The following is a 226,183-nucleotide window of genomic DNA, read 5'->3' on the forward strand; positions in this document are numbered from 1 at the left end:
GCGGGCAACCCCGTATCGAGGGAGCCGAGTTGAGCAAGGACCGTACGTACGACTACGTCATCGTCGGGGCCGGTTCGGCCGGGTGTGTGCTCGCGGGGCGGCTCAGCGAGGACCCCTCCGTCCGGGTCGCCCTCGTCGAATCGGGGCCCCGCGACCGCAAGACGGAGATCCGGATACCGGCCGCGTTCCCGAAGCTGTTCAAGACGCCGTACGACTGGGACTTCGCCACCACCAAGCAGGCCGCCCTGGACGACCGCGAGCTGTACTGGCCGCGCGGCCACACCCTCGGAGGCTCCTCCTCCATCAACGGGATGATGTGGGTGCGCGGCCACCGCGCCGACTACGACGCGTGGGGCGAGGCGGCGGGGGAGGAGTGGGCGTACGACGCCTTCGAGCCGTACTTCCGGCGCGCCGAACGCTGGGGCGGGGAGCGCCCCGCGCGGTCCGTGTACGGCACCGAGGGCCCGCTGCACATCTCGCCGCAGCGCTCCCCGAACCCCACCACGGCCGCGTTCCTGGCCGCCTGCCGCGCCCAAGGGCTGCGCGAACTGGGGGAGTTGAACGAGCCGGACCACGCGGGCTTCGGCATGACCCCGGTCAACCAGTACCGCGGCCGCCGCTGGAGCGCCGCCGACGGCTACCTCAAGCCCGCAGCCCGCCGCCCCAACCTCGACATCTACACCGGCGCCCGCGTCACCCGGCTCGACTTCGACGGCACCCGCGCCGCCGGGGTCGTCGCGGAGGGCGTCTCCGCGGGCACCCTGCGCGCCACCCGCGAGGTCATCCTCAGCGCCGGCGCCATCGGCTCACCGCACCTGCTCCAGCAGGCCGGGATCGGCGACCCCGAGACGCTGGCCGCGGCGGGCATCGACACCTTCGTCGCCGCACCCGGCGTCGGCCGCCACCTCCAGGACCACCTCGCCTACGCGGTCACCGTCCGCTGCCCGCGCCCGGTCTCGCTCACCGGTGCCGACACCCCGGCCAACCTCGCACGCTTCCTGCTCGGCGGCCGCGGCCCGCTCACCTCGAACGTCGGCGAGGCCATCGCCTTCGTCCCGTCCCGGCCCGAACTGGCCGCACCCGACGTCGAGTTGCTGTTCGCCCCGGTGCCCTTCGTGAACCACGGACTCACCCCGCCCACCGAACACGGCCTCACCATCGGCGTGATCCTGCTCCAGCCGCAGAGCCAGGGCCGGATCACCCCGACCGGCGTGGGCCGCGGGCCCGCCATCGACCCGGGCTACCTCGCCGCCGACGAGGACCTGCGGGCCCTGGTCGCGGGCGTACGCCGCGCCGAGGAACTGCTCGCCGACCCCGCGCTGAGCCCGCTGCACACCTCGGCCCTGGGCGGCTACCCCGGCGTCGTCGACGACGAGGCCCTCGCCCGGGCGGTCCGGGCCGGTGCCGAGACCCTGTACCACCCGGTCGGCACCTGTCGCATGGGCACGGACGAGGGCGCGGTCACCGACCCCCGGCTGCGGGTGCGCGGCACCGAGGCGCTGCGCGTCGTCGATGCCTCCGTCATGCCGCACATCACCCGCGGCCACACGCACGCACCCACGGTCGCCCTCGCGGAGAAGGCGGTGGAGCTGATCCGCGAGGACGCCCGCACCTGAGGCGGTCTACGAGCCGACGCTCACCGTGAACCGGCGCGGATTGCCGTCGTTCGCCGCGCCCGACACATCAGGCTCGCCGTCAGGTCGCACGTCGTCGTACGGGAACGCGTAGCCGATCGGCGAGTTTGCGTGCACGATCCGCGACCAGTGGTTCGTCGTCGCGTCCTGGTAGTAGTCCGACGACCCCGCGCCGTTCGGCTGCGTGGGGTGCGTGAGCATGATGCTGCGGTTGAATCCGGCGGCGAGCCGGGCCAGCAGGCCCTTCTTGTCGTCGGAGTCGCCGGGGTTGTTGGCGAACGGACCGTAGTTGCAGGTGAAGATGTCCTTCGCGGACGGCTTGGAGAAGGTGTGCCCGCCGTTGAAGGTGAGCGTGTCGCCGCTGACCCGGCCGGTGAACACACCGCGCCCGCCCTGCAGATCGATGCTCAGGTCGGTGGCGGCGTACTTGGCCCACACCTGGTCGGCGTAGGCGTCGAAGTAGTCGCGGAACGGCATCTGGTCGGGCTGCCCGAAGAACGGCGCCATCAGGTTCTGCGGGGAGATCGCGCGCAGCACCTTCCCGTCGCCGCCCTTGATGATCAGCTTGTCCCAGGGCTGCCCGTCCTTCGCGGCCTGCGCCGCGAGATCCGCGGCGATCTTGTCGACGGCGCCGTCCGGCAGCGGGGCCACGGTGTGGGTGGCGTCGCCCTCCAGCGTCAGCCCGATGGGCAGCGCGGTGACCAGGTCGACGTAGCTGATGTTCGCGTACAACTGGTCCGAGTTGAAGGTGAATTCGCAGAACGACCAGGTCTTGTCGTAGTTCGGGTCGGCCTCGGTGGCGAAGGCCGGCTCGACCAGCGACGGCCCCGGGTTGAGGAAGAAGTCGAGCGTGTCGTCCCGGACGAAGTAGACGCGGGCGCCGTACATCTGAGGCAGCGTCACCACCTTCGGCGCGGAACCCGCCGCGCCCAGCGGGATGGCGCAGTCGACGGGCAGCGGGGTCTGCGGGGCGCTCGGTGACGCGGGGTGATAGACGCTGCCGTCGGCCTTGAGCAGCACCCAGTTGCCCGTCGACTGCTCGTGCCCGGTGACATAGGCGTTGACGGTACCGCTCAACGACTTGTTCTCCAGGGCCAGTTCACAGGTCGCGGGGGCGGCGCCCGCGGTCCAGGCCGGCACGGTCAGTGATGCGGCCGCCGTTCCGACGGTCGCTGCGGCGCCGGCGAGGAACAGTCTGCGCGATATCACGATCGGTACTCCCGACATGTGGGGGGTGTGGGGGAGCCCCACTGTGGCGAGAGCGATCAGACGCGTCAAGACTTATGGCAGGGAGCGCTCCCAGTAAATGATCTCGTTCATTTATTGAAGGTGGACGGTATACAAACGATTGGTCCGTACCTTGCCTGGTCAGGCCCGGTGGGACGGCGATTGTCAGTGGGCGGTGGAAGACTCGGCAGTCCGGAGCAGAAAACGGAAAATCCCTCGACGAGGAGGGCACGACCATGATCACTACAAACTTCGTGGACGGCGGTCCGGTCTGGCTGGATCTCGGCACCCCGGACCTGGACGGAGCGGTGTCGTTCTACGGCGGACTCTTCGGCTGGCAGTTCGCGTCGGCGGGCCCCGAGTACGGCGGGTACGGCACCTTCCGGCTCGGCGACAAGGCGGTGGCGGGCGGGATGACCGTCACCCCCGAGCAGGGTGGCCCGGCCTGGAGCGTCTATTTCCGGACCGGTGACGCCGACGCCACGGTCAAGGCGGCCGAGCAGGCCGGCGGCACCGTCCTCTTCCAGCCGATGGACGTCGGCGATCTGGGCCGCATGGCGATGCTCGCCGACCCCGGCGGCGCGGCCTTCGGCATCTGGCAGCCCGGCGTCCACAAGGGCCTGGAGCACGTGACGGAGGACGGCGGGCTGAACTGGGTGGAGCTGTACGTCCCCGACCCGGCCGCCGCCAAGGCGTTCTACGGCACGGTCTTCGGCTGGGGCACGTTCGACGTGGAGTTCCCGGGCGGCTCGTACACGACGGTCAACCCGGCGGGTACGGACGAGAACGCCATGTTCGGCGGTATCGTCCCGCTGGACTCCGACCCCGCGGAGGCCGGGGCCGGCGGGCACTGGACGCCGTACATCCACGTCCCGGACGTGGACGCGACGGCCGCCACCACGCAGCGGCTGGGCGGCACCGTCCGCTCCGCTCCGGTCGACGTGCCCGGGGTGGGCCGGATCGCCAAGCTGGCCGATCCGTACGGCGCCGGATTCGCCGTGCTGAGGGGTGACCCGAATCAGACATGAGGGCGGGCGGGCCGCCCGGCGTTGATCGCGCGTTGATCGAACGTTTTTCGCCGGGCGGCAGGCTCTCCCCATGCACGCGACCACGACCCTCCAGCCTGCCGATCCCACCTGGCAGGACCAGGCCCTGTGCGCCCAGACCGGTGGCGACTTCTTCTTCCCCGAGCCGGGCAGCTCCGTCAGAGAGGCCAAGCAGATCTGCAGACTCTGCGAGATCCGCCCGGCCTGTCTGGAGTACGCGCTGGCCAACGACGAGCGCTTCGGCGTCTGGGGCGGCCTCTCCGAGAAGGAGCGGCACCAGCTCCGGCGCGGCTGACGCACGGGCCTGCACCGGTACGGATTACGGACCGGTGCGGCCGGATTCGTTCGGTCACCCGCCGCGCACCGGCGTCACGGGTGAGCCGGGCCGGCTTGCCTAGCTCTCCGGTGCGGCCCGGATCGCCGAGATGTCGAACTGCAGCCGGACCTTCTCGCTGACCATCGTGCCGCCCGCCTCCAGCCGCTTGTTGTAGACCAGGCCCCACTCCGTGCGGTCGATGGTCGTGGTGCCGTCGAAGCCGGAGCGCTCGAAGCCGAACGGGTCCAGCACCGATCCCAGATAGTCGAGTTGCAGGTCCACGGGGCGGGTCACACCGCGGATCGTCAGATCCCCGGTCATGCGGAACGTCTCACCGCCCTCGTGGACCGTGGACGTGCTGCGGAACACCATCTCCGGGTGGCGCGCCGCGTCGAAGAAGTCCCGCCCCACGATGTGCGCGTCGCGCTGTTCCACACCGGTGTCGACACTGCCGACCCTGATCACCAGCTCGGCACGCGACCGGGACGGCGCCGCCCCGTCGAAGTACAGCCTGGAGTCGTAGTCGGCGAAGGCGCCCCGCACGGTGGTGACCATCGCGTGCCGCACGGAGAAGCCGATCCTGCTGTGCGGGCGGTCGATGGTCCACTGCCCGGACAGTGCCCGGAGCGCCGGATCGAGCGCGACATCGCCGGCGTTCTCGCCCGGGAGCGGCGTACGAGGGCTGACGACGGCCGGGGCCGTGTCGACGGTCGCGCCCTGGTGGCGACGGTTGAAGATACCCATGCGGGCGAAGCCTCCTTCGATGTGATCACTCCGTGTTATCACGCCATCGGCCGCGCGTGGACGGCGAGTTGGGCGGTCTCGTCCGAGTTCTACGTGGTCGGGCCGTTATAGCTGCACAGGATCGCCATCAATGTGAACGCACGGCCGGATATGCCGATGTCACTCATCGTGATCCTCTTCGGTGTCGCGCCGGGCCCGTGCCCGAGGCGGGGGAGGGCCGGAACGGGCACGCGCAGCGCTGCGGCCGTTCGCCCGCGAACTGGCCCGCATCCTGGCCGGCGACGACTACGGACGGATGACGATGGTGCTCAGAGTTCCGTTGCCCCACACCGTGGTCTGCAGCATCATCCGGCCGTCCAGGGAGGCCATCATGAACTCCGGGACGAAACGATCGGTGAAGAACGTCGCGAAGCCGCTCCGCAGCAGGTCCACCTCACTTCCCACCAGATCCCACTCATCGAGCAGTCGGACCCGGAACCACACCTGGCAGGGCTCGACGTCCGGATCTTCCCCGAGGTGCTCACGGCCCAGTGCCAGGAGAAACTCGCTCCTGTCGTCGAGGAGCCCGTACTCCTCGGCCATGCGGTGCCAGCCGCCATTGGCCTTGTCCGCGAAGTCCGGAGCATCCAGGTCGGCGACCTCGTCCGAGCGGGAGTCGAAGCGCCCGTGCTCGGGCCGGGCGCTCGCGGGCGACACCTGCTTCGGCAGCGAAGGCAGCCGAACGGCCCGCTGGACCCGTTCGACGAGTCGAAGTCCGGCAGGCGCGAGCAGCGAACCGATTTCCGGGTCGGTCAACATCACGACAGCACCATATCCACGGGCCAGCTCTCCTACGTGCCGACAGGATTCTGACCGCCTCTCCCGTGCCGAACCAAGGCTCTGGGCGGCCGTCAAAGCAGCAGCAACCGCCGGGATGTCACAAGCCGAGAGGCTGTCTCGTCTCGGTACGCGAGCTCGTGACAACGGAGTGGGTGGGCCCCGCAGGCGGTCCACCTCTCCCTCTACAGACAGGTCAGTGGCATGGAGATCCTCAGATACATATTTCTCGTCTTCCACCTGTTCGGCTTCGCGGCACTCCTGGGCGGGATCTTCTACCAACTGCGCGGCAAGGACACCGTGACCGGCAGCTACATGGTCACCAGCGCGGTCGTCCAGTTGGTCACCGGCATCGGACTCGTCTGGACCCGTACGTCCCTGGATCTGCCGGTGCCCGAGGCGAAGATGGGGGTGAAGCTGGCCCTGGACGTTCTGGTGGCGGTCGTCGCCCTGGTGGGCATGCGGAACAAGAAGTCGTGGGCGTTCTTCGCCGTGGCGACGTTCACCGCTGCCGCGGCGGTCGTGGCCGTCGTGTGGAAGTAGGCCTCAGCGGTCGGGCACCGTCCAGGTCTCCAGCAGATAGCTCTCCACGACAGGGGCTTCGGGGGCGCGGCTGTCCAGGCGACGCCCCAGGGCCCGCCCCTGGGCACGCACACGCAGACGGTAGCGGCCGGGGCCGGCGGCGGCGAGGTTGGGCAGCTCGTCGATGGAGCCGTCCTCCCAGGAATGCACGTTCAGCCGGCCCGTGGTGGAGAGGAAGCCGGCCTCCGCGCACGCCTCGGTGCCCGCAGGCGCGGGGGCGACGGTGTGCGGGCGGACGGTGACGTGGACGTAGCCGGTGTGCAGCCCGGTGAGGACGCAGCCACCGTCCGTGCCCAGGGCGAGAATCCCGTCGGAGGCGCTGTCGGGGCCGGGCAGACGGTCGGTGCCCAGGTCGGGGTCGGCGAGGTAGAAATGCGCGCAGTGGACCCAGACCGGGACCGGTCGGCCGTCGGCGGCGTCATGGTTCATGTGTGCTTCAACGCCTTGGGGCGCGCCCGGATGCGATGTTCGTCGCGGCTGAGCGCGCCCACGCGGCGGAGCGGCAGGCCGACACAGCCTCGCGTCCCGACCGGCCTGCCGGTTGGACTAGCGCGTGGCAGCCCTCGCCGCCATGCGGGCCTTGCGGGCCGCCAGCTTCTCGTCGAACTTGGAGGCCTCGGTGTCGAGGCCGTTCATGAACAGGCCGAGCTCCTCCTGCGCCTTGAGGCCCTCGGGGCCCAGGCCGCCGATCTCCATGACCTTCAGGAAGCGCAGCACGGGCTGGATCACGTCGTCGTGGTGGATCCGCAGGTTGTAGACCTCGCCGATCGCCATCTGCGCTGCGGCCCGCTCGAAGCCGGGGATGCCGTGGCCGGGCATCCGGAAGTCGACGACCACGTCGCGCACGGCCTGCATCGTCAGGTCGGGTGCCAGCTCGAACGCCGACTTGAGGAGGTTTCGGTAGAACACCATGTGCAGGTTCTCGTCGGTCGCGATGCGCGCCAGCATGCGGTCGCAGACCGGGTCGCCGGACTGGTGGCCGGTGTTGCGGTGCGAGATGCGGGTCGCCAGCTCCTGGAACGCGACGTACGCGATCGAGTGCAGCATCGAGTGGTTGTTGTCCGACTCGTAGCCCTCGCTCATGTGCGACATGCGGAAGGCTTCCAGCTGGTCCGGGTCGACGGCGCGCGACGCGAGCAGGTAGTCGCGCATCACGATGCCGTGCCGGCCCTCCTCGGCGGTCCAGCGGTGCACCCAGGTGCCCCACGCGCCGTTGCGCCCGAAGAGGGTCGCGATCTCGTGGTGGTAGCTGGGGAGGTTGTCCTCGGTCAGCAGATTGACGATCAGCGCCGTGCGGCCGACCTCGGTGACCTTCGACTGGCTCTTCTCCCAGGCCTCGCCGTCCTCGAAGAGGCCGGGGAAGTTGCGGGCGTCGGACCAGGGCACGTACTCGTGCGGCATCCAGTCCTTGGCGACCTTCAGGTGGCGGTTCAGCTCCTTCTCGACCACTTCCTCCAGCGCGTACAGAAGGCGGGCGTCGGTCCATGTGGTCGACGACCCGAGGCGGGGAGAGATGACGGTCACGGGGGCTCCTGGGGGACGGAGGTACAGCGAGCGGTTCTACCTACGGTGTCGTAGGTTACGTTGCCGTAGGTTAAGCGCTCCATAAGGAGCTGTGGTTACGCGTAGAGGCCCCGAAGCCGCACTGAGAGGCACGTCACACAGCCTTCGAGTTTCTCGAACTCCGAAATGTCCACCAGTACGGGCTCATGCCCGAGGTCCGCGAACAGCTCCGCCGACTTGGGCGCGCTCGCCGCCATGAGCAGGCGGTTTCCGCCCAGCAGGACGACATGGGAGCCCGCCTCCTCGGGCACCGGGAGGAAGCGCGGGAAGAGCGAGGCGTGGTCGACCAGCGGCTCGTGACCGATCACCGTGCCGTCGGGCAGCGCCGTGACCGCCGACTTCAGATGCAGCACTGTGCTGACGGGGACCGCCACCACGCGGGCCCCGAGCGGCTCGAAGACCTCCCGCAACTGCTGCACCCCGGCCGCGTTCGTCCGGCCGCCGCGCCCCACGTAGAGGGTGTCGCCCACCTTCAGTACATCGCCGCCGTCGAGCGTGCCGGGTTCCCACACCCAGTTGACGGAGCAGCCGAGACGCGCCACGGTCTGCTCGACCCCCGACGTCTCCGCGCGCCGCGATCCGGCGCCGGATCGCGCGATCAGCGCGACGTTGCGGAAGACGACGACGGTGTCCTCCACGAACACCGCGTCCGGGCAGTCGTCGGCCGGTTCGACCAGCACCGTCTCCCAGCCGTGCGCCTCCAGCGCCGAGACGTACTCCTGCCACTGCTCACGGGCCCTCCCCGGGTCGACGGGGGTGCGCGCGACGTGGGTGACGAGCCCCTCCGCCAGCCGCGGGCCTGGCCGGCGGACGAGGGCCTTCTTGCTGGGCACGGGTGTTCTCCACGGGTCACGGCGGATGTGATGCCGCGGCTGAGGGTGACGGCGGCGGGCACATCATGCACAGCCGGGCAGGCGCGGCGGAATCCCCCGTTACGCGGCTGTCACCTCCTTCTCACTCCTTCCGACCCGGTTCCGCCTCCGCTCCCAGCTCCAGCCACCGGGTCACCCCGATCGACTCCAGGAACGGCAGGTCGTGGCTCGCCACGATCAGCGCCCCCTCGTACGACTCCAGGGCCGACGTCAGCTGCCGCACGCTCGCCATGTCGAGATTGTTCGTCGGCTCGTCGAGCATCAGCAGCTGCGGCGCGGGCTCCGCGAGCATCAGCGCGGCCAGGGTCGCGCGGAAGCGTTCGCCGCCCGACAGCGTCGCCACCGGCTGGTCCGCCCTGGCCCCCTTGAACAGGAAGCGCGCCAGCCGGGCCCGGACCCGGTTGACCGTGGCCTCCGGCGCGAACCGGGCCACGTTCTCGGCGACGGTCGACCCCTCGTCCAGCACGTCGAGCCGCTGCGGCAGGAACCGCAGGGGTACGTGCGTGATCACCTCGCCCGCGACCGGCGCCAGCTCACCGGCGATCGTCCGCAGCAGCGTCGTCTTGCCCGCCCCATTACGGCCGACCAACGCCACCCGCTCCGGACCGCGCAGCTCGAACTCGCCCCGCACCCCTGCCCCGTAGGGCAGCGCGAGAGAGCGCAGCGTGAGCACGCAGCGCCCCGGCGGCACCGCCGTGAACGGCAGATCGATCCTGATCTCGTCGTCGTCGCGCACCGCCTCCACGGCCTCGTCGAGCCGCTCCTTGGCCTCGGCGAGCTTCTCCTCGTGCATGATGCGGTGCTTGCCGGCGGAGACCTGCGCCGACCGGCTGCGCAGCTTCATCACCGCCCGCGGCTCCCGCTTGGTGTCGTACATCTTCTGGGCGTAGCGCCTGCGCCGCGCCAACTTCACGTGGGCATCGGTCAGTTCGCGCCTCTGCCTCTTCAGATCGGACTCGGCGACCCGGACCATCCGCTCCGCCGCCTCCTGCTCCACGGCGAGGGCCTCCTCGTACGCGGAGAAGTTGCCGCCGTACCGGGTGACCTCCCCGCCGCGCAGATCGGCGATCTGGTCGACCAGATCGAGGAGTTCCCGGTCGTGGCTGACCACGATCAGCACACCCGGCCAGCTCTCCACGGCCGCGTGGAGGCGCCGGCGCGCGTACCGGTCCAGGTTGTTGGTCGGCTCGTCGAGCAGCAGCACGTCGGGGCGGCGCAGCAGCAGGGCCGCGAGGCGCAGCAGCACCGACTCGCCGCCCGACAGCTCACCCGCCGTACGGTCCAGACCGATGTGGTCCAGGCCCAGTTGGGCGAGTGTGGCGACGGTCCGTTCCTCGACGTCCCAGTCGTCGCCGACCGCGGTGAAGTGCTCCTCGGCGACGTCGCCCGCCTCGATGGCGTGCAGGGCGGCCCGGGCGGCCGCGACGCCGAGGACCTCGTCGACGCGCAGCGCCGTGTCGAGCGTGACGTTCTGCGGCAGATGGCCGACCTCGCCGGCCACCCGCACGGTGCCGTCGGCGGGGCGCAGCTCACCGGCGATCAGCTTCAACAGAGTTGATTTCCCTGACCCGTTGGAGCCGATCAGACCGGTGCGGCCTGGCCCGAAAGCGACCTGGAGGCCGTCGAAGACGGCGGTGCCGTCCGGCCAGGCGTAGTCGAGTCCGGTGACGGCGACGGACGTCGTGGGGGAGCCCGGGTGGCTCTGGGGATGTGACATGGAGGCCTCGCGGTTGCTCGGTGCGAACGGTGACGGGACACGACACGTTCGAGACACCGCGGAACACAGGCAACGAAAAAGGGCCTGTGCCGAGGGGAGGACGGCTCATACGCCGAGGTCTCACACAACGCCGTACACGCAGCGCACCAAGGGCTGCTGCGGAACACGCGCGGTGTCTCACGACCTCAGAAGAGCAACGTCCTTCTCCGTTTCGACGGCAACAGAACCGACACCCAACGTAAGGAGCTGTCGGAGGGCTGTCAAAGAATTATCGTGGGGAGGTGCCCCAAGGCTCTCCCGCACTGCCCGCCCGCCTGCTCCTCCTGGCGTACGACACCGGCAAGGACCGGGTGTCCGGCGCCCCCGACCTGGCCCTCGCCGTCCGCGCCGGAGCCCTCGCCGAACTCGCCGCGCGCGGCCTCGTCCACGAGAGCGACGGCGTCGTCGTCCCGGTGCCCGACGCCCGCACCGACGACCCCGTCCTCGACCAACTCCTCGAACTGATCGAGGAGTCGAGGCCACGCTCCTGGCGCCGCACGATCACCCACCGTGCGCGCGTCACCCGCGACGCGGTGCGCCGCCAACTCGTGGCGGACGGATACCTGGCGGCCGAGCGGCGCCGCGTGCTCGGCCTGTTCCCCGGGACCCGGTACACACTGCGGCGCGCCGGATACGTGGAGGTGCTGCGCATGGAGGCCAGGACCGCCCTGACCGGCCCCACCGCGCCCGACGCCGTCCACCCCGAGCAGGCGGCCCTGCTGGTGCTCGCCGCCGCGGGCCATTTCCGGGGGCTGCTCTCCGCCCGCGAACGCCGTCGCTACGCCGACCGGCTCACCGCCCTCGCCGCACACGCGGGCCCCGCCGTACCGGAGATCCGCCGGGCCCTGGAAGCGGCGGTGAAGTCCGCCGAGGCGGCGAGAGCCGCCGACGGAGGCGGCGGCTGAGGCGCGGCCGGAACGTCAGGCAGCACGCACCCGCCCTCTGACCAGCAGCGCGACCCCCGTCCCGCCCGCCGCGAGCACCAGCGCCGCCAGCGGGCGTCCCGCCCCGGACTCCGGCACCTCCACCGCCGCCGCGCCGATCACGGCCGCCGACGCCGCGCAGGCCGCCAGGGCCTCGCCCCAGGTGCGCCGCGCGGGCCGGGTGGCGGTGAGCCCGGTCGACCAGGCGTCGCTCGCCGCGAGATAGCCGACCAGGAGCACCGCCGTACAGCACGCCTGCCACGGCGGCGGGTCGCCGAACGCGGCGATCAGCACGGCCGAGCACGCGAGCGCGGTCGTCCGGTGCCGCGCGAGCCGGTACCACCAGCGGAACGAGTGCAGCGTCGGCCGCAGATCGAGCCCCGGCGCCGCCCACAGACCGAGGACCAGCGCGCCGCAGAACAGGAACAGGCCGATGCCGTCGCGCCCGGCCGCCCACGGCCGGTACGCGGCCACGAGCAGCGCCGCGCCGAGTATCCGCACCGGCAGCGTACGGAGGGCACGTGCGGCGTACGCCCCCCAGGGCACCCTCGTCCCGGAAGCCTCCCCGGGCACGCCGGCCGCGGATGCCCCTCGTGGCACGCTCACCGCGGCCGCCCTCCCACCCGGCCCGACAGCAGCGGCGCGAGCGCCAGGTCCAGCAGCTCGCCCGCCGTGTGCCGCAGCACCGGCACCCCGCTGTCGCGCAGCGCGAACCGCGTCGCGGCCCGGTCCGCGCGCCACAGCCGCAGCCCCAACTCGCCCGCCACATCGCCCGGTTCGATCACGGGGTCGCCGCTCGGGATCTCCACGACGACCGGCCGCCGGGCCCGCGCCCGCAGATCGCGCAGCACCTTGAGCACCCGGGCGTCGTTCAGCGGCGTGAAGACGTACACGAGCGCCCCTTCGGGCAGCGCGGGCGGCGGCACCTCGTGCAGCCCGGGGGAGTCGTAGGCGCTGTCCTTGCGGACGTCGAGGACGCTCTCGACGATGCGGTAGAACGCGGCGTCGCCCTGGTTCCCGGACCGTGGCTCAAGCCAGCGCGTCGCACCGCCGACGGAGACCACCCCGACCCGGTCGTGCGTCCGCAGATACGCGCGGGCGAGCCCGGCGGCGGCGCGGACCGTCTCGTCCAGGGAGGACAGCCCGGTCACCGGGTCCACCAGGTCGCCGAACGCGTCGATCAGCATCACCGTGTCCGCGGCCCGCTCGGCGGCGAACCGGTACAGCTGCACCGTGTCGCGCCGTGACGTCGACGGCCAGTGGATGCGCCGCTGCCGCTCGCCCGGCTCCCACTGCCGTACGCCGATCAGCTCGACGCCCTCGCCGTACTGCGCGGCCGTGTGCTCGCCGAGCCGCTGCGGCAGCCGCACCGGGACCGGCGTGAACCGCGACCGCCCCGCGTACGGGAACACCGCCACCTCGGCCGCCGCCACCCGCACGCCGCGGCGGGCGGTGCCCCCGGCGTCGTACACGTCGAGATCGACCGGGCCGAGCGACCAGCGGCCCCATTCCAGCGCGGTGAACCGCAGCGTGAGCGAGGACCGGCCCACCGTCACCTCGTCGAGCCGGACGCCGGGACCGAGCGTGACGCCCGGGTCGAGCCGCACCTCGCCCCCGTCATGGGCGACGTCGATGCGCAGGGTGACCGTGTCGCCCTCGAAACAGCGCCGGGGCGTGACGTCCACCGAGGTCTCGACGCGTCGCGGGTACGTGCGCGGCAGCGACAGGGCCAGGAGCACCAGCGGGCCCGCGGCGAGCGCGAGGAGCCACGCCCGGCCGGTCAGCAGCGCCGCGGCTAGCGCCACCACGGCCACCGTCAGCAGCCGCAGCGTCCGCTCGCCGGGGCGCGGCCCCTCGGGCGGTGGCGGCGGCGCCTGCGCCGGTCCGGTCCGGCCCTCCAGGGCACGCAGCACCGCCGCGCTCGGGGGAGCGCTCATGAGCGCACCGGCTCCGTGCGGCGCGTCGCCGGGGTCGGCACCGTACCGGCGATCTCGCGCACGACCGTGTCGGTGGACACCTCGCGCACCCACAACTCCGGCCGCAGCGAGACCCGGTGGGCGAGCGCGGGCACCGCCAGGAGCTTCAGGTCCTCCGGGATCACGAAGTCGCGCTGTTCGAGAACCGCGCGGGCGCGGGCCAGCTGGACCAGGGCCAGCCCGCCGCGCGGGGACGCGCCGATGCTGATCTGGGGGTGGTCGCGGGTGGCGTTCACCAGCGCGACCGCGTAACCGAGCAGGTCGTCGTCGATCTCGACCCGCTCCACGGCGTCCCGCCAGGCCACCACCTCCGCGGGGCTCGCGAGGGTGTCGAGCACCGTCTCGGGCGTGGCCCGCTGCACCCGGGCGCGCAGCATCGCCAGCTCCTCCGATGAACTCAAGTAGCCCATGCGGACACGGAGTTGGAAACGGTCCAGCTGTGCCTCCGGAAGGGAGTACGTGCCCTCGTACTCCACCGGGTTGGCGGTCGCGATCACCAGGAACGGATCGGGCAGCGGACGCGTCGCCCCGTCCACCGTCACCTGCGACTCGGCCATCGCCTCAAGCAGCGCCGCCTGCGTCTTGGGCGGCGTCCGGTTGATCTCGTCGGCGAGCAGCAGATGCGCGAAGACGGGCCCCGGGTGGAAGACCATCCCGCCGTCGCGCCGGTCGTACAGGGACGCGCCCGTCACGTCGGACGGCAGCAGGTCGGGTGTGAACTGGATGCGGCGGAACTCCAGGCCGAGCGCCGTCGCGAACGACCGCGCGAGGAGGGTCTTGCCGAGTCCCGGCAGATCCTCGATCAGGACGTGGCCGCGGGCCAGGACACCGAGCATGACCAGTTCGAGGGCGTCGGACTTGCCCACGACGGCACGTCCGACCTCGCGCAGCACGGCACCGGCCCGCTCGCCGGCCTCCCGCGGGGTCATGGGCGCGAGCGGCGCGGGCACGGCCGGCGGCTCGGAGGGGCTTCTCACGGTGCTTCTTCCTTCGGGAGGTGCGGACGGGGACGGGTGCGCGCGGTGCCGAGCAGTTCGAGGCGGTCGACGAGCCGGCCCAGCACCTCGGCCGGGATCGCGCCGTCGGGCCCCGTCGCGGGCGGCTCGGGGCCCAGCCAGCGCCACAGCTCGGGGCCGATCAACTCGGCCGCCCGCGCGGGCTGTCGGTCGAGCGAGACGTGATGGTGCTCGGCGAGCGCGGCGGCGAACAGCCGGCGCAGCTCGGGCCGCAGGACGGCCCGGTAGCACAGGGCGCCGTCGGGCCCCAGGGAGATCCGCACATTGCGGTGCCACTCGCCCATGCCGGGGGCCCGCGTCCGCAGCAGCCGCACCTCGCCCCGCCGCCCGGAGTCCTGCGCGTCGGCGCCCGCGACGTACCGCGCGCAGAGCAGCGCTCCCGCGCCGAGCACGACGGCCGCGGCCCCGGCGGCGACCCAGCCGTCGACGAGCAGGATCAGCAGGACCGCGGACGCCGCGAGCACGGCCGACAGGAGCAGCAGACGCGGAACGGTCAGCGGCGGGCGGCCGCGCCGTATCCCCGCGGGCTCGGACGCCGTCATCGGGAATCCCCCTGCGCGCTCCGCTCCCGCAGCAGCGCGGCGATCTCCTCCAGGGCCTCGGCGGCGGCCACCCGCCGGGAGTCGTCCATGGGGTGCGAGGAGTAGCGGGCCTCCCGGAACAGCGCGGTCAGCCGGGGCGCGGCCGGACCCGCCGCCAGGCCCGCGCGGGCGGCACGGGTGAGCAGATCGGCCGGGCTGTCGGCGACGTGCCGGGGCACGCCCGACGCGGCGAGGGCGTCCTCCATCGCGGCGTAGCAGGCGATCACGGCGGCCCGCGCGTCGGTGCCGTCGGCCAGCGCGCGACGGCCCTCGCCGACCACGGACAGCAGCAACTCCCGCTCGGTGTCGGCCTCGGCGACGGGCCGCGCGGGCGGCCCGGGCAGCGACAGACCGTACCGGCGCAGCCGGATCGCCAGCAGGACGACGACGAGTACGAGGAGCGTCACGGCGAGCCCCGCCGCCACGACGGACAGCGGCACGCCCGATCCGTCGTCCGAGCCCTCCGCGGACGGTGTCGGTGTGGGGAAGGACGGGACCGGAAGCCCGGTCGGCCCGGTGGCCGGGGCGTGCTTCGTGCCCGCCGGGAACCGGTGCAGCACCAGGGCGAGCACCGCGAGCGCGACCGGACCCACGAGCAGCAGCGGCACGGCGATCTGGCGCAGCCGGTCCTCGCGCGGCGACAGCGTGCCGCGATCACCCCGGATCCGGGGCCGCAGCCGCCTGACCACGACCAGCCAGCCCGCCGCCCAGGCCAGCGCCAGGACGACCACGAGGAAGGAGGAGCCGCCGAGCGGGCCCGCGCCCTTGCTCAGCAACGGCGCGGCGGGACGCAGCAGCAGGGCCGCGGCCGTCAGTGCGAGGACTCCTGCGGCGCCCACGGCGACCGCCGGGCCGGTACCCGCCCGGTGAACGTCTCGGCGTACGCGCACCGCGCCTCCCCCCGCATGCCGGTCCAGGCATCCTCACACGCGGCGACACCGATGTCAGCCGTCTCCCCGACCGCGTGGGGATTTCATCTCCGGGCCACCTCCGGCCCCGAAGAAGGTCAGTACGCGTCCCGCAACAGCTCCGCGAGATACCCGTCCACGTCGACGTGCCGGGCCTCGTCACCGGTCGGCACCAGGCGCGTCGTACCCGTCAGGAACTGCCGCACGTCGTCCGAGCGGACATGCACGACCGCGGTGCCCTCCACGGCGTGGAACTCCAGGACCGTACGGTCGTAGCCGTACGGCCGCACCCGCACGTCCCCGGCGCCGACGGACTCGGTCAGGCCACCGGTCAGCAGCTCGCGGGCGAACGTCCAGCACACCTCGACGCCCTCCAGGGTCGCGGCGGCGGGGAACGACATACGGACGGCGAACGGGTCGTGCGTGTCGTACCGAAGGGTCGCGGGGATGCTCGCCATACGCGGCGCGGCAGCGACGAGACGGGCCTCTACGGCTTGCTCGATGACGGTGGACAACGCCTGCTCCCTTGCGACGACTGGACGGAGAACGACGGACGCTCTGAGGGCCTCTCTTGAATAGACGGCGGAACGAGCGAATCCGTGCATCTGATGTCGGACGAAAAACAAGTGACCTCTGTCACCGGTTTCAATCGGGGTGCTCTGGACGCGGGAGTGACGGGGGACCAGCTTCGCGCGCGATGGGGAGAGCGCGACCATCGAGGCGCCAAAGGAATCCGAGAACCCTGAGCACCGTGGGACTGGCGGTGACGACGCAGCTGGCCGCCCTCGCCCGGGGCACAGGTCCGGCGGGCGCGGATGCTTCCGAGACCGCCGGGCAGCCCGGCTGGAAGCTGAACGAGACGGGCCGGACAGACGTACGGTTCCGTGGTCCGGCCACGCAGCCCGGCGAGGCGGGCTTCGATGCGTCCGGGCAGTGCGTTGTGGCGTCGGGCCCGAAGGACGTCCGGCCGGCGACCGGCGGCGGCGCGAGCACCCGCGTGCTGCACTCCCGCGGCCGTGGCCTGAACCGGACAGCCACCGGCACCCCGGTCCCCGCGGGCGACCCGGCGCGAGGCGTCTTCGGTCTCGCCCTTCCGTGACCGCGCGCACGGCACCGCCGTCGGCGGCGACCAGCCCTCGCCCGCGCCGCCGCGGTGACCGGCGACGGGCGGCGCACCCGGTGCTCCTGTCGGTGATCCCGGTCTACGTGGCCCAGTGCCTGTCCTCCGACACGACCACCGGCAGCCGTCTCTAGGTCGCCTCGTCCGTATCGGTGTCCAGGCTGACCGCCGGGACGCCCAGCATCCGTGTCAGCACCCGTCGTTGACGGTCCGTCAGCGGCCACAGGAACACCGCCGCCTCCGCGCGGGTACGGGCGCACAGGGCGGCGGTCTCGTGGACCTTGCCGTAGCTGAGAAGTGTGCGCGAGGAGTACGGCAGGGACATCTGCGCGGCCCCGCCGGCCGAGACGCCGCGCCGCTGCACGACCCGGCCGACGACCCGCGCGCCACGCCTCGACAGCTCGTCGGCCGCCGCGTCCATCACCGAGGCGACGTCCTTCTGCCTGCCGGAGAAGAACCCGACGAGCACGACATCGGCGCCCTCAAGAGCCGGAGCCGCGGGGGACGGCTCGCGGTCCGGCCCCGCGCGGCGCACCGGCCGCCTGTCACGTCGTCGATTCTGCTGCACGACGCCAAAGGCTAGACGCTGCATGTCACTTGAGCTTCTCCGCGAGCAGCGGCACCACGTGCTTCAGCGCGTAGCGGGTCGACAGGACCGAGTCGGTGGCGAAGGCGCTGGAGATGTTCTTGTCGTCGAAGACCAGCGAGTGGCCCTTCTTCACCCCCGGGATCGCCCGGTACAGCGGGTCCGAGCTGATCTTCTTCGCGGTGGTGCCGATCGGCGCCATCACCAGCAGGTCGGCGTCGAGCATCTGGAGGTTCTCCTCCGACACGGGCACCGAGAACGCGCTGCCGGCCTTCTTCTCCACCGCCGGGTTGTTGGTGAACCCGAGCCGCTCGACGAAGTCCACCCGGCCGGTGCCGCGCACGTACGCGCCCCAGGTCGTCGCGGTGCGCGAGCCGACCGTGATCGTCCGGTCCTTGAACTCGGGGTGCGCCTTCGCCGCGGCGGCGAACTCCTTCTTCGTGCCGTCGATCAGCTTCTCGCCCCGGTCGGCGAGGCCGAGCGCCTGGGAGACCATTGTGGTCTGCTTCTCCCAGGAGATCTTGTACTGGTCGCCGCCCTCGGGCACCCCGATGGTCGGCGCGATCTTGCTGAGCGTGTCGTAACGGGTCTGGTCGCCGCTCGACTTGGTGTCCAGGATCAGATCCGGCTTGAGCGCGGCGATCTTCTCGTACTCCGGCTCCAGGGTGCCGATCTTCTGCGGCGACTTGTCGTACTTCCCCTTGGCCCACGGGCCGACACCGTCGCCGCCGAACGCCAGCCAGTCGCTCTGCCCGACCGGCTGCACCCCGAGCGCGAGCGCCGTCTCGGCGTCGCCCCAGCCGAGCGCGACCACCCGCTTGGGCCGCTCCTTGACGGTGACCGTCCCGAACTTCGTGGACACCTTCGCGGGGAAGGCACCGGCGGACGCGGAGCCGGCGGCGGCCGACGAGCCGTCCGTGTCCGAGCCGCAGGCGGCGAGCGTGCCGGTGAGGGTCAGGGCGAGGGCGCCGACGAGCAGGGAGCGGCGACGGGGAGTGGCGAGGGCCATGGAACCTGTTCTCTTCTGTGAGCGGGGGGAGGAGGTGTGCGAGTCGCGGTTACGGGGTGACCGAGCCGGAGTGGTGCCGGCCCATGGGGACGATCAGGGGCGTGCCCGACACCGGGTCGGGCACGACGGTGCTGCGCAGCCCGAACACCTCGTCGACCAGCGACTCGGTGACGATCGCGGAGGGCGCGCCCTCCGCGACGACCCGGCCGTCCTTCATCGCGATGAGGTGATCGGCGTAGCGGCAGGCCAGATTGAGGTCGTGCAGGACGACGACGAGGGTGACCCCGCGCTCCCGGTTGAGGTCGGTGAGGAGGTCGAGGACGTCGAGCTGATGGCTGATGTCCAGGTACGTCGTCGGCTCGTCGAGGAGCAGCACGTCGGTCTCCTGGGCCAGCGCCATCGCGATCCACACGCGCTGCCGCTGACCGCCGGAGAGTTCGTCGATGGGCCGGTCGGCGAGGTCGAGGACGTCGGTGGCGTGCAGGGCGGTGGCGACCGCCGCGTCGTCGGCGGCGGTCCAGCGGCGGAACCAGCCCTGGTGCGGGTAGCGGCCCCGGCCCACCAGATCGGCGACCGTGATGGACTCGGGCGCCACCGGCGTCTGCGGCAGCACACCGAGCACGGCGGCGACGTCCTTCGTGGCCATCTTGTGGACCTCGCGGCCGTCGAGCAGCACCGCGCCGTCGGCCGGCGTGAGCAGCCGGGCCATCGAGCGCAGCAGGGTCGACTTGCCGCAGGCGTTCGGACCGACGACGACGGTGATCGCGCCCGGCGGCACGTCGACGTCGAGGCCGGAGACGATCCGGCGCTCGCCGTAGCCGAGTTCGAGGCCACGGGCCTGGAGGGTGTGCGGGGATGCCACGGGCGTCTCCTCGGTGGGCCGCGGGGTGTACGGGGAGGGGTTCATCGGTCAGCCGCCCTGTCCGACGCGGTTGGCGCGGGCCAGCAGCCACAGCAGGTACGGGGCGCCGATCACGCTGGTGACGATGCCGACCGGCAACTGCGTGCCGTCCAGGACGTGCTGGCCGGCGAAGTCGGCGACGCTCACCAGGAGCGCGCCCACGGCGGCGGACGGCAGCAGCGCCGCGCCCTGCCCCGGCACCAGCCGCCGGGCGATCGGCGGCGCGAGGAACGCGACGAAGCCGACCGGACCCGCCGCGGCCGTCGCGATCCCGGCCAGCCCCATGGCGCAGGCGAGCAGCGCGCGCCGGTCCCGCTCGACCCGGGCGCCGAGGCCGCCCGCGGTGTCGTCGCCGAGTTGCAGGGCGGGCAGGGCGCGGGCGGCGAGCGCGGTGAGCGGCACGAGAACCGCCGCACCGACGAGCAGCGGCCACACCTGCGGCCAGGACCGGCCGTTGAGACTCCCCGACAGCCACAGGAACGCGTTCTGCGCCTCGGTGACCTCCGCGCGCGTCATCTGGTACGAGATCAGGCTCGACAGACCCATGCCGATGCCGAGCCCGACGAGGACGAGCCGGTAGCCGGTGACGCCGCCGCGCCAGGCCAGCAGATAGATCGCCGTGCCCGTGACCAGCGAACCGGCCAGCGCGACGAACGACAACGGCGTCCCGCTCAGCCCGGCGAGCCCGCCGGCGAGCACGACCGCCGCGCCCGCGCCCGAGCTGACCCCGATCACATCGGGGCTCGCCAGCGGATTGCGCAGCAGCGTCTGGAAGATCGTGCCGGACAGACCGAAGCAGCAGCCCACCAGGAGGGCCAGCAGGGCGCGCGGCAGCCGCAGTTCGACGATGACGAACCGGCTGCCCGGGTCACCGCCCCCGAACAGCGTGCGCACCACGTCGGGCAGCGGCACGGTGTAGTCGCCGTAGCCGAGCGCGAGGCAGAAGGCGGCGGCGGTCGCGGCGAGCAGCACCGCGCTCACCCCGACGAGCCGGGCGCGGCCCCGGCGGCGTACCGCCGCGACCCGGGCGGCGGCCGCCCGCAGGTCCAGGTCGGGAGAGGCGAGGGGAGCCTTACCGTCTGGGGCCAGGGAAGTGCCGGTCACAGTTCCACCGACTTCCGGCGCCGGACGAGAAGGATGAACGGGACCGTGCCGAGCGCCGTGGTCATCACGCCGACCTGCACCTCGCCGGGGCGCGCGATCAGTCGCCCGGCCACATCCGCGAGCAGCAGCAGGGCCGGTGCGAGCAGCGCGCTGTACGGCAGGATCCAGCGATGGTCGGGGCCGGTCAGCAGGCGTGCGGCGTGCGGCACGGCCAGGCCTACGAAGATCAGCGGCCCGGCGACGACGGTCGCCGCTCCGCACAGCAGCACCACGCACGCCGCGGCGCCGAGCCGGGCGAGCGCGATCCGCTGACCGAGCCCGCGGGCCGTGTCCTCGCCCAGGGCGAGGGTGTTCAACTGCGGGCCGAGCGCGAGGGCGAGCACACCGCCGACCACGATGAACGGCAGCGCCTGCCACAGCACTTCCGGCTCCCGGCCACTGAGCGAGCCCACCTGCCAGAACCGGAACTGGTCGAAGGTCCCGCGGTCGGTGAGCAGCATGGCGCTGGTCAGCGAGGAGAGCGCGGCGGCCACGGCGGCGCCCGCCAGGGCCAGTTTGACGGGGGTCGCGCCCTCCCGGCCGAGGCTGCCGACCCCGTACACGAGGACGGCGGCGAGGCACGCGCCGAGGAAGCCGAACCAGATGTACTGCTCGGGCTCGCCGAGCGAGAGCACGCCGATGGCGAAGACCACCGAGACCGAGGCGCCCGCGTTCACGCCCAACAGGCCCGGATCGGCGAGGGGGTTGCGGGCCACGCCCTGCATCACGGTGCCCGCGAGACCGAGCGCGACACCGGCCAGGACACCGGCCGCGGTGCGCGGGATGCGTACTTCCCGCACGATCAGCTGGGCGCGTTCGGACCGGTCGGGGTGGAACACTCCGGCCACGACATCGGCCCACGCCACCTGACCGGAACCCACCGCGAGGCTGAGCGCGATCGCGGCGACGAGCAGCAGGACGAGCCCGGCGAGTCCGAGCGGCAGACGCCCTGTACGTTGACGGGGCGCCGTCGAAGGGCGGGGCGGAGCGGTGGCCCGCGCGGTGAGTTGCACTGATCTGTCCTGTTCAGGGGCGCGGACGAAGCCCGACGACAATCCGGAGCGACAACCTCCGGAAGGTAAGGTCAGGCTAACCTAACACCCGAAAGGGTGGACGCAGCACCCACCCGGGCACCGCCCGCACGACTTCAGGAGACGGCTTGCCGTACCCCACCGAAACCCGCGAACCGGCCACCGGTCAGGTGGAACTGCGTGACCCGGCCCGACTGTGCGAGATCCTCGGCGAGCCGCACCCCGTCGTGATCGACAAGGTCCACGACCGGCTCGACGAGCGGGACCGGGGTCTGATCGCCCGCTCTCCGTTCTGCCTGGTCGCGACCTCGGACGCGCGGGGCGGCTGCGACGTCTCACCGCGCGGCGACGGCCCCGGCTTCGCGCACATCGTCGACGACCGCACCCTCGCCCTGCCCGACCGCCCCGGCAACCGCCGGGCGGACAGCTTCCACAACATCCTGGCGAACCCGCACGCGGGCCTGCTCTTCCTCATACCCGGCGCCCGGGACGTCCTGCGGGTCAACGGCCGCGCCCGGATCCTCACCGACGCGCCCTTCTTCGACCTCATGGAGGTCAAGGGCCAACGCCCGCAGCTCGCCCTGCTCCTGGACATCGACGAGATCTATCTGCACTGCCCGCAGTCGCTGCGCCGCTCGGGCATCTGGGAGCCGGAGACCTGGAGTTAGGGCATCACCCTGGACATGCCCACCGACCCGTACGAGGACGTCTCCACGAAGCCGAACTTCCCGTAGAGGAACTTCGCGGGCCCGTCCGCGATGAGCGATACGTACGCGGACGAGGGCGCCCGGCGCTCCAGCTCCTCGGTGAGCGCTTCCATGATCCGCCGACCCAGACCCCGGCCCTGGTGGCCGGGGTGGACGCAGATGTCGACGATCTGGAACGCCGTGCCGCCGTCCCCGATGATCCGGCCCATCCCGATCGGCTCGACGCGGTGCCGCAGCAGGACGCCGAACCAGGTGTTCGGCAGCGCGACCGCGGCGGCCTCCGGGCTCCGGTCGGAGAGGCCCGCGTCCGTGCGCAGCCGCCGGAACACCTCGACCGAGGGAGGGGATGCCCGGCTCGACGATGTAAGGGTCAGGGATGTCATTCATGCCTTACAGGCTACAGGGCTGCGCGTGGCCGGCATCTAGGGTTGCGGCATGGTGACGATCACAGCGATCCCGGCGGGCTGGCCGACCGACGAGGCGGCGGCGCGGGCGGTCCAGGACGCGCTGCGCGGCCGCGTGATCCTCGACGAGAACGGCCCGCCGCCCGGCGCGGGCCCGGTCACCGGGATCGACGTCGCCTACGACGACGCACGCGATGTCGTCGCCGCGGCCGCGGTCGTCCTGGACCCGGTCACGCTCGACGTGATCGAGGAGGCGACGGCCGTCGGACACATCGCCTTCCCTTACGTCCCGGGCCTGTTGGCGTTCCGCGAGATCCCCGCGGTCCTCGACGCCCTGGAGGCGCTGCGCACCGACCCCGGCCTGGTGATCTGCGACGGCTACGGCATCGCGCACCCGCGCCGCTTCGGTCTCGCCAGCCATCTCGGGGTGCTCACCGGACTGCCCACGATGGGGGTCGCCAAGAACCCGTTCGTGTTCGCCGAGGGCGAGTTGGGGCCGGAGCGGGGGAGCGCGGCACCGCTCCTCGACGGCACCGAGGAGGTCGGCCGTGCCCTGCGCACCCGCGCGGGCGTCAAGCCGGTGTACGTCTCGGTGGGCCACCGGGTGTCACTCGACAACGCGTGCGCGCACGTGCTGTCCCTCACTCCGACGTACCGTCAGCCGGAGACGACAAGGCGAGCGGACCGCCTCTGCAGGGACGCCCTGGCGTCCCTGCAAGGGGCGCGGGGAACTGCGCGACCGGCCACGACGTAGCCGCAGACGCACGACGACCCGCGCCACGGTTGCTCAGCGCTCGGCCGCCACCCGGAACGTGATCCCGGCCTTCTGCAACCGCCCGGTCAACGCGTCGCCCATCGCCACCGCCGTGGTGACCTGCCCGGCGCTCTCCGGCAGGTCGTCAAGGGCGAGCGACAGCGCCGACTCGGCCAGCATCTTCGCGGTCTCCCCGTAGCCGGGGTCGCCGCCGGACACCTCCGTGAACACCCGGCGCCCGCCGCCCTCGCCCACGAACCGCACCGAGAACCAGCTCTTGGCCCGGCGCTCCGCGTCGGGTCCGTCGCCGGGCAGCAGCCGCCCGCCCAACCAGCGCCGGACGGGCCCGACCTGGGCCGCCGTGAAGAGCGCGCCCGCGGCGGCGACGCCGCCGACCGCGACCGGCAGCGACTTCACGGCCGCGTAGTGCCGGTAACGGAAGTCGGGGCCGTAGCGCTCAAGCGCCCGTGCGGAGCGCTGCACCACCTGCGGGTCGATCGTCGGCAGCGGCAGCGCCCACGCCCCGACCTCCTTGGCGTACCGCGGCGCGGACGTCGGCGCGTACGCGGTCCTGCCCACCAGGCGCGGCTGGTGCCGACGCCGGTCGCGCTGCGCGGCGACCATCTGCCGGCCCCGCGCGAACTGGTTCAGCGCGGACGCGAACGTACCGCCCGAGAACCGGGCGTTGGTCCGCACGAACCCGTCGACCCGCAGCGGCACACCCTCCGGCAACTGCCGCACCGTGAAGTAGGCGCCCAGGTCGTGCGGCACCGAGTCGAAACCGCAGGCGTGCACCAGACGGGCGCCCGTCTCGCGCGCGTGGGCGTCGTGCCGGACGTACATGAGGTCCACGAACTCCGGCTCGCCGGTCAGGTCCACGTAGTCGGTGCCCGCGTCCGCGCACGCGGCGACGATCCCTTCCCCGTACTCCAGGTACGGGCCGACCGTGGAGATCACCACGCGCGCGCGAGCCGCCAGTTCGCGCAGGCTCGCCCGGTCGGCGACGTCCGCGCGCAGCAGCGGCAGCACCGCGCACTCCGGGTCGATCCCGGTGAGCCGTTCGCGCAGCCGCTCCAGCTTCGCGGTGTCCCGGCCCGCGATCGCCCAGCGCAGTCCGTCGGGCGCGTGGGCCGCGAGGTACTCGGCCGTGAGCACCCCCACGAATCCCGTCGCCCCGAAGAGCACCACGTCGTACGCCCTGTCCGTCCCGCCGGGCTTCCCACGCTCGTTCATGACACCCCTCATCGTGCGTGCCGCGCCGTTGCCGGTGGCCGAGGCTAGCGTGACGACTCGGAAATTGGCTAAGCGCTTGCTCGTCAAGGTCTTGTGCTGACCCGGCCGCATTCATAGCATCGTTGGTGTTACATCAGTTGTGTCACAGACGATCTGGGGGCGTGGCCGAATGACAGAGGCAGGCGCGGAGAGCCGCGACGAGCACGGCGGACCCCTCGCCGGGGTGCGCGTGGTCGAGCTCGCCGGGATCGGCCCGGGGCCGTTCGCCGCGATGCTCCTCGCCGACCTCGGCGCCGACGTCGTACGGGTCGACCGGCCGGGCGGCGGCGGACTCGCGATCAATCCCGCGTACGACATCACCAACCGCAACAAGCGATCGGTGGTCGTCGACCTGAAGGCCGAGGACGGGGCCGAGCGCGTGCTCGGGCTCGTCGAGCGTGCCGACGTACTGATCGAGGGCTACCGGCCGGGCGTCGCCGAGCGGCTCGGCGTCGGCCCCGCAGCCTGCCACGGGCGGAACGCGCGGCTGGTCTACGGCCGGATGACCGGCTGGGGCCAGGAGGGCCCCCTCGCACAGCGCGCCGGGCACGACATCGCCTACATCGCGCCGACCGGCACCCTCGGCATGATCGGCAACCCCGACGAGCCGCCCGCCGTCCCCGCCAACCTGGTGGGGGACTTCGCGGGCGGCTCCCTCTACCTCGTCGTCGGCATCCTCGCGGCCCTGCACCACGCCCGCGCCACCGGCGAGGGCCAGGTCGTCGACGCCGCCATCGTCGACGGCACCGCGCACCTCACCTCGATGATCCACGGCATGCTCGCGGCGGGCAGCTGGCAGGACCGGCGCGGTGCCAACCTGCTGGACGGCGGCTGCCCGTTCTACGGCTCGTACGAGACGGCCGACGGCCAGTACATGGCGGTCGGCGCCCTGGAGCAGCAGTTCTACGCCGAGTTCATGGAGCTGCTCGGCCTCGCGGACACCGCCTCCGCACGAGGGGACCTGTCCCGCTGGGGCGAGCTGCGCGACGCCGTCACCGCACGCTTCAAGGAGCGTACGAGGGAGGAGTGGACGGCCGTCTTCGAGGACTCGGACGCCTGTGTCGCCCCCGTGCTGTCGCTGCGCGAGGCGCCCCGGCATCCGCATCTCGCCGCCCGCGGCACCTTCGTCGACCACGGCGGCATCACCCAGCCCGCCCCCGCCCCCCGCTTCACGCGCACCCCCACCACCGTCCGCTCGGGGCCGGCGCAGCCCGGCGCCGACACCGCGGTCGTGGCGCGCGACTGGGACGTACCGGCCCTGACCGGCGAACCCACCGCCCCCGAGAAGAAAGGCAGTTGATCGCGAGCATGGAACGACGCCTGTTCAGCGCCGAGCACGAGGCGTTCCGCGAGACCGTGCGCACCTTCCTCGCCAAGGAGGTGACCCCGCACTACGAGCAGTGGGAGAAGGACGGCATCGTCGCGCGGGAGGCCTGGCTCGCCGCCGGCCGCCAGGGACTCCTGGGACTCGCCGTGCCCGAGGAGTACGGGGGCGGCGGCAACGCCGACTTCCGCTACAGCGCCGTCCTCGCCGAGGAGTTCACCCGGGCCGGCGCGGCCGGGCTCGCGGTCGGCCTGCACAACGACATCATCGGCCCGTACCTGACCTCGCTCGGCACGGACGAGCAGAAGCGGCGCTGGCTGCCCGGCTTCTGCGACGGCTCGCTGATCACCGCGATCGCCATGACCGAACCCGGCGCCGGATCCGACCTCCAGGGCATCCGCACCAGCGCCGAGGACAAGGGCGACCACTGGCTGCTCAACGGCTCGAAGACCTTCATCTCCAACGGCATCCTGGCCGACCTCGTCATCGTCGTCGCCAAGACCACGCAGGAGGGCGGCGCGCACGGCCTGTCCCTGCTCGTCGTCGAGCGCGGTACGGAGGGCTTCGAGCGCGGCCGCAACCTCGACAAGATCGGCCAGAAGGCGCAGGACACGGCCGAGCTGTTCTTCAACGACGTACGGGTTCCCAAGGAGAATCTGCTCGGTGAGCTGAACGGCGCGTTCATCCACCTGATGACGAACCTCGCGCAGGAGCGCATGGGCATCGCCGTCGCCGCCATCGCCGCCGCCGAGCACCTGCTGGAGATCACCACGACGTACGTCAAGGAGCGCGAGGCCTTCGGGCGCAAGCTCGCCAAGCTGCAGCACATCCGGTTCGAGATCGCCGAGATGGCCACCGAGTGCGCCGTCACCCGGACCTTCCTCGACCGCTGCATCGAGGACCACTCCGCGGGCACCCTCGACGCCGTGCACGCCTCCATGGCCAAGTGGTGGGCCACCGAACTCCAGAAGCGCGTCGCCGACCGCTGCCTCCAGCTCCACGGCGGCTACGGCTACATGACCGAGTACCGCGTCGCGAAGGCCTTCACCGACGGACGCATCCAGACCATCTACGGCGGGACGACCGAGATCATGAAGGAGATCATCGGCCGTTCGCTGCTGTCCTGAACACACCCCTGTTGAAAGGCACTTCCGTGACCACAGACGCGTACGTCTACGACGCGATCCGCACCCCTCGTGGCCGGGGCAAGGCCAGTGGCTCCCTGCACGGCACCAAGCCGATCGACCTGGTGGTCGGCCTGATCCACGAGATCCAGGCCCGCTTCCCCGGCCTCGACCCCGCCGCCATCGACGACATCGTCCTCGGCGTCGTCGGCCCGGTCGGCGACCAGGGCTCCGACATTGCCCGCGTCGCCGCCATCGCGGCCGGACTGCCGGACACGGTCGCGGGCGTACAGGAGAACCGCTTCTGCGCGTCGGGCCTCGAAGCCGTCAACCTCGCCGCGATGAAGGTCCGCTCCGGCTGGGAGGACCTGGTCCTCGCCGGCGGTGTCGAGTCGATGTCGCGGGTGCCGATGGCCTCCGACGGCGGTGCCTGGTTCGCCGACCCGATGACCAACTTCGAGACCGGCTTCGTGCCGCAGGGCATCGGCGCCGACCTCATCGCCACCATCGAGGGCTTCTCCCGGCGCGACGTCGACGAGTACGCGGCGCTCTCCCAGGAGCGGGCCGCCGCCGCGGTGAAGGACGGCCGCTTCGAGCGCTCGGTGGTCCCCGTCAAGGACCGCAGCGGTCTGACCGTCCTGGACCACGACGAGTTCCTGCGGCCCGGCACGACCGCCGACTCGCTGGCCAAGCTCAAGCCGTCCTTCAAGGACATCGGCGACCTCGGCGGCTTCGACGCCGTCGCGCTCCAGAAGTACCACTGGGTCGAGAAGATCGACCACGTGCACCACGCGGGCAACTCCTCCGGCATCGTCGACGGCGCGTCGCTGGTCGCCATCGGCTCGCGCGAGGTGGGGGAGCGGTACGGCCTCACGCCCCGCGCCCGCGTCGTCTCCGTGGCCGTCTCCGGCTCCGAGCCGACCATCATGCTCACCGGCCCGGCGCCCGCCACCCGCAAGGCGCTCGCCAAGGCCGGTCTGACCATCGACGACATCGACCTCGTCGAGATCAACGAGGCCTTCGCCGCGGTGGTGCTCCGCTTCGTCAAGGACATGGGCCTGTCGCTGGACAAGGTGAACGTCAACGGCGGCGCGATCGCGCTCGGTCACCCGCTCGGGGCGACCGGCGCCATGATCCTGGGCACGCTCGTCGATGAACTCGAGCGTCAGGACAAGCGGTACGGCCTGGCCACGCTGTGCGTCGGCGGGGGCATGGGCATCGCCACCATCGTGGAGCGGGTGTAGCGCCGTAGGGCCACCGTTTCGTCGCCGACCGCGGGTGATCCGTGGCTGGCCGCGCAGTTCCCCGCGCCCCTGGGCGAGCGGAGCTCGCTTCAGGGGCGCGGGGAACTGCGCGAGAAGCCCCACCGGCCCGCGGTCGGCGACGAAGGCCCACCCCCGAACCCGCCCTCAACTCCCCGCACCTGACTTCACGGAGACACACCATGACCGCCAGCACAACCATCCGCTGGGAACAGGACGACACCGGCATCGTCACCCTCGTCCTCGACGACCCCAACCAGTCCGCGAACACCATGAACCAGGCGTTCAAGGACTCCATCGCGGCGATCGCCGACCGCGCCGAGGCCGAGCGCGACTCCATCCGCGGCATCATCTACACCTCCGCCAAGAAGACCTTCTTCGCGGGCGGCGACCTCAAGGACATGATGAAGGCCGGCCCCGAGGACGCCCAGGCCGTCTTCGAGACCGGCATCGGCATCAAGAACTCCCTGCGCCGCATCGAGACCCTCGGCAAGCCGGTCGTCGCGGCGATCAACGGCGCGGCGCTCGGCGGCGGCTACGAGATCGCCCTCGCCAGCCACCACCGCGTCGCCCTCGACGCCCCCGGCTCGAAGATCGGCCTCCCCGAGGTCACCCTCGGCCTGCTCCCCGCCGGCGGCGGCGTCACCCGCACCGTCCGCCTCATGGGCATCGCCGACGCCCTCCTGAAGGTGCTGCTCCAGGGCACCCAGTACGCCCCGAAGCGCGCCCTGGACAACGGCCTCGTCCACGAAGTGGCCGCCACGCGCGAGGAGATGCTGGAGAAGGCCCGCGCCTTCATCGACGCCAACCCCGAGTCGCAGCAGCCCTGGGACAAGCCCGGCTACCGCATCCCCGGCGGCACCCCGGCCAACCCCAAGTTCGCCGCGAACCTCCCGGCCTTCCCCGCCAACCTCAAGAAGCAGCTCAACGGCGCCCCCTACCCGGCGCCGCGCAACATCCTCGCGGCCGCCGTCGAGGGCTCCCAGGTCGACTTCGAGACCGCCCTGACCATCGAGGCCCGCTACTTCACCGAGCTGGTCACCGGCCAGACCGCGAAGAACATGATCCAGGCGTTCTTCTTCGACCTCCAGGCGGTCAACTCCGGCGCCAACCGCCCCCAGGGCATCGAGCCCCGCAAGGTGCGCAAGGTCGCCGTCCTCGGCGCCGGCATGATGGGCGCGGGCATCGCCTACTCGTGCGCCCGCGCGGGCATCGACGTCGTCCTGAAGGACGTGTCCGCCGAATCCGCCGCCAAGGGCAAGGCGTACTCCGAGAAGCTGTGCGCGAAGGCCGTCTCCCGCGGCCGCACCACCCAGGAGAAGGCGGACGCGCTGCTCGCCCGCATCACGCCCACCGCCGACCCGCAGGCCGTGGCCGGCTGCGACGCCGTCATCGAGGCCGTCTTCGAGGACCCCTCGCTCAAGCACAAGGTGTTCCAGGAGATCCAGGACATCGTCGAGCCCGACGCGCTGCTGTGCTCCAACACCTCGACGCTGCCCATCACCGTCCTCGCCGAGGGCGTCCAGCGGCAGGCCGACTTCATCGGTCTGCACTTCTTCTCGCCGGTCGACAAGATGCCGCTCGTGGAGATCATCAAGGGCGAGCGCACCGGTGACGAGGCGCTGGCCCGCGCCTTCGACCTCGTACGGCAGATCAACAAGACGCCGATCGTCGTGAACGACTCGCGCGGATTCTTCACCTCGCGCGTCATCGGCCACTTCATGAACGAGGGCATCGCCATGGTCGGCGAGGGCGTCGAGCCCGCGTCGGTCGAGCAGGCGGCGGGCCAGGCAGGCTACCCGGCCAAGGTGCTCTCCCTCATGGACGAGCTGACCCTCACCCTGCCCCGCAAGATCCGCAAGGAGACGCGGGCGGCGATCGAGGAGGCGGGCGGCACCTGGGACGAGCACCCAGCGGAGGCCGTCATCGACCGCATGGTCGACGAGTTCGGGCGCACCGGCCGCAGCGGTGGCGCGGGCTTCTACGAGTACGGCGAGGACGGCAAGCGCGGCGCCCTGTGGCCGGGCCTGCGCGAGCACTTCACCAAGCCGGGCACCGAGATCCCGTTCGAGGACATGCAGGAGCGCATGCTCTTCTCCGAGGCGCTGGACACCGTCCGGCTGATCGAGGAGGGCGTCCTGACGTCCGTCGCCGACGCCAACATCGGCTCCATCTTCGGGATCGGCTTCCCCGGCTGGACCGGCGGTGTCCTGCAGTACATCAACGGTTACGAGGGCGGGCTCACCGGATTCGTCGCCCGCTCGCGCGAGCTGGCCGAGCGCTACGGCGATCGGTTCCTGCCGCCCGCGCTGCTCGTGACGAAGGCGGAGAAGGGCGAGACGTTCAGCGACAGCTGAGCCGTCCGCCGGCGGTCTGTGGTGGTGCGCCCCGCGACACGGGGCGCACCACCACGGCCGTTCACCCGGCGCTTCTGAACGCGGCCCGCAGCTCCTCCCGCAGCGACCGCTGGAAGGCGGTCACCAGCGCCTGCACCACCAGCGGCTGCATGTGGGCCGACAGCGACCGCATCGCCGACACGTGCCCCGGGTCCCCGGGAGCCGCCTCGCGCTCCCGGTACGGAGCCCACACCTCGTCCTGGAAGAGCCGGGACAGATCGTGCGCCGCCCGCCGGGTGTGCTCCAGCAGGAGCGTGCGCGCGGCGAGCAGCGTCTCGTGCGCGATCGGCACGTCGAGGAGCTGCACCCCCAGACGCAACTGCCCCACGTCCACCCGGAACGCGTCCGCGTCCTCCAGGTACGTGAGGACGCCCATGGCCGACAACCGGTCCAGGTCAGCGCCGGACAGCGCCCGCCCGCACCGCCGCTCCAGCTCCGCCCTGGCCAGGTCCTCCGACGTGTCCGGCGCCCAGCTCGCCACCACCGCGCGGTGCATGGCGAGATCGTCGGCGCTCAGATCCGCCGGCAGCTGCTCCAGATAGCGCTCGATCGCCGACAGGGTCATGCCCTGGTGCTGCAACTCCTCGATGAGGCCGAGCCGCGACAGGTGCTCCTGCCCGTAATGACCGACCCGGCGCGGACCGATCACCGGCGGCGGCAGCAGGCCGCGCGTGCTGTAGAAGCGGATCGTGCGGACCGTGACGGCCGCCCGTGCCGCCAGTTCGTCGACGGTCAGCGTGGGCTCGGGACCGGCCGGCCCGGACCCGCTGTTCTCGATGTCGGTCGCCATGTCCGCCTCGCGCCTAGCTCTCGGTACCGATCGGGTTCAACAGTATTGCTGAGACACCGAAGTTGTGAAACCCGTCTATGCGCTGGGCCGGGCAAGCGCACAAGAGACCTTCTCGGCATGTGAGAAGGACCGCTATGTGATCTCCGCCACCGCATTTCCGGTGATCTTTGGGGGAAGGTGCACCGTCGGTCCGCACACTCCCAGGGGTGTCGCGGGCCGCAAGCACTTCCGGACCCAGGGGACCCCACGTCCCCGCGCACCACAGAGCGGACACCCCCACGTGAGCAAGGACGCCGTGAACACGGCCGTGGACGCATCCCCCACGGATGCGCCCCAAGCGCCCGCCGACGCGGGCGACGCCGGTTACAGCAAGGCCCTCAAGAGCCGCCACGTCAACATGATCGCGATCGGTGGCGCGATCGGCACCGGACTCTTCCTCGGTGCCGGCGGCCGCCTGCACGACGCGGGCCCCGCGCTCGTCTTCGCCTACCTGGTCTGCGGAATCTTCGCGTACCTGGTCGTGCGCGCCCTCGGTGAGATGGTCGTCTACCGGCCCTCCTCGGGGTCCTTCGTGTCGTACGCGCGCGAGTTCCTCGGCGAGAAGGGCGCCTACGTCGCCGGCTGGATGTACTTCCTCAACTGGTCGATGACGGGTATCGCGGACATCACCGCGATCGCGCTCTACACCCAGTACTGGAGCGCGTTCACCTCCGTTCCGCAGTGGGTGCTCGCACTGATCGCCCTCGCGGTCGTGCTCTCCGTCAACCTCGTCTCGGTGAAGTACTTCGGCGAGATGGAGTTCTGGTTCTCGATCATCAAGGTGGCGACGCTCGTCGCCTTCCTGTTCGTGGGCATCTTCCTGATCGCCACCCAGCACCCCGTCGACGGCCAGACACCCGGGCTGCACATGATCACCGACCACGGCGGCTGGATGCCCAGCGGCACCATGTCCGTGATCCTCGTGATGCAGGGCGTCGTCTTCGCCTACGCGGCCCTGGAACTGGTCGGCGTCGCGGCGGGCGAGACCGCCGAGCCGCAGAAGGTCGTCCCGCGCGCGGTGAACTCGATCATGTGGCGCGTCGGCCTGTTCTACTGCGGCTCGGTGCTGCTGCTGGCCCTGCTGCTGCCGTCGTCGACGTACAAGTCGGGCGAGAGCCCGTTCGTCACCCTCTTCTCCAAGCTGGGCGTCGGCGGCATCGGCGACATCGTCAACCTCGTCGTGCTGACCGCCGCCATGTCCTCGCTCAACTCGGGCCTCTACTCGACCGGCCGCATCCTGCGCTCCATGGCGATGTCGGGCTCCGCCCCGCAGTTCACCGCCCGGATGAACCGCAGCCAGGTGCCCTACGGCGGCATTCTGCTGACGGCGGGCGTCGGTGTCCTCGGCGTCGGCCTGAACTACCTGCTGCCGGCCGACGCCTTCGAGATCGTCATCGAGATCTCGTCCATCGGCATCATCGGCACCTGGGTCATGATCATGGTCGCGCACCTGGCGTTCGTCCGTAAGGCCAAGCAGGGCCTGGTCGAGCGTCCGACGTTCCGGCTGCCCGGCTCACCGGTGACCGAGATCGTCACGATCGTCTTCCTGCTGCTCGTCCTCGGCCTCATGTGGAACGACGCCGAGACCGGCCGCAAGACCCTCAGCCTGATCCCGGTCGTCGCCCTGCTCCTCGTCATCGGCTGGTGCCGAGCCCGCCGCAACATCGCCCGCAAGGCAGCCACCGAGCCGCTGACCGGCGCGACGAAGGACGAGTAGCCCCCGGCCCGAGCCCGAAGCAGGCGTACCGCCGCCGGCACCGCGAGCGTGCGAGGAACGACTTCGGGCTCGGCGCCGCCCAGCTCGTCCGGGTCGACCCGCACACCTGGGTGGCGAACGTCGTGGGCCAGCGCGGCATCCGCACCGGCAGTAACGGCGTCCCGGTCCGCTACGACGCCCTCGCGCACGGCCTGGCGGCGGTGGCCGAACACGCCGCCGAACTGGGCGCCTCCGTCCACATGCCGCGCATCGGCTGCGGCCTCGCCGGCGGCACCTGGTCGCGGGTGGAGCCGCTGATAGCCGAGCAGCTCGTGGCCCGGGGGATACCGGTGACGGTGTACGACCACGCGGGCTGACCCGGTGTGAACCGGACCGTGGGCCGGTCGAGTTGGCCACCGGTGCCGATCGGGTAAGTCACAGGCATGGCCCTGATTCCGTGGGACGTTCACCTGAAGACCGGGCACCTGGCCTCCTTCGCGGCCCTGCTGACGACCGCCCTCGTCGGCTCGGCCCGGCTGCGGTCCCGGCGCCCTCTGTCCGTCCGGACCGTCGCGCCGCCACCGCCCCCTGCGCCGTGCCTGCGGGCCCAGGTCGTGCCGACCCACTCCACCCCGGCCGACCCCGCGCACACCGCGGCCGTCACGGACCTGTGCACCCGGGTCTCCGAGCTCGCCTCGGACCTGGCCAAGCGGTACGGGAACGAGGAGTAGCCGGCCGGAGCGCGGGGGTGGACGCCGGGCGGCCGGGCATCTCCACCCGTCGTTCCACCCATGGGTCCAGGTGTCGAAAGCCCCGCGCCAGCAGTCTTGAGGGCATGACAACCACCGACTGGATCCTCGACATCGCCCTCGTCCTCGTCGTCTTCCGGCAACTGCGGGAAGGCCGCCTCGACCTCAAGACCTTCCTGATCCCGCTGGGGATCGTGGCCTTCGTGGCCCACAGCTACCTGCACAGCGTGCCCACCGCGGGCAACGACCTGGTGCTGATCGGCACGCTGACGGCCATCGGCGCCGCGCTCGGCATCGCGGGCGGCGTCTACACCCGGATCCGCACCTCCGGCGGCCACCTGCTGATCAAGGCCGGCGCCGTCTCCGCGGTCCTGTGGGTGCTCGGCATGGGCGCCCGGATGGGCTTCCAGCTGTGGGTCCAGCACGGCGGCGCCGACGACGTGGCCCGGTTCAGCCTCACCCACCAGATCACCAGCGACCAGGCCTGGGTCGCGGCCTTCGTCCTGATGGCGCTCACCGAGGTCGTCACGCGCCTGGCCACGATCTTCGTCCGGAGCCGTCTGGTGCCCGGCGACCCGCGGCAGGAGACGGCCGCGGAGACCGCACCGGCTCTCGACCGTGCGGCCTGACCGTGGGTTATGGTCACGCCGTGCCCGAAGCACCGAGCGCCTCGAAGACCCCGAACGCCCCCGGGCCGGCTCCGCACCAGGAGCCCGGCCCGCGGGTCGTGCCCACGCAGGACACACGACTGCACTGGCTCCTGACCCTGGCCGTCATCGTCTCGGGTGTCTGGACGATCCGGCCGCTGGGCCTCAGCGGCCGGGGCCTCGCCGTCGCCGCCCTCCTCCTGGTCAACTGCGTCGTCCTCGCGGCCCGCCACCTGCCCGAGGCCAAGGTCCCGCCACGCGTCGCGCTGATCTGGCTGACCTGCGGCGTCGTCGCCGCGGCCGCGCTGATCGGCGTCAGCAGCTCCGGCTCCAGCTATCTCTTCGCGTACTTCCTCGTCGGCCACATCGGCCATCGCCTGGAGACCCGCAAGGCCCTCACCCTCGCCGCCCTGTGCAGCCTGCTGTGCGGCGGCGTCCTCTACTTCCGTCTCGGACCCGGCCACACCTTCCTGCCCTGGACGCTCGGCCTCAGCACCGGCGCCCCGGTCCTGGTGGGCATCCTCAACCGCAGCCGTCAGCGCGCCGTCCAGGCCGTGGTCGAGGCCGCCGAGTCCGCGGAGCGCGCCGCGCGGGCCGAGGCCCAGGCCGCCGTCCTCACCGAGCGCGGCCGCATCGCCCGCGACGTGCACGACGTGCTGGCCCACTCCCTCGCGGGCATCAACATGCAGCTCGAACTGGCCGACGCCCTCATCGACACCGGCGACCTGGAGCGCGTACGCGAGGCGAACCAGAAGGCGCACAGCATGGTGAAGGAGAGCCTGAAGCAGGCCCAGTGGACCGTGCACGCGCTCCGCGAGGACTCCCTGCCGCTCCTGGAGAGCCTGACGGCGATGATCGAGTCGTCCGGCCACCACGACGCGCTCACCGTCACCGGCACCGTCCGCGAGGTGCCGGCCCGGCTCACCCAGAACCTGCTCCGCATCGCCCAGGAGGCGCTGACCAACGCCACCCGGCACGCGCCCGGCGCCGCCGTCCGCGTGGAGCTCGCCTTCGCCGGGGCGTCGACGACCCTGACGATCCGCAACGGCCCGGCGACCCGCCCGGTCAGCGCGGGCGGCGGCAGCGGAATGGGACTGATCGGCATGCGGGAACGGGTCGCGCTGCTCCGTGGGACGATCACCGCGGGCCCGGTCACCGAAGGACCGGACCAGGGCGGCTGGCAGGTGGAGGCAGTGATCCCCGATGAGTGAAGCGACGCAGCAGGACCACACCAAGAGGCCGCTGAGAGTCGTCGTCGCTGACGACCAGGCCGCCGTCCGCGAGCCGCTGGCCGCGGTCCTCGGCCTCGCCGACGACATCGACGTCGTCGCGGCCGCGGCCGACGGCAGCGAGGTGCTCACCGCGGCCGCCGCCGGACCCGTCGACGTGGTTCTGATGGACCTGCGGATGCCCGTCATGGACGGCATCGAGGCGACCCGCCGCCTGGCCGAGGAACATCCCGAGGTGGCCGTCGTCGTGCTGACCACCTTCGCCGACGACGACTCGATCCTGGCCGCCCTGAGCGCCGGGGCCCGCGGCTACCTCACCAAGAACGCCGGGCGCCAGGACATCACCCGCGCCATCCGCGCCGCCGCCGCGGGGCAGTCCGTCCTCGACCGCGAGGTCCAGGACCGGCTCCTCGCCACGGTCCGCACCAAGGCCTCGGCGCCCGGGCAGCAGCTGCCCGACGACGTCACGCCCCGCGAGCGCGAGGTGCTCACCCTGATCGGCCAGGGCCTGCCGAACCGGGCGATCGCCGAGAAGCTCTTCATCAGCGAGGCCACGGTGAAGACCCACATCAACAACCTGTTCGCCAAGGCGGCCATCCGGGACCGCGCCGACGCCGTGCGCCGCGCCATCGCCGCCGGTCTCGCCTGACCCACGCGTCGCATACTGGATCACAAGGCACAGCGCTCCGTACGACGTCCAGGAAGCGGCATGAAACAGCACGACCCCGATCCGCCGCCGCCCCCGCCCGGCGGGGTCCTCTGGGACACCGCGGGTGACATCCGCTCCCTGCTCGCGCTGCCCGCCGCGTTCGTCCTCCAGGTCGCGCACCCCGCCGTCGGCGCCGGTGTCGACGACCACTCGGTGTTCCGCACCGACCCGTGGGGACGCGGCACCCGCTCCCTGACCTCGGTCCTGCTCTGGGTGTACGGGGGTGAGACCGCCGCCGAGGAAGGGCGCCGCCTGCGCCGCGTCCACCGGGACATCAGCGGCACCGATCCGCGCGGGCGCCGCTACCACGCGCTCACCCCGGCCCACTACGCCTGGGTGCACGCCACCGGCTATCCGGTCTCCCGGCGGGCCCGGCGCTACTTCGCCCGGCCGTTCACGCCCGAGGAGGACGAGCGGTTCTACGCGGAGTGGCTGATGGTCGGCCGGATCCTCGGCATCCATGACCGGGACATGCCGCAGACGGTCGGGGAGTTCTGGCCGTACTACGAGCGGATGCTGGCCCGCGAGATCGGGTCCAACGTGGTCGTCGCCGAGCTGACCGACGCCCACCGCGCCATTCCGGCGCCGCCGGGGCCCTGGGTGCTCCGTCTCCTCTGGCCCCTTCTCCGCCCCGTGCTCGCCCGGACGCTCCGGTTCCTGTCGATCGGCCTGCTCCCGCCCGAGGCCCGCGCGGCGATCGGCCTGCCGTGGTCCCCCCGCCAGGAACGCCGCCTGCGCCGCTGGTCCGCCCTGGTCCGCTTGACCGTCCCCCACCTCCCGGAACGCCTCCGCTATCTGCCCATGGCCCGCCGAGCAAGAGCGGCCACGCGTCTGCCGTGACCGGTCGCGTCGCCGAGTGCCCGTAGCGTCGTGGCTGGTCGCGCAGTTCCCCGCGCCCCTGAGATGCGCACTTCGTGCGGCATCTCATCAGAGAGGCGCGCGAAGCGCAGCCTCAGGGGCGCGGGGAACTGCGCGAGAAGCGGCCACCGGCCCGCAGCCGACCGGCAACCCCCAAAGCGCGGGTCAGCGCACGGAGTGCACCCCATTCGTGGCCGCGATCGACTTCCACGACCGCGGCCGCTCAGGCCCCCCGCCCGCCCGCAGCGCAGAAGACACCGAAGACACAGCAGGCCGCGTCGGCTGGAACAGCCACGTGTCGAACAACGACGCCAACGGCTTGCCGGAGACCCGCTCCGCGTAGGACACGAAGTCGGAGACGGTGGCGTTGCCGTAGGCGTGCGCCTGCGGCCAGCCCTTGAGGATCTTGAAGAACTTCTTGTCACCGACCGCGTCGCGCAGCGCCTGGATGGCCATGGCCCCCCGGTCGTAGACGGCGGCGTCGAACTGGTTCTCGGCGCCGGGATCCCCGGGCTTCACGGTCCAGAACGCGTCGTCCGCCGGATGCTGCGCGTACGCGTAGTCGGAGAGTTCCTTCGCCGTGCCCTCGCCCTCCTTCTCGGACCAGAGCCACTGGCTGTACCGGGCGAAGCCCTCGTTGATCCAGATGTCCTTCCAGCCGCGTACGGAGACGCTGTCCCCGTACCACTGGTGCGCCAGCTCGTGCACGACGACGGAGACGTTGGAGCCGTTCGCGAACTGCTTGGGGGAGTAGAACGGCCGCGTCTGCGTCTCCAGGGCGAACGACGACGGGACGTTCGGGACGTAGCCGCCCAGCGCCTCGAAGGGGTACTTCCCGTAGACGGACTCCAGCCACTCGGCGACCTCGGCGGTGCGCTCCACGCTGGCCTTCGCGGCGCCCTCGTTGGCGCCGAGATCCTTGCTGTAGGCGTTGACGACGGGCAGCCCGTCGGAGGTCGTGTCGGTGGTGATGTCGAACTTGCCGACCGCGAGCGTCGCCAGGTAGGTGGCCTGCGGGTGGCTGGAGCGCCAGTTGAAGCGGGTCCAGCCCAGCTTCGAACTCTGCGACTGCAGCGTGCCGTTGGAGATCGCCTGGGTGCCGTCGGGAACGGCCACCGAGATGTCGTACGTGGCCTTGTCGAGCGGGTGGTCGTTCGACGGGAACCACCAGGCCGCCGACTCCGGCTCGTTGGCGAAGACGGCGCCGTCCGGAGTGCGCTGCGGGGACGTGAAGCCCCACAGTTTCACGTCGGACGGCTTGCCCGCGTACTTCACCACGACCGTGAAGGGGGTGCCCTTCGGGAGCCCGGTCGCGGGCGTCACCTCCAGTTCCTGCTCGCCCGACCTGGCGAACGCCGCCTTCTTCCCGTTCACCCGGACCTCGCTCGCGGTGAGCCCGAGGTCGAGGTCGAAGCGCGACAGGTCCTGGGTGGCGGAGGCGAGGATCGTCGCCGTGCCCTCCAACAGGTCCGTCTTCGGCTGGTACTTCAGACGCAGGTCGTAGTGGGAGACGTCGTAGCCGCCGTTCCCGTACGTCGGGTAGTAGGGATCGCCGATGCCCGAGGCCCCGGGAGCGAAGTCGGCCGCCGATGCCGGGATCGCCAGCAGCAGGGCGGCCGTGAGCGCGCCGGGAGCGATGAGTCTGCGGTACACGGAAAACTCCAAGTCGTAGGAACAGACCGGGGACCGACCGCGCGCGACCGGAGGGAACCGGCCCCGTGTGATCGTGTTCGCGACCCTATTCAGCACCCGGCACGCCGGTCATGTCCATGGCCCCTGCTGTCACACGATCGCCATTCGGCCGACATGTGTCTTTACGCCCCACGCGCCTGACGGGTCGCGCTGATGCCCTCTGTCGCACGGGAGTTGACCCGTGTACCTTCCGGCCATGCCGATACCTGCCGGACGCATCCGCCGCCTCTGGACCCTCCTCGTGGGCGCGGCCGCCGCGGCCCTGCTCGCCGTGCTCGTCGCCCCGGCCGGGGCCGTGGCCCGTGCGGCCGCGCCGACCGAGTCGCAGCCCGTCTACTCCTACGAGAACGCCGTCCGCGAGTCCGTCTGGGTCGACACCCGGCTCGACGGCGACGGCGACGGCAGGACCGACCGCGTCGCCGTCGACATCGTCCGCCCCCGGGAAGCGGCCGCGCAGGGCCGCAAAGTGCCCGTGATCATGGACGCGAGCCCGTACTACTCCTGCTGCGGGCGCGGCAACGAGAGCCAGCTGAAGACGTACGACGCGAACGGCGACATCGTGCAGATGCCGCTCTACTACGACAACTACTTCGTCCCGCGCGGCTACGCCTTCGTCGGCGTCGACCTCGCCGGCACCAACCGCTCCGACGGCTGCGTCGACGTCGGCGGCCGCTCCGACGTCCAGTCCGCCAAGGCCGTCGTCGACTGGCTCAACGGCCGCGCCAAGGGCTACACCACGCGGTCCGGCACCGAACGCGCGAAGGCCACCTGGACCAACGGCCGTACCGGCATGATCGGCAAGAGCTACGACGCCACCGTCGCCAACGGCGTCGCCGCGACCGGCGTCGAGGGCCTGGAGACCATCGTCCCCATCGGCGGCATCTCCTCCTGGTACGACTACTACTTCCAGCAGGGCGCCCCGCTCTACGACTCCGGCCCCGACTGGCTGTCCGACTACGTGGAGAGCCCGGACGCCCGCGCCCGCTGCGCCGCCGTCCAGCAGCGGCTGGTCGACGAAGCACCGCGCAGCGGCGACTGGTCCTCGCTGTGGCAGGAGCGCGACTACGTCAAGGACGCCGCCGAGGTGAAGGCCAGCGTCTTCGTCGTGCACGGCATGCAGGACCTCAACGTCCGCGCCAAGCACTTCGGCCAGTGGTGGGACGCGCTCGCGAAGCACGGCGTCGAGCGGAAGATCTGGCTGTCGCAGACCGGGCACGTCGACCCGTTCGACTTCCGCCGCGCCGACTGGGTCGACACCCTGCACCGCTGGTTCGACCACGAACTCCTCGGCCTGCGCAACGGCATCGACCGCGCACCGATGGCCGACATCGAGCGCACCCCCGACCACTGGACCACCGACACGGTGTGGCCGCCGCGCACGACACGGACCACCGCCCTGCGGCCCGCCCGGGGTGCTACGCCCGGCGTCGGCACCCTGAGCCTGAAGCCGGGGACCGGCACCGAGCGGTTCACCGACGACCCGTCCCTCGATGAGTCCGACTGGGCCGAGCGGATCGACACCTCGACCCCGGGCAAGGCCGGCTTCATCAGCCGCCCGCTCGGCAAGGACCTGCGGCTCTCCGGCTCCTCGACGGTGACGGTCACCGCGACGCCGACCACGGCCACCGCCCATCTGTCCGCCGTCCTGGTCGACCTCGGCCCGGCCACCGTCCGCGACTACGGCGCGGCCGGCGAAGGCATCAGGACACTCACCGACCGCAGCTGCTGGGGGCCGAGCACGACCGGCGACAGTTCCTGCTTCAAGAACACCGAGGCCGTCACCGCCGACGTGGGCTCGACCGTGTTCAGCCGGGGCTGGGCCGACCTCGGCACCTCCGCCGACCCCGGCCGGGGCCGCCCGCTCACCCCGGGCAAGGCCTACCCCCTCACGATCTCCCTGGCCGCCAGTGACCACGTCGTGCCCGCCGGGCACCGGCTCGCCCTGATCGTCGCGGGCACCGACAAGGACCTCATCGACCCTGCGTCCACCCGGCCGACCCTCACCCTCGACCTGTCCCGCACCGTGGCCCGCGTCCCCGTCGTCGGCGGCGCCGGCGCCTTCGCGGCCGCCACGGCCGAGGCGGCCACGCCTCGCCCGTCCGCCGCCGACGGCGTGCGCCCGGCGAGCCCGCACCGCCCCGTCCCGGCAGGCGAGTGACCGATGAAGGCCCACCGCCGCGGACTCACCGTCGCCCTCGCCACCGCGGCCCTCGCCGCACCCCTGGTGACGGTGGTCCCGGCGCGCGCCACCGCCCCGTTCCCCCGCACCGGCTTCGAGCGGACGCACGGCGCCCACTGGACCGGCCAGTCCGAGGAACAGAAGCTGCTCGCCGCCGTGGACCGGGCGTCCGACCGCGTCACCGTCACCCGCATCGGCACCACCGCACAGGGCCGCCCGCTCCAGCTGGTCCGCGTCGGCGCCCGGCGTACCGCCACCACCACCGTGCTGCTCGTCTGCGGCCAGCACGGCGACGAACCCGCCGGGCGCGAGGCGTGCCTCACCACCGTGCGCGACCTCGCCCGGGCCACGGACCGGGCGACGACACGCCTCCTGTCCCGCACCACCCTGCTCGTCGTGCCCACCGCCAACCCCGACGGGCGCGCCGCCGACACCCGCGGCAACTCCGACGGCGTGGACGTCAACCGCGACCACCTCGCCCTGAGGACGGCCGAGGCCCGCGCCATGGCGGCGGTCATCCGCGACCGGCGGCCCGACGTCATCTACGACCTGCACGAGTACCGCGCCACCCCGGAGTACTACGACAAGGACCTCTTCGACCTCTGGCCCCGCAACCTCAATACCGCGCCCGCCGTGCACGACGCGGCCGTAACTCTGTCCGAGCGTCACGTCCGCCCGGCCGCCGACGACGCCGGGTACTCCACGGGCACGTACGGCATCCGGACCGACCCCGTCACCGGCGACCCGGTCAAGCAGACCGCGGGCGACGGCCAGGAACGCATCCTGCGCAACCTGTCCGGCGTCAAACACGCCCTCGGCCTGCTCGTCGAGAGCCGCGTCGACCCCGGCAGCCCGGCGGAGTCGGCCGACGAGGCGCTGAACAACCGGCGCCGCCGCGACTCCCAACTCGCCGCGCTGAGGGGACTCTTCGGCTTCACCGCACGGCACGCCGACACGATCCGCGCCGTGACGACGGCCGCGCGCGCCGCGGGCCCGAGCGATACCGGACCCGTCTACGTCGGCGGCGCCGACAACGCCCCGCCACAGCCCGCCGAGACCATCCAGGACCTGCCCTGCGGCTACCGCCTCAACCCCGCGCAATACGCCGAGTACAAGGACGAGTTGGCGCTGCACGGGATCCGCGTACGGGCGTCGGGGGACGGGGACGGGGTCTACGTGCCGCTGCGGCAGTCCGAGCGGGCGCTCGTGGTGCTCCTCCTCGACGCCCGCGCGCGGTACCACCTGACGGAAGGAGAGCCCGACACCAGCTGCTGAACGGGCCATAGGGGGTGGTCGGTGTGGTAGGCCCTGAAGGGTGACAAACCCTCAGCAACCGCCCACCGGCGCATCCGGCCCCGACGAGGATCCGTCGGGCGGCCGGAGCCCCGCCACCGACCGGATCGTGTTCGGCGTGACGGCCGGGCTGACCCTGGCCTTCGTGGTCTGGGGCTCGGTCGCCACCGACAACCTCGAAAGCGTCTCCACGCACGCCCTGAACGGCTTGATCCACAACGGCGGTTGGGCGTTCATGCTCGCCGCCTCCGCCTTCGTGGTCTTCGCGCTCTGGCTCGCGATCAGCCGCTACGGGAAGATCACCCTCGGCAAGGAGGGCGAGGAGCCCGAGTTCCGCACGGTCTCCTGGGTGGCCATGATGTTCAGCGCGGGCATGGGCATCGGCCTCATGTTCTACGGGGTGAGCGAGCCGCTCGCGCACTTCACGACGCCGCCCCCGGGCACCGACCCGGCGGACGCCGCCGAGGCCATGGAGACCGCCATGGCGACCACCCTCTTCCACTGGACGCTGCACCCCTGGGCGATCTACGCGGTGGTCGGCCTCGCCATCGCCTACTCCACCTTCCGCAGGCGCCGCCGCCAGACCATCTCCTCCGTCTTCGTGCCGCTCATCGGCGAGGAGCGGGCCCACGGCGCCTGGGGCCGGGTCATCGACATCATCGCGATCTTCGCGACGCTGTTCGGCTCGGCGGCCTCCCTCGGGCTCGGAGCGCTCCAGATCGGCTCCGGCTTCGAGGTGCTGAACTGGATGGACAAGACGAGCACGACCCTCCTCGTGGTGATCATCGCGGTCCTGACGGTCGCCTTCGTCGCGTCCGCCGTCTCGGGTGTCGAGAAGGGCATCCAGTGGCTGTCGAACACCAACATGGTGCTCGCGCTGATCCTCGCGGTCTTCGTCTTCGTCGCGGGCCCCACCATCATCGTCCTGGACCTGCTCCCCACCTCGCTCGGCGCCTACTTCGGCGAACTGCCCCAGCTCGTCGGCCGCACCGAGGCGTCCAGCGGCAAGGGCGTCGCCGACTGGCTCGGCAGCTGGACGGTCTTCTACTGGGCGTGGTGGATCTCCTGGACGCCCTTCGTCGGCATGTTCATCGCGCGCATCAGCCGCGGCCGCACCATCCGCCAGTTCGTCGGCGGCGTGATCCTGGTCCCGTCGACGGTCAGCCTGATCTGGTTCGCGATCTTCGGCGGTACGGCGATGAAGATGAAGGAGCACGGTCAGCTGGGCGGCGCCGACACCCCGGAGGCCCAGCTCTTCGGGGTCCTGCACGAGTTCCCGATCGCCACGGCGTCCAGCATCCTCGTGATGATCCTGGTGGGCATCTTCTTCGTGTCCGGCGCGGACGCCGCCTCGATCGTCATGGGCACGCTGTCCCAGAAGGGCGCCCTCGAACCCGGCCGGTTCGTCGTCATCTTCTGGGGCGTGGTGACCGGCGCGGTGGCGGCGGTGATGCTGCTCATCGGCGGCGGCTCCGACAACGCGCTCACCGGGCTCCAGAACCTCACGATCCTCGTCGCGGCCCCCTTCACCCTGGTCATGATCGGCATGTGCGTCGCCCTGATGCGCGACCTGCGCCAGGACCCGCTCATCGTGCGCGGTGACATGGGCATCGAGGTCGTCGAGGCGGCGGTCGTCGCCGGACACGAGAAGTACGGCGGCGAGTTCGAGATCCGGATCGGCCCCGGCGACGGCCTGGAGACCTCGGGCGACCCCATCGGCGACCACGGGAACGAGTAGGCCTCCGGGCGGGGCGCGGCCGTGGTCCACTCCGCGTCATGCCCCTGCTGCTTCTGGACCTCGACAACACGCTGATCGACCGGGACGCCGCCTTCCGCTCCGCGATGGCGGCGTTCCTGGCCGAACACGGCCTGCCCGCCGGGGACCTGGCGTGGATCATGGCGGTCGACGACGACGGCTACGCGGCGCGCCCGGCCGTCGCGTCGGCCCTGACCCGCCGCTACCGGGACCAGGTGTCACCCGCCGCTGTCCAGGACGTGCTCGACCGAGGTGCGGCGGACCGCGTCACCCTCGCCGACCCGGTCCGCGCCGCGCTCGTCGCGACGACCCGGGCCGGCTGGACCCCGGTCGTCGTCACCAACGGCCGCACCGCCCAGCAGACCCGGAAGATCCGCCGCACCGGCCTCGACACCCTGGTCGACGGCTGGACCATCTCCGAGGCCGTGGGCCACAAGAAACCGGACCCCGAGATCTTCCACGCGGCGGCCGCGGGCCGCTCCCTGCGATCGGCCTGGATGGTGGGCGACGCGGCCCACGCCGACATCGCGGGCGGCCACGCGCTCGGGCTGCGCACGGCATGGCTGGCGCGCGGCCGCGCCTGGCGGGAGCGGGAGTACGCGCCCACGCACGTCGCGGAGGGCGTCGTGGCGGCACTGGAGCACGTGGTGGGGGAGGGGCACTGAGGCGCGTCCTCCTCGGTCAGCCCGCCCCGACCAGCCCCGCCGCCTCCTCCGCGCACCCCCACGCGACGGTCACCCCGGCTCCGCCGTGCCCGTAGTTGTGCACCAACACCCGCCCCGCACCGTCGACTTCACGCTCGATGCGCACCGCCGGGCGCGCCGGACGCAGGCCCACCCGGTGCTCGACCACCCGGGCCCCCGTGATCTCCGGACGCACCGCCGCGCACCGCCGCACGATCCCCTCCGCGACCGCGGGATCCGGGGCCAGGGACCAGTCGTCCTCCTGCGCCGTGCCGCCGAGCAGCAGCCGCCCGCCCGGCTGCGGGAAGAAGTACGTCGTGGCGTCCGACGCCTCGTCGGCCGAGGTGAACCACGTGTGCACGCCCGGGTTCTCCACGACCACCAGCTGCCCGCGCACCGGCCGCAGCGACGCGTCCGGCACCAGCTCCCGCGCCCCGAGCCCCGTGCAGTTCACGACCGCGCCGGCCGCCGCCACGGCCTCGTCGAGGGAGCGCACCTCGCGCCGCTCCACCTCCACCCCTGCCTTCGCCAACTCACCCCGCAGCCAGGCCAGATGGACCGGCATGTCGATCAGTGGAAGCCGCGCCGCAAGTCCCTCGGGGGTCTCCCGCAGCTCCGCCACCTCACCGGCCCACGCCCCCAGACCGGCAAGCCGGACACCCTGGTGTACGCCCTCGACCATCCGTACGCCGGTCTCGTCCGGGCGGCCCGCCCAGTCCACGTAGCGCCGCAGCGACCGCAGCGACCACGGGCCGACCCGCTCCACCGGGTCGATCCGGTACGGCCACCACAGGGCGCCCGCAACGGCCGAGGTGGTGCGCTCGGCGAGGTCCCGCGACCACACCCGCACCCGCCGCCCGGCCCGCGCGAGCACCAGCGCGGTGGACATCCCTATGACCCCGCCGCCCACCACGATCACGTCACCGTTCACATCACTGTTCACGCCGGGACGGTAGCGGAATGGCCCATGCCGCGCTCAACACCGCTGCCGGGTGGGGATACTCACAGCATGTCTGCCGAGTACGCGACCTTCGGCCTCGCCCCGGCGATGCGCGCCGGGGGAGTCCTGGCCAACGGTGACTACCAGGTCCACCGGGACTTCCTGGATTTCATCGTGGACGGCCGCCCGCTGCTGTTCCAGCTCTCCGACCTCGACGCGGTCTCTCCGCTGGCCGCCGACATCCCGCCCGCCATCTTCACCGACCACGTCAGAAGCCTCCTCCTGGAGGCCGGCGCACCGCTGGCCGAAGGGCGGTACATCATCTACGGCTGCCCCGAGTGCGAGGGCCTGGAGTGCGGAGCCGTCACCGCCGTCATCGAGCGGGCCCCCGACGATCAGGACGACTATGTGTGGCGCGATTTCGCCTGGCAGACCGACGAGCGGGTCGACCTGGAGCTCAACGGCTACCACGGGATAGGCCCGTTCCGCTTCCGGGGCGACGAGTACCGCACCGCGCTCGGCGCCCTGCTCGACGGCGCCGCGGGCACCCGCCGCCGGGTCCTGCTCATCGGCGCCCGCGTCGCCGTCCTCGCCAGACTGGCCGCCGCCCTGCGCACCATCGGCATCGGCGCGGACATCACCCAGGACGCGACCGGGGTCCCCCCGGAGGAACTGCGCGGCTACGGAGCGGTCGCCTTCGGCCGCGCCGTCGGCGAGGCCCAACGGGACGCCGTCCGCGCCGAGTTCGACCGCGCCGGGGCCGACATCGCCTACGTCGACGGGCTCGCCCCGATCGTCCCGCTCCTCGTCGCGCAGATAGAGAGCGCCCTCGACCGCAGCCCCGCGGACCGGCGCCGCCTCGCCCGGCTCGTCGCCGCCGACGGCGAAGCCGGCCTCGACGTCACCTCCACCTGCCGCGTCCAGCTCACCGCCTACCGCCTCGACCGCCTGTACCGCACCCACGCCCACGACGTCTTCGACGCGGTCCTCGACCCCGGCCGCCACCGCATCTCCCTCGACCGGAAGGCCACCAAGGGGGAGTCCTTCCTCGTGGCCCGCACCACCGGCAGCGTGCTGGTGGCGCCGATGGCGCACTGACCGGCCCCGTCGAGCCACCGATCCCCGTACGACATCGCACCGGACCGGGCCCATTAGGATCAACGCCCTGATGACTGCCACCCTCGTAGCCAAGAACCTCGCCGCGGGCCACGGCGACCGCTCCCTGTTCGCCGGACTCGACCTCGTCGTCGCGCCCGGCGACGTGATCGGCCTCGTCGGCGCCAACGGAGCGGGGAAGTCCACCCTGCTCCGCCTGCTCGCCGGGCTCGACACCCCGGAGGAGGGCGAGCTGCTGCTCTCCCCGCCCACGGCGACGGTCGGCCACCTGCCGCAGGAGCCGGAGCGCCGCCCCGGTGAGACGATCCGCCAGTTCCTCGCCCGCCGCACCGGCGTCGCCGAGGCCCAGCGCGTCATGGACGACGCCACCCAGGGCCTGGTCGACGGGGCCCCCGGCGCCGACGACGCCTACGCGGTGAGCCTGGAGCGCTGGCTCGGCCTGGGCGGCGCCGACCTCGACGAGCGCGCCGAGGAGGTCGCGGGCCAGCTCGGCCTGCGCGTCGGCCTCGACCAGACGATGACCTCGCTCTCCGGCGGCCAGGCCGCCCGGGCGGGCCTCGCCTCGCTCCTGCTGTCCCGCTACGACGTCTTCCTCCTGGACGAGCCCACCAACGACCTCGACCTGGACGGCCTGGAGCGCCTGGAAGGGTTCGTCCGGGGACTGCGCGCCGGCACCGTCGTCGTCAGCCACGACCGCGAGTTCCTCACCCGCACGGTCACCAAGGTCCTGGAGCTCGACCTCGCCCAGCAGCAGATCAACCTCTACGGCGGCGGCTACGACGCCTACCTGGAGGAGCGCGACGTCGCCCGCCGGCACGCACGCGAGGAGTACGACGAGTACGCCGACAAGAAGGCGGCGCTCGAAGGCCGCGCCCAGATGCAGCGCTCCTGGATGGACAAGGGCGTCAAGAACGCCCGGCGCAAGGCGACCGACAACGACAAGATCGGCCGCAAGTTCCGCAGCGAGTCGAGCGAGAAGCAGGCCGCCAAGGCGCGCCAGACCCAGCGCATGATCGAGCGCCTCGACGTCGTCGACGAGCCCCGCAAGGAGTGGGAGCTGCGCATGGAGATCGCGGCCGCGCCGCGCTCCGGCGCGGTGGTCGCCTCCCTCCGCGACGCCGAACTGCGGCGTGGCGACTTCGAGTTCGGGCCGGTCACGCTCCAGATCGACTGGGCGGACCGCGTCGCGATCACCGGCGCCAACGGCTCCGGCAAGTCCACGCTGCTCGCCGCCCTCCTCGGCCGGATCCCGCTCGACGCGGGCCATGCGACGCTCGGCCAGGGCGTCGTGGTCGGCGAGGTCGACCAGGCCCGCGCGCTGTTCCACGGCCCGGAGACCCTGCTCGACGCGTTCGGCGCGGCCGTCCCCGACACCGAACCGGCCGACGTGCGCACCCTGCTCGCCAAGTTCGGCCTCAAGGCGGACCATGTGCTGCGCCCCGCGGCCACGCTCTCACCGGGCGAACGCACCCGGGCGGCGCTCGCCCTGCTCCAGGGCAGGGGCGTCAACCTCCTGGTCCTGGACGAGCCGACGAACCACCTCGACCTCCCGGCGATCGAGCAGCTCGAATCGGCCCTGGAGTCCTACCAGGGCACGCTGCTCCTGGTCACCCACGACAGGCGGATGCTCAACGCCATCACCACGACGAGGCGGCTCGAAATGGATGCGGGGAGGCTGAGCGCCCCGTAAGGGGCGCGGGGAACTGCGCGGCCAGCCGCAAACCGACCCGCAGTTCCCCACCCACCTGACGGGCGCTACGCCAGTCCGGCCTTCTTCAAGGCGTCGGCCATGGCGGAATTGGCGGGCGCGGCAGCGGGCCGCCCCTTGCCGCCGCCACCGGAACCACCCCGCCCACCCTGACCGCCTTGACGGGACTTCTGCTGCGGCGGCTTCCGGTCCCCGCCACGCCCCCCGCCGCGCCCTCCGCGCTCCGGGCCGGCAGGCTTCTCGTCGTCCAGGCGCAGCGTCAGCGAGATCCGCTTGCGCGGCACATCGACGTCCTGGACCTTCACCTTCACGATGTCACCGGGCTTCACGACATCGCGCGGGTCCTTCACGAACGTCCGCGACAGCGCGGACACGTGCGCGAGCCCGTCCTGGTGCACGCCGATGTCGATGAACGCCCCGAACGCGGCGACGTTCGTGACGACGCCCTCCAGGATCATCCCCGGCTCCAGGTCGGAGATCTTCTCCACGCCCTCCTTGAAGGTGGCCGTCTTGAAGGCGGGCCGCGGGTCGCGCCCGGGCTTCTCCAGCTCCTTCAGGATGTCCGTCACGGTCGGCAGTCCGAACGTGTCGTCCACGTAGTCGGCCGGCCTGAGCGAGCGCAGCGTCCCGCTGTCACCGATCAGCGATCCGACCTCGCCGCCCGTCGACTTCGCCATCCGCCGCACGACGGGGTACGCCTCCGGGTGCACGGACGACGCGTCCAGCGGGTCGTCGCCACCGCGGATGCGCAGGAAGCCCGCGCACTGCTCGTACGCCTTCGGGCCGAGCCGGGCCACGTCCTTGAGGCCCTTGCGGTTGCCGAACGGGCCGTTGGCATCGCGGTGCGCCACGATGTTCTCGGCCAGACCGGCGCCGATGCCGGACACGCGCGCGAGGAGCGGCGCGGACGCGGTGTTCACGTCCACCCCCACCCCGTTCACACAGTCCTCGACCACCGCGTCCAGCGAGCGCGACAGCTTCACCTCGCTCAGGTCGTGCTGGTACTGGCCGACGCCGATCGACTTCGGGTCGATCTTCACCAGTTCGGCCAGCGGGTCCTGGAGGCGGCGGGCGATCGACACGGCGCCGCGCAGCGACACGTCCATGTCCGGCAGTTCCTGGGAGGCGAACGCGGACGCCGAGTACACCGAGGCGCCCGCCTCACTCACCATCACCTTGGTGAGCTTCAGCTCCGGGTGCCTGGTGATGAGCTCACCGGCGAGCTTGTCCGTCTCGCGCGACGCCGTGCCGTTGCCGATCGCGATCAGGTCGACCGCGTGCTCCTCGGACAGCTTCGCCAGCTTGGCGATCGCCTCGTCCCAGCGGTTCGCCGGGACGTGCGGGTGGATGACGTCGGTCGCCACGACCTTGCCCGTCGCGTCGACGACGGCGACCTTCACGCCCGTACGGAAACCGGGGTCGAGCCCCAGCGTCGCGCGCGTGCCCGCGGGGGCGGCGAGCAGCAGGTCCCGCAGGTTCGCCGCGAACACCTTCACCGCCTCGTCCTCGGCGGCCGTGCGCAGCCGCATCCGCAGGTCGATGCCGAGATGCACGAGGATGCGGGTGCGCCAGGCCCAACGGACCGTGTCCTGAAGCCACTTGTCGGCCGGACGCCCCTGGTTCCTGATCCCGAACCGGTCGGCGACGATCGGCTCGTACGAGCTCGGGCCACTGTCCTCGGCCGGCTCCTCGGGCTCCAGGACGAGCTCCAGCACGTCCTCCTTCTCACCGCGCAGCATCGCCAGGACGCGGTGCGAGGGCAGCTCCTTGAAGGGCTCCGCGAAGTCGAAGTAGTCGGCGAACTTGGCGCCCGCCTCCTCCTTGCCGGACTTCACCTTCGCCGCGAGCCGGCCGCGCCCCCACATGCGCTCGCGCAGCTCACCGATCAGGTCGGCGTCCTCCGAGAAGCGCTCCGCGAGGATCGCGCGGGCGCCGTCCAGCGCGGCCTGCGGGTCGGCGACGCCCTTGCCGGCGTCCACGAACGCGGCCGCGGCGGCCGCCGGATCCACCGACGGGTCGCCGAGCAGGCCGTCCGCCAGCGGCTCCAGGCCCGCCTCGCGCGCGATCTGCGCCTTCGTGCGCCGCTTCGGCTTGAAAGGCAGATAGATGTCCTCCAGGCGCGCCTTGGTGTCGGCGGCGCGGATCTGCGCCTCCAGCTCACCGGTCAGCTTGCCCTGCTCGCGCACCGAGTCGAGGACGGCGGTGCGCCGCTCCTCCAGCTCGCGCAGATACCGCAGCCGCTCCTCCAGGGTGCGCAGCTGGGCATCGTCCAGCGACTCCGTCGCCTCCTTGCGGTATCGCGCGATGAAGGGCACCGTCGAGCCGCCGTCGAGCAGCTCGACGGCGGCCTTCACCTGCCGCTCCCGTACGCCGATTTCCTCGGCAATCCTGCCTTCGATGGACCCAAGAGTGGGTGTCGCCACGATCCCGTACCGCCTAAGTCGAATGAGGTTGCGCGGCAATTGTGGCAGGTGACACCGACAACGGGGGATCAGGGCGCCGACCGGGCCGGACTCAGGCGGCCCTGCCGATGAGGTCCGGCGGGAAGGCGCCGTTGCCGAGCGCGGTGCCGATGAAGCCGGTCGCCAGCTCGGTCAGGCGGGCCACCCCGGCGTCGCCGAGGTGCTCGTAGGGCGCCCGGTCCAGCTCGTCGGTGAGCGCCTCCAGCCCGGAGCGCAGTTGTACGCCCTCCTCCGTGAGCGTCAGCTCCTCGTCCCCGGTGAGCAGCCCCCGCGCCCGCAGCCGCTCGGCCGCCGCGTCGTACTCCTCGGGGCTCCAGCCGCGCGTGGCGAGCAGGAACTTGGGGGACATGCCCTTGCCGGTGGCGACATGGCTGACGAGCGCCTCCACCGGGTCGAGACCGGCGCCGAGCAGGGCGGCGAGATGGCCGTCGCCGCGGTGCTCGCGCAGCAGCGAGGCCGCGTGCCAGTACGCCATGTGCGGCTGCTCGGGGACCGGGAGGTCGGCGTGCGCGGCGTAGAGCGGCCGGGCGTGGCGCGTGCAGGCCTCGGTCGCGCGCAGGGCGAGTTCGGCGGCCTCGGCCATCTCCTTCGAGGCGAGCGCCTCCTCACCGATCAGGCGGCGCAGCGTCGCGTCGACGGCACGTGCGCGTGCCGCGAGCACGTCCGCGGGTGACGCGGCCTGCCACACCGCGGGCACGTGCCGCGCGACCAGGTCGTGCTTGAAGTTGTAGAAGGCGGCCGTCACGGCACCGGCGCCGACGGCTCCCATGGGCGCCGAACGCGCCGCGAAGTAGGCGGCGTTGCGGTCGGCGATACCGATGGCGGCCATTTCGCGGCCCAGATCGGGCGAGAAGTAGTGCGTGGAGTGGAACGGATTGAGCACGTTGTGGCAGCGGCGGGCTGCGCGCAGGCGCGGGTCAGGAGTCATGCCCGCACGTTACCGACCGGTTGGTACGGGTGCCGATGCGGGGGAGCGGACCATGGCAGGAAAGGAGGGGGATTCGTCATTGCGGCTACCTGGGCGGAGCTCGAAGAATGGGACGCATGCCGCCACGTACCGTCCTGGTCCCGCTCTTCGACAAGGTCCAGAGCCTCGACGTCACGGGCCCCGTCGAGGTCTTCGCGGGGGCCGCGCTCGCCGTCGGGTCCACCGCCTCGGGGTACCGGGTGCGGACGGCGTCACTCGACGGCGCGCCCGTGCGGACGTCCAGCGGTCTGACGCTGGTGCCCGACGGCGCCCTCGCGGACGCCCCGGCCGCGCACACCCTGCTCGTCCCCGGCGGCCAGGGCACCCGCAGCCCCGATCCGCGGCTCGTCGACTGGCTGCGCCAGCACGCCCCGCGCGCCGAGCGGATCGTCTCCGTCTGCACGGGCGCCATCCTGCTCGCCCGCGCGGGCCTGCTCGACGGCCGCCGGGCCACCACGCACTGGGCGTACTGCGACCGCCTCGCCCGTGACCACCCGGCGATCGAGGTCGACCCCGACCCGATCTTCGTACGCGACGGGAACGTGGCCACGTCCGCCGGTGTCACGGCCGGGATCGACCTGGCGCTCGCCCTGGTCGAGGAGGACCACGGCAGACAGGCGGCGCTGACCGTCGCCCGCCACCTCGTCGTCTTCCTGCGGCGCCCGGGCAACCAGGCCCAGTTCAGTGCCCAGCTCGCCGCCCAGACCGCCCGCCGCGAGCCGCTGCGCGAGGTCCAGCAATGGATCACCGAGCACCCCGACGACGATCTGTCCGTGGAGTCGCTCGCGGCCCGCGCCCGGCTCTCGCCGCGTCACTTCGCCCGCGCCTTCCGCACGGAGACCGGCCTGACGCCCGGCACCTACGTGGAGCGCGTCCGCGTCGAGCACGCCCGGCGCCTCCTGGAGGACACGGCGGACGGCGTGGAGGAGATCTCCCGCGCGAGCGGCTACGGCACCTCGGAGGCGATGCGCCGCGCCTTCCTCAAGACCCTCGGCACCCCACCGGCGGAGTACCGCCGCCGCTTCCACGCCGTGCCGGGCGCGTGACACCCGGCGCATCCGGCACCCGCCACGACAGATCCGGCACCCACTACGACAGGAAGGCCGTCCATGCAGATCGCCGTCGTCCTCTTCGACCGCTTCACCGCCCTCGACGCCGTGGGCCCCTACGAGACCCTCGGCCGGCTCCCCGACGCCGATCTCGTCTTCGTCGCCGAGGAGCGGGGCCCGGTGCGCAGCGACACCGGCAGGCTCGCGCTCGTCGCCGACAAGACCCTCGCCGAGGTCCCGCACCCGGACATCGTGATCGTCCCCGGCGGCCCCGGGCAGGGCCCGCAGATGGCGAACGGGACCCTGCTGGACTGGCTGCGCGCGGCCGACGCGACGAGCACCTGGACGACCTCCGTGTGCACCGGCTCCCTGCTCCTGGCCGCGGCGGGCCTGCTGACGGGCCGGCGCGCCACCTCGCACTGGCTGGCGCTCGACGTCCTGCGAGAGTTCGGCGCGGAGCCGACCGGCGAGCGTGTCGTGATCGAGGGCAAGTACGTCACCGCGGCCGGGGTCTCCGCGGGCATCGACATGGGTCTGACCCTGCTCGGCAGGATCGCGGGCGACGAACACGCCCAGGCCGTGCAGCTGCTCACCGAGTACGACCCGCAGCCGCCCTACGACGCGGGTTCGCCGCGGAAGGCGCCCGCGCATCTCGTCGAGGAGTTCCGCGGCAGGAGCCGCTTCGTCCTCACGTAGTCGGCACGTTCCAGGTGAAGCGCGGCGCCCTGCGCTCCAGGAACGCGGCGACGCCCTCCGCGGTGTCGCCGCTGCCGCGTGCCTGCTCCGCCCAGTGGGCGTCCCGGTCGGTGCGGCCCGCCGCGAACTCCTTGGCGGCCGCCTGCGTCAGCTGCGAGCGGCCCACGAGGACGCGCGTGAACTCGGCCACCCGCTTGTCGAGTTCGGACTCGGGCAGCACCTCGTCGACCAGGCCGGTGCGCAGCGCCCGCCCGGTGCCGATCAACTCGCCCGAGAACAGGAGGTACTTGGCGGCCGCCGGGCCCACCAGCGATGTGAGCCGCCGGGTGGAGGACGCCGGATAGACGATCCCGAGCTTCGCCGGGGTCACCCCGAACAGCGCGCTCTCGGTGGAGAACCGCAGATCGCAGGCGGCCGCGAGCTGGCAGCCGCCGCCCACGCAGTACCCGCGGACCGCCGCCAGTGTGGGCTTCGGGAAGGCGGCCAGGGCCTCCTCGGCGGCGACGGCCAGCTCCTGCGCGGCGCCCGCGTCCCCGCCGAGGGTGGAGATGTCGGCCCCGGCGCAGAAGGTGTCCCCGGCGCCGGTCAGGACGAGGACCCGGACCGCCGGATCCGCGGCCAGGGTGTCGAGCAGCGGCGGCAGGGCGGCCCACATGGTGTCGGTCATGGCGTTGCGCCGGGCCGGGTGGTCGATGACGACGGTGGCGACCGCGTCGGTCACCGTGTGCGTGAGGGTCGGTGCAGGGGACATGCGGCGGATGCTATCCAGCCCGCCCGAAGGGTTCCCCGGGAGCCCCGGGCAACCGGCACCTCTCGTACTTCAAACTGAAGAGCACCCGAAAGAGGAACAATCGGGACAGGATCGGTCGCACCCGCGCCGCTGCCGCGCGGCAATGATCAAATTCCGCCGATAGTCGCTGACTTCTGGTCAGTCCGGCGGTCCGGACCAGCGGATTCTCAACACTCAAAGCGTGGTGACAATCGAGCGCAAGGGCGGGGACCGGACGATGAACGACCACGGGAGCGCGCCCCCCGAGCATGAGGCGGGCGGGCCGCTGCCGTACGAGGGGGTGTGGCGGTTCACGGCGCAGGCGGTCGACGCGTCGGTGCCGCAGGCCCGGCGGGCGGTGCGCGAACTGCTCGCCCGGCAGGGCGTACCCGCGCCGGACGACCTGGTGCACGGACTGCTCGTGATCGTCTCCGAGCTGGTGACCAACGCGGTCAAGCACGCCGCCCTGCTCTCCCCGATGCTGGCCGTCGAGGTCGCCGTCGGCGCGGAGTGGGTGCGGGTGTCCGTAGAGGACGACCACCCCTACCGCCCCACGGCCCTGGAGGCCACCAGTGGTCAGACGGGTGGCCGCGGACTGCTCCTCGTACGGGAGATCACCGCCGAGGCGGGCGGCGTCTGCGACGTGGAGCACACCGCGAGCGGGGGCAAGGTGATCTGGGCCGCCCTGCCCCTCAAGCCCGCGGCCTGAGCGTCACCAGCCCGCGGAGGGGCCCGTCAGTTCCCGGACCGCCGGGCGTGCCGCGTCGAGCACCGTCATGAACCACGATGAGAACGGGTCCTCGGCGTGCCGCTCGGCCAGCTCCCCGGCGGTCACGAACGCGGTCTGCCCGACCTCCTCCGGATCCGGGTCCAGCGGGGCCTGCACCATTCCCACGAAAAGGTGGTTGAACTCCTGCTCCACCAGCCCCGAATCGGGGTCCGGGTGGTTGTAGCGCACGGTGCCGGCCTCGGCCATCAGCGACGGCGAGACCCCCAGCTCCTCGAAGGTGCGCCGGGCGGCCGCCGCGAACGGGGCCTCGCCCGGGTACGGGTGACCGCAGCAGGTGTTCGACCACACGCCGGGGGAGTGGTACTTGCCGAGCGCCCGCTGCTGGAGCAGCAACCGCCCCTGCTCGTCGAAGAGGAAGACCGAGAAAGCTCTGTGCAGCTGCCCCGGCGCCTGGTGCGCGGCGAGCTTCTCCGCGGTGCCGATCGTCCTGCCGTCCTCGTCGACGAGTTCCAGCAAGATCGCTTCTCCGGTGCCGTTCGACGCATTGTTCGCCGCGGTGGCAGGTGTGGTCGGCATACCCATCCTTCGCTTCGGTCCTCTGGCCCCAAGTCTGCCGTACGGGACAGACCGTCACGCTCCGCGCCGCGTCCCGCATGTCTCGCACATCAGACGCCCGTATCGCCCGGCGTGATCAATGACACAGCTTCGCCTCGTGCCGCGCGTGACCGCCGGGCTCCAGCTGGAACGTGCAGTGCTCGACGTCGAAATGGTCGCCCAGGCAGTCCTGGAGGGCGTGCAGCATCTTCTCGTTCCCGAGCGTGCCGAGCGCCTCCGAGGAGACGACCACGTGCGCGGAGACCACCGGCATACCCGAAGTGATGGTCCAGGCGTGCAGATCGTGGACGTCCTCCACCCCGGGCAGATCCAGGATGTGCTCCCTGACCCGGGCCATGTCGACGCCCTCCGGCGCGGACTCGAGCAGGACGTCCAGGGTCTCCCGCAGCAGCTTCACCGTACGCGGGACGATCATGAGGCCGATGACCAGCGACGCGATCGGGTCCGCGGCCTGCCACCCCGTGGTCAGGATGACCGTCGCGGAGACGAGCACCGCGACGGAACCGAGGGCGTCCGCGGCGACCTCCAGGAAGGCGCCCCGCACGTTCAGGCTCTCCTGCTGCCCCTTCACCAGCAGGGAGAGCGAGATCATGTTCGCGACCAGGCCGATCAGGGCGTAGACGATCGTCGTACCGCCCGCGGTCTCGGCCGGCTCCATGAAGCGCTGGACGGCCTCGTACAGGACGTAGCCGCCCACCCCCAGAAGCAGCAGACAGTTGGCGAGCGCGGCCAGGATCTCGGCCCGCGCGTACCCGAAGGTGCGCTGCTCGCCGGCCGGGCGGTTCGCGAAATGGATCGCCAGCAGGGCCATCGCGAGCCCCAGTGCGTCCGTCGCCATGTGGGCCGCGTCCGCGATCAGGGCGAGCGAGTCGGCCACGAGACCACCGACGATCTCCACCACCATCACGGTCACCGTGATGGCGAGCGCGACGCGCAGCCGCCCCCGATGAGCGGCGGCCGCCGTCCCGTGCCCGTGATCGTGTCCGGCACCCATGGATCCGCACCGCCCTCCGCATCGGCCCACCGAGCCGCCCCGCACCGGGGCGGCGATCACAGTGAACTACGGGTGGGGGGTATCCGCAAACACTGCCATGAAGACCGTTGTCATCTGCTGTGACCTGCGCGGATACGGTTCTCGGGGCGCCCCGGGACAGGGCGGGTGCCCTCAGTCGGTACGGGCCTCGGGGTGCCGCAGACACCAGCCGGCCCAGGCCGACTCGACCATCTCGCGCACGCTGTGCGACGCGGTCCAGCCCAGTTCCTTCTCGGCCAGCGCCGACGACCCCACCGCACGCGGCGCGTCACCGGGCCGGCGCGGCTCGACGAGCGCGGGCCGCGGGTCACCCGTCACCTCGGCGATCACGTCGACCAGTTCGCGTACGGAAACACCCTGGCCGGTGCCGATGTTCAGGGTCAGATCACCGCTCGCGTCCGCCCTGGAGAGCCGCCGCACCGCCGACAGATGCGCCTCGGCGAGGTCCGCGACATGAATGTAGTCACGGACGCAGGTGCCGTCCTGCGTCGGGTAGTCGTCGCCGAAGATCCGCGGGGCCTCGCCCCGGGTGAGCCGGTCGAAGACCATCGGGATCACGTTGTACACACCGGTGTCGGCGAGCGCGGGCTCGGCGGCGCCCGCCACGTTGAAGTAGCGCAGACAGGTCGTCGCCATCCCGTGGGCGTGCCCGGCCGCCCGCACCAGCCACTCGCCCGCGAGCTTGGTCTCCCCGTACGGATTCACCGGCGCGCACGGCGTCGACTCGGTGATCAGGTCGGAGACGGGGATGTCCGGGTTGCCGTAGACGGCGGCCGACGAGGAGAACACGAACCGGCGCACGTCCGCCGCGGCGACCGCCTCCAGAAGGGTGGCGAGCCCGCCGACGTTCTCCCGGTAGTACAGCTCGGGCCGCTCGACCGACTCGCCGACCTGCTTGTGCGCGGCCAGGTGGACGACACCGGCCACCTCGTGCTCGGCGCACACCCGGGCCACGAGCTCCGCGTCCGTCGCCGAGCCGCGCACCAGCGGGATTTCCGGCGGCAACCGGTCGGGCACCCCGGACGTGACGTTGTCGAGCACGACGACCCGCTCACCCGCCCCGGCCATCGCCCGCGCCACGTGTGCCCCGATGTATCCGGCTCCGCCGGTGATCAGCCATGTCATGACGCACCACCCTAAGCCGGTCAGTCCTCCGCCCTGAGCCGGTCACACCCCGGCCCGGGTTTGTGGCCCGGGCCCTTGATCGACAATGATGACCGGGCGGTCCCGGCACCACGGACCGCGTGGGACAGCGGCTGATCGGGCCGTAAACAGGCGGTGAACGTCTGCTTCAGATCATCCGATAGCCTCTGCCGACATGCCGCCCGGCCCAGCCCTGTCGAACAAGGGTGCAAGGGTGCGGGGCGCCCCCTTCGTGCATGAGCCCGGCGCGCTCGCGTCGGCACCCAAGGAGTGAGTTCGTCTGTCGACCGCCATCGTCACCGGTCAGCCGGTTCCCGGGTCGTCCCTGGAGGGCGAGCTGCGGGAACTCGGCTTCGACGTGCGGCTCGCCCCGGACGCCGCGGACGCCCGGGCGGCGCTCGCGGCCGTCCCCGGCGACCAGCGGGTCGCGGTCGTCGACGCGGGGTTCGTGGGCCATGTCCACGCCCTGCGTCTCGGCCTCACCGACCCCCGCTTCGCCGCCTCGGCCGTCCCCGGCGCCGTCACCGCGCAGCCCGCGGCCCGGCAGGCGCTGAACCGGGCCGTCACGGAGAACGGCATCGCCCCCGACGCCGTCGCCAAGAGCCTGGAGGCGGCCGGCACCGCGGTGCACCGCCCCGTCCTCGGCGAACTCGTCGCCGCCGTGCCGCACGACCCGCAGGCCCGCAACGAGGCCCGCCAGCGCGTCGCCGCCGTCGACGACGAGGCGATCCGGCTGCGCACCGCCGTCAAGGCGCGGGACGGCTTCTTCACCACGCACTGCGTCAGCCCGTACTCCCGCTACATCGCACGCTGGTGCGCCCGCCGCGGCCTGACCCCGAACCAGGTCACCACCGCGTCGCTGCTCACCGCGCTGATCGCGGCCGGCTGCGCCGCCACCGGCACCCGCCCCGGCTTCGTCGCCGCGGGCCTGCTGCTGCTCTTCTCCTTCGTCCTGGACTGCACCGACGGGCAGCTCGCCCGCTACTCCTTGCAGTACTCGACCCTCGGCGCCTGGCTGGACGCGACCTTCGACCGCGCCAAGGAGTACGCCTACTACGCGGGCCTCGCGCTCGGCGCGGCGAACTCCGGCGGCGGGGACGACGTGTGGGCCCTGGCGCTCGGCGCGATGGTCCTGCAGACCTGCCGCCACGTCGTCGACTTCTCCTTCAACGAGGCGAACCACGACGCGGACGCGCTGGGCGAACTGGCCGGGGCCAGCCCCACCGCCGCCCTCTCCGACAAGCTCGACAGCGTCGGCTGGACGGTCTGGGTCCGCCGGATGATAGTGCTGCCGATCGGCGAGCGCTGGGCGCTCATCGCGATCTTCACCGCGCTCACCACCCCGCGCATCACCTTCTACGTGCTGCTCGTGGGCTGCGCCCTCGCCGCCTGCTACACCACCGCCGGCCGCGTCCTGCGCTCGCTGACCCGCAAGGCCCGCCGCACCGACCGCGCCGCCGCGGCCCTGGCCGAGCTGGCCGACTCCGGCCCGCTCGCGCAGGCGATCGCCCGGGCCGGCAGGAGCGCCGCCGCCCCCGTCGTCGCCGCGCTCGGCGGCGTGGCCGTCGTCACGACGAGCGCCTTCACCGGCTTCGGCAGCGGCTGGCCCGTGCTGGCCGCGGCCGTGTACTGCGTCACGTCCGGACTCGCCGTCGCCCGCCCGCTCAAGGGCGCCCTCGACTGGCTCGTTCCCCCCATTTTCCGGGCCTCCGAGTACCTGACGATCCTGGTCCTCGCGGCCCGCGCGGACGTGAACGGAGCATTGCCCGCGGCTTTCGGACTGGTGGCGGCGGTCGCCTACCATCACTACGACACGGTGTACCGCATCCGTGGCGACGCCGGAGCACCCCCGCGCTGGCTCGTGCGGGCGATCGGCGGGCACGAGGGCCGCACGCTGGTGGTCACAGCGGTGGCCGCGCTGCTCACGCCCACAGATTTCACCGTCGCGCTCACGGCCCTCGCCGTGCTCGTGGCACTCGTGGTGCTCGCCGAGAGCATCCGCTTCTGGGTCTCTGCTGGAGCACCCGCCGTACACGATGAAGGAGAACCCGCATGATCGGCCTCGTCCTGGCCGCCGGCGCAGGCAGCCGGCTCCGCCCCTACACCGAGACGCTTCCCAAGGCGCTCGTGCCCGTCGTGGGCGAGGGAACCGAGAACGAGCTCTCCGTCCTCGACCTCACCCTGAAGAACTTCGCGGAGATCGGCCTCACCGAGGTCGGCATCATCGTCGGCTACCGCAAGGAGGTCGTCTACGAGCGCAAGGCGGCGCTCGAGGCGAAGTACGGCCTGAAGCTGACGCTGATCGAGAACGACGTGGCCGAGAAGTGGAACAACGCCTACTCCCTGTGGTGCGGCCGTGACGCCATCAAGCACACCGTGATCCTCGCCAACGGCGACACCGTGCACCCGGTCTCCGTCGAGAAGACGCTGCTCGCCGCCCGCGGCGACGGCAAGAAGATCATCCTCGCCCTGGACACCGTGAAGATCCTCGGCGACGAGGAGATGAAGGTCGTCGCCGACCCCGAGGCGGGCGTCCAGAAGATCACGAAGCTGATGGAGCCCTCCGAGGCCACCGGCGAGTACATCGGCGTCACCCTCATCGAGGGCGAGGCCGCCGACGAGCTGGCCGACGCCCTGAAGGCCACGTACGAGCGCGACCCGCAGCTGTACTACGAGGACGGCTACCAGGAGCTCGTCAACCGCGGCTTCAAGGTCGACGTCGCGCCCATCGGCGACGTCAGCTGGGTCGAGATCGACAACCACGACGACCTCGCCAAGGCACGGGAGATCGCGTGCCAGTACTGACGAGGCTGATTCCCTCGCCGGTCGTCGTCGACATCCGGCCGGGGGCGCTCAACGACCTGGCCACGGTGCTGGCCGACCAGAGGATCTCGTCGTCGCAGGGGTGCCTGGCCATCGCGATCAGCGGTGGCTCGGGCGCCGTGCTGCGGGCCCGTCTCGAGCCCTCGCTGCCCACGGCGGAGTGGTTCGAGGTCGGCGGCGGCACGCTCGACGACGCCGTCAAGCTCGCCGACGACATCAAGAAGGCGGGGCGTTTCGACGCCATCGTCGGTCTCGGTGGCGGCAAGATCATCGACTGCGGCAAGTTCGCCGCGGCCCGGGTCGGTCTGCCGCTGGTCGCCGTCGCGACGAACCTGTCGCACGACGGGCTGTGCTCGCCGGTCGCCACCCTGGACAACGACGCGGGCCGCGGCAGCTACGGCGTGCCGAACCCGATCGCCGTCGTCATCGACCTCGACATCATCCGCGAGGCCCCGGTCCGCTTCGTGCGCTCCGGCATCGGCGACGCCGTCTCCAACATCTCCGCGATCGCGGACTGGGAGCTGGCCGCCCGCGAGCGCGGCGAGGACATCGACGGACTCGCGGCCGCCATGGCCCGCCAGGCCGGCGAGGCCGTCCTGCGCCACCCCGGCGGCGTCGGCGACGACGACTTCCTCCAGGTGCTCGCCGAGGGTCTGGTCCTCACCGGTATCGCCATGTCGGTCTCCGGCGACTCGCGGCCCGCCTCCGGCGCCTGCCACGAGATCAACCACGCCTTTGACCTCCTCTACCCCAAGCGCGCCGCCAGCCACGGCGAGCAGTGCGGTCTGGGCGCGGCCTTCGCGATGCACCTGCGCGGTGCCCGCGAGCAGTCCGTCTACATGACCGAGGTGCTGCGCCGCCACGGCCTGCCCGTGCTGCCCGAGGAGATCGGCTTCACCGTGGACGAGTTCGTGAAGGTCGTGGAGTTCGCTCCGCAGACCCGTCCGGGCCGCTACACGATCCTCGAACACCTCGACCTGTCCACCGACCAGATCAGGGACGCCTACGCCGACTATGCAAAAGCCATCGGTAGCTGAGCTCCGCCCGGTCGTCCACCCCGCCGGGGTGAAGGACCGCCGGAGCGGTGAGCACTGGATGGGCCGGCTCTACATGCGCGAGGTCTCGCTGCGTGTCGACCGCCACCTGGTGAACACCAAGGTCACGCCCAACCAGCTGACCTACCTGATGACCGTCTGCGGTGTGCTGGCCGCCCCCGCGCTGCTCGTCCCGGGCATCTGGGGCGCGGTCCTCGGCGTGATCGCGGTCCAGCTGTACCTGCTGCTCGACTGCGTCGACGGCGAGATCGCCCGCTGGCGCAAGCAGTACTCGCTGACCGGTGTCTGGATGGACCGCGTCGGCGCGTACCTCACCGACGCCGCCGTCCTCGTCGGCTTCGGCCTGCGCGCCGCGGACCTGTGGGGCACCGGCCGGATCGACTGGCTGTGGGCCTTCCTCGGCACCCTCGCCGCGCTCGGCGCCATCCTGATCAAGGCCGAGACGGACCTCGTGGGCCTCGCCCGCGCGGCCGGCGGCAAGGAGCAGGTCAAGGAGTCCGCGTCCGAGATGCGCTCCTCCGGCATGGCGCTGGCCCGCAGGGCCGCCGCCGCGTTCAAGTTCCACCGGCTCATCCTCGGCATCGAGGCGACGCTGCTCATCCTGGTCCTCGCGATCGTCGACCAGATCCGCGGCGACCTGTTCTTCACGCGCCTGGGTGTGGCCGTCCTGGCGGGCATCGCGCTCCTCCAGACCCTGCTGCACCTCGTGTCGATCCTCGCTTCGAGCAGGCTGAAGTGAGCCCGGCGGCGCACCCGCCGAAGGTCGGCGCGGTGATCATCACCATGGGCAACCGCCCGGCCGAGCTGCGCGCGCTCCTCGACTCGGTCGCCAAGCAGGACGGCGACCCGGTCGAGGTGGTCGTGGTCGGCAACGGCTCGCCGGTCCCGGAGGTCCCCGAGGGCGTACGGACCGTGGAGCTGCCCGAGAACCTGGGCATCCCCGGCGGCCGGAACGTCGGCATCGAGGCGTTCGGCCCGTCCGGCGGCGACGTCGACATCCTGATGTTCCTGGACGACGACGGCCTGCTGCCGCTCACCGACACCGCGCAGAAGTGCCGCGAGGCGTTCGCCGCCGATCCCCAGCTCGGCATCGTCAGCTTCCGGATCGCCGACCCGGACACCGGGGAGACCCAGCGCCGCCACGTCCCGCGGCTGCGCGCGGCCGACCCGATGCGCTCCTCGCGCGTGACGACCTTCCTGGGCGGCGCCAACGCCTGCCGCACCCAGGTCATCGCCGAGGTCGGCGGGCTCCCCGGCGAGTTCTTCTACGCCCATGAGGAGACCGACCTCGCCTGGCGGGCCCTCGACGCCGGCTGGCTGATCGACTACCGCGCCGACATGGTGCTGCACCACCCGACGACGGCCCCGTCCCGGCACGCGGTCTACCACCGCATGGTGGCCCGCAACCGGGTCTGGCTCGCCCGCCGGAATCTGCCCGCGCCCCTGATCCCGGTCTACCTGGGCGTCTGGCTGCTCCTCACCCTGGCCCGCCGTCCCTCGGGCCCCGCCCTCAAGGCCTGGTTCGGCGGGTTCAAGGAGGGCTGGTCCAGCCCCTGCGGCCCCCGGCGCCCCATGAAGTGGCGCACGGTGTGGCGGCTGACCCGACTGGGCCGACCTCCCGTGATCTGACAAGCTCTGTTCTGAGAGCATGCGGGGCGAAACCTGTCCTCTGCTTGTGCCGATGCCCGACCAGGCTGCGCTTTTGTAGACGAAAGTTCCCTTCTGTGAGTGAGACAACGCATGACGGCGGAGTCGCGGTGAGCGCGTCCCCGTCACCCGACGACGGGCTCTCCCCTGCCGAGCTCGCCGCCAAGTACGGCTTGTCCGTCAGCGGTGCCCGCCCCGGTCTGAGCGAGTACGTACGCCAGCTGTGGGGCCGACGGCACTTCATCATCGCCTTCTCCCAGGCGAAGCTGACCGCCCAGTACAGCCAGGCCAAGCTCGGCCAGGTCTGGCAGGTGGCGACCCCGCTGCTGAACGCGGCGGTCTACTTCTTCATCTTCGGCCTGCTGCTGGGCGGCAGGAAGGGCATCCCGCACGACATCTACGTGCCCTTCCTGGTGACGGGTGTCTTCGTCTTCACGTTCACGCAGAGTTCGGTCATGGCGGGCGTCCGGGCCATCTCCGGCAACCTGGGTCTCGTCAGGGCGCTGCACTTCCCGCGGGCCTCGCTGCCGATCTCGTTCGCGCTCCAGCAGCTCCAGCAGCTGCTGTTCTCGATGGTCGTGCTGATCGTCGTCACGCTCGGCTTCGGCGTCATGCCGGCGCTCTCCTGGCTCCTGGTGATCCCCGCCCTGGTCCTCCAGTTCGGCTTCAACATGGGCCTCGCGCTGATCTTCGCCAGAGCGGGCAGCAAGACGCCCGACCTGGCGCAGCTCATGCCCTTCGTGATGCGTACCTGGATGTACGCCTCGGGCGTCATGTTCAGCATCCCCGCGATGCTCGAGGACAAGAACGCGCCGAGCTGGCTCGCCGACGTCCTCCAGTGGAACCCGGCCTCCATCTACATGGACCTGATCCGTTACGCGTTCCTGCGCAGCGACGGATACGGCTCCGCGTACCTGCCGCCCCACGTGTGGGCCTTCGCCGCGGGCTGGGCCGTCCTCTTCGCGGGCGTGGGCTTCATCTACTTCTGGAAGGCAGAGGAGCGGTACGGCCGTGGCTGATCTCGACAAGACGTCCGATGCCCGGATCCCCACGGTCATCGCCGACGAACTGCACATCGTCTACCGCGTCAACGGCGCGAAGACGGGCAAGGGCAGCGCCACCTCCGCGCTGAGCCGGATACTCAAGCGCGGCGAGGAGCGCGGAGTGCGCAAGGTGCACGCGGTGCGCGGCGTCTCCTTCACCTCCTACCGCGGCGAGGCGATCGGCCTCATCGGATCGAACGGCTCGGGCAAGTCGACGCTGCTGCGCGCCATCGCGGGCCTGCTCCCCGCCGAGAAGGGCAAGGTCTACACCGACGGCCAGCCCTCGCTGCTCGGTGTGAACGCTGCCCTGATGAACGACCTGACGGGCGAGCGCAACGTCATCCTGGGCGGCCTCGCGATGGGCATGTCGCGCGAGGAGATCAAGTCGCGCTACCAGGAGATCGTCGACTTCTCCGGCATCAATGAGAAGGGCGACTTCATCACCCTGCCGATGCGGACGTACTCGTCCGGCATGGCGGCGCGGCTGCGCTTCTCCATCGCGGCGGCCAAGGACCACGACGTCCTCATGATCGACGAGGCTCTGGCCACGGGCGACCGCAAGTTCCAGAAGCGCTCCGAGGCCCGCATCCGTGAGCTGCGCAAGGAGGCCGGCACGGTCTTCCTCGTCAGCCACAACAACAAGTCCATCCGCGACACCTGCGACCGCGTCCTGTGGCTGGAGCGCGGGGAACTGCGTATGGACGGTCCGACGGCCGAGGTACTCAAGGAGTACGAGAAGTTCACGGGCAAGTAACCCGCGAACCCTCCCTCCGCGTCTTTAGGCCCCACCGGCTCATGACGGTGGGGCCTTCGATGTGTCCGCCCCGGATGCCTGTACTCGGCAGTTAATTCCCGATCAAGGTCAAGGAGAGGTCAACTTCCTTGCCGCCAGGGAATCTTGGCGTCAATCGGTGTGTTGTTGTGATGTGCAGAACACCCCGCCGTGGCGGCCGTCGTTGTACAACGTAAGCTGTACCGGTGCCGAATCACGGCAAGTGGGGCGATAATGCACGGTCTCCCGGCTCTTCGGGGGGTCGGTCAACCGTGCGGACGGCCGGGCGGCGTGTCCGAAATGGGATGTATTGGGTCCGCAGTGTAGAACGGGAGATGTGACGGCAATGGCTACGGAAACTCTCCAGGTCCACGAGGCTTTCGCCGTCGTTCCGGAAGCGGACCGCACCCGGTGAGCCGAACCTCTCGTGTGCGCCCGGACTCCACGACGGACGCCACCCTCGACAAGGCCGCCGACGAGAACTTCCCGGTGGCCCCGGCCTTCCTGCCGCGCGCCTGGCGCGACGACCTGATGGCCGTGTACGGGTACGCGCGCCTGGTCGACGACATCGGCGACGGCGACCTCGCGCCCGGCGGCGCCGACGCCCGCCGGCTCGGCGTTTCACCCGAACGGGCGGACGACCGGCTCGCGATGCTGGACGCCCTGGAGACCGACCTGCACCGGGTCTTCGACGGGACGCCGCAGCACCCGCTGCTGGCGGCCCTGCAGCCCACCGTCCGCCGCCGCTCGCTGACCCCCGAGCCGTTCCTCGGCCTCCTCCAGGCCAACCGACAGGACCAGCTCGTCACGCGCTACGAGACCTACGACGACCTGCTCGCCTACTGCGAGCTGTCCGCCAACCCCGTGGGCCGCCTCGTCCTCGCCATCACCGGCACCTCGACCCCCGAGCGCATCCGCCGCTCGGACGCGGTCTGCACCGGACTGCAGATCGTCGAACACCTCCAGGACGTGGCCGAGGATCTCGGCCGCGACCGCATCTATCTGCCTGCCGAGGACATGAAAAAGTTCCACGTCCAGGAAGCGGATCTCGCCGCACCGACCGCGGGCGCATCGGTGCGCGCGCTGGTCGCTCACGAAGCGGATCGCGCCCTGCGGCTCTTGAATGAAGGCACCCCCCTGGTGGGTAGCGTCCACGGCAGGCTGAAGCTGCTGCTGGCCGGTTTCGTGGCAGGGGGGAAGGCGGCGGTCCACGCGATCGTCGCCGCGAAGTACGACGTCCTACCTGGACCACCGAAGCCCACCAAGCTCCGGCTGCTGCGCGAGGTGGGAGCGACTCTGCGAGGAGAGGGGTGAGCAAGGCCGTGGAGTCTGACCAGCACGTGTCGGCACCGGTGCTCGCCGCATACAGCTACTGCGAGACCGTCACCGGACACCAGGCACGCAACTTCGCCTACGGCATCAGGCTGCTGCCGACCGCGAAGCGGCGGGCCATGTCGGCGGTGTACGCGTTCTCGCGCCGCGTCGACGACATCGGGGACGGCACGCTGCCGCCCGACGTCAAGGCGGAGCGGCTCGACGAGACCCGGGCACTGCTCGCCCGGGTGCAGGCGGGCAAGGTCGAGGAGGACGACACCGACCCGGTGGCCGTCGCCCTCGCGCACGCCGCCGACCGCTTCCCGATCCCGCTCGGCGGGCTCGACGAGCTCATCGACGGCGTCCTGATGGACCTGCGCGGCGAGACGTACGAGACCTGGGACGACCTGAAGGTGTACTGCCGGTGTGTCGCCGGCGCCATCGGACGGGTCTCCCTCGGCGTGTTCGGGACCGAGCCGGGGGCGCGCGGTGCCGAGCGTGCGCCCGAGTACGCCGACACGCTCGGGCTCGCGCTTCAGCTGACCAACATCCTGCGGGACGTCCGCGAGGACGCCGCCGACGGGCGCACCTATCTGCCCGCCGACGACCTCGCCAAGTTCGGCTGCTCGGCCGGATTCGACTCCGCGGTCCCGCCCGCCGGATCGGACTTCGCCGGGCTCGTGCACTTCGAGGTGCGGCGCGCCCGCGCCCTGTTCGCCGAGGGCTACCAACTGCTGCCCCTGCTCGACCGGCGCTCCGGCGCCTGTGTCGCCGCCATGGCCGGCATCTACCGGCGCCTCCTCGACCGCATCGAGCGCGAGCCGGAGGCCGTGCTGCGCGGCCGCGTCTCGCTGCCCGGACACGAGAAGGCATACGTCGCCGTGCGCGGCCTGTCCGGCCTCGACGCCCGTACTGTCTCCCGCGCGTCGTCCCGTGCCGCTCTCAGGAGGCGCGTCTGATGGGCGTGGCGGGACGCGGTGGTCAGGACCCCGCGGCGAACATGAAGCGGCGGGCAACCCTCCGCGGCGACGCGGCGTCCCTGCATGCAACGACCGGCCGAGTCTTCGCCACATCCGTCGAATCCCGCCACACACCGGCCGTACGCACCATGAGAAGCACCGAGGGGGAGGGCGCATGAGCAGCCACGCAGAGGCGTCGTCCGACGCGTCGCCACAGCCCGTCGCGGTCGTCGTCGGCGGCGGGCTCGCGGGGATCACGGCCGCGCTCGCCCTCGCCGACGGCGGCATGGACGTCACGCTCCTGGAGGGCCGCCCCCGGCTCGGCGGGCTCGCCTTCTCCTTCAAGCGCGGCGACCTGACCGTCGACAACGGCCAGCACGTGTATCTGCGCTGCTGCTCCGCCTACCGCTGGTTCCTGGACCGCATCGACGCCACGGACCTCGCACCGCTGCAGGATCGTCTCGACGTGCCCGTTCTCGACGCGGAGCGCAATCGGCTCGGGCGGCTGCGGCGGACGGCGCTGCCCGTGCCGCTCCATCTGGCCAGGAGTCTGGCCACGTACCCGCATCTGTCGCTGGCCGAACGCGCCAACGTCGGCCGGGCCGCGCTCGCCCTCAAAGGGCTGGATCTGACCGATCCGGCACTCGACGAGCGGGACTTCGGCTCCTGGCTGGCCGAGCACGGTCAGTCGGAGCGGGCCGTCGAGGCGCTGTGGGACCTCGTCGGGGTCGCGACCCTGAACGCGGTGGCGGGCGAGTGCTCGCTCGCGCTGGCCGCCATGGTGTTCAAGACCGGGCTGCTGTCCGACCCCGGTGCCGCGGACATCGGCTGGGCCCGGGTGCCCCTCGGCGAACTTCACGACACATTGGCCCGCAAGGCGCTCGACTCCGCGGGCGTGACCATCGGACTCCGTACACGCGCCACCTCCATCTCCCGTACGGAAAACGGGCGTTGGGCGGTGGAGGTTCCCGAGGGACCCGACAGTTCCGGCCAGATCCTCACCGCCGACACCGTGGTGCTCGCCGTACCGCAGCGCGAGACGTACGACCTGCTGCCGGACGGCGCGCTCGACGACCGGGAGCGGCTGCTCGGCATCGGCACCGCGCCGATCCTGAACCTGCACGTGGTGTACGACCGCAAGGTGCTCAAACGTCCCTTCTTCGCCGCGCTGGGCTCCCCGGTGCAGTGGGTCTTCGACCGCACCGAGTCGTCCGGCCTCACCGAGGTCCCCGGGACGGCCGGCGTCCAGTACCTCGCCGTCTCCCAGTCCGCCGCCCAGGACGACATCGACGAACCCGTCGCCGCGCTGCGCGAGCGCTATCTGCCGGAGCTCGAACGGTTGCTCCCGGGTGCGCGCGGCGCGCGGGTCATCGACTTCTTCGTGACCCGGGAGCGCACCGCCACCTTCGCGCCCACCCCCGGCACGGGCGCCCTCCGGCCCGCCGCGCGCACCCGCGCCCCCGGTCTCTACTTGGCCGGTGCATGGACCGCCACCGGATGGCCCGCGACGATGGAAGGCGCAGTTCGCAGCGGGGTCGGCGCCGCGGACGCGGCCCTCGCCGCACAGGGCCGCCCCCGCGGCCATCTGTTCCGGGAGGCGGCGTGAGCCTCGAACTTCCCTCGGTAGAAACACCCACGACGGACCGACCGTCACCAACGGCTGGAACGCCACATCAAGGAGAGACTGTGCCACCTGTGCCCTCGGCCGAAGAGGCTGCCGACGCGGTGGACGTGACCGCGCTTCTCGAGCGCGGCCGAACCCTGGCCACGCCAGTGCTGAAGGAGGCCGTGGACCGGCTCGCGCCGCCCATGGACACCGTCGCCGCCTACCACTTCGGCTGGATCGACGCCGCGGGCAACCCCGCCGACGGCGACGGCGGCAAGGCCGTGCGCCCCGCGCTCGCCGTGCTCTCCGCGCAGGCCGCGGGCGCCGCCCCCGAGGTGGGCGTCCCCGGTGCCGTCGCGGTCGAGCTGGTCCACAACTTCTCGCTGCTGCACGACGACCTGATGGACGGCGACGAGCAGCGCCGCCACCGCGACACCGTGTGGAAGGTGCACGGCCCCGCCCAGGCGATCCTCGTCGGCGACGCGCTGTTCGCCCTCGCCAACGAGGTGCTCCTGGAGATCGCCTCGGTGGACGCCGGACGCGCCACCCGCCGCCTCACCACCGCCAGCCGCGCCCTGATCGACGGACAGGCGCAGGACATCTCCTACGAGCACCGTGAGCGGGTCAGCGTCGAGGAGTGCCTGGAGATGGAGGGCAACAAGACGGGCGCCCTGCTCGCCTGCGCCTCCTCCATCGGCGCGGTCCTCGGCGGCGCCGACGACGTCACCGCCGACGCCCTGGAGAAGTACGGCTACCACCTGGGCCTGGCCTTCCAGGCCGTCGACGACCTGCTCGGCATCTGGGGCGACCCCGAGTCGACGGGCAAGCAGACCTGGAGCGACCTGCGCCAGCGCAAGAAGTCGCTGCCGGTCGTCGCCGCGCTCGCCGCGGGCGGCGCGGCCTCCGAGCGGCTGGGAGAACTCCTCGCCGCCGACGCCAAGAACAACGACTTCGACAACTTCTCCGAGGCGGAGTTCGCCGCCCGCGCCGCCCTCATCGAAGAGGCAGGCGGCCGGCAGTGGACCGCCGACGAGGCCCGGCGCCAGCACGAGATCGCCCTCGAAGCCCTGGACACCGTCCAGATGCCCGCCACGGTGCGCGCCCAGTTCGCGGCGCTCGCCGACTTCGTCGTCGTACGAAAGAGATGATCACTATCGGCCGCATATGACTCGCAGTCGCCGGCCGGTGTCCCGCCAGGGCATCGGCCGACGGTTACCCAGCAGAGATGAGCCACTGCACGAAGGGATAGCCATGACAGCGACGACCGACGGAAGCACCGGAGCGGCAGCTCCCGCAGCGTCCTCGGCCACCACTGCCCCCACGTCCGACACGACCCCCGAGGCGGCCGGGACACACCACGCCGCCACCCGAGCCATACAGCGCGCCACGGACTTCCTGCTCGCCCGGCAGGACGCCCAGGGGTGGTGGAAGGGTGACCTCGACACCAACGTGACGATGGACGCCGAGGACCTGCTCCTGAGGCAGTTCCTCGGCATCCGCGACCAGGCCACCACCGACGCCGCCGCGCTCTTCATCCGCGGCGAGCAGCGGGACGACGGCACCTGGGCGACCTTCTACGGCGGACCCGGCGAACTCTCCACCACCATCGAGGCCTACGTCGCGCTGCGCCTCGCCGGAGACGAACCGGACGCCCCGCACATGGCGAAGGCCTCCGCCTGGGTCCGCGAGCGCGGCGGCATCGCGTCGAGCCGCGTCTTCACCCGGATCTGGCTGGCCCTCTTCGGCTGGTGGAAGTGGGACGACCTCCCCGAACTCCCGCCGGAGCTCCTCTACTTCCCGAAGTGGATGCCCCTCAACATCTACGACTTCGGGTGCTGGGCACGGCAGACCATCGTGCCCCTCACCGTCGTGTCCGCGAAGCGTCCGGTGCGGCCCGCGCCGTTCGCGCTGGACGAGCTGCACACCGACGCCCGCGACCCGAACCCGGCCAAGCCGCTCGCCCCGCTGGCGAGTTGGGACGGCGCCTTCCAGCGGCTCGACAAGATCATGCACGGCTACCACAAGGTGGCCCTCAAGAAGCTGCGCAAGTCCGCCATGAACTCGGCGGCCCGCTGGATCATCGAGCGCCAGGAGAACGACGGCTGCTGGGGCGGCATCCAGCCGCCCGCGGTCTACTCCGTCATCGCCCTGCACCTGCTCGGTTACGACCTCGACCACCCGGTCCTGAAGGCCGGTCTCGCCTCCCTCGACCGGTTCGCGGTGTGGCGCGAGGACGGCGCCCGCATGATCGAGGCCTGCCAGTCTCCCGTCTGGGACACCTGCCTGGCCACCATCGCGCTCGCCGACGCCGGACTGCCCGGCGACCACCCGGCGCTCGTCAAGGCCGCCACCTGGATGCTCGACGAGCAGATCGACCGGCCCGGCGACTGGTCGGTGCGCAAGCCGGCCCTCGAACCCGGGGGCTGGGCCTTCGAGTTCCACAACGACAACTACCCCGACATCGACGACACCGCGGAGGTCGTGCTCGCGCTGCGCCGCGTGACGCACCCCGACACCGCGCGCATCGAGCAGGCCATCGAGCGCGGCGTGCGCTGGAACCTCGGGATGCAGTCGAAGAACGGGGCGTGGGGCGCCTTCGACGTCGACAACACCAGCCCGTTCCCCAACCGGCTGCCGTTCTGCGACTTCGGCGAGGTCATCGATCCGCCGTCCGCCGACGTCACCGGGCACGTCGTCGAGATGCTCGCCGTCGAGGGACGCTCGCACGACCCGAGTACCCGTCGCGGCATCGAGTGGCTCCTCGCCGAACAGGAGGACAACGGCGCCTGGTTCGGCCGCTGGGGCGTCAACTACGTCTACGGCACCGGGTCGGTGCTGCCCGCGCTGACCGCCGCCGGGATGCCCGCCGCGCACCCCGCGATCCGCCGCGCCGTCGACTGGCTGGAGTCGGTCCAGAACGAGGACGGCGGCTGGGGCGAGGACCTGCGCTCGTACCGCTACGAGGACTGGAAGGGACACGGCCTCTCCACCGCCTCGCAGACCGCCTGGGCGCTGATGGCGCTGCTGTCGGCCGGCGAGCGGGACTCCAAGGCCGTCGAGCGGGGGATCACTTTCCTCGCCGAGACCCAGACCGAGGACGGCACCTGGGACGAGCCGTACTTCACCGGGACCGGCTTCCCCTGGGACTTCTCGATCAACTACCACCTGTACCGGCAGGTCTTCCCGCTGACCGCGCTCGGCCGGTATGTCCACGGCGAGCCGTTCAAGGACGCCTGATGGGCGGCGATCCGGTGGCCGTGCGTCCACCGGAGACGGCCGCGCTGCTCGTCGCCTGCGCGCTGGGCATCGAGCACGTCGCCCTGCGCACCGGCAGCCGGGCCGGGGCGAGCGCTCCCGTGACCGTGCTGCGTACGGGCATGGGGCCGAACGCCGCCGAGCGCGCGACGGCGCGCGCCCTCGGCGACGCGGCGCTGCGCGAGGCCGCGGTGATCGCCACCGGGTTCTGCGCCGGGCTCGCGCCCGGCATGCACCCCGGTGACCTCGTCGTGGCCCAGGAGACCCGCGACACGCACGGCAGCACCCCGTGCGTGAACACGGAGCTGCTGGTCAAGGAGCTGGTGAGGACCGTGCCCGGACGCACCGTGCACACCGGTCCGCTCACTGGTTCCGACCACGTCGTCCGCGGTCACGAGCGCGGCGACCTGCTGGCCACCGGCGCGATCGCCGTCGACATGGAGTCGGCGGCCACCCTGCGCACGGCGGTCGAGGCCGGGGAGCGTCCGGTTGCGGCCGTCCGGGTGGTCGTCGACGCCCCGGAACACGAACTCGTCAGGATCGGCACGGTCCGCGGTGGACTATCTGCTTTCCGCGTCCTTCGTGCCGTCCTTCCCGCTTTTTTCGAATGGCACCGTTCTTTGCTGCTCCCTCGGAGGTGAGCCCAGATGGCCATGCCACTGCGACAGTCCATCAAGGTTGCGACGTATCTCGCTGAACAGAAGATCCGCAAGCGGGACAAGTTCCCGCTCATTGTCGAACTGGAACCGCTGTACGCCTGCAACCTGAAATGCGAGGGCTGCGGCAAGATCCAGCACCCGGCGGGCGTGCTCAAGCAGCGCATGCCCGTCGCGCAGGCCGTCGGCGCCGTGCTCGAATCGGGCGCGCCGATGGTGTCCATCGCCGGCGGCGAGCCGCTGATGCACCCTCAGATCGACGAGATCGTGCGGCAATTGGTGGCCCGGAAGAAGTACGTCTTCCTGTGCACCAACGCGCTGCTGATGCGCAAGAAGATGGACAAGTTCAAGCCGTCGCCGTTCTTCGCCTTCACGGTGCACATCGACGGGATGCGCGAGCGTCACGACGAGTCCGTCGCCAAGGAAGGCGTCTTCGACGAGGCGGTCGAGGCGATCAAGGAGGCCAAGCGGCGCGGCTTCCGGGTCACCACGAACTCGACCTTCTTCAACACCGACACCCCGCAGAACATCATCGAGGTGCTGAACTACCTCAACGACGACCTCAAGGTCGACGAGATGATGATCTCGCCCGCCTACGCCTACGAGAAGGCGCCCGACCAGGAGCACTTCCTCGGCGTCACCCAGACGCGGGAGCTGTTCAAGAAGGCGTTCTCCGGCGGCAACCGGCGGCGCTGGCGGCTCAACCACTCGCCGCTCTTCCTGGACTTCCTGGAGGGCAAGGTCGACTTCCCGTGCACGGCGTGGGCGATCCCGAACTACTCGCTCTTCGGCTGGCAGAAGCCCTGCTACCTGATGAGCGACGGGTACGTGCCGTCGTACCGGCAGCTGATCGAGGACACCGACTGGGAGGCGTACGGGCGCGGCAAGGACCCGCGCTGCGCCAACTGCATGGCGCACTGCGGCTACGAGCCGACGGCCGTGCTCGCCACGATGGGGTCGCTGAAGGAGTCCATCCGCGCCATGTCCGAGACCGTCGCCGGGAATCGTGGGTGAGCGTGGCATGAACGCCGGAGAGCCCGTCTCACTGGGCCTCCCCGAGGTACCGGTCCGACCGATCGCCGAGCGGCGCGCCAGCCGCCGGATCATGGTCGGACCGGTGGCGGTGGGAGGCGGCGCACCGGTGTCCGTGCAGTCGATGACGACGACACGGACCTCGGACATCGGGGCCACGCTGCAGCAGATCGCCGAACTGACCGCGTCCGGCTGTCAGATCGTGCGCGTGGCGTGCCCCACGCAGGACGACGCGGACGCGCTCGCGACCATCGCGCGCAAGTCGCAGATCCCTGTCATCGCGGACATCCACTTCCAGCCCAAGTACGTGTTCGCCGCCATCGACGCCGGATGCGCGGCGGTGCGGGTGAACCCGGGCAACATCAAGAAGTTCGACGACCAGGTCAAGCAGATCGCGAAGGCCGCCTCCGACGCCGGTACGCCGATCAGGATCGGGGTCAACGCCGGTTCGCTCGACCGCCGGCTCCTGGAGAAGTACGGGAAGGCCACCCCGGAGGCCCTCGTGGAGTCGGCGCTGTGGGAGGCGTCGCTCTTCGAGGAGCACGGGTTCCGCGACCTCAAGATCTCCGTCAAGCACAACGACCCCGTGGTGATGGTCAACGCCTACCGGCAGCTCGCCGCCGCCTGCGACTATCCGCTGCACCTCGGGGTGACGGAGGCGGGCCCCGCTTTCCAGGGCACGGTCAAGTCGGCCGTCGCCTTCGGCGCGCTGCTCTCCGAGGGCATCGGCGACACCATCCGGGTGTCGCTGTCCGCGCCGCCCGCCGAGGAGTGCAAGGTCGGCATCCAGATCCTGGAGTCGCTGGGGCTGCGGCAGCGGCGCCTGGAGATCGTCTCCTGCCCGTCCTGCGGGCGGGCCCAGGTGGACGTCTACAAGCTGGCCGACGAGGTGACCGCCGGGCTCGACGGCATGGAGGTGCCGCTGCGGGTGGCCGTCATGGGGTGTGTCGTGAACGGCCCGGGTGAGGCCCGTGAGGCCGACCTCGGTGTCGCGTCCGGCAACGGCAAGGGGCAGATCTTCGTCAAGGGCGAGGTCATCAAGACCGTGCCCGAGTCGAAGATCGTGGAGACGCTCATCGAGGAGGCGATGAAGATCGCCGAACAGATGGAGAAGGACGGCGCCGCGTCGGGTGCGCCTGACGTCACCGTGAGCTGAGTGCCGGTTTGTGAGTTCGACCACGAAGGGGGCTCGAGCGTGACAATTCTGGAAGGCATCCGGGGGCCGCGCGATCTGAAGGCGCTGAGCGAGGAGGAGCTCGACGAACTGGCCGTGGAGATCAGGGAGTTCCTGATCCACGCGGTCGCCAGAACCGGCGGACACCTGGGACCCAACCTGGGCGTGGTGGAATTGACCATCGCGCTCCACCGGGTCTTCGAATCGCCCGTCGACAAGCTCGTCTGGGACACCGGCCATCAGAGCTATGTGCACAAGCTCCTGACCGGCCGTCAGGACTTCAGCAAGCTCCGCGGCAAGGGCGGCCTGTCCGGCTACCCCTCGCGCGAGGAGTCCGAGCACGACATCGTCGAGAACAGCCACGCCTCCACCTCCCTCGGCTGGGCCGACGGGCTCGCCAAGGCGCGGCAGGTGCAGGGGGAGCGCGGGCACGTCGTCGCGGTCATCGGCGACGGCGCGCTGACCGGCGGCATGGCCTGGGAGGCGCTGAACAACATCGCGGCCGCCAAGGACCGCCCGCTGATCATCGTGGTCAACGACAACGAGCGCTCCTACGCGCCCACCATCGGCGGCCTCGCCAACCACCTCGCGACGCTGCGCACCACCGACGGCTACGAGAAGGTGCTGGCCTGGGGCAAGGACGTCCTGCTGCGCACCCCCGTCGTGGGACACACCGTCTACGAGTCCCTGCACGGCGCCAAGAAGGGCTTCAAGGACGCGTTCGCCCCGCAGGGCATGTTCGAGGACCTCGGCCTGAAGTACGTAGGACCCATCGACGGACACGACATCGGGGCCATGGAGTCCGCGCTGCGCCGCGCGAAACGCTTCCACGGGCCGGTCCTCGTGCACTGCCTGACCGAGAAGGGCCGCGGCTACGAGCCGGCGCTCGCCGACGAGGCCGACCGCTTCCACACCGTCGGGGTGATGGACCCCCTCACGTGCGAACCGCTCGCCCCGTCCAACGGACCTTCGTGGACCTCGGTGTTCGGCGACGAGATCGCGGCGATCGGACGGGAGCGCGCGGACGTCGTCGCCATCACCGCGGCCATGCTGCACCCGGTGGGTCTGACCAAGTTCGCGGCCGAGTTCCCCGACCGGGTGTGGGACGTCGGCATCGCCGAACAGCACGCCGCCGTGTCCGCCGCAGGTCTCGCCACCGGCGGGCTGCACCCGGTCGTCGCCGTCTACGCGACCTTCCTCAACCGCGCCTTCGACCAGCTGCTCATGGATGTCGCCCTGCACAAGAGCGGCGTCACCTTCGTCCTCGACCGGGCCGGGGTCACCGGGGTCGACGGCGCCTCGCACAACGGCATGTGGGACATGTCCGTGCTCCAGGTGGTGCCGGGGCTGCGGATCGCCGCGCCGCGCGACGCCGACCAGCTCCGCGCCCAGCTGCGCGAGGCCGTCGCCGTCGACGACGCGCCGACCGTGCTGCGCTTCCCCAAGGAGTCCGTGGGCGCGCCGGTCCCGGCCGTCGACCGGGTGGGCGGCATCGACGTGCTGCACCGGTCCGAAAGCCCGCGCGTGCTGCTCGTGTCGGTCGGTGTGATGGCCCCCGTCTGTCTGCAGACCGCCGAGCTGCTCGCGGCGCGCGGCATCAACTGCACGGTCGTCGACCCTCGTTGGGTCAAACCCGTCGACCCCGACCTCGCCCCGCTGGCCGCCGGGCACGAACTCGTCGCCGTCGTCGAGGACAACAGCAGGGCCGCCGGAGTCGGCTCTGCGGTCGCCCTCGCGCTCGGCGACGCCGAAGTCGACGTACCCGTACGGCGGTTCGGGATCCCCGAGCAGTTCCTCGCGCACGCCAAGCGCGGTGAAGTGCTGGCCGACATCGGTCTGACGCCGGTGGAGATCGCCGGGCGGATCAGTACCTCCCTCAATGTGAAGTCCGGCAAGGAGAACGACGCATGAGCAAGGAGTTCGACCTCCAGACGCTGCTCGCCGAGCGCGGCGCCGAACGGTACGAGCTGCACGCCAGGTACCTCAACCACCAGCTGCCGAAGATGCTGCACACCATCGGCTTCGACAAGGTCTACGAGCGGGCCGAGGGCGCGCACTTCTGGGACGCGGACGGCAACGACTACCTGGACATGCTCGCCGGGTTCGGCGTCATGGGCCTGGGCCGCCACCACGCGGTCGTCCGCAAGGCGCTGCACGACGTCCTCGACGCCTCCCTCGCCGACCTGACCCGGTTCGACTGCCAGCCGCTGCCGGGGCTGCTCGCCGAGAAGCTGCTCACCCACAGTCCGCACCTGGACCGGGTGTTCTTCGGCAACAGTGGTACGGAAGCGGTCGAGACGGCGCTGAAGTTCGCCCGGTACGCCACCGGGAAGCCGCGGGTGCTGTACTGCTCCCACGCCTTCCACGGGCTGACCACGGGCTCGCTGTCGGTCAACGGCGAGGACGGGTTCCGCGACGGGTTCGCCCCGCTGCTGCCCGACACCGCCGTACCCCTCGGCGACCTCGACGCCCTGGCGAAGGAGCTGAAGAAGGGCGATGTCGCCGCGCTCATCGTCGAGCCGATCCAGGGCAAGGGCGTGCACGAGGCGCCGCCCGGCTATCTGCGCGCCGCGCAGCAACTCCTGCACCAGCACAAGGCGTTGCTCATCGCCGACGAGGTGCAGACCGGCCTCGGCCGCACCGGCGACTTCTACGCCTACCAGCACGAGGAGGGCGTCGAACCGGACCTGGTGTGCGTGGCCAAGGCGCTGTCCGGCGGCTATGTGCCCGTGGGGGCCACGCTCGGCAAGGACTGGATCTTCAAGAAGGTCTACTCGTCCATGGACCGGGTCCTCGTTCACTCGGCCAGCTTCGGCGCCAACGCGCAGGCCATGGCCGCCGGACTCGCCGTGCTTTCCGTGATGGAGGACGAGGAGACCGTCGCGAACGCCCGGGCCATGGGGGAGCTGTTGCGGTCGCGGCTCGCCGCGCTCATCGACCGGTACGAGCTGCTGAGCGACGTGCGCGGCCGGGGCCTGATGATCGGGATCGAGTTCGGCAGGCCCAAGTCGCTGAAGCTGCGCAGCCGCTGGACCATGCTGCAGGCCGCGCGCAAGGGCCTGTTCGCGCAGATGGTCGTGGTGCCGCTGCTGCAGAAGCACCGGATCCTCACCCAGGTCTCCGGGGATCACCTCGAAGTCATCAAGCTGATCCCGCCGCTCGTCCTCGACGAGGCGGACGTCGACCGGTTCGTCGAGGCGTTCACCGCCGTCATGGACGACGCGCACGGCGGTGGCGGGCTGATGTGGGACTTCGGGAAGACCCTGGTGAAGCAGGCGGTCGCCATCCGCTGACCGCGCTTTCGGGACCATTGCCTCAGGGGCTTGCCTCTGAGGCAATAAATTTGCCTCTCGGGCAGGGCTCTGGCTGAATCGACGGTATGAGCCCCGCCCTCCCCGAGGAGGCTCCGGAACCCCCGGAGCTGCCTGCTGTCGCGCCCCAGCTGCGCGCCCTGCGCCGCCGCGCCTCCCTCACGCTGGAGGCCGCGGCCCGCACGGCCGGTCTGTCACCGGCCCATCTCTCCCGGCTGGAGACTGGTCAGCGCCAGCCGTCGCTGCCGATGCTGCTCGCACTCGCCCGTACCTACGGTACGACGGTCTCCGAACTGCTCGGCGAGGCGCCCGCCGATCGGGACTCCGTCGTGCGTGCCGGAACCATGGAGCCGACCGAGGCGGGCGGCTGGACCTACGTCCAGGCCGGCGCCTCCGGCCGCGGCATGCAGGCGCTGCGCGTCCACGTCCCGTACGGCGCCCAGGGCGACATCGTGCGCGTCCACCCCGGCGAGGAATGGCTCTACGTCCTCGAAGGGCGGCTGCGGCTGCGCCTGGGGGACACGTCCTACCGACTCGCACCGGGGGACAGCGCCCACTTCGACTCGCTCACCCCGCACCGCATCGCGGCCGCGGACACCGGCGGGTCCGAACTCCTCTTCGTCCACACCCTGCTCCAGAGCCCGACCACCGCACTGTGCCTGGGAGGCATGTCATGAGCGACGCAGAGCGGCCGGGCGGCCGCGACATCGAGGACAAGCTGCCGCGCGGCATCTGGGTGCGGGTCCTGATCTACGTATTCGTGGGACACGCCTTCGCTGCGTTCGTCTACCTGCTGTTCACGCTGGGCGGGAACCGCTGAGGCCGGCCGCCGCCGGCCCCCGGACCCCCTGCGTCAGACGACCAGGCGCTCGCGCAGCCGGTCGCGGTCGGCGGTGCTGAGCTTCAGCCCCTCGGCGAAGTAGCGGTCGGTGGTGCCCCAGGTCTGCTCGATGGTCTCGAAGGCCGCGTGCAGATACTCGGCGCGGGCGTCGAAGAGCGGCGCGAGCAGTTCCATGACCTCGGGGGAGTAGGCGTCGCCCGCGCCCGTGCCGTTGCGGAGGACCTTGTAGCGGCGGTGCTTCTCGTTCGACTTCAGGTAGTCCGCCTCGATCGCGTCCGGCTCGACGCCGACGGCGAGCAGCGTCACGGCGATCGACAGACCCGCGCGGTCCTTGCCGGCCGCGCAGTGCATCAGGGCGGGAGTGCTGTCCTCGGCCATCGCGTGCAGCACCCTGCTGTGCTCGGCGGTGCGGTCGCCGATGATGCTCCGGTACGAGGTGATCATGCGCTGCGCCGCGCGCCCGTCGGAGAGCAGCGCGCGCAGCTGGTCGAGGTCGCCGTCGCGGACCATCTTCCAGAACTCGGCGCCGTCGGCCGGGTCGGTCAGCGGCAGATTCACATTGCGCACGCCGGGCAGCTCGACGTCGGCGCCCTCCAGCTTCTGGTCCGCCGCGTTGCGGAAGTCGAAGACGGTGTGCAGGCCGAGGGTGGTCAGGAACGCCGCGTCCTCGGCGGTGGCGTGCGCGAGGTGACCGCTGCGGAAGAGCACGCCGGGCCGTATCCGCCCGCCGTCCACGGTCGGGAGGCCGCCCACATCGCGGAAGTTGCGCACTGCGGTCAGTTCGGGCTCGGTGGACGGGGCGTGCTGCGTCACGGGGGCTCCTCCGAATCGGGCGCGCCGGCGCCGCTCGCCGGTGGGCCTGCACCTGACGATACGACATCGATTCCCGGGGCAACCATCCGTCTGTTTTGTCCCTTTTCACGCCAACTATCCGTAAGTGAACGGAGATTGTGGACCTGTGCGTGAGCGGGCTCATAGCGGTGACGGTGCGTGGCGGTTTCCCGGAATGCCGGACGGCGGAATTCCCGCAGGTATGGCGTTGGCAAAGGCGCGGCGGCGACGGAGGGTCACACAGAAATCCCTCAGATGATCAATGAAAGCCGCGAAAAGCGAATTCGCTGTTTGTCGCGGCCGGTTCCGCTGCCTTACGGTCACCCATCACACCGGACGGAACGCCTAGTCCTGCCGCCGCCCGGAATTCCCACGACAACCCGTGACGGCAGGAGCGGGGGACCCACAGGCAGTACGCCGCCGAGGGATTTCCCGACGTGGCTCGGGGTGCAGCCGGTCTCCTTCCCGGGATCCGGCCGGACATCTCCAGTCCGAACCCGACAGCTCACCTCGCAGGCGACGGAGAGGAAAAGCGCCATGTCCGCACACGCGAAGCACCGCCGCCCGAAGACCCGCCGCGCCACCCGGGGCGCCGCCCTCGCGACCGTCGGAGGGGCCGCGCTCGCGCTGCCCCTGATCGGCGCCACCGGGGCGCAGGCCGCCGACTCCGGCACCACCACGTACACCGTGAAGTCCGGTGACACCCTCGCGAAGATCGCGAAGAGCCAGAACGTCGACGGCGGCTGGCAGCAGCTCTACAAGGACAACAAGAGCGTCATCGGCGGCAACGCGTCGCTGATCACGCCCGGCACCAAGCTCACCGTCGGCGGCGCGAGCGGCACGGCCACGGCGACGCAGGCGAGCACCGCCTCGACCGGCTCGGGTTACGTGAAGCCCGTCGACGCCTCCATCGGCACCCAGTACCACTCGTCCGGCTCCATGTGGTCCAGCGGCTACCACACCGGTACCGACTTCGTCGTGTCCACCGGCACCCCGGTCAAGGCCGTGGCCAACGGCACGGTCGTCTCGGCGGGCGACGGCGGCGCGTACGGCAACCAGGTCGTCATCAAGAACGCCGACGGCTACTACGCCCAGTACGCCCACCTGTCCTCGCTCGGTGTCTCCGCAGGCCAGACGGTCACGGCGGACCAGCAGATCGGTCTGTCCGGGTCGACCGGAAACGTCACCGGACCGCACCTCCACTTCGAGATCCGGACGACCGCGAGCTACGGCTCGGACGTCGACCCGGTCGCGTACCTGCGCAGCCACGGCGTCACCATCTGACCCGCGCGCACCCCACGCGGCACACGCGTCGCACCCGGCTCCCAGATATTCCCTGGGGGCCGGGTGTGGTTTGTCACCACTCGTCAACCCCTGGTTACGGTCGCGTAGGTCACAGGGCGGGGTGAAAGATGTGTGGTCGTGGCAAACGAATCGAGAGCACTCACGGACGCAGCGAACCCGGCCCACGCGACGGACGCGCACGACAGCGGCCTGATCCGCTCCTACGCCGCGGTGGGCGACAGCTTCACCGAGGGTGTCGGGGACCCCGGGCCCGACGGGACCTTCGTCGGCTGGGCCGACCGGCTCGCCGTCCTCCTGGACGACCGCGCCCCCGAGGACACCTTCCAGTACGCGAACCTCGCCGTGCGCGGCAAGCTCATCGACCAGATCATCGAGGACCAGATCCCGCGCGCCGTCGAGCTCGCCCCGGACCTGGTGAGCTTCGTCGCGGGCGGCAACGACATCATCCGGCCCGGCACCGACCCGGACGACGTGGCCGAGCGCTTCGAGAAGGCCGTGGTCCGGCTCACCGAGGCCGCGGGCACCGTCCTCGTCGCCACCGGCTTCGACACCCGCGACGTCGCCGTCCTCAAGCATCTGCGCGGCAAGATCGCCACGTACAACATGCACGTACGGGCCATCGCCGACCGGCACGGCTGCGCGATGCTCGACCTGTGGTCGCTCAGGTCCATCCAGGACCGCAGGGCCTGGGACGAGGACCGGCTGCACCTCGCCGCCGAGGGACACACCCGGGTCGCGCTCCGGGCCGGTCAGGCCCTCGGCATCGAGGTGCCCGCCGACCCCGAGCAGTCCTGGCCGCTGCTGCCGCCGCGCGGCACGTTCGCCGTCCGACGCGACGACATCCACTGGGCGCGGGAGTTCCTGGTGCCGTGGATCGGGCGCCGGCTGCGCGGCGAGTCCTCCGGCGACCGGGCGCAGGCGAAGGGGTTCCTCGACCCGCACGAGATCAAGCTGCAGCTGGAGTCCGCTTCCTGAACCGCGTGGCGTGGTCCGGGCCGGTCAGCGCCTCGAGGTCAGCTCGGCCCGCTCCAGGCCCAGTTCACGGGCGAGTGCCTCGTCCACCCACTCCTGGGCGCGGGCCCGGGACACCGCGCCGCCGTACGTCGTCATCTGCACGGCGAGGCCGTCGAGGAGGGCCGTCAGGCGCAGCGCCGTGCCCATCGGGTCCGGGCAGCTGAACTCGTCCGCCGCCACGCCTTCCGCGAGGACCTCGGCGAGGGCCGCCTTCCACTGCCTGTCGAGATCGCGCGTGACCTCGCGCAGCGCCGGTTCGCGCAGCGCGGCGGCCCAGCCCTCGATCCACAGCCGCCAGCCCTTCGCCTGGCCGGTGGGCGCGTACCAGCGCACCGCCGCGCGCAGCCGCTTGAGCGCCGTGGTCCGCCGGCCGAGGAGCTTGCGGAGACGGGCCAGGTCGTCCTCGGCGGCGAGGGTGAACGCGGCCGACACGAGCTTCTCCTTCGTCGAGAAGTGGTACAGCACCAGGGCGTTGCTCACCCCGAGCGCCGAGGCCACGTCGGCGATGCGCACGGCGGCGACGCCGTGCACCTCAATCTGCTCGATGGCGGCCCGCAGCAGCTCCGCGCGCCGCTCGGCCACGCTCAACCGGACTCTGGTCACCGGGCAACCCTAGTTGCTGGAGAGGCCCGGTGGGGCCGCCGTACTCGCGTGAGCACGACGGCCCCGGGAGGGGGTCAGCCGACGGACAGCACCGCCGCGCGGATCACGTCCGCGACCTCCTTCGGACGGGAGACGGCGATCGCGTGCGAAGCGCCGTCCGCCTCGACGACCGTGGCGCCCGCGCGCGTGGCGCCGAACCGCTCGACCTCGGGGTTGATCGCCTGGTCGGCGCCGGCGATCACGGCCCACGAGGGCGTGGTCCGCCAGGCCGCCGCGGTCGCCTTCTCCTCGAACGCGCCCGCGGCGAGCGGGCGCTGCGCCACCGCGAGGACCTTGGTCGTCTCCGCGGGGACATCGGCGGCGAAGATCGCGGGGAAGGCGTCCTCGGCGATGGTGACCTCGACGGCGGGCTCGCCGTCCGCGACCGGGTACGTCCTCTGCTCGAGGTTGCTGACCAGCGGCGACAGGGCGAAGCGGCCCTGGAGTTCGCCCAGGCTCTCGCCCTCTTCGAGGACGTACGCGGCCACGTAGACCAGGCCGACGACGTTCTCCGCGGCACCGGCGACCGTGATCAGGGCGCCGCCGTAGGAGTGGCCGACGAGAACGACCGGGCCGTCGATCTGGGCGACGAGCGAGGCGATGTAGGCGGCGTCGGCCGCCAGGCCGCGCAGCGGGTTGGGCGGGGCGACCACCGGGATCCCGTCGCTCTGCAGCTCGGCAATGACTCCGGACCAGCTCGCGGCGTCGGCGAAGGCGCCGTGGACCAGGACGACGGTCGGGGTGGGGTTCGGCATGAGATGTCCTTCGGGGAGGCCGTGGGCGTCAGGCGGTGTGCAGGGCGGAGCGCAGGGTGCTGATCGCCAGCGCGATCGCGGCCTCGGCGGCGTGCGTCTCGCGCAGCGCGTTGAGCATCACGAAGTCGTGGATGACGCCCTGGAATCGGACGGCGGTGACCGGGACGCCGGCCGCGCGCAGCTTGTTCGCGTACGCCTCGCCCTCGTCCCGCAGCACATCGGCCTCACCGGTGATGACCAGGGCCTTCGGGAGCCCGGTCAGCTGCTCGGTGGTGGCGCGCAGCGGCGACGCGGTGATCTGGGCGCGCTCGGCCTCGTCGGTCGTGTACTGGTCCCAGAACCACTGCATGCCGTCGCGGCGCAGGAAGTAGCCGGTGGCGAACTGCTCGTAGGAGCCGGTGTCGAAGGCCGCGTCGGTCACCGGGTAGAAGAGGACCTGCTGGAGCAGCGGGACGCCGCCGCGCTCCTTCGCCATGAGGGTGAGGGCGGCGGTCATGTTGCCGCCCACCGAGTCACCGGCGACGGCGAGCCGGTCGCCGTCGAGGTCCTTGGTCGCGCCCTGGTCCACGATCCAGCGGGCGACGGCGAAGTTCTGCTCGATGGCGACCGGGTAGCGGGCCTCGGGCGAGAGGTCGTACTCGGGGAAGACGACGGCCGCGCCCGTGCCGACGGCGAGCTCGCGCACCAGCCGGTCGTGGGTGTGGGCGTTGCCGAAGACCCAGCCGGCGCCGTGGATGTACAGGACGACCGGAAGGACGCCCTCGGCGCCCGCGGGGCGGACGATGCGGGCGCGGACGCTGCCCGTGGGGCCGCCCTCGACGGTGATCCACTCCTCGTCGACCTCGGGCAGCTCGACCGCGCCGGACTGCACGTCGTCGACGGCCTTGCGGCCCTCCTCGGGGTGCAGCTGGAAGAGGTAGGGCGGGTTGGCGGTGGCCTCGGCGAAGGCGGTCGCGGCGGGTTCGAGTACCGGATCGACGGACATGGGTGTGCTCCTGAGGATCAAGGGGGGTGGCTGACGCGGGTCCGGACGGACCGTGCCCCTGGACGCTAGGCGCGGGCGGCGGGCGGCAGTTGACCACGAGCGCACCGGCCCTGTCCCGACCGTGCACGTCCGGCGGGGAGTGACCGGATTGGCCCGATGGCGACTGTTAACACGCCCGATGCCCGCAAGCGCCCCGCACCTCCTAGAATCAAGAGTTGATCATGTGTGCGTGGGGGTAGTGGTGTCAGAGGATCGAACGTCGTTCGGGGCGTTGTTGCGGGAACTGCGGGTGGCCAGGTCGCTGACCATCGAAGGGCTCGCCGAGGCGTCGGGCATGAGCGTGCGCGGCATCGGCGATCTGGAGCGCGGACGGCGTGCGGCGCCGCAGCGGCGCACCGTGGCCGCGCTCGCGGACGGCCTGGGCCTGGCCGAGACCGAGCGCGAGAAGCTGCTCGCGGCGGCCAGGACCGGCCGGGCCACCGGCTACAGCCCGGCGGGTGTGCACGCGTTCCCGCGCGGGGCCGACGACTTCGTGGGGCGCGAGCCCGAACTGCGCCGCCTCGCCGACCTGGCCGCGGCGGACCGCACGGCGGGCGGGCAGGCCGTCGTCGTCGCGGTGTCCGGCGCCCCCGGCGCGGGCAAGACGACGTTCGCGCTGCACGCCTCGCGGCAGCTCGCCGGGAACTTCCCGCACGGCCAGCTGATGATCGACCTGTCCGGTACGGACGAGGAGCCGCCGCCCGCCGCCGAGCTGATGGTCTCCGTGCTCAAGGCCCTCGGCACCCCCGACCGCGACCTCGCCAAGGCGGGCCCCGCCGGCCGCCCCGAGCTGTACCGCCGCGTCCTCGCCGAGCGGCGCTGCCTACTGGTGCTCGACAACGCCCGGGACGAGGCCCAGGTCCGGCCGCTGCTGCCCGGCTCGGGCCCGGCCATGGTGATCGTCACCAGCCGGCGCATGCTGACCGGACTCGACGCCGTGCACCGGATCCCGCTCGGCGAACTGAGCCCCGCCGAGGCCGCCGAGTTCCTCACCCTGCTGATCGGCAAGGAGCGCGCGGCCGCGGAACCGGACGCCCTCGCCGACGTCGCCCGGCGCTGCGGCCATCTGGCGCTCGCCCTGCGCATCGCGGGCAACTGGCTGGCCACCCGCACCGGCTGGACCGTGCGCAGGCTCGCCGACCGGCTCGGGCACGCGGAGCGCAGGCTCGACGCGCTGACCGCCGGGGACGTACGGGTGAGCGGCGCCTTCGACCTCTCGTACCGCCAGCTCACGGCGACGGCCGCCCGGATGTTCCGGCGCCTGGCCCTGGTCCCCGGCCCGGACGCGAGCACCGCGCTCGCCGCGCAGCTCACCGGCCAGGAGCTGTTCGACGCCGAGGACACCCTGGAGGAACTGGTCGAGGCCGGACTGCTCGGCTCCCGCGCGGACCGCTACCGCCTGCACGACCTGCTGCGCCTGTACGCGCAGGCGCGCCTCGCCGCCGAGGAGTTCGGGCCCGCCGCCGACGCCTCCCGGCAGGCGCTGCACCGCTGGCTCCTGGAGACCGCGGTGGTCGCGGGCCGCTGGTACGAGCCCGACCACGGGGCGCCGCCCGCCTCCTGGCGGGGCACCGTCGACCTGTCCAGCGCCGAGCGGGCCCGGCACTGGCTCCAGTCCGAGGGCGCCAACTGGCTCGGCGCGCTGCGGGCCGCCGCGCGCGACGGCGACCACGCCACCGTGGTCGAGGTGGCGGAGGCGCTGCACTGGTTCTCCGACCAGTGGCTGTTCTGGGGGCACTGGGCGGAGGTCTTCGGCACCGCGGCGCGCAGCGCGCGGGCCCTCGGCGACCCGCTCGTCGAGGCGACCCAGCTGAACTATCACGCGTGGGCGGTGACCCTGTGCGAGGGCCGACCGCGCGACAGCCTGCCGCTGTCCGCCGCGGCGCTCGCCGCCGCACGGCGGGCGGGCGACCCCGTGCAGCAGGCGTGGGCGCACCAGTACACGTCCTGGGCGCACCGCGTCCTGTGTCAGTGGCAGGAGGCGTTCGAGGCGGCGGACCGGGCGGCGGAGATGTTCCGTGCGGCGGGCGACGACCTGGGGCTGCTCCAGGTGCTGCACGGCCGGGCGCTGATCCTGGAGGCCGAGCAGCGGGACGAGGAGGCGCTGACCGCCTTCCAGGAGGTCGTCGCCTTCATGGACGGGGCCGGTGACGCGCTGGAGCCGCACAGTGCCACCATCACCCGGCTCGGGCTGCTCGCCGGAATCGGCCAGTGTCTGGGGCGGTTGGGCCGCTGGGACGAGGCGGTCGACCGTCTGGAGGCGGCCGTCGGCCTGTGCCGGGCGTCGGGGAACATCGGCCTCGAAGGGCGCAATCTGTTGCTGTTGGCCGACGCCCTGCTGGCCGCCGGCCGGCCGGAGACGGCCCGGCAGACCCTCGCACGCTGTGCCGGGCTCGGCGCGGACGCCAATCCGGAGATCGTCGCCCGCGCGCGTGAGCGGCTCGCGGAGTGGGAGACGGACAGGCCCTAGGCAGGCCCTTCCCAGGCCCACCCAGGCCCTGGGCAGGTCTGGGGAAGGCTGCCTCTTCTTTCTGCCTCCTTTGTGCCTGGAGTCCGGCTCCGGCCGCCGCTTGACTGGTGGGACGGGGTGACCACGGGTGAAGAGGAGAGCCTGGTTGAGCCTGTTTCTGACCACTGACGCGACGCCCACGGGGGAGCGGCTCGCTCACTGGCGCGACATCGTCGGGCGCGCACTGGTGCCGATGCGGGTGACTCCGTACGCGCCGGACGGCGAAGAGGCCGGAGGCGAAGGATCCGTCTCCGGCCGGATCGTCGCCGACCGGCTCGGACCGCTGCGGCTGGCCACGATCGAGGCCGACGCCCAGCGGCTGATCCGCACCCGGGCGGACATCGCGCGCTCACCGCGGCCGTTCGTCGCGGCGCACGTCCAGACGTCCGGCCGGGCCGAACTCCGGCAGGACGGCCGCACCGCCACCGTGGAGACGGGCGGCCTCCTGGTCCTCGACACCGGGCGGCCCTACACCCTGGACTTCCCGGAACCGTTCGCGTGCCGGACCGTCCTGCTGCCGCGGCACGCCCTCGATCTGCCCGACGGCGACCTGAGCCACGTCACCGGCACCGCTGTCGGCACCGCTACGGGCGTCGGCGCGATCCTCATGCCGTTCCTCGCGACCCTGGTGGCGTCCGCGCCGTCCTGTCCGCCCGCGATCGCCGACCGGCTCGCCGCGGGCGCCCTCGATCTGTTCGGCACCCTGGTCGCCGAGCGGACGCGGTCGGGGGACGGTGCGCGGGACGAGCTGGTGCGGCGCGTCCGGGACCACATCGACCGCCATCTGGCCGACCCGGAACTCTCCCCGGAGACCGTCGCCGCCGCCCACCACATCTCCGTGCGCTACCTGCACCGCCTCTTCGAGAAGGAGAACATCACCGTCGGCCGGCTCATCCAGCGGCGCCGACTGGCCCGCTGCGCGCGGGAGTTGCTGCGCGGCGGCGCCGCGGGGCCCAGCGTGGCGGCGGTGGCGCACCGCTGGGGGTTCGTCAGCTCCGCGCACTTCAGCCGCTCGTTCCGCGGGGTGTACGGGCACTCCCCGCGCGAATGGCGGGCCCTGAAGTCGGCGGCCGTCGGCGGCGCCGTGGACGAGACCGCCGCGCTCGAACCGATCGGGCACTGAGGGGCACGCGCGCGTGCGCCGACGGACAACACGGGGCCCGGGCCCACCCCTAGCGTCACTGTCCCAGTCAGTACAGCGGCCCCGGAGGCGCACCATGACAATCACACCCACCACCGTCCCGACGGGCGAGCCGGTGATCCAGGAGTTCGGCACGCTCAAGGGATTCCCGCTGGGCCTGACCGACGAGGCGCGCACCCACGGGTGCGAGCGCCTGAACAAGATCCTGGCGGACACGCAGATCCTGTACGGCCTCTACAAGAAGCACCACTGGATCATGCGCGGCCCGACCTTCTTCCAGCTCCATCTCCTCCTGGACAAGCACGCGCAGGCACAGCTGGAGATCGTCGACGCCCTCGCCGAACGCGTCCAGACGCTCGGCGGGGTGGCCGTCGGCGACCCCCGGCACGTCGCGGAGCTGACCTCGGTGCCGCGCCCGCCGGACGGTGTGGAGCCCGTCCCCGCGATGCTGTCCCGGCTGCTCGACGCCCACCGGACGATCCTCGTGGAGAGCCGGGAGAGCGCCGCGAAGGCCGCCGCGCTCGGCGACGACGGGACCAACGACCTGCTGGTCTCCCAGGTCGTCCGCACCGGCGAACTGCAGGCGTGGTTCCTGGCGGAGCACCTGGTCGACACTCCGCTGGTCGGCGACTGACCGCCGCCGTCACCGGTACCGGCCGAACCGTTCCGCCAGCACGGGCAGCCGGTCCGCGACGATCGCGTGCGCGGCGGCCCGCGGCGTCGTCCCGTCGGCCTCGGCGCGGGCCAGCATCACGTCGATGAGCCCGCGCATGGCACGCCGTGTGTGGCCGAACGCCTCGTCCGCGTCGGCGCCGATGTCGCCGAAGAGGGTCCACCACCACCAGGCGTTCGTCCCGGAGTTGACGACCACGTCGGGCAGGACCGTGACGCCGCGCGCCGCGAGCAGTTCCTCCGCCGCGGGGAGGACCGGCATGTTGGCGGCCTCGACGATCCAGCGGGCGGTGATCCGCCCCTGGTTCGCGGTGTCGATCGCGAACGAGACGGCGGCCGGCACCAGGACGTCCGCGTCGACCGCCAGCCAGGCGTCGCCCGGCAGCTCACGGTCCCCGGGGCGCAGCGTCGAGCGGTCCACGCCGCCGTACGCGTCGCGGGCCGCGAGCAGCCCCTCCACGTCGAGCCCTTCCGGGTTCGCGACCGTCCCCTTGAGGTCGGCCACCGCGACCACCTTCAGGCCCGCGCGCGCGAGGAAACGGGCCGTGGCGCCGCCCATGGTGCCCAGTCCCTGAAGCGCGACACGGGTGCCTTCGTACGGCACGCGCGCGCGGTCGAGCGCCGCGAGGACCGACTCGGCGACACCGCAGCCGCCCACGAGCTCGTCGAGGCCGATGCCGTCCACGTCGACGGCGAACGCGGCGGCGAGCCGCGCCCGTGCGGCCGCCTCGTCGTCGAGCAGCGGATACACCGCCTGGATCGACGAGACGAGTCCCGCCTCGGCCGCCGCCCGGTCGACCAGGTCCTGGGTGAGCCCCAGATCCTCGCCCGTCGTCCAGAAGGACTCGATGTACGGGCGCATCGCCTTCAGGTAGCGCACCAGGACGCCGTACGCCGCCGGGTCCCGCGGATCGCAGTCGATGCCGCCCTTGGCGCCGCCGAGCGGGACGTAGCGGGCCCGCGGGTCGTAGTGCAGCGCCTCCTTCATCGTCATGCCGCGCGCGAGCCCCGCGACCTCGTCGAGGGTGCAGCCCGGACGCATCCGCAGGCCGCCGCTGGACACACCGCGGACCAGCCGGTCGACCACCAGATAGCCCTTGCGACCGGTGACGTGGTCGGTCCAGGTCAGCTCGATCAGCGGGCTCGCGGGCAGGTCAGGCACGGTTTCCTCCAGAAGGCGGACTGAATGGCCGGTCAGTATCACGAGCGGCCGTGAGCCCTGTCAAAGTCCGTGTACCCGGAACGGGGACGAAATCGGGGATGCCGTGCGTTGTCGGTGGGGTTGCCCATAATGGAAACCCTGATCGATCAACGGGAGGCGCCGTGTCACGTTCTCTGAGTTCCGGGCTGCGCTCGCTGCAACCGGCCGCTTTCGGCGCCGAGCCCACCGGCGCGCGTTTGGAGCGCATCCGAAAGTCGCCGAACTTCGCGGACGGCTCCTTCCAGAACCCGGAGGGCGCCCGCACCCGCCCCGACGGCTCCATGATCGAGTTCGCGAAGGTCTACTTCCGCAAGGAGGAGCGCGTCCTGCGTGCCCCCGCGGGGACCGTGCCCGTGCACCCCACGACCCTCGCCGACCTGTCGAAGCCGTCGGTGAGCGGCCTGCGCATCACATGGATGGGCCACTCCAGCGTGCTGGCCGAGATCGACGGGGCGCGGGTGCTCTTCGATCCGGTCTGGGGCGACCGCTGCTCCCCGTTCCCCTTCGCGGGCCCCAAGCGGCTGCACCCCGCGCCGCTGCCGCTCGCCGCGCTCGGCCCGGTCGACGTCGTGGTGATCTCGCACGACCACTACGACCACCTGGACATGCCCACGATCAAGGCGCTGGCCGACACCGACACCGTCTTCGCGGTGCCGCTCGGCGTCGGCGCCCACCTGGAGCACTGGGGCGTTCCCGCCGACCGGCTGCGCGAGCTGGACTGGCACGAGGAGACCAAGGTCGCCGGGGTGACGCTCACGGCGACCCCGGCCCGCCACTTCTGCGGCCGCGGCCTGCGCAACGCCCAGCACACGCTGTGGGCGTCCTGGGTGGTCACCGGCCCCGACCACCGCGTCTACCACAGCGGCGACACCGGCTATTTCCAGGGCTTCAAGGAGATCGGCGCCGAGCACGGCCCGTTCGACGTGACCATGATCCAGATCGGGGCGTACTCCGAGTACTGGCCGGACATCCACATGACGCCCGAGGAGGGCATGCGCGCCCACCTCGACCTCCAGGGCGGCCCGGTGTCGGGGCCGATGCTGCCGATCCACTGGGCGACGTTCAACCTGGCCCCGCACCCGTGGACCGAGCCGGGCGAGCACTCCGCCGACCAGGCCCGCCGCAGCGCCGCCCGGCTCGCCCTCCCGCGCCCGGGCGAGCCGTTCGAACCGTCGGCCGAGTCACTGCCCACCGACCACTGGTGGCGCCTGGCCGCCGCGGTGCCGGCCGGGGGCTGGCCGGTGGTGGACGCGGGGGAGACCGAGGTGGTGGTGGCGGGATAGGCCCCGGTCCGGGAGGCGCCTTGGGCGCGCCTCCCCGACGGCTCACCCCCTGCCCAACGCCCTTTCCAGGAGCGGCAGCAGCCGGTCCCAGTGCCGCCGCGAGCCCTCCGCGTCGAACGCCGAGGTGTCCGACATCGTGAAGCCGTGGACGGTGCCGGGGTAGATCTCCGTCGTCGCGGTGTGGCCCGCCGTGGTCAGCGCCTGGTCGAGCGCCTTCAGGGACTCGGGGGTCATGTCGCCCTCGGCCAGGCCGAGATGGATCTCCCCGGTGATCGCGGAGAACCGGTGGTGCGGGCTGTCCGGCGCGTCCGTGACCAGGGCCGCGGGGTGGAACCCGGCGACGGCCGCCACCCGGTCGGGACGGGCCGCGCCGGTGCGCAGGGCCAGGGCGGCGCCCATGCAGTACCCGACCGCGGCGACCGGGCCGTCGTCCACCTCGGCCTGCTCGGCGAGGAACGCGAGAAAGGCGTCGGCGTCCCGCAGAGCGCGCTCCGCGGTGTGCTCCTGGATCATCGGCCAGAGCGTCTCGAACAGCGCGGGCCGGGAGGCTTCGTCGATGTGCGCGGGGAGTTCGACGACCGGGGTGGGGGAGTCGCGGTAGAAGACGTTCGGCACGAGCACGTAGTAGCCGTGGGACGCCAGCTCGCGGGCCTTGCTCTCCAGCTCGGCACGGAGCCCGAAGGCGTCCATGTACAGCAGCACCGCCGGGTGCCGCGCCCCGTGCCCGGGAGAGGCGGCGAAGGCGTCGGCCGTGCCGTCGGGAGTGGGGATCGACAGCGTCTTGGTGAACGGGGTTCCGGTGAACGGGTTCTTGGGGGACAAAATCTTCCTCTCCGAATAGAAACCCCAGGCTAGCCCCGGTCTCCGCACAGCCGACGTCCCCTCACGTCGCGGACCGCGAACTCGCCCCCACGCAGAACTCGTTGCCCTCCGGATCCGCCATCAGGACATGATGGCCGTCGAAGAGCCGCTCGATCGTGCCGCCGGCCCGCACCAGCCGCTCCGCCTCCGCCACGATGCGGGACCAGCGCTCCTCCGGTGAGCCGTGACCCGGCACCCGTACGTCGATGTGCAGCCGGTTCTTCGCCGTCTTCGGCTCGCGCACCTTCAGGATCGACAGACGCGGCCCGACCCCGTCCGGATCGCACAGCCAGGCGCCGTCGTCCTCCTCGGCGTCCTCGGGCGGCCCGAACGAGGCGACCCACTCCTCGCGCGTCGCGAACGGCGCGGGCGGGGGCTCGTCCACGTAACCGAGCGCCGTCTTCCAGAAGTCGGCGAGCACGGTCGCGTCCGTGCAGTCGAGCGTGAGGTCGAAGGGTGTGTCCATGAGAGCCGACCGTAGGCGCGACCACTGACAATCCGGTCCGCCGCACCGCAACCCCACCCGATATCGCTCTGCAGTGCGAGGACTCATACCAGAGCGGGACCTCAGCCGTCCGAGTTTGGCAACTGCCCACCGCACGTACGACATCGACGACTACCGTGAGTGGCCGCCGAGCGACGCCCGGTCGTCGCCACGTGCCCTCATCAGCCCGGACCAGAGACCCCCACACCTGAGAGCCCGAGGACGCCGCATGTCTCAGCTTCGCCAGCCGGCCCCACGCGCAGACCGCCGTGAAGGCGCTCGGCACGGCAAGCCGGCCGGGCGGGCCGCCGCGCCGCGACCGGCGGAGACCCACATACGGCCGCAACTGCTGCGCATCGCCGTACTGCCCCCGCTCGCGGTGGCGCTCGGCGCCTGCGCCGCCGTCATCTTCCTCGTACGGTCCACCGGCGTACGCCCCAGCACCGAACTGTGGGCCGTGCTCACCGGCGCCTGTGTCGTCACGACGGCGGCCATCCTGATCGCCGCGGTGGCCGCCGACCGCACCGCCGGCGCCGTCCACGACCGGGTCGTCGGGCTGCGCCGTGCCAGCGCCCGCGGCCAGGCCGAACTGCGCGGACTGGTCGAACAGTTGCGCAGGGGCGAGGATCCGCCACCGCGCCGCACCCCCAAGGCCCCGCCGCCGGGCGCCGACGACTTCGACAAGCTCTCCGCCGACCTGGCCCGCGCCCAGGACGTCGCGGTCACCGCCGTCGTACAGGCCACCCAGCTCTCCAGCCAGGCGGGCAGCCGGCAGAAGGTCGAGGTCTTCGTCAATCTGGCGCGGCGCCTGCAGTCCCTGGTGCACCGCGAGATCTCGATCCTCGACGAACTGGAGAACGACGTCGAGGACCCGGACCTGCTCAAGGGCCTGTTCCACGTCGACCATCTCGCGACCCGCATCCGCAGGCACGCGGAGAACCTCGCCGTCCTCGGCGGCGCCGTCTCGCGCCGCCAGTGGAGCCACCCGGTCTCCATGACCGAGGTGATGCGCTCCGCCGTCGCCGAGGTCGAGCAGTACTCCCGCGTCAAACTGGTCCCGCCGATCGACGGGACGCTGCGCGGGCACGCCGTCGCCGACTGCATCCACCTGCTCGCCGAACTCGTCGAGAACGCCACGGTGTTCTCCGCCCCGCACACCCAGGTCCTGCTCCGCGCCAACCTGGTGACCTCCGGGCTCGCCATCGAGGTCGAGGACCGCGGACTCGGCATGCCGGTCACCGAGCAGAACAAGATGAACGCCCTGCTCACCGACCCCGATCAGGTCAACGTCGCCAGCCTGCTCCAGGACGGCCGGATCGGCCTGTTCGTCGTCTCCCAGCTCGCGCGGCGGCACGGCATCACCGTCCGGCTGCAGACCAACATCTACGGGGGAGTCCAGGCCATCCTCGTCGTCCCGCAGGACCTGCTCGGCGCCGAGGACGGCGAGCGGGCGCCCCGGGTGCGCAAGGCCACCGCCGCGGCGACCGCCGACAGCGTGCTGGGCCCGCAGGCCGCCGCCGCTGTCACGTCCACGCCGCCCGCACGGCAGGCCCCGCCCGCCCCGCCGCAGCCGCCCGTCGCGGTGCCGCACCGGCCGGAGACGGCGCCCGCCCCGCCCGACGCCCCCAGGCCGCTGCCCCAGCGCGTCGCCGGCAGCACCCGCCCCACCCCGGCCGACGCCCTGCCCGGCATCAGCGCCGAGGACCGCGAAGCTGCCGAGCAGAGCGCGGAGGCCCCGCCCACACCCCTGGCCGGACCGGTGCGCGGCACCACGGAGCGGCCCCAACTGCCCCGGCGCAGAGCTCAGGAACACCTCGCGCCACAACTGCGCGGGGGCCCCGCACCACGCCAGGACGACGAACCGCCCGCCGGGCACGACCCCGGCCTCATGGCGGCGTTCCAGCGCGGCATCACCCTCGCCGAGGCCGCCGATCCGCGCGAGATCCCGTACCGCGACCCGCTGGGCGGGGCCGGGAGCGGCACATGACGCCCCGCCACGCGCGCGTGCGGCACCAGGAGATACCCGCCGGGTCCCCGCACCCCACCACCGCGTCCCCCTGTCCCCCCACTCCCAGCCCTCCCTCTCCCGTGTCCCCGACCACCAGCACCACACCGAGCAGTCCAAGGAGTCGATCCCCCATGGCGAGCGATGTGCCGACGGGTCATGTGTCCGATCTCGACTGGCTGATGAGCGGCCTCGTCCAGCGCGTACCCCACACCAACAGCGCCGTGCTCCTCTCCTCCGACGGTCTCGTCAAGTCCGTGCACGGCCTGGACACCGACAGCGCCGACCACATGGCGGCCCTCGCCTCCGGCCTCTACTCACTGGGCCGCAGCGCCGGCGTCAGGTTCGGCGACGGCGGCGACGTACGACAGGTCGTCGTGGAGCTGGACTCCGCACTGCTGTTCGTGTCGACCGCCGGATCCGGCACCTGTCTCGCGGTCCTCGCCGGACGGGAGGCCGACGCCGCCGTGCTCGGCTACGAGATGGCCATGCTCGTCAAGAGCGTGCGGCCCTACCTGGTGACAGCGCCCCGGCAGGCCGCGGCCGAACCCTCGGCGATGAGGAATTGAGGGTGGCGGCCCCGCAGGACGGGCCGTGGCTCGACGGTGCGGCAGGCCGCCTCGTACGCCCCTACACCGTCAGCAACGGGCGCACCCGGCCGAGCACCTCGCTCGATCTGCTCACCCTCGTCATGGCCACCGGGACGACCCCCCTCGGCTATCTGGGGCCCGAGCACGGCGAGGCGCTCGGCCTGTGTGCCCGGCCCACCTCGGTCGCGGAGATCGCCGGGCATCTGAAGCTCCCCGCAGTCGTCACCAAGGTCCTCCTGTCCGACCTCGTCGACTGCGGGGCGGTCACCGCCAAGCCCCCCACGTTCCACGAAAACCCCACTGACCGGTCCCTACTGGAGGCAGTGCTCGATGGACTACGACGACAGCTCTGACCTGTTCCCCACCGCGCTGAAGATCTTGGTCGCGGGCGGGTTCGGGGTCGGCAAGACGACCTTTGTCGGAGCGGTCAGCGAGATCGCTCCGCTCAGCACGGAAGAGCTGCTCACGACGGTCAGCGCCGACACCGACCATCTCGACGGCATCGAGAACAAGGTCGAGACGACCGTCGCGATGGACTTCGGCCGGATCACCCTGGACCCCGAACACGTCCTCTATCTCTTCGGCACGCCCGGCCAGGAGCGCTTCTGGTTCATGTGGGACGAGCTGTCCGAAGGCGCCCTCGGAGCGGTGATCCTCGCCGACACCCGGCGCCTGGAGGACTGCTTCGCCGCCGTCGACTTCTTCGAGGAGCGCGGCATGGGATTCATCGTGGCGGTCAACGAGTTCGACGGCTCCTACCGCTACGAACCCGAGGAGGTGCGCGCCGCCATCGACCTGGACCCCCGGGTGCCCGTGGTGCGCTGCGACGCGCGCATCTCCAGCTCCGGCATCCAGACCCTGCTCACCCTCGTCCGGCATCTGCTGGCCCACGCGGCGCCCGCGGCCACCGGCTACGGAGCCCACACATGACGTACGGCGCGACCGGGCGTCTGCTGCTGACCCCGGTCGACAAGGAAGGCCCCGAGCGGGCCCGGCGGCTGCTCCGGCTCGACCTGGGCCGCCGGCCCGAGGCCGCCTTCGACCTGTTCGCCGACCGGCTCGCCGAGGTGACCGGGGCGCCCTGCGCGATGGTCAACTTCATCGACGAGAAACGGCAGTTCTTCGCCGGACTGCACACCCCGGACGGCGGCCGCGACGGCGTCCGGCCGAGCGCGGCGAGGCGTTCCAGGGCGCGCGATCACGGCTTCTGCCCGCACGTCGTGGCGCGGCGCAGAGCGCTCGTCCTCGACGACGTGCGCGACTATCCGCGGTTCGCGGCCAACCGGGTGGTCGACGAGGCCGGGATCCGCTCCTACCTGGGCGCCCCGCTGCTCGACGACCGTACGGGGCTCGCGCTCGGCACCGTGTGCGTGGTGGACACCGAACCGCGTCTCTGGGGTCGCTCGGGGCTCGCGACCATCAAGGAGATGGCCGGAGAGCTGATGGACGTCGTGCGCGAACGCGACGAGCCGGCTGCCTGACCTGGCCGGGAACTCCCCCGTGTACGCAGCCGAGTTGACCGCCCGCGCCGAGGGCTCGCCGGGCCTGTAGGAAAGCTGCGGCGGCGCTTAAGAAAACCTCGATGGACCCGGAGAGCCCTGGTGAGGAAGAGTCGGGGGCGGCGGCGGAGGACGGCCGTCACCCCCCTCTGCTTGCTACGCGGGTGGCCGCGTGCTGCCCGTGTGCGCGACGACAGGAGCCGAGCCGTTGAAGGCGCTGGTCAAGGAGAAAGCCGAACCGGGACTGTGGCTGGCCGACGTGCCCGAACCGGCCGTCGGCCCCGGCGACGTACTGATCAAGGTGCTGCGCACCGGGATCTGCGGCACCGATCTGCACATCCGCGCCTGGGACGGCTGGGCGCAGTCGACCATCAGCGCCCCGCTCGTCGTCGGCCACGAGTTCGTCGGCGAGGTCGTCGGGACCGGTCGTGACGTCGCCGACATCGCCGTCGGCGACAAGGTCAGCGGCGAGGGCCACCTCGTGTGCGGCAAGTGCCGCAACTGTCTCGCCGGTCGCCGCCACCTGTGCCGCGCCACGGTCGGCCTGGGCGTGGGCCGCGACGGCGCGTTCGCCGAGTACGTGGCACTGCCCGCCTCCAACGTCTGGGTGCACCGCGTCCCCGTCGACCTGGACGTGGCGGCGATCTTCGACCCCTTCGGCAACGCCGTGCACACCGCCCTGTCCTTCCCGTTGGTCGGCGAGGACGTCCTGATCACCGGCGCCGGGCCCATCGGGCTCATGGCCGCCGCCGTCGCCAAGCACGCGGGCGCACGCAACGTCGTCATCACCGACGTCAGCGACGAGCGCCTCGACCTGGCCCGCAAGGTCGGCGTCAGCCTCGCCCTGAACGTCGCGCGGTCCACCATCGCCGACGGCCAGCGCGAGCTCGGCCTGCGCGAGGGCTTCGACATCGGCCTGGAGATGTCCGGCAACCCGACGGCCATGCGCGACATGCTGGCCAACATGACCCATGGTGGCAAGATCGCCATGCTCGGCCTGCCGTCTCAGGAGTTCGCCGTCGACTGGGCCCGGATCGTCACCTCGATGATCACCATCAAGGGCATCTACGGCCGCGAGATGTTCGAGACCTGGTACGCGATGTCGGTCCTCCTGGAGGGCGGCCTCGACCTCGCCCCGGTGATCACCGGCCGGTACGCGTACACCGACTACGACGCCGCCTTCGACGACGCGGCGAGCGGCCGCGGCGGCAAGGTCATCCTCGACTGGGCCTCCTGAGGCCGGACCTCCCGAACTCTCCACGGCGCACAAGGATTTAAGGACTCACGGCATGTTCGACAACGTACGCGAAGACCTCCAGGCCACCCTCGACGAGATCGTCGCCGCGGGCCTGCACAAGCCCGAGCGGGTCATCGGCACCCCGCAGTCCGCCACCGTCGGCGTGACCTCGGGCGGCCGCCCCGGTGAGGTGCTGAACTTCTGCGCCAACAACTATCTCGGCCTCGCCGACCACCCCGAGGTCATCGCCGCAGGACACGCGGCCCTCGACCGCTGGGGCTACGGCATGGCCTCCGTCCGCTTCATCTGCGGCACCCAGGAGGTCCACAAGGAGCTGGAGGCGCGGCTGTCCTCCTTCCTCGGCCAGGAGGACACGATCCTCTACTCCTCCTGCTTCGACGCCAACGGCGGCGTCTTCGAGACGATCCTCGGCCCCGAGGACGCGGTGATCTCCGACGCCCTCAACCACGCCTCGATCATCGACGGCATCCGGCTGTCCAAGGCCAAGCGCTTCCGCTACGCCAACCGCGACATGGCCGACCTGGAGGCCCAGCTCAAGGCGGCCGACGAGGCCGGCGCCCGCCGCAAGCTCATCGTCACCGACGGCGTCTTCTCCATGGACGGCTACGTCGCGCCGCTCGTCGACATCTGCGACCTCGCCGAGGCCCACGGCGCCATGGTCATGGTCGACGACTCGCACGCCGTCGGCTTCGTCGGCCCCGGCGGCCGCGGCACCCCCGAGCTGCATGGCGTCATGGACCGCGTCGACATCATCACCGGCACCCTCGGCAAGGCCCTCGGCGGAGCCTCCGGCGGCTATGTCGCCGCCCGCGCCGAGATCGTCGCCCTGCTGCGCCAGCGCTCGCGCCCGTACCTCTTCTCCAACAGCCTCGCCCCGGTCATCGCGGCGGCCTCCCTCAAGGTCCTCGACCTGCTGGAGTCGGCCGGTGACCTGCGCGAACAGCTCGCCGCCAACACCAAGCTGTTCCGCACGCGGATGACGGAGGAGGGCTTCGACATCCTCCCCGGCGACCACGCCATCGCTCCTGTGATGATCGGCGACGCGGCGGTCGCGGGCCGCATGGCCGAGCTGCTCCTCGAACGCGGCGTGTACGTCATCGGCTTCTCGTACCCGGTGGTCCCGCAGGACAAGGCGCGGATCCGCGTGCAGCTGTCCGCCGCGCACTCCACCGAGGACGTGAACCGCGCCGTGGACGCCTTCGTCGACGCCCGCGCGCAGCTCGCCTGACCGGTTTGGGACAATAAAGGCATGATCGAAGCGCGGCGGCTGCACATCCTCCGTGCGGTGGCCGACCACCGCACCGTCACGGCGGCTGCCGCCGCGCTCTATCTGACGCCTTCGGCGGTCTCCCAGCAGCTCACCGCGCTGGAGCAGGAGACCGGCCACAAGCTGGTCGAGCGCGGTGCCCGCGGGGTACGGCTCACCCCGGCCGGCGAGATCCTGCTGAAGCACACCAACGCCGTCCTGGCCCGGCTGGAGACGGCCGAGGCGGAGCTCGCCGCGTACAGCACCGGCGAGGCGGGCACGGTCACCGTCGCCTCCTTCGCCACCGGCATCGGCCTCGTCGTGGGCCCCGCCCTGGCCCACCTCGCCAGGACCGCACCCGGTATCCGCGTCCGCGTCCAGGACGCCGAGGGCGACGCCAGCCTGCCCATGCTGCTCGACCGCCGGATCGACGTCGCCGTCGCCGTCGAGTACCGGGGCGCGCCCGGCGCCGACGACGACCGGATCACGCGGGTGCCGCTGTACGCCGAGCCCTTCGACGCGGTGCTGCCCGTCACGCACCGGCTCGCGGACGCCGAGTGGGTGCCCGTCGCGGACCTGGCCAAGGACACCTGGATCGGCCCGTACCCCGGCAATCCCTGCCACGACGTGGTGGTCCTCGCCTGCGAGCACGCCGGGTTCTCCCCGCAGTTCGAGCATCTCTCCGACGACTTCCGCGCCGTCGTCTCGCTCGCGTCCGCCGGCGGTGGCGTCGCGCTGGTGCCGCGCTCGGCGCTGCGCGGCATGGACCTCGCCGAGGTCGTCGTCCGGCCCATCGACGGCGTGGTGCCGACCCGCAAGGTCTTCGCCGCGGTCCGGCACGGCGCCGAGGCCCATCCGCTGATCCGCCCCGTGCTCGACGCACTGGGGGAGGCCGCGGCGGCCTGATCCCGGGCCCGCCGAGTCGCCCTCTCGGTGCCGCGGCCACCGACGCCTCCGGCCTCCGTAACCTGGCTGTTTCATATCTGGGATACCGTGCCGAATATGAGACGCGAAAGTGGGCCGCCCGGCAGCGGCACGGAGGGGGAAGCCGACCCCGTCGACACCAGACTCGGCGCCCGCCTGTCCGAGCTGCGGGCCGAGCGCGGCTGGTCCCTCGGCGAGCTGGCGGACCGCAGTGGAGTGAGCCGGTCCACCCTGTCCCGCGCCGAGCGGGCCGAGATCAGCCCGACCGCGGCCCTCCTCAACCGGCTGTGTGCCGTGTACGGGCGGACCATGTCGCAGCTCCTGAGCGAGGTCGAGTCCGCCCCGGCCCAGGTGGTGCGCGCCGCCGACCAGCCCGTCTGGCGCGACGAGGCCAGCGGCTTCCTGCGCCGCTCGGTCTCCCCGCCGCTCGCGGGACTGCGCGCCGAGATCGTCGAAGGCACCCTGGAGCCGTACGGCGACATCGCCTACGACCGCCCGCCCGTCCCCGGCCTCGAACAGCACATCTGGGTCCTCGACGGCCTCCTCGACCTCACGGTGCAGAGCGTCACCCACCGCCTCGCCGCCGGTGACTGCCTCCGCTTCCGCCTGTGGGGCCCGACGCACTTCCACTGCCCCGGCCCCGAGCCCGTCCGCTACGCACTGATGGTGGTACTCCCGTGATGACCCCGGCCCTGCTGACGCCCGAACGGTTCACCTCCTCGACGACGCCGCTCGGCGATCTGCTGCTGGACGTCGTCGCGGGCGGCGGCTCCCTCGGATTCCTCGACGGGCTCACCCGGGACGAGGCGATCGCCTGGTGGCGCGAGCTCACCCCCGCCGTCACCCGGGGCGACATCGCCGTCTGGGCCGCACACGACGCCGACGGCCGCTGCCTCGGCACGATCACCCTCGGCTTCAGCGCCATGCCCAACGGCCGGCACCGCGCCGAGGTGCGCAAACTGATGGTGCACAGTGCCGCCCGTGGCCAGGGCCTCGGCCGCGTCCTGCTCGCGACCGCCGAGCGGGCAGCCGCCGCACGCGGCATCACCCTGCTCGTCCTCGACACGGAGACCGACAGCCCCGCCGAGGGCTTCTACCGCGCGGCGGGCTGGCAGCGGGTCGGCACCATCCCGGACTACGCGGCCGATCCCGCCGGAGTCCTGCGCCCCACGACGCTCTACTACAAGCGACCCGACACGGCCTAGACGTGCGTCCGGTCGGTGGTCGCAGAAATGCAGGCTCCCGGGGTAGGGGTGATGCAGGCCGGTACACCCGCCGACCGCGCATCGAGTCCGCCGGACCGTTCGAGAAGGAGCCGCCCATGCCCGCCGCCGAACCGACGTACACCACCAGCGCGCTCAGCACCGGCGACGGCGCCGCCGTGGCCACCTACACCTGGCTGCCCGCAGGCGGCAGGCCGCGCGCCTTCGTGCAGATCGCGCACGGAGCCGCCGAACACGGACTGCGCTACGACCGCTTCGCCCGCCACCTCACCGCCCACGGCTACGGCGTCATCGCCTCCGACCACCGCGGCCACGGCGCCACCGCCGCGACCACCGGCGGCTACGGCGTCACCGACGACGCGGACCCCGGCACCGTCGACGCCTGGGTGTCGATCGTCGAGGACCTGAAGGCCATCGGCGACCAGGCCAGGGCCCTGCACCCGGACGTCCCGTTCGTCCTCCTCGGCCACAGCCTCGGCTCGCTCCTCGCCCGCGACTACGCCCAGCGGTACGCCGACGACCTGGTGGGCCTGATCCTCTCCGGCACGTTCCGCTCCCTGCCCGGAGCCGACAACGAGGGCTCGATCGCGGACCTGGAGAGCCGGATCGAGCGCGACGGCCGTGCGGCCCCGTGCTCCTACGTCCCCGACCTCTTCACCGCCTTCAACGACCCCTACGAGCACCGCACCGGCTTCGAATGGCTCTCGCGCGACGAGGCCGAGGTCGACCAGTACGTCGCCGACGAGCGCTGCGGCTTCCCGTTCGCGACGGGCCTGTCCCTGGACTTCGTTCGCGCGGTGCGCCGCATCAACGACCCCGCGAACCTCGCCCGCATCCCCGCCGACCTGCCGATCCACATCGCCGTCGGCACCGAGGACCCCTGCAACCAGCGCATGACCCTCGTCCACGAACTCCTCGAGGACCTCCGCTACGTGGGCGTGGAGGACCTGACCTGGAAGGGCTACGAGGGCGCCCGCCACGAGATCCTCAACGAGACCAACCGCGCCGAGGTCCAGGAGGACCTGACCGCCTGGCTGGACAAACGCGTGCTCTGAGCCGTCGCCGACGGGCCGTTGTCAGTGGGCTTGACTACCGTTCCTTCCATGCCCGACGCCGAAGACGTACGCACCATCGCTCTGTCCCTGCCGGACACGACGGAGAAGATCGCCTGGAGCATGCCCACGTTCCGGGTGGCGGGCAAGATGTTCGCCACCATGCCCGAGGAGGAGACCTCGATCGCCGTGCGCTGTCCCAAGGTGGAGCGCGACGAGCTGGTGCGGGCGGAGCCGGACAAGTTCTGGGTCGCCGACCACGAGGCGTTCTCCGCCTGGGTGCGCGTCCGGCTCGCCGCGCTCGACGACACGGACGAACTGCGCGACATCCTCGCCGACTCCTGGCGCCAGGCCGCACCGACCCGACTCCTCGACTCCCACCCGGAATTGGGCGTGATCACCACGGACTGAAATCGGCTGGGGCGGGCGGGGGAGCGCGTGACATCATCCGCCCGTCGGGGGATCACGCGTGGGAGGAGCCGGAGCGGGGATGAGGGGCAAAAGAGTGCGCGGCCGCAAGGGCGGCCACGGCATCTGGTCACGGGACTTCGGGCTCTTCTTCACCGCGCGGGCCGTCGCCAAGCTGGGCGACACCATGCTGCCCGTGGCGCTCGCCGCCGGACTGCTCCAGTACGGGTACGGAGCGGGCGCCGTCGGCCTCGCCATGGCGGCGTCCGTCGCCTGCTTCGCCGGTCTCGTCATCTTCGGCGGGGTGATCGCGGACCGCTTCGACACCCGCCTCCTCATGATCGGCGCCGACGCCACCCGCCTGGTCACGCAGTCCCTGGCCGCCGTCATGTTTTTCACCGGCCATGTCGTGCTCTGGGAGATCTGCGTCATCGGCGCGGTCAACGGCACGGCGTCCGCGCTGTTCCAGCCCGGCGTCGCCAGCACCGTGCCCCGCCTCGCCGACGACGTCCAGGCGGCGAACGGCGCGATACGCGTGGCCGAGTCCGGCTCCCAGCTCGCCGGTCCGGCCGTGGCGGGCCTGCTCGTCGCGTTCGTCTCCCCGGGCCTGGTCTTCGCCGCCCACGCGGGCACGTACGCGCTGAGCGCCCTGTGCCTGCTGCTCCTGCGCCTCCCTCCGGCACCCCCGGACGACAGCCCCGCCCCCACGGGCACCACCTTCCGGACCGAACTGGTCGAGGGCTGGCGGGAGTTCCGCTCCCGCACCTGGCTCTGGGGCGTCATCGCCGTCTGGTGCGTGCTCATGATCGGCTCCTTCGGCCCGGCCGTCCCGCTCGTCGCCACCCAGGTCACGCAGGAGCACGGCCCGCGCGCCTACGGCCTGGTCAACTCCGCGCTCGGCGCGGGCACCGTCATCGGCGGACTGATAGCCCTGCGCCTGCGCCCGCGCCGGATGCTGCGGGCCGGTTCCCTCGCCCTGTTCTCCTTCGCCCTCTTCCCGGCGGTGGTCGGCGCGGGCCTGAGCGTCCCCGGGATGATGGCGGGCTGCGTCGTCGCCGGCGCGGGCATGTCCTTCTGGGGCGTGATGTGGGCGACCAGCGTCCAGACCCAGGTCCCGCGCGACGTCCTCAACCGCATCCACGCCTACGACGTCGCGGGCTCCCTCGCCATGCAGCCCGTGGGCCAGGCCCTCGCGGGCCCGGCGGCCGGCGCCTTCGGCACGCACCACGTCCTGCTCACGGGCGGCGCGGTCACCCTGGGCTGCGCGGTCGCCCTGCTCCTCATCCCGGCGGTCCGGGGCCTGGTACGCGCCGACGCGACCCCGGTACGTTCCCTGCCCGACGTTGCCGGGGCCGCGATCCCCGGCGCGGAGGTTCCACCACCGGCCGGAACCCGTCAGGCGCCCTAGACCGAAACCCCCGGAGAGTTCGCCCCGAGGAAGCCGCTGATGCGCTCCCGCAGTGTCGCCGCGTCGAGCCCGTGCGCGGCGACGTGCTCGTCCACCGACCCGTAGCGTCGCAGCTCACGCCGCCCCACCCCCAGGCCGAGCACCCGATGGGGCACGTCGGCGAGCGCGTCGTTCACGACACCCGTGGACGTGCCGGCCAGATAGGGCTCGACGAGCACGACATCGGCAGCCGCCGCCCCCACGGCCCGCCGCAGCCCGGCGGCGTCGAAGGGCCGTACGGTCGTCGCGTAGAGCACGCTCACGTCGAGCCCCTCGGTGGCGGCGAGCACCTGGTCGAGCAGCGGCCCGACGGCGACGACGACGCCCCGCCGTCCTTCCCGCACGGTCAGCAGGTGCTGCCCGTCGACGGGCAGGGCCTCCCGGTTGGCCTGCACGGAGAGCCGTACGTACACCCGCTCGTCATCCGCCCCGATCGCCTGCCGCAGCAGCGTCTCGGCCTCGTCGGGATGCCCCGGCACCTGCACGCTCCACCCGTCCAGCGTGTCGAGCAGCGCCACATCGCCCGGCGCCATGTGCGTGAAGCCCCCGCCCGACACGTCGTACGAGGCACCGGCGCTCACCAGCACCCCGCCCAGCCCCTGATGCCCGAAGTCCAGCTTCACCTGCTCGAACGGCCGCTCCACGAGAAAGCTCGCGAAGGTGTGCAGTACGGGCCGCATCCCGGCGAGCGCGAGCCCGGCACCGGCTCCGACGAGCAGCTGCTCCCTGATGCCCACGTTGATCACGCGGTCCGGATGGCGCCGCTGAGTCTCCAGGAACTGGGCCAGGCCGATCTCGGCGAGCACGACGGCGACGCGGGGATCCTCGTCGAGGATTCGGGAGACGACAGGGGCGAAACGATCACGCATGGTGTCCACGACAGGACGTCCGTTCAGGGGTTTTTCGGTGCTCAGAACTTCGGCTCGACCCGCGCGACGACGACGTGCGGTCGCCCGGGACTCGGGGCCGTGAACGCCTCGTACAGCGCTTCGTGATCACGCCCGTCGACGGAGACCGCGGACCAGCCGGCCACCTCGAACCGGGCGGCGATGCCCCCGGTGGTGCCGTACGTGGCGGAACCGTTGTCGATCACGACCGTCCGCAGCCCTTCGAGGCCTACGGCCCCGGCGAAGGCGATGGCCTCGTGATTGCTGCCCTCGTCGAGCTCGGCGTCCCCGACCAGCGTCCACACCACGGGCTCCGCGATCCCCTGGGCCCGCAGCCCGAGCGCGGCCCCCACGGCGATCGGCAGCCCGTGCCCCAGCGACCCGCTGCCGATCTCGGCACCCGGCACCAGCATCCGGTCGGGGTGCTGCCCGAGCGGCGAGGCGAACTCCCCGAACCCGCTCAGCCACTCCACGGGCAGGAACCCCTTCGCGGCGAGCACCGCGTAGTAGGCCATCGGCCCGTGCCCCTTGGAGAGCAGGAACCGGTCGCGCCCCGGATCGTCGACCGTCTCCGGCGTGACCCGCAGCACTCTGTCGTACAGCACCCACAGCACATCGAGGGTGGAGGTGGCCGATGGCCCGTGCTTCTCGTCCCCGGTCATCAGCCGCATGAGCCGAGGGAGGTCGGAGTACTGGTACGGGATGCGTCGCTCTGTCGTCGCTGTCATATCCAGCACCTTGCAACCTCAAGCGAACTTGAGGTCAACCCCTGATCCACGCCCCGCCCGCGAAAGGGATGCGCGACCACGGCCCCGAGTGCGGTATGGTTTCCGTGCGCGTTCGGCCCGGGGAAACCCCAGGTCAGCGAGTATCGGGACGTGGCGCAGCTTGGTAGCGCACTTGACTGGGGGTCAAGGGGTCGCAGGTTCAAATCCTGTCGTCCCGACTGGTTCGAACTTTTCGAACGTCGCAGATGAAGGGCCGTTTTCGAACGGCCCTTTTTCTGTTGCTCCCCTGCCCGAGGGGCATGTGAAGGCTCTGCGCCCACCCTGTGAAATCGATGTCAGAGCGGCCGCTTATGCTGCGCGAACGATTACGCGGGACCTGGGGAGGGCGCGGCATGTTCGGCAAGCTGTTCGGTAGGGGTGGGGACGAGGCGGCGGGGGATCCGTACGCCCTCGCGGCTCCGCGCAAGCGGTCCCACGGGGTGTACCGGCTGCGTGCGCTTGGTGACACGCGCGTCCTCGCGCTGGTGGAGGCGGCCGACGCGGGGGACTGGAGCGCGGTCAAGGAGGCACTCGCCCCGTTCGACCTCGGCCGTGATCACCTCGTCCTCGACGAACTGGCCGACCTCGACGGCGTGCAGGACTGGATCGGCCGGGCCGTCGAGGAGGACAAGGAGCACCGGGCGACCGCCCTGCTGATATCCGGTGCGCGGCATGTGAGTTGGGGCTGGGAGGCGCGGACCTCCGCCCGCGCCAAGGAGGTCTCGCAGGAGCAGTGGCGGACCTTCCACGAGCGGCTCCACATCGCCGAGGAGCAGCTGTTCGAGGCCGCCGAGTTGCGGCCCGACTGGGTCACGCCGTGGCGCCGGCTGCTCACCTCGGGCCGGGGCATGTCACTGGGCCCCGCCGTCAACGAGACCCGCCTGGACGCCGCGTTGCGCCGGGACCCGCTGGACCTGGAGACCCACATCGACTGGATCTCGTACCTCCAGCCGCGCTGGTCCGGCGAACCGGGCGAGGCGCTGGCGTTCGCCCGCCGGGCCTTCGCCCGTGCCCCGGAGGGCCACCGCCTCGGCTGCGTGATCCCCATGGCACACATCGAGGACTGGGTGGAGTCGAGCCGTCACGACTGCCTCGATTCCACGCGGATCCAGACCGAGTTGAGGGAAGCGGCCCAGCGCAGCATTCTGCACGCGGACTACGAGCGCCGCCCGGGCTGGCAGCACGACTTCAGCATCTTCGCCATGGCCCTCGCGCTGTCCGGCGAGGGCGTCGTCGGGACGCGTGTCTTCCACGAGCTGGGCGGGGCCTACACCTCGTGGCCCTGGACCTACATGTCGGACCCGGAGAAGGCGTACGCGCGCTTCCGGCGCCACGTCTGAGCCCGCCCCGCCCCGCCACCTGTCGCTCACTCACCCCGGACTGTCCGATGACTCTGCCCGACACCTCCGCCGACCGCACCTTCCAGGTCGACCTGCGCGGCCTCGTCGACCTGCTGTCCCACCACCTCTACTCCAGCCCCCGCGTCTATCTGCGCGAGCTGATGCAGAACGCGGTCGACGCGCTGACCGCCCGCCACACCCTCGAACCCGGCGCCCCCGCAGGGCAGTTCGGTATCCGCCTGTACGCCGACGGCGAAGTGGTGCGGATCGAGGACGACGGCGTCGGTCTCACCGAGGCCGACGTGCACACCTTCCTCGCCACGATCGGCCGCAGCAGCAAGCGCGCCGAGCGGATCGCCGAACAGCGCGCCGACTTCATCGGCCAGTTCGGCATCGGCCTGCTCTCGTGCTTCCTCGTCGCGGACGAGATCCACGTCGTCAGCCGCTCCGCCCGCACCCCCGACGCGCCCGCCGTGGAGTGGCGGGGCCGCGGCGACGGCTCGTACAGCGTCCGCACGCTGCCCGCGTCCGCCCGCCCCCGGCCCGGTACGACCGTCACGCTGACGCCCCGCGCCGACGCCACCGAGTGGACGCGGCCGACCCAGGTGCACGCCCTCGCCCGGCACTTCGGATCACTGCTGCGCCACCCGGTGACCTTCGACGACGGCGCGGCGAGCGGCGCCCCCGTGCCGGTCAACCCCGAACCCGCCCCCTGGACGCGCCCCCACCCCACACCGGGCGCCCGGGCCCGCGCACTCGCCGGATACGGCGAGGAGGTCTTCGGATTCACGCCGCTCGACACCATCGAGCTGGACCTGCCCGCCGTCGGGCTCAAGGGCATCGCCTGCATCCTGCCCGACGCCGTCCCCGCCGGACGGCGCCACGGGCACCGCGTGCACGTCAAGGGCATGCTGCTGTCCGAGCAGGCCGAGGAGATCCTGCCCGACTGGGCGTTCTTCGTCCGGTGCGTGGTCGACGCCGAGAGCCTGCGCCCGACGGCGTCCCGCGAGGCGCTGTACGAGGACGACACCCTCGCCGCCGTCCGCGACGCGCTCGCCGAGCGGCTGCGCGCCTGGATCGCCCGGGCCGCCGCCGGTGACCCGGACCTGCTCGCCCGCTTCCTCCAGGTCCACCACCTGGCGGTGAAGTCCCTCGCCGTGCACGACGACGAGATCCTGCGGATGCTGCTGCCCTGGCTGCCCTTCGAGACCACCGCCGGGCACGCCACCCTCGACGAGTTCGCCCGCACCCACCGCACGGTGCTCGTCACCTCCAGCGTGGAGGAGTTCCGCCAGGTCGCCGCCATCGCCTCGGCCGCCGGGCTCGGCGTCGTCAACGGCGGCTACGCCTACGACCGCGAACTCGTCCACCGGCTGCCCGAGATCCGCCCCGAGGTCACCGTGAGCGACCTCGACCCGGAGACCCTCACCGCCCACCTCGACCCCGTCGACCGCGAGACCGAACTGGCCGCCGCGGCCTACCTCGCCCGCGCCCGCGACGCCCTCGCCGTCTTCGACTGCGACGTCGCGCTGCGCACCTTCCAGCCGGCCTCCGCCCCGGCCCTGCTCGTCGACAGCCGCGAGGCCCGGCACGAGCGCACCCGCTCCCAGCTCGCCCGCGAGCAGGAGGGCGGCCTGTGGGGCGACATCCTCGGCGCCCTGCGGCAGGAGGCCCCGCGGGCCCAGCTGATCCTCAACCAGCTCAACCCCCTGGTCCGCACCGCCGTCACCATCGAGGAGCCCGAGCTGGCCCGTACCAGCGCCGAAGCCCTCTACGGGCAGGCCGCGATGCTCTCCCGGCGCCCCTTGCGGCCCGCCGAGTCGAGCCTCATCAACCGCTCCTTCCTCGACCTCCTCGCCCACGCCCTCCGCAAGGACAGCTAAGGACCGCCGACGATGCCGACCACCTCTCTTCCGCAGAACACCGACGAGCTCTACGAGGCGCTGAACGCCAACGACCAGCGCCCCTACGGCCGCACCCGCACCGTCACCGCCGAGGAACTCGTCGACGCCGCCGAGCAGTTCGACGACACGGCCGCCCTCGTGTGCGCGCTCCTCGAACTCCAGGAGGCGTACACCTACGGCTCCGAACCCCGTAAGTCGCCCGTCACGTTCGCGCGCATCCTCAATCTCTTCGACGAGCAGCCCGACGCCTTCGACGAGCGGCTGCGGCACATGCTCTTCTGGCGCTTCAAGTGGGTGGCGAACGCCCTGCTCGCCCTGCCCGAAGTGCCCCTGGCCAGCCTGCGCCAGTGGCTGGGCGAGATGCGCGACCGGTACACCGCCGCCGGCCTCGACCTCCAGCCGTACTACGGGCAGGCGTACCAGCTCGCCGCGCACCTCGGAGACGACACCTCCCTCGCCTACGAGCTGTGGGCCGGCCGCACCCGCAGCCGGCTCAGCGACTGCGAGGCCTGCGAGATCTGCCAGCGCGCGCGGTTCCACCTCGCGGCGGGCGACGACAAGCGCGCCCTGCGCATCTGGGAGCCCGTCCTGCAGGGCAAGGACTCCTGCCAGGAGGAGCCCGCCCGCTCCGTCTCGTACGCCCTGCTGCCGCTGCTGCGCACCGGGGACGCCGACCGGGCCCGCGAGCTGCACCTCGCCGGGTACCGGGCCTGCCGCCGCAACCCCTCGATGTCCGGCGAGGTCGGCCGCCACCTGGAGTTCTGCGCGCTGACCGGCAACGAGGCACGCGGCCTCGAACTGCTCGCCGAGAACCGGAACCTGTTCGAGGAGGTAGACTCGCCGCGCGACCAGCTCGACTTCCTCACCGGCGTCGAGGTCCTCCTCCACCGTGTCGTGTCCCTGGGCCGCGGCGAACTCCCCGCCTCCGGATACCCGGGACGCACCTGGACCGTGGCGGACCTGCACACCGAAGTGCGCGGCCGCGCCGACGACCTCGCCGCCCGCTTCGACGCGCGCAACGGCACCACGGCCCACGCCGACCGCCGCCGCGCGCGCCTGGAACGCGCCCCGCTCCTGGACGCGCTGGAACTGACCCTGCGCACGCGCAGCCTCGACGACGTGGCCGAGCCGCTCGCCCCGGCAGCCGCCCCCGCCGCCCGGGCCGTCACACCCGTACCCGATTCGCTGCCCGAACTCATCCTGCGAGCACGGGAGTTGGACGAGCAGGGGCACCCCGACGCAGACGCGTGCTGGGCACGCCTTCGCACGCTCGTCGCCGCCCGCGACTACGTCCACCCCGATGCCGAAGCGGTCGGCACGCTCGCCCACCTGCGCGCGGACCTGCTGAACGACGAGGCGGAGTGGGCCTGGAACAAGGACGAGTACGCCACTGCCGTCGAGCTGTACGAGGAGGCGGCGGGGCTCTACGAGGACGCCGGTCCGACCGACCGGGCGGTGCTCTGCCGCGCCGCCGCGGCCGTGGCCGGCGCCGAGCTCCGCCGGCAAGAGATGCGCCCCGGCGCAGGCGAGGACGAGGCCGCCGTCGTCGCGGCGGGAGCCGCGGCGCTGACCGACGCCCACGCGACCGTCGTGCGCCTCCAGGAAGAGGTCACCGGTCTGTCCCCGGTGCTGGAGGCCCGGCTGCTGCGGCTGCGGGCGACCTCGACCGGGCTCCGCCTCCAGGTGTCGCCCGACGCCGAGCACGCGGCGGCGGTCACGGCCGAGGTGGACCGGCTGCATGAGTTCGCCGTCCGGCACGACATCGCCACGCAGGTGTCCGGCGCCCTGATGCTCCGGGCCAGCACACACGCCATCACCGGTGGCCTGCCCGCCGCGCTCACCGCGACGGACGCCCTGCTGGACCTGCTGCGGGCGAAGGGCCCCGCCTGGCACCTGCCGCGCACCCTCGGGCTGCGCGGCCGCATACAGCTCGGCCTGCGGGACGCGGAGACCGCCCACGCGAACCTGGCCGAGGGCGTGCGGCTGGCCGCCGACTGGCCCGCCCGCGCGGTCGACCGCGGCCGCCTCCACAACGATCTGGCCGAAGCCTGCATGCACCTGGGCCGCCCCGAGGAAGCCCTGCGGAACCTGACGCGCGCGGCGGAGATCCAGCTGCGCGAGGACAGCCGGACCGACGGGTTCTGCTCGTACAGCAACGCCGCACAGCTCAGCCTCGACCTGGGCCGGATCGAGGACTGCATCGCCCTGCTGGACTCCGTCCTCGCCGAACCGGAGGTCAGATCAGGTGAGTTGGACGACCGGCTCACCGCCCAGCTGCGGCTGACCCGCGCCCGCGCGCTGTACGCGGGCGGCGACCTCAAGGCGGCCACGGCGGAGTTCGCCGCCCTCGCGGCCGAGTCGGCCGGCTGGGACGACGACCCGGGCAGCCACGCCATGATCGCCGCCGAGACGGCCATGCTCCTCGCCGAGTCCGGCGAGTTCGGCCCGGCGCGCGATGCCCTGGGCCAGGCGCTGGCCGCCCATGCCGAGGCGCCGAGCTACGAGAACGTCAGCAACAGCCTGCGCGAGGTCGCCCGGCTCCAGGCCGAACAGCAGGGTGCCGACGGCCTCGACGACGCCCTCGCGCTGCTGGCCGACGCGGCCCGGCTCGCCGAGGAGGCCCGCGCGGCCGGACACCGGGCGCACGGCCGCTCGTTGGACACCGCCCTGTCCTACGAACACGGACGGGTGCGCGCCTACGCCGGCGAGTACGAGGACTCCCTGACGGCCCTGGAGAAGACCCTCGGCCTGCTCGGCGAGCCGGGCCCGGAGGACGGACACATCGTCGAGTGGGCCGAGGCCGTCCGCCTCACGGGCGTCGTCGAGGGCATCTACCTGAAGCGCACCGAGCCCGCCCTCACCCGTCTCGACGCGGCGATCCGCCACCTCACGGCGCTGGACCGCCCCGACGAGCGGGCCCAACTGACCGAACTGGCGGCGCGCCTGCGCGACGAGTGACGTCCCGTGCGTACGGTCAGCTCCTCGGCTGGCCGTACGCGCGGTCCACGTGGAGGGTGACGAGGACCCGCCTGTCGCGGACCATCGCACGGCGGAAGTCGTCCCAGTCGTCGTGCTCGCCGTTGCGGTCGCGATAGAGGGCGATCAGGGCCTCGACGGTCGCGTCGTGCGGGTCCGCGGCGACAGGCGTCAGCTCCGCGGTGCCTTCGGCCACGGTCCACGCCCAGCGGTCCTGGCTGGTGACGTGGTAGCTGGCCCGCGGATCACGGCGGAGGTTCTTCGTCTTGGCCCGGTCCTCGGTGACGGAGACGCGGATGGTGCGGGCCGCGGGGTCGTAGACGTGCCACACGTTGGACAACTGCGGGCGGCCGTCGCGCTTGACGGTCACCAGGATGCCTTCCTTGATGTCGGCGGCGAGCTGGAGCAGTGCGTCTTCGGGTGCCTGAGGGTCGGTCATGCCCGGCCCAACGCCCCGACGGCGGCGTGGATTCCCTCGTTGCTCCATGTGCCGCGTGCCATCAGTCAGAGTGGGGCTCCGCCCGGGGTGGCATAGGGTCGTTTCCGTGATCACGCGATGGGGAGCTCTCGGGGGCGCGGTGGTGACCGTCGCGGCCGGTCTCGGCGTCCGGGCGTGGGCCCACGGGGCCTTCGCGAAGTACGCCGGGGACGCCCTGTACACCGTGCTGGTGTGCTGGGTCGTGGCCCTGGCCGCGCCGCGGCTGCGCGCCGGTGTCGTCGCCGGGGCCGGGCTGGCGTTCAGCTGGGCGGTGGAGTTCATGCAGATCGCGGGGATCCCGGCCCTGCTGCGACCGCTGCTCGGGGCGACGTTCAACCCGCCCGATCTGTTCTGGTACGTCGTGGGGGCGGGCCTCTATTGGTGCCTCGCCCTGGGCGTCAGCGGCCCGGAGGGTGGCTGGACGGCCCGGCGCCGCGTACCGCCCCGGAACGGTCCAGGGCGGAGCACGGCCGGCTGACCGGCTGTCGTCAGTGGGCGCGAGCCACCTGCGCGGCGAGCAGGTGTGAGTCGAGCAGGGTGCTGTCGGCGGTGCGATCCGCCCGGGCGTACCCGGCCAGCATGCGCTTGGTCATGATCAGGGCCTCCGGTGAGCGTCGGCCGAGCGGCCTGGTCCAGGCGGCGACGGCCCGGTCCAGTTCGTCGGCCGGGGTCACCTTGTGCAGCAGGGAGATCCGGTGCGCGGCCGCGGCGTCGAACGTGTCGCAGGTGAGCATGAGTTCGCGGATCCTGGCGGCCCCGCCCTCGGAGATCAGGCGGCCCATGGCACCGCCCCATGCCGGAGGCAGGCCGAGGCCCACCTCCGGCATGCGGAACCGGCAGGTGTCCGCGCCCGCGCGCAGGTCGCAGTACGAGGCCAGCGCGAGGCCGGCCCCGATGACCTTCCCGTGGAGCCGCGCGATGGTGATCGTGTGGGTGTTCTCCAGCGCCTGGCACAGGCGATGGGCCTTGTCCACGATGCGGCGCAGGGCCGCTCCGCTCGGGTCCTCCTCCATGGCCGCCCGGAACTCGACGCGGTCGGCTCCCAGGCAGAAGTCCTCACCCATCGAGGAGAGCACCAGGACGCGGACGTCGGGTCTCTCGTGGAGATCGTCCAGTACCGCGATGAGTTCGTCGACGACGGCGGCGCCCAATGTGGGGTCCTGCCCCTCGGGGGCGAGGCGGACATGGAGCACCGGGCCGTCCTGCTCGACGCGTATCGCCTTGGAGGAGGGCGCCGAGAGGAAACGATTCTGTTCAGTCGTGCGGGGGTCTGTCATGCGAAGGAGACGTCCAGGTTCAGCGGGCGCCGGAACGCCACTCGGGGCGCCCACGACGGAGGGCGGACCAGAGTGAGGCGCGGAAGGCGCTGGGTCAGATGGCGGAGCAGGGTCTGGGCCTCAAGCCGGGCCAGCGGGGCGCCGAGGCAGTAGTGGATGCCTCCGCTGAAGGCCAGATGGGCGGGTTTGCGCAGGGGGTCGAAGCGGTCGGGGTCGTGGTGGCGCGCCGGATCGCGGTGGGCCGCCGCCACCATGAGGTGCACCATCTGGTCCTTGCGGACGTCGATGCCCTCGAGCCGCATGTCGTGAGCGGCCACGCGGCTGATCACATGGGTGGGCGGGTCGTAGCGGAGCGTCTCCTCGACGAATGCCGGGACGAGATCCGGGCAGGAGGCGATCAGGTTCCAGCGTTCCGGCTGTTCGACGAGCCGGAGCACCGTCATCGTGAGGAGGGTCGAGGTGGTCTCCAGCGCCGCCAGCACGACGAACAGGGCCAGAAGATAGACCTGTTCGTCCGCCTCCGCTCGGTCCGGCTCCACGGCGTCCCATGCCTGGATCCACCGGGACACGGGGTCGTCGCCGGGCCCGGCCCGGCGGCTGCGGACCAGATCGACGAAGTAGGCGCGCAGTTCGGTGGTGGCCGCGTCCGACCTGGACAACTGGGTCGCGGAGGGCAGCAGTTCCTGGGTGAAGACCTGCTCGTGAGTGAGGTCGCGCAGCCGTGGCCAGTCGGCGGCGGGCAGACCGAGCCAGTGCCCGATGGTCGCGACGGGCAGCTCCTCGCTGACCAGGGTGGCGAAGTCGGCTTCGCCGTTTCGTAGTTGCCCGGCCAGGTTGTCGAGAAGCCGGTCGGTCAGCTGGTCGAGGGTCCGCCCCATGTCCTGGATGGTGGTGCGGTCGAATCCGCCGGCCGCCCGGCGTACTCGCGTGTGGTCGGGAGCGTTCAGCGCGGGCAGGGTCCTGCCCATCTCGCGGGAGGAGGGAGCGTTCCAGCGCGTTCCGGCTCCCTGGCGTTCTCGCCAACTCGCGTCCGGTTCCAGCCACTCGCGACTTCTCAGTATCTGGTCGCACAGATCGAAGCCGGTGACGAGGGAGCCGCCCCACGGGGCGGGAGAGACACCGCCCCGCGTCGCGAGTTCTGCGTAGAAGGGAAAGGGATCGGCCTGTCCCGCAGCGGTTCGCAGGCGAGAGAACAGTGAGACCGCGGCCCGGCGATCGTGCGGCCGGGTGGAGACAACTCCCATGGCGGAAGCTCCTTTCTGAGCGTCAGCCGCCATGAATACCCACATGATCGTTGAAGCATCCAATAACCCACGGTCCTCACAGGGTTACTTAGATCACTCGCCTCTCGTCCACGCCACGAAGCGGCTGAAAAGGCCCCCCTTGCGCTGCTGTTGCTGCCCCGAGGGAGCCGAGCCCGTACCGGCCCGCACGCCCTGCGCGCGGTACGCGTCCGAGGGAGCGGTCGCCGCGCCGACACCGGAGTGTGCCGACGGCTGACCGGCGTCGCCCAGGGCGAACGGAACGGCCCGCGAGGTGAATCGGACGGGAAGCGTCACCAGCGACCGGCTCCACGGCGAGGGCACCCAGGCCAGGGTCGAGAACGGCTGGCGCAGTTCGACGTCCGGCAGCCGCTTGAGCAGCGACTCGACGGCCGTCACCGCGATCATGAACGCCGGGTCCTTGGCGGGGCAGGCGTGCGGCCCGGCGCCGAAGCCCAAGTGGGCCTTCGCGCTGAGCTGTTCGCGGTGGACATGCAGCTTGGGGTCGGTGTTGGCCGCGGCGAAGGAGATCAGCACCGGGTCGTTGGCGCGAACGACCCGGTTGCCCAGCTCGACGTCGTGCGTCGGGTAGTGGGCCGCGTAGTTGGCGATCGGCGCGTAGTTCCACAGCGTGTGGGAGACGGCGCTCTCGACCGGCAGCCCGGCCTGCCACTCCTCGCCCAGGTACAGCGCGCTGCTGGTCCCGATGGTGGCCGCCAGGGGCGCCGTTCCGCCGGACAGCAGGGTCACGAGCTGGTGCAGCACCTCCTCGTCGCTCAGCTGGGCCGGGTGCTGCATCAGCCGCGTCGTCAGATCCGCGCCGGGGCTGCGGTGCTTGAGGGCGATCAGCTCGGCGAGCGCGCCGCCGAGGACCTCGTCGGCACCCGGCGTCCCCTCGAAGATGCCGCTGATCCCGGCGATCACCCGGTCGCCGAGCTCGGGCGGGCAGCCGAACAGCTGGCTGAAGACCAGCAGCGGCAGCGGCTGGGCGTAGGACGCCATCAGCTCGGCCTGGCCGCTGGGGTCGGCGCTGAAGCGGCCGATCAGGTAGTCGGCGGACTGCTGCGTCAGGCGGACGATCTGGCGTTCGTCGACCGTCGCGAGGCTCTCGGTGACGACCTGGCGCAGCCGGGCGTGCGCGGCGCCGTCACTGAACAGCGCGTTCGGGCGGTAGCCCATCATCGGCAGGGCCGGGCTGTCGGCCGGGACGCGGCCCTCGTTCAGCGCGTTCCAGCGCCGCGAGTCGCGCACGAAGGACGCCGGGTTCTGCAGGATGTACAGGGCCGCGTCGTAGCTGGTGACCAGCTCGACCTCGACGTCCGGCGCGATGTCCACCGGCGCGCTGGGCCCGGCCGCGCGCAGATGCGCGTAGTGACCGTCGGGGTCGGCCCCGAACGCGGATCCGTAGAGGTGGACGTTCTCGTGCGCGGGGCAGCCCGGCGGTATGTGCGAGGACTCTGTGGGCTGTTGCATTCCGTGCTCCTAGGGCCTGGCCGGCGGCGCGGGCCGCGCGTGGGTGGCGATCACTGGTCGGTGCGGATGAGCGGGGTCGGGTCGGTGCGGCCCGGTGGACGACGACGGAGGTGTCGCGGAGCGGAGACGCCGGGGGACGACGCCGCGAAGATGCGGTCCGGGCCCCGCTCCGCGACACGTTTTTTGCGGGGCCCTAGGCGAGCAGGGTCATCAGGTGCTCCACCAAGGTGATGAGCGCCTTCCCGGCGGACTCCTCGTCGCGGACGTCACAGCCCACGACCGGGGTGTCCGGGGACAGGTTCAGCGCCTCGTGCACCTCTTCGAGGGGGTAGTCGGCGGTGCCGTCGAACCGGTTGACACCGATCGCGTACGTCAGGCCGAACCGCTCCACGAGGTCGAGGACCGGGAACGACTCCTCCAGGCGCTCGGGGTCGACGAGGACGAGCGCGCCCAGCGCACCGCGGGACAGCTCCTCCCACATCTCCTTGAAGCGCTCCTGCCCGGGCGTGCCGAACAGATAGAGGACGAGGGACTCGCTGAGGCTGAGCCGGCCGAAGTCCATGGCCACGGTCGTGGTGGTCTTGTTCGGCACACCCGAGAGGTCGTCGAAGCCGACACTGGCCTCGGTGATCTCCTCCTCGGTCCGCAGCGGCTCGATCTCGGAGAGAGCGCCGATGCAGGTGGTCTTGCCGACCCCGAAGTGCCCCACTATGAGGATCTTCACCGCGTGCGAAACGTCTGGATCCAAGTACAAGTTACGCTCCGAATCGCTTCTTCCGCAGGCCGTCGAGGACGGCGCTGACCAGCTCCCTGTCGACCCTTTCGGCACTCGGTATGGGCTTCCTGACCAGGATCAGGCCGCCCTCCTCCAGCTGCGCCAGCAGGATGCGGACGATGCCCAGCGGCAGGTGGGTGTGCCCGGCCACCTCGGCCACGGACAGGAACCCGTTGGCCACCAGGTCGAGGACCGTACGCGCCTCGGGGGAGAGGGCGCGTGCCGTGGTCTCGGCTTCGCGGGCGGCCGTCACCAGAGCGGTGTGCGCGTACTGGTGATCCGGCGGCAGGGCGCGCCCGTTCGTGATGACGAAGAGCGGTACTAAGGGAGAGGTGAGTTCCAGTGCCTCGTCGGGATCCTCAGACATCGCCGATTCTCCCTCCGTGCGCCGACCGCGCTCCCAGTTCGGGCACCACCTGGTGCAGCCGGGTGGTGAACTCCTCGATGTCGCAGTCGTGTTCGGCGGACGCGGCCAGGAAGGCCCCTTCGCCCGCGGCGATCAGGAAGATCCAGCCGTGCGAGAACTCGATGACCGTCTGCCGCCACGTCGCGTCCTCGACGGCGCCCGCGAACTGGGCCGTCACCCTGCTGTACGCGTGGATGCCGGTCATCGCGGCGGAGATGGTGTCCGCCAGGTCGCGGGACATCGCGGAGGTCGCCCCGCGCGGCAGTCCGTCCCCGCCCAGCAGGACGGCGTGCCGGGCGCCGTGCACCTCCGCGACCGCCCGGTCCAGCTCGGGCAGCACGAACCCCGATCCGCCGGTGGCGCCGGGCCGGTCCGCCGCGCTGGAGCCGCCCGCCCCGGTCTCGTCCGTCGGGACGCGGGGCGGCGACGTGAGGTTGTTGCCCAGGCGGGCCACCAGCCGGTGCATACGGAAGGAGATCTGCTGCATGTCGACGTCGGGCTCGGCCGCGGCGGCGAGGTAGGCGCCCTGCCCGGCCCCGATCAGGAAGATCCAGCCGTGGTCGAACTCGATGACCGTCTGGCTCCACTCGCCGTCCTTCGCCGACCCGGCGAAGTGGGCGGTGGCCCGGCTGAGGGACTGCATGCCGGCCATGGCGGCCGAGATGGTGTCGACGTCCTTGGGGTCGAGACCCTCCGTCGAGCCGCGGGGAAGACCGTCGGCGGAGAGCAGGACTGCGTGCCGCGCCAGGGGCACGTTCTGCACGATGTCCTGGAGCATCCAGGACAGGTCTGGCGTCATTCGTCTTCAGACCCTTCGGCGGACGGGGTGTCGATCTTGCGGGCCGAGAGCGTGCCCCGCTGGAGGGCGCCGAGGCTGCGGCCCGAGGTGCGCGGGGAGCCCTCGGCGGCCGGGAACCCAGGACGGCGGGGCGACGCGTCCGGCACGCTCGCGATGGGGGACTGGCGCTCGCCCCGCTTCGGCAGGCCGTGCACCGTGCGCTTCGGCTCGGTACGCGGCTCGGGGCGGGCTTCCGCGAGCGGCGCGGGCTGCTCGGCGGGCGGCTGCTCCTGGGGAGCCGGGGTGCGGCGGATGCGGCTGACGGGTGCCTCCGCCCGCGGGGGCGTCTCCTCCATGGTCCACAGCTCCTCGGGCAGAAGCACGACGGCGCGGACACCGCCGTACCGGGAGACTCCGGTGACATCCACCTTGAAGCCGTACTGACGGGCGATCAGACCGATGACGGGGAAGCCGAACTTGGGCTGGGTCCCGAGCTGCGACAGCCGGGGGACGTCGTCACCGGAGAGCAGCGCGGTCGCGCGCTGCCGGTCCTCGTCGCTCATGCTGACGCCCGCGTCGTCGATGATGATGCAGAGGTTGTTCTGGATCCGCTGGAACGTCACCTCGATCGGCGCGTCCTGCTGCGAGAAGCTGGCAGCGTTGTCGAGGAGTTCGGCCACGGCGAGGGCGACGGGCGCGACCGCGGACGCCTTCAGCGCGAGACCGGTCTGCTGCATGATCGCGACGCGGCTGAAGTTGCGGATCTGGCCCTGGGCGCTGCGGACCACGTCGTAGACGCTGGCCGGCCTGTTGCGCCGGCCGAGGGGCGCGCCGCACATTACGGCGATGCCCTGGGCCTTGCGCGCCATCTGGGCGTTGGAGTGGTTCACGTCCAGGAGGTCACTGAGGACGGCGTGCCCTCCGTACCGCTGCTGCACGCCGTGCAGCAGGGTGGTCTGCTCGGCCGCGAGGCTCTGCAGGAAGCTGGCGGCGCCCTTGAGGACCGCCTTGGTGTTCTCCTCGGCGTCTTCCTTCGCGGCGAGGATGGCGCTCTCGCGCTCGGTCCAGATCCTCTGCAACTCGGCGGAGGAGCCGTGGAGTTGGCGTTCCAGAGCACTCAGCTGCTGACGCAGATCTGCTTCCGACCGCTGCTTCTTCGCCGCGAGCGCTCTACTGCGGATGGTGAGTGCCACAACGGCGGCGACGGATATCGCCGCTATCACAACCAGGCACCACACCAGTGCGTCTTGTGTCATGGAAACCTTTCTCGGCGCATGGCGACAGATGCACTTCGTCAGGGCCCGCGACACGGCCCAGAGCGTCACCCGATCGGCGATGCACACACGCGAGCACACTGCAAGGAGGCGCGCGGGACGAGTGGATCAAGATCGCGGATGCCGGGATGCTATCACCGTGATCCACCCTCAGATTCCGCTCCGATACGGGCCTTTGACGGGCGCGAAAGGGCAAGCTCACCGGTGCTGGGGCCGCTGCGGAGGCAGCCGGCCGCCGCTCCGCCCGAGGGTGCCACCTGGATCAATGCGGGGATTACGACGGCGCGTTGACAAAAGTCGACCGTGCCCGTTTGCGGCGGGATCCGGAGCCGCCCCGAGGGGGCCGGTGCGGCGGTGAATCCACGTATGACCCTTCAGTGGTCGTTTTCGGCCAGAGGGGTGGGGAAAGTTGGCCGAAATGCACACTCGGGGGTGTCCCTGCCCGGTCTTGGCCATGCACGCGACAGACGGTAATGTCGTGCCGTTATCGACGACGGTCGACGGAAGCCGGTGAGAGTCCGGCACGGTCGCGCCACTGTGAGCGCACGGTCCCCAGGGGGCCGGGCGTGAGTCAGACCCGTGACGGTCGTCATGTGCACCACCGAGACGGGACGCGAACTCCCGAAGGAGGCCCTGCCATGGCGCAGCATGTCGCTCAGCCGACCGCCACCACCCCTGTCGTACCGGCCAAGCTGCCGTTGAAGGCGATCGCCCCCTGGGCCGCGTTCTTCGGCATCCTGATGCTGGTCCTGCTGTACTTCGTCGGCGCCGAACAGGGCGCCACCTCCGTGTTCAGCGGAGCGGGTGTGCACGAGTGGGTGCACGACGCCCGTCACCTGCTCGGCTTCCCCTGCCACTGAGAAGGCGGAGGAACGTAGCACTCCCATGAATTCAACCACCGTACGCAATCTGCTCGTTCGGGGGATGCTCGCCGGTCTCGCGGCCGGCGTGCTCGCCCTCGTCATCTCCTACTGGCTCGGTGAGCCGCTGGTCGACAAGGCCATCGGCTTCGAGGAGGCCCACGCGGGCCACTCCCACGGCGACGAGGTCGAACTCGTCTCCCGCGGGCTCCAGTCCACGGCCGGACTCGCCACCGGCGTCCTCGTCTACGGCGTCGCCTTCGGCGGCATCGCCGCACTCGCCTACTGCTTCGCGCTCGGCAGGGTGGGCCGCTTCGGTCCCCGTGCGACCGCTCTGCTGCTGTCAGGCTGCGCGTTGCTGGCCGTGTACGTCGTCCCGTTCCTGAAGTACCCGGCCAATCCGCCCGCCGTCGGCAACGGCGACACCATCGGCAAGCGGACCACCCTGTACTTCCTGATGATGGTGCTCAGCGTCCTCCTCGCGGTCGCTGCCACCATCCTGGGCAAGCGGCTCGCGCCGCGTCTGGGCACCTGGTGGGCGACCGTCGTCGCCGTCCTCGCCTTCGTCGTGGTCGTCGGACTGGCCTTCCAGTTCCTGCCCGTGATCAACGAGGTGCCCGAGCACTTCCCGGCCGCAGTGCTCTGGCGCTTCCGGCTCTCGGCCCTCGCCATCCAGATCACGCTGTGGACCGGATTCGGGCTGCTCTTCGGCGAGTTGGCCGAACGGCTGCTCAACCCCAAGCCCGCCGCGGCCCGCCAGGCGGTCCCGGCAGCGCACTGAACCGGCCGGTCGGGCAACGAGACCGAGCCGGACGACGAGAGGGCCCGCGGAACCGTCCGCGGGCCCTCTCGCGGTTTACGGCCGACCCGGCGCGAGAGGCCGCCCGCAGCGCAGGTTCCAGCGGCCGCCGCGGCCGCTCAGCTCGGTCACCGTCAGCGGCGCCACGTCGCAGCGCCAGAAGGCCGAGAGAGGCGCGCCCAGAGCGTGCACCACGGCGGCCCGCGCCAGTTCGGGCTCCACGACACCGATGACGAGCCCGCCCTCCGGCACCGCCGTCTCCCCGTCGAGGGTGTCCAGCCACCGCGACACCCGCCCGCACACGTCGGCCACCGACTCCCCGCCCCCGGCCCGGAACTCCGGATCCCCGAGCCACCGGCCCACGTCCTGCGGCGAGGTCTCACCCACCTCGGCCAGAGTGCGGCCTCGCCAGCTCCCCGTGTCCGGAGCGGCCAGCGCCTCGTGCTCGACCGCAGGGCCGAGCCCCAGCAACTCGGCGGTCTCCCGGCAGCGCCGGCTCCCGGACACGACGGCGAGCGCGGGCACCGGCAGTGACGGGGCCGCGGCGCGGGCGGCCGCACGGCCGGCGGCGTCCAGCGCGGCGCCGTCGTCGAACCGGGCCTGCCGCAGCGAGGCGTTCAGGGCGGGCGAGACGAACCAGACACGGCGGGTCACGACACGTTCCTTCTTTCCGGAGGGCGTGGGATCGCCGGGCAACCTAGCATTCGCCCGCTTCCGGGGACGCGGCGATCCCGCCGCCCTGACCTGTACGGATTCCCGGAGCGGCGGCCCGGACCGCCGAGCCGCCGAGGCAGGGGCCCGCACGGGGCCCGCGCGCCGCGAACTGCGAGACTGTCGTCATGGGCACGCAGAACACGCAGGGCACGCAGAGCACCGGAGACCGCACGATCCTCGTCATCGGGATCGGCGCCGGTGACCCGGACCACCTCACCCTTCAGGCCGTGAAGGCGATCCGGCGCGCCGACGTCTTCTTCGTCGTCGGCAAGGGCGCCGACAAGTCCTCGCTCACGGACCTGCGCCACCGGATGCTGGAGGAGCACGCCGAGACCCCGTACCGGGTGGTGGAGGTCGAGGACCCGAGCCGCAACCGCCGCCCCATGGACCGTTCCGCATACACGTCCACCATCGAGGACTGGCGGGCCCGGCGCGGCGACCTCTTCGAGCGGCTGATGCTGGACGAGCTGGAGCCCGGGCAGACCGGGGCGTTCCTCGTGTGGGGCGACCCGTCGCTCTACGACAGCACCCTCGGGATCCTCGCCGACATCGAGACCCGCGGCCGGGTGTCCGCGACCGTCGAGGTGATCCCCGGCATCACCAGCGTGTCCACGCTCGCCGCGCGTCACCGCATCCCGCTCAACCAGGTCGGCCGCCCCGTGCACATCACCCCGGCCCGCCGCCTGCCCGAGGTCGGTCGGCACGACGACGGGGACATCGTCGTCATGCTCGACGGCGGCGAGTCGTTCACCCAGGTCGAGGGAGCGGGCCTGTGGATCTACTGGGGCGCCTACCTGGGCACCCCGGACGAGCTGCTGATCGCCGGGCCCCTGGACGAGGTCCGCGACCGCATCCGGCAGGTCCGGTCCGAGGCGCGGGAGCGGCACGGCTGGATCATGGACACCTATCTCCTGCGCACCGTCGACGGCCCGGCCGAGGAGCCGTCCGTGCCCGGCGCCGCCGCCCGCCTCTGACACGCACGAAGGCGGGCGCCGGAAAGCCTCCGGCGCCCGCCCCGATACGGCTGATCAGTCCACGGCCTGGCCGCACTTGGCCCGCAGTTCCGCGATGGCGTTCTCGAAGTCCGTGAGGGATTCGAAGGCGCGGTAGACGGAGGCGAACCGCATATAGGCCACCGGGTCCAGCTCGCTGAGCGGTTCGAGCACGGCGAGGCCCACGTCATGGGTGCTCAACTGGGCGCTGCCCGCGGCCCGCAGGTTCTCCTCGACCTGCTGGCCGAGCCTGTCGAGCATGTCCTCCGTGATGGGGCGGCCCTGACACGCCTTGCGGACACTGCTGACGATCTTCGTACGGCTGAACGGCTCGGTCACACCGCTGCGCTTGACCACGAGGAGCGAGTACGTCTCCAGCGTGGTGAAACGGCGCTGGCAGTGGGCGCACTGCCGGCGTCGGCGGATCGATGTGCCGTCGTCGGTCGACCGGCTGTCGATGACGCGGCTGTCGGGGAGCCTGCAGAAGGGGCAGTACACCGTTCGTGTCCTTTCGGATTGCCTCGGACGGTGGGGTGGTTGTCCGGTGTCCGGCCGACCGTGGAGCGACGCCCATCGTAACGTAACTGACCTGCAGCTTTTCCCGAACTCAACCAAGTTCGCCCGGAGTCGGGGCGGAGATCCCCTATCACCTGCATTTCCGGGAATGCGACATCGGCGCGCCGTCACGGAAATCGTCGGGAGTGAGGCCGGGCCGCCCTGTGACGGCGGCCCGGCACCTGTGGTCGATCAGGCCGAACCGAGCTCCCCGCGCACGGTCCGCGCGGCGGCCACCAGGTTCTCCAGGGAGGACCGGGTTTCGGGCCAGCCGCGCGTCTTCAGACCGCAGTCCGGGTTGACCCACAGCCGCTCGGCGGGGATGGCCTTCAGGCCCGTCCGCAGCAGTGCGGCGGCCTCGTCCGCGCTCGGGACGCGGGGCGAGTGGATGTCGTAGACCCCCGGACCGGCCTCGCGCGGGTAGCCGTGCCCGGCCAGCTCGCGGGCCACCTGCATGTGCGAGCGGGCCGCCTCCAGGCTGATCACGTCGGCGTCGAGGTCGTCGATGGCCTGCACGATGTCACCGAACTCGGCGTAGCACATGTGCGTGTGGATCTGGGTGTCCGGCCGCACGCCCGCCGTGGTGAGCCGGAACGCCTCGGTCGCCCAGTCCAGATAGGCGGCGTGGTCGGCGGCGCGCAGCGGCAGGGTCTCGCGCAGCGCGGGTTCGTCGACCTGGATGACCGAAGTGCCGTTCGCCTCCAGGTCGTTCACCTCGTCGCGCAGGGCGAGGGCGACCTGGCGCGCGGTGTCGCCGAGCGGCTGGTCGTCGCGGACGAACGACCAGGCGAGCATGGTGACGGGCCCGGTCAGCATGCCCTTGACGGGGCGGTCGGACAGGGATTGGGCGTACGAGGTCCAGCGCACCGTCATCGGTTCGGGGCGGGAGATGTCCCCGGCCAGGACCGGCGGGCGGACGTAGCGGGTGCCGTAGGACTGGACCCAGCCGTGGTGGGTGGCGAGGTAGCCGGTGAGCTGCTCGGCGAAGTACTGGACCATGTCGTTGCGTTCGGGTTCGCCGTGCACCAGGACGTCGAGCCCGGTCTTCTCCTGGAAGGCGATGACGTCCCGGATCTCGTGCCTGACGCGCTCCTCGTAGCCCGCGGTGTCGATCCGCCCGGCCCTCAAGTCGGCCCGTGCGGTGCGCAGTTCGGCCGTCTGCGGGAACGAGCCGATGGTGGTGGTCGGCAGCAGCGGCAGCCCCAGATGCGCGCGCTGGGCCGCGGACCGTGCCGCGTACGGCTGGGAGCGCCGGGCGTCCGCGTCGGTGACGGCGGCGGCGCGGGCCCGCACCGCGGGATCGCGGGTGAGGGGCGAGGTGGCCCGGGAGGAGAGCGCCGCGCGGTTCACCGCGAGTTCGGCGGTGATCGTGTCGGTGCCGTGGGCGAGCCCCTTGGCGAGGGTGGCGATCTCCGATGTCTTCTGCCGGGCGAAGGCGAGCCAGCGCAGGATCTGCGGATCGATGTCGCGCTCCAGGGCGGCGTCCAGGGGGACGTGCAGCAGGGAGCAGGAGGCGGCGACGTCGACCCGGTCGGCCAGGCCCAGCAGCGTGCCGAGCGTGGCGAGGGACTTCTCCAGGTCGTTGACCCAGATGTTGCGGCCGTTGACGACGCCCGCGACCAGCCGCTTGCCGGGCATTCCGCCGACGGCCGCAAGGGCGTCGAGGTGGGCGGCGGCCGCGTCGGTGAAGTCCAGGGCGAGCCCGTCGACGGGTGCCTTGGCGAGCACCGGCAACGCGTCTCCGAGGCGGCCGAAGTAGGACGCGACGAGGAGCTTGGGCCGGTCGGCCGGGGCGCCGAGGTCGCGGTAGGCGCGGGCGGCGGCGTTCAGCTCGGCCGGCGTGCGGTCCTGGACGAGGGCGGGCTCGTCGAGCTGCACCCACTCGGCGCCCGCCGCGCGCAAATCGGCGAGGACCTCCGCGTACACGGGCAGCAGCCGGTCGAGGAGGGTGAGCGGGTCGAAATCGGCGGCGACGCCCGGCGCGGGCTTGGACAGCAGGAGGTAGGTCACCGGCCCGACGAGGACGGGCCGGGCGGCCGGCCCGAGATCGAGGGCTTCCCTCAGCTCCGCGACCTGCTTGGTGGAGTCGGCGGTGAAGACCGTGTCCGGGCCCAGCTCGGGGACCAGGTAGTGGTAGTTCGTGTCGAACCACTTGGTCATCTCCAGCGGCGCCACGTCCTGGGTGCCGCGGGCCATCGCGAAGTAGCCGTCCAGGGCGTCGGCGTCCACCGCGGCCCGGTGGCGCTCGGGGATCGCGCCGACCATCACGGTGGTGTCCAGCACGTGGTCGTAGTACGAGAAGTCGCCGGTGGGGACCTCGGTGATCCCGGCGTCGGCCAGTTCCCGCCAGTTGGCGCGGCGCAGGCCGGCGGCGGTGGCCCGGAGGGCGTCAGCGGTGACGCGGCCCTTCCAGTACCCCTCGATCGCCTTCTTCAGTTCGCGGTTGCGGCCCTGACGGGGGTAGCCGTACACGGTGGCCCGTGCTGCGGTCCTGGTGGTCACGGAGATCTCCTTCGAGAGACGTATCCCTGGGATTCCGGGGACCCGTACGGCACGAAGGAGTGACACGAACGGCGGGCCGAGCCCGCGCGGAGAAGGCGCGGTCGTCCGCTGCTGTGTACGCCGACCCGCCCACGAGGTCACCGGGATGTCCGCGCACGCGTCGTACGCACACGGGCAGGTGGCAGGTCTTCGGACTCGTGAGCACATCCGTCCGGACCGGACGGACACCTACTGGCCGTCGCTTCCCAAGCCCCTTTGTCGGAGCCCAGTGCGTATGACGGCGGTCGTTCCCACTCACCGCTGCGGGGCAGTCCCGGATTCCCACCGGGTTCCCTCTTGCGACGCATCCCGCCTGGCGGACGGGGCGAACCAGCTGCGGGGCCCACCCTACGGGCCGCCGGACGGGAGTCGCCAGGGGGACCGGCCGCACGATGCGGGGACGGAGAACGATCACGAAGTCCTTCACGTCGTCGCGGCGGCCGTCTCGACGACGCCGATCGGCGATCCGGTCCCCGCGGCCGAACTGCCCGCCCTGCGCCTCGCCCGCCCGCGGGCACGTCGCGCCGTTCCAGCACGGACGGTTCCCCGGTTCCCCGAAATGGATCTTCCACGGACCGTTCCGTGGAACCCGGCGAAAAAATCCGCGCGACCGCGGCAACCCGGCGCCGGGTCGCGCGTCGTGTGGGGGTGAAGGGTGCCGACCGGTGTCCTCGCCCCGACCCTGGAGTACGACCGTGAACCACCTTGTCCCCGTCCGCGGCGCCGTTGTCGCCGCCGGCCTGCTGGCCGCCCTGGCCACCGTCCCCGCGGCCCACGCCACGGAGACACCGTCACCGGCCGGTCCCGCGACCGCCGCCACCGTCGCGCCGAGCCCGGTCCCGTCGAAGCCCGCCACCAGCGCCCCGAGCCCGGCCACCAGCGTCCCGCAGACCGTCGAGCCGTCCGCCGCTCCGGCCCGGCCGAAGGATGCCACCCCCTCGGCGGCGCCCGGCGGCACCGAGGCTCCCTCGCCCGTCCCCTCCAAGGACGAGCTGGCCCATACTGGTTCGTCGAACACCGGCACCACCGTGATGGGCGCCGGAGCCGTCGTCCTCGTCGCCGGTGGGGCGGGAGCCCTCTTCGCCGTACGCCGCCGCTCGCACCGCTGACACCGCCCCGAGGAACCCGTGCACAGCCCCGCAGTCACTCAACCCGCCCCATGGGAAGGGCCGTTCGTCCTTCCCCGCGGCCGGATCCGCGCCGGACGGCGGGCGTTGCTGCGCGGGCTGCTGCGCCGCGACCGGTCCACGCTCGAAGCGGCACCCGGCCGGGACACACCGCGGTACCTCTCCGCGTACAGCGGCACGCATCCCTACCCGCGACCCGACCGGCCGCCCACGATCAGCGAGCTTTACAACGCGCACCGGCTGCGCATGGTCCGGCTCGCGGTGCTGCTCGTGGACGACCAGGCCACGGCGGAGGACGTCGTGCAGGACGCGTTCACCGCCCTCTACCGACGCCACGGCGAGCGGATCACCGAGGTCGACAACGCCCTCGGCTATCTGCGCACCTCGGTCGTCAACACGGCCCGGTCGGTCCTGCGCCGCCGCCGCACCGCGCGGGCCTGGACACCGCCACCGGCCGGTGCGGCCCCGTCCGCCGAGGACTCCGTCGTCCTCGACGAGGCACACCGCGAGGTCCTCGCCGCGCTCGCCCGGCTCACACCGCGCCGCCGCGAGGTCCTCGTCCTGCGCTACTGGGCCGACCTCAGCGAGGCCGAGATAGCCGCCACCCTCGGCATCAGCAAGGGCGCGGTGAAATCGAACGCCAGCCGCGCGCTCGACGCACTCGAAAAGATCCTGGAGGGCCGGATATGACGCCCCGCACCCCACGGGCCGAACCGGCCGACCGCCCGGAGCGGCTGACGGAGCGACGGCTGCACGCGGCACTCGCTGCCCGCGCCGACCGCGTCACCGTCACCTCGCTGCGCCCGGCCGAACCGCCCGGACCCCATCTGCGCCGACTGCCCCTGCTCCACCACGGCCGGCGGCGGTACGCGCTGGCGCTCGCCGGTCTCGCCACCGCCGCGGCCCTCGCCGCCGGCTACTTCACCCTGGCCCGCGACACGGATCCGCACCGCACCCCCGTACCGCCCGCCGCGCCCTCGGCGCCGACCGCCACCGACCGCGACTCCACGCCGCGCGCGTCCCAGGAGCCCGGCACCGCGGTGCCGTCGCCGCTGCCCCCGTCGACATCGGCGTCCCCGACCGCGCCGGACGCCACCGACCCCACGGCGACCCCGAGCACACCCGGCTGAGCCAGGACCGGCCGACACCCGGACACCGGGGCGGGCTTCCGCGCAGGCACACGGCACAGTTGAGGCACCACAAGTGTCGGCGCAGTGCCTGAGGGAGGAACGCGTGCTCGGTCTGGAGCTTGTCGTGCTGTTGGGGATCGCCGTGCTCGTCGGCTCCGCACTGGGCGACCGGCTGCGCATCGCCCCGCCGATGGTCCTCATGGTCATGGGCGTGCTGATCGGCCTGATCCCCGCCCTGCGGAAGGTGGAACTGCCCTCCGAGGTGGTGCTGCTGCTGTTCCTGCCCGCGCTGCTGGCCTGGGAGAGCCTCAACACCTCCCTGCGCGAGATCCGCCGCCACCTCACCGACGTGGCGCTCGCCGCCACCGTGCTGGTCATCGCCTCCGCGGCATCGGTGGCCTGCGTCGCGCACGCCCTCGGCATCGGCTGGGGCCCCGCCTGGGTGCTGGGCGCCGCCGTCGCCCCGACCGACGCGACGGCCGTCAACGTCGTGGCCCGGCTCCTGCCGCGCAGGGACATCACCCTGCTGCGCGCCGAGAGCCTGCTCAACGACGGTACGGCGCTGGTCGTCTACGGCATCGCCGTCGGCGTGACCGTCGGCACCGAGGCCGTCACGGCCCCGCACGTCGGCTGGCTGTTCGTCCTCGGCTACGGCGGCGGCGCCCTGATCGGCCTCGCCACCGGTACGGTCGTGCAGTGGTTCCGCGCCCGCATGGCGCAGGCCGACGCGCTGCGCGGCCAGGTGCTGTTGCTGCTCGCCCCGTTCTCCGGATACCTCGTCGCCGAGCGGATCGACGCCTCGGGTGTGGTCGCCGTCGTGGTGTGCGGGCTCATGCTCAGCCAGAGCGGGCCGCGCACCGTACGGGCCGAGGTCCGCGTCCAGGCGCAGAACTTCTGGCAGGTCGCCACCTACCTGCTCAACGGCTCCCTGTTCGTCCTCATCGGCGTCGAACTCGACTTCTCGGTCCGCACGATGGGCGACGACGAGATCCCGCGCGCGCTCGGCACCGGACTGGCCGTGGCCGGCACGCTCGTCGCCGTGCGCTTCGCCTACTACTTCGGGGTGGCCGCCTTCTTCCGGATCGCCCGCAGGGGCACCGCCCGCGCCTCCGGCACGACGTACTCCGGCCGCCGCCTGACCGTGAGCGCCCTGTCCGGGTTCCGCGGGGCGATCTCGCTCGCCGCGGTCCTCGGTGTCCCCGCCCACCTCGACAACGGCGAGGTCTTCCCGTCCCGCCAGCTCATCGTCTTCGTCACCGGCGTGGTGATCGTCGTGACGATGGCCCAGGCCCTGATCCTGCCCTGGGTGGTGCGCTGGGCGCGGATCCCGCGCGACCGTTCCGTCGCCCGGGAGGAATGGCTCGCCGAGTCGGCGGCCCTCGAGTCCGCGCTCGCCGCCCTGCCCGACCTCGCCGGACGCCTGGAGACGGCGCCCGCCATCCGCGAGGCGATCGAGCGCTCCCACCGGTTGCAGGCGGACACGGTCGCCCAGCGCTGCGCCACGATCCCCGACGATCCCGACGAAGCCGCACTCCACCCGCGGCGCCTCACCGACGACCACACGGCCCTCAGCCTCGCCCTCCTCGCCGAACGCCGGTCCGTGGTCGTCCGGCTGCGGGACACCGGCGACATCGACGACACGGTGCTGCGCAGGCTCCAAGGGCGGCTGGACACCGAGGAACTGCACCTGTTGGGGCATGTCCCCGTGGGTGAGTGAACGGGGGAGTCCGTCAGGGCAGGTCGATCGTGCCCGCGGGCGTGTCGAGGCGGACCGTGAGACCCGCCGGGCCCTCGGCGACGTCCAGAGCCGTGCCGAGCGTGACCAGGCGGCGGCTCAACTCCGCCGGGTCCGGGGCGCTCGCCGCCACGGACCGCAGGCTCACCGACGGAAGACCGGCCGACGGATGCGCCGTGGTGCCCCAGTCGATGAGGAACGGCACCACACCCGCGCGCTCGTCGAGCGTCAGCCGCCACTCCAGCAGGGTGCCGTCCGGCCGCCGCCTGCTCATCGCGCGGACCGGACCGACCTCCGTCCCCGCCGCGCGTGCCTCCGCCACCGTGGCGTCCAGGACCGGCGGACGGATCGCCCACGTCACGACGGCCGGTGCGGTCAGCCGGTCGATGCCGAACGGCCGCGGCCGGGCCGGCTCGGGCTGCTCCGGATCCGGTCCGACGATCTCCAGATAGGCCGAACCGCCCAGCCCCACCAGGTGATTACGGGTTCCGAGGCCGACGTGCGCGCCGCCGGGCGCGGGCGTGACGCCGGACCGCCGGGTGAAGTCGGCGACCGTCGCCGCCAGGTCCGGCGTGGCGAGCACGAGATGGTCCAGGAGCGGGGGAGAGGTGGCCATCCCGGCACGCTAACAGCCGCCCGGCCCCCGACTCACGGCCGCTCATCAGGCGGTACGGGCCGCCATCACCCCGAACCCGGCGATGTACTCCTTGATCGGCCGGTAGAAGGAGTACGCCACCTCGTACGGCCCGGCCGCGCCGAGCGCCGCGAACGCGGCCACCCAGGTCCGCACCTCGTGGGCCGAGTTGCCCGCGTCCCGCGCCATGCCCTCGGGCGTCATCGCGTCGACGGGGGAGAGGTCGCCCGAGGCGAGCGCCGCCATCAGGGCCCGGTCCCACTCCGGGTTGAGGTCCTGGATCGCGGCCGTGCCCGCCGCGAAGTCCTTCGCCGTGTCGATGACGCGCTGCTGCCGGGCGTCACGGGCCGCCGCGGTGGGGTGCCTGCCGTTGAGGAGCATGGCGCGCGCGGCGTCGTCGGCGGTCGCCCACTGCGGGACCGGCGGGTCGTGGGAGAGGCCGCCCGAGCCGAGGACGAGCACCCGCTCGTCCTGGAGCCCGGCGAGGAAACCGCCGATGGCCTCGCCGAGCATCCGCACCCGGCGCATCGTCACGAAGGGCTTGGCCACACCGTTGACGAAGACCGGCACGGTCGGCACCGTGTCGATGCCGCCGAACAGGATCTCCAGCGGCTGGATCGCACCGTGGTCGACCTCCATCCGGCGGGAGATCGCCACGTCGACGTCGCGCTCGGCGACCCACTGGGCCAGCTCCTCGGCCCGGCCGGTCGGCACGTTCAGCGGGCCTTCGGCGGTGCCGTAGTCGCCGACGCCCAGGGCCTCGTACCCGATGCAGAACGGCGGCATCAGGTCGTAGAAGAAGCCGTTGTAGTGGTCGGGCGCGAAGGAGACGACCAGGGTCGGGTCGTACTCCTGGACGAAGGTCCGCGCGGCGGCGAAGGCGCCCTGGACGGCGTCGGCCACCTCGGCGGGCGGCTCGGCGAAGTCAAGCAGCGGGCTGTGCGACATGGTGACGAGGGCGAGGGTCATGACGAGGCTCCTTCGGTGGCGAGTTCCCCGACCGGTACCCGCACGGACACGGCGGTCAGCGAGGCCGCCGCGCGCACGGCGGCGAGGGCGCGCGGCGCCTGACGGGCGAGGGAGGCCGCGGCCACGAAGTGGTCGGGCCGCAGCACGACCAGACCGCACGCGCGGACGTCGAACCAGTCCTTGAGCGCGCCGGTGCTGTCACCGACCACCGTGACGGGCGCCGGTGCGTCCGCGTACCGCCCCTCGGCCCAGACCCGCTGCGTCTCCGGCATGAAGGAGACCAGCTTGATCCGGTGCCTGCGGACGAACGCCAGGTCCGCGTCCGTGAGGTACGCCGTCGGGTCGGTGCCCCACGTGGCGAGCGTCCACCAGTCACCGGTGACGTCATCGAGGAGCACGTTCACGGCGTCGGAGGTGCTGACCCGCGGCTGGATGAACTGCAGCCCGACCGGCGACAGTTCACCCGCGGAGTCGGTGAACGGCGCGAGCGCGCCACCGCGTTTGAACCCGGCGCGCGCCCGGCCCGGGGTGAGCGTGGCCTGGTCGACGACGACCCCGGTGGCGTAGCGCGGCATGGGCTTGAACCGCAGCTCGGTGAAGTACGACTTCCACTTCGGTACGAGGTTGAGCGCGGACGCGGCGATGTCGCGGACCGTGCCGCCGACGCGGCCCATCTTCATGACCGTGCCGGCCGCCATGTTGACGTCGATCATGTCCGAGGCGTGCTTGCGGCGTTCCTCGGTGTACGTGTCCAGGAGGGTGTCCCGCGCGTCGCCGGCGAGGACGGCGCTGAGCTTCCACGCCAGGTTCGTCGCGTCGCGGATCCCGGAGTTCCAGCCCTGGCCGAGCCAGACGGGCATGAGGTGCGCGGCGTCGCCCGCGAGGAAGACGCGGCCCTTGCGGAAGTCGGAGGCCACCCGGCCGTGATGGGTGAAGGTCCGCTGGTTGATGATCTTCAGCGCTGCCGGGTCGGGCACGTGCCGCCGGAGCAGGGCGCGCATGAACGCGGGGTCGTCGCACCGCTCGGTCGGCTCGTCGTCGTGGAGCATGAACTCCCAGCGCCGGATGCCCTGCGGCAGGCCGATGGAGACGTAGGGGCGGCGCGGGTCGGCGCCGAGATACACCGACGGGGTGCCGATCGGGTCGTCGGCCACGTCGACGACGACCCAGCGGGTCGACGGCGACTTGCCCTCGAACTGCACGCCCATCCACTTGCGGGTGAAGGAACTGCCGCCCTCGCAGCCGACGGCGTACCGGGCGGTGAGGGTGACCGTCCCGACGGTCTCGCCCTCCGCGTCGAGCCGCGCGGCGGTGACGAGGACGTGGTCACCGCGGTCCTCCAGGCCGACGACCTTGTGGCCGAAGCGCAGCGCGGTGCCGGGGAACCGGTCGAGCCCGGCGGCGAGTTCCTTGTCGACCAGCGGCTGCACGAAGCCGTGCTTGCGCGGGTAGCCGAACTCCTGCGTCCTCGGGTTGTTGGTGGCCAGGACCCGGCCGGTGCCGTTGACGAGGCGCACCACGTGGTGCGGGACCGTGAACGGCTGGACGCGTTCCCACAGGCCTGCCGTGTGCAGGCTGCGGATCGACTCGTCGTCGAGGCCGACGCCGCGCGGGTAGTCGATGAGTTCGTGGCGGGCTTCCAGGACGGTGGCCGTGCGGCCGCGCACGCCGAGCAGATTGGCGAGGGTGAGGCCGACGGGCCCGGCTCCGATGACAACGACGTCGGTGTCGTAGGTGGTCATGGGGTGTTCCGATCGATTCAGTGCCGGTGCGAGTACCGGTGCGGTGGCCTGGTCAGTTGTGCGACAGGAAGTCGGTGACGAGGCGGTTGAACTCGGCGGCGTGTTCGATCATCGCCCAGTGGCCGCACCGGTTGAGCAGCACGAGGCGCGAGTCCGGGATGTTGGCGAGCAGCCACAGGCTGGTCTCGTAGTGCAGGACGCGGTCGTCCTTGCCGTGGATCAGCAGGGTCGGCGTCGTGATGCCGGGGATGGTGTCCCGGTCGACCTTGATCGGGATGGGGGCGCCGTGCGCGAGGCCCTCGACGTAGTTCGCGAGGTGGTCGGGGCGGGCGAGTGCCGCCTCCGAGCGGGCCCGGGTCAGCTCCGGCGTCGCGAAGCGCGCCTTGTCGTACGTCATGATCTCGACGAGCGCCTTCATGTTCTCCGGGCTCGCGTCCTTGTACGCCTTGACGAGGACCTTCAGGCCCTCGCTCGGGCCGTCGCCCGCGCCGAACAGGGAGGCCGGGCCGCGGCCCAGCGAGGCGCCCATCGTCACCAGGTGGGTGATGCGCTCGGGGTGGAGCGTGGCGAAGCGGACCGCGGTGTGGCCGCCCATCGAGTTGCCGACGAGGGCCGCGCGCGACAGGCCCAGCGCGTCGAGGAACTCCACGAGCGTCGCGTCGTGGTCCATGTCCTTCGTCGCCTGGGCGTCGGAGTCGCCCCAGCCCGGCATGTCGGGGGCGACGACATGGAATCCGGCGGCGGCGATCTCACCGATGTTGCCCGAGAAGTTCGACCAGCCCGTCGCGCCGGGTCCGGAGCCGTGCAGCAGCACGACCGGCGGGGCACCGGCCGCCCCGGCCTCGTAGTACCGCATGCGCAGGCCCGACGGAAGGGTGATGTCGTTCGACGCGGCTTCCTTGGTGAGGGACAAGACCCGGCTCCTCGTTCTCTATGTGCACGCTGGTGATCGTTATTTACACGCCAATAACTCTGATGCAACGCTCGCGGGGGAGGAATGTCAAGGGGTTCTTGCTCACGTCCGTTGCCGCTGCGGGGGCGCCCCGCGGGCATGCCGAAGAGGGCCGGGTCACCCTCTCCCGGCCCTGCTCGGCGTACGTGCGTCAGCTCGCCTGCGCGAGCCCCAGCGCCACGTCGACGATCATGTCTTCCTGGCCGCCGACCAGGCCCCGCCTGCCGACCTCGACGAGGATCGTGCGGACGTCGACGCCGTAGCGTTCGGCCGCCGCCTCGGCGTGCCGCAGGAAGGAGCCGTAGACCCCGGCGTAGCCGAGGGTCAGCGTCTCGCGGTCCACGCGGACGGGGCGGTCCTGGAGTGGACGGACCAGGTCCTCGGCCGCGTCCTGGAGGGCGAACAGGTCGCAGCCGTGCTCCCAGCCGTTGAGGTCGGCGACGGCGACGAACGGTTCGATCGGGCAGTTGCCCGCGCCCGCGCCCTGGCCCGCCAGGGAGGCGTCGACGCGGGTCACGCCCTCCTCGACGGCGACCATGGAGTTGGCGACGGCGAGGGACAGGTTCTCGTGGGCGTGGATGCCGATCTCGGTGGCCGGGTCGAGCACGTCCCGGTAGGCGCGCATCCGCTCGCGCACCCCGTCCATCATCAGCCGGCCGCCGGAGTCGGTGACGTAGACGCAGTGGGCGCCGTAGGACTCCATGAGCCTGGCCTGCCCGGCGAGGGTCTTCGCGTCGGCCATGTGGCTCATCATCAGGAAGCCCGAGACGTCCATGCCGAGTTCGCGGGCCGTGGCGATGTGCTGGGCGGAGACGTCCGCCTCGGTGCAGTGCGTGGCCACCCGCACCGAGCGCACCCCGAGCGCGTACGCCTGCTTCAGCTCCTCGATGGTGCCGATGCCGGGCAGCAGCAGAGTCGTCAGGCGGGCGTTCTCGATGTGGGCCGCCGCCGCCTCGATCCACTCCCAGTCGGTGTGGCTGCCGGGCCCGTAGTTGAGGGAGCCGCCGGCGAGGCCGTCGCCGTGGGACACCTCGATCCCGTCGACGCCGGCCGCGTCGAGCGCGGCCACGATCCGGCCGACCTGCTCCGGCTCGATGCGGTGCCGGATGGCGTGCATCCCGTCGCGCAGCGTGACGTCCTGGATGAACAGCTTGGCGGCGGTCATGCGTCGGCTCCCTGGAGTGCGGTGGCGCGGGCGGCCATGGCCTCGGCCATCCGCAGGGCCGCGCTGGTCATGATGTCGAGGTTCCCGGCGTACGCCGGAAGGTAGTGGGCGGCGCCCTCGACCTCCAGGAAGACGGACACCTGGTGGGTGACCGGAGCCCGGGTGAGGGTGTGCACGGGCTGGTCGGCGGGGACCGGCGCGATCTGCACCCGCTGCTTGAGGCGGTAGCCCGGCACGTACGCCGACACCTCCTCGACCCGTCGCGCGACGGCCGCGCGGATCGCGTCGTGGGTGGCCTCGTCGGGCGCGTCCACCAGCGCGAGGACGGTGTCGCGCATGATCAGCGGCGGCTCCGCCGGGTTCAGGACGATGACGGCCTTGCCGCGCTCGGCGCCGCCGACCGTCTCGATGGCGTGGCTGGTCGTCTCGGTGAACTCGTCGATGTTCGCGCGGGTGCCGGGACCGGCGCTCTTCGACGCGATCGAGGCGACGATCTCCGCGTACGGGACCGGCGCGGCCGAGGAGATCGCCGCGACGATCGGCACGGTGGCCTGGCCGCCGCACGTCACCATGTTCACGTTGTCCGCGCCGACGTGGTCGTCCAGGTTGACCGCCGGGATCACCATCGGGCCGATGACGGCGGGGGTCAGGTCGACGAGCTGCTTGCCGTACGGGGCGAGCGCGGCGGCGTTCGCGACGTGGGCCTTCGCGGAGGTGGCGTCGAAGACGATGGCGATGTCCGCGAAGCCGTCCATCGCGATGAGCCCCTGGACGCCCTCGGCGGTCACGGGAACGCCGAGGCGCTTGGCGCGGGCGAGCCCGTCGGACGCGGGGTCGATGCCGACCATCGCGCCCATCTCCAGGGTGTCCGAGGTCCGGAGCACCTTGATCATCAGGTCGGTGCCGATGTTGCCCGAGCCGATGACGGCGACCTTGGTCTTCATGCTTCAGGCTCCTTCGCTGCTGGAGTCGGTGGCGTCACTGGAGTCGTGGAAGCGGACCGAGACGGAGCCGAGTCCGCTGATGTCGGCGGTGAACACGTCCCCGGCCGCCGCGGGCACCATCGGGCCGAGCGCGCCGGACAGGACGACCTGGCTCGCGCGCAGCGGATCGCCGACCTCGCGCGCGGTCCGGGCGAGCCAGCCGAGCGCGGCGAGCGGATCGCCCAGGCAGGCCGAGCCGTCACCGCTGGAGACGGTCTCGTCGTGCCGCTTCAGCGTCATCGTGGCCGTGACCGGCTCGAACTCCGAAAGGGGCTTGGCCGGGCCGCCGATGACGTAGAGCGCGGAGGAGCCGTTGTCGGCGACGGTGTCACCGAAGCTGATGTCCCAGTCGGCGATCCGGCTGTCCACGATCTCCAGGGCGGGCACCGCCTCGGCCACCGCGGCCCGGATCTGCGCGTCGTCGAGGGGACCGTCGGAGAGGTCCGCGCCCAGGACGAACGCGATCTCCGCCTCGACCTTCGGCTGGAGGAGGTCCCCGAGCGGTACGGACGCGCCGTCCGCGACGCTCATGTCGGCGAACAACACTCCGAAGTCCGGCCGGTCCACACCCAGTTGCCGCTGCACGGCAGGCGAGGTGAGGCCGATCTTGCGGCCGGTGACCCGGGCGCCCGCTTCGAGGCGGCGCGCGGTGAGCAGCTCCTGGACGGCGTAGGCCGCCCGCACGTCGTCCCTGCCGATCAGATCGCGGACCGGGGCGCAGGGCACGCGGTCCGCGGCGGCCTGCAGCAACCGCTGTGCCGCCTGGGCGACGGCGTCGTCGCCGGGGGAAATCTCGTTCATGCCCTCAGCTTGGACACCGGGGTCGCCCGGCGCCCAGGAAAGAGTTCCGTCCGGCGGAACTCGGGCCGGATCCGCGGATCAGTGGCCGCGCAGCTCGGCGCGCCGTCCGAGTGTCGCCGAGATCCCCGCGGCGGCCGCGCGCACGCTGGTGGCGTGCCGGGCGGGCTGGAACCGGTGCACGGGGCCGGTCACGCTGACCGCCGCCACGATCTCGTCCGCCGGGCCGAAGACCCCGGCCGCGACGCACACGATGCCGACCGCCGACTCCTCGTACTCGAAGGCCACGCCCTTGGTGACGATGTCGGACAGCTGGCGCGACAGCACGTCGACGTGGGTGATGGTGCGGGGCGCCTTGCGCTCCAGGGGTCCGCTCAGAGTGGCCTCGCGGACCTCGGCCGGGGCGTGGGCGAGCAGCACCTTGCCGAGCGCCGTGGCGTGCAGCGGCATCCGCCCGCCGAGCCGCGACGGCGAGTCGGCCTGCTGGTGGCCGCCCATCTTGGCGACGTAGACGACCTCCGAGCCCTCGCGCGTGCCGAGGTGCACCAGCTCGTGGGTGCGCACGTACAGGTCCTCCAGGAACGGCGTCGCCACTTCGAGCAGTCCTCGCTCGACCGACGCGCGCATCCCCAGCTCGAAGACGAGCCCGGACAGGCGGTAGCGGCCCTGGACGCGGTCGAGCAGCCGGGCCGCCACCAGGTCGCCGAGCACCCGGTGCAGGGTGCTCTTCGCGAAGTCGGTGCGCCGCTGGAGTTCGGCGAAGCCGAGGGTGGTGTCCTCGACGGTGAAGGCCTGGAGCACCGTGAGGGCCTTGCCCAGGACGCCGCTCGGCGCGTCGTCGCTCAAGGGGTCGTCCTTCCTCAGATGCCGAACGCTGCGACATGTCGACTTTACGGGAGCATGCGCGCGCCCCTGGAGTGACGTTCTGTCACCACCGCGCCCGTAGACTGGGCCGATGAGCGACAACGAGGCGGGGGCGGACGACCGGAAGGCCGGGCGGGGGAGCGGCGCGGCGGGCAAGGCCGTCGGCTCGCAGACGCTCGCGCGCGGACTGCTCGCCCTCGAACTGGTCGCCGCACAGCCCCAGGGCCTCGCCGTACAGGACGTGGCGCAGCGGCTCGGCGTCCACCGCACCATCGCCTACCGGATCCTGGTCACGCTCGCCGAGCGTCATCTCGTCGTCCGGGCCGCCGACGGCCGCTACCGCGCGGGCTCCGGCACGGTCACCCTGGCGCGCGGCTACGCGGCGGGCGTCCGCGAGGCCGCCCTGCCGGTGCTGCGCCGCACCGCCGACGAGCTGGGCGCCACGGTCGCGCTGATCTCGGCGGAGGGCGACGAGGCCGTGGCGGTCGCGGTGGTCGAGCCCTGGTCCGTGGACTACCACCTCAGCTACCGGGTCGGCAGCCGCCACCCCGTCGGGACCGGCGCCGCGGGCCTGGCCCTCGCCGCCCTGCGCGCACCCGCCGAGGACGAGTCGCCGGAGGTCGCGCAGGCCCGCGAGCAGGGCTACGCCCAGACGTTCGGCCAGGTCGAGCCCGGCGCGTACGGGGTCGCCGTGCCCCTGCGCATGGCGGACCCGGCCCTGCACATGTGCGTCAACCTGATCACCTCGCGGGAGGACGTGGCGCGCGGCTCCATCGCCGCGATGCGCGCCGTCGCCGAGGAGATCTCCGCGCTGGGCTGACCTCCGCCGTACCGCTTCCAGGCCCCCGCAGCGATGTGGGGGCCTGCGGCGTTTCCGCACCCGGGCCGCTTTGATCGATCATCCGGGCAGCTCTTGACACTCTGTGAGGCCGCCCGCAAGGTGTTCGCTATCTACAAGTGCTTGTGCGGAAAATGCACACACCTTCGCGTCGTGGCCGTGGACGATCCGGCCGCACCCCGCGTGCACCCCCTCCGCAGCGCACCGAACCCCCGGAGCCGCAGATGCCCACCCACGACGCTGCGCGTCGCGCCCAGTCACGGCGGATCGCCCTGTCCAGCTTTGTCGGCAGCGCCATCGAGTTCTACGACTTCCTGCTGTACGGCGCCGCCGCCTCGCTCGTCTTCAACGAGCTGTTCTTCACCGACCTGAACGCGCTGGCCGGCACCATCGCCGCCTTCGGCACCCTCGCCGTCGGCTACGTCGCGCGACCGCTCGGCGGCATCGTCTTCGGGCACTTCGGCGACCGCGTCGGCCGCAAGTCGATGCTCGTACTGACCATGACCCTGATGGCGCTCGCCAGCTTCGCCATCGGCCTGCTGCCCACCTACGGCACCATCGGCATCTGGGCACCGGTGCTGCTCGTCGTCTGCCGCCTGGTGCAGGGCGTCGCCGTCGGCGGCGAGTGGGGCGGCGCCGCCCTGATGGCCATGGAGCACGCGAGTACCGAGCGCCGCGGCCTGATGGCCTCCTTCGCGAACATGGGCGGCCCGGCCGGTGCCGTGCTCGCCACCGCCGTCTTCGCCGGATTCTCCGCGCTGCCCGAGGACCAGTTCCTCGCCTGGGGCTGGCGCGTGCCGTTCCTGCTCAGCCTGCTGCTCATGGCGATCGGCCTGTTCATCCGGCTGAAGGTCACCGAGAGCCCCGTGTTCGCCGAGGCTCAGCGGCGGGCCGCCGAGGAACCGGCCGCGAAGCAGGAGGCGCCCCTGTTCACCGTGTTGCGCCGCTACCGCAGGAACATCGTCCTGTCCTGCCTCGGCGGCTGCGCGGCCCTCGTGCTTCAGTCACTGCTCGCCACCTTCATGCTCACCTACGCCACCGGCGCCGGCTTCGAGCGCTCCACCGTGCTGCTCGCCCAGACGGTCTCCTCGGCACTGCACATCTTCACCATCCCCGCGTTCGCGATCCTCTCGGACCGGGTGGGCCGCCGCCCGGTCATGATCACCGGCGCGCTGGTCACCGCGGCGGCCGCGTTCCCGCTGTTCGCCCTGGTCAACAGCGGCTCGGTGGCACTCCTGTTCGCGGCGTACATCATCGGCAACCCGATCCTCCAGGCGTCCATGTACGGGCCGATGGCGGCGTTCGTCAGCGAGATGTTCGGCACCCGCGCCCGCTACACCGGCGCCTCCCTCGGCTACCAGCTCGCCTCCACCCTCGGGGCGGGCACGGCGCCGCTCATCGCCAGCAGCCTGCTCGCCGCAGCGGGCGGTGGCACTCACTCGGGCTGGGTCAGCGTCTATCTGATCGGCGTCTGCCTGGTCAGCGCGGCGGCCATCGCGCTGACCAAGGAGTCGCACCGCACGGACATCACGGACGGCACGCCCGCGGTGCCGCTGCCCGTCCGGGAGCCGGCCCGCAATTGACGCGGCGTCGGATCCTCGGCTCCTCGGCCCGTCGGCTCAGAAGAACGTCTTGTCCCAGTCGCCCGCGACCAGCGCGCGGACCGCGTGCTCGAAGCCGTGGCCGACGCGCTGGAAGCCCGCGTCCCCGTAGGTGAGGATGTCGCCGTTCTCCGCGAGCAGCACGGCCTCCTCGGTGGAGAACACGGTGCCGACCAGCAGGACGGGGGAGCCGAGCCGCTTGCCGAGGATCCGTACGGTCCGGGGGGTGGCGTGCGTGGACTCCCGCGTCGTCTCCACGGATGTCGTCAGGGTCTGCTCCCGCTGCCGCCACATCCAGGCCACGGTGATCTCGCCATACTGCTCCAGGACGCGGTGGAGGCGCCCCGCACGGGTTCGTTCCGGACTCTTCACGACGGAATCGAGCCATCCGCTTGCCTAATGCAGGCGTTTTAACTTGAGTGGAGGGCGAGCCCGGAACCTACGTCGGAGGCCATCACATGCCCCAAGGGACCACGGACGAAGAGGCAGTTCGGCGATACCCGTTCCCCCAGCCGGCGGCGCTCGACGCCCCGGCCGAGTGGGCGCGGATGCGGCAGGAGTGCCCGGTGGCGCGGGTGACCCTGCCCAGCGGCGACGAAGCGACCCTGCTCACCCGCTACGAGCACGTCCGCTCGGCCCTGAGCGATCCCCGGCTGAGCCGCGAGGGCGTCGCGAACGAGGACGCCGCGCGGGTCGCCGAGGGGGAGGGGGACATCTTCAACAGCCCGATGGCGCGCACCCTCAACGCCGTGGGCCACGAACGATGGCGCAGGCTCCTCGGCCGCTGGTTCACCGCCAGGCGGATCCGGGCGCTGCGCCCCGACATGGAGCGGGTCACGGAGCGCCTGATCGACGAGATGACCGCACGGCCGGGCCCCGCCGACCTGGTGTCCGCACTCGCCTTCCCGTTCCCCGTGTACGTCATCTGCGCCATGCTCGGCGTGCCGGAGCGCGACCGGGACGCCTTCAAGAACTGGTCGGACGCCTTCCTGAGCGTGACGAAGTACAGCGCCGCCGACATGGCCGCGGCGCAGCGCGAGTTCGCCGCCTACATGACGGAGCTGATCGCCGCCAAGCGGGCCGCTCTCGACGCAGGCCGGGTGACCGAGGGCGAGGAGGACCTGCTCACCCTGCTGCTCACGACGCCCGACAGCGAGGGCGCCGTCCTGCCCGACGACGCGCTCGTCGCCACCGGACAGGCCCTGCTCCTCGCCGGGCACGAGACCACCGCCGGATTCATCGGCGTGATGGTCGCCCAGCTCCTGTCCGACCGAGGCCGCTGGGAGCGACTGCTGACGGACCGTTCCCTGATCAGGCCCGCGGTCGAGGAAGTCCTGCGGATCGACCCGAGCAACGGGTTCGGCATGGTCCGCTACGTCCACGAGGACATCGAGTTCGGCGAGGAACTGGTACCACGGGGAACCACCGTCGTGTGCAGCATGTCCGCCGCCAACCGCGACGAGCGCGCCTTCACCGACGCCGCGAGCATGGACCTCACCCGCTCCCCGAACCCGCATCTGACCTTCGGTGCGGGCCCGCACTCCTGCCTCGGCCAGCCCCTGGCCCGCACCGAGATGCAGACCGTCCTCGACGTACTGCTGCGCCGCCTGCCCGGTCTGGAACTCGCCGTGGAACGCGGTGAGTTGCGCCAAGTCGAGGGGCTGCTGACCGGGCCGCTGCGCGAACTGCCGGTGACCTGGTGACCCTCCCCGCCGAGCGGACGGCGGCCCGGCCCGGCGCGCGCTCCATCGAGACACGGCAGGCCATCGTGGCCGCGGCCGAGCGGCTCTACGCGGAGCGCGGCATCGCGGGCGTCTCCAACCGGCAGATCAGCGAGGCGGCCGGGCAGGGCAACGTGGCCGCGGTCGGCTACCACTTCGGCTCGAAGACCGAGCTGGTCCGCGCGATCCTGGCGCACCACTCCGCGGCCGCCGAGTCCGTCCGCCAGGACATGCTCGACGCCATCGACGACCCCGACGACGTCCGCGCCTGGGTCGAGTGCCTGGTGCGGCCCGTGCCGGAATACCTCGCGGGACTCGACGGACCGTCCTGGTACGCGCGGTTCTCCGCCCAGCTCATGACGGACCCCGCGCTCAGAGCGGTGCTCACCGACGACGCCCTGAACCGCGGGCCCGTCGCCGCCGTCCTGAGCGGACTCGGCCGGCTCCTCGGCCGGATCCCTCCCGAAGTACGCCGCAGCCGCGGGGAGATGGCGTCGTACCTCATCACCCACACCTGCGCCGAGCACGAAGGACGGGTGGCGCGCGGAGAGGCGCCGCCGGCCTCCTGGCGCGAGACGGCCACGCTCCTCACCGACGCCGTCAGCGGCATGTTCGCCGCGCCCGCGACCCCCACACCCAAGGAGTGACCCCATGAAGATCACTGTCGACGAGGGCAAGTGCTGCGGCGCGGGCCAGTGCGTCCTGATCGCACCCGAGGTCTTCGACCAGCGCGACGACGACGGCATCGTGATCCTGCTCGACGCCGAACCGCCCGCGGAGCGGCACGCGTCGGTCGACGAGGCCGCGAGCGTCTGCCCCGCCGCGGCCATCGAACTCCGCGAGAACGCGTGACGGCGCCGTCGAGCGTCCTCGTCGTCGGCGCGTCGGCCGCCGGACTCGCCACCGTGCAGACCCTGCGGCGCAAGGGATACACGGGGCGCGTCACGGTGCTCGGCGCGGAACGGCACCCGCCCTACGACCGGCCGCCGCTGTCCAAGCAGCTCCTCGCCGGAACCTGGCAGCCCGAACAGACGCACTTGCGAAGGCCGTCCGACCTGGCGGCCCTCGACGCCGAGTTCCTGCTCGGCGACCGGGCCGTCTCGCTCGACGCGGCGCGACGCGGCGTCCGTACGGAGACGGGCCGGGAACTGGCCGCCGACGCCGTGGTGATCGCCACCGGCGCGACCCCGCGCTCCCTGCCCGCCGAAGGCCCGACGGACCGCGTGCACACGCTGCGCACCGTCGACGACGCGCTCGCGCTGCGCACCCGGCTGCTGGAACACGGACGTACGGTCGTCGTGGGCGACGGGGTGCTCGGCGCGGAGATCGCCGCGACCGCCCGTACCCTCGGCGTGGACGTCACCCTCGTCGGACCGCAGCAAACACTCATGCAGGCCCAACTCGGCTCCGAAGTGGGCCAGTTGCTGACCGAGCTGCATCGCGGACACGGCACCCGGCTGCTCCTCGGAACCGCGGTCGCCGGTACGGACTTCGCGGCGACCGGCGGCGGAGTCCGCCTGGCCGACGGTGAACTGCTGGCCACGCCGGTCGCGGTCGTCGCCGTGGGCTGCGTGCCCGAGACGGCGTGGCTCGACGGCAGCGGCCTGGACCTCGGCGACGGCGTGCTCTGCGACGTGAACGGGCGTGCGGCCGAAGGAATTTACGCCGTCGGGGACGTCGCCCGCTGGACCGATCCGGCCACCGGGGCCCCGCGCCGACTGGAGAACCGGACCAACGCCACGGACCAGGCCGCGACCGTCGCCACCCGGATCCTCGGCGGCCCCCGGCGGCACGCCCCCGTGCCGTACTTCTGGACCGACCAGTTCGACGCCCGGATCCATGTGCACGGACTGCCCTTCCCCGAAGCCGAGTTGACGGTCCTGGAGGGAAGCCTCGACGCCCACCGCTTCGTCGCCGCCTACCGGCATCAGGACCGCACCCTGGCCGTCCTCGGCTGGAACATGCCCAAGCAGGCCCGGCAGCACCGGGCGCGACTCCTGGAGACTCCGGCCGCCGACGAGCCCGCCGCGTAGCACCGCCCGCCTGCCCCCCCCCACCGCATCGCGAGGTTCCGACATGAGTTCCCCGTCCTCCGCACCCCCGCGCGACTTCCCCGACCCGCGTGCCGCGGGCTGCCCCTTCGACCTCTCTCCGCGGATGCGGGCGCTCGCCGAGGAAGGCCCGCTGACCCGCACCCGGATCTGGGACGGCAGCACCCCGTGGACCGTGACCGGCCACGCCGAGCAACGGACCCTCCTCGCCGACCCCCGGCTCAGCGTCGATCCGGCGCGGCCCGGCTACCCGAGCCCCGTCGCGCACCACGGCCCCCGGCCCGACGCCGGACCCGACCTCAGCTTCGTCCTCATGGACGACCCCGAGCACAGCAGGCTGCGCCGCATGGTCAGCGGCGCGTTCACCATCAAACGCGTCGAGTCGCTGCGCCCCGCCGTGCAGCGGATGGTCGACCGCGCCGTCGACGACCTGCTGGCAGGCCCGCGCCCGGCCGACCTCGTCCAGGCGCTGGCCCTGCCCGTGCCCTCCCTGGTCATCTCGGAACTGCTCGGAGTCCCGTACGCCGACCACGAGTTCTTCCAGCGCAACAGCAAGGTCATCGTCTCCACGACCGCCACCCCCGAGGAGCGCGGCGCCGCCCACGCCGCCCTCGGCGACTATCTGGCCGAACTGGTCGCGGAGCGCGTCACCGACCCGCGCGAGGACCTGCTGTCACGGCTCGCCGCGCAGGTCGCGGACGACGCGCTCACCCCCGCCGAGGCCGCGGCCATGGGCGTCCTGCTGCTCCTCGCCGGGCACGAGACCACCGCCAACATGATCTCCCTGGGGACCTTGCTGCTCCTCCAGCACCCGGACCAGCTCGACCTGCTGCGCACCACGGACGACCCGAAGGTCGTCGACGCCGCGGTCGAGGAGTTGCTGCGCTACCTGACCATCGTCCACCTCGGGCGGCGGCGCACCGCGACCGAGGACATCGAGATCGCGGGCCGCACCATCCGGGCGGGCGACGGGGTGATCCTGCTCGGCGAACTCGCCAACCGCGACCCGGCCGTCTACCCCGACGCCGACCGCCTCGACCTGACCCGGGGTGACCGCCGCCACCAGGCCTTCGGCGTCGGCCCGCACCACTGCCTCGGCCAGCCGCTCGCCCGCCTCGAACTCCAGGTGGTGTACCCGACGTTGTTCCGCCGGGTGCCCACCCTGCGCGCCGCCGCCGACCTGGACGCCATCCCGTTCAAGCAGGACGCCGTCATCTACGGTCTGCACGCCCTGCCGGTCACCTGGTGACGGGCCGTCAGCCGGTCGTGTCGGGGAGCGCGGCCGGCTCGGCGGTGAGCAGTTCGGTGATCTCCCGGGCGAGGTGCGGGGAGAGTTCGCCCCAGCCGTCCTTGTAGCCGTAGACGCTCGCGAGGGTTCGGGCCTCGTAGTCGCCGTTCATGATGTCGATGTCGGCGGGCGTGATGAGCGACGGGTGGGCCACGCCGACCGCGCCCGACACCTTCAGCAACTCCCGGCGCAGGGTGCGCAGATACATGGCGGCCCGGTTGGCCTTCGACGGCGCGTCGACTCCCCGCACCAGCCACGGCGACTGGGTGGCGATGCCGGTGGGGCACTTGTCGGTGTGGCACTTCTGCGCCTGGATGCAGCCGATGGACAGCATCGCCTCGCGGGCCACGTTGACCATGTCGACGCCGAGCGCGAAGGCCACGGCGGCGTTCTCCGGCAGCCCCAGCTTGCCCGAGCCGATGAAGGTGAGTTCATCGGTCAGGCCCCGCTCCGCGAACGTGCTGTAGACACGGGAGAAGCCCATCCGGAACGGCAGCGACACCGAGTCGCTGAAGATCAGGGGAGCGGCGCCGGTGCCGCCCTCGCCGCCGTCGATCGTCACGAAGTCGACCCCGCGGTCGCCCCGCGCCATCAGGGTCGCCAGCTCCTCCCAGAAGCCCATCTCGCCGACAGCGCTCTTGATCCCGACCGGCAACCCGGTCTCGGCGGCGAGCAGTTCCACGAAGTCGAGCATCGAGTCCACGTCGTGGAACGCGGTGTGCCGCGAGGGCGACGCGCAGTCCTTGCCCGCGGGGATGCCGCGGATCTCGGCGATCTCCTCGGTCACCTTCGGGCCCGGCAGCATCCCGCCGAGACCCGGCTTGGCGCCCTGCGAGAGCTTGATCTCGATCGCCTTGACGGGGGCGCTCTCGACGACGGCCTTCAGCTTGTCGAGGCTGAAGGTGCCGTCCTCGTTGCGGCAGCCGAAGTACGACGTGCCGATCTGGAGCATCAGATCGCCGCCGTTGCGGTGGTACGGCGACAGCCCGCCCTCACCCGTGTTGTGCATCGTGCCGGCCAGCGCCGCGCCCTTGTTGAGCGCGGTGACGGCGGCGCCCGACAGCGAACCGAAGCTCATCGCCGAGATGTTCACGATGCTCGCCGGACGGAACGCCCTGGCCCGGCCGCGCGGCCCGCCCAGCACCTTGGCCGACGGCAGCGGCGCCTGCGGGTCGTGCAGATCGGGCAGGGCTCCGGCGAACGTCCGCTGCTTGATGTACGGATGCCCCTGCACGTGCTCGACGTCGTTGTCGGTGCCGAACCCGAAGTAGTTGTTCTCCTCCTTGGCCGACGCGTAGATCCAGCTGCGCTGGTCACGGCTGAACGGCCGCTCCTCGTCGTTGGAGGTCACGACGTACTGCCGCAGCTCCGGCCCGATCGTCTCCAGCAGATACCGGGCGTGGCCGACCACGGGGAAGTTTCTCAGCAGTGCGTGCTTCTTCTGCACCAGGTCGCGGGCGGCCACCACCGCCAGCGCCGTCGCCGCGGCCGCGCCTATGTTCCGAGCACGCATGAAACGTTCCTCTCCTCGACTGCCAGAGCAGGCCCGATGGTAGAGGGGGCGTGCCGAGACGGGCAGGCCAGGGGGCTAGCCTGCGGTCCCGGGAGCTCGTATGCCCGAACGAAGCAAGGAGAACCACCATGACCACCACCGCCCGCGCGACCGTCCAGCACGAGGACGAGCAGATCCGCGTCACCCGCTGGGACTTCGAGGACGGCCAGAGCACCGGCCGCCACGTCCACGCGTACGACTACGTCGTCGTCCCGGTCACCGACGGGCAGACCGACGTGATCGGCGCGGACGGCACGGTCACCCCCTCGCCGATGCGGGCCGGTGAGTCCTACGCCCGCACGGCCGGCACCGAGCACGAGGTCGTCAACGTGGGCGGCGCACCGCACTCCTTCGTCGAGATCGAGCTGAAGAAGCCGTAAGGAAACGCCTCGGAAGACAACGAAATCCGTCGCCAAAAATGCGGTCGGGAACGGATAGCGTGGGTGCATGCCCCGCGTTCCTCCGCCCGTCGCCGCCCGCATCGCCACCCCGGCGGACGCCGACGCCATCGTCTCGACCCTGACCAGCGCCTTCTTCCACGACCCGCTGTGGGGCCCGGCCTTCCCCGACGAGGGCCGGCGTGCCGAACAGGCGGCGGTCATGTGGCGGCAGTACGTCACCTCCGCGCTGCGCCACCCCTGGACCCTGGTGACACCGGACGCGGAGGCCGCGGCCGTCTGGATCCCGCCGGGCGGCACCGAGCTCACCCCCGAAGAGGAAGCCGGCCTGCCGGACCTGCTGACCGGTGCCGCCGGGCCCGACGCGGCCCGGGACATCCTGGCGATCTACGACCAGTTGGAAGCCGCCCACCCCGCGGAGCCCTGCTTCTTCCTCACCCTGCTCGGGGTCCACGACGCCCACCGCGGCAAGGGCCTCGGCATGGGCCTCCTCGCCGAGAGCCTGGCCCGCATCGACGCACTCGGCGCGCCCGCCTACCTCGAATCGTCCAACCCCGTGAACATCGACCGCTACCGCGGCGCCGGCTTCGTCCCGCGCGACACGATCACCACCGCCACCGGCCATGTCGTCACCACCATGTGGCGGCCGGCCCGCCCGGCGGCCGACCTATAGTCGATCTCATGAGTCGTTGGCAGGATCTGACCGGTGGCACGTCCGGCAGCGAGTACGCCGCCCGCTTCGAGGCGCTGGCCCGCAGCGGGCAGGACATGCACGGCGAGGCCTCGTTCTGCGCGGCCCTGGTACCCGCCGGGGCCCGCGTGCTGGACGCCGGATGTGGCACCGGCCGGGTCATGATCCGGCTGGCCGGACTCGGCTACGACTGCGTGGGCATCGACCTCGACGCGTCGATGCTGGACGTGGCGCGGGCCCAGGCCCCGGACCTGCCGTGGCACCGGACCGACCTCACCGCGTTCGACCCGGCCGCGCTCGGCGTCGCCCCGGACTTCGACCTCGTGGTCGCCGCGGGCAACGTCATGCCGCTGCTCACCCCCGGCACGGAATCCACGGTGGTCGCCCGCCTCGCCGCGGCCCTGCGCCCCGGCGGCCTCCTCGTCGCGGGCTTCGGCCTGGACGCGGCCCATCTGCCCGTGCCACCCAGCCTCACGCTGCCGGAGTACGACGCGTGCTGCGCCGCGGCCGGCCTCGACCTCGTCGACCGCTTCGCCACCTGGGACGCGGCCCCCTACGACGGCGGTGGCTACGCCGTCAGCGTCCACCGTGCGACGAGCTGACCTTCAGCAGACCTCGTCGCTCCGGGCCGACAGCGGCGCCCACGTGTAGCGAAGACGCACACCGTGGTCCTGCAGCCACGCGGTCTCGCGGTGCCGGAGTTCGTGCGCGGACTCCGGCGCGATGGCGCAGGGCCAGCGCACGAGGACCTCGGCGACATGGCCCGTCCGCACCAGCTGCCGCACCCGGCGCCATCCGGTCCGCCGGACCGGATCGGGCTCACCGTACGTATCGGTGACGACCTCGGCGATCGTCAGTCCCCGCTCCTGGGCGAACGCCTGGCCCTCGGTCCGCGCGCACTGCGCGGCCGCCCCCGGACCGGCCGGGGACCGGTCGGCGCACACGTACAGCACGACGGGTGAGACGGGTTCCGCTGGGGTGGGCATGGTGCCTCCTGGACGTGGCCGGGGCCGTGCTGTGCCGGTCGGAACGCATGACGTCGGGGTCACGGGCGAGGTCAGGTGCAGGAGGTCAACTCCGCCCAGACGACCTTGCCCTCGGCCCGTGTCGAACGCGCGGACCCCCACCGGTCCGCGATCTGCTGCACGAGGAACAGCCCCCGCCCGTTCTCCTCGCCCGGCCCCGCCTGCCGCTCGGGCGCGCGGACCGGAACCCGGCCCCCGTCGTGCAGTTCGATCCGCAGCAGCCGCTCGTCCCCCGTCAGCGTGAGGCCGCAGACGACGTGTCCACTGTCGGTGTGCAACACAGCGTTCGTCGTCAGCTCGGAGACCAGCAGCACCGCGTCGCAGCAGGTGTCGCCGGGCACCTTCCACGCGCGCAGCCGGTCGCGGACCGTGTCGCGGGCGGATCTCGCGCTGGTGCGCAGCGCAGGCAGGCCGAACCAGAACTCCCGGCGAGGCGCGGTTGTGTCTAAGGCCGGGGACGGGGCCGGTGCGCCGGGTGGGGGCAGAGTCACGAAGGTCGCCTTCCAGGGCCTGCCGTGGGGCGGCCGCGGTGTGGGGGCAAGGGCAGCGGCTGGAGCGGTGCGAGGCGGCTGACGACACCAGCAGCACGCGCCCCGTCCGGGCCGAATGCTCCTCCGGAGCTGCGACGTGACCGCTCACGCGTCAACTATGCGCGTGATCGTACTCACGCTGCAACCGACTCCCTGATAATTTCAGCGGCGCGGATATCGATCTGGCGTCATCATCAAGTCGCTGTCAGAATAGTGATGTTGATGTCCGCTCAGGAAGGTTGGGTGTGAGCGAAGCCCGTTCCGGCACCAGTGCGCCGACGGTCCTGCGCATGATCCTCGGCCGTCGGCTGCGGGACATGCGGCTGGGCGCGGGTGCCTCGCTGGAGGACGCGGCGCGAGCCCTGCGCGTGAAGACCCTGACCATCCGACGGCTCGAGAAGGCCGAGGTCGCGCTGAAGCCTCTCTACGTGGAGAAGCTGCTGGAGACCTTCGGCGCGGACCGCCAGGAGACGGAGGAGTTCGTCGCCCTGGCCGAGCGGGCCAACGAGCCCGGCTGGTGGCACTCCTACCGCGACGTCGTCCCCAGTTGGTTCACGGCCTATGTGAGCCTGGAGACCGACGCCAAGACGCTGCGCACCTACGAACCCCAGTACGTCACCGGCCTGTTGCAGACCCCGGAGTACGCGCACGCGGTGCTGCGCGGCGGCCTGCCGAACGGCACCGAGGAGGAGCTGGAGCGCCGCGTGGAGCTGCGCCTGCGCCGCCAGGGCCTGCTGGACCGGGAGGACGCCCCCACCCTGTGGGTGGTCATGGAGGAGGCCGTCCTGCACCGGACGGTCGGCGACCCCGACGTGATGCGGGAGCAGATCGAGCGGCTTCTCGAGATGTCCGAACTCCCGCACGTCAGCGTCGACATCGTGCCGTTCGCGGCGGGCGCCCACATAGGGGCGTGCGCGCCGTTCACGTACTTCCGGTTCGAGGAGCCCGAACTGCCCGACATCGTCTACAGCGAACTGCTCTCCGCCGCCGTCTATCTGGACCAGCGCGAGGACGTCGTCGCCCATCTGGAGGCCCATTCCCGCATGGCGCTGATGACCTCGTCGGACGACAGCAGGGCGCTCTTGAACCGCATGCGCAAGGAGTACTCGTGACGATCACCGGCGAGGACGTGTACAACGGGATGCCGGCCGGCGATCTCGGCGAGCAGGGGTGGGAGCGTCCCTGGAGCGGGCCGAACGGCGGGCAGTGCGTCGAGACGAAGAAGCTCGCCGACGGCCGGGTGGCCGTACGGCAGTCGACCGACCCGGCCGGGCCGGCGCTGATCTACGCGCCGGAGGAGATCGCCGCGTTCGTCCGCGGGGTGAAAGAGGGCCTGGCCGATCATCTGGCCGCCGGGTGAACCGGCGGAGGGCAGCAGGGGCCTGCGGGCCGACGGACACACGCACGAAAGGGCCAACATGACCACCAGGCAGGCCGGCCGCGACCTCGACACGAGCAGGCCGCACTCGGCCCGGATGTACGACTACTTCCTCGGCGGCAAGGACCACTTCCCGATCGACAAGGACGCGGCCCTGGTCGCGGCCCAGGCCCACCCGGGGATCTATCTCACCGCTCGTGAGAACCGGGCGTTCATGCACCGGGCCACCCGGGTCCTCGCCCAGGAGCACGGCATCCGCCAGTGGCTCGACATCGGCACGGGCATTCCGACCGAGCCCAATCTGCACCAGGTCGCCCAGTCCGTGGCGAGCGACGCGCGCGTGGTGTACGCCGACAACGACCCGCTCGTCCTCAAGTACGCCGAGCGTCTGATGCGCAGCACCACCCAGGGCCGCACGGCCTATGTCGAGGCCGACGCCACCGACGCCGACTCGCTGATGAGCGCCGTGGAGGACGCGGGGGTCCTGGACTTCAGCCAGCCCGTCGCGCTCTCGCTCAACGCGCTGATGCACTTCATCACCGCGCCGAACGACCCGTACGCGATCATCCGCCGCCTGCTCGAACCGCTCCCGGTGGGCAGCGCCCTGGCCATGAACCACTGCACGCCCGACTTCGACCCCGAGACCTGGAACAAGGTCGCGGAGGTCTACACCAAGTCGGGCTCCCCGGTGGACTTCCGCTCGCACGCCGACGTCCTGCGCTTCTTCGACGGGCTCGACCTGATCGAGCCCGGCCTCGTCTGCTGCCACCGCTGGCGTCCCGACGCCCCGGCCGACGGTACGGAGCCCACGGACGCCCAGATCAGCCTGCTCGCGGGCGTCGGCATCAAGCGCTGACCCGGCGCGCTAGTCCGCCCGGACCGGGTGTTTGCTGAGGATGGACACCCGGTTGAAGGCGTTGATGGTGATCGCCACCCAGATCACCGCGGAGATCTCGTCGTCGCCGAGATGCCGTCGGGCGTCGTCGTACGCGGCCGACTGGAGGGCGGCATCGGCCGGGCTGGTCGTCGCCTCGGCGAGCGCCAGTGCGGCGCGCTCGCGGTCCGTGAAGACCTCGGTGTCGCGCCAGGCCGCGAGCACCCCGAGCCGCTGCGTCGTCTCGCCCGCGCGCAGTGCGGCCCGCGTGTGCACGTTCAGGCAGTAGGCGCAGCCGTTGAGCTGGGAGACCCGCAGGTTGACCAGTTCCACGAGCCTGCGGTCGAGTCCCGCCTCGGCGGCGGTGGCCCGGACCGCCTCCGAGGTCTCGACGAGCGAGTGGTACGCCTTGGGGCTCTGCTTGTCGACGAAGACCCGCCGCTCCCGAGGGGCTGTGTCGGCGCTCAACTCTGACTCCTTCACGGGCTGGTGCGGGGCACGGCCGTCGCCGCGCGGCGAGAACGTATGATCACTGCCTATATAGTTGAACTTTAACCTATGTTCGTGATCTATGTGGGTGGGTGGGCGCCATGAGCAGCAGTGTCGAGGTCCTGACCGCACGGGACGTGCCGCTCGGCGGGCCGCGTTCCATGACCGTGCGGCGGACGCTGCCCCAGCGGGCACGGTCGCTCATCGGCGCCTGGTGTTTCGTCGACCACTACGGCCCCGACGACGTGAGCGTCACCGGCGGCATGGATGTCGCGCCCCACCCGCACACCGGTCTGCAGACGGTGAGCTGGCTGTTCAGCGGCGAGATCGAGCACCGCGACAGCCTCGGCAGCCACGCCATGGTCCGGCCCGGCGAGCTGAACCTGATGACCGGCGGGCACGGGATCAGCCACACGGAGGTCTCCACGCCGGCGACCACCGAACTGCACGGCGTCCAGCTGTGGGTGGCTCTTCCGGACGCGGACCGCCACGCCGACCGGGACTTCCAGCACTACGCACCCGAACCGGTCACGGTCGACGGAGCGCGGATCCAGGTGTTCCTCGGCGAACTGGCCGGCTCCGTCTCACCGGTACGCACCTTCACCCCGCTGCTCGGCGCCGAACTCGTCCTCGCACCCCGCGCCCACGTCACCCTCACCGTCGACCCGGCCTTCGAGCACGGCCTCCTGGTCGACCGCGGCACGGTGAGCCTGACCGGAACCCCGCTCGCGCAGGCCGAGTTGGGCTACGCACCGCCCGGCCGCGACACCCTCACCCTCAGCAACGACACGGACGCCCCCGCCCGGGTGATCCTGCTGGGCGGCCCGCCGTTCGGCGAGGAGATCATCATGTGGTGGAACTTCATCGCGCGGTCGACGGAGGAGATCGTGGAGGCCCGCCGGGACTGGATGGAGGGGGACGGGCGGAGGTTCGGCGAGGTGAAGGGGTACGACGGGGAACCGCTGCCTGCTCCTGAGCTGCCTAACGTGCCGCTGAAGCCGCGGGGCGACCGGCTGCGCTGAACCGGCGCCGAACCCGCGACGGCGGCCTTCGCCGAACTCCCTGTCCAACAGCGGCGATCGGCCTATCCTGGACCTTTCCGACTTGGCCTGTATGACCAGGAGGTCTGTATGGCTGATCAGCCCTTGAAGGCGCACTTCGTCGCTGATCCGATCGAGCTTCCCGATGGCCGCAAGGTCCGGGTGAGCGCCTATCCCGACGGGAGCATTCGGTTCCGGGTGGATGGACTGCCGTACGTCTTGACCGAGGCGTATCTGAGCGGCAACCCCGAGAGTGACAAAGCGATCCTGAAGATCTCGCCCGGCAAGCAGGGGAGCAACGCCTCCCACAACTACACGGAGTGGCTCGAAGAGAAGAACGGCAAGTAACGCCGTGCCGGGGCTGCCGTTTGCCTGACCCCCGCCCGATCGCCTGACATGCCGCGTTGTCAGTGGTGCCCTCTAGCGTGGGATCACCAAGGGCGGCCGACAGGGCAGGTCCGGTGAGTGGGGGGAGAGGTGTGCCGTGACCGCTGTGCAGGCACCGCAGGCCGAGGGCACGACGTATCTGGAGCTGTCCCAGGAGGGCGGCGGCGCCCACAAGTTCTACGAGGTGACCGTCACCGGCACGACCGTGCTCGTGCGCTACGGACGCATCGGCGCGGACGGGCAGCGGCAGAGCTCGACGTTCCCGACTCCGGAGAAGGCACAGGCCGCGGCGGCCAAGAAGATAGGCGAGAAGGTGCGCAAGGGGTACGCGCCGGCGGTGCGCGGACAGCGGGCGGCCCGGTCGGTGACGCGCCGTCAGGTGGCGTCGGCGCCCTCGACGGCCCGGTCCACGGCGCCCGTCCTGTGGCGCTTCCGCACGGGCGCCTCGGCGTTCGGCATCCATGTGGACGAGGACCGCTGCTGGGTCGGCAACCAGAAGGGCGACGTCTACACCCTCGGCCACGACGGCGAGGTGCTCGCCCACTACTCCCTTCCCGACGGCGTGAAGTGCCTGGTGGCCGACGACTTCTGGATCTACGCCGGCTGTGACGACGGGCAGGTCTACGACCTGTCGGCGAAGGTACCGTTCGCCGCGTACACCATCGCCGAGGACGTCGACATCTTCTGGCTGGACATCCACGAGGGCGTACTCGACGTCTCCGACCGCAACGGCGGCCTCACCGTCATCGACCACGAGGAGGAGTTCCAGTGGTCCCGCTCCTCGGTCGGCGACAGCGGCTGGATGGTCCGGGCCGACGACCACGCCGTCTACCACGGCCACTCCCGAGGCGTCACCGCCTACGCGGCGGACGGCACCGGCCAGTTGTGGCACACGGAGACGCTCGGCAATGTGCTGTTCGGCTGGCAGGAGCACGACGCGGTGTACGCGGGCACCGGCCGCCGGGTCGTCCAGCGCCTGGCCAAGGACACAGGCCGCGTCGAGGCCACCTACAGCTGCGACGCCCCCGTCTACTCGTGCGCCACCTCGCCGGACGGCCACTACGTCTTCGCCGGTGACTCGTCCTCCTCCGTCTACTGCTTCTCGGCCGACGGCACCCGGCTGTGGAAGCTCGGTACCGGTGGCGGGTCCGCGCTGTCGATGCAGTACCACGACGAGAAGCTGTACCTGGTCTCCACCGACGGCTCGCTCGCCTGCGTGGACGCGAGCGAGGCCGCGATCAGCGCCGCCCAGTCGGGCACGGTCCCGGTCGCTCAGGACATCAAGCTGGCCGCCGCCCTGCCGACCTACGCGCCGCCCGCCTCCCCGGCCGCGGTCGCCACCGTCACCGCCGTTCCGGCGTCCGGAGCGGGAGTCGTCGTGGAGTGCGTCCAGGAGGGCGGCCGGATGCGGGTCCACGTGGTGTCCGACGGCTACGAGCCCACCTGGAACGTCCAGTTCCCCCGCGCCATACGCCAGCCGGGCGCGCGCTACGTCGTGGACGCGCTCCACTCGTCGTCGAACGGGTTCTACCGGGTGCGGGGCGAGATCCGGCGGCTGGTCTGAGCCGCCTTTGCCGGGCTCCAGGGGCAGTTGACCTGGGAGTTATTCTCGAGCGCAGACGCCCTCCGGCGCTGCCACAGCCCTCCGTGACCCAAGGAACCGCCATGACCCAGCCCGCCGCCACCCCGGTGGTCCGCCGTGTGGACGAGCGCCACCGCTATGTGATCGACGTCGACGGCGCCACCGCCGGCTTCACCGCCTTTCGCGACCGCGACGACCGGCGCGTCTTCTTCCACACCGAGATCGACGACGCCTACGCGGGCCAGGGTCTGGCCTCGACGCTCGTCCGCGAGGCCCTCGACGACGTGCGCGCCGCGGGCAAGCGGATCGTGCCCGTCTGCCCGTACGTGGCCAAGTTCCTGAAGAAGCACGAGGAGTACGCCGACATCACGGACCCGGTGACGCCCGAGGTCCTGGAGTGGCTGGACGGTGTCCTGAAGCGCTGACGGACCCTCGCTCGCAACCGAGTTCGAGTCGGGCGCGTCCTCGGAGCCCTTTCGTCGTTGAACACGTGACCATGATCAACGCGTTCGAGGAGACGACGAATGAGTAACAGCACCAAGAAGAAGGGCCGCAGGCATCGCACGGTCAACCGCACGCCGCGGCCCGTGGGCACGGTGACGGCGCCCCGCGCGGAAACCACGGCTCCGGTGATGGTGCCCGGACAGAAGACCGAGCCCGACCTCGACCGGGTGCTGCGCAACCTGGGGTACGGGCGACTGCGCGTGCCGGCCCCCGCCGCACGCGCGGTACCGGCAACTCCGGTCCCGGCGGCCAAGACGGTCCCAGCGGCCCAGGTGGCCGAGCCGCGCCCCGCCCCGCGCGCGACGGCGGAGCTGAACAAGAACGCCCGGCTGACCCTGGAGTCCCTGGAGCGGGCGGCCGACGGCCTCACGCTTGAGCAGGTGTGCGAGGCGGTCGGCTGGACGCCGCGCACGGTGACGCGGCACCTGAGGACACTGGCGGACGCGGGCCTCGCCGAGCAGGCCGACGACGGACAGTGGTCGGCAGCCGGGACGCCCTCGGGCGCCGCCACCGAACGGCATCTGGTGAGCTGATCCCCGTACCCGCCGTGGTCGCTGCAGGACCGCCTGCCTGACGATCACCTCGCTCACCGCGGGCGCGGGCCGTTCGGGCGGTGAGCGGCGGAAAGGGGCGGCCCCGGTGACCGGGGCCGCCCCTTCGCGATGCGCCGAGCGCGTCCGTGCTTGCCGCGAATGGCCGCACGGCGCGGAGCCAGACATCGTGGGCCGAACCGTCGGGTTGCCCGATCCGTGCCGCCCGGATGGCGGAGGAAGGTAAACTCGACGACCGCCCACGTCACTCTCCCGCAGAGAGGGTGCAGGAATGCCCCGACATCTTCCTCCCCGCCATCCCGAACAGGTGGCTCACGCCGTGAATCGCGCGGCCGAACTGCTCGAGGTGCTGTGGGGCCGGGGGCAGGAGACCGCGCCGCCGGGGCCGCTCCCGCCGTCGCAGTTGCGGGCCCTGAAGGTGATAGAGGAACAGCGGAGCGTCAACCAGCGCATGTTGGGCGACGCGCTCGGCACCGGCCCGTCCTCCGTCAGCCGGCTGTGCGACCGTCTTGAGGCCGCCGGCCTGCTGGAGCGGATCCCCAGCGCGACGAGCCGGCGAGAGGTCGAGCTGACCCTGAGCCCGCAGGGCGCGCGAGTGCTCGAAGAACTCCGCCTCGCGCGCGTCCGCGAATTCGAGGCGGTGCTGCGGACGATGGCGCCCGCCGACCTAGGCGTCCTCTCCGAGGGGCTCGAGAAGCTGCGGCAGGCGGCGGCGGACCGCATCGGTCTGGCCCGGGCTGAAGACGGGGACTCCTCGGCGATCGCCTGAGTGTCCGAGCGTCCCGGAGCCGGGACATCCGAGCAGCGGCGCATCGCTGCGTACCTCTCGGGGGTGACGTGTACCCCTGTACCCCTTTCCCCGGGCCGTCGGCCGGAGGATTCCCTGCCCCGACGCATCGAGCCGAGCCGAGCCGATCGAGCGTCCGTCCGGCACTTGTGCTCAACACTCGCTGACCGCCCCGGCCGTGGGAGATACACTCAACCGTTGCTGCCGGACAATATTTGTCGGGCAGCAATGAATCCGTTCGGCCGTTCGGCCCGAATCCCGACCACCGCTGAGCTGTGCTCGCACCACCGACGAAGGCTGCCGTGACTAACTTCCTGGCCGTGGAACGCGCGCTGCGCACCGCCGCGCCGTACGACCTTCTTCCGGCGGCGCGGGCCGCGCTGGCCGAACAGTACGGGGCGGTGCGCGTCGATCTCCTGCTCGCCGACTACGGCCTGAAGGTGCTGCAGTCCGTCGCCGACGGCCCGGAAGCCCCCCGGCAGGTGCCGATCGCCGGCAGTCCGCAGGGGCGGGCCTTCGACAGCCGGGATCGCGTCCAGCTGGTCGGGCACCCGGAGTCCGTCGACCTCCATGTGCCGGTGACCGTGCACGGCGACCGGCTCGGGATCCTGTCCGTACGGCTGCCCGTGCGGTTGTCCGACGAGAAGGTCACGCCTCAGGTGATCGACGAGATCACCGCCGCCGCCGACATCATCGGACACGAGATCCTCGTCGCGGAACGCGACACGGACGTCTACCTCCAGGCCCGCCGCGCCAGCCGCCTCACGCTCGCCGCCGAGGTGCAGTGGCACCTCCTGCCCGGCCGCGCCTGCGCCCGCAAGGAGTACGAGATCGGGGCCCACCTGGAGCCCGCGTACGCCATCTACGGTGACAACTTCGACTGGGCGGAGACCGCGAACACGCTCACCCTCAGCATCACCAACGGCATGGGGGAGGGGATCCAGGCCGCGCTCCTGACGAGCCTGGCGGTCAACGCCCTGCGCAACGCACGCCGGGCGGGTATCGGTATCGCGGACCAGGCGGCACTCGCCGATCAGGCGCTGTTCGCCCAGTACCGCGGCGAGGAGTACGTCGCGACGCTGCTGCTCTCCTTCGACCTGGACACCGGTCGTGTCGAGGCCGTCGACGGAGGCTCTCCCCAGCTGTGGCGCCAGCGGGACAGGACGGTGGAGCACATCGCGTTCGACCAGCAGATGCCGCTGGGCATGTTCGAGGAGACCGACTACGTCACACAGGACTTCCGGGTGGAGCCGGGAGACCGTCTGGTCTTCGTCAGCGACGGCGTGTTCGCCGCACTCTCGGACAAGGGCGAGCCCTTCGGCGAGAAGATGCTGGCCCGTGCCATCCAGGCGGCGCGCCTGCTGCCGGCCGCCGCGGTGCCCCGCGCGATCCTGCACGAGCTGTCCGCGTACCTGGACCTGGGAGCAGGACCCGAGGTCGCCGATGACGCGCTGGTGCTCTGCCTGGACTGGTTCGGCCGCGACGCCCGGGCCTGACCCCTCGCCGCCGCCCCACGTCAGCCGGGCTGCGACGCCTCGGGGTCGGCCGCGCGCGACGCGGTGGCGAAGGCGCGCAGCCCGGTCAGCAATGCACCACGCTTGTCGCTCGGCATGCGGTCGAGCACGTCGCTGAGCAGGCGCTCCCTTCGGGCCGACACGGCGTCGAGTGCGTCCTGTCCCCGCCGGGTCAGGGTCAGGCCGATCGTGCGCCGGTTGGTCGGCGGGGGCGCCCGCAGGATCATGCCCGCCGCCTCGAGCCGGTCGCACAGCCTGCTGGCGGCAGACGGTGCGGTGCCGATCGCGCCTGCCAGCGCGCCCAGATTCAGGCCCGGCGTCGTTCTGACGGTGTGCAGAGCGTGGAGTTGCAGGGCGGAGAGCTGCGGCGTGCCCGTCTTGGCGGTGCGGGTCCACAGGCCCACGAGCAGGTCGACAGCCGCCGTCGTGTCCGCAGCCAAGGAGGGGCGGGGGTCTTCCAGTGGGCCGATGGGATCAAGTCGGCCGTCACTGTCTTCCATGGGATCGGGTACACCTCTCGCGGGGCTGAGGCTGTTGGTGCGCGTAGTTCACGTGTTCCCGATTCACAGGAAATATCCGCCCACCGACGTGACCATACCGGTGTGGTTGTGAAGATTCAGGGGATATCGGTGGAGCGGGCGGGGGCTAAAGGCCCCACTGGCCGTTGCGCATAGAAACACTCAGCCCTGGTACTCGGCCCCCGATTCGGCACGGCGATCGGGACGTGGTTGCCGTGAGGCCCTTGATCGTGCGACTGTTGCCCTATGGCAACTATGACGGTTCGTAAGGATCATGGAGCAGCCTAGGTCAGTTGTCCCACGTTGTTGACTGCCCTAGGAACCCAGCGAAGGGTGGTGGGGGCCGCGCTCTGCGGACCCGTGCGATGAGAACCCCGATGAAGCCGATGAACTCCCGAAGTGTCGGCCCCGCGACCGGCCCGGCCGGCCGCGGCCTCCCGTATCCGTCGGTCACGGTGGACCGGCGGGGCCGCGTCCTGTCCTGCAACGACGGGGCCGGAGCCCTCCTGGACAGAGTACGGGCCGGCGCGCTGCTGTCGGACGTGGCACCTTCCTGGCTGGCCGACGCGCACACCGATGCCCTGCGCTCCGTCGCGAGTGACGGAGGGGACCCGGCCGCGGTGGCACGGGGCCGGATCGGTGAGGCGACCGTGGACGCGTTCCCCAGTCGCACGGCGGACGGCGCCGTGGCGTGGTGGCTGGTCGACGACCGGGACCTGCGCGACGTACGCGACGAGTTGGCCGGTGAGCGGGACCGTTCGCGCGTGCTCCAGGAGATCTCCGGAGAGCTTCTGGCGTCTCTGAACGTGGACCGGTGCATGGAGGTGACCGCCCGAATGGCCGCGCAGCATCTCGCGGACGCGGCGGTCATCGTCGGCGTCCGGGCCGGGCGTCTCTACCCGGTGACCCGCTGTGTCACCGGCGGGCCGGTGGAGCAGGAGAAGATCGCGGTGGACCCGCAGAGCATGCCGGGACTGCCGGAGGCACTGGCGGGCTTTCCTCCCGTGCCCTCGCGCTGGATCGATCCGGCACTGGTGCCGGACTGGGTCGTCCCGCGGCAGTTCACCGAGGAGGGTGCGGAGATCGGCTCCGTCGTGGTGGTGCCGCTGCCCGGCCACGGTGTGCCGGCCGGTGCCATCGTCCTGCTGCGGCAGTCCGCGGAAGCGGCGTTCACCGAGTCCGAAGAAGCCTTCGCCCGGCTCTTCGCCGCCCGCGCCGGTGTGGCCCTGTCCTCGGCGCGGATCTACGCCGAGCAGTCGCACATCACCGAGATCCTGATGCAGGAACTGCTGCCGCCGGTGCTGGAGGGCGTGCACGGCATCGACTTCTCCGGCCGTTACCGCGCGGCCACCGTCACCGAGCGGGTCGGCGGCGACTTCTACGACGTCCATCCCGCCGACAGCGAGGACGGGGAGACCTTCGCGGTCCTGGGCGACGTGTGCGGCAAGGGACTGGAGGCGGCCGTGCTGACCGGCAAGATCCGCAACACGATCGAGGCGCTGCTGCCGTTCGCCTCCGACCACCTCAAGCTGCTCAGGCTGCTGAACAACGCGCTGCTGTCCTCGCACCACACGCGCTTCGCGACCCTCGCCCTCGCCTCCGTCCGGCGGGAGGGGAACCGGCTGCGGCTGCGGATCTCCAGCGCCGGCCACCCCACACCGCTGATCCTGCGCGCCGACGGACGCGTCGAGGAGGCGGACACCCAGGGAGTGCTGATCGGCGCGCTTCCCACCGACCGGCTGAAGATCACCACGGCTTCCGTCGACCTCGCGCCGGGCGAGACCTGCCTGCTCTACTCCGACGGCATCACCGAGGCCCGCGGCGGCCCGCTCGGTGACGTCCTGTTCGGCGACGAGCGACTGCGCCACACACTGGGCGAGTGCGCCGGACTGCCGGCCGAAGCGGTCACCGAAAGGGTGCAGATGATCGCCACCCAGTGGGCCGACGGCGTCCCGCACGACGACATGGCCCTGCTCTCCATCACCGCGCCCCGCAGAAATCATCTCGCTGCCGTGGACGGACACACTCGGGGCAGGTTCACCCCATGAGCACACAGACCGACACGCGCGCGGGCGACGCGGGCCCCAGCCCGGACGAACTGCGCGAGCAGTTGTGGCAGGCGGCGATCGACTGCGACGAGACGCACGCCGTCGCCCTGGTGCGCCACGCCGTGGGCCCGAGCACCTCACCGGACGTGCGGGCCGCGGCGGAGCGGACCCTGCTGGAGCTGATCGCACCGGTGCAGGAGCGCGTCGGCGTGCAATGGGCGGCCAACAACATCACCGTGGCGCAGGAACACGCGGCCACCGCGATCAATGAGCGGTGCGTCTCCGCCGTCGCCGACGTGGCCGCGTCCGCACCCGTCCCCGCGGACGGTGCCACGGCACCGCTCGGCCGGGTGACCGTCGCCTGCGTGGACGGCGAATGGCACGCCCTGCCCGCCCGGCTGGTCACCGAGGTGCTGCGCCTGCGCGGCTGGCACGTGGACTACCTGGGCGCGCAGGTGCCGACCGAGCACCTGATCGCCCATCTCCACCAGCGGCCGGCCGACGCCGTCCTGCTGTCCTCGTCGATCCCCTCGCACCTGCCCACCGCCCATACGGCGATCAGCGCCTGCCAGGCGGCCGGTGTGCCGGTCGTCGTCGGCGGCGCCGCGTTCGGCCCGCAGGGCCGCTACGCCCAGCGGATGCAGGCCGCCTGGGCCCCCGACGCCGTCGGCGCCCACACGCTGCTGAGGCGCGGTCTCGACCGGCCCACCGCGGACGCGGCCCGGCTGCCCGACCTGGACCTGCCCCACCTCAACGACCAGGAGTACACCCTGGTCAGACAGTCGAAGAGACAACTGGTCAAGCAGACGCTCACCGACGTCGAGGAGGCCTTCCCGCCGATGCGCTCGTACACCGCGTACCAGCGTGAGCGCACCGCCGAGGACATCGACCACATCGTCGGCTACCTGGCCACCGCCGTGTACGTCGACGACGCCGAGCTGTTCACCACCTTCATTGCCTGGACCGCCGGCATCCTCCAGGCCCGCCGCGTCCCGGCGCGGAGCCTGCTGCCCGCCCTCGACTCCCTGCGTCACCAGCTCAAAGATTTCCCGCGCGCCACCCACATGCTGACCGCGGCGCGCGGTGCCCTGACCGTTCCCGGACCCGGACAGCCCGTATGACCGCCGCCTACGCCTCCTTCCATCTCGCCGTCGCCGGCCTGCGCGACGGCGTCCTCACCCTCGTCCTGGCCGGAGCGCTCGACTACGACACCAGCGACGCCTTCACCCGGCAGACCGGCCAGGTCCTCGACGAGCATCCCGCGGCACGCGTCCTCCGGCTGGACTGCGCCGACCTGCTAGGCATCGACTCCATGGGCCTGTCCACCCTGCTCGGCCTGCGCCGCCGGCTCGACGCGGCCGGCATGACCCTGCACCTCGCCGCGCGGCCCCGGAACCTGGAGCGGCTGCTGACCATCACGGGAACCCACGACTACCTCATCGGTGAACCGGCGTCACCGCAGACCGAACAGGAGCCGGCCGGCGCCGAGTCCCGGCCCGCTCCGCTGGAGGGTGCGCCACCCCACCGCGGCGGATGACCGTACGGACCGGCGTGGAGCGTTCCGCGCCGCACACGAACCCAGAGCACCAGTTCACAGAGGCGGACACATGATCAGCGTGACCGAACACGAACGCACCCACGGCTCGGACCCGGAGGACCAGGACAGCCTGGCCGCCCGGGCCTGCGCGGATCCGTCCTCGATAGCGCCGAAGGACGCCCGGGGCGTGGTGCGGGAGCTCTTCGACCGGTTCTCCCGACTCGAGGAGGGCACGGCCGAGTACAGCTATGTGCGCAACGTTCTCATCGAGGTGAACCTCTCTCTCGTGCAGTACGTGGCGGCCCGGTTCAGACATCGCGGGCCGCAGCAGATGGACGACATCACCCAGGTCGGGACGATCGGTCTGATCAAGGCGATCGACCGCTTCGAGCTGTCCCGGGAGGTCGAGTTCACCTCCTTCGCCATTCCCTACATCAGCGGCGAGATCAAGCGGTTCTTCCGTGACACCTCCTGGGCCGTGCACGTGCCCCGCCGGTTGCAGGAGGCCCGTCTCGAACTGTCCAGGGCCACCGAGGAGTTGCGGACGCGCCTGGGCCGGCTGCCGTCGACGGCCGAGCTGGCGGAGCTGATGCAGCTGGACCCGGCGGAGGTCGCCGAGGTGCAGAAGGCCGCCAACGGCTACAACGCCGTCTCGCTCGACGCCGCCGTCAGCGGACCCGACGACCAGACGGAGACCTTGCTGGCCGACTTCGTCGGTGTCGACGAGGAGCGGTTCGAACTCGTCGAGAACTTCCACTCCCTGGCCCCGCTCATCGCCGAACTGAGCGACCGTGAACGGCGTCTGATCCATCTGCGCTTCGTCGAGGAACGGACGCAGCGGGAGATCGCCGACGAGATCGGCTGCTCGCAGATGCATGTGTCCCGGCTGATCAGCCAGGTGACGGAGCGGCTCCGGGCCGGCCTGATGACGACCCAGTAGGCCCCCCCGCGTCCCGGTGGCCACCGCTGGTGGCGAGCTCATCGGCGTAGAAGCCGCGAGCGGGGGCAACCGGGGCGTGTGGAGTGGGAAGAGCAAGCGAGTTGCTGCGCGGTGGATCCCGACGAGATGTTTCTCGAGGGCGCCGCGCAGTCGCATGCCAAGAGCATCTGCAAGCCGTGCCCCGTGCGCACCGAGTGTCTGGCCCATGCCCTGGATCAACGTATCCAGTACGGCCTGTGGGGCGGCATGACGGACCGCGAGCGCCGTGCCCTCCTGCGACGCAGGCCGGAGGTCGACTCCTGGGCACAGCTCCTCCAGACAGCACGGCGAGAGCACGCGCGGACCGTCGTGGACGCCTGAGAGCCCTCACGCGTGTCCCGGGGACGGGCCGCGCCGGTCTGCCGCCGCTCCTCTCCGACAATTGTCCCAGCGGGACAATTGAGGAGTACAGTGGAGGCATGAAGGCAACGGAGCCGGACACGGCGCAGGCGCGCGAGGATCTTCGGCGGCGCAGGTCGCACCGGACGCGCGAGGCGCTCGGTGCCGCCGCCGTGGACCTGGTGCTCGAGCACGGACTCGACGGCTTCGGCGTCGAGGCGATCGTCGACCGCGCCGAGGTCACCCGGCGCACCTTCAGCCGCTACTTCCCGGACAAGGCGGACGCGGCCCTCGACTTCACCCGCGCCGACGGCGCCCGGATCAACGACGCGCTGCGCCACCGCCCCGCGGACGAACCCCCGCTGGCCGCCTACCGCGCCGCCGTCCTGGACTGGCTGACCGACGACGGGCGTCCGGCCGGACATGCCCGGCCCAAGGAGCGGGCGGTGCTCGCCCTCGTCGACCGTGAACCCGACCTGCTCGCCGCCTACGCCCGTATCCGCGCCGAGGCCCAGGCCGCGTCGGTGCGGGTGCTCGCCGACCGCATCGGCGTCGACCCGGACCGCGACCCGCGCCCCGGCCTCGTCGTCGAGGTCGGCGCGGGCGTGCTCTCCTCCGTCCTGCACGCCTGGGCGCGCCAGACGGAAGGCGACGCCGCCGATCTGGCGGCGCGCGTGGCCCGGGCCTACGACCTGCTGGGACACGAGGTCGCGGCGGCCACGGATCACATACATCACTCCGGCCCGCGCACGGCGGGCCCGGGTGCGAGGAAAGGTGCAAGGCAATGACATTCCCCGTCCTGGAGGGCAAGTCCGCGATCGTCACCGGCGCGGCGATGGGCATGGGCGAGGCGACCGCGAAGCTGTTCGCCGAGGCGGGCGCCAAGGTCCTGGTCGCCGACATGAACGAGGAGCGCGGCAAGGCCGTCGCCGACGAGATCACGGCGAGCGGCGGCACCGCCGTCTTCCACCAGGTGAACATCGCCGACAGCGCCCAGGTCAAGGCGATGGTGCAGGCCGCCGTCGACGCCTTCGGCCGCCTCGACGTCGCCGTGAACAACGCCGCCCTCACCCCGGACGACAACCTGACGTCGGAGATCGACGAGGACTACTGGGACCGGCTGATGTCGGTCGACCTCAAGGGCACCGCGCTCTGCCTCAAGTGGGAGCTGCAGCAGCTCGTCCGGCAGGGCGACGGCGGCTCGATCGTCAACATCTCCTCCGTCAGCGGCTTCCGCCCGCAGCCGAAGAACCCCGCGTACGTCGCCGCCAAGCACGGTGTGAACGGGCTGACCAAGACCGCCGCGCTGGAGAACGGTGAGCACGCCATCCGCGTCAACGCCGTGGCGCCCGGCGCCATCGACACCCCGATGCTGCGCGGCGCCCTGGAGCAGACCGGGCAGTCCGAGGCGGAGTTCGCCCCGGCGCTCAGCCTCCTCGGCCGCTTCGGCCAGCCGCGCGAGGTCGCCCAGGCCAGCCTCTGGCTCGCCTCCGACCAGTCCTCGTACGTGACCGGCTCGGTCATCCACGTCGACGCCGGCTACACCAGCCGCTGACGCGCTGGGCCGCCGCCCCTTGCCCCATCTATCGAAACTCGATAGATTTCCGTCGTAAGTCGATGGATGGGCAGGGGTAGGTCATGGGTCAGCTGACCGTACGCGCATTGCGCGCCGTACTCGTGGTGGTGTTCGCCGGCACCGTGTTCGTGCAGGTGTCCATGGTGTGGGCCCTGTTCACCGATCCGGAGGACGGCTCGCTGCCGCTGACCCCGCTGCGCCTCGTCACCGTGCTCGGCATGGGGGCGGCGCAGGTCGCGCTCGTCTGCGTGTGGCGCCTGGTGGCGATGGTCCGCCGCGGCACGGTCTTCTCCCACGCCGCCTTCCGGTACGTGAACGGCATGATCGGCGCGATCGTGGCCGCCGCCCTCGTCTGGTTCACGGTCACGGCCCTCAACGCGCCCGGTCAGCGCGAGGATCCGGGCGTCACCCTCATCATGGCCGGGGTGGGAGTGGCCATCCTCGGCGTCGCCCTCATCGTCCTCGTGCTGCGCATGCTGCTCGCCCAGGCCGTCGCCCGCGACGGCGAAGCCACGCGGATGCAGGCGGAGTTGGACGGGGTGATCTGATGCCCATCGTCGTCGACATCGACGTGATGCTGGCCCGGCGCAAGATGGCCGTCGGCGACCTCGCGGAGCGCGTGGGCATCACGCCCGCCAATCTGGCGGTGCTCAAGAACGGCCGCGCCAAAGCGGTGCGGTTCGCGACCCTCGCCGCGCTCTGCGAGGTGCTCGACTGCCAGCCCGGCGATCTGCTGCGCTGGGAGCCCGAGGACGTCGCCACCGCGGAAGCCGCCGGCGCCGACGCGACCGTCCACTGAGTGGTCCTCCGCGATCCACATGATGGACATGGCTTGTTGTGGACACGCGGTTCGGGTCATCATGCGGCCATGAACCCCGCCCTCGTCTCCCGCCGCCACGTGGATCTGCTGCGTGTCTCCGGGATGCTGTGTCGGGCCGACGCGCTCTGTCGCGCGCAGTGTTGCTGAACCGCTCCGTCGAGCCGTAGCAACCTTCTTCCTCGCCGCTGACCGCACGTCTTTCCCGACCGCCGGGTGTGTCTGACACCTTCTCGCGGGCTGTCGGCCGGTGGCGCCTTTCCTGCCCCATGCTCCCGGACCCCCGTCGAGGTGTGCCCGCATGTCCACCCCTGGCCCCGTTCTGCACTGGTTCCTGCCCACGGGCGGTGACGGCCGCGATCCCGGCGGCGTCACCGCCGTGCAGGGCCGAACCGCCGCCGCCACCCGCCGTGCCGCCGACCTCGGCTATCTCGCCCAGGTCGCCCGCGCGGCCGAACGTGCGGGGTTCGCCAAACTCCTGACCCCGGTGGGGCTCGGGTGCGTCGACCCGTGGGTGCTCACCCCGGCCGTCGCCGCCGTCACCGAACGCATCGGGTTCCTCGTCGCCTTCCGCGCGGGTCTCGCCCAGCCCACCCTCGTCGCCCAACAGGCGGACACTTTCCGCCGGTTGTTCGGCGACCGCATCGCCCTGAACGTGGTCACCGGCGGCGATCCGGCCGAGCAGCGGGCGTACGGCGACCCGCTGCCCAAGGAGGAGCGCTACGCCCGCACCGGCGAACTCATGCACGTCGTACGGGAATTGCTCGACGGCAAGCCCGTCGACTTCGCGGGACGCCACGTACGGGTCGAGGGCGCCCGCCTCGACTCCCCGGACCCGGCGCCGCGCGTCCCCCTCTACTTCGGCGGCGCGTCCACCGCCGCCGAGGACGTCGCCGCCCGCCACGCCGAGGTCCAGCTCCTGTGGGGCGAACCGCCGGCGGCGATCGCCGAACGCATCACGCGCGTACGGGAGAAGGCCGCACAGCAGGGCCGTCGGCTGCGGTTCGGGATCCGGCTGCACATCATCGCGCGGGACACCGCGGCCGAGGCCTGGGCGGAGGCCGACCGGATCCTCGCCGGGCTCGACCCGGCGGCCGTCCGCGCCTCCCAGGAACGCTTCGCCCGCATGGACTCCACCGGGCAGGCGCGGATGGCCGCCCTGCACGGCGGCTCGGCCGAGAACCTCACCGTGGCGCCCAATCTGTGGGCCGGCATCGGACTCGTCCGCGAGGGAGCGGGGACCGCACTGGTCGGCTCGCACGACGAGGTCGCCCAACGGCTCTTCGAATACGGCCGGTTGGGGATCGACGAGTTCATCCTGTCCGGCTATCCCCACCTGGAGGAGGCCTATCGCGTCGGCGAAGAGGTCGCACCCCGGCTGCGGGCCCTCACCGAGGCGGCGGCGTGACCCTGATCGAGAAAGCGGCACACGGCGCGGCACCCGACAGCCGTACCGCGCCGGACGGACCCCCGTCGCCTCCGCGGCGGCGCACCCGGTCCGCGGCAGCCGCGCTGCGCTGGACCGCCCTGCGCCTGCTCGCCCTCACCGTCCTCGTCGCCGCCTGGCAGGCCGTGGTCGTCGCGGGCGTCTGGCCACGGGTCCTCGTCCCGTCGCCCGGGGACGTCTGGCACGCCTTCGTCGAGGCGTCCACCGTCCACGACGGTGTGCGCGGCTTCAGCAACCACCTGCTCGTCGAACACCTCGGCGTCTCCCTGCGCCGGATCGGCATCGGCACGGGGTACGCGGCCCTGGCCGGCATTCCGCTCGGCCTGCTGATCGGCGTGATCAAACCGGTCGCCGTGGTCCTGGAGCCCGCCGTCACCTTCCTGCGGACGCTGCCTCCACTCGCGTACCTCTCCCTGCTGGTCATCTGGTTCGGCATCGACGAGTCCCCGAAGATCTGGCTGCTCGTCATCGCCGCGCTGCCGCCCGTCGCGGCCGCGACCGCCGCCGCCGTCCGCGCGGTCCCGGCCGACCTGGTGGAGGCCGCGCGGGCGCTGGGCGCGGGACCCGTGTCGCTGCTGCTCTCCGTACGACTGCCCGCCGCCCTGCCGGAGATCCTGACCGGCGTGCGGATCGCCGTCGGCATCGCGTACACCTCGGTCGTCGCCGCCGAGACCATCAACGGCGTACCGGGCATCGGAGGCATGATCCGGGACGCGCAGCGCTACAACCAGACCGACGTCGTCATCGCCGGGATCATCGCCATCGGCCTCTCCGGGATCGCCCTCGACGCGCTCTTCAAGGGCGTGGAACGGCTGGCGGTCCCGTGGCGCGGCCGCGCCTGACCTCACCACCCACCCCGACTCCGTACGAAGGAACAGCCATGCCCGCCGCACCCCGCCGCACCGCCCTCCTCGCCGCAGCCGTCGCCCTGGTCGCCCTCACCGCGTCCGCCTGCGGCGACGGCGCCGACGCCGCCGAAGGCGGTGGAAGGACCCAGGTGCGCATCGCCTACCAGGCGATACCCAACGCCGACCTGGTGGTGAAGAACCAGCGGCTCCTGGAGAAGGCCCTCCCGGACGCCGACGTGAAGTGGGTGAAGTTCGACTCGGGCGGCGATGTGAACACGGCGGTGATCGCCGGAGCCGTGGATCTCGGGCTCGCCGGCTCCAGCCCGGTCACCAAGGGGCTCTCCGCGCCGCTGAACATCCCGTACAAGGTGGTGTGGATCCACGACGTGATCGGCGAGAACGAGGCCCTCGTCGCCAAGAAGGGCATCGGTTCGGTCAAGGCGCTCAAGGGCAAGAAGATCGCCACGCCCTTCGGGTCCACCTCCCACTACTCCCTGCTCGCCGCACTGGAATCGGCCGGCCTCAAGGCGTCCGACGTGACCCTCGTCGACCTCCAGCCGCAGGACGCGCTCGCCGCCTGGCAGCGCGGCGACATCGACGCCGCGTACGTGTGGACACCCGCCCTCACCGAACTGGAGAAGGACGGCACGGTCCTCGTCACCAGCCGGGAGATCGCCGAACAGGGCAAGCCCACCGCCGATCTGGGCGTGGTCACCACCGCGTTCGCCGCCAAGCACCCGAAGATCGTGGACGCCTGGCTCAAGGCCGAGGACCAGGCCGTCAAGATGGCCAAGAGCGACCCCGGCACGGCCGCCACCGCCATCGGCGCCGAACTGAACCTCAGCCCCGCGGAAGCGAAGAAGCAGCTCGCCCAACTGGTCCTGCTCACCGCGAAGGAGCAGCAGGGCAGCGACTACCTCGGCAAGCCCGGCGCTCCCGGCGCGCTCGCGAGGAACCTGCACGACGCGTCCGTCTTCCTCAAGAGCCAGAAGGCCATCGACGCGGTGCCGGACCAGTCGGTCTTCGACAACTCGCTCGCGGTCAAGGAGCTGAACCGTGCCGCGCGTTGAGGACGACGGCCCCGAGTCGGATGTCGAACTGTCCGGGGTCAGCGTCCGCTACGGCACGGCCAAGGCGCCCGTGACCGCCGTCGCCGACGTGTCGCTGTCGGTGGGTCCCGGTGAGTTCGTGGTGCTGGTCGGCCCGTCCGGATGCGGCAAGACGACGCTGCTGCGCCTGATCGCCGGATTCGAGCGGCCCGCCGCAGGGTCGGTGGAGGTGCGCCGCAAGGTCGGCGTCGTCTTCCAGCAGCCGCGCCTCTTCCCCTGGCGAACGGTGGGCGGCAACCTCTCCTTCGCGCTGGCCCGGCACGGTGTCGCACGCGCCGAACGGGCTGCCCGTGCCGAGGAGTTGCTGACCCTCGTGGGGCTGTCCGGTATGGCCGGGCGACGCACCTGGGAGCTGTCGGGCGGGCAGCAGCAGCGGGTGGCCATCGCGCGGGCGCTCGCCGCCGAACCGCAGATCCTGCTGATGGACGAGCCGTTCGCCGCGCTGGACGCGCTCACCCGCGAACGCCTCCAGGAGGAGGTCAGGACGCTGGCGGCGGTCACCGGGGCGACCGTGGTGTTCGTGACGCACTCGGCAGAGGAGGCCGTCCTGCTCGGCTCCCGCGTCGTGGTGATGGCGGCGGGCCCGGGACGAGTCGTCGACGAACTGCCCGTCCCGCTGCCCCGCGCGGCGACGACCGATGTCGCGGCCCTGCGCGGCGACGCCCGCTTCGCCGAGCTGCGGGCTCAACTGGCCGCTGTCACGCGGGATGCGTCGGCTCAGGAGGTCGTACGGGGCACGCCTTAGCCCTCGGCCGAGTCGGCGCCGGGCTCCTTGCCCAGCACGTACAGCTCCGGGAGGTTGACCACGATCGCCTCCTGGGTGCTGCGGGCGATCACCACGACGGCCTCCTCGTCGGGGCTCGGGTTCTCCTCCCGGTGGGGGACGAACGGCGGTACGAAGATGTAGTCGCCGGGAGCCGTGCGGATGCGGACCTCCTCCGGGGTGCCGGAGGAGTCGTCGAGGAAGACGAACTCGGGGTGCCCCTTCACCACATGGATCGCCGTCTCGGAGGGCCCGTGATGGTGGTTGGAGGAGGCGGTGACGGGGGCGACATGGGTCTGGCCCATCCACAGCCGCTCGGAGCCGACGCTGTCCCCGCTGATCGCGGCGAACCGGCGCATCCCGCCGGTCTGCGCGGTGTCGCCGTCGAGTCCGTCGGCACGGATGTGGTGCAGCCGTGCGCTCAGGGGGAGTTCGCCCGACCCGGCCAGATGCGGGTGGAAGGCGTCGTGTCCGGGGTGCGATGTCATGGGATGAAGTCCTGCTCTCGAAGGGCGCGACGCGAGGGCGGACCGGGCACGCCCGTGGTTCAGGCCGTGTGCGGTTCGTCGTTCACGGGATTCGGCACCGGGGGCGCCGGGGTCAGGGAGTGGTACGCGGCGCGGGCGTGCGCCACGCGCGCCGCCGTGGTGCCGGCGAGGGTGGCCGCGAGCAGGCAGGTGAGCCAGAGGCTGTCGCGGTCCGCGGTCCAGGTGAACACGCCCGTGGGCGGGATCGCGAAGCCGTTGAGGAACAGCCAGCACAGCACGGCGGTGCCGGGCGCAGCCGTGAAGCGGGCGAAGAACCCCAGCAGGGTCGCGAGCACGGACAGCACGGTGAGCGCGAGCAGCGGCCGCGTCTGCCCCGCGACCGTGTTGAGGAGGGCCACGAACAGCAGCGCGGTGGCGCAGGCGGCCGTCCACACCAGCGGCGTCGCCACGGGCCGGGGAACGGGGCGCTGCCCGGCTCTGAGAAACACCCACTTGATCACGTTCGTGCTTCCTTCCGGCTGCGGCGACGGACGGGCAGGCCGACGCGGACCACCGATGAGCTCGGGGCCGTACGGACTGCCGGGGCCGCCATTCTCCCACCAGCGCCGCACGGCCCGGCCCGGGAGTCACCCGGCCTGCGCCGCCGCGGCCCTGCCTCGCGCCGCCGCGGCGGCCAGGACCTCGGGGTCGGAGGCCCATACGAGGGTGCCGCCGAGACGCGTGATGCGCCAGCCCTCCGCCGTGCGGGCGGCCTCGATGCGGGCGCGCTCGCCCAGGGTGAGGGCCGGCGCCGGGACCGCCTCCGGTGCGCGGGCCGGGTCGTGGGCCACCGTGAAGACCAGCCGGTTGAGGTCGATGGTGGCGCGGTCGCCGTCGATCTCGACGACCGGGTTGGTGTGGAGGTGCTGGGTCTCGGCCCAGTTCGACCGGCCGCGCGCCGCCTGCGCGGTGAGCGCGCCGATGCCGCGGGAGACCCCGCCCGGCGTCACCGCCTCCGCGTCGGGGGTGAAGATCGCCGCGGTCTCGTCGGCGGTGAAGCGGCTCTCGTCCAGCCAGCGGTCCCAGCGGGCGAGCAGATCGATCAGCGCGGTGCGGTCGTCGAGCATGGCGTCGGACATGGGATACCCCTTATTGCGTTAGCCGTACTAACGTTTGTGGCACTAACGAAAGTAGACCGTTAGGGTGACTAACGCAAGGGGTACGATCCTTGTCATGTCACCAGAGCACCCGGAGTCTCCGGAGTCCGCGCCCCCGGTCCCCGACCGTCTCGACGGCCTCCCGAGCAGGCTGCTCGGCCTCGCCGCCCTGCGCGCCGAGCGGGTGGTGGGGGAGAAGCTGGCCGGTGCCGATGCCCGGCGCTGGCACTACGCGGTGCTGGCCGTCCTCGCCGAGAGCGGCCCCGCAAGCCAGGCCGAACTCAGCCGCCGTACCCGCATCTACCGCAGCGACATGGTGGCCGTCCTCGACGAGCTGGCGGAGCGGGGGCACGTCGAGCGTGCCCCCGACCCCGACGACCGCCGGCGCAACGTCGTCACCCTCACCGCGCCGGGCCGCCGCCACCTCGCCCGCCTGGACCGGCTGATCGGCGAGGCGCAGCAGGAACTGCTCGATCCGCTGACGGAGACCCAACGTGACGAGCTGGTAAGGCTGTTGACCCGCCTCAATGCGGGATGGCATCCCTGACCGGAGCCGTCGCGGCCAGTCGGGCGCGCCGCGTGCGCGGGCCGAAGACTGCCAGGACGAGCGCCCCGACCGTCCACGTACCGGCGATGAAGAAGAAGACGCTCTGGTACCCGTGGCCGTTGTAGAGCGCGGCCACGATCAGCGGCCCCGCGGCGTTGGAGAGACGGCCGAGCCCGTACGAGACGCTCGTGCCCAGGGAACGGCCGGGGGTGTCGAACAGCTCGGGGGAGTAGGCGTACGCGAGGGCCGTGTACCCGCGCTCGAAGAAGTTCACGAGGAAGCCGAACACGACGATGAGCGCCGGGCTGAACGTGAGCCCGTACAGCAGGCCGCACGCCGCGATGACCAGGCCGAACGCCGTCAGCGACCACTTGCGCTCGAAACGGTCGGTGACCAGGGAGGCGAGATAGGAGCCCAGCGGGGCGCCGACCGTGGTCAGGGCCACGTAGAAGACGGACTTCTCCACGCTGAAGCCCTCCTTCGCCAGCAGGGTCGGCGCCCAGCTCGAATAGCCGAAGAAGCCGATGGTCTGCGTCACCCACAGGACGGTGAGCAGCAGCGTCGGGTAGAGGTACTTCTTCTGCAGGAGCAGCTTCAACGGCGCCTTGGGGGAGTGGACTTCCTCGACCGGCGGGGCCGGTTCGGGCAGCGGGCCCCGCTCGGCGGCGACCCGTGTCTCGATCTCGCGCAGCACCGCGTCGGCGGCGGCGTGGTCGCCGCGGCTCTCCAGCCAGCGCGGCGACTCCTTGAGGTGCCGGGTGAACAGGACCAGCAGGATGCCCAGGGATCCCCACAGATAGACCAGCCGCCACGACCAGTCGTTGAGCGGCACGACCAGGCTGGCGATGAGATTGGTGACCGGGGTGCCGCAGATGCCGATGACGATGGCGTACGCCTGGTACTTGCCGCGGACGGCCGTCGGGTACATCTCGTTGACGTAGACGACGGCGACCACGGTCATCGCCGACAGGCCGGCCGAGGTCAGGACGCGGAACACGCCCAGCGACACCAGGTCCCACGAGAAGACCGAGGCGAACGAGAAGAGCGCGAAGAAGAACGTCGTCTGCAGCAGCGCCCGTTTGCGGCCCCACCGGTCGGCGATCACCCCGCCGGCGAGCGAGCCGATGAACATGCCGACGAACGACAGCGAGGTGACGTAGGCGACCTGATCGACCGTCACCCCCCACACGTCGACCAGTTTCGGGGCGGTGGTCGCGAAGCTGTTGATGTCCGCGAACTCGAAGAAGTACGCGAACGACACCGCGAGCAGGGTGAGTTTGTGGAACCGGGACAGGGGGAGCCTGTCGAGCCGGTTCAGTGCGTTGGCAGGGTGCACGGTGACGCCTTTGTCGGAGGAGGAGAGGGGCGGAGGAGAGGGAGGAGAAGGGGTGCGGGAGCGGCGTGTGCGGGTCAGGCGTTCTCGTCCGGCCAGTACAGGCGCGTCGGGTTGGCGACGAGGAGCCGGTGCCGCTGGTCGTCGGTGACCGCGACGTGCCGTACGTGGTCGACGAGGAGTCCGTCGTCGGGCATGTGGTCCGTGAGGTTCGGGTGCGGCCAGTCGGTGCCCCACAGGACCTGGTCGGGGAACTCCTCCACCATGCGGCGGCCGAACGGCACGACATCGGTGTAGGCGTGACGCTCGCCGTCGAGGGCCGCGGGCCCGGTGACGGTGAGGCGTTCCGGGCACGTCACCTTCACCCACACGTCGTGCCGGTCCACGAACCGCAGGAACCCGCTGAACTCCGGGCCGCCGACCGGCTTGGTCACGTCCGGTCGCCCCATGTGGTCCACGACCAGCGGCGCGGGCAACGAGCCGAAGAAGTCCGCCAGTTCGGGCAGATCGGCGCTCTCGAAGTAGAGGACGATGTGCCAGCCCAGCGGGGCGATCTTCCGTGCGATCGTGCGCAGCGCCTCCTTCGGTGACGCGTCGACCAGACGCCGTACGAAGTTGAAGCGGACGCCGCGCACGCCGGCGGCGTCGAGGTCGCGCAGCTCGGCCTCGCCGATGTCCGGCCGGACGGTGGCGATGCCGCGCGCCCTGCCGCCCGCGGCGCGGACGGCGTCGACCATCGCGGAGTTGTCCGCGCCGTGGCAGGTGGCCTGCACGATCACGTTGCGGGCGACGCCCAGGTGGTCGCGGAGCGCGAACAGCTGGTCCTTGCCGCCGTCGCACGGCGTGTACTTGCGCTCGGGCGCGAAGCCGAACTCCTTCTGCGGGCCGAAGACATGGCAGTGCGTGTCGACGGTCCCGGCCGGCAGCCGGAACTCCGGCACCGACGGGTCCCGGCACCAGTCGAGCCAGCCGGGAGTCTTGGGGGAGAGCGTGTGCATGGGAGAGCAACTCCTGGAGGAGGAAGGGGGGGCTCAGCGGCCCTGGCGCTTGAGCAGGGCGTCGAGGCGCGGATAGACCGCGCGGGCGTTGTGCTCCTGGATCGCCGCCAGATCGTCCGCGGGCAGCCGGGCGGCCTCCGCGTACCGGCGTGTGTCGTCGAAGTGGTGGCCGGTGCACGGGTCGATGTCGCGGACGGCGCCGATCATCTCCGAGGCGAAGAGGATGTTGCGGTGCGGCACCACGTCGTAGAGCAGGTCGGAACCCGGCTGGTGGTAGACGCAGGTGTCGAAGAAGACATTGCCGAGGACGTGCTCCTCCAGCGGCGGCTTCCCGAGCGCCATCGCGAGGCCGCGGAACCGGCCCCAGTGGTAGGGGACGGCGCCGCCGCCGTGCGGGATGACCAGACGCAGCGCGGGGAAGTCGGCGAACAGATCGCCCTGGATGAGCTGCATGAACGCCGTGGTGTCCGCGTTCAGATAGTGGGCGCCCGTGGTGTGGAAGGCCGGGTTGACGCTCGTACTGACATGGACCATCGCCGGAATGTCGTACTCCACCATCTTCTCGTAGACCGGGTACCACGACCGGTCGGTGAGCGGCGGCGCCGTCCAGTGGCCGCCCGAGGGGTCCGGGTTGAGGTTCAGGGCGACCGCGCCGAACTCCTCGACGCAGCGCACGAGTTCGGGAACGCAGGTCGCCGGGTCCACTCCCGGGGACTGCGGGAGCATCGCGGCAGGAGCGAACCGCTCCGGGTACAACCGGGCCACCCGGAAGCAGAGTTCGTTGCAGATCGCGGCCCAGGCCGCCGACGTGGCGAAGTCCCCGACGTGGTGCGCCATGAACGAGGCGCGCGGCGAGAACACGGTCAGGTCGATGCCGCGCTCGTCCATCAGCCGCAGCTGATTCGGCTCGACGCTCGCGCGCAGCTCGTCGTCACTGATCCGCAGCTCCGCGCGGGAGGGCGTGAGCGAGGGATCGTCGAGGGCGGCGATCTGCCGCGTGCGCCACGCCTCCAGCGCCGGCGGCGCGGTCGTGTAGTGACCGTGACAGTCAATGATCATGGTGGTGCCCTCCGGGGTGCGGCTCGGGGTCGACCGCTGCACCCTCACCCCGCCCGTCCGGCCCGCCGAAAAGCCCGCGCACGGAACTAACCGTCCCTTAACATTCCGGCCCGCGGGACCGGCCGCCGTCCCCGGTCCCCGAGGCCCTCACATGCACGTGGTCTACATTCGGAAGCGAGCGGTATCCGCGCAGACACCGCTGATGGGAGGCGGGAAACGTGCAGATACTGCTGGCCGAGGACGACGACGGAGTCGCCGGTGCGCTCCTGGAGGTCCTCTACGACCACGGGCACGTCACCCGGCGCGTCCGGCACGGCAAGAGCGTGCTGACCTACCACCGCAGCGCCGATCTGCTCCTGCTCGACCTGGGCCTGCCCGACGTGGACGGACTCGACGTGCTGCGGTCCCTGCGGGCGGTGAGCGAGCTGCCCGTGGTGGTGCTGACCGCGCGCGGCGACGAGCGGTCGGTGGTCCGCGGTCTGCGCCTCGGCGCCGACGACTATCTGGTCAAACCGGTACGACTCGCCGAACTGCTGGCCCGTATCGACGCGGTCACCCGCCGTGCCGCGGCGCGCGGCGGCCCCTCCTCGCGCACCGTCCGCGCGGGGGACGTCGAGGTCGATCTCGACGCGCGGCGGGTCCTCGCCGACGGCACCGCCGTCGAGCTGACCACCAAGGAGTTCGACATCCTCGCGGTCCTCGCCGCCCGCGCCGGCACCGCCGTCAGCCGGGAACAGGTGCTCGACGAGGTGTGGGGCGACGCCCACCACGGCGTGTCCCGCTCGCTCGACGTGCACCTCACCCAGTTGCGCGCGAAGCTGGCCCGCCCCGAGCTGCTGACGACGATCCGGGGCTTCGGCTACCGCTTCGGCGACGCGGCCGTCTGAGAGCCGGGCACGTGCGCCACCGGGTCCAGGCCGCGCTGCTCGCGTTCGTCGTGCTCGCCGTGGCCGCCTTCGCCGTGCCGCTGCTGCTGTTCACCGCGTCGGACCGGACCCAGGAACTGGTCCTCGCCCGCAGCTCCGACCTGGACCGCTTCGCCTCCCTCATGGACCAGGCGGCCGCCACCGGCGACACCGCCCCGCTCGTCGCCGAGGCCCAGCGCTACACCGGCCTCTACGGGGAACCGCTCGTGGTCACCGACGCCCGCCACCGCGCCGTCGTCGAGACCGGCGGCATGCGCGCCGCCGACCCTGCCGTGGCCCGGCTCATCGACGCGGCCCTGCGCAACCAGACGGCACACCCGAGCGCGTCCCTGACCCCCTGGTCACGGGGAAGCCGGATGTTCGCCGAGCCCGCGGGCGCCGGCACCCGGGTGTCCGGCGCGGTCGTCCTGCGCGCCTCCGTGCGCACCGCCGCCGCCGACATCACCTGGCGCTGGGCCGCCGTCCTCGCCGCCGCGGCCGTGGTCGCCCTCGCCTGCACGGCCCTCGCCCGCGCGGTCACCCGCTGGGTGGTCCGGCCGCTGCGCCGCCTCGACCGCGCCGTCGGCCAGCTCGCCGCCGGACTCCCGCCCGAACACACCCGCGCCTCGGGACCGCCCGAACTGCGCCAGCTCGCCACCGGCTTCAACCGCATGGCGGGCACCGTCACCCTCGCCCTGGAACAGCAGCGGCGCCTCGTCGCCGACACCTCCCACCAGATGCGCAACCCCATGGCGGCGCTGCGGCTGCGTGTCGACGCCCTGCACACCCACCTGCCCGACTCCGCCCACCGCACGTACACCGGGGTCACCACCGAACTCGACCGCCTGGAGATCCTGCTCGACGACATGCTGGCCCTCGCCACGGCCGAGCACCGGGCCGGAGAGCTGACGGTCACCGAAGGGCCCCGCGCGCACTGCGACGCGGCGGCCGTGGCGGACGAGCAGCACCGCCGCTGGGAACCGCTCGCCCGACAGGCGGGCGCCCACCTCACCACGCACACCGACGGCGCCCCGGCCGGCGCCGCCTGCACGGAGCACGACCTCGTCCAGATCACCGACATCCTCCTCGACAACGCCTTCAAGTACGCGGGCCGCGACGCCCGGATCACCCTGCGCTGCACCGTCGACGGCCCCCACACCGTGCTCACCGTCACGGACGACGGACCCGGCCTGGACACCCACGACCTCACCCGCGCCACCGAACGGTTCTGGCGCTCCTCCCACCACACCGGCACCACGGGCACCGGCCTCGGTCTCGCCATCGCCGAACGACTCCTCGCAGGCCGCGGCGGTCGGCTCGAACTCGCCGCCGCACACCCCCGCGGCCTGCGCGCACGGGCCGTCCTGCCCCGGGTCCACGAGGAAGGAACGCTCGGGTGAACCGCCGCACGGCCCTGCGCGCCGCCCTCGGCGCCGCGTCCGCCGTCGCCCTCGGCGGGGCCCTCGCGGGCGACGTCGCTGGACAGGGCCGCGGCCCCAGCGGCGTCCTGCGCCTCGCGACCGGCGAACCGACCGCGTTCTACGAGGCTTTCGGCCACCTCCTCGCCCAGCAGCTCGGCGCCGCGCACCCCGGCCTGAGCTGCCGCGTGCGGACCACCGCGGGCAGCGTCGACAACATCCGGCTGCTCCGCGACGACCGCGCCGACCTCGCCCTCGTCCTCACCTCCACCGCACGGGACGCCGCAGGCACCGCCGTCTTCCCCCGCCCGGTACCGTTGCGGGCGATCGGCCGGGTCTACGAGACGTACCTCCAGTTCGCCGTGCGCGCCGACGCCGGCGTACGGACCGTGGCCGACCTGCGCGGGAAAACCGTCTCGCTGGGCGCCGCAGGATCGGGCGCGGCCGTGTTCGGGGAGCGGCTGCTGCGCGCCGCCGGGCTCTCCGCCGGGACCGACGTACGGGTCCGCCACCTGCCCCTGAACGACGCCGCCGACGCGATGCGGGCGGGCTCCGTCGCCGGGCTCCTCGTGGCCGGCGGTGTGCCGCTGCCCGCGCTCAAGGACCTCGACCGGCGCCCAGGGCTGCGCTTCCTTCCGCTGGCCGAAATGCTGCCCCGGCTCGGCGGCCGCGCGGCCCGCGCCGCCTCCGGCCTGGAACAGGTGACGCTGCCGCAGGGCGCCTACCGCTCGGCGGGCGGCGTCGCCACCATCGGCGTCTCCAACCTCCTCGTGTGCCGCCCCGACCTGGACCCCGATCTGGCCGGCGCCCTCACCCGGGTCCTGGTCCACCGCGCGACCTCGCTGGTCCCCGCGGGCGCCGTCGGCACCCAGTTCCTCGACGTCCGCAGCCTCATCGGCACCGGTGGCGTCGCCCTGCACCCGGGAGCGCTCGCCGCCTACCGGTCCCTGCACGGCTGAAACCCGATCCGCCCAATAGCGTCAAGGTCACGTCGAAAATCGGGACAGCCGTGCGCAGCCCGGAGAATTTATTTCAAGGTGTTGACGAAAATAAGGGGCCTGGGCAGCATGGGCGCCATGGCAGTGGTCAAGAACCCCACCGTGCTGAGCCGATTGCGCTACGGGAACGTGGAGCGGGTCCTCGCGGTGCTCCGCCGACAGGGGCCGAGCACCCGGGCCGACGTGGCCGAGGCCACCGGGCTCTCCCGCACCACCCTCTCCGGCATCATCGGCCAACTCCTCGCCGAAGCCGTGCTGTTGGAGGAGCCCGCACCGGCGGTGGGTGCGCCCGCGGGCCGCGGCCGTCCCGTGCACCGGCTCTCCCTCAACCCGAACTCGGCGCAGGCCGCGGGCATCGAGATCGGCCGCGAGCGCATCAAGGTCGTCATCGCCAACGCGGCGCACGAGATCACCGCCTTCGACGGCGTCCACTGCCCGCCGCGCACCAGCGCCCAGGAACAGGCCGCCGCGGCGCTGGGGCTGCTGCGCGACCTCGCCGACCGGAAGGCCATCGACCTCACCGGCCTCGGCGGCGTCGGCATCGGCACCCCCGGCCCCGGCGAGACCACCGGCGGCGGCAGCGTCCCGGCGGAAGCGGGACACGGCGTGCCACGGCACCGCCAGACGGTCGCCGACAGCGTCGCCGAGGCGCTCCAGGTTCCCGTGCTCGCCGACAACAACACCCGGCTCGCCGCCCTCGGCGAAGCCATCTGGGGCGCCGCCCGGGGCGCGGGTGACGCCCTGCACGTGACCCTGTCCTACGGCGTCGGAGGTGGGCTCGTCGCGGGCGGCCGGCTGTTCCGCGGCGCGCAGGGCGCGGCCGGGGAGATCGGCCACATCAGCGTCGATCCCGACGGACCCCGCTGCTGGTGCGGCGGCCACGGCTGCATGGAACAACTCGCTTCCGTGCCGGCCCTGTTGCGGGCCTCCGGGCGGCGCAGCTGGAGCCGGTTCGGTCAGGCGCTCGCCGCGGGGGAGGAGAAGGAGTGCGCCGCCCTGGAGCGCGCCGCGCACGCCGTGGGCCGGGCCCTCGCCGCCGCGTGCAGCACCGCCAACCCGCAGCGCGTCGTGCTGGGCGGCGAGGTCGCCGCGCTCGGGGGTGTCTTCCTCGGCCCGGTCGAGGCGGTCTTCCGCCGGTACACCCCCACCCGTGTGCACCGCGGTGTCCGTCTGGTGCCCGCCGTGCTGGCCGACCGGGCCGGACCGCTCGGCGCCCTCGCCCTCGTCTTCCACGAGTCACCGCTGCTCGCCGGGTACACCACACCCGGCGCCGCGTCCCCCGACCCCTCGGCGACCGAGGCCTCCTGACCGTCGCCCGGCCCCGGGCGACCTCGCCGAGGATCGCTCCGGCCGGGCCCGCATCCGTACGACCCGCCACGACCCGAAAGGCACCGCCGTGCGCCACAACATGCTCTTCCTGATGACCGATCAGCACCGGGTCGACACCCTCGGCGCCTACGGCAACCCGCACGTGCGCACCCCGAACCTCGACCGGCTCGCCGCCGAGGGCACCCGCTTCGACAGCGCCTACACGCCGACCGCGATCTGCACCCCGGCCCGCGCCAGCCTGCTCACCGGCGCCGCGCCCTTCCGGCACAAACTCCTCGCCAACTACGAGCGGAACGTGGGTTATCTGGAGGATCTGGCCGACGACCAGTTCACCTTCGCCGGGCAGCTGCGCGACGAGGGGTACAACCTGGGGCTGCTCGGCAAGTGGCACGGCGGGGTGCGGCGCACCGCGGCCGACTACGGCTTCGAGGGCCCGGACCTCGCGGGCTGGCACAACCCCGTCGACCACCCCGACTACCTGGCGTACCTCAAGGAGAACGGCCTCCCCGAGTACGCCATCAGCGACCGGATGCGCGGCACCACGCCCAACGGCAGCCCGGGCAACCTGCTGGCCGCCCGCCTCCATCAGCCCGTCGAGGCGACCTTCGAGCACTACCTCGCCACGCGGACCATCGAGATGCTCAGGCGGTTCGCCGACGGCGAGCGCGGCGGCGACGGAAACCCGTTCTTCCTGGCCACCCACTTCTTCGGCCCGCACCTGCCGTACATCCTGCCGAACGAGTACTTCGACCTGTACGACCCCGAGTCGGTGACCCTGCCGAAGTCCATGGGGGAGACCTTCGCGGGCAAGCCGCCGGTGCAGAGCAACTACAGCAAGCTCTGGGCCTTCGACACGATGTCGATCGAGGACAGCCGCAAACTCATCGCCGTCTACTGGGGATACGTCACCCTCATCGACGAACAGATAGGCCGCATCCTGGATGCCGTACGGGAGTTGGGGCTCGACGAACGCACCGCGGTCTGCTTCACCGCCGACCACGGCGAGTTCACCGGCGCCCACCGGCTGCACGACAAGGGGCCGGCCATGTACGAGGACATCTACCGCATCCCCGGGCTGCTGAAGGTGCCGGGGGCGGTGCCGGGACAGGTGCGGGACGAGTTCGTCTCCCTCACCGACTACACGGCGACGATCCTGGAGCTCGCGGGCAGTGACCCGGCCCCCGCCGTCGACAGCCGCAGCCTGCTCCCGCTGGCCCGCGGCGAGCACCCCGAGTGGGACGCGCACCATCTGGCCGAGTACCACGGCCACCACTTTCCCTACCCGCAGCGCATGCTCCGCACCCGGCGCCACAAGCTGGTCGTCAACCCCGAGTCGCACAACGAGCTGTACGACCTGGACAGCGACCCGGACGAACTCCTCAACCGCTACGAACACCCCGAACTGCACGATTTGCGGACGGAGTTGATGCACCGCCTTTACCACCTGCTCCGGGACCGCGGCGACAACTTCTACCACTGGATGACCCCGATGTACGACGTGCCGACCGACTACGACACGACCCTCTCGGCGTTCGAGACGGAGGAGACAGCGGGAGGGGCGCCGAAGGAGGCGTGACGGAACCCGCCGTCGGGCCCCGCGTCACGCGGGGGCCGACGGCGGGTGCGTTCACCGGGCCGCGGCTCAGTCCCGCCGCTTCACGTACAGGCGGTTCCCCTGCGGGCCCGTCCACTCCAGCCGGACGACGCCGGGCACCGCCGCGTCACCGGTGCGGGCGGGATCGGCCCAGTAGCCGGCCGCCGGGTTGCGGAAGAAGGTGCCCCACAGACCGCCGTGGTGGTCCTTGAAGAAGTTGTTGTGCCCGGCGCCCACGCCCGCCGTCCAGCGCTTGGAGTAGGGGCCCTCCAGCCGGTCGGCGACGGCGACGATCGCGTCGTACTGGTACTGCGTGCGTCCGGCGGCCGCCGTGTCGTAGGCGTGCCGTGTCGAGCCGTCGGCGGCGGTCGAGGCCCGGTCCCACGCGGCTTGCAGCAGGTAGTACTTGCCGCCGTGCCTGAACACGTAGGCACCCTCGAGATACGGCTCGGGCGTGTACGCGGTCTGCTGGAACGCCGGGAGGTTCGTCGGCGTGACGATGTCCTCCATGTCCGGGCGGAACTTTGCGTACAGGTTGTTGTGCAGCACCAGCCACGCGTCCCGGCCCTCCGTGTAGAGGCTGCCGTCGATGTGGAAGTACGCGCCCGGCTCGATGAACGACGGCCCGCCGATAAAGGACTCGCCGAACGGCTTGTCGAGGTTGCCCTCGACGAGACGGTACGGGCCCGCGACCCCGCCCTCGCTCACCAGCATGAACGAGCCGACCTTCTTGGAGTGGTCGCCCATGCACGCGACCATGTACCACTTGCCCCGGAAGTAGTGCAGTTCGGGCGCCCAGGCGTTGCCGCGCTTGCCGAACTGTCCGTCGTCGTACCAGTGCTCCTGCCACGGCGCGACGACCGTGCGGCCGGGACGGTTCTCCCCGACGAACTCGGGGGACCACACCTTCCCGCGCTCGGCGCCGGGCCGGATCCTCGTGGTGTCGGCCAGCTTCCACGGCCCGTGCAGGGACCGTGCCGTCCACACGAAGATGCCGTCGTTCCAGGGGCCGGCCGCCGTCAGGCCGGGCACCCGGGTGGTGCCGGTGGCGACATAGAGCGGACGGCCGTCGACGACGAAGCAGTTGACATAGGTGTCGCGCATCCAGACCCGGCCCAACTCCTGGTCGCGCGCCCGCAGTTCGAGCGGCAGGACGAAGGAGTTGTCCTCGCGCGGCCACAGATCCTCGCGGACGTCGGCGACGCCGTACGGCTCGGGCTGCGGCCAGTTCGCCGGATACCTGTGCCGCGCGGCGGCCGGTGACGGGAGCGCCTGGGCGGCGGCCGACGGCAGCGCCACGGCTCCCATCGAACCGGCGATTCCGGCCAGCAACGACCGTCGGCCCAGGTGCGGCGCGTTCTCCGGTCTCGTCATCAGTCGCGTCTCCTTCGTCGTCCGGGGTGCGGGTGTCGGCGGGGGGTGGCTGCCGCCCAGCATCAAAGGCCCCGATGAATTTCGTCAAGAGGTCGGAAAATTAATCCCGGGACCGGTGCGAGGGGTGCGCGGGACGCCGGGATGCGGGAAGTCTCGTCGCCCGGGCCGGGCGAACACCACCCGCTCCGTCGCGTGTCACACGATCGTCATACGAGGCCCAGCGTGGCAATCGTGTTGCGGGAACATTGCGGCACCACCGGATCCGGCCTACCGGGGTCATCATCGGTGCAGGTCAGGGCAGTTGGAGGCCGGAAACTCCGGGGAGCCGGACGGTGGTGACTTTTTCTGTCCGACTCATTGACGAAAATGCGCGCTGCTCACATGCTGTCGGGCATGCACGAACACGACGGTCCGCTGACGCGGCTCCGACGCAGCCACGAGCATTCCGTCCTCGACCTGCTGCGCAAGCACGGCCCGCTGAGCCGTGCCGAGTTGGGCACCCGCAGCGGCCTCTCCCGCACCACGCTCTACGACATCGTCGCCGGGCTCGTCGGCAGCGGCGCGGTGGTCGCCAGCACCCCGCACGTCGAGGTGCGCAAGCGCGGCCGGCCCGTGGAGAAGCTCAGCCTCAACCCGGCGGCGGGGGAGGCCGTGGGCATCGACTTCGCGCGCCGGGCCGTGCATGTCGCGGCGGTCAACTTCGCGCACGAGGTGATCGGTTCGGCGAGCGAGCCGCACACCGCGGACCTGTCCTGGCCCGAGCGGGTCGACATCGCGGAGCGCCTCCTCGGCACGCTGGCCACCGTCCCCTCCGACGACCCGGACCGCTCGGGCTCCGCCGTCCACCTCGACGCGCTCAGCGCGATCGGCGTCGGCGTCGTCGGCCCGATCACCGACCCGGGCAGCGAGCGCGCCCACGCCCAGGGCATCGACGGCCTCCCCGACCTGCTGCGCAAGAGGTTCGGCGTCTCCGTCCTCCTCGACAACAACACCCGGCTAGCCGCGCTCGCCGAAGCCGTCTGGGGCGCGGCCGCCGACAGCAGCGACGTCCTCTACCTGCGGCTTTCGCACGGTGTCGGCGGCGGCCTCGTCGTCGGCGGGGCGCTGCACCGGGGCCGGTACGGACTGTCCGGCGAGTTCGGCCACGTCGTCGTCGACCCCGTCGGGCGGCAGTGCGAGTGCGGCGGCACCGGCTGTCTGGAGACCCGCGCCGCCCTCGACGCCGTCCTCAACCGCTACCGGGAGGCCGGCGGACGCGCCGGTGACCTCGCCGGATTCCTCGCCGCCGCCGCCGTCGGCGAGCCCCCGGCGCTCCAGGTCCTGGAGCGCGTCGGCCACGACGTCGGCAGCGTCCTCGCCGCCGTCTGTCACGCCGTCGGACCCGGCGTCATCGTCGTCGGCGGCGAACTCGCGGAGGCGGGACCCGCCCTCCTCGAACCCGTCGAGCGGTCGCTGCGGCAGCACCTGATGCCGATGGCCCGCCACCACGTCGACGTCCGGCGCGCCACGCTCGGCGAGGCGGGCAGCGCGCTGGGCGGCATCGCCCTCGTTCTCCACGAATCCCCCCTCCTTTCCCACTATCCGCGGCCCGTCTCCGAGGAGAACGCGTGAAGCCACCAGCGAGGTACCCATGGCTGTGATCACTCCGGTGCAGAAGACCGCCCCCGAAGAGCCCCGGCAGCAGCCCCGGCGCTCCCGGCGCCGTCCCCTGATCCTCAACGCCGTGGCGGTGGTGGCCGGAATCGCCCTGTGGGCCGTGGTGGCCGCCCTGAGCCTGGTCGAGAACCTGCCCGCCCCCGTGGCGGTGGCCCGCAAGGCCGGCGACATGATCGCCGACGGCACCCTCGGCACCGACATCGCCGCCAGCCTGCGCCGCGTCCTGATCGGCTACGCGCTCGGCGTCGTCGTGGCCGTGCCGGTCGGCTTCCTGATGGGCTGGTACCCGACGGCACGCGCGCTGATCGAGCCGTACGTCCAGTTCTTCCGCACCATTCCGCCGCTGGCGCTGATCCCGCTCGCGGTCGTGCTGCTCGGCATCGGCGAGGTCCCGAAGATCGCCGTGATCTTCCTCGCCTCGTTCATGTCCTGTGTCGTGTCGGCCTTCCAGGGCGTCGTCGACGTCGACAAGACGCTGATCAACGCGGCCCGGGTGCTCGGCGCGTCGGACCGCACCATCTTCGCCAAGGTGGTCGTCCCGGCCTCCACCCCGTTCATCCTCGTCGGGATGCGGATCGGCCTCGGCGCGTCCTGGGCCACCGTGGTCGCCGCCGAACTCATCGGCGCACAAGAGGGGTTGGGCTACCGGATGCAGAAGGCGTCCACCTGGTTCGAAATGGACACGATCTTCGTGTCCCTGATCACGATCGGTGTGCTCGGGCTCGTCATGGACCGGCTGCTGCTGCTGGCCGAGCGACGCCTGACCGGCTGGCAGGAGCGACGATGAACAGCAAGATCAGTTTCCGTGACGTGGTGAAGACCTTCCCGCTGAAGGGTGCGACGTTCACCGCCCTGGACGGAGTGAGTCTGGACATCGCGGACCAGGAGTTCGTCACCGTCGTCGGTCCGTCCGGCTGCGGCAAGTCCACCTTGATGAGCATGGCGGCCGGACTCCAGGAGCCCGACTCGGGGACCGTCCTCGTCGACGGCACACCCGTCTCGGGACCCGGCCCGGACCGGGGCGTGATCTTCCAGCAGTACGCCCTCTTTCCGTGGTTGACGGTGCGTCAGAACGTGGAGTTCGGGCTGAGGCTCGCCCACGTGCCCGGACCCGAGCGCCGCCGCAAGGCGGAGCAGGCCATCGACCTCGTCGGCCTCGGCGACTTCGCGGACGCGCTCCCGAAGACCCTGTCCGGCGGCATGAAGCAGCGCTGCGCGATCGCCCGCGCCTACGCCGTCGACCCCCAAGTCCTGCTGATGGACGAGCCGTTCGGGGCGCTGGACGCGCTGACCCGCGTACAGCTCCAGGACCAGCTGCTGCGCACCTGGAGCCAGGAGAAGCGCACCGTCCTGTTCATCACCCACGACGTCGACGAGGCCGTCTACCTCGCCAGCCGCGTCGTCGTCATGGCCGCGCGGCCCGGCCGCGTCCACCGGATCATCGACGTCGACCTGCCCTATCCCCGTACCGAGGAGATCCGGCTCTCGCCCGAGTTCCGGCGCTTCCGCAACGAGGTGTGGACCTCGGTCTACCACCAGGAAGCGCCGCCCCGGGCCGCCTGACCCCGCTTCTTCTTCACGCAACCCCCTTTGACGCGCACCACCCCGAGAGGAACCTTCAGCATGCCCGGAAAGACCATCAGGCACGGCTATCTCGCCCTGCCCGCAGCGTTGTTGCTCGTCCTCCCGCTCAGCGCCTGCTCGGGCGGCGACTCCGGTGACGACGCGACCGTCCGCTTCGGCTACATCGGTGACTACAACGGCGCCAGCCTGCTGGCGATCGCCGAGAAGCAGGGGCTGTGGAAGAAGGAGGGCCTGACCGCCAAGGTCAAGGTGTTCAACAACGGGCCGGTGCAGATCCAGGCGCTCAACGCCGACAGCCTCGACTACGGCTACATCGGCCCCGGCGCGATGTGGCTGCCGGCCTCCGGGAAGTCCAAGGTGATCGCCATCGACACCCTCACCTACGCCGACCGCGTCATCGGCCAGCCCGGCATCACGTCGATGAAGGACCTCAAGGGCAAGAAGGTCGGCGTCCCCGAGGGCACCTCGGGCGACATGGTCCTCAACATCGCCCTGGAGGAGGCGGGGATGAAGGCGGGCGACATCGAGAAGGTCAACATGGACCCCTCGACCATCGTCTCCGCGTTCTCCTCGGGGAAGATCGACGGCGCGGGCTTCTTCTATCCGGCCATCGAGACCATCAAGCAGAAGGTCCCCGGCCTGGAGGAGATAGCCAGCACCAAGGACACCGGCGACGCCTTCCCGACCGCCTTCGTCGCGGGCAACAAGGTGTCCGGGGACAAGAACGCCAAGGTCGTCAAGGTGCTCCAGCAGGCCAACGACTGGCGCAGCGCCCACCCCGACGAGACCATCGCGCTCACCGCCAAGATGCTGAAGGTCACCGAGGCCCAGGCCAAGGCCGACGCCTCGCACGTGCAGACGCTGTCCACGAAGGACCTCGTCGCCAAGACCAGGAGCGGCGAGGTGGACTCCTGGCTGAAGAAGCTCGGCGAGTTCTTCGTGCGGAACAAGGAACTGGACGAGAACACCGACCCGGGCAAGTACTACGACGGCGACCTCTACACCAAGACGTACGCCAAGTAGGCCGACAGGTCACGGTCCGTGACACGCTGGCCGGGTGCGACTGACGCTGAGTGAGCAGGGGGCCGCCGACGCGGACACGGTGTGGCGGCGTTACGCGCAGCCTGCCCGCTGGCCGACGTGGGCCCCGCAGATCCGCTCCGTGGAGACGGAACCCGAACTGCGCGCGGGGATGCGGGGGAGGGTGCGTCCCGTCGTCGGACCGGCGGTGCGGTTCGTCGTCGAGGCCGTCGATCACGAGGCCCGCACCTGGAGCTGGCGCGTCCGGGCGGGACCGGTCCGGCTGCGGCTCGACCACGCGGTGGACCGGAGCGGGAGATCGGGCGCCGTGACCCGGCTGACCGTCACGGGGCCTGCGCCCGTCGTCCTCGCCTACGCCCCGCTGGCCCGTCGCGCGCTGCGCCGGCTGGTGCGTCCCTGAAGCAGGGGTGGCCCGCCTTCGTCAGCGGTCGTCCCCCGTGGCGGGATCGTGCATCGCCCAGCGGATCAGCCCGGTGATCATGTGTCCGGCGGGCCGCACCGCGCACCGCTCGGCCGGCTCGCAGCGCGGCAGCCGCAGCTCCTGCGCGGCCCAGCGGGGCAGCAGGGCGATCGCGTTGGACGCCAGGGCCGCGTAGAAGGGAAGAGCGGGAACGGGGAGCGGCGGACGGAGGAGCAGATAGCGGGTGGTGTCGAGCGCTTCCGGTGTGGCCCGCAGCTCGGCGCGGTAGGCCGTGAACCGCTCGCGCAGCCCGGCCACCGTCCGCGGGGGCTCCGCCACCCCGAGCGCCTCGGCGACGCGGGCGGTCTGGGCGACGTACTGATCGCACTCGCTCCTCGTCAGGCGCGGGGTGGCGAAGCGCTGGTGGGCGCGGAGGAACGAGGCGATCTCGGCGATGTGGACCCATTCCAGGAGGTGCGGGTCCGACGCGCGGTAGGCCACGCCCTCGTCGGTGACCCCGTGGATGCGGGCGTGGACGGCGTTGAGCCGGTCGCAGGCCGACTGTGCGCTGTCCGCGGTTCCGTAGGTCGTGGTGGCCAGGAAGGTGCTGGTGCGGTGCAGCCTGCCCCACGGGTCGCCGCGATAGCCGGAGTGCGCGGCGACGGCCGCCATCGCGGAGGGATGGAGTGTCTGCACGAGCAGCGCCGACAGTCCGCCGACGAACATGGCGCTGTCGGCGTGGACCCGGCGGATCGGGCTGCCCTCCGGGAACCAGCGGGGGCCGGGAGTCTCGTGGATGGCCTCACGGTTGCGCGGCCCCTCCGGTCCGGCCACCCGTGCGAACAGGGCCTTTCCGGCCCGCAGCCGCAACGGCTCGACGACCCGGGCAGCGACGACGGCCATGGCCACACCTCCTGCCCTTCTTTCGCTGTGCTTCCCGGGACGGATGCGGCACTCCTCGGCATGCGGTTCCAGAGCATCGGGAGGACGGTGGAGACATGACCACATCACGCGTACCGCCGTCGGAGACGCCGCCCGCGGAAGGATCCATCGCCGAGGCCCACCAGGAGCGGGCCGACGGCGGGATCTGGGAGCACCCGTACTGGTGGGTGCTGCTCATCCTCGTCGGCTCCGTCCTGGTGGCGGGCTTCTTCGTGGCACGCATCTGGGGAATGTGACCCGCCCTGGCGGCCCGCAGCGTCAGTAGGGCAGTCCGGCGCGCGTGCGCAGCGTCCAGCGGCGCTCCGCGTAGGCCAGATCGTCGCGCCACAGGCGCTTCGCCGCGGTCCGCATCAGCGGGCGCAGCGCGAAGGCGGCATGGCGCGCCACGGTGAAGCCGGGCCGCTCGGACGTGGCGATCACCGCCTCCACCACCGCCGTGCGCGGCGCCGGATGGCCCGCCGGAGTCAGCGGCGTCGCGTGCGTCTCCACCACCGAGTCGCGCCCCTCGCCATCAGTGATGTGCATGACCACCGTGCGCGGCTCCGGCGCGGTGAAGACGGCACGGACGGGCACGACGAGCCGCGAGGTGAGCCGGAAGGACACGTCCACGGCGAACCCGTCGTCCTCCGCCTCCGCGCTGTCCCCGGACGGACTGTCGACGACCCGCAGGTCGACGAACGAGTACGGGTGGAACCACGCGCCGTGCCACGGGTCGAGCCGGTTGGCGACGATGTCCTCCGGCTCGCAGCGGCCGAAGCCGGTGTAGACGGCCGCGACGGAGCGGTCCTGATCCGGGCGCGGCGGGATCACCGGCCGCTCCAGCGGCTGCTCTCCTCCGGCGCCGTCGAGCCGGACCCAGACCAGGACGCCGTCGTCGTGGACGGGCAGCGTCCGCCAGCCCGCCTGGCCCTGGGGCCCGAGGGCGAGCCCGTGCCAGTGGCAGACGAGCGTCCCGCACCGCAGCGGGCTGTCCTTGAGCGGCGCGCCCAGATGCGGACAGGCGCCGGGACCGGCGGCCAACCGGCCGTCGGCGTCGCGCCAGACGACCAGCTCACGGCCGGCCACATTGCGTCCCAGCGGTGCGTCGGACGGTACGTCGGCGGATGCGCCGACGACGTACCAGTTGCCCGACGGCCGGGTCTGGGACCGCTTCAGGGCGCTCTCGATCACGGCGGGCCGCGCCTGGCGCCACGTGGGTTCCTGCCGCTCCCACGGCAGGGGGTTCTTGCGCACGGTCAGCGGAATCCGGTCCGTCCAGGGCCGCTTGCTCATGCCGCCGCCTCCTTGTCCACGAGCGGGGCGCGTCCCGCACGGACGGGTACGTGATGCGGGCCCGGCCGGTGCGGCAGGGCCGCCGGCGGGGTGGAGCGATGCCGGATCCGGGCGTGGGCGATCCGGACGAGCCCGTCCAGGGCGACGACCGCGCGGCGCCGCCGGGGCACGACCGCCCGGCGGTGCAGCACGCCGTACCGGTCGTCGGCGACGGCGTCGAGAATGCCCGCGTACAGCACGAAGGCGCTGCGGATGCAGGGCCGCGACACCGGGTCGAGCAGCGCGACACCGGGCACCGCCTCCCGGTAGACGTCCCGGGTGAGCGCCTCGAACGCCTTCAACGCCTCGGTGATACGGGCGTCCTGGCGGCCGGTGTCCCGGCTCCACCGCAGCAGCTCCCGGTCGACACCGTGCGCGGCCAGCAGGTCCGCGGGCAGATAGACCCGCCCGCGGTCGAGGTCCTCGCCCACGTCCCGCAGGAAGTTGGTGAGCTGGAAGGCCACACCGAGCGCGGCGGCGTGCGGCTCCGCCTCGGCGCGCGGCACCGTGGTCCCCAGGACCGGGAGCATCTGAAGGCCGATCACCGCCGCCGAGCCGTGCATGTAGCGGCGCAGATCGGCGTAGCCGGGATAGTCCGTCACCGTCAGGTCGTCGCGCATCGCCGTCATGAAGTCCTGGAAGTGCGCGGGGTCGATCGCGTAGCGGTGCGCGGTGTCGGCGAGGGCCCGGACGACGGGCTCGGCGCTGTCTCCCGTGGCGAGCCCGTGGCGCAGCTCCGCCGACAGCTTCTCCAGCGCCGCGGTGCGCTCCAGCACGGTGGTGTCGCCGCCGTGGCAGTCGACGATGTCGTCGGCCCAGCGGGCGAATCCGTACAGGGCGTGCACGGCGGGCCGGCGGTGGGCGGGCAGCAGGCGGGTGGCCAGGAAGTAGGTCTTCCCGTGGCGGGCGTTGAGCTCGCGGCACCGCGTGTAGGCGCTGCGCAGCCCGGGGTCGGTGATGCCCGCGGCATCGAGTTCTCGCGCGTTCACAGGGGCGCCTTTCCGAGGGTGTCGTGCGGGGAGCGGGGCCGGGACGTGCCCCTCGTGCGGGCGCCCGTGATCCTCGCGGCGGCGAGCTTTCCGGACAGCAGCACCGTGGGAACGCCGACGCCCGGTGTCGTCCCGCACCCGGCCAGCACCGCGTTCTCCGTGCCCCGTACGAGGTTGCGGGGCCGGAAAGGACCGGTCTGGGCGAAGGTGTGCGCGGCCGAGAACGGGGTGCCCGCTGCGTGCTCCTGGGCGTGCCAGTCGGCGGGGGTGACGAAGCACTGCTCGTCGATCGCGTCCCCGATGCCGTCGAGACCGCGCCGCTCCAACTCCGTCAGCAGCTCGGTGCGGTAGCGGGGCGCGAGGTCGCCCCACTGGGCGGGGCTCGGCCCGATGTCGGTGTTCGGGCACGGGGCGAGGATGTAGTGCAGGTGCTTGCCGGGGGGCGCCAGCGACGGATCGGTCGCGGTGGGCCGGGTGATGAGCAGCGACGGGTCGCTCATCAGCCGTCCGCGCCGGGTCAGTTCGTCGAACGTGTCGTGCCAGGCGTCGCCGAACGAGATGGTGTGGTGCGCCAGTTGGGGCCAGGTGCGGTCGGTCCCGGCGTGCAGGATCACCGCCGACGGGGCGTGGCGCAGGGCGACCGACCGGCGCGGGGCGCGGCCCAGCAGCCGGTACACGACCGGCAGATCGGGGGTCAGGACGACGGCGTCGCACGGGATCCGCTCGGTGTCCGTCACCACGGCGGTGACCCGGTCGCCCGAGCGCTCCAGGCTCCGCACCGTCCGGCCGAACCGCAGATCGGCGCCCGCCGCCCGGGCCGCGTCCGCCATGGCGCGGGGCAGCGCGTGCATGCCGCCGCGCGGGAAGTACACGCCCGCGACGGTGTCCATGTAGGCGATGACGGCGTACGCGGCCAGCGCGCGGGCCGGAGGGACGCCCGCGTACAGCGACTGGAAGGAGAAGACGCGGCGCAGCCGCTCGTCCTTGATGAACCGGCCGATCCGGGCGTCCATCCGCCCGAAGCCGCCGAGCGCGGCGAGCCGGGCCAGATCGGGGGTGAGCAGTTGCAGCGGCGAGTCGAAGTTGGTGTCGATGAAGTGCTTCATCTGCGCCCGGTAGAGCCGCTCCAGCCAGTGCCGCAGCCGCACATAACCGGCCGCCGCCGCGGAACCGGCGAACTCCTCCACCGCCTGTTCCATGGCCTGCGCGTCGGTGTGGACGTCGAGGGAGCTGCCGTCGGCGAACCGCGCCCGGTAGGCGGGGTGCAGCGGGATCAGATCCACCCGGTCCCGCAGGCGCTCGCCCACGGCGGCGAACGCCTCGTCGGCCAGGTGGGGCATGGTCATGACGGTCGGCCCGGTGTCGATCCGATACCCGTTCCGGTCCAACAGGCCGGCCCTGCCGCCGGGTTGGTCGTCCCGTTCGACGAGGGTGACCTGCCGTCCCGCGCCCAGCAGATGGAGGGCGGCCGCCAGGCCGGACAGGCCCGCGCCCACCACGACGACATGGTCCGTTCTGCCGCGTACGGTCCTCACTGAGCCGCTCCTTCGACCGGGCCGGCCGACCGGCTCGGCTGGGTGGGGGTCCCCGCCACCTGCCGGAGCAGGAGACGCAGCCGTGCGTGGGCCACGGGGTCGAGCGACACGGAGTCCAGATGGCGTGCGCTCTGCGCGATCAGGCGGCGGATCTTGTCCTCGACGAGGTTCCGGGCCCCGGTGCGTTCGAGGACGTAGCGCAGATCGTCGAGGTCGGCGTCGTCCAGTTCCCGCCGCCCGGATCGGGCGAGGATCGCCAGGGCCCGGTGGTCGTCGTCCCGTTCGGCACGGGCCTGGGCCAGCGCGACCAGGTACGTGGGCTTGCCCGTCCGCAGATCACCGGCCGCCGGCTTGTCCCGCCCGACAGGATCGCCGAACGCGTCGTCGAGGTCGTCGCGCAGCTGGAAGGCGAGGCCCGCGCCACGGCCGGCCGAGCACAGGGCCCGCAGCGTGCCGTCGTCCGCGCGGCCGAGGATCGCGCCCAGTTGCAGCGGGCGTTCCACCGTGTAGAGGGCGGTTTTCAGACAGGCGGCGCTGATGGCCTGGCGCAGCGACCGGTTCCGGGTGTGCTCGCCCTGGACGTCCAGGTACTGCCCGGCGACCATCTCCAGACGCATCTGCGACCACGTCTCGCGCAGCCGCCGCGCCTGCGGGCCCGTCAGATCGAGGGCGGCGGCCTCGTCGTCGGCCCAGGACAGCGCCAGATCACCGGCGAGGATCGCCGCCGACTCACCGAACCGGGCGCCGCCCGCGGGCACCTGCGACCGGTACTGCGCGGTGAAGTCGACGTGCAGGGCGGGCCGCCCGCGACGCGTCGCCGCCTGGTCCATGACGTCGTCGTGCACGAGGGCGCAGGTCTGTATGAGTTCGAGCGCCGCGCTCAGCCGGAGAGCCGCCTCGATCTGCTCCTCGTCGGGAAGCCCACAGGCCCGCAGTCCCCACCACAGGAACTGCGGGCGGATGCGCCGCCCGCCGCCCAGGGTGAACCGCGCGACGCGTTCGGCGACATCGGCGCCGAACGTCGGGTCGACGGCGGTGGCCTGGGCGACACGCCGGGCCAGCAGCCGGGTCAGCCGCTCGTGGACCGTACGGGGAAGATCGGCATCGATCCGCCGCACCCGCACGGACCGGGACGGGAGGGCGCCACGCGCGGGGCCGGACGCGCTGCGACGGGGCGCCCCACCGTGGGGCACCACCGCCGTGGCGACGCCCAGGGCCTGATCGGGGGGCATGTCAGCTCCTTAGGGATGCCGGTGACCGGGGAGAGTATGTAGGGCATTCCCCGCCTCCCGGGTGATCGGATGCGGTGGATTGCGGCAACTGGAGCAACATCGTTCACGCGTTCCGCCCGCGGGTACCCGCGAGCGGAGGACGCGAATCCGCGCATCCGCGAGCGGGTCGGCGGTGGAAGGGTGTCCGGAGCAAAGAGACTCGACACAGGAGGTGAGCGTGCGGTCGGACGTGGTGATCATCGGCGCCGGTGCCGCCGGGCTCTCGCTGGCGGAGCGACTGTGCACGGCGACGCGCCCCGCACCGTCCGTCCGGCTCATCGACGCGCCCGCCGGACCGCTGCGGCCCCCGCCGCGCACCTGGTGCTTCTGGGAGCACGGCCCCGGCCGCTACGACGACGCCGTCACCGCGTCCTGGAACAGGATCCGGGTCCGCGCCCCCGACGGCCGCACGATCGACGCCGGAACCGGGGCGCTGCGCTACAAGATGATCCGCTCCACCGACTTCGAGGCGACGGTCGCACCCCGGCTCGCCGCCCACGGCTCGCTCACCCGCACCCGGGCGACCGTCGAGACGGTCGAGGAGGACGCCGACGGAGCGCGGGTGATCGTGCGCACCGCCGAGGGACGGCAGGAGAGCGTCCCGGCCCGCTGGGTGTTCGACTCGCGGCCGCTCGGCAGCCTGCCACCGGCCCGCACGACGCTGCTCCAGCACTTCCGCGGCTGGTTCGTCCGCACCGGGGAGCCGGCCTTCGACACGGGCGCCGTCGACCTGATGGACTTCCGCACCCCGCAGCCGGAGCGGGGCCTCGCCTTCACCTACGTCCTGCCGACCGGGGAGCGGTCCGCGCTGGTGGAGTACACCCAGTTCTCGCCGTCCGTCCTGCCCACCGAGGAGTACGACTCCGCCCTGCGGGCCTACCTGCACGACGTGCTCGGCGTCCGCGACGCCCGGATCGAGGCACGCGAGGAAGGGGTCATCCCCATGACCGACGCCCGCTTCGCCCGCCGGGTCGGCCGGAGCACCTTCCGGATCGGCGCGGCAGGCGGCGCCACACGCCCGGCGACCGGCTACACCTTCGCCACCATCCAGCGCCAGACCGCGGCGATCGCCGCGGCCCTGCTCGCCGGACGCGACCCGGCCCCGCCGGCCCCGCACTCGAAGCGGTCGATGGCCATGGACGCGGTGCTCCTGCACGGCCTGGACAGCGGCCGCATCGACGGAGCGGCCTTCTTCACCCGCCTCTTCTCCCGCGTGCCCATGGAGCGCCTGCTGCGCTTCCTCGACGGCGAAACCGCCCTGCACGAAGACCTGTCGATCGGCCTCAACAGCCCGATCGTGCCCCTGCTGCGCAGCGCGGTGGAACTGCCCACCCGCCCGCTGCGGCCCGCCCCCACACCCTGACCCGCCCGGGCCCGGAGGAGAACCCATGCCCACGCTGCGCGACGCCGCGCTCGCCTCAGCTTTCGACCATGCCGCCCGCACCTACGACACCCTGGTGAGCGCCAACCCCGGCTACCACGCCCACCTGCGGCGCTCGGCACGCCGCCTCGGCCTGCCCGCGCAGGGGCGCGGCCTGCGCGTCCTCGACCTGGGCTGCGGCACGGGCGCGTCGACCGCGGCGCTGCTGTCCGTGCTGCCCGACGCGGAGATCACCGCCGTGGACGCCTCCGCGGGCATGCTGGAGCGGGCCGAGGCGAAACACTGGCCGTCGAGCGTCACCTTCGTCCACACCCCGGCCGAACAACTCGGCGCGGCAGGGATCGGCAGCGGGCCCGTCGGCGGGTTCGACGCAGTGTTCGCCGCCTACCTGTTCCGCAACACCGCCGACCCCGACCGCGTCCTGACCTCCGTACGCGACGTGCTCGCACCCGGCGGCCGGGTGGCCGTGCACGAGTACACCCTCAGCGGCAAACACCGCCACCGCGCCGTCTGGTCGGCGGTCTGCGCCGGACTGCTGCCCGTCACCACGGCGCTCGGGGACGGCGCCCTCTACCGGCATCTGTGGCGCAGCGTCCTCGAGTTCGACACCGTGACCCACTTCTCCCGCCGCCTGACGGCCGCGGGCTTCACCCGGGTCAGGGCGCTGCCGCTGCCCGGCTGGCAGACCGGCATCACGCACACCGTCGTCGGCCAGGTGCCGCAGGAGAGGACCCGAGGATGAAGCGCAGGCCGCAGGCACCACCGCAGGCCCGGGACCGCCGGGCCGCGCACATCCCGGCCGGGCCCGGAGCGTCCCGGGTCCAGGACCCGGCCCCCACGACCGCCGTAGTCGGCGGCGGGATCGCGGGCCTCGCCGCCGCCGTCGCCCTGGCCGAACGCGGCGTGCGCGTCACCCTCTTCGAACGGGAGGCCACACTCGGCGGACGCCTCGCCGGCTGGACCACCGAACTGGCCGACGGCTCGACGGCCACGATGAGCCGCGGCTTCCACGCCTTCTTCCGCCAGTACTACAACCTGCGGGCCCTGCTGCGCCGCACCGATCCGCACCTGGAGCGGCTGACCGCCCTGCCCGACTACCCGCTCTGGCACGCCGACGGCCTGCGGGACAGCTTCCGGCACGTCCCGCGCACCCCACCGTGGAGCGCCCTCGGCTTCGCCCTGCGCAGCCCGACCTTCACCCTCCGCGACCTCCCCCGGATCAACGCCGAGGCGGCCCTGCCGCTGATGGACGTACGCGTACCGGACGTCTACGACCGCCTCGACGACGTCAGCGCGCACGACTTCCTGCACGCCATCCGATTCCCCGAGGCCGCCCACCACTTGGCGTTCGAGGTGTTCTCCCGGAGCTTCTTCGCCGACCCGCGCAAGCTGTCGGCCGCCGAGATGGTCCTGATGTTCCACATCTACTTCCTCGGCTCGGCCGAGGGCCTGCTCTTCGACGTGCCCGACGACCCCTTCCCGACCGCGCTCTGGGACCCCCTGGGCCGCTACCTCGAAGAACTCGGCGCCGACATCCGCGTGGGCGAACCGGTCGACCGTCTCGCCTCGGCGCCCGACGGCGGGTTCACCCTCACCGCCGGGGCGCACACCGGCCACTACGACGCCTGCGTGCTCGCCCTCGACACCAAGGGCCTGCAACACCTGGTCCGCAGCAGCCCCGACGTCGCCGACGCGTCGTGGAACGCCCGGATCGCCCGGCTGCGCACGGCCCCCTCCTTCCTCGTCTCCCGGCTGTGGCTCGACCGGCCCGTCGCCGCCGAGCGGGCCGGTTTCCTCGGCACCAGCGGCTACGGAACCCTGGACAACGTCAGCGTCCTGGACCGCTGGGAGAAGGAGGCCCACCAGTGGTTCCGCCGCACCGGCGGCTCCGTCGTGGAACTCCACGCCTACGCGCGCGACGGCCTCGTCGACCGGGCCACCGAGGAGAAGCGGCTGATCGACCAGCTGCACCAGGTGTATCCGGAGACCCGCGAGGCACGCGTCGTCGACGTCCGGCACGAATGGCGCGACGACTGCCCGATGTTCGCGGTGTCGGGCTACGGGGACCGGCCGACGGTCCGCACCTCCAACCCCCGGCTCATGATCGCCGGTGACCTGGTCCGCACCGATCTGCCGGTGGCCCTCATGGAACGCGCGGCGACCAGCGGCATGCTCGCCGCCAACGCGCTGCTGCGCCAATGGCGGGTGCGGGGGCACGAGTTGTGGACCGTGCCCCTGCGCGGGCGCGACCCGCTGCTGCGGAACCTCGCCCGCTGGAGCGCCGGGCGTCAGCGCACGGGGAAGCCGAACGAGTAGCCCTGTTCCCTGAGTTCGGGCAGGACCTGACGCAGGGCTTCGACCGTCTGGGTACGGTCGCCGCCCGCGTCGTGGAAGAGGAGCGTCGGCCCGTTGGGCAGCTCCTCCTCCACGGTCGCGACGATGGCGGCCGTCCCCGGGCGCTCGAAGTCCTTGGTGTCCACGTTCCAGCCCAGCGGGCGCATCCCGCGGGAGGCGGCCAGCTTGCGGCTGTACGGGGTGAACGCGCCGCCCGGCGCCCGGTAGTACTGCGGGCGCACCCCGCCGGACGCCTCGGTGATCATGCGCTCCGCGTCGAGGATCTGCTGCGACTGGTACGCCTCGGGGCGCTTGTCCATGGCGGTGTTGTGCGACACCGTGTGGTCGCACAGGCGGTGCCCGGCCACGACGACCTTCTTGACGAGATCAGGGTGGGCCTGCGCCTGGGTGCCCACCATGCAGAAGGTCGCCTTCACCCCGTACTCCTTCAGCACGGCGAGGACCTGGGGTGTCCATGCGGGGTCGGGGCCGTCGTCGATGGTGATGTTCACGCCGCGGGCGCCGGCGTCGGAGGCGTGTGCGATGGTTTTCGCCACCGCCTTCGGAGCCTTGTCGTCGTGCGCGGCGGCGCCCGCCTTCGGCGCCGTTCCGGTCGGCTCGCCCGCCTGCGCGGTCCACACCGAGACACCCCCGGCGAGCACGGTCACCGCCAGCGCCGCCCCCACCACTCTGCTGTTCCAGCCCTGCCCGCCGCTCCGCCGTGCCATGTCGTTCCTCCCGCGCCGTGCCCTGCCTCACCGATGCCGCTGACGTCGCGGCCACTTGGGATGACGACGCAGGTGGGCCCGCGGCTCCGTCCGTTACGGATCACGGACAATTCCGCAGGCGTTCGCGGACACTGCCGCGCTGTGCGCGCGAGCGCGGTGCGGGCGGGCTGTGTCGGTCGTCCGCGGCCCGGTGGGGGCTGGTCGCGCAGTTCCCCGCGCCCCTGAGATGCGCACTTCGTGCGGCATCTCATCAGAGGCCCCGGGGCGCGGGAGGCGCGCGGAGCACAGCCTCAAGGAGAGGCGGCGCGAAGCGCCTGCCTCAGGGGCGCGGGGAACTGCGCGAGAAGCGGTCACCGGCCGTATCCCGAAAAACGGGCCAGGGGCGCGGGAAGCGGTCACCGGGCCGGGCGTGAAGGACCGTTGCGGGACGCGGATTATGGACTCGGTGCGCTCGGCTTCCCGGTCGGGATTAGGATGTGGCGCTTGTTCGGCCCCCGGGGCCGGACGGCGTCAGGCAGAGCTGGGGCGGAGCCGGACGCGCTCCAGGGATGCGCGGCCCCCGACGTCAGGACCCGATGCCAGCCACGCGCACGAACCCCGAACTCGCCCTGCTCGAAGCGGAGACGACCGAGCGGCCGGAGAACATCGCCCTCTTCACCGGAGGCCGCGCCGCACCACCGCGCACCCTCGTGGACCTGCTCGGCGCGACGACCCGGGCCCACCCCGACGAGCCCGCCCTCGACGACGGCACCCGCCAACTGACGTACCGCGCACTGGCCGCCGCGGTGGAACACCTACGGCGCCGACTCGACGCGGCGGGAGTGGGTCACGGCGACCGCGTCGGCATCCGTCTCCCGAGCGGCACGAACGAACTCTACGTAGCGATCCTGGCGGTCCTCGCCGCGGGCGCGGCCTATGTGCCGGTCGACGCCGAGGACCCCGACGACCGCGCCCACCTGGTCTTCGGCGAGGCGGGGGTGAGGACGGTCATCGGCGCAGGGCACCGCTTCACGGTGGACAAGCCCGCGGACGTCCCCGCCGCACGGCCCGCCCCCGACGACGACGCGTGGATCATCTTCACGTCCGGTTCGACCGGCAAACCCAAGGGCGTCGCCGTCCACCACCGGGCCGCCGCGGCGTTCGTGGACGCGGAGGCCGCGCTGTTCCTCACCGACGACCCGATCGGCCCCGGCGACCGGGTGATGGCCGGTCTCTCCGTCGCCTTCGACGCCTCCTGCGAGGAGATGTGGCTGGCGTGGCGGCACGGCGCCTGCCTGGTGCCGGTGCAGCGGGCCCAGGTGCGCGGCGGCGCCGACCTCGGACCGTGGCTCGTCGAGCAGGAGATCACCGTCATCTCCACCGTGCCGACCCTCGCCGCCCTCTGGGAGCCCGAGGCCCTCGACGACGTCCGGCTCCTGATCTTCGGCGGCGAGGCCTGCCCGCCCGAACTGGCCCGGCGCCTGGTCACGGAGGGCCGCGAGGTGTGGAACACCTACGGCCCCACCGAGACCACCGTCGTCGCCTGCGCCGCCCTGCTGACCGGGGCCGAGCCGGTCAGGATCGGACTGCCGCTGGACGGCTGGGAGTTGGCCGTCGTCGACGATGCCGACCGGCCCGTACCGATGGGCTCCAGCGGCCAGCTGGTCATCGGCGGCACGGGACTGGCCCGCTACCTCGACGCCCGTAAGGACGCCGAGAAGTACGCGCCGCTGGAGTCGCTCGGCTGGCAACGGGCCTATCGCAGCGGTGACCTGGTCAAGGCCGACCCGGAGGGGCTCGTCTTCCTCGGACGCGGCGACGAGCAGATCAAGCTCGGCGGCCGGCGCATCGAACTCGGCGAGGTCGACGCCGCGCTCGCGGCGCTGCCCGGTGTCGCGGGCGCGGCCGCCGCCGTCCGCACGGCCCCCGGCGGCAACCAGCTCCTCGTCGGATACCTCGTCACCCAAGACGGCTTCGACCGCACGGCCGCCCTCGCCCGCCTCCGCGCCGAACTCCCCGCGGCCCTTGTGCCGTTACTGGCCCCCGTCGACGACCTGCCCACCCGCACCTCCGGCAAGGTCGACCGCGACGCGCTGCCCTGGCCGCTGCCCGGCACGGACACCGGCGCCGACGAGGCCGAGCAGCTGTACGGCACCGAGGCCTGGCTCGCCGAGCAGTGGCGCGACATCCTCGGCGTTCCCGTGACCGGCGCCCGCGACGACTTCTTCGCGCTCGGCGGCGGCAGCCTGGCCGCCGCCCGCCTCACCACCCGGCTGCGCACGCGCTACCCGAACGCCGCCGTCATCGACGTCTACGAACGGCCCGTCCTGCGCAAACTGGCCCGCAGGCTGGAGAAGTCCGCGCAGAACGACGGCGCGGCCAGGACCGTCGCCCCCGTGCCGCTCCGCACCCAGGCGGCCCAAACCGCCCTGCTGCTGCCGCTGTTCACCCTCGTAGGACTGCGCTGGACCGTCGCGCTCGCGGCCCTCGGCAACGTCCTGCACCGGCTCGGCCCCTACCCGTGGGCGCCGTCCGCCTCCTGGTGGCTCGTCGCCGTGGGCGCCCTCGTCCTGTACAGCCCGCCCGGCCGCCTGGCCCTCGCGGCGGGCGGCGCCCGGCTGCTCCTGCGCGGCGTCGCACCCGGCACCTATCCGCGCGGCGGCCGGGTCCACCTGCGCCTGTGGACCGCCGAGCGCCTCGCCGAGTACAGCGGCGCGACCTCCCTGACCGGCTCCTGGCTCGAACGGTACGCGCGGGCGCTCGGCGCCCGGATCGGCCCCGACGTCGACCTGCACTCGCTGCCCCCCGTCACCGGCCTGCTCAAGCTGGGCCGCGGCTGCGCCGTCGAGTCCGAGGTCGACCTGTCCGGGCACTGGCTCGACGGCGACCGCCTTGAGATCGGCGCCGTCAGGGTCGGCGCCGCAGCCGTCGTCGGCACCCGCAGCGTCCTCTTCCCGGGCGCCCGGGTCGGCAAGCGGGCCGAGGTCGCCCCCGGCTCGGCCGTGCGCGGACAGCTCCCCACCGGCCAGCGCTGGGCGGGCTCACCCGCCGTCAAACTCGGCAAGGCCCGCCGCGACTGGCCGCGCGAGCGACCCCCGCGCGCCGTGCACTGGCGCGCCATGTACGGCCTGACGGGCAGCACGCTCAGCCTCCTGCCGGTCCTCGCCGCGCTCCCCGCCCTGTGCCTGGCCCGCACCTTCGTGCCCGCCGACGCCGCCCTCGGCGGGGCGGTCCGCGGCGCCCTCTACGCGCTCGTCCCCGCCACCCTGCTCTTCGGCCTCACCTACGCCGCACTGATCCTCGTCGGCGTCCGGCTGCTCAGCCTCGGCCTGCGCACCGGCATCAGCCCCACGCACAGCCGCGTCGGCTGGCAGGCCTGGACCGTCACCCAGCTCATGGACCTGTCCCGGCAGACCCTCTTCCCGCTCTACGCCGGTCTCGTCACTCCCGTCTGGATGCGGCTGCTCGGCATGCGCGTGGGGCGCGGCGCCGAGGTGTCCACCGTGCTCGGACTGCCCGGCCTGACCACGGTGGGGGAGGGCGCCTTCCTCGCCGACGACACGCTGACCGCCCCGTACGAACTCGGCGGCGGCTGGATCCGCGTCGGCCGCGCCGACATCGGGCGGCGGGCCTTCCTCGGCAACTCCGGCATGACCGCGCCCGGCCGCGCCGTCCCCGACGACGGCCTGGTCGGCGTGTTGTCGGCCACGCCCAAGAAGGCCCGCCGGGGCAGCTCCTACCTGGGCCTGCCACCCGTCGAACTGCCCCGCACGGTCGCCGCCGCCGACGACCGCCGCACCTACGCGCCGCCCGCCCGGCTCAAGCTGGCCCGCGCCCTGGTCGAGCTGTGCCGGCTGATCCCCGTGTGCTGCTCGGCGGCGCTCGTCGTCCTCGTGGCCGCGACCCTCACCGCCGCCGCGGCGCACGCCTGGTGGCTCGCGGCGCTGCTGTCCGGCGCTGTCCTGCTCGGCGCCGGGGCGCTCGGGTGCCTCGTCTCCGTCGTCGCCAAGTGGCTGCTCGTCGGCCGGCACCGGCCCGGGCAACACCCGCTGTGGTGCGGATTCGTGTGGCGGGGCGAGCTCGCCGACACCTTCGTCGAGACGGTCGCCGTGCCCTGGCTCGCCGGAGCCGTCCCCGGCACCCCGGTCCTCACCCTGTGGCTGCGCGCCCTCGGCGCGCGGATCGGCCGGGGCGTGTGGTGCGAGACCTACTGGCTCCCGGAGACCGACCTCGTCACCGTAGGGCCCGCCGCGAGCGTCAACCGGGGCTGCGTCCTGCAGACCCACCTCTTCCATGATCGGATCCTGCGGACGGATACTGTGGTTCTCCGTGCGGGAGCCACGCTGGGCCCGGGCGGAATCGTCCTGCCGGGCAGCGAGATCGGAGCCCGTACGACCCTGGGCCCCGCGTCCCTCGTCATGGCCGGCGAGTCGGTACCGGCGGACACCCGCTGGCTGGGCAACCCGATCGAGGCCTGGCGCCCCTGAGGCGGCGGGCCGCTGCCGGCAGCGGCCCGCCGGCGCACCGTACGAGGACAGGGCAGGGGAGCGGACCAGGCGTGAGCGGGCACCACAGAACGGCACCGGACCCCTACTTCCCGGATCACGGAGACACCCGCTTCCGGGTCCACCGCTACGAACTGGCCCTGGACTACCGGCCGGTGCCGAACCGGCTCGCGGGCACCGCCCGGCTCAGCGCGATCGTCGGCCGCGCCCCGCTGACCGAGTTCCAGCTGAACCTGGGCGACTTCCGCATCGACCGCATCCGCGTCGACGGCCGGCCCCCGCACTACACCCTGCGCGGCGGGAAACTGCGCGTGCGCCCCGCCAAGTCCCTGCCCGCGAGCGCCGCGTTCACCGTCGAGGTGCACTACTCCGGCAATCCCAGACCGGTCAACAGCCCCTGGGGCGGCCTCGGTTGGGAGGAGCTGACCGACGGCGCGCTGGTCGCCAGCCAGCCGGTGGGGGCGCCGTCCTGGTACCCGTGCAACGACCGGCCCGCGGACAAGGCCGCGTACCAGATCTCCGTCACCGCCCCGACGGCGTACCAGGTGGTGACCGGTGGCCGGCTGCTGACCCGTACCACCCGGGCCTCCACCACCACCTGGCTCTACGAGCAGCCCGCGCCGACGTCGAGCTATCTGGTCGGCCTGTCCATCGGTAAATTCCAGACGGCGCTGCTCGGCGACCCGGGGCTGAGCGGGGTGCCGCAGACCGGACACTTCCCGGCCCGGCTCCTCGCCGAGTTCTCCCGGGACTTCGCCCGGCAGCCGCAGATGATGGACGTCTTCGAGGAGCTCTTCGGGCCCTACCCCTTCGGCGAGTACGCCGTCGTCGTCACCGACGAGGAACTCGACATCCCCGTCGAGGCGCAGGGGCTGTCGCTCTTCGGCGTCAACCACGTGGACGGCGCCCGCGGCGCGGAGCGGCTGATCGCGCACGAACTCGCCCACCAGTGGTTCGGCAACAGCGTCACCGTCGCCGACTGGCGGCACATCTGGCTCAACGAGGGCCTGGCCAAGTACGCCGAGTGGCTGTGGTCCGAGCGCTCGGGCGCCCACCGCGCCCATGAACTGGCCCTGATCGCCCACCGCTCGCTGAGCAACCAGTCCCAGGACCTCCAACTCGCCGACCCGGGACGCAAGTCGATGTTCGACGACCGCCTCTACGAGCGCGGCGCGCTCACCGTCCACGCGGTCCGGGGCGCCCTCGGCGACGCCGGGTTCTTCCGGATGCTGCGCGAATGGACCGCCGTCCACCGGCACGGGGTGGTCACCACGGAGATGTTCACCGCCCACGCCGCGCGCTACGCACCCCGCCCCCTGGACGACCTCTTCGAGGCGTGGCTGTACGAGAAGCAGCTGCCCCCGCTCGTCTAGGGTCGGGGTATGGATCATGAACCGATGCGCAGCGTCGCCGCGTTCCGCGCGGCGTTCGACGGCAAGGCCGACGCGGAGCGCCCCGAACTGGCCGAGCTGAGGCGCGAGTTGCTGACCGAGGAGGCGCGGGAGGCGGCCGAGGCCCTGACCGACCTCGCCGAGGCCCTGCGCGCCGGCGCCGATCCGGCCGGGCCGTACCGGGCGCTGGCCAAGGAACTCGCCGACGTCCTCTACGTCACCTACGGCGCCGCGGACGCCCTGGGCATCGACCTGCCGGCCGTCTTCGCCGAGGTCCACCGCTCCAACATGAGCAAGCGGGACGCGGACGGCCAGGTGCTGCGCCGGGCCGACGGCAAAGTCCTCAAAGGACCCGGCTACCGGCCGCCGAACCTCGACGGGATCGTCGAGTGGCGGACCTCGGCCGCGGAACGGTGAGGCGTCGGGGCCGTCGTGTTCACGCGGGATGCGGGCCCATGTCGTAGCGCTCCTTGACCAGTTCGAGGTGGAGCCAGCTCTCCACCTCGCGCACCCGCGGCAGCTCCCGCATCTCCTCCAGCGTGGTGCGCACGGCGGCGAAGGACTCGGCGGTGATGGTGCCGACCACCTCGGCGCTCCCCAGGCACGTCGACAGGAACGTCACCCGGGGGAGGGCCGCCGCCCGCCGTGCGGTGTCCGCCGCCGCACCGGCCACCCGCAGGCTGAACCCGCACAGATAGCCCATCCCGAGGACCTCGGGCCGCACCAGCGCGACCACCTGGGCCACGCCGCCGTCGAGGAGGCGCAGCGTGCGTGAGCGGGTCGCGCCCGCCGACAGCCCCACCCGCGCCGCCAGCTCGGCGAACGGCAGCCGGCCGTCCTCCTCCAACTCCGCGAGGATCCGCTCGTCCACGTCGTCCTGCGGTGCGACGGTCGGCTCCTCGGCCGGCAGATACGGGTCCTTCACGTGCCGCGTCGCGATCAGCGGATCCACGGCGCGAACCCCCGGGATCGTCCGGATGTGCTCGATCGTGCGCTCCAGCTCCCCGAACCCCTCCGTCCGCAGCTCCGTCATGATCGACCGGCGACCACTGGTCAGCGTCACGAACGGGGCCGCGGACAGCTCGGCGATCGCCCGCGCGACCGGACCCGCGGCACCCTCCGTGGCGATGGCCAGATGCGCGGAGGCGGTCAGCCGGCGCACGGCGGGATGCGTGATGGCCACGACGCGCACCGCGCCCGACTCCCGCAGCCGCTGCACCCGCATCCGGGCCGCGGGCCGGGACAGGCCCACCCGCTGGGCCAGCGTCTCGTAGGTCAGCCGCCCGTCGGTCTGCAGCTCGCGCACGATCGCCAGGTCGGTCTCGTCGAGATCCACGGGTCGGTCCCCTCGGTCAGCGGTTCGGCCCGGCCGTGGCGCGGCCGGGGTCTGGGGTCATTCTCGGACAGCTCACGGAGCACACAGCCGTACCGTCGGAGGTGGACAAGAGTGACAGTCGAAACGTAAGTTTCATTCCCATGTTGCGATCGAATCATTCCTGGAGGACGGTGTGACGCGCCCCGTCGCCGTGATCACCGACACGGCCGAGCTCGACCCCGAGCCGGGCCTGCGCCTGCTGTCCGAGGCCGGTTTCGACGCCCGCCTCGTCGGCAGCCGCGACCCGGAGGCCATCGCCGCCGCCGCGCACGACGCCGTCGCGCTGATCGTCGGGTACGCGCGGATCGACGCGGCGCTGCTCGACCGGCTGCCCGCCGTGCGGATGCTCGCCACCATGTCCGCGGGGATCGACATGATCGACGTACCGGAGGCCGAGCGGCGCGGCCTGTGGGTGGCCAACCTCCCGGACGCGGCCACCGAGGACGTCGCCGTGCACGCCCTCGCCCAGGCGCTCGCGCTCGTCCGCCGTCTGCCGCAGGCCGACGCCCTGGTCCGGGGCGGCGGCTGGAGCGACGACTTCACCGAAGTGCCGCGCCGCGCGAGTGAGCTGACGCTCGGTCTCCTCGGCTTCGGCCGGATCGCCCGCACCCTCGCCCGCGTCGCCGCCCCGCTCTTCGGCCGCGTCATCGCGCACGACCCGCACGCCACCGGCCGGCCCGAAGGCGTCGAGCCGGTCGACCTCGACACCCTGATCGCCGACGCGGACGTGCTCTCCCTGCACATCCCGTCCACCCCGCGGACCAAGGGCATGATCGACGGGCCGCTCCTGGCCCGGATGCGACCCGGCAGCGTCCTCGTGAACGTCGCCCGGGGCGACCTCGTCGACCCCGGCGCGCTGCTCACCGCCCTCGACGACGGCCCGCTCGCCGGCGCCGCCCTCGACGTCTTCCCCACCGAGCCGCCCGCCGACGACGACCCGCTGCGCGCCCACCCCCGCCTGCTGCTCTCCCCGCACAGCGCCTTCCTCACCGACGCGTCGCTGCACGCCTACGCCACCGACCCCGCGCGCAACGTCATCGCCTGGTGGACCACCGGCCGCCCGAACACCCCGGTGACCGGCCCGGCCACCGCCCCCACCCCCGGCACCACACCCCGGCAAGGAGCCCCCGCGTGACCGACATCCTCACCACCCCCGCCCCGGCCGCCGACGCCGCCGCCGAGGAACTGCGCCTGCGCCGCGAACTCGCCGCCGTCTACCGGCTCGTCGCGCACTTCCGCATGACCGACCTGATCTTCACCCACATCTCGCAGCGGCTGCCGGGCCCCGACCACCACTTCCTCATCAACCCCTACGGGCTGCTCTTCGAGGAGATCACCGCCTCGAACCTGGTCAAGATCGACCTCGACGGCAACCCCGTCGAGCCGACGCCGCACCCCGTCAACCCGGCCGGATTCGTCATCCACAGCGCGATCCACAAGGCCCGCGCCGACGCGCACTGCGTGCTGCACACCCACACCAAGGCGGGCTGCGCCGTCGCCGCGCAGCAGGGCGGGCTGCTGCCGGTCAACCAGATGTCGATGGAGTTCCACAACCGCGTCGGCTACCACGACTACGAGGGCGTCGCCCTCAACCTCGACGAGCAGGAGCGCCTCGTCGCCGACCTCGGCGGCCACCCCGCGCTCATCCTGCGCAACCACGGCCTGCTGACCGTCGGCGACAGCGCCAAGCAGGCGTTCCTGCGCATGTACTACCTGGAGAAGGCCTGCGAGATCCAGGTCACCGCCCAGGCCGGCGGCGCCCCGCTGATCCTCCCCTCGGACCAGGTCGCCGAGTACACCGCCCAGCAGCTCACCGGCGAGGGCGACGCGGCCTCCGACTTCGAGGACCACGACGCCTACGACCTGGCCTGGGGCGCGCTGCTGCGTCTCGTCGAGCGGGTGGCGCCCGACTACAAGGACTGAGCCGTCAGGGGTGGGCCTGCCGCCACGCCGCCATCGACGCGTCCCATTCGTCGCCTGACAGCGCCGTCAGGGAGGCGGGGAACAGGCCGTCCTCCTCCTTGGCGATGTGCCGACGCAACTCGTGCACCGCCTCGGTGAACACGGCGACGTCGGCGGCCGCGGTCAGGTCGAGCGCCGGGAGCAGTGCCGCGAGCTCCCGGTGCTCGGCCTCCAGGGCCGCGATGTACTCCGCGTACTCGGGGTCCCCGCTCATGACACGGAACAGGCCCTCCTCCTCGCCCCGCCAGTGCGCGGCCAGTTCCCCCGCCATCCGGTCCACGAGGACGCGCGCGGCGGCCGGATCGCCGCGGTCGAGCGCGCGCAGCGCGTCCCCCGCGGTGTCGGTGACACGCTCGTGCTCGGCGATGAACTCCTTGATGAGCGGGATGTCCCGGCAGCCGCAGTAATGGCACATACGGTCAGTTTCCCCGCAGGCGGCCGCCCGCCGGCGCATGGCCGCGCCGCAGCGCCAGCAGACACGAGTCGTCCTCCTGCGGCGCGGGCAGCAGCTCCGCGCTGACCGTGTCCACCAACTGCTGCGGCGACAGACGGGCGTGCCGCTCCACCGCGCCGAGCAGCGCGGCAAGCCCCTCGGTGATGTCCTCGTCGCGGCGCTCCACCAGGCCGTCCGTGCACATCAGCACCGTGTCGCCGTCGCGCAGCGACAGCTCGGCCGCCCGGTACGTCACCTCCGGCAGCACCCCGAGCAGCAGCCCGGTGGCCTCGTCCAGCAGGCTCGCCCTCCCGTCGCGCAGCAGCACCGGCGGCAGATGCCCCGCGCACACCCAGCGCAACAGCCCCCGGTCGGGGTGGTAGCGGCAGACGACCGCGGTGGCGGTGCCGTCCATGCCGTTGTCGAAGGTGATGCGGTTCAGCCAGGCGGTGAGCGCCTCCACCGGCTGCCCGGTGTGGGCGAGCCCCGCGAGACCGCCGCGCAGGGCCGCCATCCGGGCCACCGCGTCGAGCCCGTGGCCCGCGGCGTCGCCGAGCGCGTACAGCACCCGCCCGTCCTGCAGAGGTTGCACGTTGTACCAGTCGCCGCCGATCGACGACCGGGTCTCGGCGGGCCGGTACGCGACGGCGGAGGTCACGCCCTGCACGGTGATCTCGGGCGGATGGGAGGGCAGGACCGCCTCGCGCAGCCGGGCCGCGACCCGGGCCTCGGCGTCCGCCCGCTGCCGCCGCCGCTCCGCCTCGTCCACCGCCGCGTCCAGCTGCACCCGCCGCAGATACGACTTCGACCTGTCCCGTACGAGGGCCTGCACACCCCACACCGGACCGCTCGCCGCCCGCAGCGGCTCCAGCGTGAAGCGGATGTGCCGGGTGTCCTCGCCGAGGCGCAGCCGCAGATCCAGCTCCACCGGAAGCCCGGACAGGACGTGCTCCAGGGCCACCCGGAACGCGGTCCGGTCCTCCGGCACCAGCCTGTGGGCCAGCTCGCCCAGCGTGAGCGGCGCGTCCCCCGGCGACCTGTCGAAGATCACGTACAGGCCGGGTGACCAGTCGCTGTGCCCCGAGGCCAGTTCCCACTCGCCCCAGCCGATGAGGCCCTGCTCCTGGACCCGGTCGCTGATCAGCTCGTGCCGGCGGGCCGTGCCGTCGAAGGTCACCACCACATGGCCGCGATAACGCGTCGCGGTGATCCGCAGCCGCCGGTGCAGCGGCTCGCCCCCGACCAGCAGGGTCGCGTCCCAGTCGCGGCCGGTCACCGCCTCCCCGGTGGCCAGGACCTGCCGCAGCGCCGTGAAGAGCCCGGACGCCTCCGACGACGGCTGGGACACGGTGAGCAGCTGCCCGTGGCGGGGCCGGGAGCGCGACGCCAGGGCCCGGCCCGCCGCGTTCACGGCCACGTCCACGAAGTCCACGACCTGCCCCGTCGCGTCCGTCACCGGGGCGAACACCACGGTCGGCTCGACGGACGCGTCCGCCACGGCCTGCGCCCAGTCCGGCGGGTCCACCGGCAGCTCGGACGCGGTCAGGGCGGCCTCGCGCACCGCTTCCCCGCCCAGGAGCCGGAATGAGTGCCGCAGCGCCTCGCGCGCCTGCCGCGACAGCAGCGCGTCGATCGCGGTCAGCTCCGGCGGGGCGGGCGGGTCCGGTGGGCCGGGTGCCGCCTGGGCCATGGTGGTTCCTCCGGGTGTCCGGTGGGGCGCGCACGGGGCGCGTCCCTCCAGTTGACCTTGGACCGGGGCCGCGCGCACACCGGCGGCGGCCGGACCCGGGCGGCGGACGGGAAAACCGGGTGCTCACCGGCCGGTGCGCCGGGTAGCCTCGCCCGCCGGATCACCGGCCAGGGAAAGGCGTCCATGACGACCCCGAGCAAGCTGCACGACGACGAGCCGGACATCGACCACGCGCTGGTCGCGGGGCTGATCGCCGACCAGTTCCCGCAGTGGGCCGGTCTGCCGCTGCGCCACCTGGCGACGGACGGCACCTCGAACATGCTGTTCCGGCTCGGCGACGGCCTGGTCGTACGGATGCCGCGCACCCCGGGGTCCGCGGCCGACGTCCCGGGGGAGGCGCACTGGCTGCGACGGCTCGGCCCCGCCCTGCCCGTCGCGGTGCCGGAGCCGGCCGCCACGGGGGAACCCGGACGTGGGTATCCGTGGCCGTGGGCCGTCCACCGGTGGATCGACGGCGTGCTGCCGGAGGTGGGTACCGGGGGACAGCCCGCGGCGCTCGCCCAGGACGTGGCCGATTTCGTACGGGCCCTGTGGCGCGCCGACACCACCGGCGCCCCGGCGGCGGACCGGGGCAAGCCGCTCGCCCCGCGCGACGCCGCGACCCGCGCCGCGATCGAGCAGCTCGACGGCGTCCTCGACCCGGCCGCGGCGCTCGCCCTGTGGGAGAGCGCGCTCGCCGCGCCCCGCCGGGACGGCCCCGACGTGTGGCTGCACGGCGACCTGGAGCCGGGGAACGTGCTGGTCGACGCGGACAGCGGACGGCTCGCCGCCGTCATCGACTTCGGCTGTACGGGCGTCGGGGACCCGGCGGTGGACCTGATCGTCGCCTGGTACGTGCTCGACGAGGGCCTGCGCGACACCTTCCGCGCGGCCGTCGGCTGCGACGAGGCCACCTGGACGCGCGGCCGCGGCTGGGCGCTCAGCATCGCCGTGCTCGAACTGTCCTACTACCGGGGCCGCAACGCCTTCATGTTCGACACCGCGGCACGGGTCGTCGGCCGGCTCCTCGGCTGACCCGTACCGCGCGGGTTCAGGCCGTCCGGCCGTCCACGCTCACCGACGCGTCGCGCTGCTGCGGGATCAGGACCTGCGGGCTGCCCTGTGTGATGGCCACCTGCCGCACCGGCGACGGGACCCTGATGCCCTCCGCGCGGAAGCGCTGGTGCAGCCGCTTGATGAACTCGTGCTTGATCCGGTACTGGTCGCTGAACTCGCCGACGCCCAGGATCACGTTGAAGCTGATCCGCGAGTCGCCGAACGTGTGGAAGCGGACCAGCGGCTCGTGCTCCGGCACCGCGCCCTCGACGTCCTTCATCACCTCGGCGACGACCTCCACCGTGACCCGCTCGACCTGCTCCAGGTCGCTGTCGTAGCCGACGCCCGCGAGCACGGTCAGGGTCATCTCCTGTTCCGGTCGGCTGAAGTTGGTCATGTTCGTGCCCGACAGCTGGGTGTTCGGGATGATCACGAGGTTGTTGGAGAGCTGGCGCACCACCGTGTTGCGCCAGTTGATGTCGACGACATAGCCCTCCTCGCCGCTGCTGAGCCGGATGTAGTCGCCGGGCTGCACGGTCTTGGACGCCAGGATGTGCACGCCGGCGAAGAGGTTCGCGAGGGTGTCCTGGAGCGCGAGCGCCACCGCCAGACCGCCGACACCGAGGGCGGTGAGCAGAGGCGCGATCGAGATGCCGAGCGTCTGCAGCACGACGAGGAAGCCCATCGCCAGCACCACGACGCGGGTGATGTTCACGAAGATCGTCGCGGAGCCGGCCACCGCGGCGCGGGACTGGGCCACGGTGCGGACCAGGCCGGTGATGACCCGGGCCGCCGTCAGCGTCGCCGCGACGATCACGAACGCCGTCAGCACCGTGTTCACCGTGCGGCCGGTGCGCGCGGTGAGGGGCAGCACCTCGGCCGCCACCGCGGCGCCGCCGGCCACCGCCGTCCAGGGAACGAGGGTGCGCAGGGCGTCCACGATCACGTCGTCGCCGCCCCAGCGGGTGCGGGCCGCTCTGACGCCGAGCCAGCGCAGCAGCATCCGCAGCACGAGCCCGGCCAGGAGTCCGCCGCACAGTGCCGCGCCGGCGAGGATCAGGTCGTGGAGGTCGGCGGCGCGGGTCATCTCTCACCTCCGGTGCGGGGGAAACCGGCGGTGGGGGCGCATATGTGATGTTTCGTCAAGTGACACCTGCTAGTCGGGGAACCGGACCTGGCTCATCCTGCCGCACCCGCCTGAACAGGCCCGTTGCCGGGTACCGGTTGCGCCGTGGCCGGCCGCGCAGTTCCCCGCGCCCCTGGGGAAGGCTGCGCGAAGCGCATGCCTTCAGGGGTGCGGGGAACTGCGCGACCAGCCCCCACCGGGCCGCGGACGACAGCGTGCCCCCTCAATCGACCCGCACCACACACCCCGTCCGAGCCGATTCGTACGCCGCCGAGACGACGCGCACGGCACGCAACCCCGCCGCCCCGTCCGTCACGCCCACCACCCCCTCCCCGAACAGGAACGCCCGCAGCATCAGCCGGTCCAGATCGACCCCGTACGGAATCTCCACCCCACCACGGCCCCGCTCGTCGAACCCGAACACCTTCTGGTCGAACGCGTTCATCTCCAGAACGGCCCGCTCCCCGACCACCTGCATCGAGAGCCCGCCCCACGCCGGGTGATGCCGGGGCTGGCTCCAGCTGCAGTCCAGGGTGAGGACGGCCCCGTTCGCGTACGTGAGGGTGAGCAGCCCCGCCGTCTCCACGGGCACATCGCCCTCGGCCTCGTACAGCACGTTGTTGGTCTGCGCGTAGACCGACGTCACCGCACTGGCCTCGAAGAGGTCGTCGAGCAGGTCCACGACGTGCACGGTGTGGTCCATGAGGGCGCCGCCGCCGGCGAGCCGCGGATCGACGAACCAGCGGCGCCGCGCCCCGGGCATGTACCCGTTGTTGGCGCCGGCCACCGCGAGAACGGCACCGGCGGTACCCGCCCGCACGGCGTCCCGCACCGCCAGATAGGCCGGACTGAACCGGACCGGATGCGCGACGGCGAGCCGCACCCCGGCCGCCCGGCACGCCTCGACCATGGCGGCGCCGTCCTCGCGCGTGGTGGCGAGCGGCTTCTCGCACAGGACATCGACCCCGTGCGCGGCGGCCCGTTCGACCAGCGGCCGGTGCCGTACGTTCTCCGCGCAGACCACGACCTTGTCCGGCCCCCAGGCGAACAACTCCTCGTAGGTGTCCACGTATCCGACGCCGAGGTGCGCCGCGAACTCCTTGCCGCGCACCTCGCCCGGCGCCGCCAGATCCGTGTCCGGGTCGGAGGTCAGTACCTCCACGCCGTCCATGGCGGCCAGTTGGCGCGCGAACCCGCCCGCGTGGATGTGCGCGAACGACAGCACACCCACCTTCAGATCCGTGGTCCGATCCGTCGTCTCCGTCACAGCCCGGCCTCCTCGGTCACCTTCGGGTCAGCGCATTCGACAGGTTCACCGGTGCGGGCCGACTCGGCCGCCGCCACCGCGATCCGCACCGCCTCGACCCCGTCCCGCGCCGACACCCGGGGCGCGGGCCCGCCCGTGACGGCGGCGGCGAACTCCCGCAGCTCGGTGAGATAGGGGCTCTCCGTCAGCGGGCTCCGGGGGATCCCCTCGCCGCGCGGACGCTGCCCCTGGGCCAGCACGCGGAAGCCGGTGGCGGCGGTCGAGTCGTGTTCGAGGATCCCGTCGGGCCCGGCGGCCCTGAACGTCGTACGGAACGGAAGGTCCGGCGGCCCCCACACTCCGAGGACGTGGCTGACCGCGCCGGACGCGTGGGTGAGGACGACGGTGCCGGTGGTCACGGCGCCCTCCGGCGGATCCGGCGCCTGGTGGCCGCGGACCTGGGCGTGCACCCGGACGACGTCGCCCGCGAGCAGCCGCGCGATGTCGAGGTCGTGGATCATCTGGTCGACGAGGATGCCGCCGGACAGCGACGGATCGGCGAACCAGGGCGCCCACGTCGGGAAGCGGCCGGAGCGGGTCAGGCGCAGCACCGCGGGGGTGCCGATCCGGCCCGCCGCCACGGCATCGGTGAGCGCCGCGTACGCGGGGAAGTAGCGGACGACGTGCGCCGGGAGGAGCAGCACCCCGGCGGCCTCGGCCGCGTTTGCCATTTCCTGGGCCTCGACGACGGTGAGCGCGAGCGGCTTCTCGCACACCACGTGCCGGCCCGCGGCGATCGCGTCGAGGGCGAGCGCGTGATGCGTGAAGGTGGGCGTGCACACGTCGACGACGGTGCTGCGGTCGAGGAGGTCCGGGAGTGAGTGGACGGCCCGCACGTCGAACTCGGCGTACTGGGAGGCGAGGTGGTCCGCGTTGCCGTCGGTGGACAGGATCGTGACGCGCGCGCCGAGCGCGGTCCAGGCGGGCAGATGCGCTCGGGCGATGCCGCCCGCGCCGATCAGTCCCACGTCGAGGTCTGCCATGAACGTCCTTTCGGGAAGGGCGGATTCAAGCGTTGTACGACTCGCTCAGTCGGTGGCGCCGTTCCGTTGACCGGGGAGCCGTGCCTCGGCCGCGTCGAGAGCGCGGCGCACGGCGCCCAGGGCCACGCCCTCGCGGCCGAGCGTGCTGATCGCGAGGCGCGGCACGTGGAGGGTGAGCGGTCCGAGGTGCGCGGACAGGAGAGTGGCCAGGGAGTCGCCGACGGGCGCCAACGGTCCTGACAGGACGACGAGTTCGGGGTCGAGGGCGAGGACCAGCGCGGCGACGGCCGGGGCGACACCGGCCAGGAACCGGTCGAGCACGTCGAGCGCTCCCGCTTCACCGGTGCGCACGGCCCGGGCCAGCGCGTCCGTCGCCGACTCGCCCGGCAATCGTTCACCGGCCCGGTCGAACCCCTTCTTCACCTGCTCCAGGCCGAGTTGGGGCAGGTAGCCGAGTTCGCCCGCGCCGCCGCGACGGCCCCGGTGCAGCCGGCCGTCGATCATCAGGCCGCAGGAGATGCGCGGCCCGAGCAGGACGCAGGCCACGTCGTCGGCCAGCTGCGCGGTACCGCGCCAGTGCTCGGCGAGGACCGCGAGGTTCACATCGTTCTCGACGAGGATCCGGCCCGTTCCGGGGAAGTCGTCCGCGAGCCGCCGTGCCAGATCCAGATCGGTCCAGTCCGGCACGATCACCGAGCGGATCCGCCCGGTCTCGCCGACCATGCCCGGCACCCCGACGCCCAGGCTCCACACGTCGTGCGGACCGAGGCCCTGCCCGGCCAGAAAGCTCCGCAGGTGACCGCGGAGCAGTTCGATCCGCTCCGCGCCCGTCGCCTCGCGGGCGATGCGGTGCCGTGCGCGGGCCACGATCTGCCCGTCGAGCCGGCCGAGCAGCAGCACGATCTCCTTGAGCCCGACGTCGACCCCGACCACGTGCCCGGCCTCGGCACGGAACCGGAACCGCCGCGCGGGCCGCCCCGGCGCCCTGCCCGTCGCCGGGACGTCCGCCTCGGCGATCCAGCCCTGCGCGGTGAGCTGTTCGACGAGCGCCTCCACGGTCGGCCGGGACAGGCCCGTGGCACCGGCGAGCCCGCTCACCGTCCGCGGGCTCTCCCGCCGCAACTCCCGCAGCACCACGGAGCTGTTGAGATCGCGCAGCGCCGCGAGGTCGTGTCCTCGCGACCGGTCGTGCACCGCCACGGATTCTCCCTCCACCGGATGGAGCACGGGTGCTCGAATACGAAGGACTCTTGCAGAACCGTCGAACCTTGGGAAGCCCACCCGCACCGAAATTACGCAGAACTCCTAGATATTGCTGGGGTGTTCATGGCGGGGGCGCACGCGCGGAAGCGCCGTCCATGACCCATTGACGCCTCTTCGGCCCGGCGTCGACGCTGGAGGCATGACCCAACTGTCCGAGCACTTGCGTCAGGCCACTCCCGTCGTCGCCCAGCGAGGGGAGGGCGTCCATCTGTACGGGATCGACGGCCGCCGGTATCTGGACTTCACGGCGGGGATCGGGGTGACGAGCACCGGACACTGCCATCCACGGGTGGTGGCGGCCGCGCAGGAGCAGGTGGCCACGCTCATCCACGGCCAGTACACGACGGTGATGCATCAGCCCTTGCAGCGCCTGGTGGAGAAGCTGGGCGGCGTCCTGCCCGAGGGCCTGGACAGCCTGTTCTTCGTCAACTCGGGCAGCGAGGCGGTGGAGGCGGCGCTGCGCCTCGCCCGGCAGGCGACCGGCCGGCCGAACATCGTGGTGGCGCACGGCGGCTTCCACGGCAGGACCGTCGCGGCGGCCTCCCTGACGACCTCCGGCACGAAGATCCGTACCGGGTTCGGCCCGCTGATGGCGGGCGTGGCCATCACGCCGTTCCCGAACGCCTTCCACTACGGCTGGGACGAGGAGACCGCGACCCGGTTCGCCCTGCGCGAGCTCGACCATCTCCTCGCCACCGTGTCGGACCCGGACGACACCGCGGCGATCCTGGTCGAGCCGGTGCTGGGGGAGGGCGGGTACGTGCCCGCCAACTCGGCGTTCCTGCAAGGGTTGCGTGAGCGGGCCGACCGGTACGGGATCCTGCTCGTTCTCGACGAGATCCAGACCGGCGTCGGGCGCACCGGGCGCTTCTGGGGCCATGACCACTTCGGTGTCCGCCCCGACGTGCTGATCACCGCGAAGGGGCTGGCGTCCGGGTTCCCGCTGTCGGGGATCGCGGCGTCGGGGGAGCTGATGAGCAGGGCCCGGCCGGGATCGCAGGGCGGTACGTACGGCGGCAACGCCGTTGCCTGCGCGGCGGCCTGCGCCACGCTCGACGTCATCGAGGAGGAGTCGCTCGTCGCGAACGCCGCCGCGATGGGGGCGCGGTTGCGGGCCGGGCTCGAAGAGGTCGGGGCCAAGACGCCGGGGATCGGTGATGTACGTGGGCTCGGGCTGATGCTCGCCAGTGAGTTCGTGACGGCTGACGGTGAGCCCGACCCCGCGACGGCGCTCCGCGCGCAGCAGGCCGCCGCCGACGCCGGTCTGCTTCTGCTGACCTGCGGCCCCTGGGGGAACGTGGTCCGCATGATCCCGGCCCTGGTCGTCTCGGAACAACAGGTGGACGAGGCACTGTCCTTGTGGACCTCGGCGGTCGCGACGGCTGCGTAGGTTCTTCGAGCGCGCCCCGGTGGCCGCTTCTCGCGCAGTTCCCCGCGCCCCTGAAGCGAGCTCCGCTCGCTCAGGGGAAGGCGCGCGAAGCGCGGCCTTCAGGGGCGCGGGGAACTGCGCGAGCAACCACGACGAGACCGGCACCCGACGACGCACAGGTCTTGAGGGGCGCGGGGAACTGCGCGACCAGCCCCCGCGCACCAGCAGCCACCCACCCCACCCCAGAAAGGAGCCCCCGCCATGACCACGCCCCCCGTCATCGCAGCCGTACCGAAGAACCTCCACATCGACGGCGCCTGGCAGCCCGCGGCAGCGCCCCGCACGATGCCCGTCGACAACCCCGCGACCAGCACCACCCTCTGCCACGTCGCGGACGCCGGCCCCGAAGACGCCGCCCTCGCCCTCGCAGCGGCCACAAAAGCCCAGCGCAGCTGGGCCGCCACAGCCCCCCGAGAACGCTCCGAGATCCTGCGCCGAGCCCACGAGATCATCCTGGAGCGCACCGAGGACCTGGCCCTCCTGATGACCCTGGAGATGGGCAAACCCCTCGCGGAGGCCCGCGGAGAAGTGGCGTACGCGGCGGAGTTCTTCCGCTGGTTCGCCGAGGAGGCGGTCCGCGTCGACGGCGGCTACGCGACCAGCCCCGACGGCCGCAACCGCCACCTGGTGCTGCGCCAGCCCGTCGGCCCGTGTCTGCTGATCACCCCCTGGAACTTCCCGCTCGCCATGGGCACCCGCAAGATCGGCCCCGCCGTCGCCGCGGGCTGCACGATGATCCTCAAGCCGGCCCCGCAGACCCCGCTGTCCACCCTCGCCCTGACCGGCATCCTCGCCGAGGCGGGTCTGCCCCCGGGCGTCCTGAACGTCCTGACCACCTCCGACGCGGCCGCGGTGGTCGAGCCCCTGCTGCGCGGCGGCGGCATCCGCAAACTCTCCTTCACCGGCTCCACCCAGGTGGGCCGCATCCTGTTCGCCCAGTGCGCCGACACCGTCGTCCGCACCTCGCTCGAACTCGGCGGCAACGCACCGCTGATCGTGTTCGAGGACGCCGACCTGGACGCCGCCGTGAACGGCGCGATGGTCGCCAAGATGCGGAACATGGGGGAGGCCTGCACCGCGGCCAACCGCATCTACGTCCACACGGCCGTCGCCGAGGAGTTCGCCGCCCGACTCACGTCCCGTATGGCCGCCCTGAACGTCGGCGACGGCACCGCCCCCGGCACCGACGTCGGCCCCCTCATCGACGGCGCGGGCCGCGACAAGGTCGTCCGGCTCGTGCGCGACGCGGTCGAGCGCGGCGCGAAGGTCCTCACCGGTGGCGAAGTACCCACCGGCGAAGGGAACTTCTACCCGCCGACCGTGCTCGCCGGGGTTTCCCGCGACGCCGACCTCACCACCACGGAGGTCTTCGGCCCGGTCGCCGCGCTGTTCACCTTCGAGGACGAGGACGACGTCGTACGCGTCGCCAACGACACCGAGTGGGGCCTGGTCAGTTACGTCTTCACGCGCGACCTGGACCGGGCGCTGCGCGTCGGTGAGGCGCTGGAGACCGGCATGGTCGGCATCAACACCGGCCTCGTCTCCAACCCGGCCGCGCCCTTCGGCGGCGTCAAACAGTCCGGCCTGGGCCGCGAGGGCGGACGGGTCGGCATCGAGGAGTTCCTGGAGTACAAGTACCTGGCGATCCCGACCGGCCGGTAGCCCGGGCGGATCACAGCCGTTCCACCGCCCGGAACCCGGCGAGGCGGGACAGCAACGAGCGGGCGGGCGGCGCGAGTTCGCCCACGAGTACGGTTTCGCCCGCGTTCAACAGGCCGATGACGGCGGAGAGTTCGGGTGCGGACAGGTCCGTCTCCAGGACATGCCCGCAGGCCGCCACGAGCTGACGTCCGCCGACCTCGGACCACAGCACACGCTCGGTCGCCCGCACCGCGTCGTCGTCGGTGAAGTAGCCGGGACGCGCGGGCGGCGGCACCGGGTCGAGGCCGCCGTTGGTGGCCTGGAGCAGCGCCTCGCGGGCCACCCGGCGCTCCAGGGCCGCGGGCCGCGCCGCCTGCCGGAAGTGGTCCAGCGCCGCCGCGAGCACCGGCGGCAGCCCGGCGGACAGATCGTCCGGCGGATCGCCGTCCGGTACGTGGATGCCGTCACCGCCCCACCCCTCCTGCGGGGAGACCGGGTTCGGCCCCGGCGCGAGCAGCGACGGCAGCCCGGTGCCGTGCCGCGTCGGCTCGCGGGGAATGCCGATGTGCACGCTCGCCGTCGCCCCGGAGGCGTCCGGGACGGGAGCCGCCGTGAGCCGGTGCCCCGCAGGCCAGTACACGAGATCGCCGGGGACCGCCTCCGCCGTCCCCTCCTGCCCGTCGGGGCCGAGCCGCAGCCGCCGGGCGCCCAGGGCCACGTACAGGAAGCCCGCGCCGCGCCGGACGCCCGACGGGCCGGGCGGGCGGGAGCCGTGGAGCAGGGTCGTCGTCGCGCCGGCGCTCGGCTGGCCCACGTGCTCCCACAGGCCCGTGAGGAAGTCCCGCTCCCGTGCCCACAGCGGGTGGTGGGCGGAGTGCAGGCACAGGACCACGAGCGAGAACGATTCTCCGCCGAGCTGTCCCGTCACCCGGCGGTGGTAGGCGCCGAAAGAGGCGTCCTCGGGCCGGGGCAGCAGATCCCCGGGATCGACGAGGTGACGCTGTCCCGCGCTGAACCGGATCCGGTGCGCGGCGCCGGACCGCTGCGCCGCGATGACGGCGCTCTCGAAGAGTTCGTTCGTGTCGAACGGGGGCCGGGGCAGTCCCGAGCCACGGATCAGGACGGGGCGCCGGTCCCAGTACTCGGCGGCGAAGCGGGGCCAGTCCAGCGTGTCGAGGATGTCCAGGGGCGCCGGGGAGCGCGGATTCATGAGCGGCGCTCCGGGCGGTCCGGTGCCGCCGTCACGGCCCGGGCGCGGTACGCCTCGCCGAGCAGGGAGAGCAGTTCGGGGTCGTCGGCCGAGGTGCGGGCCGCGTGGGCCAGTTCCGCGACGGTGACCGCGCGGGGCGCGCTGCGCAGCCGGGCGAGGACGGCGTCGGCGCCGGCCGGGCGCGCCTCCCAGGCATGGCCGTTCGCCGCCCACACCGTGGGGCCGCCCTCGCGGGGAAGCCGGACGATCTCGGCGGCACGTCGTAATCGGTGCCGGGGTGTGAACCGGACGGCGGCGCGCCGCGGCGGCGCCGGGTCCAGACCGGCCGCGGAGCGCAGCGCCGCCCAGCGCATCAGCAGGGCCCGCTCGGGGCCGGGACCGTCGAGGGTGTCCGTGAGGAGGGCCACCGACGCGGCGAGCAGGGGCGGCGCGCTGAGCCGGCCGTCGGGGGCCGACGGCATCGGGTGCGGCAGGGTGAGCTGCCCGTCCGGGTGGTCGGGGCGCTCGCGCACCAGGTCGCGCATCAGGTCCGCGAGGACGTCGGCGACGAGCGGCAGCGCCGAGGTGGTCCGCGCGGGAACGCTCAGCCGCAGTGTGGTGCACCGGCCCGGCCGATGGTCGAGATGGCTGCCGCCGGCCGGCCAGTGGACCATGTCGCCCGCGCGGGCCCGCAGGGCGTACTCGGTGCCGGTGTGCTCGGGGCGCACCCGTACCGTCAGCTCCCCGTCGAGCACCCAGGTCAGCGCGGCCGCGTCGGTCCGGGCCGCGGCGTCCTCCACGGAGTGGTGCCGGTCGCCGACGGCCAGCTCGGCCGTGACGGGCAGCGGGGCCTGCCCGACGTGCCGCCACAGCTCCGCGAGCACGTCCCGCACCCGCGACCAGAGCGCGAAGTCATGGCTGAGCGGATCGGCGACCGTGAGCAGCCAGCCGTCACCGGCGAGCCGGGGCTCCCGCGCGAGACGCTCGGCGTAACCGGCCGGATCCGGGTCGCCGGGGCCCGGCAGCAGCGGGCCCGGGTCCCGCAGCCAGCCGTCCGCCGTCGCCAGGCGCACCCGCCGGGGCGGGGCCGCCGCGATCGCGGCCCGGACCAGCGCGTGGGCGTCGGCCGGGCCGAGGCCCAGCGGCCGGACGCCGGGGACCACCACCGGCTCCCTCGCCCAGTGGACCTGCGCGAAGCGCCGCCAGTCCTGACCGGGGGCGGAGCCGGACGGGTCGTGGCCTGGTGCGGGCGCTGCGCTGGCGTTCATCGGGTCCGGGGGCTCCTGAGTCCCTCGCCAAGGGGGTTCGACGGGCCCCGCGACCTTGTCAGAGCGTTTCCCGCCCCGTCAACGCCTTAGGGAGAAGCTGTGAACATTTGGCGCAGAACAGCCGCGATGCCCCACATGTCCCACTGGCCTCGTACGGCTTCGGAGATCTCACAGGCACGACAGACCTCACGGGCCTCAGACGGCGCTGCCGGCCTTCCAGTCCGCCCACGAGAGGTTCCAGCCGTTGAGTCCGTTGGACGGGTCGACGGTCTCCTCGCCGGACCGGCGCACCTCGACGACATCGCCGACCATCGAGCTCTTGTAGAACTTCGCCCCGGGCGTCGAGGCGTCGTCCGCGCCCTGCGTGTCGCGCAGCCCGATACAGCCGTGACTGGTGTTGCTGGTGCCGAAGATCGACGAGGACGCCCAGTAGTTGCCGTGGATGAACGTGCCGGACGTGGTGAGCCGCTGCGCGTGCGGTACGTCGTCGATGTCGTACTCGTCGCCGAGGCCCACGGTCGTGGAGTCCATCCGGGTCTCCTCGAACCGCTCGGAGACGACCATCTTCCCCGCCCAGGTCTCGTGGCCGGAGTCGCCGCCCGTGACGGCGTAGGTGGCGATCTCGGTCCCGTCGCGGGACACGGTCATCGACTTCTTGCTGAGGTCGACGACGCTGATCTGCTTGCGCCCGATGAGGAAGGTGACGTCCTTGTCCTGCGTGCCGTACACCCCGTCGGCGCCCTCGACGTCCTTGAGCCGGAGCCGCAGCGTGATCTTTGTGCCCGCGGCCCAGTACGTCTCGGGCCGGAAGTCGAGCCGGGTGTCGCTGAACCAGTGACCGACGATCTCCACGTCGGGGTCGGCGGTCACGGTGACCGCCTTCTGGACGGCGGCGCGGTCGGTGACGGCCTTGGTGAAGTTGAGCGAGACGGGCATGCCGACCCCCGAGGTGGAGCCGTCCTCGGGGGTGAAGTACCCGACGAAGGTCGCGCTCGGCTTTTTGGTCGTGAAGCGGGAGGTGTGCGCCGTGCCGGAGCCGTCCACCTCGGCCGTCACGGTGTAGCCGGTCCCCGAGGAGGGGTTCGTGCTGGAGGTCCATTCGGTGCGGCCGTCGTTGTACGTGCCCTTGAGCGCGTCGCCGCCGTCCGCGGTGACCCGCACCGCGGAGAGCGTCCCGCCGGACACGGCCACGGTGACCGGGCCGGTGAAGTCGGCCGACGTCGCCCCGCTCGCCGGGGTCACGGTGACGCTCGCCCTGCTCGTGGCGGTGGCCGATCCGGCTGCCGCCCCCGATCCGGACTTCGCCCCGGCCGCGCCGGCGCAGCCCGCGACGGTCAGCAGGGAGGCCGCGCCCAGTGTGGACAGCAGCCCCCTCCGCGACCAGTGGTCGGTCCCGGTTGCTATTCGGTCCTGAGAGTCGCCCACGCCGCTGCCTTCCTGATCCATGTCTGGTGCACCCATGTCTGCTGCGACGGTGAATGCTGCCGCGACGACCTGGGCGGATCCTTGGAAAAAGGGCTGCTTGTCTTAATTTTCCCTATGAGGGGGGTGTGGGGTGACGCGCGGTGCCGAAGGGGCCGGATCGCGGGGGAGGGGGCCGCGTGGAATGGTGATGGGGTGAAATGCCCTGAATGACCGCTCACTCCGGAGGAGGTCCCCATGTCCTCGAAGCGCCGACGCAAAAAGAAGGCCCGCCGCAAGCATGCGGCGAACCATGGAAGTCGTCCTCAGTCCTGAGGCCGTGCGGTTTCGGGGCGGTCAGGCCTTCTGCACGACTCCTTCACCGGCCGCGGCCGCCCACTCCGTCACCAGCGCCTCGTATTCCGCACGGTCGTCCGCCGTCAACTGCCCGCCGGTACGCGCCCAAAGGCCGCGAATCTGCTCGTTGACCACGTGGGCGGGACGTGCGGAACGAGGGGTAGGGGTGGAGGACATGTGAACGAGCTTAGGGGATCGGTACGACTTTCCGCTCCCGTAGGTGACGTGGGTATCGCCATGTGTGATGTTCGCCATGTCAGGGCGCCTCGCCGAACGCTCCGTGCCGGCCCGCCCCGGCCGTGAATCGCCCGGCCCCTTCGATCCCCTCGCGCAACACACCCGTCCCGTGGACGAGTTCGCCCCGCATCGCCGTCTCCTCGTCGAGTCCGTGCTGCTCCCGCACCGACGCCCGGTCGCTGCGCAGGCATGCCTGGGGGAACTCCGCGAGCGCGGCGGCCAGTTCCTCCGCCGCCGCGCGGGCCCGGCCCGGCGGCACCAGGCGGTTGGCCAGACCCATCGCGTGGGCCTCGGCCGCCGGGACGGGCCGCCCGGTCAGGATCAGGTCCATGGCCCGGCTCTCCCCGATCAGACGGGGCAGCCGGACCGTGCCGCCGTCGATCAGCGGCACACCCCAGCGGCGGCAGAACACCCCGAACACGGCGTCCTCCTCGACGACCCGCAGATCGCACCAGAGCGCCAGCTCCAGACCGCCCGCCACCGCGTGACCGCTCACCGCCGCGATCACCGGCTTGGACAGCCGCAGCCGCGTCGGCCCCATCGGCCCGTCGCCGTCCGCCGCCACCCGGTTGCCGCGCTCCGTGCCGACGGCCTTCAGGTCCGCGCCCGCGCAGAACGTGCCGCCCTCGCCCCACAGCACCGCCACCCGCGCCGCGTCGTCCGCCTCGAACGCCCGGAAGGCGTCGGCCAACAGGGCGGCCGTCGCGCCGTCGACCGCGTTGCGGGCCTCGGGGCGGGACAGGATCACCGTGGTGACATGGGCGGTGCGCTCGACGCGGACGGACGGCATGGGCTGCTCCCGGCTGTGGAGTGGGCGAACTGGACGAAACGGATGAACTAGGTGGCGGTGAGGGTGAGTT

The 226,183-nt window shown here is 72.2% G+C and carries 221 protein-coding genes, 1 tRNA gene, 2 pseudogenes and 3 riboswitches (1 of these 227 cut by a window edge); of the genes and pseudogenes, 135 read left to right on the forward strand and 89 right to left on the reverse strand.

Going from position 1 to position 226,183, the window contains the following annotated elements; all coding sequences use genetic code 11:
* Positions 1–29: 29 nt before the first annotated feature.
* Positions 30–1,616: a GMC family oxidoreductase gene (locus K377_RS01125; RefSeq protein WP_111661149.1), complete on the forward strand. Its 1,587-nt coding sequence runs from the start codon at positions 30–32 to the stop codon at positions 1,614–1,616.
* A gap of 6 nt (positions 1,617–1,622) precedes the next feature.
* On the opposite strand, the gene K377_RS01130 is transcribed toward K377_RS01125, so the two are convergent.
* The gene (locus K377_RS01130) at positions 1,623–2,843 is read right to left on the reverse strand and encodes a glycoside hydrolase family 64 protein (RefSeq protein WP_111661150.1); all 1,221 of its coding nucleotides are present in this window, start codon (positions 2,841–2,843) and stop codon (positions 1,623–1,625) included.
* Positions 2,844–3,097: 254 nt separating this feature from the next.
* Between K377_RS01130 and K377_RS01135 the strand changes: the two genes are divergently transcribed.
* Positions 3,098–3,889, forward strand: a complete 792-nt coding sequence (locus tag K377_RS01135) for a VOC family protein (RefSeq protein WP_111661151.1) — start codon at positions 3,098–3,100, stop codon at positions 3,887–3,889.
* 70 nt (positions 3,890–3,959) lie between these two features.
* On the forward strand, positions 3,960–4,202 hold the full coding sequence (locus K377_RS01140; protein ID WP_111661152.1) for a WhiB family transcriptional regulator: 243 nt from the start codon (positions 3,960–3,962) through the stop codon (positions 4,200–4,202).
* A gap of 99 nt (positions 4,203–4,301) precedes the next feature.
* On the opposite strand, the gene K377_RS01145 is transcribed toward K377_RS01140, so the two are convergent.
* Positions 4,302–4,967, reverse strand: a complete 666-nt coding sequence (locus K377_RS01145; protein ID WP_111661153.1) for a YceI family protein — start codon at positions 4,965–4,967, stop codon at positions 4,302–4,304.
* Between the two features lie 285 nt (positions 4,968–5,252).
* Positions 5,253–5,765 carry a hypothetical protein gene (locus K377_RS42020; protein ID WP_237551887.1) on the reverse strand — a complete coding sequence of 171 codons (513 nt, stop codon included), beginning with the start codon at positions 5,763–5,765 and terminating at the stop codon, positions 5,253–5,255.
* A 222-nt stretch (positions 5,766–5,987) separates the two neighbouring features.
* Between K377_RS42020 and K377_RS01155 the strand changes: the two genes are divergently transcribed.
* Positions 5,988–6,326 (forward strand): hypothetical protein, encoded by a 339-nt coding sequence (locus K377_RS01155; RefSeq protein ID WP_111661154.1) that lies wholly within the window; start codon positions 5,988–5,990, stop codon positions 6,324–6,326.
* 3 nt (positions 6,327–6,329) lie between these two features.
* On the opposite strand, the gene K377_RS01160 is transcribed toward K377_RS01155, so the two are convergent.
* The 4 genes from K377_RS01160 to K377_RS01175 form a co-directional block, all read right to left on the reverse strand.
* Entirely contained in the window at positions 6,330–6,794 is a 465-nt protein-coding gene (locus K377_RS01160) for a hypothetical protein (RefSeq protein ID WP_111661155.1), read from the reverse strand.
* Between the two features lie 117 nt (positions 6,795–6,911).
* The gene (locus K377_RS01165; protein ID WP_111661156.1) at positions 6,912–7,889 is read right to left on the reverse strand and encodes an acyl-ACP desaturase; all 978 of its coding nucleotides are present in this window, start codon (positions 7,887–7,889) and stop codon (positions 6,912–6,914) included.
* 95 nt (positions 7,890–7,984) lie between these two features.
* The gene (gene ddaH, locus K377_RS01170) at positions 7,985–8,761 is read right to left on the reverse strand and encodes a dimethylargininase (RefSeq protein WP_111661157.1); all 777 of its coding nucleotides are present in this window, start codon (positions 8,759–8,761) and stop codon (positions 7,985–7,987) included.
* Between the two features lie 121 nt (positions 8,762–8,882).
* A complete protein-coding gene (locus K377_RS01175; protein WP_111661158.1) occupies positions 8,883–10,517 on the reverse strand; it encodes an ABC-F family ATP-binding cassette domain-containing protein in 1,635 nt (544 codons plus the stop codon).
* Positions 10,518–10,798: 281 nt separating this feature from the next.
* On the opposite strand from K377_RS01175, the gene K377_RS01180 reads away from it, so the two are divergent.
* Positions 10,799–11,461, forward strand: a complete 663-nt coding sequence (locus K377_RS01180; protein ID WP_258394943.1) for a GPP34 family phosphoprotein — start codon at positions 10,799–10,801, stop codon at positions 11,459–11,461.
* A gap of 15 nt (positions 11,462–11,476) precedes the next feature.
* On the opposite strand, the gene K377_RS01185 is transcribed toward K377_RS01180, so the two are convergent.
* From K377_RS01185 to K377_RS01210, 6 genes are all read right to left on the reverse strand, one after another.
* Positions 11,477–11,980, reverse strand: coding sequence for a hypothetical protein (locus K377_RS01185; protein ID WP_146614675.1), 504 nt, complete (start codon positions 11,978–11,980; stop codon positions 11,477–11,479).
* Between the two features lie 101 nt (positions 11,981–12,081).
* Positions 12,082–13,416 carry a DUF58 domain-containing protein gene (locus tag K377_RS01190; protein WP_111661161.1) on the reverse strand — a complete coding sequence of 445 codons (1,335 nt, stop codon included), beginning with the start codon at positions 13,414–13,416 and terminating at the stop codon, positions 12,082–12,084.
* The gene (locus K377_RS01195; RefSeq protein WP_111661599.1) at positions 13,413–14,384 is read right to left on the reverse strand and encodes a MoxR family ATPase; all 972 of its coding nucleotides are present in this window, start codon (positions 14,382–14,384) and stop codon (positions 13,413–13,415) included. The genes K377_RS01190 and K377_RS01195 overlap by 4 nt, the downstream gene beginning before the upstream one ends.
* Before the next feature lie 44 nt (positions 14,385–14,428).
* Positions 14,429–15,013 carry a hypothetical protein gene (locus tag K377_RS01200; protein ID WP_111661162.1) on the reverse strand — a complete coding sequence of 195 codons (585 nt, stop codon included), beginning with the start codon at positions 15,011–15,013 and terminating at the stop codon, positions 14,429–14,431.
* The gene (locus tag K377_RS01205) at positions 15,010–15,942 is read right to left on the reverse strand and encodes a DUF4129 domain-containing protein (RefSeq protein ID WP_111661163.1); all 933 of its coding nucleotides are present in this window, start codon (positions 15,940–15,942) and stop codon (positions 15,010–15,012) included. Before K377_RS01205 ends, K377_RS01200 begins: the two co-directional genes overlap by 4 nt.
* Positions 15,943–16,058: 116 nt before the next feature.
* Positions 16,059–16,475 (reverse strand): SsgA family sporulation/cell division regulator, encoded by a 417-nt coding sequence (locus K377_RS01210; protein WP_111661164.1) that lies wholly within the window; start codon positions 16,473–16,475, stop codon positions 16,059–16,061.
* 374 nt (positions 16,476–16,849) lie between these two features.
* Between K377_RS01210 and K377_RS01215 the strand changes: the two are divergent.
* Positions 16,850–17,137 (forward strand): annotated as a pseudogene (locus K377_RS01215) (oxidoreductase); the annotation flags it as partial.
* 73 nt (positions 17,138–17,210) lie between these two features.
* On the opposite strand, the gene K377_RS01220 reads toward K377_RS01215, so the two are convergent.
* The 5 genes from K377_RS01220 to K377_RS42120 are packed head-to-tail and all read right to left on the reverse strand — an operon-like array spanning position 17,211 to position 21,732.
* Positions 17,211–17,648 carry a hypothetical protein gene (locus K377_RS01220; RefSeq protein ID WP_237551862.1) on the reverse strand — a complete coding sequence of 146 codons (438 nt, stop codon included), beginning with the start codon at positions 17,646–17,648 and terminating at the stop codon, positions 17,211–17,213.
* Positions 17,649–17,673: 25 nt separating this feature from the next.
* Positions 17,674–18,675, reverse strand: coding sequence for an iron-siderophore ABC transporter substrate-binding protein (locus tag K377_RS01225; protein WP_111661165.1), 1,002 nt, complete (start codon positions 18,673–18,675; stop codon positions 17,674–17,676).
* A 49-nt stretch (positions 18,676–18,724) separates the two neighbouring features.
* Positions 18,725–19,537 carry an ABC transporter ATP-binding protein gene (locus K377_RS01230; RefSeq protein WP_375605889.1) on the reverse strand — a complete coding sequence of 271 codons (813 nt, stop codon included), beginning with the start codon at positions 19,535–19,537 and terminating at the stop codon, positions 18,725–18,727.
* Between the two features lie 48 nt (positions 19,538–19,585).
* Positions 19,586–20,680 (reverse strand): FecCD family ABC transporter permease, encoded by a 1,095-nt coding sequence (locus K377_RS01235; protein WP_375605890.1) that lies wholly within the window; start codon positions 20,678–20,680, stop codon positions 19,586–19,588.
* A complete protein-coding gene (locus tag K377_RS42120) occupies positions 20,677–21,732 on the reverse strand; it encodes an iron ABC transporter permease (RefSeq protein WP_111661167.1) in 1,056 nt (351 codons plus the stop codon). Before K377_RS42120 ends, K377_RS01235 begins: the two co-directional genes overlap by 4 nt.
* A 146-nt stretch (positions 21,733–21,878) precedes the next feature.
* On the opposite strand from K377_RS42120, the gene K377_RS01245 reads away from it, so the two are divergent.
* On the forward strand, positions 21,879–22,418 hold the full coding sequence (locus K377_RS01245) for an MSMEG_1061 family FMN-dependent PPOX-type flavoprotein (RefSeq protein ID WP_111661168.1): 540 nt from the start codon (positions 21,879–21,881) through the stop codon (positions 22,416–22,418).
* Here the strand turns inward: K377_RS01245 and K377_RS01250 are convergent.
* Positions 22,415–22,840, reverse strand: coding sequence for a GNAT family N-acetyltransferase (locus K377_RS01250; protein ID WP_111661169.1), 426 nt, complete (start codon positions 22,838–22,840; stop codon positions 22,415–22,417). The genes K377_RS01245 and K377_RS01250 overlap by 4 nt on opposite strands.
* Positions 22,841–22,892: 52 nt before the next feature.
* On the opposite strand from K377_RS01250, the gene K377_RS01255 reads away from it, so the two are divergent.
* A complete protein-coding gene (locus K377_RS01255; RefSeq protein WP_111661170.1) occupies positions 22,893–23,615 on the forward strand; it encodes an endonuclease V in 723 nt (240 codons plus the stop codon).
* 33 nt (positions 23,616–23,648) lie between these two features.
* On the opposite strand, the gene K377_RS01260 is transcribed toward K377_RS01255, so the two are convergent.
* A complete protein-coding gene (locus K377_RS01260; protein WP_111661171.1) occupies positions 23,649–24,848 on the reverse strand; it encodes a trans-acting enoyl reductase family protein in 1,200 nt (399 codons plus the stop codon).
* Positions 24,849–25,017: 169 nt separating this feature from the next.
* Here K377_RS01260 and K377_RS01265 point away from each other — a divergent pair, with 169 nt between their 5' ends.
* The 4 genes from K377_RS01265 (at position 25,018) to K377_RS01280 (ending at position 30,954) form a co-directional block, all read left to right on the forward strand.
* On the forward strand, positions 25,018–26,187 hold the full coding sequence (locus tag K377_RS01265; RefSeq protein WP_111661172.1) for a CaiB/BaiF CoA-transferase family protein: 1,170 nt from the start codon (positions 25,018–25,020) through the stop codon (positions 26,185–26,187).
* An 8-nt stretch (positions 26,188–26,195) separates the two neighbouring features.
* Positions 26,196–27,338 carry an acyl-CoA dehydrogenase family protein gene (locus tag K377_RS01270; protein WP_111661173.1) on the forward strand — a complete coding sequence of 381 codons (1,143 nt, stop codon included), beginning with the start codon at positions 26,196–26,198 and terminating at the stop codon, positions 27,336–27,338.
* A gap of 26 nt (positions 27,339–27,364) precedes the next feature.
* Positions 27,365–28,579: an acetyl-CoA C-acetyltransferase gene (locus K377_RS01275; RefSeq protein WP_111661174.1), complete on the forward strand. Its 1,215-nt coding sequence runs from the start codon at positions 27,365–27,367 to the stop codon at positions 28,577–28,579.
* Positions 28,580–28,779: 200 nt separating this feature from the next.
* Positions 28,780–30,954: a 3-hydroxyacyl-CoA dehydrogenase NAD-binding domain-containing protein gene (locus tag K377_RS01280; protein WP_111661175.1), complete on the forward strand. Its 2,175-nt coding sequence runs from the start codon at positions 28,780–28,782 to the stop codon at positions 30,952–30,954.
* A 61-nt stretch (positions 30,955–31,015) separates the two neighbouring features.
* On the opposite strand, the gene K377_RS01285 is transcribed toward K377_RS01280, so the two are convergent.
* Positions 31,016–31,783, reverse strand: a complete 768-nt coding sequence (locus K377_RS01285; protein WP_111661176.1) for a MerR family transcriptional regulator — start codon at positions 31,781–31,783, stop codon at positions 31,016–31,018.
* A gap of 280 nt (positions 31,784–32,063) precedes the next feature.
* Between K377_RS01285 and K377_RS01290 the strand changes: the two genes are divergently transcribed.
* The 7 genes and pseudogenes from K377_RS01290 (at position 32,064) to K377_RS01320 (ending at position 37,692) form a co-directional block, all read left to right on the forward strand.
* Entirely contained in the window at positions 32,064–33,539 is a 1,476-nt protein-coding gene (locus K377_RS01290; RefSeq protein ID WP_111661177.1) for an amino acid permease, read from the forward strand.
* An 8-nt stretch (positions 33,540–33,547) separates the two neighbouring features.
* Positions 33,548–33,895 (forward strand): annotated as a pseudogene (locus tag K377_RS01295) (Appr-1-p processing protein); the annotation flags it as partial.
* A 66-nt stretch (positions 33,896–33,961) separates the two neighbouring features.
* On the forward strand, positions 33,962–34,249 hold the full coding sequence (locus tag K377_RS01300; RefSeq protein ID WP_111661178.1) for a hypothetical protein: 288 nt from the start codon (positions 33,962–33,964) through the stop codon (positions 34,247–34,249).
* Positions 34,250–34,353: 104 nt separating this feature from the next.
* Positions 34,354–34,896, forward strand: coding sequence for a hypothetical protein (locus K377_RS01305; protein WP_111661179.1), 543 nt, complete (start codon positions 34,354–34,356; stop codon positions 34,894–34,896).
* 119 nt (positions 34,897–35,015) lie between these two features.
* Positions 35,016–36,125 (forward strand): sensor histidine kinase, encoded by a 1,110-nt coding sequence (locus K377_RS01310; RefSeq protein WP_111661602.1) that lies wholly within the window; start codon positions 35,016–35,018, stop codon positions 36,123–36,125.
* On the forward strand, positions 36,118–36,792 hold the full coding sequence (locus tag K377_RS01315; protein ID WP_111661180.1) for a response regulator transcription factor: 675 nt from the start codon (positions 36,118–36,120) through the stop codon (positions 36,790–36,792). The genes K377_RS01310 and K377_RS01315 overlap by 8 nt, the downstream gene beginning before the upstream one ends.
* Before the next feature lie 60 nt (positions 36,793–36,852).
* Positions 36,853–37,692 carry an oxygenase MpaB family protein gene (locus K377_RS01320; RefSeq protein WP_111661181.1) on the forward strand — a complete coding sequence of 280 codons (840 nt, stop codon included), beginning with the start codon at positions 36,853–36,855 and terminating at the stop codon, positions 37,690–37,692.
* A gap of 183 nt (positions 37,693–37,875) precedes the next feature.
* Here K377_RS01320 and K377_RS01325 read toward each other — a convergent pair whose 3' ends face one another.
* On the reverse strand, positions 37,876–39,363 hold the full coding sequence (locus tag K377_RS01325; RefSeq protein ID WP_111661182.1) for a M1 family metallopeptidase: 1,488 nt from the start codon (positions 39,361–39,363) through the stop codon (positions 37,876–37,878).
* Positions 39,364–39,598: 235 nt separating this feature from the next.
* Between K377_RS01325 and K377_RS01330 the strand changes: the two genes are divergently transcribed.
* The 4 genes from K377_RS01330 to K377_RS01345 are packed head-to-tail and all read left to right on the forward strand — an operon-like array spanning position 39,599 to position 45,295.
* Complete coding sequence (locus K377_RS01330; protein WP_111661603.1) at positions 39,599–41,560, forward strand: Xaa-Pro dipeptidyl-peptidase; 1,962 nt, start codon at positions 39,599–39,601, stop codon at positions 41,558–41,560.
* A 3-nt stretch (positions 41,561–41,563) separates the two neighbouring features.
* On the forward strand, positions 41,564–42,856 hold the full coding sequence (locus K377_RS01335) for a M14 family metallocarboxypeptidase (protein ID WP_111661183.1): 1,293 nt from the start codon (positions 41,564–41,566) through the stop codon (positions 42,854–42,856).
* Positions 42,857–42,896: 40 nt separating this feature from the next.
* On the forward strand, positions 42,897–44,612 hold the full coding sequence (locus K377_RS01340; RefSeq protein WP_375605891.1) for a BCCT family transporter: 1,716 nt from the start codon (positions 42,897–42,899) through the stop codon (positions 44,610–44,612).
* Between the two features lie 38 nt (positions 44,613–44,650).
* Positions 44,651–45,295 carry an HAD family hydrolase gene (locus K377_RS01345; protein WP_111661185.1) on the forward strand — a complete coding sequence of 215 codons (645 nt, stop codon included), beginning with the start codon at positions 44,651–44,653 and terminating at the stop codon, positions 45,293–45,295.
* Between the two features lie 16 nt (positions 45,296–45,311).
* Here the strand turns inward: K377_RS01345 and K377_RS01350 are convergent, their stop codons facing one another.
* A complete protein-coding gene (locus tag K377_RS01350) occupies positions 45,312–46,202 on the reverse strand; it encodes an FAD-dependent oxidoreductase (protein ID WP_202455761.1) in 891 nt (296 codons plus the stop codon).
* Positions 46,203–46,322: 120 nt separating this feature from the next.
* Here K377_RS01350 and K377_RS01355 point away from each other — a divergent pair, with 120 nt between their 5' ends.
* Together K377_RS01355 and K377_RS01360 are read left to right on the forward strand one after the other, a co-directional pair.
* Positions 46,323–47,351, forward strand: a complete 1,029-nt coding sequence (locus tag K377_RS01355) for an oxidoreductase (RefSeq protein WP_111661186.1) — start codon at positions 46,323–46,325, stop codon at positions 47,349–47,351.
* Between the two features lie 70 nt (positions 47,352–47,421).
* Entirely contained in the window at positions 47,422–49,059 is a 1,638-nt protein-coding gene (locus tag K377_RS01360) for an ABC-F family ATP-binding cassette domain-containing protein (protein ID WP_111661187.1), read from the forward strand.
* 65 nt (positions 49,060–49,124) lie between these two features.
* On the opposite strand, the gene K377_RS01365 is transcribed toward K377_RS01360, so the two are convergent.
* Positions 49,125–51,500, reverse strand: coding sequence for a Tex family protein (locus K377_RS01365; protein WP_111661188.1), 2,376 nt, complete (start codon positions 51,498–51,500; stop codon positions 49,125–49,127).
* A 91-nt stretch (positions 51,501–51,591) separates the two neighbouring features.
* Positions 51,592–52,467 carry a hypothetical protein gene (locus tag K377_RS01370; RefSeq protein ID WP_111661189.1) on the reverse strand — a complete coding sequence of 292 codons (876 nt, stop codon included), beginning with the start codon at positions 52,465–52,467 and terminating at the stop codon, positions 51,592–51,594.
* A gap of 116 nt (positions 52,468–52,583) precedes the next feature.
* On the opposite strand from K377_RS01370, the gene K377_RS01375 reads away from it, so the two are divergent.
* Together K377_RS01375 and K377_RS01380 are read left to right on the forward strand one after the other, a co-directional pair.
* Entirely contained in the window at positions 52,584–53,552 is a 969-nt protein-coding gene (locus tag K377_RS01375; protein ID WP_111661605.1) for a GlxA family transcriptional regulator, read from the forward strand.
* A gap of 63 nt (positions 53,553–53,615) precedes the next feature.
* On the forward strand, positions 53,616–54,251 hold the full coding sequence (locus K377_RS01380) for a DJ-1/PfpI family protein (protein WP_111661190.1): 636 nt from the start codon (positions 53,616–53,618) through the stop codon (positions 54,249–54,251).
* Here K377_RS01380 and K377_RS01385 read toward each other — a convergent pair.
* On the reverse strand, positions 54,244–55,002 hold the full coding sequence (locus tag K377_RS01385) for an enoyl-CoA hydratase/isomerase family protein (RefSeq protein WP_111661191.1): 759 nt from the start codon (positions 55,000–55,002) through the stop codon (positions 54,244–54,246). The genes K377_RS01380 and K377_RS01385 overlap by 8 nt on opposite strands.
* 256 nt (positions 55,003–55,258) lie before the next feature.
* Here K377_RS01385 and K377_RS01390 point away from each other — a divergent pair, with 256 nt between their 5' ends.
* Positions 55,259–55,729: an ATP-binding protein gene (locus K377_RS01390; RefSeq protein WP_202455762.1), complete on the forward strand. Its 471-nt coding sequence runs from the start codon at positions 55,259–55,261 to the stop codon at positions 55,727–55,729.
* A gap of 3 nt (positions 55,730–55,732) precedes the next feature.
* Here the strand turns inward: K377_RS01390 and idi are convergent, their stop codons facing one another.
* From idi to galE, 3 genes are all read right to left on the reverse strand, one after another.
* Positions 55,733–56,326 (reverse strand): isopentenyl-diphosphate Delta-isomerase, encoded by a 594-nt coding sequence (gene idi / locus K377_RS01395; protein ID WP_111661193.1) that lies wholly within the window; start codon positions 56,324–56,326, stop codon positions 55,733–55,735.
* 115 nt (positions 56,327–56,441) lie between these two features.
* Entirely contained in the window at positions 56,442–57,359 is a 918-nt protein-coding gene (locus K377_RS01400) for a cation diffusion facilitator family transporter (RefSeq protein ID WP_111661194.1), read from the reverse strand.
* Between the two features lie 171 nt (positions 57,360–57,530).
* Positions 57,531–58,523: a UDP-glucose 4-epimerase GalE gene (gene galE, locus K377_RS01405; protein ID WP_111661195.1), complete on the reverse strand. Its 993-nt coding sequence runs from the start codon at positions 58,521–58,523 to the stop codon at positions 57,531–57,533.
* Positions 58,524–58,821: 298 nt separating this feature from the next.
* On the opposite strand from galE, the gene K377_RS01410 reads away from it, so the two are divergent.
* The 19 genes from K377_RS01410 to K377_RS41510 all read left to right on the forward strand — a co-directional run bounded on the left by K377_RS01410 (position 58,822) and on the right by K377_RS41510 (position 80,008).
* A complete protein-coding gene (locus K377_RS01410; RefSeq protein ID WP_111661196.1) occupies positions 58,822–60,597 on the forward strand; it encodes a DUF5941 domain-containing protein in 1,776 nt (591 codons plus the stop codon).
* On the forward strand, positions 60,594–61,346 hold the full coding sequence (locus K377_RS01415) for a sugar phosphate nucleotidyltransferase (RefSeq protein WP_111661197.1): 753 nt from the start codon (positions 60,594–60,596) through the stop codon (positions 61,344–61,346). Before K377_RS01410 ends, K377_RS01415 begins: the two co-directional genes overlap by 4 nt.
* A complete protein-coding gene (locus K377_RS01420; protein WP_111661198.1) occupies positions 61,334–62,401 on the forward strand; it encodes an iron-containing alcohol dehydrogenase family protein in 1,068 nt (355 codons plus the stop codon). Before K377_RS01415 ends, K377_RS01420 begins: the two co-directional genes overlap by 13 nt.
* Complete coding sequence (locus K377_RS01425) at positions 62,379–63,158, forward strand: CDP-alcohol phosphatidyltransferase family protein (protein ID WP_111661607.1); 780 nt, start codon at positions 62,379–62,381, stop codon at positions 63,156–63,158. The genes K377_RS01420 and K377_RS01425 overlap by 23 nt, the downstream gene beginning before the upstream one ends.
* A 44-nt stretch (positions 63,159–63,202) precedes the next feature.
* A complete protein-coding gene (locus K377_RS01430; protein ID WP_111661606.1) occupies positions 63,203–64,048 on the forward strand; it encodes a glycosyltransferase family 2 protein in 846 nt (281 codons plus the stop codon).
* A gap of 95 nt (positions 64,049–64,143) precedes the next feature.
* Entirely contained in the window at positions 64,144–65,085 is a 942-nt protein-coding gene (locus K377_RS01435; RefSeq protein WP_111661199.1) for an ABC transporter permease, read from the forward strand.
* On the forward strand, positions 65,078–65,863 hold the full coding sequence (locus K377_RS01440) for an ABC transporter ATP-binding protein (RefSeq protein ID WP_111661200.1): 786 nt from the start codon (positions 65,078–65,080) through the stop codon (positions 65,861–65,863). The genes K377_RS01435 and K377_RS01440 overlap by 8 nt, the downstream gene beginning before the upstream one ends.
* Positions 65,864–66,292: 429 nt before the next feature.
* Positions 66,293–67,195, forward strand: a complete 903-nt coding sequence (hpnC, locus tag K377_RS01445) for a squalene synthase HpnC (protein WP_258394944.1) — start codon at positions 66,293–66,295, stop codon at positions 67,193–67,195.
* Positions 67,192–68,154: a presqualene diphosphate synthase HpnD gene (gene hpnD, locus K377_RS01450; protein WP_111661202.1), complete on the forward strand. Its 963-nt coding sequence runs from the start codon at positions 67,192–67,194 to the stop codon at positions 68,152–68,154. Before hpnC ends, hpnD begins: the two co-directional genes overlap by 4 nt.
* Before the next feature lie 175 nt (positions 68,155–68,329).
* Positions 68,330–69,760: a hydroxysqualene dehydroxylase HpnE gene (gene hpnE / locus K377_RS01455; RefSeq protein ID WP_111661203.1), complete on the forward strand. Its 1,431-nt coding sequence runs from the start codon at positions 68,330–68,332 to the stop codon at positions 69,758–69,760.
* An 89-nt stretch (positions 69,761–69,849) separates the two neighbouring features.
* The gene (locus tag K377_RS01460) at positions 69,850–70,908 is read left to right on the forward strand and encodes a polyprenyl synthetase family protein (RefSeq protein ID WP_258394964.1); all 1,059 of its coding nucleotides are present in this window, start codon (positions 69,850–69,852) and stop codon (positions 70,906–70,908) included.
* Positions 70,909–71,011: 103 nt separating this feature from the next.
* A complete protein-coding gene (gene shc, locus K377_RS01465; RefSeq protein WP_111661205.1) occupies positions 71,012–72,997 on the forward strand; it encodes a squalene--hopene cyclase in 1,986 nt (661 codons plus the stop codon).
* The gene (locus K377_RS01470) at positions 72,997–73,656 is read left to right on the forward strand and encodes a 1-hydroxy-2-methyl-2-butenyl 4-diphosphate reductase (protein WP_111661206.1); all 660 of its coding nucleotides are present in this window, start codon (positions 72,997–72,999) and stop codon (positions 73,654–73,656) included. Before shc ends, K377_RS01470 begins: the two co-directional genes overlap by 1 nt.
* A gap of 6 nt (positions 73,657–73,662) precedes the next feature.
* The gene (hpnH, locus tag K377_RS01475; RefSeq protein ID WP_111661207.1) at positions 73,663–74,685 is read left to right on the forward strand and encodes an adenosyl-hopene transferase HpnH; all 1,023 of its coding nucleotides are present in this window, start codon (positions 73,663–73,665) and stop codon (positions 74,683–74,685) included.
* 7 nt (positions 74,686–74,692) lie between these two features.
* Positions 74,693–75,859 (forward strand): flavodoxin-dependent (E)-4-hydroxy-3-methylbut-2-enyl-diphosphate synthase, encoded by a 1,167-nt coding sequence (gene ispG, locus K377_RS01480; RefSeq protein WP_111661208.1) that lies wholly within the window; start codon positions 74,693–74,695, stop codon positions 75,857–75,859.
* A 39-nt stretch (positions 75,860–75,898) separates the two neighbouring features.
* Positions 75,899–77,788, forward strand: coding sequence for a 1-deoxy-D-xylulose-5-phosphate synthase (gene dxs, locus K377_RS01485; protein ID WP_111661209.1), 1,890 nt, complete (start codon positions 75,899–75,901; stop codon positions 77,786–77,788).
* Positions 77,785–79,170, forward strand: coding sequence for an aspartate aminotransferase family protein (locus K377_RS01490; protein WP_111661210.1), 1,386 nt, complete (start codon positions 77,785–77,787; stop codon positions 79,168–79,170). The genes dxs and K377_RS01490 overlap by 4 nt, the downstream gene beginning before the upstream one ends.
* An 86-nt stretch (positions 79,171–79,256) precedes the next feature.
* Positions 79,257–79,865, forward strand: coding sequence for a helix-turn-helix domain-containing protein (locus K377_RS01495; RefSeq protein WP_111661211.1), 609 nt, complete (start codon positions 79,257–79,259; stop codon positions 79,863–79,865).
* On the forward strand, positions 79,862–80,008 hold the full coding sequence (locus tag K377_RS41510; RefSeq protein ID WP_181512453.1) for a DUF6126 family protein: 147 nt from the start codon (positions 79,862–79,864) through the stop codon (positions 80,006–80,008). The genes K377_RS01495 and K377_RS41510 overlap by 4 nt, the downstream gene beginning before the upstream one ends.
* 33 nt (positions 80,009–80,041) lie before the next feature.
* On the opposite strand, the gene K377_RS01500 is transcribed toward K377_RS41510, so the two are convergent.
* On the reverse strand, positions 80,042–80,842 hold the full coding sequence (locus K377_RS01500; RefSeq protein ID WP_111661212.1) for a tyrosine-protein phosphatase: 801 nt from the start codon (positions 80,840–80,842) through the stop codon (positions 80,042–80,044).
* A gap of 381 nt (positions 80,843–81,223) precedes the next feature.
* A riboswitch (cyclic di-AMP (ydaO/yuaA leader) is annotated at positions 81,224–81,392 on the forward strand.
* 5 nt (positions 81,393–81,397) lie between these two features.
* Here K377_RS01500 and K377_RS01505 point away from each other — a divergent pair.
* Both K377_RS01505 and K377_RS01510 read left to right on the forward strand, forming a co-directional pair.
* The gene (locus tag K377_RS01505; protein ID WP_111661213.1) at positions 81,398–82,144 is read left to right on the forward strand and encodes a M23 family metallopeptidase; all 747 of its coding nucleotides are present in this window, start codon (positions 81,398–81,400) and stop codon (positions 82,142–82,144) included.
* Between the two features lie 210 nt (positions 82,145–82,354).
* Positions 82,355–83,140 carry an SGNH/GDSL hydrolase family protein gene (locus tag K377_RS01510; RefSeq protein WP_111661608.1) on the forward strand — a complete coding sequence of 262 codons (786 nt, stop codon included), beginning with the start codon at positions 82,355–82,357 and terminating at the stop codon, positions 83,138–83,140.
* Positions 83,141–83,164: 24 nt separating this feature from the next.
* Here the strand turns inward: K377_RS01510 and K377_RS01515 are convergent, their stop codons facing one another.
* The 3 genes from K377_RS01515 to K377_RS01525 all read right to left on the reverse strand — a co-directional run bounded on the left by K377_RS01515 (position 83,165) and on the right by K377_RS01525 (position 85,561).
* Positions 83,165–83,782: a TetR/AcrR family transcriptional regulator gene (locus K377_RS01515; RefSeq protein ID WP_111661214.1), complete on the reverse strand. Its 618-nt coding sequence runs from the start codon at positions 83,780–83,782 to the stop codon at positions 83,165–83,167.
* Positions 83,783–83,856: 74 nt separating this feature from the next.
* Positions 83,857–84,576 (reverse strand): alpha/beta fold hydrolase, encoded by a 720-nt coding sequence (locus K377_RS01520; protein WP_111661215.1) that lies wholly within the window; start codon positions 84,574–84,576, stop codon positions 83,857–83,859.
* Between the two features lie 28 nt (positions 84,577–84,604).
* Positions 84,605–85,561 carry an alpha/beta hydrolase gene (locus K377_RS01525; RefSeq protein ID WP_111661216.1) on the reverse strand — a complete coding sequence of 319 codons (957 nt, stop codon included), beginning with the start codon at positions 85,559–85,561 and terminating at the stop codon, positions 84,605–84,607.
* 241 nt (positions 85,562–85,802) lie between these two features.
* On the opposite strand from K377_RS01525, the gene K377_RS01530 reads away from it, so the two are divergent.
* From K377_RS01530 to K377_RS01540, 3 genes are all read left to right on the forward strand, one after another.
* Positions 85,803–88,070, forward strand: a complete 2,268-nt coding sequence (locus K377_RS01530) for a helix-turn-helix domain-containing protein (RefSeq protein ID WP_258394945.1) — start codon at positions 85,803–85,805, stop codon at positions 88,068–88,070.
* A gap of 145 nt (positions 88,071–88,215) precedes the next feature.
* Positions 88,216–89,232: a helix-turn-helix domain-containing protein gene (locus K377_RS01535; RefSeq protein WP_111661218.1), complete on the forward strand. Its 1,017-nt coding sequence runs from the start codon at positions 88,216–88,218 to the stop codon at positions 89,230–89,232.
* A gap of 94 nt (positions 89,233–89,326) precedes the next feature.
* On the forward strand, positions 89,327–89,884 hold the full coding sequence (locus K377_RS01540) for a Dps family protein (protein ID WP_111661219.1): 558 nt from the start codon (positions 89,327–89,329) through the stop codon (positions 89,882–89,884).
* 9 nt (positions 89,885–89,893) lie between these two features.
* On the opposite strand, the gene K377_RS01545 is transcribed toward K377_RS01540, so the two are convergent.
* Entirely contained in the window at positions 89,894–91,084 is a 1,191-nt protein-coding gene (locus tag K377_RS01545; RefSeq protein ID WP_375605892.1) for a glutamate dehydrogenase, read from the reverse strand.
* Positions 91,085–91,245: 161 nt separating this feature from the next.
* On the opposite strand from K377_RS01545, the gene K377_RS01550 reads away from it, so the two are divergent.
* Positions 91,246–92,406 carry an MBL fold metallo-hydrolase gene (locus K377_RS01550; RefSeq protein WP_258394946.1) on the forward strand — a complete coding sequence of 387 codons (1,161 nt, stop codon included), beginning with the start codon at positions 91,246–91,248 and terminating at the stop codon, positions 92,404–92,406.
* A 42-nt stretch (positions 92,407–92,448) separates the two neighbouring features.
* Here the strand turns inward: K377_RS01550 and K377_RS01555 are convergent, their stop codons facing one another.
* Both K377_RS01555 and K377_RS01560 read right to left on the reverse strand, forming a co-directional pair.
* A complete protein-coding gene (locus tag K377_RS01555) occupies positions 92,449–93,228 on the reverse strand; it encodes a dienelactone hydrolase family protein (RefSeq protein ID WP_111661221.1) in 780 nt (259 codons plus the stop codon).
* A gap of 61 nt (positions 93,229–93,289) precedes the next feature.
* Positions 93,290–93,733: a VOC family protein gene (locus tag K377_RS01560; protein ID WP_111661222.1), complete on the reverse strand. Its 444-nt coding sequence runs from the start codon at positions 93,731–93,733 to the stop codon at positions 93,290–93,292.
* 247 nt (positions 93,734–93,980) lie between these two features.
* On the opposite strand from K377_RS01560, the gene K377_RS01565 reads away from it, so the two are divergent.
* From K377_RS01565 to K377_RS01625, 13 genes are all read left to right on the forward strand, one after another.
* On the forward strand, positions 93,981–95,738 hold the full coding sequence (locus K377_RS01565) for an ATP-binding protein (RefSeq protein ID WP_111661223.1): 1,758 nt from the start codon (positions 93,981–93,983) through the stop codon (positions 95,736–95,738).
* A gap of 152 nt (positions 95,739–95,890) precedes the next feature.
* Entirely contained in the window at positions 95,891–96,325 is a 435-nt protein-coding gene (locus K377_RS01570; RefSeq protein WP_111661224.1) for a roadblock/LC7 domain-containing protein, read from the forward strand.
* Between the two features lie 2 nt (positions 96,326–96,327).
* Entirely contained in the window at positions 96,328–96,699 is a 372-nt protein-coding gene (locus tag K377_RS01575) for a DUF742 domain-containing protein (protein ID WP_111661225.1), read from the forward strand.
* Positions 96,677–97,276: an ATP/GTP-binding protein gene (locus K377_RS01580; protein WP_111661226.1), complete on the forward strand. Its 600-nt coding sequence runs from the start codon at positions 96,677–96,679 to the stop codon at positions 97,274–97,276. The genes K377_RS01575 and K377_RS01580 overlap by 23 nt, the downstream gene beginning before the upstream one ends.
* On the forward strand, positions 97,273–97,827 hold the full coding sequence (locus tag K377_RS01585) for a GAF domain-containing protein (protein ID WP_111661227.1): 555 nt from the start codon (positions 97,273–97,275) through the stop codon (positions 97,825–97,827). The genes K377_RS01580 and K377_RS01585 overlap by 4 nt, the downstream gene beginning before the upstream one ends.
* A 226-nt stretch (positions 97,828–98,053) precedes the next feature.
* Positions 98,054–99,082 carry an L-threonine 3-dehydrogenase gene (gene tdh, locus K377_RS01590; RefSeq protein ID WP_111661228.1) on the forward strand — a complete coding sequence of 343 codons (1,029 nt, stop codon included), beginning with the start codon at positions 98,054–98,056 and terminating at the stop codon, positions 99,080–99,082.
* Positions 99,083–99,134: 52 nt separating this feature from the next.
* The gene (locus K377_RS01595) at positions 99,135–100,331 is read left to right on the forward strand and encodes a glycine C-acetyltransferase (protein ID WP_111661229.1); all 1,197 of its coding nucleotides are present in this window, start codon (positions 99,135–99,137) and stop codon (positions 100,329–100,331) included.
* A 21-nt stretch (positions 100,332–100,352) separates the two neighbouring features.
* Positions 100,353–101,255 (forward strand): LysR family transcriptional regulator, encoded by a 903-nt coding sequence (locus K377_RS01600; protein ID WP_111661230.1) that lies wholly within the window; start codon positions 100,353–100,355, stop codon positions 101,253–101,255.
* Positions 101,256–101,351: 96 nt separating this feature from the next.
* Positions 101,352–101,954, forward strand: a complete 603-nt coding sequence (locus K377_RS01605) for a helix-turn-helix domain-containing protein (protein WP_111661231.1) — start codon at positions 101,352–101,354, stop codon at positions 101,952–101,954.
* Positions 101,954–102,478 (forward strand): N-acetyltransferase, encoded by a 525-nt coding sequence (locus tag K377_RS01610; RefSeq protein ID WP_111661232.1) that lies wholly within the window; start codon positions 101,954–101,956, stop codon positions 102,476–102,478. Before K377_RS01605 ends, K377_RS01610 begins: the two co-directional genes overlap by 1 nt.
* A gap of 116 nt (positions 102,479–102,594) precedes the next feature.
* Positions 102,595–103,551, forward strand: a complete 957-nt coding sequence (locus K377_RS01615; RefSeq protein WP_111661233.1) for an alpha/beta fold hydrolase — start codon at positions 102,595–102,597, stop codon at positions 103,549–103,551.
* A 48-nt stretch (positions 103,552–103,599) separates the two neighbouring features.
* Positions 103,600–103,959: an MmcQ/YjbR family DNA-binding protein gene (locus K377_RS01620; protein WP_161195159.1), complete on the forward strand. Its 360-nt coding sequence runs from the start codon at positions 103,600–103,602 to the stop codon at positions 103,957–103,959.
* Positions 103,960–104,038: 79 nt separating this feature from the next.
* Positions 104,039–105,364, forward strand: a complete 1,326-nt coding sequence (locus tag K377_RS01625) for an MFS transporter (protein WP_237551863.1) — start codon at positions 104,039–104,041, stop codon at positions 105,362–105,364.
* Here the strand turns inward: K377_RS01625 and K377_RS01630 are convergent.
* Together K377_RS01630 and K377_RS01635 are read right to left on the reverse strand one after the other, a co-directional pair.
* Positions 105,361–106,281 (reverse strand): transketolase family protein, encoded by a 921-nt coding sequence (locus K377_RS01630; RefSeq protein ID WP_111661235.1) that lies wholly within the window; start codon positions 106,279–106,281, stop codon positions 105,361–105,363. The genes K377_RS01625 and K377_RS01630 overlap by 4 nt on opposite strands.
* Before the next feature lie 32 nt (positions 106,282–106,313).
* Positions 106,314–107,018, reverse strand: coding sequence for a thiamine pyrophosphate-dependent enzyme (locus K377_RS01635; RefSeq protein WP_111661236.1), 705 nt, complete (start codon positions 107,016–107,018; stop codon positions 106,314–106,316).
* Positions 107,019–107,162: 144 nt separating this feature from the next.
* Between K377_RS01635 and K377_RS01640 the strand changes: the two genes are divergently transcribed.
* The 4 genes from K377_RS01640 to K377_RS01655 all read left to right on the forward strand — a co-directional run bounded on the left by K377_RS01640 (position 107,163) and on the right by K377_RS01655 (position 113,259).
* Positions 107,163–107,236, forward strand: a tRNA-Pro gene (locus K377_RS01640).
* Between the two features lie 174 nt (positions 107,237–107,410).
* On the forward strand, positions 107,411–108,397 hold the full coding sequence (locus K377_RS01645; RefSeq protein WP_111661237.1) for a hypothetical protein: 987 nt from the start codon (positions 107,411–107,413) through the stop codon (positions 108,395–108,397).
* Positions 108,398–108,444: 47 nt separating this feature from the next.
* Positions 108,445–110,280, forward strand: coding sequence for an HSP90 family protein (locus tag K377_RS01650; RefSeq protein WP_111661238.1), 1,836 nt, complete (start codon positions 108,445–108,447; stop codon positions 110,278–110,280).
* A gap of 12 nt (positions 110,281–110,292) precedes the next feature.
* A complete protein-coding gene (locus K377_RS01655; RefSeq protein WP_111661239.1) occupies positions 110,293–113,259 on the forward strand; it encodes a hypothetical protein in 2,967 nt (988 codons plus the stop codon).
* A gap of 16 nt (positions 113,260–113,275) precedes the next feature.
* Here K377_RS01655 and K377_RS01660 read toward each other — a convergent pair whose 3' ends face one another.
* On the reverse strand, positions 113,276–113,716 hold the full coding sequence (locus K377_RS01660) for a PPOX class F420-dependent oxidoreductase (protein WP_111661240.1): 441 nt from the start codon (positions 113,714–113,716) through the stop codon (positions 113,276–113,278).
* A gap of 106 nt (positions 113,717–113,822) precedes the next feature.
* On the opposite strand from K377_RS01660, the gene K377_RS01665 reads away from it, so the two are divergent.
* Complete coding sequence (locus K377_RS01665; RefSeq protein ID WP_309252205.1) at positions 113,823–114,233, forward strand: DUF2809 domain-containing protein; 411 nt, start codon at positions 113,823–113,825, stop codon at positions 114,231–114,233.
* 10 nt (positions 114,234–114,243) lie between these two features.
* On the opposite strand, the gene K377_RS01670 is transcribed toward K377_RS01665, so the two are convergent.
* From K377_RS01670 to K377_RS01700, 7 genes are all read right to left on the reverse strand, one after another.
* Positions 114,244–115,032: an enoyl-CoA hydratase/isomerase family protein gene (locus K377_RS01670; protein ID WP_111661242.1), complete on the reverse strand. Its 789-nt coding sequence runs from the start codon at positions 115,030–115,032 to the stop codon at positions 114,244–114,246.
* Positions 115,029–116,276 carry a cytochrome P450 gene (locus tag K377_RS01675; RefSeq protein WP_111661243.1) on the reverse strand — a complete coding sequence of 416 codons (1,248 nt, stop codon included), beginning with the start codon at positions 116,274–116,276 and terminating at the stop codon, positions 115,029–115,031. Before K377_RS01675 ends, K377_RS01670 begins: the two co-directional genes overlap by 4 nt.
* Before the next feature lie 93 nt (positions 116,277–116,369).
* Positions 116,370–117,767 carry a cytochrome P450 gene (locus tag K377_RS01680; RefSeq protein WP_111661244.1) on the reverse strand — a complete coding sequence of 466 codons (1,398 nt, stop codon included), beginning with the start codon at positions 117,765–117,767 and terminating at the stop codon, positions 116,370–116,372.
* 193 nt (positions 117,768–117,960) lie between these two features.
* Positions 117,961–118,521, reverse strand: a complete 561-nt coding sequence (locus tag K377_RS01685; RefSeq protein WP_111661245.1) for an ATP/GTP-binding protein — start codon at positions 118,519–118,521, stop codon at positions 117,961–117,963.
* A gap of 1 nt (position 118,522) precedes the next feature.
* Entirely contained in the window at positions 118,523–118,909 is a 387-nt protein-coding gene (locus K377_RS01690; protein ID WP_111661246.1) for a DUF742 domain-containing protein, read from the reverse strand.
* On the reverse strand, positions 118,902–119,747 hold the full coding sequence (locus K377_RS01695; protein WP_181512454.1) for a roadblock/LC7 domain-containing protein: 846 nt from the start codon (positions 119,745–119,747) through the stop codon (positions 118,902–118,904). Before K377_RS01695 ends, K377_RS01690 begins: the two co-directional genes overlap by 8 nt.
* The gene (locus tag K377_RS01700) at positions 119,744–120,982 is read right to left on the reverse strand and encodes an ATP-binding protein (RefSeq protein ID WP_202455718.1); all 1,239 of its coding nucleotides are present in this window, start codon (positions 120,980–120,982) and stop codon (positions 119,744–119,746) included. Before K377_RS01700 ends, K377_RS01695 begins: the two co-directional genes overlap by 4 nt.
* A gap of 477 nt (positions 120,983–121,459) precedes the next feature.
* A riboswitch (cobalamin riboswitch) is annotated at positions 121,460–121,600 on the forward strand.
* Positions 121,601–121,638: 38 nt separating this feature from the next.
* On the opposite strand from K377_RS01700, the gene K377_RS01705 reads away from it, so the two are divergent.
* Positions 121,639–121,860 (forward strand): CbtB-domain containing protein, encoded by a 222-nt coding sequence (locus K377_RS01705; RefSeq protein WP_111661249.1) that lies wholly within the window; start codon positions 121,639–121,641, stop codon positions 121,858–121,860.
* Between the two features lie 25 nt (positions 121,861–121,885).
* Positions 121,886–122,641, forward strand: a complete 756-nt coding sequence (locus K377_RS01710; RefSeq protein WP_111661250.1) for a CbtA family protein — start codon at positions 121,886–121,888, stop codon at positions 122,639–122,641.
* Between the two features lie 75 nt (positions 122,642–122,716).
* Here K377_RS01710 and K377_RS01715 read toward each other — a convergent pair whose 3' ends face one another.
* A complete protein-coding gene (locus K377_RS01715; RefSeq protein ID WP_111661251.1) occupies positions 122,717–123,313 on the reverse strand; it encodes a histidine phosphatase family protein in 597 nt (198 codons plus the stop codon).
* A 185-nt stretch (positions 123,314–123,498) separates the two neighbouring features.
* Here K377_RS01715 and cobF point away from each other — a divergent pair, with 185 nt between their 5' ends.
* The gene (cobF, locus tag K377_RS01720) at positions 123,499–124,347 is read left to right on the forward strand and encodes a precorrin-6A synthase (deacetylating) (RefSeq protein ID WP_111661252.1); all 849 of its coding nucleotides are present in this window, start codon (positions 123,499–123,501) and stop codon (positions 124,345–124,347) included.
* Between the two features lie 54 nt (positions 124,348–124,401).
* On the opposite strand, the gene nrdR is transcribed toward cobF, so the two are convergent.
* Together nrdR and metE are read right to left on the reverse strand one after the other, a co-directional pair.
* A complete protein-coding gene (nrdR, locus tag K377_RS01725) occupies positions 124,402–124,863 on the reverse strand; it encodes a transcriptional regulator NrdR (protein ID WP_111661253.1) in 462 nt (153 codons plus the stop codon).
* 249 nt (positions 124,864–125,112) lie between these two features.
* Positions 125,113–127,422 carry a 5-methyltetrahydropteroyltriglutamate--homocysteine S-methyltransferase gene (metE, locus tag K377_RS01730; protein WP_181512455.1) on the reverse strand — a complete coding sequence of 770 codons (2,310 nt, stop codon included), beginning with the start codon at positions 127,420–127,422 and terminating at the stop codon, positions 125,113–125,115.
* A gap of 162 nt (positions 127,423–127,584) precedes the next feature.
* Positions 127,585–127,811: riboswitch (cobalamin riboswitch) on the reverse strand.
* A gap of 345 nt (positions 127,812–128,156) precedes the next feature.
* On the opposite strand from metE, the gene K377_RS41515 reads away from it, so the two are divergent.
* The 4 genes from K377_RS41515 to K377_RS01750 all read left to right on the forward strand — a co-directional run bounded on the left by K377_RS41515 (position 128,157) and on the right by K377_RS01750 (position 131,435).
* Complete coding sequence (locus tag K377_RS41515; RefSeq protein WP_161195160.1) at positions 128,157–128,570, forward strand: LAETG motif-containing sortase-dependent surface protein; 414 nt, start codon at positions 128,157–128,159, stop codon at positions 128,568–128,570.
* An 18-nt stretch (positions 128,571–128,588) separates the two neighbouring features.
* On the forward strand, positions 128,589–129,278 hold the full coding sequence (locus K377_RS01740; protein WP_258394947.1) for an RNA polymerase sigma factor: 690 nt from the start codon (positions 128,589–128,591) through the stop codon (positions 129,276–129,278).
* Positions 129,275–129,718 (forward strand): hypothetical protein, encoded by a 444-nt coding sequence (locus tag K377_RS01745; RefSeq protein ID WP_111661255.1) that lies wholly within the window; start codon positions 129,275–129,277, stop codon positions 129,716–129,718. Before K377_RS01740 ends, K377_RS01745 begins: the two co-directional genes overlap by 4 nt.
* 103 nt (positions 129,719–129,821) lie before the next feature.
* Positions 129,822–131,435, forward strand: a complete 1,614-nt coding sequence (locus K377_RS01750; RefSeq protein WP_111661256.1) for a Na+/H+ antiporter — start codon at positions 129,822–129,824, stop codon at positions 131,433–131,435.
* Positions 131,436–131,448: 13 nt separating this feature from the next.
* Here K377_RS01750 and K377_RS01755 read toward each other — a convergent pair whose 3' ends face one another.
* From K377_RS01755 to K377_RS01790, 8 genes are all read right to left on the reverse strand, one after another.
* Positions 131,449–132,069, reverse strand: a complete 621-nt coding sequence (locus K377_RS01755; RefSeq protein ID WP_111661257.1) for a VOC family protein — start codon at positions 132,067–132,069, stop codon at positions 131,449–131,451.
* Positions 132,070–132,114: 45 nt separating this feature from the next.
* The gene (locus K377_RS01760) at positions 132,115–133,056 is read right to left on the reverse strand and encodes a 3-carboxyethylcatechol 2,3-dioxygenase (RefSeq protein ID WP_111661258.1); all 942 of its coding nucleotides are present in this window, start codon (positions 133,054–133,056) and stop codon (positions 132,115–132,117) included.
* Entirely contained in the window at positions 133,053–134,798 is a 1,746-nt protein-coding gene (locus K377_RS01765; protein WP_111661259.1) for a bifunctional 3-(3-hydroxy-phenyl)propionate/3-hydroxycinnamic acid hydroxylase, read from the reverse strand. Before K377_RS01765 ends, K377_RS01760 begins: the two co-directional genes overlap by 4 nt.
* A 52-nt stretch (positions 134,799–134,850) precedes the next feature.
* Positions 134,851–135,711, reverse strand: a complete 861-nt coding sequence (locus tag K377_RS01770) for an alpha/beta fold hydrolase (RefSeq protein ID WP_237551864.1) — start codon at positions 135,709–135,711, stop codon at positions 134,851–134,853.
* 190 nt (positions 135,712–135,901) lie between these two features.
* A complete protein-coding gene (dmpG, locus tag K377_RS01775) occupies positions 135,902–136,915 on the reverse strand; it encodes a 4-hydroxy-2-oxovalerate aldolase (RefSeq protein ID WP_111661260.1) in 1,014 nt (337 codons plus the stop codon).
* On the reverse strand, positions 136,912–137,859 hold the full coding sequence (locus K377_RS01780) for an acetaldehyde dehydrogenase (acetylating) (protein ID WP_111661261.1): 948 nt from the start codon (positions 137,857–137,859) through the stop codon (positions 136,912–136,914). Before K377_RS01780 ends, dmpG begins: the two co-directional genes overlap by 4 nt.
* A gap of 3 nt (positions 137,860–137,862) precedes the next feature.
* On the reverse strand, positions 137,863–138,699 hold the full coding sequence (locus tag K377_RS01785; protein ID WP_111661262.1) for a 2-keto-4-pentenoate hydratase: 837 nt from the start codon (positions 138,697–138,699) through the stop codon (positions 137,863–137,865).
* A 78-nt stretch (positions 138,700–138,777) separates the two neighbouring features.
* On the reverse strand, positions 138,778–139,542 hold the full coding sequence (locus K377_RS01790) for an IclR family transcriptional regulator (RefSeq protein ID WP_111661263.1): 765 nt from the start codon (positions 139,540–139,542) through the stop codon (positions 138,778–138,780).
* Positions 139,543–139,651: 109 nt separating this feature from the next.
* Here K377_RS01790 and K377_RS01795 point away from each other — a divergent pair, with 109 nt between their 5' ends.
* Complete coding sequence (locus K377_RS01795; RefSeq protein WP_111661264.1) at positions 139,652–140,380, forward strand: IclR family transcriptional regulator; 729 nt, start codon at positions 139,652–139,654, stop codon at positions 140,378–140,380.
* A 242-nt stretch (positions 140,381–140,622) separates the two neighbouring features.
* Positions 140,623–141,981, forward strand: a complete 1,359-nt coding sequence (locus K377_RS01800) for an MFS transporter (RefSeq protein ID WP_111661265.1) — start codon at positions 140,623–140,625, stop codon at positions 141,979–141,981.
* A 36-nt stretch (positions 141,982–142,017) separates the two neighbouring features.
* Here the strand turns inward: K377_RS01800 and K377_RS01805 are convergent, their stop codons facing one another.
* Positions 142,018–142,371, reverse strand: coding sequence for an SUKH-3 domain-containing protein (locus K377_RS01805; RefSeq protein ID WP_111661266.1), 354 nt, complete (start codon positions 142,369–142,371; stop codon positions 142,018–142,020).
* 86 nt (positions 142,372–142,457) lie between these two features.
* Here K377_RS01805 and K377_RS01810 point away from each other — a divergent pair, with 86 nt between their 5' ends.
* From K377_RS01810 to K377_RS01830, 5 genes are read left to right on the forward strand one after another with little or no spacing between them, the layout of a single operon-like run.
* Entirely contained in the window at positions 142,458–143,702 is a 1,245-nt protein-coding gene (locus K377_RS01810; RefSeq protein WP_111661267.1) for a cytochrome P450, read from the forward strand.
* Positions 143,699–144,367 carry a TetR/AcrR family transcriptional regulator gene (locus K377_RS01815; protein WP_220093166.1) on the forward strand — a complete coding sequence of 223 codons (669 nt, stop codon included), beginning with the start codon at positions 143,699–143,701 and terminating at the stop codon, positions 144,365–144,367. Before K377_RS01810 ends, K377_RS01815 begins: the two co-directional genes overlap by 4 nt.
* 4 nt (positions 144,368–144,371) lie before the next feature.
* Positions 144,372–144,572, forward strand: coding sequence for a ferredoxin (locus K377_RS01820; protein ID WP_111661269.1), 201 nt, complete (start codon positions 144,372–144,374; stop codon positions 144,570–144,572).
* Positions 144,569–145,753, forward strand: a complete 1,185-nt coding sequence (locus K377_RS01825) for an NAD(P)/FAD-dependent oxidoreductase (RefSeq protein WP_111661270.1) — start codon at positions 144,569–144,571, stop codon at positions 145,751–145,753. The genes K377_RS01820 and K377_RS01825 overlap by 4 nt, the downstream gene beginning before the upstream one ends.
* Positions 145,754–145,796: 43 nt before the next feature.
* Positions 145,797–147,020 (forward strand): cytochrome P450, encoded by a 1,224-nt coding sequence (locus K377_RS01830; protein ID WP_111661271.1) that lies wholly within the window; start codon positions 145,797–145,799, stop codon positions 147,018–147,020.
* A 7-nt stretch (positions 147,021–147,027) separates the two neighbouring features.
* On the opposite strand, the gene K377_RS01835 is transcribed toward K377_RS01830, so the two are convergent.
* Positions 147,028–148,572, reverse strand: a complete 1,545-nt coding sequence (locus K377_RS01835) for an FMN-binding glutamate synthase family protein (RefSeq protein ID WP_111661272.1) — start codon at positions 148,570–148,572, stop codon at positions 147,028–147,030.
* A 128-nt stretch (positions 148,573–148,700) separates the two neighbouring features.
* On the opposite strand from K377_RS01835, the gene K377_RS01840 reads away from it, so the two are divergent.
* The 3 genes from K377_RS01840 to K377_RS01850 all read left to right on the forward strand — a co-directional run bounded on the left by K377_RS01840 (position 148,701) and on the right by K377_RS01850 (position 150,302).
* On the forward strand, positions 148,701–148,991 hold the full coding sequence (locus tag K377_RS01840; RefSeq protein ID WP_111661273.1) for a cupin domain-containing protein: 291 nt from the start codon (positions 148,701–148,703) through the stop codon (positions 148,989–148,991).
* Between the two features lie 67 nt (positions 148,992–149,058).
* Positions 149,059–149,682 (forward strand): N-acetyltransferase, encoded by a 624-nt coding sequence (locus tag K377_RS01845; protein ID WP_111661274.1) that lies wholly within the window; start codon positions 149,059–149,061, stop codon positions 149,680–149,682.
* A gap of 8 nt (positions 149,683–149,690) precedes the next feature.
* Positions 149,691–150,302: a bifunctional 2-polyprenyl-6-hydroxyphenol methylase/3-demethylubiquinol 3-O-methyltransferase UbiG gene (locus K377_RS01850; protein ID WP_111661275.1), complete on the forward strand. Its 612-nt coding sequence runs from the start codon at positions 149,691–149,693 to the stop codon at positions 150,300–150,302.
* Positions 150,303–150,305: 3 nt separating this feature from the next.
* Here K377_RS01850 and K377_RS01855 read toward each other — a convergent pair whose 3' ends face one another.
* Positions 150,306–150,686, reverse strand: a complete 381-nt coding sequence (locus tag K377_RS01855; protein ID WP_202455721.1) for a hypothetical protein — start codon at positions 150,684–150,686, stop codon at positions 150,306–150,308.
* 71 nt (positions 150,687–150,757) lie between these two features.
* Positions 150,758–151,216 (reverse strand): ATP-binding protein, encoded by a 459-nt coding sequence (locus tag K377_RS01860; RefSeq protein WP_258394948.1) that lies wholly within the window; start codon positions 151,214–151,216, stop codon positions 150,758–150,760.
* A gap of 284 nt (positions 151,217–151,500) precedes the next feature.
* On the opposite strand from K377_RS01860, the gene K377_RS01865 reads away from it, so the two are divergent.
* From K377_RS01865 to K377_RS01875, 3 genes are read left to right on the forward strand one after another with little or no spacing between them, the layout of a single operon-like run.
* Positions 151,501–152,367, forward strand: coding sequence for a helix-turn-helix transcriptional regulator (locus tag K377_RS01865; RefSeq protein WP_111661276.1), 867 nt, complete (start codon positions 151,501–151,503; stop codon positions 152,365–152,367).
* A gap of 29 nt (positions 152,368–152,396) precedes the next feature.
* The gene (locus K377_RS01870; protein WP_111661615.1) at positions 152,397–152,615 is read left to right on the forward strand and encodes a DUF397 domain-containing protein; all 219 of its coding nucleotides are present in this window, start codon (positions 152,397–152,399) and stop codon (positions 152,613–152,615) included.
* Positions 152,616–152,673: 58 nt separating this feature from the next.
* Positions 152,674–153,489, forward strand: a complete 816-nt coding sequence (locus tag K377_RS01875) for an SAM-dependent methyltransferase (protein ID WP_111661277.1) — start codon at positions 152,674–152,676, stop codon at positions 153,487–153,489.
* 9 nt (positions 153,490–153,498) lie between these two features.
* Here the strand turns inward: K377_RS01875 and K377_RS01880 are convergent, their stop codons facing one another.
* The gene (locus K377_RS01880; RefSeq protein WP_111661278.1) at positions 153,499–153,975 is read right to left on the reverse strand and encodes a carboxymuconolactone decarboxylase family protein; all 477 of its coding nucleotides are present in this window, start codon (positions 153,973–153,975) and stop codon (positions 153,499–153,501) included.
* 122 nt (positions 153,976–154,097) lie between these two features.
* Between K377_RS01880 and K377_RS01885 the strand changes: the two genes are divergently transcribed.
* From K377_RS01885 to K377_RS01915, 7 genes are all read left to right on the forward strand, one after another.
* Positions 154,098–155,018, forward strand: coding sequence for a pirin family protein (locus tag K377_RS01885; protein WP_111661616.1), 921 nt, complete (start codon positions 154,098–154,100; stop codon positions 155,016–155,018).
* 108 nt (positions 155,019–155,126) lie between these two features.
* Positions 155,127–155,384, forward strand: a complete 258-nt coding sequence (locus K377_RS01890; RefSeq protein WP_111661279.1) for a hypothetical protein — start codon at positions 155,127–155,129, stop codon at positions 155,382–155,384.
* A 136-nt stretch (positions 155,385–155,520) separates the two neighbouring features.
* On the forward strand, positions 155,521–156,987 hold the full coding sequence (locus K377_RS01895) for a WGR domain-containing protein (RefSeq protein ID WP_111661280.1): 1,467 nt from the start codon (positions 155,521–155,523) through the stop codon (positions 156,985–156,987).
* A 101-nt stretch (positions 156,988–157,088) separates the two neighbouring features.
* Entirely contained in the window at positions 157,089–157,430 is a 342-nt protein-coding gene (locus K377_RS01900) for a GNAT family N-acetyltransferase (RefSeq protein ID WP_111661281.1), read from the forward strand.
* 99 nt (positions 157,431–157,529) lie between these two features.
* The gene (locus K377_RS01905) at positions 157,530–158,042 is read left to right on the forward strand and encodes a helix-turn-helix transcriptional regulator (RefSeq protein WP_111661282.1); all 513 of its coding nucleotides are present in this window, start codon (positions 157,530–157,532) and stop codon (positions 158,040–158,042) included.
* Positions 158,043–158,331: 289 nt separating this feature from the next.
* Positions 158,332–158,829 carry a MarR family winged helix-turn-helix transcriptional regulator gene (locus K377_RS01910; protein ID WP_111661283.1) on the forward strand — a complete coding sequence of 166 codons (498 nt, stop codon included), beginning with the start codon at positions 158,332–158,334 and terminating at the stop codon, positions 158,827–158,829.
* 320 nt (positions 158,830–159,149) lie between these two features.
* Positions 159,150–160,343, forward strand: coding sequence for a PP2C family protein-serine/threonine phosphatase (locus K377_RS01915; RefSeq protein WP_111661284.1), 1,194 nt, complete (start codon positions 159,150–159,152; stop codon positions 160,341–160,343).
* A gap of 20 nt (positions 160,344–160,363) precedes the next feature.
* On the opposite strand, the gene K377_RS01920 is transcribed toward K377_RS01915, so the two are convergent.
* Positions 160,364–160,861 carry a MarR family winged helix-turn-helix transcriptional regulator gene (locus tag K377_RS01920; protein WP_111661285.1) on the reverse strand — a complete coding sequence of 166 codons (498 nt, stop codon included), beginning with the start codon at positions 160,859–160,861 and terminating at the stop codon, positions 160,364–160,366.
* A 404-nt stretch (positions 160,862–161,265) separates the two neighbouring features.
* Here K377_RS01920 and K377_RS01925 point away from each other — a divergent pair, with 404 nt between their 5' ends.
* From K377_RS01925 to K377_RS01985, 14 genes are all read left to right on the forward strand, one after another.
* Positions 161,266–162,927: a PP2C family protein-serine/threonine phosphatase gene (locus K377_RS01925; RefSeq protein WP_237551865.1), complete on the forward strand. Its 1,662-nt coding sequence runs from the start codon at positions 161,266–161,268 to the stop codon at positions 162,925–162,927.
* Positions 162,924–164,048 (forward strand): B12-binding domain-containing protein, encoded by a 1,125-nt coding sequence (locus tag K377_RS01930; protein ID WP_111661287.1) that lies wholly within the window; start codon positions 162,924–162,926, stop codon positions 164,046–164,048. The genes K377_RS01925 and K377_RS01930 overlap by 4 nt, the downstream gene beginning before the upstream one ends.
* Positions 164,045–164,464 carry an STAS domain-containing protein gene (locus K377_RS01935; RefSeq protein WP_111661288.1) on the forward strand — a complete coding sequence of 140 codons (420 nt, stop codon included), beginning with the start codon at positions 164,045–164,047 and terminating at the stop codon, positions 164,462–164,464. The genes K377_RS01930 and K377_RS01935 overlap by 4 nt, the downstream gene beginning before the upstream one ends.
* Before the next feature lie 70 nt (positions 164,465–164,534).
* Positions 164,535–165,404, forward strand: coding sequence for a SigB/SigF/SigG family RNA polymerase sigma factor (locus K377_RS01940; RefSeq protein WP_111661289.1), 870 nt, complete (start codon positions 164,535–164,537; stop codon positions 165,402–165,404).
* Positions 165,405–165,482: 78 nt separating this feature from the next.
* The gene (locus K377_RS01945; RefSeq protein ID WP_258394949.1) at positions 165,483–165,764 is read left to right on the forward strand and encodes a WhiB family transcriptional regulator; all 282 of its coding nucleotides are present in this window, start codon (positions 165,483–165,485) and stop codon (positions 165,762–165,764) included.
* Between the two features lie 98 nt (positions 165,765–165,862).
* A complete protein-coding gene (locus K377_RS01950) occupies positions 165,863–166,570 on the forward strand; it encodes a TetR family transcriptional regulator (protein WP_111661290.1) in 708 nt (235 codons plus the stop codon).
* Positions 166,567–167,337 (forward strand): SDR family NAD(P)-dependent oxidoreductase, encoded by a 771-nt coding sequence (locus K377_RS01955; protein ID WP_111661291.1) that lies wholly within the window; start codon positions 166,567–166,569, stop codon positions 167,335–167,337. Before K377_RS01950 ends, K377_RS01955 begins: the two co-directional genes overlap by 4 nt.
* An 83-nt stretch (positions 167,338–167,420) precedes the next feature.
* Entirely contained in the window at positions 167,421–167,906 is a 486-nt protein-coding gene (locus K377_RS01960; RefSeq protein WP_111661292.1) for a DUF2975 domain-containing protein, read from the forward strand.
* A complete protein-coding gene (locus K377_RS01965) occupies positions 167,906–168,157 on the forward strand; it encodes a helix-turn-helix transcriptional regulator (protein ID WP_111661293.1) in 252 nt (83 codons plus the stop codon). Before K377_RS01960 ends, K377_RS01965 begins: the two co-directional genes overlap by 1 nt.
* Before the next feature lie 69 nt (positions 168,158–168,226).
* Positions 168,227–168,325 carry a putative leader peptide gene (locus K377_RS42805; RefSeq protein WP_375605893.1) on the forward strand — a complete coding sequence of 33 codons (99 nt, stop codon included), beginning with the start codon at positions 168,227–168,229 and terminating at the stop codon, positions 168,323–168,325.
* 151 nt (positions 168,326–168,476) lie between these two features.
* Entirely contained in the window at positions 168,477–169,583 is a 1,107-nt protein-coding gene (locus tag K377_RS01970; RefSeq protein WP_111661294.1) for an LLM class flavin-dependent oxidoreductase, read from the forward strand.
* Positions 169,580–170,464: an ABC transporter permease gene (locus tag K377_RS01975; protein ID WP_375605894.1), complete on the forward strand. Its 885-nt coding sequence runs from the start codon at positions 169,580–169,582 to the stop codon at positions 170,462–170,464. The genes K377_RS01970 and K377_RS01975 overlap by 4 nt, the downstream gene beginning before the upstream one ends.
* A gap of 38 nt (positions 170,465–170,502) precedes the next feature.
* The gene (locus tag K377_RS01980) at positions 170,503–171,540 is read left to right on the forward strand and encodes an ABC transporter substrate-binding protein (RefSeq protein ID WP_111661295.1); all 1,038 of its coding nucleotides are present in this window, start codon (positions 170,503–170,505) and stop codon (positions 171,538–171,540) included.
* Complete coding sequence (locus K377_RS01985) at positions 171,527–172,324, forward strand: ABC transporter ATP-binding protein (protein WP_111661296.1); 798 nt, start codon at positions 171,527–171,529, stop codon at positions 172,322–172,324. The genes K377_RS01980 and K377_RS01985 overlap by 14 nt, the downstream gene beginning before the upstream one ends.
* On the opposite strand, the gene K377_RS01990 is transcribed toward K377_RS01985, so the two are convergent.
* From K377_RS01990 to K377_RS02000, 3 genes are all read right to left on the reverse strand, one after another.
* The gene (locus tag K377_RS01990; RefSeq protein WP_111661297.1) at positions 172,321–172,830 is read right to left on the reverse strand and encodes a cupin domain-containing protein; all 510 of its coding nucleotides are present in this window, start codon (positions 172,828–172,830) and stop codon (positions 172,321–172,323) included. The genes K377_RS01985 and K377_RS01990 overlap by 4 nt on opposite strands.
* Positions 172,831–172,889: 59 nt before the next feature.
* Positions 172,890–173,330 carry a hypothetical protein gene (locus tag K377_RS01995; protein ID WP_111661298.1) on the reverse strand — a complete coding sequence of 147 codons (441 nt, stop codon included), beginning with the start codon at positions 173,328–173,330 and terminating at the stop codon, positions 172,890–172,892.
* A gap of 126 nt (positions 173,331–173,456) precedes the next feature.
* The gene (locus tag K377_RS02000; RefSeq protein ID WP_111661299.1) at positions 173,457–173,948 is read right to left on the reverse strand and encodes a nuclear transport factor 2 family protein; all 492 of its coding nucleotides are present in this window, start codon (positions 173,946–173,948) and stop codon (positions 173,457–173,459) included.
* A gap of 94 nt (positions 173,949–174,042) precedes the next feature.
* On the opposite strand from K377_RS02000, the gene K377_RS02005 reads away from it, so the two are divergent.
* On the forward strand, positions 174,043–174,513 hold the full coding sequence (locus K377_RS02005) for a MarR family winged helix-turn-helix transcriptional regulator (protein ID WP_111661300.1): 471 nt from the start codon (positions 174,043–174,045) through the stop codon (positions 174,511–174,513).
* Here the strand turns inward: K377_RS02005 and K377_RS02010 are convergent.
* The 3 genes from K377_RS02010 to K377_RS02020 form a co-directional block, all read right to left on the reverse strand.
* Positions 174,491–175,849, reverse strand: a complete 1,359-nt coding sequence (locus K377_RS02010) for an MFS transporter (RefSeq protein ID WP_111661301.1) — start codon at positions 175,847–175,849, stop codon at positions 174,491–174,493. The genes K377_RS02005 and K377_RS02010 overlap by 23 nt on opposite strands.
* Positions 175,850–175,923: 74 nt before the next feature.
* Complete coding sequence (locus K377_RS02015; RefSeq protein WP_111661302.1) at positions 175,924–176,844, reverse strand: amidohydrolase family protein; 921 nt, start codon at positions 176,842–176,844, stop codon at positions 175,924–175,926.
* 33 nt (positions 176,845–176,877) lie between these two features.
* Positions 176,878–177,903 carry an amidohydrolase family protein gene (locus K377_RS02020; RefSeq protein ID WP_111661619.1) on the reverse strand — a complete coding sequence of 342 codons (1,026 nt, stop codon included), beginning with the start codon at positions 177,901–177,903 and terminating at the stop codon, positions 176,878–176,880.
* Between the two features lie 218 nt (positions 177,904–178,121).
* Between K377_RS02020 and K377_RS02025 the strand changes: the two genes are divergently transcribed.
* The 5 genes from K377_RS02025 (at position 178,122) to K377_RS02045 (ending at position 184,129) form a co-directional block, all read left to right on the forward strand.
* On the forward strand, positions 178,122–178,790 hold the full coding sequence (locus K377_RS02025) for a response regulator transcription factor (protein ID WP_111661303.1): 669 nt from the start codon (positions 178,122–178,124) through the stop codon (positions 178,788–178,790).
* Between the two features lie 11 nt (positions 178,791–178,801).
* On the forward strand, positions 178,802–180,208 hold the full coding sequence (locus K377_RS02030) for a HAMP domain-containing sensor histidine kinase (protein WP_111661304.1): 1,407 nt from the start codon (positions 178,802–178,804) through the stop codon (positions 180,206–180,208).
* Positions 180,205–181,185 (forward strand): TAXI family TRAP transporter solute-binding subunit, encoded by a 981-nt coding sequence (locus tag K377_RS02035; protein ID WP_111661305.1) that lies wholly within the window; start codon positions 180,205–180,207, stop codon positions 181,183–181,185. The genes K377_RS02030 and K377_RS02035 overlap by 4 nt, the downstream gene beginning before the upstream one ends.
* A 108-nt stretch (positions 181,186–181,293) precedes the next feature.
* Entirely contained in the window at positions 181,294–182,532 is a 1,239-nt protein-coding gene (locus tag K377_RS02040; protein ID WP_111661306.1) for an ROK family transcriptional regulator, read from the forward strand.
* 112 nt (positions 182,533–182,644) lie between these two features.
* Positions 182,645–184,129, forward strand: coding sequence for a sulfatase-like hydrolase/transferase (locus K377_RS02045; protein ID WP_237551866.1), 1,485 nt, complete (start codon positions 182,645–182,647; stop codon positions 184,127–184,129).
* 66 nt (positions 184,130–184,195) lie between these two features.
* Here K377_RS02045 and K377_RS02050 read toward each other — a convergent pair whose 3' ends face one another.
* Positions 184,196–185,521 carry a family 43 glycosylhydrolase gene (locus K377_RS02050; RefSeq protein ID WP_111661307.1) on the reverse strand — a complete coding sequence of 442 codons (1,326 nt, stop codon included), beginning with the start codon at positions 185,519–185,521 and terminating at the stop codon, positions 184,196–184,198.
* Positions 185,522–185,902: 381 nt separating this feature from the next.
* Here K377_RS02050 and K377_RS02055 point away from each other — a divergent pair, with 381 nt between their 5' ends.
* From K377_RS02055 to K377_RS02075, 5 genes are read left to right on the forward strand one after another with little or no spacing between them, the layout of a single operon-like run.
* Positions 185,903–187,132: an ROK family transcriptional regulator gene (locus K377_RS02055; RefSeq protein ID WP_111661308.1), complete on the forward strand. Its 1,230-nt coding sequence runs from the start codon at positions 185,903–185,905 to the stop codon at positions 187,130–187,132.
* Positions 187,133–187,151: 19 nt separating this feature from the next.
* Positions 187,152–187,964, forward strand: coding sequence for an ABC transporter permease (locus K377_RS02060; protein ID WP_111661309.1), 813 nt, complete (start codon positions 187,152–187,154; stop codon positions 187,962–187,964).
* On the forward strand, positions 187,961–188,740 hold the full coding sequence (locus K377_RS02065) for an ABC transporter ATP-binding protein (RefSeq protein ID WP_111661310.1): 780 nt from the start codon (positions 187,961–187,963) through the stop codon (positions 188,738–188,740). The genes K377_RS02060 and K377_RS02065 overlap by 4 nt, the downstream gene beginning before the upstream one ends.
* Positions 188,741–188,800: 60 nt before the next feature.
* A complete protein-coding gene (locus K377_RS02070) occupies positions 188,801–189,784 on the forward strand; it encodes an aliphatic sulfonate ABC transporter substrate-binding protein (RefSeq protein ID WP_111661311.1) in 984 nt (327 codons plus the stop codon).
* A 34-nt stretch (positions 189,785–189,818) separates the two neighbouring features.
* Entirely contained in the window at positions 189,819–190,202 is a 384-nt protein-coding gene (locus tag K377_RS02075) for an SRPBCC family protein (RefSeq protein ID WP_111661312.1), read from the forward strand.
* 21 nt (positions 190,203–190,223) lie between these two features.
* Here K377_RS02075 and K377_RS02080 read toward each other — a convergent pair whose 3' ends face one another.
* The gene (locus tag K377_RS02080; protein WP_111661313.1) at positions 190,224–191,105 is read right to left on the reverse strand and encodes an oxygenase MpaB family protein; all 882 of its coding nucleotides are present in this window, start codon (positions 191,103–191,105) and stop codon (positions 190,224–190,226) included.
* A 95-nt stretch (positions 191,106–191,200) separates the two neighbouring features.
* Here K377_RS02080 and K377_RS02085 point away from each other — a divergent pair, with 95 nt between their 5' ends.
* Positions 191,201–191,380, forward strand: a complete 180-nt coding sequence (locus K377_RS02085) for a DUF6480 family protein (protein ID WP_111661314.1) — start codon at positions 191,201–191,203, stop codon at positions 191,378–191,380.
* Between the two features lie 22 nt (positions 191,381–191,402).
* Here K377_RS02085 and K377_RS02090 read toward each other — a convergent pair whose 3' ends face one another.
* Genes K377_RS02090 through K377_RS02105 form a run of 4 tightly spaced genes read right to left on the reverse strand, consistent with a single transcriptional unit; the run spans position 191,403 to position 196,211 of the window.
* Entirely contained in the window at positions 191,403–192,416 is a 1,014-nt protein-coding gene (locus tag K377_RS02090) for a DUF5914 domain-containing protein (protein ID WP_111661315.1), read from the reverse strand.
* Positions 192,413–193,444, reverse strand: a complete 1,032-nt coding sequence (locus tag K377_RS02095) for a phytoene/squalene synthase family protein (RefSeq protein WP_111661316.1) — start codon at positions 193,442–193,444, stop codon at positions 192,413–192,415. The genes K377_RS02090 and K377_RS02095 overlap by 4 nt, the downstream gene beginning before the upstream one ends.
* Entirely contained in the window at positions 193,441–194,979 is a 1,539-nt protein-coding gene (gene crtI / locus K377_RS02100) for a phytoene desaturase family protein (RefSeq protein ID WP_111661317.1), read from the reverse strand. Before crtI ends, K377_RS02095 begins: the two co-directional genes overlap by 4 nt.
* A complete protein-coding gene (locus K377_RS02105; RefSeq protein ID WP_111661318.1) occupies positions 194,976–196,211 on the reverse strand; it encodes a polyprenyl synthetase family protein in 1,236 nt (411 codons plus the stop codon). Before K377_RS02105 ends, crtI begins: the two co-directional genes overlap by 4 nt.
* Positions 196,212–196,422: 211 nt before the next feature.
* Between K377_RS02105 and K377_RS02110 the strand changes: the two genes are divergently transcribed.
* The 3 genes from K377_RS02110 to K377_RS02120 are packed head-to-tail and all read left to right on the forward strand — an operon-like array spanning position 196,423 to position 199,947.
* Complete coding sequence (locus K377_RS02110) at positions 196,423–197,613, forward strand: lycopene cyclase family protein (protein WP_111661319.1); 1,191 nt, start codon at positions 196,423–196,425, stop codon at positions 197,611–197,613.
* 25 nt (positions 197,614–197,638) lie between these two features.
* Positions 197,639–198,373: a class I SAM-dependent methyltransferase gene (locus tag K377_RS02115; RefSeq protein ID WP_111661320.1), complete on the forward strand. Its 735-nt coding sequence runs from the start codon at positions 197,639–197,641 to the stop codon at positions 198,371–198,373.
* A complete protein-coding gene (locus K377_RS02120) occupies positions 198,370–199,947 on the forward strand; it encodes an FAD-dependent oxidoreductase (RefSeq protein WP_111661321.1) in 1,578 nt (525 codons plus the stop codon). The genes K377_RS02115 and K377_RS02120 overlap by 4 nt, the downstream gene beginning before the upstream one ends.
* Here K377_RS02120 and K377_RS02125 read toward each other — a convergent pair.
* Positions 199,920–200,693: a polysaccharide deacetylase family protein gene (locus K377_RS02125; protein WP_111661322.1), complete on the reverse strand. Its 774-nt coding sequence runs from the start codon at positions 200,691–200,693 to the stop codon at positions 199,920–199,922. The two genes, K377_RS02120 and K377_RS02125, sit on opposite strands and share 28 nt — an antisense overlap.
* Before the next feature lie 575 nt (positions 200,694–201,268).
* On the opposite strand from K377_RS02125, the gene K377_RS02130 reads away from it, so the two are divergent.
* The 3 genes from K377_RS02130 (at position 201,269) to K377_RS02140 (ending at position 206,985) form a co-directional block, all read left to right on the forward strand.
* The gene (locus K377_RS02130) at positions 201,269–205,159 is read left to right on the forward strand and encodes a Pls/PosA family non-ribosomal peptide synthetase (protein WP_111661323.1); all 3,891 of its coding nucleotides are present in this window, start codon (positions 201,269–201,271) and stop codon (positions 205,157–205,159) included.
* A 71-nt stretch (positions 205,160–205,230) separates the two neighbouring features.
* The gene (locus K377_RS02135) at positions 205,231–206,550 is read left to right on the forward strand and encodes a M1 family metallopeptidase (protein ID WP_111661324.1); all 1,320 of its coding nucleotides are present in this window, start codon (positions 205,231–205,233) and stop codon (positions 206,548–206,550) included.
* Positions 206,551–206,559: 9 nt separating this feature from the next.
* On the forward strand, positions 206,560–206,985 hold the full coding sequence (locus K377_RS02140; protein ID WP_111661325.1) for a MazG nucleotide pyrophosphohydrolase domain-containing protein: 426 nt from the start codon (positions 206,560–206,562) through the stop codon (positions 206,983–206,985).
* Between the two features lie 19 nt (positions 206,986–207,004).
* Here the strand turns inward: K377_RS02140 and K377_RS02145 are convergent, their stop codons facing one another.
* The gene (locus K377_RS02145; protein ID WP_111661326.1) at positions 207,005–207,904 is read right to left on the reverse strand and encodes an Lrp/AsnC family transcriptional regulator; all 900 of its coding nucleotides are present in this window, start codon (positions 207,902–207,904) and stop codon (positions 207,005–207,007) included.
* 172 nt (positions 207,905–208,076) lie between these two features.
* Between K377_RS02145 and K377_RS02150 the strand changes: the two genes are divergently transcribed.
* Positions 208,077–209,078 carry a C-terminal binding protein gene (locus K377_RS02150; RefSeq protein ID WP_111661327.1) on the forward strand — a complete coding sequence of 334 codons (1,002 nt, stop codon included), beginning with the start codon at positions 208,077–208,079 and terminating at the stop codon, positions 209,076–209,078.
* Entirely contained in the window at positions 209,075–209,866 is a 792-nt protein-coding gene (locus K377_RS02155) for a class II aldolase/adducin family protein (protein WP_111661328.1), read from the forward strand. Before K377_RS02150 ends, K377_RS02155 begins: the two co-directional genes overlap by 4 nt.
* A 4-nt stretch (positions 209,867–209,870) precedes the next feature.
* Here the strand turns inward: K377_RS02155 and K377_RS02160 are convergent, their stop codons facing one another.
* Positions 209,871–210,320 carry a hemerythrin domain-containing protein gene (locus K377_RS02160; RefSeq protein WP_111661329.1) on the reverse strand — a complete coding sequence of 150 codons (450 nt, stop codon included), beginning with the start codon at positions 210,318–210,320 and terminating at the stop codon, positions 209,871–209,873.
* Between the two features lie 4 nt (positions 210,321–210,324).
* Positions 210,325–212,028 carry a PP2C family protein-serine/threonine phosphatase gene (locus K377_RS02165; protein ID WP_111661330.1) on the reverse strand — a complete coding sequence of 568 codons (1,704 nt, stop codon included), beginning with the start codon at positions 212,026–212,028 and terminating at the stop codon, positions 210,325–210,327.
* Between the two features lie 183 nt (positions 212,029–212,211).
* On the opposite strand from K377_RS02165, the gene K377_RS02170 reads away from it, so the two are divergent.
* Positions 212,212–213,102, forward strand: a complete 891-nt coding sequence (locus tag K377_RS02170) for an aminoglycoside phosphotransferase family protein (protein ID WP_181512456.1) — start codon at positions 212,212–212,214, stop codon at positions 213,100–213,102.
* Positions 213,103–213,118: 16 nt separating this feature from the next.
* Here K377_RS02170 and K377_RS02175 read toward each other — a convergent pair whose 3' ends face one another.
* The 4 genes from K377_RS02175 to K377_RS02190 all read right to left on the reverse strand — a co-directional run bounded on the left by K377_RS02175 (position 213,119) and on the right by K377_RS02190 (position 217,738).
* A complete protein-coding gene (locus tag K377_RS02175) occupies positions 213,119–214,210 on the reverse strand; it encodes a mechanosensitive ion channel family protein (protein WP_111661331.1) in 1,092 nt (363 codons plus the stop codon).
* Between the two features lie 262 nt (positions 214,211–214,472).
* Entirely contained in the window at positions 214,473–215,516 is a 1,044-nt protein-coding gene (locus tag K377_RS02180; RefSeq protein WP_258394950.1) for a Gfo/Idh/MocA family protein, read from the reverse strand.
* A complete protein-coding gene (locus tag K377_RS02185) occupies positions 215,513–216,538 on the reverse strand; it encodes a Gfo/Idh/MocA family protein (protein WP_111661332.1) in 1,026 nt (341 codons plus the stop codon). Before K377_RS02185 ends, K377_RS02180 begins: the two co-directional genes overlap by 4 nt.
* Before the next feature lie 45 nt (positions 216,539–216,583).
* A complete protein-coding gene (locus K377_RS02190; protein WP_111661333.1) occupies positions 216,584–217,738 on the reverse strand; it encodes an ROK family transcriptional regulator in 1,155 nt (384 codons plus the stop codon).
* Positions 217,739–217,940: 202 nt separating this feature from the next.
* Between K377_RS02190 and K377_RS02195 the strand changes: the two genes are divergently transcribed.
* Positions 217,941–219,191 carry an aspartate aminotransferase family protein gene (locus tag K377_RS02195; protein ID WP_111661334.1) on the forward strand — a complete coding sequence of 417 codons (1,251 nt, stop codon included), beginning with the start codon at positions 217,941–217,943 and terminating at the stop codon, positions 219,189–219,191.
* Between the two features lie 240 nt (positions 219,192–219,431).
* The gene (locus K377_RS02200) at positions 219,432–220,892 is read left to right on the forward strand and encodes an NAD-dependent succinate-semialdehyde dehydrogenase (protein ID WP_111661335.1); all 1,461 of its coding nucleotides are present in this window, start codon (positions 219,432–219,434) and stop codon (positions 220,890–220,892) included.
* A 10-nt stretch (positions 220,893–220,902) separates the two neighbouring features.
* On the opposite strand, the gene K377_RS02205 is transcribed toward K377_RS02200, so the two are convergent.
* From K377_RS02205 to K377_RS02230, 6 genes are all read right to left on the reverse strand, one after another.
* Complete coding sequence (locus tag K377_RS02205; RefSeq protein ID WP_111661336.1) at positions 220,903–222,081, reverse strand: hypothetical protein; 1,179 nt, start codon at positions 222,079–222,081, stop codon at positions 220,903–220,905.
* Positions 222,078–223,328: a hypothetical protein gene (locus tag K377_RS02210; protein WP_111661337.1), complete on the reverse strand. Its 1,251-nt coding sequence runs from the start codon at positions 223,326–223,328 to the stop codon at positions 222,078–222,080. Before K377_RS02210 ends, K377_RS02205 begins: the two co-directional genes overlap by 4 nt.
* 195 nt (positions 223,329–223,523) lie before the next feature.
* Entirely contained in the window at positions 223,524–224,753 is a 1,230-nt protein-coding gene (locus K377_RS02215) for an Ig-like domain-containing protein (protein ID WP_258394951.1), read from the reverse strand.
* 333 nt (positions 224,754–225,086) lie between these two features.
* The gene (locus K377_RS41520) at positions 225,087–225,263 is read right to left on the reverse strand and encodes a hypothetical protein (RefSeq protein ID WP_181512457.1); all 177 of its coding nucleotides are present in this window, start codon (positions 225,261–225,263) and stop codon (positions 225,087–225,089) included.
* A 79-nt stretch (positions 225,264–225,342) separates the two neighbouring features.
* Positions 225,343–226,113: a crotonase/enoyl-CoA hydratase family protein gene (locus K377_RS02225; RefSeq protein WP_111661340.1), complete on the reverse strand. Its 771-nt coding sequence runs from the start codon at positions 226,111–226,113 to the stop codon at positions 225,343–225,345.
* A 47-nt stretch (positions 226,114–226,160) separates the two neighbouring features.
* Positions 226,161–226,183 carry the 3' end of a glycoside hydrolase family 3 N-terminal domain-containing protein gene (locus K377_RS02230; RefSeq protein ID WP_111661341.1) on the reverse strand. The gene runs 2,245 nt beyond the window's last position, so only the last 23 of its 2,268 coding nucleotides appear in the window; the start codon falls outside the window, past its right edge; it ends in the stop codon at positions 226,161–226,163.

The organism is Streptomyces sp. PsTaAH-137, assembly GCF_003259365.1.
Classification (GTDB): domain Bacteria; phylum Actinomycetota; class Actinomycetes; order Streptomycetales; family Streptomycetaceae; genus Streptomyces.

What these genes read in the sequence shown, in the direction of transcription:
- K377_RS01425 (WP_111661607.1), top strand. Translation starts at nt 62,379, where the DNA reads ATGCAAAAGCCATCGGTAGCTGAGCTCCGCCCGGTCGTCCACCCCGCC.
- K377_RS02160 (WP_111661329.1), bottom strand. Translation starts at nt 210,320, where the DNA reads ATGTGCCATTACTGCGGCTGCCGGGACATCCCGCTCATCAAGGAGTTC.
- K377_RS02105 (WP_111661318.1), bottom strand. Translation starts at nt 196,211, where the DNA reads ATGCCCCCCGATCAGGCCCTGGGCGTCGCCACGGCGGTGGTGCCCCAC.
- K377_RS01700 (WP_202455718.1), bottom strand. Translation starts at nt 120,982, where the DNA reads ATGACACAAGACGCACTGGTGTGGTGCCTGGTTGTGATAGCGGCGATA.
- K377_RS02080 (WP_111661313.1), bottom strand. Translation starts at nt 191,105, where the DNA reads ATGGCCGTCGTCGCTGCCCGGGTCGTCGAGCCGTTGCGGCTGCGGGCC.
- K377_RS01930 (WP_111661287.1), top strand. Translation starts at nt 162,924, where the DNA reads ATGAGCACACAGACCGACACGCGCGCGGGCGACGCGGGCCCCAGCCCG.
- K377_RS01675 (WP_111661243.1), bottom strand. Translation starts at nt 116,276, where the DNA reads ATGGGAGTTGTCTCCACCCGGCCGCACGATCGCCGGGCCGCGGTCTCA.
- K377_RS02200 (WP_111661335.1), top strand. Translation starts at nt 219,432, where the DNA reads ATGACCACGCCCCCCGTCATCGCAGCCGTACCGAAGAACCTCCACATC.
- K377_RS01970 (WP_111661294.1), top strand. Translation starts at nt 168,477, where the DNA reads ATGTCCACCCCTGGCCCCGTTCTGCACTGGTTCCTGCCCACGGGCGGT.
- K377_RS01385 (WP_111661191.1), bottom strand. Translation starts at nt 55,002, where the DNA reads ATGTCCCCTGCACCGACCCTCACGCACACGGTGACCGACGCGGTCGCC.
- hpnH (WP_111661207.1), top strand. Translation starts at nt 73,663, where the DNA reads ATGGCCATGCCACTGCGACAGTCCATCAAGGTTGCGACGTATCTCGCT.
- K377_RS01680 (WP_111661244.1), bottom strand. Translation starts at nt 117,767, where the DNA reads ATGCAACAGCCCACAGAGTCCTCGCACATACCGCCGGGCTGCCCCGCG.
- K377_RS01565 (WP_111661223.1), top strand. Translation starts at nt 93,981, where the DNA reads ATGTCTCAGCTTCGCCAGCCGGCCCCACGCGCAGACCGCCGTGAAGGC.
- K377_RS02040 (WP_111661306.1), top strand. Translation starts at nt 181,294, where the DNA reads ATGGGCGCCATGGCAGTGGTCAAGAACCCCACCGTGCTGAGCCGATTG.
- K377_RS01320 (WP_111661181.1), top strand. Translation starts at nt 36,853, where the DNA reads ATGAAACAGCACGACCCCGATCCGCCGCCGCCCCCGCCCGGCGGGGTC.
- K377_RS01360 (WP_111661187.1), top strand. Translation starts at nt 47,422, where the DNA reads ATGACTGCCACCCTCGTAGCCAAGAACCTCGCCGCGGGCCACGGCGAC.
- K377_RS01990 (WP_111661297.1), bottom strand. Translation starts at nt 172,830, where the DNA reads ATGACATCGCACCCCGGACACGACGCCTTCCACCCGCATCTGGCCGGG.
- K377_RS02070 (WP_111661311.1), top strand. Translation starts at nt 188,801, where the DNA reads ATGCCCGGAAAGACCATCAGGCACGGCTATCTCGCCCTGCCCGCAGCG.
- K377_RS02005 (WP_111661300.1), top strand. Translation starts at nt 174,043, where the DNA reads ATGTCACCAGAGCACCCGGAGTCTCCGGAGTCCGCGCCCCCGGTCCCC.
- K377_RS01755 (WP_111661257.1), bottom strand. Translation starts at nt 132,069, where the DNA reads ATGGCCACCTCTCCCCCGCTCCTGGACCATCTCGTGCTCGCCACGCCG.
- K377_RS01810 (WP_111661267.1), top strand. Translation starts at nt 142,458, where the DNA reads ATGCCCCAAGGGACCACGGACGAAGAGGCAGTTCGGCGATACCCGTTC.
- K377_RS01650 (WP_111661238.1), top strand. Translation starts at nt 108,445, where the DNA reads ATGACTCTGCCCGACACCTCCGCCGACCGCACCTTCCAGGTCGACCTG.
- K377_RS01835 (WP_111661272.1), bottom strand. Translation starts at nt 148,572, where the DNA reads ATGCGTGCTCGGAACATAGGCGCGGCCGCGGCGACGGCGCTGGCGGTG.
- K377_RS01845 (WP_111661274.1), top strand. Translation starts at nt 149,059, where the DNA reads ATGCCCCGCGTTCCTCCGCCCGTCGCCGCCCGCATCGCCACCCCGGCG.
- K377_RS01190 (WP_111661161.1), bottom strand. Translation starts at nt 13,416, where the DNA reads ATGAGCGCTCCCCCGAGCGCGGCGGTGCTGCGTGCCCTGGAGGGCCGG.
- K377_RS01560 (WP_111661222.1), bottom strand. Translation starts at nt 93,733, where the DNA reads ATGGACACACCCTTCGACCTCACGCTCGACTGCACGGACGCGACCGTG.
- K377_RS01265 (WP_111661172.1), top strand. Translation starts at nt 25,018, where the DNA reads ATGACAGAGGCAGGCGCGGAGAGCCGCGACGAGCACGGCGGACCCCTC.
- K377_RS01875 (WP_111661277.1), top strand. Translation starts at nt 152,674, where the DNA reads ATGACCACCAGGCAGGCCGGCCGCGACCTCGACACGAGCAGGCCGCAC.
- ispG (WP_111661208.1), top strand. Translation starts at nt 74,693, where the DNA reads ATGAACGCCGGAGAGCCCGTCTCACTGGGCCTCCCCGAGGTACCGGTC.
- K377_RS01390 (WP_202455762.1), top strand. Translation starts at nt 55,259, where the DNA reads ATGAACGACCACGGGAGCGCGCCCCCCGAGCATGAGGCGGGCGGGCCG.
- K377_RS01950 (WP_111661290.1), top strand. Translation starts at nt 165,863, where the DNA reads ATGAAGGCAACGGAGCCGGACACGGCGCAGGCGCGCGAGGATCTTCGG.
- K377_RS01760 (WP_111661258.1), bottom strand. Translation starts at nt 133,056, where the DNA reads ATGACCCTCGCCCTCGTCACCATGTCGCACAGCCCGCTGCTTGACTTC.
- K377_RS01765 (WP_111661259.1), bottom strand. Translation starts at nt 134,798, where the DNA reads ATGACCACCTACGACACCGACGTCGTTGTCATCGGAGCCGGGCCCGTC.
- shc (WP_111661205.1), top strand. Translation starts at nt 71,012, where the DNA reads ATGACAGCGACGACCGACGGAAGCACCGGAGCGGCAGCTCCCGCAGCG.
- K377_RS01355 (WP_111661186.1), top strand. Translation starts at nt 46,323, where the DNA reads ATGTCTGCCGAGTACGCGACCTTCGGCCTCGCCCCGGCGATGCGCGCC.
- K377_RS01710 (WP_111661250.1), top strand. Translation starts at nt 121,886, where the DNA reads ATGAATTCAACCACCGTACGCAATCTGCTCGTTCGGGGGATGCTCGCC.
- K377_RS01505 (WP_111661213.1), top strand. Translation starts at nt 81,398, where the DNA reads ATGTCCGCACACGCGAAGCACCGCCGCCCGAAGACCCGCCGCGCCACC.
- K377_RS01585 (WP_111661227.1), top strand. Translation starts at nt 97,273, where the DNA reads ATGACGTACGGCGCGACCGGGCGTCTGCTGCTGACCCCGGTCGACAAG.
- K377_RS01605 (WP_111661231.1), top strand. Translation starts at nt 101,352, where the DNA reads ATGAGACGCGAAAGTGGGCCGCCCGGCAGCGGCACGGAGGGGGAAGCC.
- K377_RS01570 (WP_111661224.1), top strand. Translation starts at nt 95,891, where the DNA reads ATGGCGAGCGATGTGCCGACGGGTCATGTGTCCGATCTCGACTGGCTG.
- K377_RS02120 (WP_111661321.1), top strand. Translation starts at nt 198,370, where the DNA reads ATGAAGCGCAGGCCGCAGGCACCACCGCAGGCCCGGGACCGCCGGGCC.
- K377_RS01370 (WP_111661189.1), bottom strand. Translation starts at nt 52,467, where the DNA reads ATGACTCCTGACCCGCGCCTGCGCGCAGCCCGCCGCTGCCACAACGTG.
- K377_RS01780 (WP_111661261.1), bottom strand. Translation starts at nt 137,859, where the DNA reads ATGAAGACCAAGGTCGCCGTCATCGGCTCGGGCAACATCGGCACCGAC.
- K377_RS01660 (WP_111661240.1), bottom strand. Translation starts at nt 113,716, where the DNA reads ATGACCGACCCTCAGGCACCCGAAGACGCACTGCTCCAGCTCGCCGCC.
- K377_RS01940 (WP_111661289.1), top strand. Translation starts at nt 164,535, where the DNA reads ATGATCAGCGTGACCGAACACGAACGCACCCACGGCTCGGACCCGGAG.
- K377_RS01315 (WP_111661180.1), top strand. Translation starts at nt 36,118, where the DNA reads ATGAGTGAAGCGACGCAGCAGGACCACACCAAGAGGCCGCTGAGAGTC.
- K377_RS01225 (WP_111661165.1), bottom strand. Translation starts at nt 18,675, where the DNA reads ATGGCCCTCGCCACTCCCCGTCGCCGCTCCCTGCTCGTCGGCGCCCTC.
- K377_RS01890 (WP_111661279.1), top strand. Translation starts at nt 155,127, where the DNA reads ATGGCTGATCAGCCCTTGAAGGCGCACTTCGTCGCTGATCCGATCGAG.
- K377_RS42805 (WP_375605893.1), top strand. Translation starts at nt 168,227, where the DNA reads ATGAACCCCGCCCTCGTCTCCCGCCGCCACGTGGATCTGCTGCGTGTC.
- K377_RS02055 (WP_111661308.1), top strand. Translation starts at nt 185,903, where the DNA reads ATGCTGTCGGGCATGCACGAACACGACGGTCCGCTGACGCGGCTCCGA.
- K377_RS01155 (WP_111661154.1), top strand. Translation starts at nt 5,988, where the DNA reads ATGGAGATCCTCAGATACATATTTCTCGTCTTCCACCTGTTCGGCTTC.
- K377_RS01795 (WP_111661264.1), top strand. Translation starts at nt 139,652, where the DNA reads ATGAGCGACAACGAGGCGGGGGCGGACGACCGGAAGGCCGGGCGGGGG.
- K377_RS01645 (WP_111661237.1), top strand. Translation starts at nt 107,411, where the DNA reads ATGTTCGGCAAGCTGTTCGGTAGGGGTGGGGACGAGGCGGCGGGGGAT.
- K377_RS01470 (WP_111661206.1), top strand. Translation starts at nt 72,997, where the DNA reads ATGGGCGGCGATCCGGTGGCCGTGCGTCCACCGGAGACGGCCGCGCTG.
- K377_RS01785 (WP_111661262.1), bottom strand. Translation starts at nt 138,699, where the DNA reads ATGAACGAGATTTCCCCCGGCGACGACGCCGTCGCCCAGGCGGCACAG.
- K377_RS02065 (WP_111661310.1), top strand. Translation starts at nt 187,961, where the DNA reads ATGAACAGCAAGATCAGTTTCCGTGACGTGGTGAAGACCTTCCCGCTG.
- K377_RS02130 (WP_111661323.1), top strand. Translation starts at nt 201,269, where the DNA reads ATGCCAGCCACGCGCACGAACCCCGAACTCGCCCTGCTCGAAGCGGAG.
- K377_RS02175 (WP_111661331.1), bottom strand. Translation starts at nt 214,210, where the DNA reads ATGACCCGCGCCGCCGACCTCCACGACCTGATCCTCGCCGGCGCGGCA.
- K377_RS01980 (WP_111661295.1), top strand. Translation starts at nt 170,503, where the DNA reads ATGCCCGCCGCACCCCGCCGCACCGCCCTCCTCGCCGCAGCCGTCGCC.
- K377_RS01705 (WP_111661249.1), top strand. Translation starts at nt 121,639, where the DNA reads ATGGCGCAGCATGTCGCTCAGCCGACCGCCACCACCCCTGTCGTACCG.
- K377_RS01690 (WP_111661246.1), bottom strand. Translation starts at nt 118,909, where the DNA reads ATGTCTGAGGATCCCGACGAGGCACTGGAACTCACCTCTCCCTTAGTA.
- K377_RS01300 (WP_111661178.1), top strand. Translation starts at nt 33,962, where the DNA reads ATGGCCCTGATTCCGTGGGACGTTCACCTGAAGACCGGGCACCTGGCC.
- K377_RS02015 (WP_111661302.1), bottom strand. Translation starts at nt 176,844, where the DNA reads ATGCACACGCTCTCCCCCAAGACTCCCGGCTGGCTCGACTGGTGCCGG.
- K377_RS01200 (WP_111661162.1), bottom strand. Translation starts at nt 15,013, where the DNA reads ATGACGGCGTCCGAGCCCGCGGGGATACGGCGCGGCCGCCCGCCGCTG.
- K377_RS01635 (WP_111661236.1), bottom strand. Translation starts at nt 107,018, where the DNA reads ATGACAGCGACGACAGAGCGACGCATCCCGTACCAGTACTCCGACCTC.
- K377_RS01330 (WP_111661603.1), top strand. Translation starts at nt 39,599, where the DNA reads ATGCCGATACCTGCCGGACGCATCCGCCGCCTCTGGACCCTCCTCGTG.
- K377_RS02090 (WP_111661315.1), bottom strand. Translation starts at nt 192,416, where the DNA reads ATGAGCAAGCGGCCCTGGACGGACCGGATTCCGCTGACCGTGCGCAAG.
- K377_RS01840 (WP_111661273.1), top strand. Translation starts at nt 148,701, where the DNA reads ATGACCACCACCGCCCGCGCGACCGTCCAGCACGAGGACGAGCAGATC.
- K377_RS01830 (WP_111661271.1), top strand. Translation starts at nt 145,797, where the DNA reads ATGAGTTCCCCGTCCTCCGCACCCCCGCGCGACTTCCCCGACCCGCGT.
- K377_RS01870 (WP_111661615.1), top strand. Translation starts at nt 152,397, where the DNA reads ATGCCGGCCGGCGATCTCGGCGAGCAGGGGTGGGAGCGTCCCTGGAGC.
- K377_RS01935 (WP_111661288.1), top strand. Translation starts at nt 164,045, where the DNA reads ATGACCGCCGCCTACGCCTCCTTCCATCTCGCCGTCGCCGGCCTGCGC.
- K377_RS01540 (WP_111661219.1), top strand. Translation starts at nt 89,327, where the DNA reads ATGACAATCACACCCACCACCGTCCCGACGGGCGAGCCGGTGATCCAG.
- K377_RS02085 (WP_111661314.1), top strand. Translation starts at nt 191,201, where the DNA reads ATGACCACATCACGCGTACCGCCGTCGGAGACGCCGCCCGCGGAAGGA.
- K377_RS01695 (WP_181512454.1), bottom strand. Translation starts at nt 119,747, where the DNA reads ATGACGCCAGACCTGTCCTGGATGCTCCAGGACATCGTGCAGAACGTG.
- K377_RS01600 (WP_111661230.1), top strand. Translation starts at nt 100,353, where the DNA reads ATGATCGAAGCGCGGCGGCTGCACATCCTCCGTGCGGTGGCCGACCAC.
- hpnE (WP_111661203.1), top strand. Translation starts at nt 68,330, where the DNA reads ATGAGCAGCCACGCAGAGGCGTCGTCCGACGCGTCGCCACAGCCCGTC.
- K377_RS01610 (WP_111661232.1), top strand. Translation starts at nt 101,954, where the DNA reads ATGACCCCGGCCCTGCTGACGCCCGAACGGTTCACCTCCTCGACGACG.
- K377_RS01195 (WP_111661599.1), bottom strand. Translation starts at nt 14,384, where the DNA reads ATGACCCCGCGGGAGGCCGGCGAGCGGGCCGGTGCCGTGCTGCGCGAG.
- K377_RS01855 (WP_202455721.1), bottom strand. Translation starts at nt 150,686, where the DNA reads ATGCCCACCCCAGCGGAACCCGTCTCACCCGTCGTGCTGTACGTGTGC.
- K377_RS01140 (WP_111661152.1), top strand. Translation starts at nt 3,960, where the DNA reads ATGCACGCGACCACGACCCTCCAGCCTGCCGATCCCACCTGGCAGGAC.
- K377_RS01280 (WP_111661175.1), top strand. Translation starts at nt 28,780, where the DNA reads ATGACCGCCAGCACAACCATCCGCTGGGAACAGGACGACACCGGCATC.
- K377_RS01615 (WP_111661233.1), top strand. Translation starts at nt 102,595, where the DNA reads ATGCCCGCCGCCGAACCGACGTACACCACCAGCGCGCTCAGCACCGGC.
- K377_RS02205 (WP_111661336.1), bottom strand. Translation starts at nt 222,081, where the DNA reads ATGAATCCGCGCTCCCCGGCGCCCCTGGACATCCTCGACACGCTGGAC.
- K377_RS01595 (WP_111661229.1), top strand. Translation starts at nt 99,135, where the DNA reads ATGTTCGACAACGTACGCGAAGACCTCCAGGCCACCCTCGACGAGATC.
- cobF (WP_111661252.1), top strand. Translation starts at nt 123,499, where the DNA reads ATGGGCACGCAGAACACGCAGGGCACGCAGAGCACCGGAGACCGCACG.
- K377_RS02000 (WP_111661299.1), bottom strand. Translation starts at nt 173,948, where the DNA reads ATGTCCGACGCCATGCTCGACGACCGCACCGCGCTGATCGATCTGCTC.
- K377_RS02115 (WP_111661320.1), top strand. Translation starts at nt 197,639, where the DNA reads ATGCCCACGCTGCGCGACGCCGCGCTCGCCTCAGCTTTCGACCATGCC.
- K377_RS01655 (WP_111661239.1), top strand. Translation starts at nt 110,293, where the DNA reads ATGCCGACCACCTCTCTTCCGCAGAACACCGACGAGCTCTACGAGGCG.
- K377_RS01800 (WP_111661265.1), top strand. Translation starts at nt 140,623, where the DNA reads ATGCCCACCCACGACGCTGCGCGTCGCGCCCAGTCACGGCGGATCGCC.
- K377_RS01850 (WP_111661275.1), top strand. Translation starts at nt 149,691, where the DNA reads ATGAGTCGTTGGCAGGATCTGACCGGTGGCACGTCCGGCAGCGAGTAC.
- K377_RS01380 (WP_111661190.1), top strand. Translation starts at nt 53,616, where the DNA reads ATGCAGATCGCCGTCGTCCTCTTCGACCGCTTCACCGCCCTCGACGCC.
- K377_RS02225 (WP_111661340.1), bottom strand. Translation starts at nt 226,113, where the DNA reads ATGCCGTCCGTCCGCGTCGAGCGCACCGCCCATGTCACCACGGTGATC.
- K377_RS01900 (WP_111661281.1), top strand. Translation starts at nt 157,089, where the DNA reads ATGACCCAGCCCGCCGCCACCCCGGTGGTCCGCCGTGTGGACGAGCGC.
- idi (WP_111661193.1), bottom strand. Translation starts at nt 56,326, where the DNA reads ATGCCGACCACACCTGCCACCGCGGCGAACAATGCGTCGAACGGCACC.
- K377_RS02165 (WP_111661330.1), bottom strand. Translation starts at nt 212,028, where the DNA reads ATGGCCCAGGCGGCACCCGGCCCACCGGACCCGCCCGCCCCGCCGGAG.
- K377_RS01250 (WP_111661169.1), bottom strand. Translation starts at nt 22,840, where the DNA reads ATGACATCCCTGACCCTTACATCGTCGAGCCGGGCATCCCCTCCCTCG.
- K377_RS01260 (WP_111661171.1), bottom strand. Translation starts at nt 24,848, where the DNA reads ATGAACGAGCGTGGGAAGCCCGGCGGGACGGACAGGGCGTACGACGTG.
- K377_RS02210 (WP_111661337.1), bottom strand. Translation starts at nt 223,328, where the DNA reads ATGAACGCCAGCGCAGCGCCCGCACCAGGCCACGACCCGTCCGGCTCC.
- K377_RS01885 (WP_111661616.1), top strand. Translation starts at nt 154,098, where the DNA reads ATGAGCAGCAGTGTCGAGGTCCTGACCGCACGGGACGTGCCGCTCGGC.
- K377_RS01670 (WP_111661242.1), bottom strand. Translation starts at nt 115,032, where the DNA reads ATGACAGACCCCCGCACGACTGAACAGAATCGTTTCCTCTCGGCGCCC.
- K377_RS01350 (WP_202455761.1), bottom strand. Translation starts at nt 46,202, where the DNA reads ATGTCCACCGCGCTGGTGCTCGCGCGGGCCGGGCGGCGGGTGCGGGTG.
- K377_RS01920 (WP_111661285.1), bottom strand. Translation starts at nt 160,861, where the DNA reads ATGGAAGACAGTGACGGCCGACTTGATCCCATCGGCCCACTGGAAGAC.
- K377_RS01580 (WP_111661226.1), top strand. Translation starts at nt 96,677, where the DNA reads ATGGACTACGACGACAGCTCTGACCTGTTCCCCACCGCGCTGAAGATC.
- K377_RS01625 (WP_237551863.1), top strand. Translation starts at nt 104,039, where the DNA reads ATGAGGGGCAAAAGAGTGCGCGGCCGCAAGGGCGGCCACGGCATCTGG.
- K377_RS01375 (WP_111661605.1), top strand. Translation starts at nt 52,584, where the DNA reads ATGCCGCCACGTACCGTCCTGGTCCCGCTCTTCGACAAGGTCCAGAGC.
- K377_RS01415 (WP_111661197.1), top strand. Translation starts at nt 60,594, where the DNA reads ATGATCGGCCTCGTCCTGGCCGCCGGCGCAGGCAGCCGGCTCCGCCCC.
- K377_RS02125 (WP_111661322.1), bottom strand. Translation starts at nt 200,693, where the DNA reads ATGGCACGGCGGAGCGGCGGGCAGGGCTGGAACAGCAGAGTGGTGGGG.
- K377_RS01285 (WP_111661176.1), bottom strand. Translation starts at nt 31,783, where the DNA reads ATGGCGACCGACATCGAGAACAGCGGGTCCGGGCCGGCCGGTCCCGAG.
- K377_RS41510 (WP_181512453.1), top strand. Translation starts at nt 79,862, where the DNA reads ATGAGCGACGCAGAGCGGCCGGGCGGCCGCGACATCGAGGACAAGCTG.
- K377_RS01745 (WP_111661255.1), top strand. Translation starts at nt 129,275, where the DNA reads ATGACGCCCCGCACCCCACGGGCCGAACCGGCCGACCGCCCGGAGCGG.
- K377_RS41520 (WP_181512457.1), bottom strand. Translation starts at nt 225,263, where the DNA reads ATGTCCTCCACCCCTACCCCTCGTTCCGCACGTCCCGCCCACGTGGTC.
- K377_RS01135 (WP_111661151.1), top strand. Translation starts at nt 3,098, where the DNA reads ATGATCACTACAAACTTCGTGGACGGCGGTCCGGTCTGGCTGGATCTC.
- K377_RS01965 (WP_111661293.1), top strand. Translation starts at nt 167,906, where the DNA reads ATGCCCATCGTCGTCGACATCGACGTGATGCTGGCCCGGCGCAAGATG.
- galE (WP_111661195.1), bottom strand. Translation starts at nt 58,523, where the DNA reads ATGACATGGCTGATCACCGGCGGAGCCGGATACATCGGGGCACACGTG.
- K377_RS02170 (WP_181512456.1), top strand. Translation starts at nt 212,212, where the DNA reads ATGACGACCCCGAGCAAGCTGCACGACGACGAGCCGGACATCGACCAC.
- K377_RS01270 (WP_111661173.1), top strand. Translation starts at nt 26,196, where the DNA reads ATGGAACGACGCCTGTTCAGCGCCGAGCACGAGGCGTTCCGCGAGACC.
- K377_RS01620 (WP_161195159.1), top strand. Translation starts at nt 103,600, where the DNA reads ATGCCCGACGCCGAAGACGTACGCACCATCGCTCTGTCCCTGCCGGAC.
- K377_RS01520 (WP_111661215.1), bottom strand. Translation starts at nt 84,576, where the DNA reads ATGCCGAACCCCACCCCGACCGTCGTCCTGGTCCACGGCGCCTTCGCC.
- K377_RS01910 (WP_111661283.1), top strand. Translation starts at nt 158,332, where the DNA reads ATGCCCCGACATCTTCCTCCCCGCCATCCCGAACAGGTGGCTCACGCC.
- K377_RS02060 (WP_111661309.1), top strand. Translation starts at nt 187,152, where the DNA reads ATGGCTGTGATCACTCCGGTGCAGAAGACCGCCCCCGAAGAGCCCCGG.
- K377_RS01335 (WP_111661183.1), top strand. Translation starts at nt 41,564, where the DNA reads ATGAAGGCCCACCGCCGCGGACTCACCGTCGCCCTCGCCACCGCGGCC.
- K377_RS02185 (WP_111661332.1), bottom strand. Translation starts at nt 216,538, where the DNA reads ATGGCAGACCTCGACGTGGGACTGATCGGCGCGGGCGGCATCGCCCGA.
- K377_RS01255 (WP_111661170.1), top strand. Translation starts at nt 22,893, where the DNA reads ATGGTGACGATCACAGCGATCCCGGCGGGCTGGCCGACCGACGAGGCG.
- K377_RS02045 (WP_237551866.1), top strand. Translation starts at nt 182,645, where the DNA reads ATGACCGATCAGCACCGGGTCGACACCCTCGGCGCCTACGGCAACCCG.
- K377_RS01345 (WP_111661185.1), top strand. Translation starts at nt 44,651, where the DNA reads ATGCCCCTGCTGCTTCTGGACCTCGACAACACGCTGATCGACCGGGAC.
- K377_RS01430 (WP_111661606.1), top strand. Translation starts at nt 63,203, where the DNA reads ATGGGCAACCGCCCGGCCGAGCTGCGCGCGCTCCTCGACTCGGTCGCC.
- K377_RS01160 (WP_111661155.1), bottom strand. Translation starts at nt 6,794, where the DNA reads ATGAACCATGACGCCGCCGACGGCCGACCGGTCCCGGTCTGGGTCCAC.
- K377_RS01490 (WP_111661210.1), top strand. Translation starts at nt 77,785, where the DNA reads ATGAGCAAGGAGTTCGACCTCCAGACGCTGCTCGCCGAGCGCGGCGCC.
- K377_RS01400 (WP_111661194.1), bottom strand. Translation starts at nt 57,359, where the DNA reads ATGGGTGCCGGACACGATCACGGGCACGGGACGGCGGCCGCCGCTCAT.
- K377_RS01305 (WP_111661179.1), top strand. Translation starts at nt 34,354, where the DNA reads ATGACAACCACCGACTGGATCCTCGACATCGCCCTCGTCCTCGTCGTC.
- K377_RS01820 (WP_111661269.1), top strand. Translation starts at nt 144,372, where the DNA reads ATGAAGATCACTGTCGACGAGGGCAAGTGCTGCGGCGCGGGCCAGTGC.
- K377_RS01960 (WP_111661292.1), top strand. Translation starts at nt 167,421, where the DNA reads ATGGGTCAGCTGACCGTACGCGCATTGCGCGCCGTACTCGTGGTGGTG.
- K377_RS42020 (WP_237551887.1), bottom strand. Translation starts at nt 5,765, where the DNA reads ATGTTGACCGACCCGGAAATCGGTTCGCTGCTCGCGCCTGCCGGACTT.
- K377_RS01145 (WP_111661153.1), bottom strand. Translation starts at nt 4,967, where the DNA reads ATGGGTATCTTCAACCGTCGCCACCAGGGCGCGACCGTCGACACGGCC.
- K377_RS02020 (WP_111661619.1), bottom strand. Translation starts at nt 177,903, where the DNA reads ATGATCATTGACTGTCACGGTCACTACACGACCGCGCCGCCGGCGCTG.
- K377_RS01955 (WP_111661291.1), top strand. Translation starts at nt 166,567, where the DNA reads ATGACATTCCCCGTCCTGGAGGGCAAGTCCGCGATCGTCACCGGCGCG.
- K377_RS01905 (WP_111661282.1), top strand. Translation starts at nt 157,530, where the DNA reads ATGAGTAACAGCACCAAGAAGAAGGGCCGCAGGCATCGCACGGTCAAC.
- K377_RS01175 (WP_111661158.1), bottom strand. Translation starts at nt 10,517, where the DNA reads ATGTCACATCCCCAGAGCCACCCGGGCTCCCCCACGACGTCCGTCGCC.
- K377_RS02140 (WP_111661325.1), top strand. Translation starts at nt 206,560, where the DNA reads ATGGATCATGAACCGATGCGCAGCGTCGCCGCGTTCCGCGCGGCGTTC.
- K377_RS01495 (WP_111661211.1), top strand. Translation starts at nt 79,257, where the DNA reads ATGAGCCCCGCCCTCCCCGAGGAGGCTCCGGAACCCCCGGAGCTGCCT.
- dmpG (WP_111661260.1), bottom strand. Translation starts at nt 136,915, where the DNA reads ATGACCGCCGCCAAGCTGTTCATCCAGGACGTCACGCTGCGCGACGGG.
- K377_RS02195 (WP_111661334.1), top strand. Translation starts at nt 217,941, where the DNA reads ATGACCCAACTGTCCGAGCACTTGCGTCAGGCCACTCCCGTCGTCGCC.
- K377_RS02050 (WP_111661307.1), bottom strand. Translation starts at nt 185,521, where the DNA reads ATGACGAGACCGGAGAACGCGCCGCACCTGGGCCGACGGTCGTTGCTG.
- K377_RS01525 (WP_111661216.1), bottom strand. Translation starts at nt 85,561, where the DNA reads ATGTCCGTCGATCCGGTACTCGAACCCGCCGCGACCGCCTTCGCCGAG.
- K377_RS01925 (WP_237551865.1), top strand. Translation starts at nt 161,266, where the DNA reads ATGAACTCCCGAAGTGTCGGCCCCGCGACCGGCCCGGCCGGCCGCGGC.